Annotated in this window: 200 protein-coding genes and 21 pseudogenes; 109 read left to right on the top strand and 112 right to left on the bottom strand. The window is 59.7% G+C overall.

From position 1 onward, the window contains the following. The first annotated feature begins 16 nt into the window (after positions 1-16). Positions 17-1,903 carry a recombinase family protein gene (locus tag QQL28_RS22610; protein WP_284268814.1) on the top strand — a complete coding sequence of 629 codons (1,887 nt, stop codon included), beginning with the start codon at positions 17-19 and terminating at the stop codon, positions 1,901-1,903. On the opposite strand, the pseudogene QQL28_RS22605 reads toward QQL28_RS22610, so the two are convergent. Continuing rightward, positions 1,794-2,267: pseudogene (locus tag QQL28_RS22605) on the bottom strand (IS66 family transposase); the annotation flags it as partial. The gene QQL28_RS22610 and the pseudogene QQL28_RS22605 overlap by 110 nt on opposite strands. A gap of 42 nt (positions 2,268-2,309) precedes the next feature. Here QQL28_RS22605 and QQL28_RS22600 point away from each other — a divergent pair. Continuing rightward, positions 2,310-2,804 carry a transposase gene (locus tag QQL28_RS22600; RefSeq protein ID WP_348522512.1) on the top strand — a complete coding sequence of 165 codons (495 nt, stop codon included), beginning with the start codon at positions 2,310-2,312 and terminating at the stop codon, positions 2,802-2,804. A gap of 141 nt (positions 2,805-2,945) precedes the next feature. On the opposite strand, the gene QQL28_RS22595 is transcribed toward QQL28_RS22600, so the two are convergent. From QQL28_RS22595 to QQL28_RS22580, 4 genes are all read right to left on the bottom strand, one after another. Continuing rightward, on the bottom strand, positions 2,946-4,133 hold the full coding sequence (locus QQL28_RS22595) for an SGNH/GDSL hydrolase family protein (RefSeq protein ID WP_284268793.1): 1,188 nt from the start codon (positions 4,131-4,133) through the stop codon (positions 2,946-2,948). A gap of 83 nt (positions 4,134-4,216) precedes the next feature. Continuing rightward, complete coding sequence (locus QQL28_RS22590) at positions 4,217-6,052, bottom strand: carbamoyltransferase family protein (RefSeq protein ID WP_284268791.1); 1,836 nt, start codon at positions 6,050-6,052, stop codon at positions 4,217-4,219. Between the two features lie 3 nt (positions 6,053-6,055). Further along, positions 6,056-6,208 (bottom strand): DUF5989 family protein, encoded by a 153-nt coding sequence (locus QQL28_RS22585; RefSeq protein WP_284268789.1) that lies wholly within the window; start codon positions 6,206-6,208, stop codon positions 6,056-6,058. Between the two features lie 7 nt (positions 6,209-6,215). Next, the gene (locus QQL28_RS22580; RefSeq protein ID WP_284268787.1) at positions 6,216-6,608 is read right to left on the bottom strand and encodes an SxtJ family membrane protein; all 393 of its coding nucleotides are present in this window, start codon (positions 6,606-6,608) and stop codon (positions 6,216-6,218) included. A 1,264-nt stretch (positions 6,609-7,872) separates the two neighbouring features. Between QQL28_RS22580 and QQL28_RS22570 the strand changes: the two genes are divergently transcribed. The 6 genes and pseudogenes from QQL28_RS22570 to QQL28_RS22545 all read left to right on the top strand — a co-directional run bounded on the left by QQL28_RS22570 (position 7,873) and on the right by QQL28_RS22545 (position 14,648). Next, positions 7,873-9,264 carry an FAD-binding oxidoreductase gene (locus tag QQL28_RS22570; RefSeq protein ID WP_284268785.1) on the top strand — a complete coding sequence of 464 codons (1,392 nt, stop codon included), beginning with the start codon at positions 7,873-7,875 and terminating at the stop codon, positions 9,262-9,264. A 61-nt stretch (positions 9,265-9,325) separates the two neighbouring features. Further along, a pseudogene (locus tag QQL28_RS22565) lies at positions 9,326-9,750 on the top strand (DMT family transporter). Next, positions 9,747-10,754: pseudogene (locus QQL28_RS22560) on the top strand (NAD-dependent epimerase/dehydratase family protein); the annotation flags it as partial. The pseudogenes QQL28_RS22565 and QQL28_RS22560, both read left to right, overlap by 4 nt. A gap of 90 nt (positions 10,755-10,844) precedes the next feature. Beyond that, positions 10,845-12,224: an aspartate aminotransferase family protein gene (locus QQL28_RS22555; RefSeq protein ID WP_284268810.1), complete on the top strand. Its 1,380-nt coding sequence runs from the start codon at positions 10,845-10,847 to the stop codon at positions 12,222-12,224. A 568-nt stretch (positions 12,225-12,792) separates the two neighbouring features. Next, positions 12,793-13,215: a thioredoxin domain-containing protein gene (locus tag QQL28_RS22550; RefSeq protein WP_284268783.1), complete on the top strand. Its 423-nt coding sequence runs from the start codon at positions 12,793-12,795 to the stop codon at positions 13,213-13,215. Then, positions 13,212-14,648 (top strand): UbiA family prenyltransferase, encoded by a 1,437-nt coding sequence (locus tag QQL28_RS22545; RefSeq protein ID WP_284268781.1) that lies wholly within the window; start codon positions 13,212-13,214, stop codon positions 14,646-14,648. Before QQL28_RS22550 ends, QQL28_RS22545 begins: the two co-directional genes overlap by 4 nt. Before the next feature lie 451 nt (positions 14,649-15,099). On the opposite strand, the gene QQL28_RS22540 is transcribed toward QQL28_RS22545, so the two are convergent. The 8 genes from QQL28_RS22540 to QQL28_RS22510 form a co-directional block, all read right to left on the bottom strand. Next, entirely contained in the window at positions 15,100-15,789 is a 690-nt protein-coding gene (locus tag QQL28_RS22540; protein ID WP_284268779.1) for a class I SAM-dependent methyltransferase, read from the bottom strand. A gap of 675 nt (positions 15,790-16,464) precedes the next feature. Further along, the gene (locus QQL28_RS22535) at positions 16,465-18,321 is read right to left on the bottom strand and encodes a hypothetical protein (protein ID WP_284268777.1); all 1,857 of its coding nucleotides are present in this window, start codon (positions 18,319-18,321) and stop codon (positions 16,465-16,467) included. Between the two features lie 98 nt (positions 18,322-18,419). Further along, positions 18,420-19,283, bottom strand: coding sequence for a class I SAM-dependent methyltransferase (locus tag QQL28_RS46175; RefSeq protein WP_431309630.1), 864 nt, complete (start codon positions 19,281-19,283; stop codon positions 18,420-18,422). 2 nt (positions 19,284-19,285) lie between these two features. Continuing rightward, complete coding sequence (locus QQL28_RS22530; RefSeq protein WP_284268775.1) at positions 19,286-19,777, bottom strand: GNAT family N-acetyltransferase; 492 nt, start codon at positions 19,775-19,777, stop codon at positions 19,286-19,288. A 10-nt stretch (positions 19,778-19,787) separates the two neighbouring features. After that, positions 19,788-20,942 (bottom strand): aminotransferase-like domain-containing protein, encoded by a 1,155-nt coding sequence (locus tag QQL28_RS22525; protein ID WP_284268774.1) that lies wholly within the window; start codon positions 20,940-20,942, stop codon positions 19,788-19,790. 36 nt (positions 20,943-20,978) lie between these two features. Beyond that, positions 20,979-21,578, bottom strand: a complete 600-nt coding sequence (locus tag QQL28_RS22520) for a CDP-alcohol phosphatidyltransferase family protein (protein ID WP_284268772.1) — start codon at positions 21,576-21,578, stop codon at positions 20,979-20,981. Positions 21,579-21,589: 11 nt separating this feature from the next. After that, positions 21,590-22,399, bottom strand: a complete 810-nt coding sequence (locus tag QQL28_RS22515) for a phosphocholine cytidylyltransferase family protein (RefSeq protein WP_284268770.1) — start codon at positions 22,397-22,399, stop codon at positions 21,590-21,592. Positions 22,400-22,751: 352 nt separating this feature from the next. Further along, complete coding sequence (locus QQL28_RS22510; RefSeq protein WP_284268768.1) at positions 22,752-23,942, bottom strand: pyridoxal phosphate-dependent aminotransferase; 1,191 nt, start codon at positions 23,940-23,942, stop codon at positions 22,752-22,754. A 1,234-nt stretch (positions 23,943-25,176) separates the two neighbouring features. Between QQL28_RS22510 and QQL28_RS22505 the strand changes: the two genes are divergently transcribed. Beyond that, positions 25,177-26,661, top strand: a complete 1,485-nt coding sequence (locus QQL28_RS22505; RefSeq protein ID WP_284268767.1) for an alkaline phosphatase family protein — start codon at positions 25,177-25,179, stop codon at positions 26,659-26,661. 178 nt (positions 26,662-26,839) lie between these two features. Here QQL28_RS22505 and QQL28_RS22500 read toward each other — a convergent pair whose 3' ends face one another. Continuing rightward, positions 26,840-27,049 (bottom strand): hypothetical protein, encoded by a 210-nt coding sequence (locus QQL28_RS22500; protein WP_284268766.1) that lies wholly within the window; start codon positions 27,047-27,049, stop codon positions 26,840-26,842. Between the two features lie 154 nt (positions 27,050-27,203). After that, positions 27,204-27,482, bottom strand: coding sequence for a hypothetical protein (locus QQL28_RS22495; protein WP_284268765.1), 279 nt, complete (start codon positions 27,480-27,482; stop codon positions 27,204-27,206). Between the two features lie 78 nt (positions 27,483-27,560). Here QQL28_RS22495 and QQL28_RS22490 point away from each other — a divergent pair, with 78 nt between their 5' ends. From QQL28_RS22490 to QQL28_RS22475, 3 genes are all read left to right on the top strand, one after another. Continuing rightward, on the top strand, positions 27,561-27,989 hold the full coding sequence (locus QQL28_RS22490) for an LmrA/YxaF family transcription factor (protein ID WP_284268763.1): 429 nt from the start codon (positions 27,561-27,563) through the stop codon (positions 27,987-27,989). Positions 27,990-28,261: 272 nt separating this feature from the next. Next, positions 28,262-28,885 carry an IS66-like element accessory protein TnpA gene (gene tnpA, locus QQL28_RS46170; protein WP_431309629.1) on the top strand — a complete coding sequence of 208 codons (624 nt, stop codon included), beginning with the start codon at positions 28,262-28,264 and terminating at the stop codon, positions 28,883-28,885. After that, a complete protein-coding gene (locus QQL28_RS22475; protein WP_284268818.1) occupies positions 28,825-29,061 on the top strand; it encodes a hypothetical protein in 237 nt (78 codons plus the stop codon). Before tnpA ends, QQL28_RS22475 begins: the two co-directional genes overlap by 61 nt. Here QQL28_RS22475 and QQL28_RS22470 read toward each other — a convergent pair. From QQL28_RS22470 to QQL28_RS22460, 4 genes are all read right to left on the bottom strand, one after another. Next, entirely contained in the window at positions 29,054-29,899 is an 846-nt protein-coding gene (locus QQL28_RS22470) for a helix-turn-helix domain-containing protein (protein ID WP_284268761.1), read from the bottom strand. The two genes, QQL28_RS22475 and QQL28_RS22470, sit on opposite strands and share 8 nt — an antisense overlap. Positions 29,900-30,061: 162 nt before the next feature. Beyond that, positions 30,062-30,289 carry a hypothetical protein gene (locus QQL28_RS22465; protein WP_431309628.1) on the bottom strand — a complete coding sequence of 76 codons (228 nt, stop codon included), beginning with the start codon at positions 30,287-30,289 and terminating at the stop codon, positions 30,062-30,064. A 264-nt stretch (positions 30,290-30,553) separates the two neighbouring features. Further along, the gene (locus tag QQL28_RS45930) at positions 30,554-30,832 is read right to left on the bottom strand and encodes a transposase family protein (protein ID WP_348522511.1); all 279 of its coding nucleotides are present in this window, start codon (positions 30,830-30,832) and stop codon (positions 30,554-30,556) included. Beyond that, complete coding sequence (locus tag QQL28_RS22460; RefSeq protein WP_284268759.1) at positions 30,772-30,918, bottom strand: hypothetical protein; 147 nt, start codon at positions 30,916-30,918, stop codon at positions 30,772-30,774. Before QQL28_RS22460 ends, QQL28_RS45930 begins: the two co-directional genes overlap by 61 nt. 213 nt (positions 30,919-31,131) lie before the next feature. Between QQL28_RS22460 and QQL28_RS22455 the strand changes: the two genes are divergently transcribed. After that, positions 31,132-31,617 (top strand): hypothetical protein, encoded by a 486-nt coding sequence (locus tag QQL28_RS22455; protein WP_284268756.1) that lies wholly within the window; start codon positions 31,132-31,134, stop codon positions 31,615-31,617. A gap of 775 nt (positions 31,618-32,392) precedes the next feature. Here the strand turns inward: QQL28_RS22455 and QQL28_RS22450 are convergent. The 7 genes and pseudogenes from QQL28_RS22450 to QQL28_RS22420 form a co-directional block, all read right to left on the bottom strand. After that, positions 32,393-32,698, bottom strand: coding sequence for a hypothetical protein (locus tag QQL28_RS22450; RefSeq protein ID WP_284268754.1), 306 nt, complete (start codon positions 32,696-32,698; stop codon positions 32,393-32,395). 27 nt (positions 32,699-32,725) lie between these two features. After that, positions 32,726-33,148: a S1/P1 nuclease gene (locus tag QQL28_RS22445; RefSeq protein ID WP_284268753.1), complete on the bottom strand. Its 423-nt coding sequence runs from the start codon at positions 33,146-33,148 to the stop codon at positions 32,726-32,728. 549 nt (positions 33,149-33,697) lie between these two features. After that, on the bottom strand, positions 33,698-34,993 hold the full coding sequence (locus tag QQL28_RS22440; RefSeq protein WP_284268752.1) for an ISNCY family transposase: 1,296 nt from the start codon (positions 34,991-34,993) through the stop codon (positions 33,698-33,700). A 535-nt stretch (positions 34,994-35,528) separates the two neighbouring features. Next, positions 35,529-36,260: an IS630 family transposase gene (locus QQL28_RS45925; protein ID WP_431309632.1), complete on the bottom strand. Its 732-nt coding sequence runs from the start codon at positions 36,258-36,260 to the stop codon at positions 35,529-35,531. Between the two features lie 26 nt (positions 36,261-36,286). After that, positions 36,287-36,626, bottom strand: a pseudogene (locus QQL28_RS46165) (transposase); the annotation flags it as partial. Between the two features lie 63 nt (positions 36,627-36,689). Then, positions 36,690-37,032 (bottom strand): annotated as a pseudogene (locus tag QQL28_RS46160) (IS256 family transposase); the annotation flags it as partial. A 148-nt stretch (positions 37,033-37,180) separates the two neighbouring features. Beyond that, positions 37,181-37,335 (bottom strand): annotated as a pseudogene (locus QQL28_RS22420) (cold-shock protein). Between the two features lie 650 nt (positions 37,336-37,985). Between QQL28_RS22420 and QQL28_RS22415 the strand changes: the two are divergent. The 6 genes from QQL28_RS22415 to QQL28_RS46155 all read left to right on the top strand — a co-directional run bounded on the left by QQL28_RS22415 (position 37,986) and on the right by QQL28_RS46155 (position 42,025). Continuing rightward, entirely contained in the window at positions 37,986-38,111 is a 126-nt protein-coding gene (locus QQL28_RS22415; RefSeq protein ID WP_283805858.1) for a hypothetical protein, read from the top strand. After that, positions 38,105-39,205 carry a phosphoribosyltransferase domain-containing protein gene (locus QQL28_RS22410; protein ID WP_284268750.1) on the top strand — a complete coding sequence of 367 codons (1,101 nt, stop codon included), beginning with the start codon at positions 38,105-38,107 and terminating at the stop codon, positions 39,203-39,205. The genes QQL28_RS22415 and QQL28_RS22410 overlap by 7 nt, the downstream gene beginning before the upstream one ends. Further along, positions 39,202-39,951 carry an HAD family hydrolase gene (locus tag QQL28_RS22405; protein WP_284268748.1) on the top strand — a complete coding sequence of 250 codons (750 nt, stop codon included), beginning with the start codon at positions 39,202-39,204 and terminating at the stop codon, positions 39,949-39,951. The genes QQL28_RS22410 and QQL28_RS22405 overlap by 4 nt, the downstream gene beginning before the upstream one ends. Next, positions 39,941-41,035: a cysteine protease StiP domain-containing protein gene (locus tag QQL28_RS22400; protein WP_284268746.1), complete on the top strand. Its 1,095-nt coding sequence runs from the start codon at positions 39,941-39,943 to the stop codon at positions 41,033-41,035. Before QQL28_RS22405 ends, QQL28_RS22400 begins: the two co-directional genes overlap by 11 nt. A 457-nt stretch (positions 41,036-41,492) precedes the next feature. After that, entirely contained in the window at positions 41,493-41,783 is a 291-nt protein-coding gene (locus tag QQL28_RS22395; protein WP_284268744.1) for a hypothetical protein, read from the top strand. Between the two features lie 14 nt (positions 41,784-41,797). Then, positions 41,798-42,025 (top strand): group II intron maturase-specific domain-containing protein, encoded by a 228-nt coding sequence (locus tag QQL28_RS46155; protein WP_431309627.1) that lies wholly within the window; start codon positions 41,798-41,800, stop codon positions 42,023-42,025. Between the two features lie 699 nt (positions 42,026-42,724). On the opposite strand, the gene QQL28_RS22390 is transcribed toward QQL28_RS46155, so the two are convergent. The 17 genes and pseudogenes from QQL28_RS22390 to traI form a co-directional block, all read right to left on the bottom strand. Then, the gene (locus QQL28_RS22390) at positions 42,725-43,279 is read right to left on the bottom strand and encodes a TlpA disulfide reductase family protein (protein ID WP_284268742.1); all 555 of its coding nucleotides are present in this window, start codon (positions 43,277-43,279) and stop codon (positions 42,725-42,727) included. 669 nt (positions 43,280-43,948) lie between these two features. After that, positions 43,949-44,274 (bottom strand): annotated as a pseudogene (locus tag QQL28_RS22385) (M16 family metallopeptidase); the annotation flags it as partial. Between the two features lie 558 nt (positions 44,275-44,832). Further along, positions 44,833-46,515: an RNA polymerase factor sigma-54 gene (gene rpoN, locus QQL28_RS22380; protein WP_284268740.1), complete on the bottom strand. Its 1,683-nt coding sequence runs from the start codon at positions 46,513-46,515 to the stop codon at positions 44,833-44,835. Between the two features lie 145 nt (positions 46,516-46,660). Beyond that, a complete protein-coding gene (locus tag QQL28_RS22375; RefSeq protein WP_284268738.1) occupies positions 46,661-48,493 on the bottom strand; it encodes an MFS transporter in 1,833 nt (610 codons plus the stop codon). 11 nt (positions 48,494-48,504) lie between these two features. Continuing rightward, positions 48,505-49,452, bottom strand: coding sequence for an alpha/beta fold hydrolase (locus QQL28_RS22370; protein ID WP_284268736.1), 948 nt, complete (start codon positions 49,450-49,452; stop codon positions 48,505-48,507). A gap of 379 nt (positions 49,453-49,831) precedes the next feature. Continuing rightward, positions 49,832-51,133 carry an IncP-type conjugal transfer protein TrbI gene (gene trbI, locus QQL28_RS22365; RefSeq protein WP_284268734.1) on the bottom strand — a complete coding sequence of 434 codons (1,302 nt, stop codon included), beginning with the start codon at positions 51,131-51,133 and terminating at the stop codon, positions 49,832-49,834. A 13-nt stretch (positions 51,134-51,146) separates the two neighbouring features. Beyond that, a complete protein-coding gene (trbH, locus tag QQL28_RS22360; protein WP_284268732.1) occupies positions 51,147-51,599 on the bottom strand; it encodes a conjugal transfer protein TrbH in 453 nt (150 codons plus the stop codon). 2 nt (positions 51,600-51,601) lie between these two features. Next, positions 51,602-52,438, bottom strand: a complete 837-nt coding sequence (trbG, locus tag QQL28_RS22355) for a P-type conjugative transfer protein TrbG (RefSeq protein ID WP_284268729.1) — start codon at positions 52,436-52,438, stop codon at positions 51,602-51,604. Positions 52,439-52,455: 17 nt separating this feature from the next. After that, positions 52,456-53,118: a conjugal transfer protein TrbF gene (locus QQL28_RS22350; protein ID WP_284268727.1), complete on the bottom strand. Its 663-nt coding sequence runs from the start codon at positions 53,116-53,118 to the stop codon at positions 52,456-52,458. A gap of 43 nt (positions 53,119-53,161) precedes the next feature. Beyond that, the gene (gene trbL / locus QQL28_RS22345) at positions 53,162-54,322 is read right to left on the bottom strand and encodes a P-type conjugative transfer protein TrbL (RefSeq protein ID WP_284268725.1); all 1,161 of its coding nucleotides are present in this window, start codon (positions 54,320-54,322) and stop codon (positions 53,162-53,164) included. A gap of 15 nt (positions 54,323-54,337) precedes the next feature. Beyond that, positions 54,338-54,523, bottom strand: coding sequence for an entry exclusion protein TrbK (trbK, locus tag QQL28_RS22340; protein ID WP_284268724.1), 186 nt, complete (start codon positions 54,521-54,523; stop codon positions 54,338-54,340). Next, positions 54,520-55,317: a P-type conjugative transfer protein TrbJ gene (gene trbJ, locus QQL28_RS22335; protein WP_284268723.1), complete on the bottom strand. Its 798-nt coding sequence runs from the start codon at positions 55,315-55,317 to the stop codon at positions 54,520-54,522. Before trbJ ends, trbK begins: the two co-directional genes overlap by 4 nt. Further along, positions 55,289-57,742 (bottom strand): conjugal transfer protein TrbE, encoded by a 2,454-nt coding sequence (locus tag QQL28_RS22330; protein ID WP_284268722.1) that lies wholly within the window; start codon positions 57,740-57,742, stop codon positions 55,289-55,291. The genes trbJ and QQL28_RS22330 overlap by 29 nt, the downstream gene beginning before the upstream one ends. A 9-nt stretch (positions 57,743-57,751) precedes the next feature. Next, positions 57,752-58,051, bottom strand: a complete 300-nt coding sequence (locus QQL28_RS22325; protein ID WP_284268721.1) for a conjugal transfer protein TrbD — start codon at positions 58,049-58,051, stop codon at positions 57,752-57,754. Then, positions 58,044-58,412, bottom strand: coding sequence for a TrbC/VirB2 family protein (locus QQL28_RS22320; protein ID WP_284268720.1), 369 nt, complete (start codon positions 58,410-58,412; stop codon positions 58,044-58,046). Before QQL28_RS22320 ends, QQL28_RS22325 begins: the two co-directional genes overlap by 8 nt. Beyond that, on the bottom strand, positions 58,402-59,370 hold the full coding sequence (gene trbB / locus QQL28_RS22315; protein WP_284268808.1) for a P-type conjugative transfer ATPase TrbB: 969 nt from the start codon (positions 59,368-59,370) through the stop codon (positions 58,402-58,404). Before trbB ends, QQL28_RS22320 begins: the two co-directional genes overlap by 11 nt. 9 nt (positions 59,371-59,379) lie before the next feature. Further along, on the bottom strand, positions 59,380-60,003 hold the full coding sequence (gene traI, locus QQL28_RS22310; RefSeq protein WP_284268719.1) for an acyl-homoserine-lactone synthase: 624 nt from the start codon (positions 60,001-60,003) through the stop codon (positions 59,380-59,382). A gap of 409 nt (positions 60,004-60,412) precedes the next feature. Between traI and repA the strand changes: the two genes are divergently transcribed. The 4 genes from repA (at position 60,413) to QQL28_RS22290 (ending at position 64,887) form a co-directional block, all read left to right on the top strand. After that, positions 60,413-61,603, top strand: coding sequence for a plasmid partitioning protein RepA (gene repA, locus QQL28_RS22305; RefSeq protein ID WP_271611219.1), 1,191 nt, complete (start codon positions 60,413-60,415; stop codon positions 61,601-61,603). Between the two features lie 72 nt (positions 61,604-61,675). Next, positions 61,676-62,695 (top strand): plasmid partitioning protein RepB, encoded by a 1,020-nt coding sequence (gene repB / locus QQL28_RS22300; RefSeq protein ID WP_284268716.1) that lies wholly within the window; start codon positions 61,676-61,678, stop codon positions 62,693-62,695. A gap of 169 nt (positions 62,696-62,864) precedes the next feature. Next, positions 62,865-64,190, top strand: coding sequence for a plasmid replication protein RepC (repC, locus tag QQL28_RS22295; RefSeq protein ID WP_284268714.1), 1,326 nt, complete (start codon positions 62,865-62,867; stop codon positions 64,188-64,190). Between the two features lie 79 nt (positions 64,191-64,269). Further along, entirely contained in the window at positions 64,270-64,887 is a 618-nt protein-coding gene (locus QQL28_RS22290) for a hypothetical protein (RefSeq protein ID WP_284268712.1), read from the top strand. Positions 64,888-64,927: 40 nt separating this feature from the next. Here QQL28_RS22290 and QQL28_RS22285 read toward each other — a convergent pair whose 3' ends face one another. From QQL28_RS22285 to QQL28_RS22265, 5 genes are all read right to left on the bottom strand, one after another. Beyond that, positions 64,928-65,350 (bottom strand): type II toxin-antitoxin system VapC family toxin, encoded by a 423-nt coding sequence (locus QQL28_RS22285; protein WP_284268711.1) that lies wholly within the window; start codon positions 65,348-65,350, stop codon positions 64,928-64,930. Further along, positions 65,350-65,616: a type II toxin-antitoxin system VapB family antitoxin gene (locus tag QQL28_RS22280; RefSeq protein ID WP_284268710.1), complete on the bottom strand. Its 267-nt coding sequence runs from the start codon at positions 65,614-65,616 to the stop codon at positions 65,350-65,352. Before QQL28_RS22280 ends, QQL28_RS22285 begins: the two co-directional genes overlap by 1 nt. A 143-nt stretch (positions 65,617-65,759) precedes the next feature. After that, complete coding sequence (locus QQL28_RS22275; protein WP_284268708.1) at positions 65,760-66,854, bottom strand: tyrosine-type recombinase/integrase; 1,095 nt, start codon at positions 66,852-66,854, stop codon at positions 65,760-65,762. Then, positions 66,851-67,258 carry a type II toxin-antitoxin system VapC family toxin gene (locus QQL28_RS22270; RefSeq protein ID WP_284268706.1) on the bottom strand — a complete coding sequence of 136 codons (408 nt, stop codon included), beginning with the start codon at positions 67,256-67,258 and terminating at the stop codon, positions 66,851-66,853. Before QQL28_RS22270 ends, QQL28_RS22275 begins: the two co-directional genes overlap by 4 nt. Beyond that, complete coding sequence (locus tag QQL28_RS22265) at positions 67,258-67,512, bottom strand: type II toxin-antitoxin system Phd/YefM family antitoxin (RefSeq protein ID WP_284268704.1); 255 nt, start codon at positions 67,510-67,512, stop codon at positions 67,258-67,260. Before QQL28_RS22265 ends, QQL28_RS22270 begins: the two co-directional genes overlap by 1 nt. Positions 67,513-67,838: 326 nt before the next feature. Here QQL28_RS22265 and QQL28_RS22260 point away from each other — a divergent pair, with 326 nt between their 5' ends. The 4 genes and pseudogenes from QQL28_RS22260 (at position 67,839) to QQL28_RS22240 (ending at position 70,625) form a co-directional block, all read left to right on the top strand. Then, positions 67,839-68,762 carry a DUF1403 family protein gene (locus QQL28_RS22260; RefSeq protein ID WP_284268702.1) on the top strand — a complete coding sequence of 308 codons (924 nt, stop codon included), beginning with the start codon at positions 67,839-67,841 and terminating at the stop codon, positions 68,760-68,762. A gap of 1 nt (position 68,763) precedes the next feature. Then, positions 68,764-69,450 carry an SMC-Scp complex subunit ScpB gene (gene scpB, locus QQL28_RS22255; protein ID WP_284268700.1) on the top strand — a complete coding sequence of 229 codons (687 nt, stop codon included), beginning with the start codon at positions 68,764-68,766 and terminating at the stop codon, positions 69,448-69,450. 640 nt (positions 69,451-70,090) lie between these two features. Beyond that, positions 70,091-70,395 (top strand): annotated as a pseudogene (locus tag QQL28_RS22245) (type II toxin-antitoxin system RelB/DinJ family antitoxin). Next, entirely contained in the window at positions 70,392-70,625 is a 234-nt protein-coding gene (locus QQL28_RS22240; protein WP_284268698.1) for a hypothetical protein, read from the top strand. Before QQL28_RS22245 ends, QQL28_RS22240 begins: the two are co-directional and overlap by 4 nt. 30 nt (positions 70,626-70,655) lie before the next feature. Here QQL28_RS22240 and QQL28_RS22235 read toward each other — a convergent pair whose 3' ends face one another. Genes QQL28_RS22235 through QQL28_RS22225 form a run of 3 tightly spaced genes read right to left on the bottom strand, consistent with a single transcriptional unit; the run spans position 70,656 to position 73,070 of the window. Beyond that, complete coding sequence (locus QQL28_RS22235; RefSeq protein ID WP_284268696.1) at positions 70,656-71,606, bottom strand: nucleotidyl transferase AbiEii/AbiGii toxin family protein; 951 nt, start codon at positions 71,604-71,606, stop codon at positions 70,656-70,658. After that, positions 71,596-72,234 carry a hypothetical protein gene (locus QQL28_RS22230; RefSeq protein WP_284268695.1) on the bottom strand — a complete coding sequence of 213 codons (639 nt, stop codon included), beginning with the start codon at positions 72,232-72,234 and terminating at the stop codon, positions 71,596-71,598. Before QQL28_RS22230 ends, QQL28_RS22235 begins: the two co-directional genes overlap by 11 nt. Before the next feature lie 47 nt (positions 72,235-72,281). Further along, positions 72,282-73,070 (bottom strand): hypothetical protein, encoded by a 789-nt coding sequence (locus QQL28_RS22225; RefSeq protein ID WP_284268693.1) that lies wholly within the window; start codon positions 73,068-73,070, stop codon positions 72,282-72,284. A 920-nt stretch (positions 73,071-73,990) separates the two neighbouring features. On the opposite strand from QQL28_RS22225, the gene QQL28_RS22220 reads away from it, so the two are divergent. The 3 genes from QQL28_RS22220 to QQL28_RS22210 all read left to right on the top strand — a co-directional run bounded on the left by QQL28_RS22220 (position 73,991) and on the right by QQL28_RS22210 (position 83,082). Next, the gene (locus QQL28_RS22220; protein ID WP_284268692.1) at positions 73,991-77,938 is read left to right on the top strand and encodes an AAA family ATPase; all 3,948 of its coding nucleotides are present in this window, start codon (positions 73,991-73,993) and stop codon (positions 77,936-77,938) included. A gap of 122 nt (positions 77,939-78,060) precedes the next feature. Further along, positions 78,061-79,293: an exonuclease SbcCD subunit D gene (locus tag QQL28_RS22215; RefSeq protein WP_284268691.1), complete on the top strand. Its 1,233-nt coding sequence runs from the start codon at positions 78,061-78,063 to the stop codon at positions 79,291-79,293. Between the two features lie 3 nt (positions 79,294-79,296). Continuing rightward, a complete protein-coding gene (locus tag QQL28_RS22210) occupies positions 79,297-83,082 on the top strand; it encodes an AAA family ATPase (protein ID WP_284268689.1) in 3,786 nt (1,261 codons plus the stop codon). Between the two features lie 27 nt (positions 83,083-83,109). On the opposite strand, the gene QQL28_RS22205 is transcribed toward QQL28_RS22210, so the two are convergent. Further along, positions 83,110-83,568 (bottom strand): hypothetical protein, encoded by a 459-nt coding sequence (locus QQL28_RS22205; RefSeq protein ID WP_284268687.1) that lies wholly within the window; start codon positions 83,566-83,568, stop codon positions 83,110-83,112. A gap of 60 nt (positions 83,569-83,628) precedes the next feature. Here QQL28_RS22205 and QQL28_RS22200 point away from each other — a divergent pair, with 60 nt between their 5' ends. The 3 genes from QQL28_RS22200 to QQL28_RS22190 all read left to right on the top strand — a co-directional run bounded on the left by QQL28_RS22200 (position 83,629) and on the right by QQL28_RS22190 (position 85,497). Then, positions 83,629-83,823 (top strand): hypothetical protein, encoded by a 195-nt coding sequence (locus QQL28_RS22200; protein ID WP_284268685.1) that lies wholly within the window; start codon positions 83,629-83,631, stop codon positions 83,821-83,823. 4 nt (positions 83,824-83,827) lie between these two features. Continuing rightward, positions 83,828-85,108: a hypothetical protein gene (locus QQL28_RS22195; RefSeq protein ID WP_284268683.1), complete on the top strand. Its 1,281-nt coding sequence runs from the start codon at positions 83,828-83,830 to the stop codon at positions 85,106-85,108. 158 nt (positions 85,109-85,266) lie between these two features. Further along, positions 85,267-85,497 carry an XRE family transcriptional regulator gene (locus tag QQL28_RS22190; protein WP_284268681.1) on the top strand — a complete coding sequence of 77 codons (231 nt, stop codon included), beginning with the start codon at positions 85,267-85,269 and terminating at the stop codon, positions 85,495-85,497. Between the two features lie 77 nt (positions 85,498-85,574). Here the strand turns inward: QQL28_RS22190 and QQL28_RS22185 are convergent, their stop codons facing one another. The 3 genes from QQL28_RS22185 to QQL28_RS22175 all read right to left on the bottom strand — a co-directional run bounded on the left by QQL28_RS22185 (position 85,575) and on the right by QQL28_RS22175 (position 87,510). After that, entirely contained in the window at positions 85,575-86,072 is a 498-nt protein-coding gene (locus tag QQL28_RS22185) for a hypothetical protein (RefSeq protein WP_284268679.1), read from the bottom strand. Continuing rightward, complete coding sequence (locus tag QQL28_RS22180) at positions 86,059-86,580, bottom strand: hypothetical protein (RefSeq protein ID WP_284268678.1); 522 nt, start codon at positions 86,578-86,580, stop codon at positions 86,059-86,061. The genes QQL28_RS22185 and QQL28_RS22180 overlap by 14 nt, the downstream gene beginning before the upstream one ends. Positions 86,581-87,123: 543 nt before the next feature. Beyond that, on the bottom strand, positions 87,124-87,510 hold the full coding sequence (locus tag QQL28_RS22175) for a hypothetical protein (protein WP_284268677.1): 387 nt from the start codon (positions 87,508-87,510) through the stop codon (positions 87,124-87,126). Between the two features lie 229 nt (positions 87,511-87,739). Here QQL28_RS22175 and QQL28_RS22170 point away from each other — a divergent pair, with 229 nt between their 5' ends. Continuing rightward, a complete protein-coding gene (locus tag QQL28_RS22170; protein WP_284268676.1) occupies positions 87,740-88,564 on the top strand; it encodes a response regulator transcription factor in 825 nt (274 codons plus the stop codon). A gap of 1,234 nt (positions 88,565-89,798) precedes the next feature. Here the strand turns inward: QQL28_RS22170 and QQL28_RS22165 are convergent. From QQL28_RS22165 to QQL28_RS22155, 3 genes are all read right to left on the bottom strand, one after another. Beyond that, a complete protein-coding gene (locus QQL28_RS22165) occupies positions 89,799-90,803 on the bottom strand; it encodes a hypothetical protein (protein WP_284268675.1) in 1,005 nt (334 codons plus the stop codon). 24 nt (positions 90,804-90,827) lie between these two features. Next, a complete protein-coding gene (locus QQL28_RS22160; RefSeq protein ID WP_284268674.1) occupies positions 90,828-91,697 on the bottom strand; it encodes a hypothetical protein in 870 nt (289 codons plus the stop codon). Between the two features lie 507 nt (positions 91,698-92,204). Further along, positions 92,205-92,438, bottom strand: coding sequence for a hypothetical protein (locus QQL28_RS22155; protein WP_284268673.1), 234 nt, complete (start codon positions 92,436-92,438; stop codon positions 92,205-92,207). Between the two features lie 477 nt (positions 92,439-92,915). Between QQL28_RS22155 and QQL28_RS22150 the strand changes: the two genes are divergently transcribed. Then, positions 92,916-93,362 carry a hypothetical protein gene (locus tag QQL28_RS22150; protein ID WP_284268672.1) on the top strand — a complete coding sequence of 149 codons (447 nt, stop codon included), beginning with the start codon at positions 92,916-92,918 and terminating at the stop codon, positions 93,360-93,362. 583 nt (positions 93,363-93,945) lie between these two features. Here QQL28_RS22150 and QQL28_RS22145 read toward each other — a convergent pair. Next, positions 93,946-94,206 (bottom strand): hypothetical protein, encoded by a 261-nt coding sequence (locus QQL28_RS22145; RefSeq protein WP_284268671.1) that lies wholly within the window; start codon positions 94,204-94,206, stop codon positions 93,946-93,948. A 626-nt stretch (positions 94,207-94,832) separates the two neighbouring features. Between QQL28_RS22145 and QQL28_RS22140 the strand changes: the two genes are divergently transcribed. Together QQL28_RS22140 and QQL28_RS22135 are read left to right on the top strand one after the other, a co-directional pair. Further along, entirely contained in the window at positions 94,833-95,186 is a 354-nt protein-coding gene (locus tag QQL28_RS22140; RefSeq protein WP_284268669.1) for a hypothetical protein, read from the top strand. 1,016 nt (positions 95,187-96,202) lie between these two features. Next, entirely contained in the window at positions 96,203-97,477 is a 1,275-nt protein-coding gene (locus tag QQL28_RS22135; RefSeq protein WP_348522508.1) for an acyltransferase family protein, read from the top strand. A 6-nt stretch (positions 97,478-97,483) separates the two neighbouring features. Here QQL28_RS22135 and QQL28_RS22130 read toward each other — a convergent pair whose 3' ends face one another. Next, the gene (locus QQL28_RS22130) at positions 97,484-97,717 is read right to left on the bottom strand and encodes a hypothetical protein (RefSeq protein WP_284268667.1); all 234 of its coding nucleotides are present in this window, start codon (positions 97,715-97,717) and stop codon (positions 97,484-97,486) included. Positions 97,718-98,395: 678 nt separating this feature from the next. Between QQL28_RS22130 and QQL28_RS22125 the strand changes: the two genes are divergently transcribed. Then, positions 98,396-99,145 carry a Crp/Fnr family transcriptional regulator gene (locus tag QQL28_RS22125; RefSeq protein ID WP_284268665.1) on the top strand — a complete coding sequence of 250 codons (750 nt, stop codon included), beginning with the start codon at positions 98,396-98,398 and terminating at the stop codon, positions 99,143-99,145. Here QQL28_RS22125 and QQL28_RS22120 read toward each other — a convergent pair. The 6 genes from QQL28_RS22120 to QQL28_RS22095 all read right to left on the bottom strand — a co-directional run bounded on the left by QQL28_RS22120 (position 99,123) and on the right by QQL28_RS22095 (position 105,295). Further along, positions 99,123-100,364, bottom strand: coding sequence for an O-antigen ligase family protein (locus QQL28_RS22120; protein ID WP_284268663.1), 1,242 nt, complete (start codon positions 100,362-100,364; stop codon positions 99,123-99,125). The two genes, QQL28_RS22125 and QQL28_RS22120, sit on opposite strands and share 23 nt — an antisense overlap. A 273-nt stretch (positions 100,365-100,637) precedes the next feature. Next, positions 100,638-100,868 (bottom strand): hypothetical protein, encoded by a 231-nt coding sequence (locus QQL28_RS22115; RefSeq protein ID WP_284268660.1) that lies wholly within the window; start codon positions 100,866-100,868, stop codon positions 100,638-100,640. Between the two features lie 125 nt (positions 100,869-100,993). Beyond that, positions 100,994-102,130, bottom strand: a complete 1,137-nt coding sequence (gene wecB / locus QQL28_RS22110; RefSeq protein ID WP_284268658.1) for a non-hydrolyzing UDP-N-acetylglucosamine 2-epimerase — start codon at positions 102,128-102,130, stop codon at positions 100,994-100,996. Between the two features lie 34 nt (positions 102,131-102,164). Next, the gene (locus QQL28_RS22105; RefSeq protein WP_284268657.1) at positions 102,165-103,169 is read right to left on the bottom strand and encodes a polysaccharide biosynthesis protein; all 1,005 of its coding nucleotides are present in this window, start codon (positions 103,167-103,169) and stop codon (positions 102,165-102,167) included. Next, positions 103,162-104,046 carry a dTDP-4-dehydrorhamnose reductase family protein gene (locus QQL28_RS22100; RefSeq protein WP_284268655.1) on the bottom strand — a complete coding sequence of 295 codons (885 nt, stop codon included), beginning with the start codon at positions 104,044-104,046 and terminating at the stop codon, positions 103,162-103,164. Before QQL28_RS22100 ends, QQL28_RS22105 begins: the two co-directional genes overlap by 8 nt. Then, the gene (locus QQL28_RS22095; protein WP_284268653.1) at positions 104,039-105,295 is read right to left on the bottom strand and encodes a glycosyltransferase family 4 protein; all 1,257 of its coding nucleotides are present in this window, start codon (positions 105,293-105,295) and stop codon (positions 104,039-104,041) included. The genes QQL28_RS22100 and QQL28_RS22095 overlap by 8 nt, the downstream gene beginning before the upstream one ends. Before the next feature lie 415 nt (positions 105,296-105,710). On the opposite strand from QQL28_RS22095, the gene QQL28_RS22090 reads away from it, so the two are divergent. Together QQL28_RS22090 and QQL28_RS22085 are read left to right on the top strand one after the other, a co-directional pair. After that, positions 105,711-106,856 (top strand): glycosyltransferase, encoded by a 1,146-nt coding sequence (locus tag QQL28_RS22090; RefSeq protein ID WP_348522507.1) that lies wholly within the window; start codon positions 105,711-105,713, stop codon positions 106,854-106,856. A gap of 766 nt (positions 106,857-107,622) precedes the next feature. Beyond that, positions 107,623-108,384 (top strand): class I SAM-dependent methyltransferase, encoded by a 762-nt coding sequence (locus QQL28_RS22085; RefSeq protein WP_284268652.1) that lies wholly within the window; start codon positions 107,623-107,625, stop codon positions 108,382-108,384. A gap of 267 nt (positions 108,385-108,651) precedes the next feature. Here the strand turns inward: QQL28_RS22085 and QQL28_RS22080 are convergent, their stop codons facing one another. The 10 genes from QQL28_RS22080 to QQL28_RS22035 all read right to left on the bottom strand — a co-directional run bounded on the left by QQL28_RS22080 (position 108,652) and on the right by QQL28_RS22035 (position 119,903). Then, positions 108,652-109,152, bottom strand: a complete 501-nt coding sequence (locus tag QQL28_RS22080; RefSeq protein WP_284268651.1) for a hypothetical protein — start codon at positions 109,150-109,152, stop codon at positions 108,652-108,654. A gap of 240 nt (positions 109,153-109,392) precedes the next feature. Further along, entirely contained in the window at positions 109,393-110,823 is a 1,431-nt protein-coding gene (locus QQL28_RS22075) for an ABC transporter ATP-binding protein (RefSeq protein ID WP_284268650.1), read from the bottom strand. A gap of 190 nt (positions 110,824-111,013) precedes the next feature. Next, entirely contained in the window at positions 111,014-111,841 is an 828-nt protein-coding gene (locus QQL28_RS22070; protein WP_284268647.1) for an ABC transporter permease, read from the bottom strand. Then, positions 111,841-111,987, bottom strand: coding sequence for a hypothetical protein (locus QQL28_RS22065; protein ID WP_284268645.1), 147 nt, complete (start codon positions 111,985-111,987; stop codon positions 111,841-111,843). Before QQL28_RS22065 ends, QQL28_RS22070 begins: the two co-directional genes overlap by 1 nt. A gap of 22 nt (positions 111,988-112,009) precedes the next feature. Next, entirely contained in the window at positions 112,010-113,203 is a 1,194-nt protein-coding gene (locus tag QQL28_RS22060; RefSeq protein WP_284268643.1) for a glycosyltransferase family protein, read from the bottom strand. After that, a complete protein-coding gene (locus QQL28_RS22055) occupies positions 113,200-114,441 on the bottom strand; it encodes a glycosyltransferase (protein ID WP_284268641.1) in 1,242 nt (413 codons plus the stop codon). The genes QQL28_RS22060 and QQL28_RS22055 overlap by 4 nt, the downstream gene beginning before the upstream one ends. Before the next feature lie 27 nt (positions 114,442-114,468). Further along, positions 114,469-115,866 carry a glycosyltransferase gene (locus QQL28_RS22050; protein ID WP_284268639.1) on the bottom strand — a complete coding sequence of 466 codons (1,398 nt, stop codon included), beginning with the start codon at positions 115,864-115,866 and terminating at the stop codon, positions 114,469-114,471. Between the two features lie 429 nt (positions 115,867-116,295). Next, complete coding sequence (locus tag QQL28_RS22045) at positions 116,296-118,032, bottom strand: TylF/MycF/NovP-related O-methyltransferase (protein ID WP_284268637.1); 1,737 nt, start codon at positions 118,030-118,032, stop codon at positions 116,296-116,298. A gap of 97 nt (positions 118,033-118,129) precedes the next feature. Further along, positions 118,130-118,786, bottom strand: a complete 657-nt coding sequence (locus QQL28_RS22040) for a class I SAM-dependent methyltransferase (protein WP_284268636.1) — start codon at positions 118,784-118,786, stop codon at positions 118,130-118,132. Between the two features lie 43 nt (positions 118,787-118,829). Then, entirely contained in the window at positions 118,830-119,903 is a 1,074-nt protein-coding gene (locus tag QQL28_RS22035) for a glycosyltransferase (RefSeq protein WP_284268802.1), read from the bottom strand. Between the two features lie 710 nt (positions 119,904-120,613). Here QQL28_RS22035 and QQL28_RS22030 point away from each other — a divergent pair. Next, complete coding sequence (locus tag QQL28_RS22030; protein ID WP_284268635.1) at positions 120,614-121,231, top strand: LabA-like NYN domain-containing protein; 618 nt, start codon at positions 120,614-120,616, stop codon at positions 121,229-121,231. Between the two features lie 613 nt (positions 121,232-121,844). On the opposite strand, the pseudogene QQL28_RS22025 reads toward QQL28_RS22030, so the two are convergent. After that, a pseudogene (locus QQL28_RS22025) lies at positions 121,845-122,035 on the bottom strand (DUF2285 domain-containing protein); the annotation flags it as partial. A 767-nt stretch (positions 122,036-122,802) separates the two neighbouring features. Here QQL28_RS22025 and QQL28_RS22020 point away from each other — a divergent pair. Next, positions 122,803-122,949, top strand: a complete 147-nt coding sequence (locus tag QQL28_RS22020) for a hypothetical protein (RefSeq protein WP_284268634.1) — start codon at positions 122,803-122,805, stop codon at positions 122,947-122,949. 35 nt (positions 122,950-122,984) lie between these two features. Next, positions 122,985-123,068 (top strand): annotated as a pseudogene (locus QQL28_RS22015) (DUF3551 domain-containing protein); the annotation flags it as partial. Between the two features lie 626 nt (positions 123,069-123,694). Here the strand turns inward: QQL28_RS22015 and QQL28_RS22005 are convergent. The 3 genes and pseudogenes from QQL28_RS22005 to QQL28_RS21995 all read right to left on the bottom strand — a co-directional run bounded on the left by QQL28_RS22005 (position 123,695) and on the right by QQL28_RS21995 (position 126,682). Beyond that, positions 123,695-124,795 carry a hypothetical protein gene (locus QQL28_RS22005; RefSeq protein ID WP_284268630.1) on the bottom strand — a complete coding sequence of 367 codons (1,101 nt, stop codon included), beginning with the start codon at positions 124,793-124,795 and terminating at the stop codon, positions 123,695-123,697. 72 nt (positions 124,796-124,867) lie between these two features. Continuing rightward, positions 124,868-125,970, bottom strand: a pseudogene (locus QQL28_RS22000) (nucleotidyl transferase AbiEii/AbiGii toxin family protein). Continuing rightward, positions 125,951-126,682 (bottom strand): DUF6088 family protein, encoded by a 732-nt coding sequence (locus tag QQL28_RS21995; protein ID WP_284268627.1) that lies wholly within the window; start codon positions 126,680-126,682, stop codon positions 125,951-125,953. The pseudogene QQL28_RS22000 and the gene QQL28_RS21995 overlap by 20 nt, the downstream one beginning before the upstream one ends. Before the next feature lie 229 nt (positions 126,683-126,911). Between QQL28_RS21995 and QQL28_RS21990 the strand changes: the two genes are divergently transcribed. Beyond that, on the top strand, positions 126,912-127,565 hold the full coding sequence (locus tag QQL28_RS21990) for a DUF433 domain-containing protein (protein ID WP_284268625.1): 654 nt from the start codon (positions 126,912-126,914) through the stop codon (positions 127,563-127,565). Beyond that, positions 127,562-127,978, top strand: coding sequence for a DUF5615 family PIN-like protein (locus QQL28_RS21985; RefSeq protein ID WP_280978540.1), 417 nt, complete (start codon positions 127,562-127,564; stop codon positions 127,976-127,978). The genes QQL28_RS21990 and QQL28_RS21985 overlap by 4 nt, the downstream gene beginning before the upstream one ends. A gap of 19 nt (positions 127,979-127,997) precedes the next feature. Here QQL28_RS21985 and QQL28_RS21980 read toward each other — a convergent pair whose 3' ends face one another. The 6 genes and pseudogenes from QQL28_RS21980 to qatA form a co-directional block, all read right to left on the bottom strand. Next, positions 127,998-129,098 carry a hypothetical protein gene (locus tag QQL28_RS21980; RefSeq protein ID WP_284268621.1) on the bottom strand — a complete coding sequence of 367 codons (1,101 nt, stop codon included), beginning with the start codon at positions 129,096-129,098 and terminating at the stop codon, positions 127,998-128,000. Between the two features lie 92 nt (positions 129,099-129,190). After that, on the bottom strand, positions 129,191-129,928 hold the full coding sequence (gene qatD, locus QQL28_RS21975; RefSeq protein ID WP_284268619.1) for a Qat anti-phage system TatD family nuclease QatD: 738 nt from the start codon (positions 129,926-129,928) through the stop codon (positions 129,191-129,193). After that, positions 129,925-131,205, bottom strand: coding sequence for a Qat anti-phage system QueC-like protein QatC (gene qatC, locus QQL28_RS21970; RefSeq protein ID WP_284268616.1), 1,281 nt, complete (start codon positions 131,203-131,205; stop codon positions 129,925-129,927). The genes qatD and qatC overlap by 4 nt, the downstream gene beginning before the upstream one ends. 122 nt (positions 131,206-131,327) lie before the next feature. Beyond that, on the bottom strand, positions 131,328-131,645 hold the full coding sequence (locus QQL28_RS21965; RefSeq protein WP_284268614.1) for a hypothetical protein: 318 nt from the start codon (positions 131,643-131,645) through the stop codon (positions 131,328-131,330). 35 nt (positions 131,646-131,680) lie between these two features. Then, a pseudogene (locus QQL28_RS46455) lies at positions 131,681-132,334 on the bottom strand (hypothetical protein); the annotation flags it as partial. Next, on the bottom strand, positions 132,321-134,315 hold the full coding sequence (gene qatA, locus QQL28_RS21960; RefSeq protein ID WP_284268613.1) for a Qat anti-phage system ATPase QatA: 1,995 nt from the start codon (positions 134,313-134,315) through the stop codon (positions 132,321-132,323). The pseudogene QQL28_RS46455 and the gene qatA, both read right to left, overlap by 14 nt. 361 nt (positions 134,316-134,676) lie before the next feature. On the opposite strand from qatA, the gene QQL28_RS21955 reads away from it, so the two are divergent. The 15 genes from QQL28_RS21955 to QQL28_RS21885 all read left to right on the top strand — a co-directional run bounded on the left by QQL28_RS21955 (position 134,677) and on the right by QQL28_RS21885 (position 151,165). Next, the gene (locus QQL28_RS21955; protein ID WP_284268611.1) at positions 134,677-134,883 is read left to right on the top strand and encodes a T6SS phospholipase effector Tle1-like catalytic domain-containing protein; all 207 of its coding nucleotides are present in this window, start codon (positions 134,677-134,679) and stop codon (positions 134,881-134,883) included. Continuing rightward, positions 134,856-135,476 carry a hypothetical protein gene (locus QQL28_RS21950; RefSeq protein WP_284268609.1) on the top strand — a complete coding sequence of 207 codons (621 nt, stop codon included), beginning with the start codon at positions 134,856-134,858 and terminating at the stop codon, positions 135,474-135,476. The genes QQL28_RS21955 and QQL28_RS21950 overlap by 28 nt, the downstream gene beginning before the upstream one ends. A gap of 51 nt (positions 135,477-135,527) precedes the next feature. Continuing rightward, positions 135,528-135,728, top strand: a complete 201-nt coding sequence (locus tag QQL28_RS21945) for a hypothetical protein (protein ID WP_431309626.1) — start codon at positions 135,528-135,530, stop codon at positions 135,726-135,728. A 606-nt stretch (positions 135,729-136,334) separates the two neighbouring features. Then, positions 136,335-136,520, top strand: coding sequence for a hypothetical protein (locus tag QQL28_RS21940; protein ID WP_284268606.1), 186 nt, complete (start codon positions 136,335-136,337; stop codon positions 136,518-136,520). Positions 136,521-136,744: 224 nt separating this feature from the next. Next, on the top strand, positions 136,745-137,701 hold the full coding sequence (locus QQL28_RS21935; protein ID WP_284268605.1) for a DUF3991 and toprim domain-containing protein: 957 nt from the start codon (positions 136,745-136,747) through the stop codon (positions 137,699-137,701). A 142-nt stretch (positions 137,702-137,843) separates the two neighbouring features. Next, positions 137,844-138,446, top strand: coding sequence for a DUF1419 domain-containing protein (locus QQL28_RS21930; RefSeq protein ID WP_284268604.1), 603 nt, complete (start codon positions 137,844-137,846; stop codon positions 138,444-138,446). A gap of 11 nt (positions 138,447-138,457) precedes the next feature. Continuing rightward, positions 138,458-138,856 carry a DUF3085 domain-containing protein gene (locus QQL28_RS21925; RefSeq protein WP_284268603.1) on the top strand — a complete coding sequence of 133 codons (399 nt, stop codon included), beginning with the start codon at positions 138,458-138,460 and terminating at the stop codon, positions 138,854-138,856. 94 nt (positions 138,857-138,950) lie between these two features. Next, positions 138,951-144,056: a helicase-related protein gene (locus QQL28_RS21920; RefSeq protein ID WP_284268602.1), complete on the top strand. Its 5,106-nt coding sequence runs from the start codon at positions 138,951-138,953 to the stop codon at positions 144,054-144,056. A 301-nt stretch (positions 144,057-144,357) separates the two neighbouring features. Beyond that, the gene (locus QQL28_RS21915) at positions 144,358-146,037 is read left to right on the top strand and encodes a ParB N-terminal domain-containing protein (protein ID WP_284268601.1); all 1,680 of its coding nucleotides are present in this window, start codon (positions 144,358-144,360) and stop codon (positions 146,035-146,037) included. A gap of 129 nt (positions 146,038-146,166) precedes the next feature. Beyond that, the gene (locus QQL28_RS21910; RefSeq protein WP_284268800.1) at positions 146,167-147,054 is read left to right on the top strand and encodes a DUF7007 domain-containing protein; all 888 of its coding nucleotides are present in this window, start codon (positions 146,167-146,169) and stop codon (positions 147,052-147,054) included. Beyond that, positions 147,051-147,452: a hypothetical protein gene (locus QQL28_RS21905; protein WP_284268600.1), complete on the top strand. Its 402-nt coding sequence runs from the start codon at positions 147,051-147,053 to the stop codon at positions 147,450-147,452. The genes QQL28_RS21910 and QQL28_RS21905 overlap by 4 nt, the downstream gene beginning before the upstream one ends. A 506-nt stretch (positions 147,453-147,958) precedes the next feature. Next, entirely contained in the window at positions 147,959-148,546 is a 588-nt protein-coding gene (locus QQL28_RS21900) for a hypothetical protein (RefSeq protein ID WP_284268598.1), read from the top strand. 366 nt (positions 148,547-148,912) lie between these two features. After that, complete coding sequence (locus QQL28_RS21895) at positions 148,913-149,884, top strand: ArdC family protein (RefSeq protein ID WP_284268596.1); 972 nt, start codon at positions 148,913-148,915, stop codon at positions 149,882-149,884. A gap of 759 nt (positions 149,885-150,643) precedes the next feature. Next, the gene (locus tag QQL28_RS21890) at positions 150,644-150,955 is read left to right on the top strand and encodes a DUF736 domain-containing protein (protein ID WP_284268594.1); all 312 of its coding nucleotides are present in this window, start codon (positions 150,644-150,646) and stop codon (positions 150,953-150,955) included. 63 nt (positions 150,956-151,018) lie between these two features. Then, positions 151,019-151,165 carry a hypothetical protein gene (locus QQL28_RS21885; RefSeq protein WP_284268592.1) on the top strand — a complete coding sequence of 49 codons (147 nt, stop codon included), beginning with the start codon at positions 151,019-151,021 and terminating at the stop codon, positions 151,163-151,165. Between the two features lie 47 nt (positions 151,166-151,212). Here QQL28_RS21885 and QQL28_RS21880 read toward each other — a convergent pair whose 3' ends face one another. The 4 genes from QQL28_RS21880 to QQL28_RS46150 form a co-directional block, all read right to left on the bottom strand. Further along, the gene (locus QQL28_RS21880) at positions 151,213-151,491 is read right to left on the bottom strand and encodes an HU family DNA-binding protein (protein ID WP_284268590.1); all 279 of its coding nucleotides are present in this window, start codon (positions 151,489-151,491) and stop codon (positions 151,213-151,215) included. Between the two features lie 110 nt (positions 151,492-151,601). Then, positions 151,602-151,859 carry a WGR domain-containing protein gene (locus tag QQL28_RS21875; protein ID WP_284268588.1) on the bottom strand — a complete coding sequence of 86 codons (258 nt, stop codon included), beginning with the start codon at positions 151,857-151,859 and terminating at the stop codon, positions 151,602-151,604. Between the two features lie 217 nt (positions 151,860-152,076). Beyond that, positions 152,077-152,469 carry a VOC family protein gene (locus QQL28_RS21870; RefSeq protein ID WP_348522506.1) on the bottom strand — a complete coding sequence of 131 codons (393 nt, stop codon included), beginning with the start codon at positions 152,467-152,469 and terminating at the stop codon, positions 152,077-152,079. Next, positions 152,429-152,722, bottom strand: coding sequence for a winged helix-turn-helix domain-containing protein (locus tag QQL28_RS46150; protein ID WP_431309631.1), 294 nt, complete (start codon positions 152,720-152,722; stop codon positions 152,429-152,431). Before QQL28_RS46150 ends, QQL28_RS21870 begins: the two co-directional genes overlap by 41 nt. On the opposite strand from QQL28_RS46150, the gene QQL28_RS21865 reads away from it, so the two are divergent. After that, positions 152,672-152,824 (top strand): hypothetical protein, encoded by a 153-nt coding sequence (locus QQL28_RS21865; RefSeq protein WP_284268584.1) that lies wholly within the window; start codon positions 152,672-152,674, stop codon positions 152,822-152,824. The two genes, QQL28_RS46150 and QQL28_RS21865, sit on opposite strands and share 51 nt — an antisense overlap. A 170-nt stretch (positions 152,825-152,994) precedes the next feature. On the opposite strand, the pseudogene QQL28_RS21860 reads toward QQL28_RS21865, so the two are convergent. Next, a pseudogene (locus tag QQL28_RS21860) lies at positions 152,995-153,136 on the bottom strand (FkbM family methyltransferase); the annotation flags it as partial. Positions 153,137-153,421: 285 nt separating this feature from the next. Beyond that, the gene (locus tag QQL28_RS21855; RefSeq protein ID WP_284268581.1) at positions 153,422-153,814 is read right to left on the bottom strand and encodes a VOC family protein; all 393 of its coding nucleotides are present in this window, start codon (positions 153,812-153,814) and stop codon (positions 153,422-153,424) included. A 322-nt stretch (positions 153,815-154,136) separates the two neighbouring features. On the opposite strand from QQL28_RS21855, the gene QQL28_RS21850 reads away from it, so the two are divergent. After that, positions 154,137-154,304 (top strand): hypothetical protein, encoded by a 168-nt coding sequence (locus tag QQL28_RS21850; RefSeq protein WP_284268579.1) that lies wholly within the window; start codon positions 154,137-154,139, stop codon positions 154,302-154,304. A 216-nt stretch (positions 154,305-154,520) separates the two neighbouring features. Here QQL28_RS21850 and QQL28_RS21845 read toward each other — a convergent pair whose 3' ends face one another. Continuing rightward, positions 154,521-154,814, bottom strand: a complete 294-nt coding sequence (locus tag QQL28_RS21845) for a hypothetical protein (RefSeq protein ID WP_284268576.1) — start codon at positions 154,812-154,814, stop codon at positions 154,521-154,523. Beyond that, positions 154,811-155,395, bottom strand: coding sequence for an RNA polymerase sigma factor (locus QQL28_RS21840; protein WP_284268575.1), 585 nt, complete (start codon positions 155,393-155,395; stop codon positions 154,811-154,813). The genes QQL28_RS21845 and QQL28_RS21840 overlap by 4 nt, the downstream gene beginning before the upstream one ends. 117 nt (positions 155,396-155,512) lie before the next feature. Here QQL28_RS21840 and QQL28_RS21835 point away from each other — a divergent pair, with 117 nt between their 5' ends. Then, a complete protein-coding gene (locus QQL28_RS21835) occupies positions 155,513-156,391 on the top strand; it encodes a protein-L-isoaspartate O-methyltransferase family protein (RefSeq protein WP_284268573.1) in 879 nt (292 codons plus the stop codon). 475 nt (positions 156,392-156,866) lie between these two features. Here QQL28_RS21835 and QQL28_RS21830 read toward each other — a convergent pair whose 3' ends face one another. Continuing rightward, positions 156,867-157,151 (bottom strand): DNA -binding domain-containing protein, encoded by a 285-nt coding sequence (locus QQL28_RS21830; protein ID WP_284268571.1) that lies wholly within the window; start codon positions 157,149-157,151, stop codon positions 156,867-156,869. 394 nt (positions 157,152-157,545) lie between these two features. Between QQL28_RS21830 and QQL28_RS21825 the strand changes: the two genes are divergently transcribed. The 5 genes and pseudogenes from QQL28_RS21825 to QQL28_RS21805 all read left to right on the top strand — a co-directional run. Further along, a complete protein-coding gene (locus QQL28_RS21825) occupies positions 157,546-157,842 on the top strand; it encodes a hypothetical protein (protein ID WP_284268799.1) in 297 nt (98 codons plus the stop codon). A gap of 2,251 nt (positions 157,843-160,093) precedes the next feature. Then, on the top strand, positions 160,094-160,396 hold the full coding sequence (locus QQL28_RS21820) for a hypothetical protein (protein ID WP_284268569.1): 303 nt from the start codon (positions 160,094-160,096) through the stop codon (positions 160,394-160,396). A 54-nt stretch (positions 160,397-160,450) separates the two neighbouring features. Continuing rightward, on the top strand, positions 160,451-160,669 hold the full coding sequence (locus QQL28_RS21815) for a hypothetical protein (RefSeq protein ID WP_284268567.1): 219 nt from the start codon (positions 160,451-160,453) through the stop codon (positions 160,667-160,669). A gap of 90 nt (positions 160,670-160,759) precedes the next feature. Beyond that, complete coding sequence (locus tag QQL28_RS21810; protein ID WP_284268565.1) at positions 160,760-161,140, top strand: hypothetical protein; 381 nt, start codon at positions 160,760-160,762, stop codon at positions 161,138-161,140. Between the two features lie 26 nt (positions 161,141-161,166). Continuing rightward, a pseudogene (locus QQL28_RS21805) lies at positions 161,167-161,751 on the top strand (phosphotransferase); the annotation flags it as partial. A 34-nt stretch (positions 161,752-161,785) separates the two neighbouring features. Here the strand turns inward: QQL28_RS21805 and QQL28_RS21800 are convergent. Then, positions 161,786-162,130: a hypothetical protein gene (locus QQL28_RS21800; RefSeq protein WP_284268563.1), complete on the bottom strand. Its 345-nt coding sequence runs from the start codon at positions 162,128-162,130 to the stop codon at positions 161,786-161,788. 82 nt (positions 162,131-162,212) lie between these two features. Here QQL28_RS21800 and QQL28_RS21795 point away from each other — a divergent pair, with 82 nt between their 5' ends. Both QQL28_RS21795 and QQL28_RS21790 read left to right on the top strand, forming a co-directional pair. After that, positions 162,213-163,277, top strand: a complete 1,065-nt coding sequence (locus QQL28_RS21795) for an IS630 family transposase (protein WP_284268561.1) — start codon at positions 162,213-162,215, stop codon at positions 163,275-163,277. 464 nt (positions 163,278-163,741) lie between these two features. Then, a complete protein-coding gene (locus tag QQL28_RS21790) occupies positions 163,742-164,143 on the top strand; it encodes a hypothetical protein (RefSeq protein WP_284268558.1) in 402 nt (133 codons plus the stop codon). 235 nt (positions 164,144-164,378) lie between these two features. Here the strand turns inward: QQL28_RS21790 and traG are convergent, their stop codons facing one another. The 3 genes from traG to traC are packed head-to-tail and all read right to left on the bottom strand — an operon-like array spanning position 164,379 to position 166,780. Further along, the gene (gene traG, locus QQL28_RS21785; protein WP_284268556.1) at positions 164,379-166,313 is read right to left on the bottom strand and encodes a Ti-type conjugative transfer system protein TraG; all 1,935 of its coding nucleotides are present in this window, start codon (positions 166,311-166,313) and stop codon (positions 164,379-164,381) included. Next, positions 166,300-166,515 (bottom strand): type IV conjugative transfer system coupling protein TraD, encoded by a 216-nt coding sequence (gene traD, locus QQL28_RS21780; RefSeq protein WP_284268554.1) that lies wholly within the window; start codon positions 166,513-166,515, stop codon positions 166,300-166,302. The genes traG and traD overlap by 14 nt, the downstream gene beginning before the upstream one ends. 4 nt (positions 166,516-166,519) lie before the next feature. Then, entirely contained in the window at positions 166,520-166,780 is a 261-nt protein-coding gene (gene traC, locus QQL28_RS21775) for a conjugal transfer protein TraC (protein WP_284268551.1), read from the bottom strand. 252 nt (positions 166,781-167,032) lie between these two features. Here traC and traA point away from each other — a divergent pair, with 252 nt between their 5' ends. The 5 genes from traA to QQL28_RS21750 all read left to right on the top strand — a co-directional run bounded on the left by traA (position 167,033) and on the right by QQL28_RS21750 (position 173,591). Further along, on the top strand, positions 167,033-170,341 hold the full coding sequence (traA, locus tag QQL28_RS21770; protein ID WP_284268550.1) for a Ti-type conjugative transfer relaxase TraA: 3,309 nt from the start codon (positions 167,033-167,035) through the stop codon (positions 170,339-170,341). A 20-nt stretch (positions 170,342-170,361) separates the two neighbouring features. Continuing rightward, the gene (traF, locus tag QQL28_RS21765) at positions 170,362-170,871 is read left to right on the top strand and encodes a conjugative transfer signal peptidase TraF (protein ID WP_348522510.1); all 510 of its coding nucleotides are present in this window, start codon (positions 170,362-170,364) and stop codon (positions 170,869-170,871) included. 16 nt (positions 170,872-170,887) lie between these two features. Then, positions 170,888-172,027 (top strand): conjugal transfer protein TraB, encoded by a 1,140-nt coding sequence (locus QQL28_RS21760; RefSeq protein ID WP_284268547.1) that lies wholly within the window; start codon positions 170,888-170,890, stop codon positions 172,025-172,027. A 12-nt stretch (positions 172,028-172,039) separates the two neighbouring features. Beyond that, on the top strand, positions 172,040-172,660 hold the full coding sequence (locus tag QQL28_RS21755; RefSeq protein WP_284268545.1) for a TraH family protein: 621 nt from the start codon (positions 172,040-172,042) through the stop codon (positions 172,658-172,660). A 601-nt stretch (positions 172,661-173,261) separates the two neighbouring features. Next, on the top strand, positions 173,262-173,591 hold the full coding sequence (locus tag QQL28_RS21750; protein WP_284268543.1) for a transcriptional repressor TraM: 330 nt from the start codon (positions 173,262-173,264) through the stop codon (positions 173,589-173,591). A 127-nt stretch (positions 173,592-173,718) separates the two neighbouring features. Here the strand turns inward: QQL28_RS21750 and QQL28_RS21745 are convergent, their stop codons facing one another. Continuing rightward, positions 173,719-174,423, bottom strand: a complete 705-nt coding sequence (locus QQL28_RS21745) for an autoinducer binding domain-containing protein (RefSeq protein ID WP_284268541.1) — start codon at positions 174,421-174,423, stop codon at positions 173,719-173,721. A gap of 1,138 nt (positions 174,424-175,561) precedes the next feature. Further along, entirely contained in the window at positions 175,562-176,521 is a 960-nt protein-coding gene (locus QQL28_RS21740; RefSeq protein WP_284268539.1) for a sugar-binding transcriptional regulator, read from the bottom strand. Between the two features lie 137 nt (positions 176,522-176,658). On the opposite strand from QQL28_RS21740, the gene QQL28_RS21735 reads away from it, so the two are divergent. The 4 genes from QQL28_RS21735 (at position 176,659) to QQL28_RS21720 (ending at position 182,011) form a co-directional block, all read left to right on the top strand. Continuing rightward, on the top strand, positions 176,659-177,876 hold the full coding sequence (locus QQL28_RS21735) for an ABC transporter substrate-binding protein (protein WP_284268797.1): 1,218 nt from the start codon (positions 176,659-176,661) through the stop codon (positions 177,874-177,876). Between the two features lie 225 nt (positions 177,877-178,101). Then, positions 178,102-179,448, top strand: a complete 1,347-nt coding sequence (locus tag QQL28_RS21730; RefSeq protein ID WP_284268538.1) for an amidase — start codon at positions 178,102-178,104, stop codon at positions 179,446-179,448. Beyond that, on the top strand, positions 179,438-180,715 hold the full coding sequence (gene phnA / locus QQL28_RS21725; protein WP_284268536.1) for a phosphonoacetate hydrolase: 1,278 nt from the start codon (positions 179,438-179,440) through the stop codon (positions 180,713-180,715). Before QQL28_RS21730 ends, phnA begins: the two co-directional genes overlap by 11 nt. A gap of 3 nt (positions 180,716-180,718) precedes the next feature. Continuing rightward, positions 180,719-182,011 carry an alkaline phosphatase family protein gene (locus tag QQL28_RS21720; RefSeq protein WP_284268535.1) on the top strand — a complete coding sequence of 431 codons (1,293 nt, stop codon included), beginning with the start codon at positions 180,719-180,721 and terminating at the stop codon, positions 182,009-182,011. A 328-nt stretch (positions 182,012-182,339) separates the two neighbouring features. Here the strand turns inward: QQL28_RS21720 and QQL28_RS21715 are convergent, their stop codons facing one another. Next, positions 182,340-183,206 (bottom strand): phosphonopyruvate hydrolase, encoded by an 867-nt coding sequence (locus QQL28_RS21715; protein ID WP_284268533.1) that lies wholly within the window; start codon positions 183,204-183,206, stop codon positions 182,340-182,342. Positions 183,207-183,270: 64 nt separating this feature from the next. Continuing rightward, positions 183,271-184,413: an aminotransferase-like domain-containing protein gene (locus QQL28_RS21710; RefSeq protein ID WP_284268531.1), complete on the bottom strand. Its 1,143-nt coding sequence runs from the start codon at positions 184,411-184,413 to the stop codon at positions 183,271-183,273. 154 nt (positions 184,414-184,567) lie between these two features. Between QQL28_RS21710 and phnF the strand changes: the two genes are divergently transcribed. The 22 genes from phnF to QQL28_RS21600 all read left to right on the top strand — a co-directional run bounded on the left by phnF (position 184,568) and on the right by QQL28_RS21600 (position 208,073). Continuing rightward, on the top strand, positions 184,568-185,323 hold the full coding sequence (gene phnF / locus QQL28_RS21705; RefSeq protein WP_284268529.1) for a phosphonate metabolism transcriptional regulator PhnF: 756 nt from the start codon (positions 184,568-184,570) through the stop codon (positions 185,321-185,323). A gap of 695 nt (positions 185,324-186,018) precedes the next feature. Continuing rightward, positions 186,019-186,468 (top strand): hypothetical protein, encoded by a 450-nt coding sequence (locus QQL28_RS21700; RefSeq protein WP_284268526.1) that lies wholly within the window; start codon positions 186,019-186,021, stop codon positions 186,466-186,468. A 50-nt stretch (positions 186,469-186,518) separates the two neighbouring features. After that, a complete protein-coding gene (locus QQL28_RS21695; RefSeq protein ID WP_284268524.1) occupies positions 186,519-187,814 on the top strand; it encodes a M24 family metallopeptidase in 1,296 nt (431 codons plus the stop codon). Between the two features lie 377 nt (positions 187,815-188,191). Further along, a complete protein-coding gene (locus QQL28_RS21690; protein WP_284268795.1) occupies positions 188,192-189,358 on the top strand; it encodes an ABC transporter ATP-binding protein in 1,167 nt (388 codons plus the stop codon). Next, positions 189,355-190,278, top strand: coding sequence for a carbohydrate ABC transporter permease (locus tag QQL28_RS21685; RefSeq protein WP_284268522.1), 924 nt, complete (start codon positions 189,355-189,357; stop codon positions 190,276-190,278). Before QQL28_RS21690 ends, QQL28_RS21685 begins: the two co-directional genes overlap by 4 nt. Beyond that, positions 190,275-191,108 carry a carbohydrate ABC transporter permease gene (locus tag QQL28_RS21680; protein ID WP_284268520.1) on the top strand — a complete coding sequence of 278 codons (834 nt, stop codon included), beginning with the start codon at positions 190,275-190,277 and terminating at the stop codon, positions 191,106-191,108. The genes QQL28_RS21685 and QQL28_RS21680 overlap by 4 nt, the downstream gene beginning before the upstream one ends. Beyond that, positions 191,105-192,379, top strand: a complete 1,275-nt coding sequence (locus tag QQL28_RS21675; protein ID WP_284268519.1) for an extracellular solute-binding protein — start codon at positions 191,105-191,107, stop codon at positions 192,377-192,379. Before QQL28_RS21680 ends, QQL28_RS21675 begins: the two co-directional genes overlap by 4 nt. Before the next feature lie 327 nt (positions 192,380-192,706). After that, on the top strand, positions 192,707-194,845 hold the full coding sequence (locus QQL28_RS21670; protein WP_284268517.1) for a TonB-dependent receptor: 2,139 nt from the start codon (positions 192,707-192,709) through the stop codon (positions 194,843-194,845). 27 nt (positions 194,846-194,872) lie between these two features. Continuing rightward, entirely contained in the window at positions 194,873-195,280 is a 408-nt protein-coding gene (locus QQL28_RS21665) for a hypothetical protein (protein ID WP_284268515.1), read from the top strand. Between the two features lie 223 nt (positions 195,281-195,503). After that, entirely contained in the window at positions 195,504-196,151 is a 648-nt protein-coding gene (locus QQL28_RS21660; protein WP_284268513.1) for a MotA/TolQ/ExbB proton channel family protein, read from the top strand. A gap of 3 nt (positions 196,152-196,154) precedes the next feature. Then, complete coding sequence (locus QQL28_RS21655) at positions 196,155-196,550, top strand: ExbD/TolR family protein (protein WP_284268511.1); 396 nt, start codon at positions 196,155-196,157, stop codon at positions 196,548-196,550. Positions 196,551-197,088: 538 nt separating this feature from the next. Then, positions 197,089-197,325: an energy transducer TonB gene (locus QQL28_RS21650; protein WP_348522505.1), complete on the top strand. Its 237-nt coding sequence runs from the start codon at positions 197,089-197,091 to the stop codon at positions 197,323-197,325. 31 nt (positions 197,326-197,356) lie between these two features. Continuing rightward, complete coding sequence (locus tag QQL28_RS21645) at positions 197,357-198,361, top strand: succinylglutamate desuccinylase/aspartoacylase family protein (RefSeq protein WP_284268507.1); 1,005 nt, start codon at positions 197,357-197,359, stop codon at positions 198,359-198,361. 201 nt (positions 198,362-198,562) lie between these two features. Beyond that, positions 198,563-199,495 carry a hypothetical protein gene (locus QQL28_RS21640; protein WP_284268505.1) on the top strand — a complete coding sequence of 311 codons (933 nt, stop codon included), beginning with the start codon at positions 198,563-198,565 and terminating at the stop codon, positions 199,493-199,495. Positions 199,496-199,976: 481 nt separating this feature from the next. Then, on the top strand, positions 199,977-201,605 hold the full coding sequence (locus QQL28_RS21635; protein ID WP_284268503.1) for a DUF1592 domain-containing protein: 1,629 nt from the start codon (positions 199,977-199,979) through the stop codon (positions 201,603-201,605). A gap of 13 nt (positions 201,606-201,618) precedes the next feature. Beyond that, on the top strand, positions 201,619-202,953 hold the full coding sequence (locus tag QQL28_RS21630) for a DUF1552 domain-containing protein (protein WP_284268501.1): 1,335 nt from the start codon (positions 201,619-201,621) through the stop codon (positions 202,951-202,953). A 123-nt stretch (positions 202,954-203,076) separates the two neighbouring features. After that, positions 203,077-203,508, top strand: a complete 432-nt coding sequence (locus tag QQL28_RS21625; RefSeq protein ID WP_284268499.1) for a c-type cytochrome — start codon at positions 203,077-203,079, stop codon at positions 203,506-203,508. A gap of 31 nt (positions 203,509-203,539) precedes the next feature. After that, positions 203,540-204,229 carry a cytochrome b/b6 domain-containing protein gene (locus tag QQL28_RS21620; protein ID WP_284268498.1) on the top strand — a complete coding sequence of 230 codons (690 nt, stop codon included), beginning with the start codon at positions 203,540-203,542 and terminating at the stop codon, positions 204,227-204,229. 27 nt (positions 204,230-204,256) lie between these two features. Then, entirely contained in the window at positions 204,257-204,871 is a 615-nt protein-coding gene (locus tag QQL28_RS21615) for a CC0125/CC1285 family lipoprotein (RefSeq protein ID WP_284268497.1), read from the top strand. Positions 204,872-204,887: 16 nt separating this feature from the next. Beyond that, on the top strand, positions 204,888-205,277 hold the full coding sequence (locus QQL28_RS21610; protein WP_284268495.1) for a cupredoxin domain-containing protein: 390 nt from the start codon (positions 204,888-204,890) through the stop codon (positions 205,275-205,277). Positions 205,278-205,299: 22 nt separating this feature from the next. After that, a complete protein-coding gene (locus QQL28_RS21605; RefSeq protein ID WP_284268493.1) occupies positions 205,300-206,796 on the top strand; it encodes a hypothetical protein in 1,497 nt (498 codons plus the stop codon). A gap of 221 nt (positions 206,797-207,017) precedes the next feature. Next, the gene (locus QQL28_RS21600; RefSeq protein WP_284268491.1) at positions 207,018-208,073 is read left to right on the top strand and encodes an alpha/beta hydrolase; all 1,056 of its coding nucleotides are present in this window, start codon (positions 207,018-207,020) and stop codon (positions 208,071-208,073) included. 1,181 nt (positions 208,074-209,254) lie between these two features. Here QQL28_RS21600 and QQL28_RS21595 read toward each other — a convergent pair. From QQL28_RS21595 to QQL28_RS21585, 3 genes and pseudogenes are all read right to left on the bottom strand, one after another. Continuing rightward, positions 209,255-209,878: a DUF1016 N-terminal domain-containing protein gene (locus QQL28_RS21595; protein ID WP_284268489.1), complete on the bottom strand. Its 624-nt coding sequence runs from the start codon at positions 209,876-209,878 to the stop codon at positions 209,255-209,257. 25 nt (positions 209,879-209,903) lie between these two features. After that, on the bottom strand, positions 209,904-210,221 hold the full coding sequence (locus tag QQL28_RS21590) for a DUF1016 N-terminal domain-containing protein (RefSeq protein ID WP_284268487.1): 318 nt from the start codon (positions 210,219-210,221) through the stop codon (positions 209,904-209,906). Next, positions 210,176-210,367, bottom strand: a pseudogene (locus tag QQL28_RS21585) (site-specific integrase); the annotation flags it as partial. The pseudogene QQL28_RS21585 and the gene QQL28_RS21590, both read right to left, overlap by 46 nt. A 629-nt stretch (positions 210,368-210,996) precedes the next feature. Here QQL28_RS21585 and QQL28_RS21580 point away from each other — a divergent pair. Together QQL28_RS21580 and QQL28_RS21575 are read left to right on the top strand one after the other, a co-directional pair. Next, the gene (locus QQL28_RS21580) at positions 210,997-212,157 is read left to right on the top strand and encodes an alpha/beta hydrolase (RefSeq protein ID WP_284268485.1); all 1,161 of its coding nucleotides are present in this window, start codon (positions 210,997-210,999) and stop codon (positions 212,155-212,157) included. Between the two features lie 461 nt (positions 212,158-212,618). Then, a pseudogene (locus QQL28_RS21575) lies at positions 212,619-212,879 on the top strand (transposase); the annotation flags it as partial. A gap of 2 nt (positions 212,880-212,881) precedes the next feature. Here QQL28_RS21575 and QQL28_RS21570 read toward each other — a convergent pair. The 4 genes and pseudogenes from QQL28_RS21570 to QQL28_RS21555 all read right to left on the bottom strand — a co-directional run. Then, positions 212,882-213,664 (bottom strand): annotated as a pseudogene (locus tag QQL28_RS21570) (transposase); the annotation flags it as partial. A gap of 76 nt (positions 213,665-213,740) precedes the next feature. Beyond that, positions 213,741-214,508 (bottom strand): IS21-like element IS1631 family helper ATPase IstB, encoded by a 768-nt coding sequence (gene istB, locus QQL28_RS21565; RefSeq protein WP_284268483.1) that lies wholly within the window; start codon positions 214,506-214,508, stop codon positions 213,741-213,743. Then, a pseudogene (istA, locus tag QQL28_RS21560) lies at positions 214,486-216,266 on the bottom strand (IS21 family transposase). The gene istB and the pseudogene istA overlap by 23 nt, the downstream one beginning before the upstream one ends. Positions 216,267-216,377: 111 nt before the next feature. Beyond that, a pseudogene (locus QQL28_RS21555) lies at positions 216,378-216,836 on the bottom strand (IS110 family transposase); the annotation flags it as partial. On the opposite strand from QQL28_RS21555, the gene QQL28_RS21550 reads away from it, so the two are divergent. Beyond that, a complete protein-coding gene (locus QQL28_RS21550; RefSeq protein WP_284268481.1) occupies positions 216,813-217,814 on the top strand; it encodes a recombinase family protein in 1,002 nt (333 codons plus the stop codon). The pseudogene QQL28_RS21555 and the gene QQL28_RS21550 sit on opposite strands and share 24 nt — an antisense overlap. 171 nt (positions 217,815-217,985) lie before the next feature. Here the strand turns inward: QQL28_RS21550 and QQL28_RS21545 are convergent, their stop codons facing one another. Next, positions 217,986-218,243 carry a hypothetical protein gene (locus QQL28_RS21545; RefSeq protein WP_271590966.1) on the bottom strand — a complete coding sequence of 86 codons (258 nt, stop codon included), beginning with the start codon at positions 218,241-218,243 and terminating at the stop codon, positions 217,986-217,988. A 1,183-nt stretch (positions 218,244-219,426) separates the two neighbouring features. Between QQL28_RS21545 and QQL28_RS21540 the strand changes: the two genes are divergently transcribed. The 3 genes from QQL28_RS21540 (at position 219,427) to QQL28_RS21530 (ending at position 222,435) form a co-directional block, all read left to right on the top strand. Continuing rightward, the gene (locus QQL28_RS21540) at positions 219,427-220,386 is read left to right on the top strand and encodes an SGNH/GDSL hydrolase family protein (protein ID WP_284268478.1); all 960 of its coding nucleotides are present in this window, start codon (positions 219,427-219,429) and stop codon (positions 220,384-220,386) included. A gap of 18 nt (positions 220,387-220,404) precedes the next feature. Further along, a complete protein-coding gene (locus tag QQL28_RS21535) occupies positions 220,405-221,802 on the top strand; it encodes an MBOAT family O-acyltransferase (RefSeq protein ID WP_284268477.1) in 1,398 nt (465 codons plus the stop codon). Positions 221,803-221,997: 195 nt separating this feature from the next. Next, complete coding sequence (locus tag QQL28_RS21530; protein WP_284268475.1) at positions 221,998-222,435, top strand: hypothetical protein; 438 nt, start codon at positions 221,998-222,000, stop codon at positions 222,433-222,435. A gap of 25 nt (positions 222,436-222,460) precedes the next feature. Here QQL28_RS21530 and QQL28_RS21525 read toward each other — a convergent pair. Beyond that, positions 222,461-222,631 (bottom strand): annotated as a pseudogene (locus QQL28_RS21525) (transposase domain-containing protein); the annotation flags it as partial. A 47-nt stretch (positions 222,632-222,678) separates the two neighbouring features. Between QQL28_RS21525 and QQL28_RS21520 the strand changes: the two are divergent. After that, the gene (locus tag QQL28_RS21520) at positions 222,679-223,122 is read left to right on the top strand and encodes a DUF5372 family protein (RefSeq protein ID WP_284268473.1); all 444 of its coding nucleotides are present in this window, start codon (positions 222,679-222,681) and stop codon (positions 223,120-223,122) included. Beyond that, positions 223,119-223,397 (top strand): annotated as a pseudogene (locus tag QQL28_RS21515) (recombinase family protein); the annotation flags it as partial. The gene QQL28_RS21520 and the pseudogene QQL28_RS21515, both read left to right, overlap by 4 nt. Between the last annotated feature and the right edge of the window lie 96 nt (positions 223,398-223,493).

The following is a 223,493-nucleotide window of genomic DNA, read 5'->3' as shown; positions in this document are numbered from 1 at the left end:
TTACCTTAACGATCGGGTGCTTCACCTGCGCGCGATCAGATTGGAACGTTGCGCGGCATCAGATTGGAATACCTGCGCGCGATCATTGGAATCCGCACGCCTTGCCCGGAACGGCAGAGACTGGCACACTTTGCTGGAGTTCTGCGGCCTGGTCGGCACCCTGATTGTCGATGAGGAAGCAATCTATGATCCACGCTCACCCAATGACCGGCTGTTGCTTGGTATGAAGGGCACCATGAGTGAGATGGAGTTGTCGATCTTCCGGCAACGGTCCGTCGAGGCCATGCGCCAAAAGGCGCGACGGGGCGAACTCCATTTGACCGTCGCCGTCGGCTACGTGAAGACGGATGACGACCGTATCGAGAAGGATCCTGATCGACGCGTCCAGGACGGCATCTTGCTCGTCTTCCGCAAATTCGCCGAGCTCCAGTCAATCCGGCAGGTGCTGATTTGGTTCAGGCAGGAGAACGTTCTCGTTCCAGCGATTGTGCAAGGTCGCGGTAAACGCCCAGTCGAATGGAAGGCACCTGTCTATCACACACTGCACCACATGCTGACGAATCCAGTGTACGCCGGCTCTTACGCCTATGGTCGGCGAGGCACACGCGTGACGATCAAGGATGGCCGCAAGCGGATCATGCGCGACACGCTCCGGCGCAATTGGAAGGATTGGGAGGTTTTGATCCACGACCATCATGAAGGCTACATTGCCTGGACTGAGTTCGAGAGGAATCAGCACCTGATCGCCGACAACGCCAATGGGAAGAGCTATATAGGTCGCGGATCCATAAGGCGCGGCGAGGCCTTGCTGCCAGGGCTATTCCGTTGCGCGCGCTGTGGCCGACGCCTGCATATCCAGTACACTGGAAAGGGCGGGAATACACAGCGATATGCCTGCCGCGGCGCGTTCGGCACCAAAGCGGCCGACAACTGTATCGGCTTCGGCGGCATGCGGGTCGATCGCGCTGTCGCCCAAGAGGTGCTCGATCGACTACAGCCTCTTGGGATTGAAGCGGCGCTAGCTGCAATGGAGGCCCAGAGCGTGCATCATTGCGACAAGCGTAAGCACATCGAGAATGCAATCCAGCAGGCTCAATACGAAGCCGCCCGGGCACGGAGGCAGTACGATGCCGTAGATCCGGATAACCGGCTGGTCGCCAGTGAGTTGGAGCGGCGCTGGAACGAGAAGTTGGTTCAACTGCGCGACTTGGAGGTCCAGCTCGAGACCCTCGAACAGACGCAGCACACGCCAGCGCTTTCCGCCGCGGATCACGCGAGGCTGATGACTCTCGGCAAGGATTTGACCAAGGCGTGGAATAGTCCCGGCGCATCCATCGAGACACGCAAGAAGATCATCAGGCTACTTGTCAAAGAGATCATCGTCGATGTCGTGGGCGATACATTGGCGCTCATCATTCACTGGCAAGGCGGCGACCACACCCAGTTGATGGTCAAAAAGAACAAGATCGGACAAACCCGCTGGACGGTCGAAGCCGATGTCCTCGATCTCATTCGCGTATTGGCAAGGCAATTATCGGACACGGCAATCGCTGCGATCCTCAATCGGGCCGGCAAGCTAACTGCACATGGTGCGAGTTGGACACGATCCCACGTCTGCAGTCTCCGGAACATCAACGGCATTCCTGTCTACCGCGAGGGTGAACGAGCCGAGCGCGCCGAAGTTACGTTGGATGAAGCCGCCGACATTTTGAAGGTGAGCCGCACGACGGCGTATCGGATGGTCAGCAGTGGCACTCTTCCGGCCCGGCAGCTGTGCAGCGGAGCGCCCTGGATTATCCAGCATGCCGACCTGCAGCGAGACGCTGTGTGCCGCGAAGCCGATGCCAGACGATCACGTCGCCCGATATCTCGAGATCCGCAGCAAAATCTCCTTCCTTTATAAGGGCATCACCAGATGAGCAGTATGAAGCGCCAACGTCGCTGCCTGCGAACAGATAGTTTTTCTTTCCCAACCCGATCGGCTTGATGCTGCGTTCGACCGTATTACTGTCGATCTCGATGCGCCCATCATTGATGAAGCGCGTCAGGCCTTCCCAATGGTTGAGGGTGTAGCGGATCGCCTTGCCAAGGCCGGATTTCTTCGAGACTTCCAGCAGTCGCGCCTCGAGCCAGTGCTTGAAGTCCTCGATCAGCGGTCTGGTGTCGGATTGTCGCGCCGCCGCTCGCTGCGTCGCTGGCAAACCGCGAATGCGATCCTCAACGGCGTAGAACGTCGCGATCCGCTGCAGCGCTTCCGCGGCAATCGGCGATTTCGTCGCGACGTGGACGTCCCAGAACTTCCGCCGCGCATGCGCGAAGCAGAACGCGGCTCCGCGCTTGGGTCCTTGTCAGCGCCTCGAAGCCTCGGCGCCTTCGACCATTGGAAGACCATGACCTTCATCGCGGTGTTGCGCTACGACCGGATCAGCGGGCCGTGGATCATCGACGGCCCCATCAAGGGGGAACTCTTCACCCTGTATGTCGAGAAGGCGTTAGCGCCAACTCTCGTAAAGGGCGAGATCGTCATCCTTTATAACCTCGGCAGTCATTGGGGCAAGCCGGCCCGCAACGCCATCGGCGCCACGGGAGCGCATTTGCTCTTCCTGCCGCCCTACAGTCCCGACCTCGATCCGCTCGATCAGGTCTTCGCCAAATTCAAACACCTGGTTGAGAGCCGCAGAGCGCGACGTCGAGGCGACCTGGCGAAAGGTCGGCGATCTCCTGGATCTCTTCTCCACCCGCGAGTGCGCCAGCTATTTCTGAAATTCAGGATATGTTTTCCGTACAAAAACAGCACGCTCTAGGACTGCGCTATCGACTTGTTTCGACCAAAGCGATACAGTTTCCAGGAAAATCCGCACGGTACGGTCTGCGGGAGCAGGCGACAGCCTCCCGCAACGCGGTAACGTGAGGTAACCTGCGTCCCCCTACGCGACCGGTGCTGTTCACTTCGCGGGCGCATACAGTGCTAGTATGTCGGCTGTAATTTTCCGCGATATCAGCTCGTTTCCATCCTCGCCATAATGCGAGCCGTCGATGTAAATTGGGCTAGCAACATCGGAAAACATATCATGTAAATCATGAATCACGTTTTGCCCCGAACTCTCATATTCTTTGACCAACTTGCTTCTCATCAGAGAGTAAATATCGTTTCTTCCTGGAAGCCGTTTCTCCGATTTTAGAAGGTGATCCTCCTCATATTTTGTCCTGTGTGTTTTATCGGACAACTGGGGCTCAAGGTAAAACAATGTTTTAAAGGATAAGCTCTCTGAAATAGCCTTTACAAACCGAACATTTCCCAGATAGACCTCTAGAGCTCCGTCGGATAGCGCATCTAATTTTTCCAAGCATCCTACGAACTTCCTTTTGCCAGTGAGCAGTCTTGTGAGCGCAAAATTTTCTAGTTTTATGGTTACACGCGCTTTTGCCTCTTTGTCAGAAGATATTCTCTCGAGGTTTGAGCTGCCAATCGGAACGCCCGGTTTTCCTTCATAACATGCGGAGAACGCGTCCATCCGTCCGCCGTAAAAGACCACCAAATCGGGGGCATTCCGCTTTCTTAATTCGAGAACGAACCGAATCAAGCTTTGAGTAGTTACATCCGCACCAACTGCATAATTTGTGACTTTAGCGCCAGTTCCCTTTTCAGCTAACTTTTTGGCGACAAGAGAGGGAATGGTGAAGTCGTCCCTAGATCCATACCCCCATAAGGTCGACCCGCCAAAAAAAAATATTCTTAACCTGGCGCTCCTATCATCGTTGATTGTCCCGGAATTCCACGTTCTTCTGATGCCTTCGTTTACATTTATGAATTTACCCGTATAGTCTGGCGCGCGTGATTGCGTATATGAAGCCCACGGGAGCGGCCAGTGTGCAGCGTCCTTGAATTCCTTGAAGTACCCTTCCGCTAAGTCGGCATTTGCATATACGTCAGCATTGGCCGCAGCCTTAGCGGCACTTACAATTTCTTCTTTGTCAGCTCTCTCGTAGTAGGAGGTCAACAATACTTCCAGACTCATCAATAAAAGAAGAGCAACACCAAGAACCACCCATATTCCGTTTAACAGGGCGGCCACCCGAATAACCCTCTTCCTCGCTCGGGTCGTTCTAAGTAACGCATCATTTGCTTCCATAGGTGTTTTCCGAAGGAGGATTTGCTCAATTTACAGACAGTCGAAAAGCTTCAGGAAATTGGGTTACTAAAGAAACGCCTCGTTTAATCGAATTCATAGCAACTACGATAGTCCTTCAGCGACGCTCTACTCTGGTCTTCCTTCCGTAAGAGCGAATTGCCGATAGCCAGCAGTTCAATTTCTGTTCCCATGAAGCAGCGGAAGGCATCCTCTGGGGTGCAAACGATCGGCTCACCTCGCACGTTGAACGAGGTATTCACGAGAACGGGGCACCCGGTCAGCTCCTTGAACTTCGATATCAATCTATGAAACCGCGGATTAGTCGTGTGATGCACAGTCTGCACTCGCGCGGAGTAGTCTACGTGTGTGACGGCTGGAATTTCCGACCGCGCGACGTTCAACTTATCGATGCCAAAGAGCTGCGTTTGCTTTTCTGACATGGGCAACTGCTTCGTGCTTATCACGTCCGCAACAAGGAGCATATATGGGCTGTCGAAATCCAGCTGAAACCATTGCGACACGTCCTCTCGTAGAACACTCGGCGCAAATGGACGAAAAGACTCGCGATACTTCACCTTGAGATTTAGCTGCTTCTGGATAGTCGGTGAGCGGGGATCGGCAATGATGGAACGGCCGCCAAGCGCTCGCGGGCCAAATTCCATCCGCCCCTGCATCCACCCAATCGCCTTACCGTCGACGAGCGCATGTACGACATTGCTGATCAGTACTTCATCCGATTCGGTTGTGAATACCGCGCCGGCCGTTCTTAGACTCTTCTCGATTTCGCGCTGACTGAACTCTGGCCCAAGATACGCGCCCTTCATGCTGTCGCCCGAATGGATGCTCCTGGGCTTTTCAAGCATGAGATGGTAGGCGCCGAGTGCTGCGCCCACTGCGCCGCCGGCGTCGCCGGCGGCCGGCTGAATCCAGATGTTATCAAAGAGCTCTTCACGCAGGAGCTTTCCGTTTGCAACACAATTAAGCGCTACTCCTCCCGCGAGGCAGAGATTTCTCTGCCCGGTTGTGGTCCGAATTTCTCTAGCAAGCTTTAGGACGACCTCCTCAGTAACGGCCTGAATGGAGGCCGCCAGATCCATCTCCCTCTGCGTCAACCGACTTTCTGGTCGTCTCGCCGGACCACCAAATAGCGCGTCGAACCGACCATTGGTCATCGTTAGTCCGGTGCAGTAATCAAAGAAGCTCATGTTCAGGTGGAATGACCCGTCCTCCTTGATGTTGATCAAATGCTCTTTGATCAGATCCAAATACTTTGGCTCGCCGTAGGGTGCCAGTCCCATAACCTTGTACTCGCCGGAGTTCACCTTGAAGCCGCTGTAGTAGGTGAACGCTGAGTACAGCAGACCAAGAGAATGCGGAAAATGGATTTCCCGGAAGACCGATAGTTCCTTTCCCCTACCGATCGCAAGCGAGGTTGTCGTCCACTCTCCGACGCCATCCATCGTCAACACCGCAGCTTCGTGAAATGGCGATGGGAAGAACGCCGACGCGGCATGACTGAGATGGTGCTCTGAAAAACGGAGTCGACTCGACCAATCAATATCATTTCCTAGCTGTTCGTTCAGCGTCTCCGAGATCAGCGTTCTTTGAAACAGCTTGTCCTTTAGCCAAATCGGCATCGACATTGCGAAGCTTTTAAATCCCCTTGGCGCGAAAGCTAGGTAGGTTTCAAATATCCGCTCGAACTTGCTAAAGGGTTTGTCGTAGAACACTACATAATCGACGTCGGCTGGACATAACCTTCCCGCGCGAAGACAGTAACGAGCCGCATAGGCAGGAAAGCCTGGATCGTGTTTTCTCCGCGTAAAGCGCTCTTCTTGCGCAGCAGCTACCAGTTCGCCGTCTGAGACGAGACAGGCGGCAGAGTCATGGTAGTAAGCTGAGATACCCAGGATATGCATTGGTCAGAACAGCACGTAAACGAAGGGTGAAATGACAGAGCCTTCTGCCAGAACGAGCAGAGCAGCTATGACAACCATGAGAACAACCAGAGGTGCGAGCCACATCTTTTTGCGAACGCGCATGAAAGCCCAGAGTTCTGTGATGAAGAGATACATATGCGTCTCAGAACTGTCGTGTGAAGGACTGACCTGTCGGACCTGGCGGGTTACGACTGATCCAGTAACTTGCTACCGGTCGTCGTTTCAAATGAAGTTCATCGCGCCCAAGTAAACGAGCGATGAAGGCGATCGGTACTAGAAGCCCGAAAAAAATGATCCCCAGAACCAGCGGGCTGATTAGCCGTCCCAGTAACTCGCCAAAGTAGAACCAGAGCAGGTTGAGCGGCGCGAGAATTCGCGGAACGGTCAATGCTATGCTGGCGAATGCGACGCTGATACCAAAGAGCGACACGTAAGCGGCAGCGATGTGTCCCTTGATGGCCGCGTATGCGCTCAACGCAAGAAATAAGGCGCAAAATGCGAGGCCGAAGCGTCGATTGGATGGCAGTTTGGCCAAGACTCTCATGCTATGCCCCTGCTATACGTTTGGCGATCATTTCTCCTCAGTTTTCTTATCGCAGCGCGTTGCGGATAGCCCTGCATGCGTCGTGCCAAAGAAGAAAATCGCTTAAGAACAATACGATCACTCTGACAGAGCGCTCTGTCTCATGTCCAACATTGTCGAAGATCCGACAACGGGTGCAGGCGTAAGCGCCTGATTGGACTGGCCAGCCGGCCACCGAAGGGACTGCGCCAGAGCGCGTTCGACGCTGCTGTCTCCTCCGCACCTTGTGCAGCGCTCGCTCGGCCACGCGTCACTGCGCACTACCGTAAGCGTAGCTCTGCGGCCTTTTAATTGACACTCGACGCTTATCTTGACCGCAGCTTGTGCTAGCGCGGCTGCCACGTTTCCGATCAATGGGCTGACGGCGCGGCGTCGAGCGCATGCCGATCGATGACGTTCGGATCGAACCGCTGTGGGCTCCAGATGCATATTTTCGTGCTCTGGAGCGTAGGACCGCCAATGGCTTCGAGGTAGTCGACGCCGGTCTCTGCTTATCGTAAGGCCCGTGTCTCCAAAGTGATCTTGGCCAAGCATGCCGTGTGAGCTGCAATAGCGGCAATGCGGCAGATTCCTCTGCAAGCATGTCGCGAGGCGATCTAAAAGCGACGACCTCCAGACCCACCGACTGAAAAAGGTTCGTGAGCCATCGACGCATCGAGGCGTCGTCCTTGACAACGAAGACGATGGCGCTTGCCGCTTCCTTGGCCTTCCTATCTTCGTGCCGCGAGTCAGAGCCTCCGGTCACGACAGGAGCTCTTTGTGCAACGGCACGGTAAAGTCTGCTTCAACGTCGCGCACAATGTCCCAGCCAGCTAAGCCGGTGGATGTGGAAACGGATGTCATGGTCGAACTGCTAAAGCACCGCCAGACGAAAGAGGCGGCAACAGATATGTTCAACCTAAAGCCACCGCGTCACATTCCGACTCCACCACCAGGCCGGCAGGTGAATGTCGCTTGGCATTGTCCGACGCCAACGAATGTCGGACATGGGACACAGACGGTCCGATCGATTGCCGTTGTATCTAAACGAATTTTGCCTTTGGCACGCATATTGCCGTGTCTTCCGCATAGAGATCACGACCGGCGATAATCGCGCGGAGCATATGGAAATGTTAGCACATTGCTTTCGGTTAGGGCCCACATCTGGCCGATACACCCCATCGTTCAAGGGCGGAATCGGCGCGCTACTTCTCGTAATCGCGGTGATGATGATGCCATGAGCTCCCATCGTAGCTTTGGCCTCACCAATCCGGCCGCGCCGAAAGTGCTCGAGCCCGAAGGCGCGATTGCGCTGCTGAAGACTGGCACGGCGGAGGCCGGTTCGCTGCTCGGATATGGCAACGGCCGTAGCTACGGTGACAGCTGCCTCAATGGACAGGGCGCGGTGGTCGACATGCGGTCAATGAACCGTATCTTGGCCTTCGATCCTGCGACCGGGCTGATCGAGGCCGAAGCGAGCGTGCTGCTATCGGACATCATCGCCCACGTCGCGCCGCACGGCTTCTTTCCGGCGGTCGTTCCAGGAACGCAGTTCGTTACGCTGGCAGGCGCGATCGCGAACGATGTCCACGGCAAGAACCATCATCGTCGCGGCACCTTCGGCGGTCATGTCGAGGCGCTGACGCTACTCACCTCGGACGGACGAACCCACCGCCTGACGAGGGGCTCGAAGTGTGGGCTTTTTGCGGCGACCATCGGCGGTATGGGGCTGACGGGTCTGATCCTCTCGGCCACCGTGCGCCTGATGCGCGTGCCCTCGCTCGACATTGAGGAGGAGATCACGCCTTTCCGCGGCCTAGATGAATACTTCGATCTCGTCGAGGCGGCCGATGCCGCCAATGAGTATGCTGTTGCCTGGACCGACCAGCTGGCCACCGGCCAGCGAGAAGGGCGCGGGCTGTTGATCAGCGGCAACCATGCCGAATACGGCGCGCGCAAGGCGGGCGCCGCGGGAATGGTGCTTGCGGTGCCGTTCCGGGTGCCCGTGAGTGTGCTCAACCGGCCGTTCCTGAAACCGTTCAACGGCGCCTATTACTGGAAGAAGAGCAAGGCGCGCGGCAAGCATAAGATCGGCTACCAAGGCTTCTTCTTCCCGCTCGATGGCATAGCCCACTGGAATCGGCTCTATGGGCCGAGAGGGCTCTATCAACACCAGAGCGTCATTCCAGAAGGTGAGGCTCGCAAGACCGTTCCGGCTTTGCTCGCTGCGGCGCGAGAGGCCGGCCACGGCTCCTTCCTGACGGTGCTCAAGCGCTTCGGCGGCATCCCTTCGCCAGGGCTCATCTCATTCCCAAGGCCGGGTTACACGCTGACGCTTGATTTTCCGAACCGCGGAGCTGAGACGCTCGCGCTGATGGAGCGGCTCGATCGAATCACCATCGAGGCCGGCGGCGCGGTAAACCCTTACAAGGACGCACGGATGGCGCCGGAGGTCTTCGCAGCCTCGTTTCCGGCCTGGCGCAACCTCGAGGCGCATCGCGACCCTGCCTTCCTGTCCGATTTCTGGCGGCGCACAGCGGTGCGGCTGTCGACGGAGGCAAGAAGGGCGCTCGCGGCTGAGCGAACGAATTCGGGTGGGAGACTTACAGCGCGAATTCATTCAAATTGAATCGCGTCATCGGTTGTTATTGGGCCGGCGGCTGAAGGCACGCCGGTGGGTGAGACGTGAAATGTATCGCTTCCTACTCTTTACGGTTCTGACGAACGCCGCTGCACAGCTCATGCTGAAATACGGCGTGATGCAGCTCGGGCCACAGTCCTTCGCTGGCCTCAACCCGATCCTGAAGATCGTACATATCGTGTTCAATGGGTCTTCCTTGGTCTCTCCACCATCGTCGTCATCTCCATGGCCTCCCGCCTCTACATGCTGTCCAAGGTGGAGCTGTCGTTCGCCTATTTGTTCCTCAGCCTGGCCTATGTGGCGGTGTTCGCCTATTTCATGTTCCGCGAGGAACTCAACGCGTTCCGCATCGCTGGCATCGGGTTCATCAGCATCGGCACCGCGCTGATCGTCCAGAGCGGCCCCAGCCACACGGAGACCACGGCGACGACGACTACTCCTGAAACCGTCAAGACAAGCGAGCTCGCACGGTGAGACACATTATTTTCGGTGGAGACGGCTTCGTCGGCCGGCACCTGGCCCCAAAGCTGCTGGCCGATGGCGAGGAAGTCGTCGTCGCCGACATCAACAAGAGTGACCTGCCGCATTATGGCAAGGTGCGTTTCGTGCGTTGCGACGTGACCGACCCAGCTTCGGTCTCGGCGGTTGGTATCAAGTCCGACGACATGGTCTACAACCTGTCCGCCAAGATGCTGTCGCCAATCCAAGTGCGCGCCAAGCGACATGAGTTCTTCTGGCCGGTCAACTATCACGGCACGGAGCACATCATTCTAGCCATGGCGAAGGTGGATGCGCCGCGGCTCGTCCATTTCACGACCGACATGATCTACGGCCACACCGTCGCGCATCCGATGACCGAGGAGCATCCGGTCCGTCCGCTTGGCGAGTACGGCTTGTCGAAGCTGAAGACCGAAGAACTGGCGGAAGAATGGCGCACGCGCGGCATGCGCATCTCGCTGTTCCGACCACGCCTTATCATCGGCCCTGGCCGGCTCGGTATTCTGGAGAAGCTGTTCAAGCTGATTGACTGGAACCTTCCGGTGCCGATGATCGGCTCGGGCAAGAACCCCTACCAGTTCATCTCCGTGTTCGACTGCGCAGAAGCCGCGCGGCTCGCCTGGAAAGCGAACGTGCCGAACGAAGCCTACAATCTCGGCTCGCTTAACCCGCCACCGGTGCGCAAGCTGCTTGGCGACCTGATCAGGCACGCACGCTCGAAATCGATCCTGCTGGGGACACCCGCCCGGGCGGTGAAGCGCACGCTCGACTTGCTCGATCTCGTCAACATGCCGTTGATGGAGCCTGAGCAGTATTTAATCGCTGACGAGGTCTGCGTGCTCGATGTCGCCAAGGGCAAGCGGGACCTGGGGTGGGTACCGCAAGACCGCGATGAGGATATGCTGATCGCGGCCTACAGCGAATACCGCGCCAAGAAGGACGGCAAGGTCGCCGCAAACACATTCCGGCCGAGTAAGAGTTTTCCGATGACCAAGTCTCCGACGAACAATGCGTGCCCGGTGGTCGAGGCGCCCGGACTGGCGCCCGCCCCAGTCGCACGGCCGGACCTGATGACGATGGAGGACGCCAAGGCGCTGTCCGTCGACAGGATGACGGACCTCTTCAAGACTCACATCAATCCCGGCCAGCTGCACTTCATGAAGCTGCTCGGCTTCCACAAGATAAAGGTCGAGCGCGCCGAGGGTATGTATTATTACGACCAAGACGGCCGGAAGATACTCGATTTCTTCGGCGGGTTCGGCTCTCTGGCGCTCGGCCACAACCATCCGCGCGTCATCGCGGCGCGGAACAAATTCCAGGAGGAGAAACGGCACGAGATTGCGATCGCCTTTATGTCGCAGTATGCGGCGGCTCTTGCACACAACCTCGCTGCCTGCTCGCCGGGCGACCTCGACATGGTGTTCTTCGGCTCCTCAGGCTCCGAGGTCATGGAAGCAGCGCTCAAGCTCGCCGAGCGCGCGATGGGACCGGGTCGGCCGAAGATCGTCTATGCCGAGAATTCCTTCCACGGGAAGACTAAGGGAACGCTCGCCGTCACTGACGGCAAGCTCTACCGTGCCGAGTTCCGGCTCAACGACAATACGGTGCGCGTGCCGTTCGGTGATATCGGCGCGGTGGAGAGCGCCTTCGACTCCGACCCACAGATCGGCGCAATCGTGCTCGAGACGATCCAGGGCGGCGGAGGCATCGTCCAGGCGCCCGCCGAATACTGGCAGAAGCTGCGTAAGCTCTGCGACCAGTACGGCATGATCTGGGTCGCCGACGAGGTGCAATGCGGCTTCGGTCGTGCCGGCCGGTTCTTTGCCTTCGAGCATTACGGCGTGGTGCCGGACATCACGGCGCTGGCGAAGTCGCTCGGTGGCGGCAAGAGCGCCATGGCCGCGATGATCGCCAGTCGCGATGTTTACATGAAGGCCTACGGCACGCCGAAGACGGCCATGATCCATGCCCAGGCAACCTTCGGGGGCATCGGCGAAGCGTGCATCACCGCGGTCGAGGCGATCAACGTCCTTTATGACGAGAACCTGATCGAAAATTCCGCAGAGACCGGCGCCTATCTGCTCGACCGACTGCGGGCGCTGCAGGCGAAATATCCGAAGATCATTAAGGAGGTCCGGGGCAGGGGCCTGATGATCGGCATCGAGTTCCAGGACTTCAGCCAGACATTGCCGGCGGCGCTGAGGTCGGTGGTCAGCATGCTCGACGATAAACTGAAGGGCTCGCTCTCCGGCTTCGTGGGGGCGCTGCTCCTGCGCGACTACGATGTGCTAGTGGCCTTCACCGAATACAACCGCAACGTCATCCGACTCGAGCCGCCGCTGATCTGCTCGTGCGACCACGTCGACACCTTCATCGATGCACTCGACAGCCTTCTCGCACGCGGCATCATCTCTATCGTGAAGGATTTCGTGAAGAGCCAGGTCGGCTGATAAGGCAAAAGGGGCGGGGGCATTGCGGAAGCCAGCGCTGGGATGGGCGGCGATCGCCGGGCCGCGCCGGTTCTATATGCCGATATCTGCTGGAAGGACTGGAGCAGCCTGGCGACGTATTTCAACTAAAAGAAGATTACGACGGATTGCTGCCGGCGGAGATGCGCGGTTGAAGCTGTGCGAGGAGGAGAAATAGCAAGCTGAAGAAACTGCTGAGTGACTATCGCTCGTCAACGCGTAGCCAATCTCTTACGGAGAGTGGCACGGAAATCTCCGCAACCACGGCTCATCCTTGTTCGGTGTCTGACAACGGTACAATGGCTGTTCGGTCAAAAACACGGGCCGTTGTCAGCTCCGTACAAACTCTTTCAAAACGAATCAGAAACTTACCGTACGCGAACGACCCTGGCATGGCTATTGCTATGAGATGTAGCAATGAGTGAGTGGCGAGGCGTGCATAGACGCGCAAAACGAGTGATACTCTTCTTCCCTTTGAAGACGACGCGCGCCCTTTTTGAGAGAAGCAAGCTCACGTACGAAGTCGTTGGTAATGGATTTGGAGATCAACATGGCGCTTCGTATGGAATCACTTGCTCCTCTAATCAACGTGGACAGCTGGCTGTGCGGCCATTCCCTCGCGAGCATGCAATGTATGGCGACGATGTCCCAGCTGGTACAGCTGCAAGAGAAGTACAAAAACGCTGGACTCCAGGCTATTGGAGCCGCTGCCCATGAACACGCTCGCACTGCGGACGATGTTCGAACCAAGTTAAACGCGTGGTTCACGAAAACTCTAGCTAAGCTAAACTATCGGACCGCGCTCGACTACATGGGCGAAATCAACAAACTATGGCTGGACCCCAGTTATTCTTGCGACAGCCCCACCGGGTTCGTGGTCGATCGTGACGGTTGCATCGCCTTTATGGGTCACGCGATCAAACTGGATAACGTTTTACCGAAATTTGCCGGCGGCATCCGGCGCGAGCGATGATAGCTAAAGCCGCCGAGTTTCTGCGCGAGAAACCGTTGGTAGTAGATCTAGACAGATCCTTGCTGCTTACGGACGTGCTATATGAGTCGTTCTTGAACGTCCTGCCTCTTGGATTCCGCGCGACTTCTGCAGCGCTACGCGCCGATAGCAAAGCCGCCGTAAAGCATTATTTTGCCCAGACGTCCGAACTGGATTATGCCACTCTCCCATACAATACCGGCGTTATGGACCTAATCCAAGCTGCCAAAGCGCGGGGCAGAAAAGTTTATTTAGCTACCGCAGCCAACGCGAAGCACGCGAAGGCAATCGCCGATCACTTGGGCGTCTTCGACGGCTGGTTTGCTTCTGACGCAGAAACAAATTTGTCGGGACCTTTGAAGGCCGAGATACTCACAGCTGCATTCGGTAAGAATGGATTTGATTACATCGGGAACGCTCCCTCAGATTTTCCGGTCTGGGAGACTGCCGACAAGGCCTACGGCGTTGACCTTTCCAACTCCGTAAAACGTCGGCTTGTCGCGCTCAAGGGCAACTACGTCGCAGTAGATGACGGCAATGCGGGCGCGCGGGCATGGTTCAAGGCTCTTCGGTTCCGTCAATACGTGAAGAATCTCTTGATCTTTGTACCATTGGCAGCCTCGCATCAATTTACGCTGGCTCGCCTCATCACAGATGTGATCGCCTTTCTAGCTTTTTGTGCTTGCGCATCAGCCGTTTACATTCTCAACGATCTACTAGATCTTAAATCTGATCGTGCGCATCCTAGTAAGCGCGCTCGACCCTTTGCGAGCGGCCTTCTTCAACTTCGGACCGGCTTGCTTTCGGCTCCTGCGCTCCTCGCATTTTCGCTGATGCTTGCAACTATAGTCTCACTTGAGTTTGTCGGCGTATTGGTTGGCTATTTTGTATTAACGAGTGCCTATTCTGTCTTTTTCAAGCGCAAAATGCTTGTGGACGTCGTGGTGCTGGCAATGCTCTACACGACACGCATTGTTGCAGGTGGCCTGGCAGCTCAAATTCAGGTTTCGGAGTGGCTTTTCAGCTTCTCCCTGTTCATTTTCACATCGCTCGCGCTAATCAAGCGCTACGTTGAACTGGCGACGAGGCTCGACCGCGGCCTCCCGGATCTTTCAGGCCGCAACTACAAGATTGGCGATCTTGATGTCATTGCCGCTCTGGCTGCTGCGGCTGGCTTGAACGCTGTCACGATCTTTGCATTCTATGTGGCATCGTCCGACGTGCGGATGCTCTATCGACATCCAAAGGTACTATGGCTCATCTGTCCAATTCTTCTCTGTTGGATAGGCAGGGCGCTCATGATGGCGCACCGACGCCAAATGGACGACGATCCTATTGTCTTTGCACTGAGGGACCGTATCAGCGCAATCGCCATCGCGGCGATTATTACCGTAGTTATCATTGCCACATTCTAGAGTTTCTGCAAGTGCTTAGGCTTAGGCGCCCGGTCATGACGCTGGCGTAAGAAAGCGCGGCCCAACATCCTGCAAAATCGAATACTCTATCGAGATGGCTTCTGCCTATCTCCTATCTCTCGCGGCAATCTGCATTCTTCACGGGCGACTGCGGCGGATCAGCCTCGACGCTGACGTCACGATCCAACGCGGCCAAGGAGGGCTCACCGATTGCGGGAAGCGCCCGAGATGACGGCGAGCGGCGGTGAGGTTTTGCTTTTCGACGATCGACGTGAAGGGTCGATCGTCCTCGATCCGCTACATCGGCATTCTCCCGCTCAGCGAAGGAGTATATCGAACAAGGCCGTGGCGGTGTCGGATTGCCGTCACCGGGCCGAACGAATATTTGCCAATTTTCCCGTGCCGGCCACGTACCTTGCCGATTAATCCTAACGTTCGGTGCAACCGCCGGTCATTGATGCGCCACGAAAGTCATTCGCCATGGATTATGGCCGATGTTGCGGGGCGCGCGCGTGGCGCGGAAACCGGCCGAGCCAAGCTTTGCGATCATCTCGTCTTCGGCGTAGCGCTGTAGGCCGATCCGGTTACGCAGGTGCCGGTAGTCGGACAGCGATGCGGTGATCAGCCCGGCCAGCGCATCGCGCAGAAAGCCGTGGGCTGCCGCGAACCACAACAGCGCGAGGACGTCTCTGATCATGCCGACCTCGGGCCGCAGGATGTCGCCGAGCACGAAGCGGCCCGACGGTTTCAGCAGCCGGTGGATCACGTCGAAAGCGGAATCGAGCTCGGCCGGCGTCATGTACTGTGCGACCGAATTCATCACGACGAGCTCAACCGAATTCTCGTCCATGTTCTTGAGCTCGTCGAGCGAGTGCACGCGGATCTTGGTGTTGGACGCGAAGCGCGCGGCCAACCGGCCGCGGAGGCCAGGCGCGGGCTCGGCCAGACAGAGCTTGGCGCAGGCATCCGCGACCTTCGCCGCCGAGAGCGCCTCGCCGCAGGCGTAGTCCAGCACCACGGCGTCGGGCGAGCGGATGTAGCCGATGATGTCGCGCGCGATGAGCTCAAAATGCGGGTCGCCCTGCAGCCTGCTCGCATAGATCGTATGCGTGGAATCGAAAAAATCGATCCATTCGTCCATCGCGTTTCGTGTCCGGCGGTCAAGGTTCAATGCGCTTAAATGCGGTCCCTAACATGAAGGTCCAACGTGAGCAAGCCACCACCTATGATAGGTCTGGCAAGATTTCCTGATATACTTGGCTTTGATGGTCAATGGTGGCGATAGCATGGGACAAGCTAACTTGATTGCCTGAGAGTGCAGCCAGCCACTAACAAATACTGATTGCACAACAAGCCAGCCCGCACCACAGATACAGCTGCTCACAAATGTCCAGAGGAATGCTAGTGGCTCGTCGGCCTTAACAAGGCCCATGGCGTCGAAGCAGGCTTCAGAAGCGTCGGTGGAATCGTTTCTCCATTCGTCCTTTCCGTCTCATAAACCCTCGGCGGGATGTTGTGCGCTTCCGCGTCGTCGTCACGCCCTTGCGAGCATTGCTTCAGGCCAAGCGCGCTAGTTTGTGGCACATTCGAGTGAGGCGCTTGGACGCTGCTGCTTCCATCCAGGCTTGGAAGCCTGGGCCAGCTTGGGCGCCTCAGATATGGTTCTCGCTTCCTGAATGAACAGTCTTCGCAGATTACGATTGCTGGGCCTCGTTATGCGGCCGAGAATCGCGCGGTCATGGTCAAGATTTGTTCTGTACCGGGTAGGTTTCCTCGGAGATTCGGATTCCAAGGCCACACGCGAGGATCACAGCTTTCACCATCGGCTCCATTTCTGACGATCCCGCCTTTGCTGCCTGGCTTCACGGCAGGATTGCTCTGCAACCGCCGCGGGGCGTACGGGCTTGAGCAAAGACTGTCTGTAGGCATCCGGATTATCCCCGTCATTGATTGGGGCTTCGAACGCAGCGGCAGCGGCGTAGTCCGATTGACGGGCTCCAAAGGAGGCCATGACACCGGCTTGATCAAGATGATGCGGTCCCTCCGGCTCGATCAGTACCCATGCCTTGGCCAGATCGGCGCAGTTCTCGAATCCGAGCGCTTCCGCGGCGGCAGCGTTACTGCCCGCATATGGCACGAGCGGCCTTGATTGCCCAAAGTGCGCTTCGACGGGGTCCCGGGGCCCGATCAGCCATGGTAGACCGAGCGCTCGTGTTTCGAGCACAAACAGAAGGCCCGGAGAGTGGCCAGAGAGATCGACCACCGAGGTACCGACTTCAAGGCCGACCGGACGGGCCTGGGCTCTGGCCCTGGCTAGATAATCGCTGAGTGATTGCGAGAGTACCAATGTTCCACCGCGCGCCAGGGGGGTAACTGCGGCATAAGCGCGCAGATCGTTCTCCTGCCCCCGCGGCCTGAGGGTGGCATCATTGATCACTGATGCAGTGAACAATTGTGCCAACGCTGTTAGGGGCAGGAGGGTGGCGACGACGCAGCGTCCCTTTTGCGCAAGAGGGCTCAGGAAGGCAATGACCGCGAGCATCCAGAACAAGGCGGCCTTCGAACCACCCCACCAGTAGTTGACACTGGAGCCCAGCGCGGACACGTGCGGCAGGACCAAAAAGGTTAGCGCAAGAGCGATGCTGGTGGGAGCCTGGGTGCGCAGAACCAATCCCCCACGATAGAATATCCCACCAACGCACGTGAAGGCCGGCACAAGGAAAAGAGTCGAGAGCTTGATGCTGATCGGATCGGCCCCCAGCACTGCAATAGTAATTGTTACGATCGACACCGCAGCGACAGCTAGTGACGGGAGCAACCTGTGCCTAGATCCCACGAGAATGCTTAGCAGAAGGGCGATCGCCGTTAAGATAGTGAAAGCGAGCTGCGCGGGACTGGTCTCGAGCCAGTCGATCCGAAACATGAGAGACACGCGGTGCCGGGCGTCCAGCAGGGATTCCACGTCAGCGCTGTTGAGCATACGGGTCACAAGCCCGGTGATGCCGCCGTCGATCACGTAGGCGGTAACTGTCAGCAGAGTGAGGGCGACCAGCCCTGCGCCAAGCATGGGCAGCAGCGATTTTCGCCGTAAAACGACGACATAAAGCATAACGACCAGGGCGATGGCCGCGGCGGCGGTCGGCTTGGCCATGAAGCAGAACCAGCCGCCAACGCCGACCAGGATCCACCCCGAGACCCGTCGGATGCGCCCTGGCCGATCGGCCAGCAGCAAGCCGATCATCACCATCAAGAGCGAGTGAAAGGTCAGTGTGTTGTAGTTGGGGGTGCGCGACAGCGTGCTGTGAAAGTTGACTAATGCCAAGCTGGCGATCCCTGCCGATAGGACCGCTGCACGCGGCCAATCCACTGTCCAGAAGCGCCGGATCACGAGGAAGCTAAGAATCCAGCCCAGCGCCATCGTGAGCGTGACGTTCGCCATACGAAGCACTGCGATGTCGCCACCCGCCCACTGATATGGCCAGTGATAGACGAAGCCAAAAAGGGATGGCGGGATGTTGATTGCGTAGGCGAATGGGTTCGCGATCGAGTTGAGGTAGAGACCTTCGCTGCCGAGATTGAAACCGTAACTGCTGTAGTATAGCAGCCAAGCGAAAAGGATCCCTGTGGTAGCGGCAGACAGAGGCAACAAAGTCCAATCGAGGAAGACCGACAACGACTTTCCGTCTGCAAAGCGGTTATCTCTTGGCATAGGACCCTTTGCTGCCAGCCTCGTAGACGAGGCCCATTCCAGATATCAGCCTCAAGGAGCCTCTAACTGACCTGAGCCACGCAATCTCCTCCCAAAAGCGGTAGGGTCCATCGTCCGGCTGGACTGAGACCATTCAAGCCCTGTCCCGCTGGATCCTCAGCCTTTGTTACTTTGTAAGTCCAAGCTCTTGTTCGCCAGGCTGTCCTCAATGATCGAACGCTGCTGACCCGAGCGCTAATGTCCTCCAGAAGAGCGAGCCATGCCGTGCGTCCAATTTGGCTTGGAACGTAATGTGCCGATCGCCAAGTCGCCATGAAGGTCTCCGGTGAAATCTCGTGCCAATCTACGCAATCGCAATAAATGAAGGGCACGAAATATGGGGACGTCCCGATAGGCTCGACCGTCTTCTCCGCATTTGTAAATGTCTGAGTGATGGCAGTGGAAGACGCCCGGACGAGTTCGTCAACAGAACGCTGAAAGGCGTCTACCCGTAGGTCCCTTGGGTTCCAGAGCACCGTGAGGAAACCGCCTGGTCTAAGGATGCGATTACATTCCTTGAGCGTTCGCTGCGCGTCGAGGAACTGAAATGCGTTTCCGATTAGGATCCAACTCGCGCTCTCGTTGTTCAACCCGCTTTCTTCGGCCGTTCCGCAGCACCATTCGAACAAATCGTCCCCGCGATGAAGACGCAGAGCCTCGTCGCGCATCACCGCCTCTGGCTCAACCGCCCATCCTTTAAGGTTGAGCGCCGCCAGCGTCGCTGTCAAATTCCCAGTCCCTGCGCACAAATCAACCACGTGTCGTCGCTTTTGTTCGATACGAAGACCTGCAGCGAGCGTTCTCAGCAATTCTGGAGAATGCGGCGGGCGTTGGCTGTAGTCATGAGCACTCGTCGTGAAATCTCCCCATTGGATCGCAGTATCCATCGTCACGCCATCCTGCTGCGGAGCTGCTTTGAGCTTGCTTCAGCCCGATTGCCGAGCTTCAGCTCATATAGTCCGACAAGCCCGGAGATGTGATGCGGCACGCCGGTAAGAACCAGTGCAAACCCGAGCTTCACGTAGAAGCCGCCGACGCGTTCTTGTGCATAAAGCCAGACTGAGACTTCTCTCTCGGTGATCAGATTGCACGCGGTTTCAACCAGTTGGCGTCCAAGTCCAGTTCCACGCAAACGGCTGATAACTGCGACGCCACGAATGCGCCAAGCGGCGGCGCTGTCCAATGGAGGCGGCGCTAGCTCTCTAACGGCCGATGCAACTCCGACGACTTGATCTTGCGATGTCGCGGCGACGTGAATGCTATCCGCCTGAACATCGCCAGACGTAATGGTGTCCTTGGGGTGTCTTTCGGGCCGGAGTTCTGATGCTCGCAACGGAACAACCACCGAAAGAGGAACGCGTGCTATCGATATTTGATGCATATCGCCTTGCCTAGCCATTTGCCGTCAGGGGCCCGGTTTCGTCCGCGATCTCTTGAACATCTCGTCCGAGGATCTTGTCCAGGATTGAAAGCCCAACTACGAGGTCATTGGTGGTCGGCGGTGCCGTGAGCGATACCCGGACCGCGTTTGGTATTCGGAGGTCGCTGACAGCGAACACCTCTGCAGGACGTATGAGAATGCCGCAGGTCTTTGCGGTGTCCACAAGCTCGTGCTGCTCGATACGGTCCGGCAGCGGCACCCAAATGTGGAGGGATCCAGGCTTCGTCACGTACTCGGCAGCCGTCAAGATCTTGGATGCGACCTCATGTCGTTCGCGAATATCCGCCCTTAGGGCATCTATAATTTGCTGCGCAAGGCCAGTGCGGATCCAATGATTTATAGTGAGAGAGGATAGAGCGTTCGGAAACCACGAGGACAATCTCTGTACCGGTGCCAGCAGTTCTCGCGCGCGGTCAGCCGTCGGCGCAATTAGGTAAGCAACTCGCAGACCCATCGCGAAGCACTTCGAGACGCTCATGCAATACCACGTAATGTCCGGCGCAAAAGCTGCTATGGGTGGCGGCGCATCGGGATGCAGAAAGCCTAGTACATCGTCCTCAATAATCGTAATCTCATGTTTTCTGCACGTCTCCGCGAGGAGGATCCTTCGTGCGCCCCCCATCACCGCAGTCGTTGGATTATGGACCGTAGGATTACAAAACAACACTCGATGGCCCGATGATTCGAGACAGCCCTCCTCAAGAGCTTCGGGAATGATACCCTCTTGATCAACCGGCAGACCGACGGGCTTCAACCCAGCGCGCGTGGCAAGTTGCCTCAACACGGCATAGGTGAGTGATTCCGTGAACAGGGTCGCTCCGGGCTCGATTGCTCCAAATAATAAGTTTAACGCGCTCTGCGTGCCATTGGTCACAACAATGCGTTCAGGGTCGAGGGCTTGCCCAAACCGGCCACGAAGCCAGCTCGCTCCACATTCAATATCTTCTCTTGTTCCTCCCGGGCGGTTCCGACGGATATCCATTGCGGTCGTATCCGAGGCACAAATTTGCCGAAACGCCTCTTCGAGCGCTTCGTGGATAAAGTGCGGAGCAGGCGGCAGGGCCGTGGTCAGGTCGATCGAACGCTTCAGGCCGGAATCAGGCATCAACTCCTCCGCGTAATCAATTCGCCGTTGCTCGTTTTATGTTCTTGTTGCCAATACGATAGATGCCCCGACACAGAACGCGGTGACAACGAGATACATGACGCCAGCCGTCTTCGGCACTCGGAGCGGAACAACGTGCAGGACGGCAAGTACAACGAGGACGAACGCAAACAGATTAGGGAAGATCGCTTCGGGGATGGCCGAACGGAGCAGGAATACAATCGCGGTTGCCGGGACCACGTAGGTGGTCGGCACCCCGATGAACCGACCTCCCGGCGATCCAAATACGTTGAAATAGCTTAGTCGCAGGGCACTGGCGACAACGAGAACGGTTCCTGCCGCAACGGTCACGGTCGAACCATGGCCCACGATCATCGACGTTACTGCCGGAAAGATGCCGGCACTCACAAGATCGGCAAGCGAATCCAGATTTTTTCCAATCTGTCCTGTTTCCGCAGCACGGCCTTGCGTTCGCTGGGCGACGACGCCGTCGAGGTGATCGGCAAGCAACGCCCAGAGCACGATGGCGACTCCAGCTTCCAGACGGCCGACGATCGCAACGTTGATAGCAATGACTGAGAGCATAAGACCTGCTGCAGTCACGGCGTTGGCCGGATCGAGAAGCTGACGAAACATGGGAGGTTCCCTCAGCCACCAATCCGATGCTCAAGCGACGCGGCTGGCGGGTCGAGCGATGCTGTCGAGAAGATGCTTTCAGCAATGCGCAAGTCGTCGGTGCTGTCGATCTCGTACCAACGGAGATCGTCACAGCGCGCCGCCGCAAGCTGCAGACCGCGGCTTTCGACGAGATGCGCCAGCAGCTCCTCAGTATACGCCTGCGTCGCCCCTGACCCGATTAAGTCGTTCAGCGCAGGCACAATCGTGTTTCTCAGCGTAACGGAATTAAACCGCAGTATATTCATTGTCTTGAAAAGTGGCAGGCCATTCCCGTCAAGGGTTACTGCGGTCTGCTTCAGACAGAACGCAGAAATAAGTCCATTCTCTGAGAGCGTTACAGCGGACCCTTGCATGCTCGGCTCGAACGGTGCAACCGCGGCAACGTCGAATGCATCTATAACGTTGAGATAGCGAAGCGTATCCTCCTCAAAGAAAACATCGCCTTCCAATAGGTAGCAGTCTCCGGAAAGAAGCGCATCACGCGCCAGCCAAAGGGAATAGGCACTGCCCGTGCGGTCGAACACGGTTGACTCGACATAGTTGATCTTAAGTCCGCCGAAGCAGCTGCCGCAGGAATACTGAATGGCGTCCTTGCGATAGCCGACAACGATTGTCGCCTCTTCGACGCCGACTGCTTCCAGGTTTCGCAGGGCGTTGTGGAGGATCGGAGTGCCGTTGACTTCGACGAGGGGCTTCGGGCACAGATCAGTCAGTGGTCGCAGGCGAGAGCCGAAACCAGCGGCGAGAATGATGGCTTTCTTCGGCGCATCGGTAGCCATTTCAAGCACCTTCATTGTTGCACGATATCGCGTCGTCATTCCCAGGCGCAGAGACTCTCCACCGGTCTGTTAAGGCCGGTCCCGTACTTTTCAGTTGAATGAGTTGCCGCAGCCCGCGAACGTATGGCCCGTTCAATAGCCAACTACGATGGTTGTTTCGGCAACGCCAAGGGCGGCGAGATTGCCGGGTGTGTTGTGAAAGATCGGCCTGCAATGAAGTTCGATCAGAGGCTTTGGCCGCATCTCTACCATGGTCGCGCAGGCGCGAGCTGAGCCCCGCTGCACGGACGACGACGTGACTTGGCTTGTCAGGCATGAGGTTAACCTCCAGGCCCCTTGCGGGGCCGAGAATTCAGTTCCAAGTGTTTAGAGTTGTGGTCAGGCGTCGCAAGCCTTTGTCGAGTAGGTCTCGATCGATGCCGTAGGACAGTCGTAGCCCGATGGGGTCGCCAAAGGCTGTGCCTGAGACTGTTGCGACACCGGCATCCGTCAGTAGCGCGCTAGCGACATCATCGGCACTCAGGTCGCGGCCATTGGCCTTGGCGGATCGCTGCAGGTCGCCGAGATCAAGATAGAAGTAGAACCCGCCTTGGGCGATCGGCTGAGGGACCAATTTCAGCGCTGAAAGGATCGACAGCCCACGCTCCCGGCCGTTGGCAAGCTGACGCTCCAGTTGCAGTTGAAAGGCCATATCGCCGGACTTCAGGTAATGGAGCAGCGCATGCTGCGCGATAACATTGGGATTGGAAGTTGTATGGCTTTGGAGCGCCTTAACTGCGCCGATTACCGGCTTGGGGGCAGCGAGATAACCAATCCGCCAGCCGGTTAGAGCCAACGATTTGGAAAACGAATTAACGATCAAGGTACGATCCCGTGCCCGGGGCACCACCGACACGATCGAATGATGGACATGTGGGGCGTGGACGAAGGTCCTGTAGCATTCATCGACGATGATCCAGAGCTTCCGGTCGATGGCAAGTTCGGCAATGCCCGCAAGAGTGGCGCGGTCATAAACCGCGCCGGTCGGATTGTTCGGCGTGTTGACTACGATCGCCTTGGTCTTTCGTGTAACGGCCGCCGTGAGGTCAGCAAGCCTCGGCACAAACTTACTGTGCCGCGTCTCGATGAAGACGGGCGTACCACCGGCAACGATGATCTGAGCTGGAAAAGTGGTCCAGTAGGGTGCGGGGATCAGCACTTCGTCCCCGAGGTTCAGAAGAGCCATGGCCGTATTGAAGAGCGCCTGTATGGCGCCGCTCGTCACCGCGATTTCATCTGCCGACCAGGGTTGGGCGGTTTCTGCGGAAATCTTGCGGGCAAGCGCATGGCGTAACTCCAGCAGACCGAGCGTATCAGTGTAGCGGTTGAGGTTGCAGTTAATGGCGGCGATCGCGCCCTCCTGCACCAATGGCGCCGTGTGGCTCCAGATCTCTCCGGCGGTCAGATCGATGATTTCCCTACCGGTCGCAGCAGCTGCTTTGGCGGCCGCCCTTGCCGCAGCGGTACCAGAAGATTTGAACAAGGCTGTCCGTTGCGCCAACATGCGCGCTCTCCGTCGATCCGAAGTGTCCCTTGTGGTTGCCGCTGCGGTGTGAGGTCTACGGGCTTCTTGAGAGATGGACCTCACATCTCAAGAAAGACGGATTATCCGTCGCTCCGGCGTTTCTCTGAGCGGAATGAGCCCGTAGCTCGTCGACGACTGGATGGGCATTGAAATGAGCGGGTGGATCAGGCTGACAGACTGCGGCAAGGTACAGATCGGCCGCGTAAGAGCTGTCGCGCCATTCGATGGTATGCCGGATTTCAGAATGGAAACCTGTGCTTCCCCGAATTAAGGCTGCCGATTGCATGACCCTGGTCCTTCGATAATGAGTATTCCGCGGTGTGAATGAGAAGCTATTGCAGTCGGTCAGCAGGTGACGATCGCGCGCTTCCGCACGGGCAAGTGCGTCGCAGTTCGAAACACGGTTGGGCGGGGCCTCAGGGGACAAATTGTGATTGGTCTTGCATGCCAATTCCTTGTTCGTTTGAGCGGCCGACGTTCATCAGCGATAGGTGACATGCTTCCGTCATCTAGATCAATTGCCAGCGTTGGTAGTTGACTGGAGCACAAGATTTGGCTGCCCACTATAGAAGCGAGAACGGACGTCACGGCCACGTCCTAACAATCACACGTCCTAACAATTAGAAGACAGGCATCGAGGCCCGCAGGTTCAGGCCGCCGAAATAGGTTCCTACGTTGAGAACGGAATATTGGCGTCGCGCGGGTCTGCAGTCAGTATTATTCGCCGCGCGGGTAAATTCCCTATCCTCACCCATTGATTAATGGGGCAACGAGCCTTCAAGGAGTCAAGTTTGAGCCTTCATTAGTTTCCAAAGACGTATGTCTAACACCAAGTGTTTGCGGGGCTCCTAGATTGATCACTAAGATTGGTAGTTGACCAGGACGTCTCGATAATAGAACAGCGACGTGAACGAATTCACCATAGCCCCGACCGCAAGAAAGCGACAGCGCGATGTCGGCAACGTCCCTAATCAAGAGCTTGGGTAGAGTTTGTTGGACTGGCGCCAACTTTCTATCATTGTCGAAATGTAGATTCTTCTGAGCAGGAGTTCGCCCTCAGCGGTGCAGCCGGTTCGAGAGAACGGTCGCTCTGCAGGTAGAGGCAAGCGCTACTGCGCCAGAAGGCGATAACAAGCTCAATGTGTACAATGGCGGCACTCTGGCCTACGTGGCCATAGCGCCAAAGCGTGCCCCGGCGACAGTGCAGGCTAACATGTCCGTCCGATCGATCTCGAATCGTGTTCTCATCGTACTATTCGACGGGCTTAGGCCCGATCTCATCAGTCCATCGCTGACACCGAATCTGGACAGGCTCCAGCGCCGTGGCGCTATGCTAGCGCGGCAGCGCACGATCTATCCCAGCGAAACCCGTACCGCGCTGACGAGCCTTGTCACAGGCACGACGCCGGATCGCCATGGCATTGTTGGAAACAAGTATCTTGATCGCCTGTCCGCGCCGCCGCGCTTCATCGATACGAGCGACGACTGTCTGATCGAGGAGCTCGATATCGAGAGCGGCGGCCATTTCGTCGGTGTGCCGTCGCTCGGAGAGGTCCTCGTGGCAAACGGTCGGACGTTCTCGGTTCTTGCCTCCAATTCGGCGGGTGCAACCAGCATGCTGAACCACAAGGCGCGGACGCTAGGCCAGGTGACGCTCTCCGGTCACTTCCCTCGAATCGCGACCTCGGCCGCGATGCTCGAACGCGTCGAGGCGCTGCTCGGGCCGACGCCGGCGCCGGCTCCCCAAGGCACGCCTGATCTCGCAGCTCAAGCCTTTCTGACCTCGGCGTTCCTCGACGTCATCTGGCCTCAAATTCGGCCCGATGTCGCCATCCTCTCTTTCGGCGAGCCCGACATCTCCTGCCACTATTCCGGAATTGGCGCATCGGAGACGCTGGAAGCGATCGGCTTTATCGACAAGCAGTTCGGCCGTGTGCTTGATTGGTGGGAGACCGATGGCATCTCCCACGGCGTGCATCTGGTCACCGCATCCGATCATGGCCACGTCACGGTGCATGCGCAGGCCGATCTCTTCGAGACGCTCGAGGGCGCCGGGCTGCGCTGCGGCCCCGTGCCCGCGCCGGGGATCGATGCCATCATCATACCTGGGCAGGTCGGCGCGATTTACTTGTCCGAGCCGTCCGACGCCGTTATCCGCCGCGCAGTAGCGGCGATGATCGAACGGCCCTGGTGCGGTCCGGTATTCACCGCCGGCCGGGGCGGGGTCGAGGGCGTCGCGCCGGGGAGCTTCGCCCGGCACCTTGTCTTCGTTGATCATCCCCGTTCGGCGGACATCCTGTTCTCGTTCCGGGGGGATGACGCTGTCGATTCCTTCGGCCTCATGGGCCGCACCTGGAGCGCGGATTGGCCCGTGGGCTTCGGCGTGCACGGCGGGCTGCATGCCAAGGAGATGTCGTCGGTCGGCATCCTGGCGGGCCCGCTGATCAAAAGCGGCCTCATCTCGCAAGTCCCCTCAGGTATCTGCGACTTTGCTCCGACCGTTCTTGGTCTGCTTGGTATCTCGCGGCCGTCAACGATGACCGGCCGCGTTCTTGCCGAGGTCTTTACGGAGGGTGCAGAGAAGGAGCCTCGGGTGATCGAGACGGTTCACGAGACGAGCGACCGGGGATACCTACAGCACCTGTGTTGTGTCGAGGTTGGCGCGGCAGTCTATCTCGATTCCGCTGAAGCCTTATGATGCAGCGCCGCACTTGATCCAAGAACGAGCGTCGACCCCTAACCGGTCGCACGCGGGCCGAAATGCCGAACGCGCACAAAAACGGAATCGCCGCTTGATGATCACGACTAGCCGTAGAATCAGACCCTCTTGATCGGGCACCTTGAGGCATGTTCATGTCACCGCCGAGAGGCCGGTCTCAAGTTCTACGAATTGGGCTTGATGGCTTCTTTACACGCCAATCTTCGGCGTCGTACTTTTCCACCGGCAACTGCAATCTTTGGGCCCGTTCGTGGCGGTCTTGCTTCCGAAACTCGTGCTCGCGCCGCTCGAATTTGTTTAGCTCGTCATTCACGACTCGCATGAAATCAGCGAGCGAGGTACCGGCGCTTTGAGTGCGGGCGGGCATACTCGTCTCCTGACAATTTGGTCAAAAACGTAGCCGACGGGCGAGCGGCCCTCAAGCTTATATCGTCTTGAGGACGCCGCAGCGAAAATCGCAACGAATTGGGTGAAATCGCTTTGAACAAACGTAGCACAAACACCTAACGAAGCAAGACAAATCAGCAACTTAGCGGCTGTTTCGCCGTAACCCGGGGCGGCGTCTGCATGGTGCCTACCATCCCGGAGGCCATGCCAGCCTGCGCTTCGGAAACGCTGGGCAGATTGGCGTTGAGCGCGAGTGGGATGGTCAGACCCTGGCCGAAGCCATTGAAGATCAACGAAGTCACCAGTAACGACACACTGGTCGGAGCGATGAAGGCGACGAGCACGGACAATGTGAGACCAATAAAAAAGACACTGATTCCGAGCAACAGGGACCAGCTGCCGACGTGGCGCACGATGGCGGGACTGAGGCGCGCGGCGGTGATGAACGCGAGCGCAGTCGGAGTGAAGATCAGCCCCAGCGATCGATGACAATGTACAATCAGTTCGGATCAAAAGAGTCGTTGATCGTGGAGGCTCTTGAGGAGTGCGGGCGACGCTCGATGCAATCTCTCAAGGCGTTTGTCGACAAGAGTCGCTCCCCGCGCGGCAAGGTCCGGGCGATATTCCGTTGGCATGACGAATGGTTCCATCGCCCCGGTTTTGAAGGGTGCGTTTTCAATAACGTTGCGGGAGAGTGTCATGACGGAAATTCGGAAATCCGTCTCGTGGTGCTGCGCTATAAGCGTGACCGGGAGGACTACATAGCATCCGTGCTGGCGCAAGAGGGGATAGCGTCCCACAAGAAGCTGGCAACGCAGATCATGCTCCTCATAGAAGGCGCAACCGTGATGGCGTATGCGGCTGGCAGGCGTGACTCTGCCGTCAAGGCGTGGGAGGCCTTTGAGCCGTCTCTCACATAAGACAGAGAAATCTCGAGCTAGGCCGAGGTCTCGTGATTCCCGATCAGGAGCAGCATCTGTCAGGCACGCACGCAACGCGAGCAATAATCCGACGCGTGGGCATTACGCGGAGGGTGCGCCGGCCTACGGCTACGATCCGTATGGGCGCGCCTTGCAAAGCACGGCTCCACTCACGGACTTCAACGCAAGCGTAGCGCTGAGGCCCTTCAGATTGTTTGTGCGCAGTCCTGGGAGCGCCGTTAGAAGAGTCATCTTCGACAAGGGTGCTCATAATGGTCGACCATTCGGACGACATAAGACGACCGTTGTCGCCGCGTATCGAAGTGTATGCTGGCGCAGGCCGAAGGCAGTGGCCTGATGATTTGAAGGCACGGATTGTCGCGGAAAGCCTCGAGCCAGGCGCGGTTGTAACAGATATCGCCCGCCGCCATGGCTGCCGGCCGCAGCAGGTGCATGACTGGCGGCGCCGGGCGCGTTTAGGTCAATTGGTGCTGCCGGCGCCGGCAGATACACTATCGTTCGTGCCGGTGGTGTCGGAATCGTCGCCACCGGCGGCTGCGATCGGGGCGAGGGGGATGTCGCGCTTGCCGGCTTTCGACTTCGGCTTGCCGATTTTGTTCCAGCGATCGGCCCGCTGGCGCTCGTCAAGGTCTACGTTGGACCAGGGCAAGCCGCCTCGATCGCTCACTCGCGTGTCCGAGATCCAGGCCAAGATGGAGCTGGGCAAAACGCTCCTCGATCTGAAGGCTACGAGCCGGAGCAACTGTCATTTCGGCCGGCTGGTGCGAGAGCACTTCGATGTCGATCAGGCCGGCGCGACCGAGACGATGCGCGCGTGGCGCACGTCTATGGTGGCCGCTGGGAAGTCACCTCGCGCCTTTCCTGGAACGCGCTAGTGGAGCTGTCGTCGCGGTCGGTGCCCGAGCCGGTGAGGCGTGAATTCGAGCGCAAGATCATCGCTGGCAGGCGCGTCGGCGCGCCGGAGATCCGTCGCGCGCGGCCGGCTGCGCAACGGGCGCCCGCGGCGGTGGAGCGATCAGCCGCAGCGAATGGCGGCGTGATCGTCAGATAGCAAGTAGGATTGCCGGGACGTTCAGCGTCATCTCGACACCGGCACTCGTCTTGATGGTCACGATCTCGTCCTCGATCGAATCGACAAGGAACGACTCGTGGCCGAGCCGGAAGTGGCCGCCCATTCTGAGCTTGATGCTGCTGTTCTTCTGCGGACCTGCATTCGCAGTAGTTTGGAACCCGCCGGGCGCGGAATCGGGATAATCCTTCTCCGCTTCGGCTGCGGCCGCAAGCAGTGCACGCTCCACGCGGCCCGCCAGCGTCAGTTCATATTCGATGTCGCTGAGGTTAGTGCACGTACCCTTGACCCAGCCGATGTCTTCGAGGCGCTCATATTTCCGGCGATTGACGTTGCCGGCGGTGTAGAAGCGGCCGTTGTCGTCGAACGGAATCTCTTTGAACACCTGACGATCCGTTGTGGTTGGGGTCACCTTGTCCTCCTCGAGCTTCGGCAGCATGAGATTGGGTATCCGCGCGCGCGTCTCCAAGCGAACCTCGGCATCGTCGGGCAGCAGCGACATGGCGATAGCGATGGCCTGCAACTGTGCGACGGTCGAAGGAAAACCATGCGCGCGCGCGTCAGCATCGTCGCTAGGCAGGCCGATCGTCAATGACGGACTCGTCTGCAGGATGTTCCTGAGCTGCGCGGCGTATTCTTCGCCGGATCTACGGATACGCCGCGAAAGCGACTGCAGCTGGTTGATCGCCCAGGCGGGCGTCGGTCGCCGACCGCTACACCAGGCCTTCACAGTGTCCAGCCTGGTCTCGTGAACATAGTCGGCCGCCTCGGCCTGCGAGATGCCGCAAGCCTGGCGCAATAGCTCATACATGCTGATCATGATCAGTGGGCTCCATTCCCTTTGGGGCATCGGGCCAATCCCAACGCACAGAGGGCATGTACGCATTGTTCGCCGAGAAGTCAAATGCGGGGTCTCCGGCTCCGCCGGCCGCGACTATCTCATGAGGCCTTCGCCCGCTTCCACCGTGACGTCAAGCCCGGATCAGGCGCCGGCGTTCAGGGCGCGCATGATGCCGATCCTGGCGAACATGGTGGGGCCGCCGCGCTCCACCACGAGCATCAGCGCCTCCATTGCGGCCTGCCATTCCGGGCGGTCGTGCACGGCCTTTGGCAGGCCAGCGATGTAGTGGCCGGCATCACGCAAGGTGACGAGCTTTCCGCCCGGCACCGCGATCGGTTCGTCGGAAGGCCGCCCCCAGCCCTTGGTCATTTCGTGTTTCGATACCCCATTGCCGGAGCCGGCGCCTTGCTCCAGTTGAAATCAGGCCGCACATCGGCGCCGCGCCGACCGCAGGCGGAGCAGGTGAAGCACGGTTCAATGTGCCGGATCGTGAACCGGCGACCGCCCCCTGGAGTATCGGTGATTGCGACGCCAGGGCCAATCATCAACGCCGATAACCCTGAGCGGATCGGCTGGGAAAAGGCAACGGCGCCGAACTACGCGGAAGGAGCGTGTCTTTACTCACCGGCAGCATCAGCCGCTTTGCAAAGCCTGCTGCTGGTCGACCGGCAAGCGCCAGACCGAGGTGATGGATGATAGAGTCCAGCCTTGCTGTGCGTCGCGCCGATGGCGCCAGTACTCCTTCGGCGACGCGCTCGGTAACGATTTGGCGCCCGCATAGGACGGCATCGCAGCGGAAGTGGCGGGCGATAACCAGGAGCTGGACGATCTGCCCGAGAGCGGCAGATCGGTCACACGTCGTCGATGTCGGCTATGGACACGTCGGGAAACCGTTCCGCACGATGGACACAGACCAACGCTTCCCGACGCTCGGATTGCAATAACGGCCTCGTCAACCCACTCGGCACCAGATTGGAGCGCTGGAATGCCTGCTGCATGGCGCTGATTCTCCCCCAATCAAAGCGCCAGACATCCGCCAACCTGCATCAACAGTGAGTCAGAGCCAATTTTGCATGCCGAATGACACGCTGGCTCAGGCAGACAACATGCCTTATGGTGGCATCACGTGCGATTGGGCAATCGGCCTAACTCGGATTTGCCTCCACGGAGAATCTGCGGATCGGTTGGACCGCGCGTCAGTTGGAGGCGATATGATCTTAAGCACCCACGCAGTTGTCGGCGGCGCCATCGCCAGCCTGTTCCCGTCGCACCCAGTCCTCGTTGCGGTTGCGGCCTTCGCAAGCCACTTCGCGATCGATGCGATCCCGCATTGGGATTATCCACTTCGAGCGATCACGTTTAAGCCCGGCGCCAACAATCGCCGCCTGCTAGCGGATCCGAGGCTTTTTTTCGATTTGGCCCTTATCGGCTTTGATGCCTGCGCGGGTCTATTGATAGCAATTTGGCTTTTCGTGACGCCCGCAACGATTGGAGTGATCGTGCTCGGCGCCCTCGCAGGGATGACGCCCGACCCCCTACAGGTCGTGTACAAGGTGCTTCCGAAGCAGCCCCTGACGACCTTGCAACGTTTTCATAGATGGACCCACGCGAAGCGGAGGCTTAGTTGGCCGCTCGGCATCAGCTCGCAAGCACTCTTTGCCGCATCCGTATCCTGGATAGTTTTGACCGTCGGCTGAGGAAACAAACTTGTAGCGATGAGGGCTACTCAGGTCATTCCGCCCACCGCCCGGGACGCTCCCCGAAAACGAATGGCGTTGAATAAACTAGCGCTTCCTTGCGCATCTCTAGAGGCTCTGTCTTGTCCTGCTCAGTCCGGGCAAGCGCCTTTGCTCGTTCTTCGGCCGCTGCCCTATCGGTTACTTCGGGCCGCAGCCGATGACTAGGCAAGTCATCGAAGTAGAAATATGCGGGTGGTCAGCCGTCAGGGAAGCGTACCTCGTAGCTACCGCAATACGGCGCTATCTCCTTGCGGATAATTCGGATGTGCCGGATGAAGAAAACTCCATGCTGCCGACGGACGGTCCTCTTGCAAGCAAGTGTAATGAGTAGAGTTCACGTCAAGGCGATATCGCGAGCTCTATGAACGCTTCGTAGACGAGGAACCGGTCGATAACGGCCAAGCCCTTATCGAGGATACGGATAAGTTTGGGCTGAGCGATAACCAAGATGCCGCCACGCTGATAAGCGAAGCGTATTTCGTTCGGCCGACTTTCCCCCTTCGTGATGGACTGTTGGTCTTCTGCAAATAGACCCCGGGTAGACAATGCCGCGGACATACCTGCCAAGCCTTGCAGCACATGGCGCCTAGGCGACAACGTGGAGAGTAACACAGTTCGATCTGGCATAGGCTCCCTCTGCACGCAGAACCGAAAAGACGGTCTGTACCGGCAGTGAACCAGGATGAAAGTCACAGATCAGTGGCTGCATTGTGAGATTGGTAGTGTGCAAGGCTTAAGCATTTTGGGGTGCAGGACTGAACTCAAGGACTTGCCCATCCTCAGGAATGCGAAGTTGCTCTGACGAGATGCCCCGAGCCAGAGCATGCTGCCGTAGATCGGCGCGGCTGACGGTCGCATGGTCTAGCGCGTCGAGATGCGTCGCCACGACGATTGCATGCGGAGCAGTCTTGCACACCGCCACGGCTTGCTCGGCATCCATCGCGATTAGATCGCCTTCCCAGAGGGCACCACAAGGATGAATGACGATGATGTCAGGAGCGGTGTTGCGGATCGTCTCTTCAACGGGCGGATAGAGCACCGTATCACCGGACCAGTACAGCGATCATCAGCTTGAGCTGCGTGACGAAGTCGACCGGATCCGCGGCGGGCAGGGGCGTGCCGTCGGGTGTGAAGTCGATGTCCTTAAAATGCCAGTAGGCATGTTGGTTGTGGTCCGAATAGCCGATGTTCTGGCTGGCCGTCGGGCTGGTGGCCGCGTCGCGCGTATCTTGATGTCGTCGGACCAAGTGGCGGCATGGACGAAAGCGTGCATCTTCGCCGTCTTGTCGTCGGCGGCGCCGGCAGTCCACTTCGCGTAGTCCTTGTTGAGCTTCAGCAAGGAGTCGGCCTTGTCGCGTACAGGATCGGAGAGGCGTTTATAAGCCAAATAAGCGATCTGCATGTGCCCTTCGTCCCACCATGCGCGGGCCGGGGATGCCGCGATGCCGAGTACCATGGCTGCAAGACCGATAGAAACCGCGCGACGCATATTGGGTCTCCGCGCGCTATTACCTGAGGTTGCATCAACTCAATCGATTTTACCAGAGCTCTATGACGCGCCTATGGATGCAGGACGTGGAGCTCCGTTCCAACCTCGCGCCAGCTCCGAGGCGGGGCGTCGGTGCCCTCGGCGATTGCGGGGGCGTTCGGACCGACTCGCGACAACATGTCGGAGCGCGGGGAGACCACGCCCTCCTATTTGACCAAGCCACCGGAAAATATACTTACTTGCCAGCGTCGGCTGACCCTAATGCTGGTTAAGTTAAATTCGTCGCTGATCCTGCCAAGGAAGATGCAGGCCGGAATCCCGCTTTGCTTCCATCGAAAGCGGTTATGGAATAGCCATCGGCTAGTGATCTGGAAAGCTGACATAAGTGCTGTCGGAACCCAATAGACAAGTCTCTGGTAGTCCCCATTAGAAATGTCACCACGAAGCCCCGCCGAGGAGGGCGCCCGGCCGCGGAGCTGGTCGGGGTTGCGCAGCGGCCGGGCGACCGGATGGGGGCCCGGCTAACTCACGGGGTGGATCGGGAAACCTTCAACCCGCCTTGAACAGGCCCTTGCCCTGGCCACGCCGGCGAGGGGCTTTTTGGCTTCGGTTCATGTCGAGCAGCTTCTGCTGCTCGGCAATGTACGCCAGCACCGGTCCCAGTCGCTTGTTCTCGACGATCGCCGCCTGGTCAACCTGCTGCAGCTTGTCAAACGTGCGGTACGGCAACGCCCGCCCATTGTGCTTGATCACAAACCGCCCATCCGGATAGTCGAACACCGTGACCCGCTGGCGTGCGAGAGAGTTGGTGTGCTCGTTCGGCTCCAGGATGAACAGCACCTTGTCGTACTGCAGCGTCAGACTCTGCGACACCGTGCGCTCTTCCTTCCAGGCAAAGGCATCATCAACATCGTCGAGCTCAGCCAGGGGGCGATGCAGGTCCTTCTCGTTGAAGGGGGCTTTTGCGAATCGTCGATTGTAATCCTCCATGAACGCCGGCAGGAACGCGTTGCCCGCTTCAATCGTCGAGATGCCGGCAAGCCGCATCTCCTTCACCAAACGATCCTGCAGCGTTCCATTGGCGCGTTCGACGCGCCCCTTGGCCTGCGGAGTGTTGGCACAAATGATATCGATGTTGAGCTCGTCCAGCGCCCGCCCGAACTGCGTCATGCCATCACCGCCGGTCGCTCCGACCTTGTTCACCCGGAACGTCGCGTGCTTATCCGAGTAAAACGCGATCGGTTTGCCGTAGCGCTGCAGATAGGCGCGCGTCGCGGCAAAATAATCAAAGGTCGATTCCGTCTCCACGAAGCGCAGGTGCATCAAACGGCTCGTCGCATCATCGATAAAAACGAGCAGGGTGCATTGTGGGCCGCGGTCTTCAAACCACCAGTGCTCAGATCCGTCGATCTGAATCAGCTCGCCCACACAGTCCCGACGATACCGCGGCTGGTAAGCACGTCTCTGCCGCTGGCGGCGATCCTGCCAGATCCCGTCGGCCAGCATCCAACGCCGCACCGTCTCAACACCAAAATGCAGGCCGTGCCGCTCCGAAAGCTTCTCCGCCGCCAACGTCGGACCAAAATCCGCATAATTGGCCTTGATCAGCGCCAGCGCCTCGCTGCGGACAACCGCCGAATACGACCGGTTGCTGGGCTTGCCGCGCTTCTTCGAGAGCAACGCCGCCGGCCCGCCAGAGCGGTAGGCCTGCAGCAGTCGAAATATCTGCCTTCGCGTCACCCCCAGCAGCTGCGCCGCATCCCGCGCCGTAATCCGCTCCGCAACCACATCCCGCAGCACATGAACCCGATCGATCTCCGGTCGGCTCATCGACAGCACCGTCATTCCACTCAAATCTCCCGCGGCCCAACGCCGCGTCACTCATGGCACGAGTGACATCTCTAATGGGGAGACTGGTGACCTTTCTAACGGGGCTCTACAAGTGCTGTTCGCATAATCTTCGTTATGGAATATCCTGGATGCGAGTTATGCGAAGTTCGTATTTATGGACTTGAATCGTTCGGAGTCGCCGAAACGGTTGTGGGCCTGCGTTAGCTCTTCGATTTTAACAAAACTGGCGAACCTCCAGGAATATGAGAGCCGGAAAAGTCCATAACGTGCCCTGTTGTTAATCGTCACTGCCACGGCAGTTGTCCGCGCGAAAACTCCGCGCCGTTGATCAGCGCACCCGGGCGATCGGGAAGCCCTGTCGTGTTGCAGGGGCAGGCAGTCAGGCCTTCGGCGCCGAGAGGCGAACCTTCTCTCCGCGAAGCGTGAACCGAATGAAGGATATGCCCGCACGGGTGAGAGCCCCTGCTAGTACCCGGAATCAGAGCTGAGTGATACGGCGGCCATTGAAGCGGCGTTGACGGACCTTTTTCTAGGTCCAGACGAAGGGCTGGGCTTTGTCGTTATATGCGTTGACGTAGGCATCGATGTGTTCCCGAAGCTGCTTGAGGCTTGTGAAGGAGGTGCCGCTGAGCGACTGCCCCTGCAATATTGAGAACCATACCTCGACCTGGTTAAGCCAGGAGGCGCTGGTCGGCGCGAAATGGAATTTCACATTGCGATGGGCCTTGAGCCAGTCCTCGTTCTTCTTGTGGGTGTTGAGGTTGTCGAGGTTGACGTGAAGCTGGCGGTTCGGAAAGGCCGCGGTGAGGCTGTTCATGAAATCGAGAAACTCGACACGGCGACGGCGTTTTGAATGCGTTGCGATGATCTTTCCGGTCGCGACTTCGAGCGCCGCAAACAATGTTGTGGTGCGGTCTAATTGACGTTGTACTATCTTCGAAGCCACCAAGCGTATCGCCCACCCAAATGGTACAAGAAGTGCTCCTGGAATCTCTCGAACTAGATGACGGGAGGTTCGAAATACTGAGCTATGCCGGATTTTGGGTGACGGAGCTGGAGTTGCCCCCGTTAAAGCATGTGGTTTTTGACTCGAAAGCTTCCGGCGAAGGCCGCGAGGTGCCTGTTTGAGCGCAACAGGTGCGCGAGCGCTCCGCTCCTGCTTGCGATGATGTGTGGACGGCGTGCTCTTGGTGATTGACGGCCGTTTGGCTTGGTGGCCTCGTTTCTTCCGAGGAGCGAGGGCATGTCGATCGAAGACCAGCTTCGGGAACGGCTGAAGAACGTGGAGAACCCGAGCGCGCCGTCGGCGATGGCGAGCCGCGGCGGTACGTCGAGCCCGCGCCGCTTCAGGTCGAGCAGCAGATCGCGCCAGTCCTGCGCGCTCTCGCGGGCCCCCATCGGTAAAGCCGACCAGTTCCTTGCGGCATTCCGGCGTCGCGCCGATCAGCACCAGGATGCACTGCTTTTCGTCTTCGAGGCGTGCTTGGAGATGGATGCCATCGGCCCAGATGTAGACGTAGCGCTTCGCCGACAGATCGCGCCTCTGCCACGCGGTGTGTTCGTCGAGCCAACCGTCCTTCAGACGGCCGATGGCCGATGCCGACAACCCGGCAGCATCCTTGCCGATCGAGACGCTGCTGCCGATCCTTTACCTGAAGGGGATCTCGACCGGCGACTTCTCCGAGGCTCTGGCAGCGCGATTTCGAGCGGCGCATGTAGGGCGGCAGGATCGACGGAGAGAACCGGATGCGGTCGGGGTCGGTAGCGTCCGCCTCGCGATCGCGTACACGCGGCTGGCGGACGGCGACCGGACCGATACCAGTCATCACCTCGCGTTCCGGCAGGTGACCGTGGCGCACGACGCGCTGGTGGCCGTCCGCGGTCTTCAAATCGGCATGCTTGCTGAGAAGGTCCGCAACCTCGGCCTCGACCGCCTGGGCCAACAGAGCACGCGCCCCATTGCGCAAGATTTCGGTGAGTTGATCGTCGACGTTTCCTGGTTGAATCAGCTTGATGATGTTATCTTTGGACACGGCATATCGCTCCTTCGGTGGAGAAGTGGAGGCGTCAAGCACCCCCACGATATGCCGCCTTTCCGATTCCCTCCGTCACCAACTTTCGGCGATAGCTCCCTGCTCGTCTTGGCAATTTTTGCCGGAGACCTATCACCGGCGGACGTGATCAGACCCGCAGGTTTTCAGCGCTGCTCTTGCCACGCTTGGGGTCGACTTTGACTTCGTAAGAAATCTTTTGGCCTTCTGCCAAACCAGAGAGTCCAGCGCGTTCTACGCGCTAATGTGGACAAAGATGTCGTTTCCGCCGTCATCTGGAGCGATAAATCCCTACCCCTTTTGGACATTGAACCACTTCACAGTACCTGTTGCCATACGATCACTTCTTTGCCGCCGCACCCAGTCCATACGCTGGTGGGTAAGGGTGCCAGAAACAGAGCAACCGGCGTGCCGGACCGAAAATGCTGATCCTACAGGGATGGCGAGCATCGGGTCGACGACAATGGACGCAAAGCTGACAACCGCGTGCGACTGCCAACATTCTCAGGCTAGCTCAATCAGTTGGGATTACTCGAAGGCAGCACATGGCGGGTCGTAGGTTCTGTAACGGCATGATGCGAGCGCCGTGTGCTGCAGTTGAAAGTGCTCGACCCTATTAGCTCGCATATAACCTGTAGTCTTAGACTGGTCGCGCAGCAAGTTGATACCGGTGTCGTCGTATTCATCTGTGCCAGTGCCAGATCGATCACACAACGTCCGCAACTCGACGCCGAGCCTCTGGACCCGCACCGGCGAGGCACACCTTTCTATCTACTATTGAAGCATTCACTGCGCAAATTCCCTGGTGGCACACTCTTTGCTAGTTAGGTCCCAGATCCCTGCCGGGGAGAACGCGCATTAGTACCCGTTGCAAACCCTGCAATCGCCGTTGTGGGGATCGCGAGCTATCGCTCATGCACTGTGGAGCGTACTTGATGCTCAGCTTCCTCGATTCGTTTGGCATTGAGCCGCAGATGGCGCACAAAGCGCGGCTGCTTGGCCGCGCAGACGTGGTCCGCCAAGCCCGCGACATGATCGCTCGCGTCACCTGCGAATGTTGACCGCCGACAAGACCCAGTCGATCCAGTTGGCTACGGGCCGGCTCGATATCGCCGTGGACAAGGTGGCCTGGCCGCTGGACAGCCTTTGCGCGTTTGCGGCGCGCGAAAATCCGCGGCGGGGGTTCCTGGTCGTATCCCGCGTCCTAGGGCGCTATTTGCCCGCCACGCCGCAGATGATGCGGCAGAGCGCCCGCGATCTCGCGGCGCGGCTTCCTGACGATCTGCCGGGGCCGGCGCTCGTCGTCGGCCTGGCCGAGACCGCCGTGTGCCTTGCCCAGACGGTGCACGAGGAATTTCGCCTCGCAACGGGCCGGGTCGACATCCACTTCCTGCATTCGACGCGACAGCAACTGGATCATCCGTTGCTGTGCCGCTTCGAAGAACCGCACAGCCATGCCTCCGCGCATCTGATCTACAGGCCGGCGCTTCCGGAGCCGCGATCACTGGTATTGGTCGACGACGAGATCTCGACAGGAACGACCCTTTGCAACCTCGCCCAGGCGCTCGCCACCGCTTGGCCGCGGATCGAAGCGATGGCGGTAGCGACGCTGACCGACTGGTCGGCCGGCAAGGCGTGGCAAGCACGCATGCCGCGTCCCACGTGCATCGCGGCGCTGCTGCGCGGACGCATGGAGTGGACGCAGGAGACGACGACGGTGCTCAACAGCGCGTTCGATACCGCTGCCGCTTCACTCGGGCGCATGGCGACGCATCGCAATTTCGGTCGGCTGGGACTCGACCGACCCGTCGTGCCTGAACCCGATACCGCTGTGCCCGAGATCCTCGGCCCACTGCGGATCATCGGAACCGGCGAGTTCACCTATCCCCCCTTCCTGCTGGCGGAACGCCTCGCAGAAGAAGGGCATGATGTCGTCGTGCAGGCGACCAGCCGAAGCCCCGCACTCCCCGGTGCCGCGATGGCGACCAAGCTCCGCTTTGCCGACAATTATGGAACGGGCGTGCCCAATTACCTCTACAATGCCGACCGGGCCGATGGACGCGCGAACTGGATCGCGCATGAGACCGGCGCGGCGACAATCGACCCCGGGCTGATTGCCGCTCTCCGTGCCGAACTGATCGGCTGGACGGCATGACGCGTGCCGTCGCCCTGGTCGATCTGGACGACACGCTTTTCCAGACGCTGCGCAAATGCCCGCCCGATTTGCCGGCCGACAGGTTGACGCCGCTGGGCTTCGCGCGCGACGGATCGCCGCTGAGCTATGCGACCCCGCGGCAGATGCAGTTCCTGGAATGGCTGGCCGATACGACGCATCTCGTCCCCGTCACCGCCCGCAGCCTGGACGCATTGCGGCGGGCGCGCATTCCATTCCGCGCAGCGGTGTGCGCGCATGGGGGCGTCGTGCTGGATGACAGCGGTCAGGTCGACATGGACTGGGCTGCGACGATCGCCGACCGCGCCGCGCCCTTCGCGTCGCAGCTTGCTGGCCTGGCGGAGGCGATCAGGCGCAGGGCGCGCGACCGCGGCATCGCGGTCAACGCCCGTGTGCTGGTCGAGGACGCGCTGCCGCTCTACACCGTGGCCAAGCATGAAGATGCGGATGCCGCGGCACTTTTTGCGGTGGTCGACGCTGCCGTGCCGTCCTTGCCCAAGGGCTGGACGGACCACCGCAACGGCAACAATGTGGCGCTGACGCCACCCTATCTGGGCAAGGCCCATGCGGTGGCATATATCCTACCCGGCCTCCGCGCACGCTTCCCTGATGCGCCGGTGATCGGCATCGGCGACAGCCGCACCGATGCGCCCTTCATGGGCCTTTGCGATTTCGCCATGATGCCCACCCGTTCGCAGCTGGCCGGCGGCATGTTCCATGCGGACTGAGGTCGCGCCCCCGTTCTCGGGCAGCTACGACCCGGCCGACGTCACCTTCCTGCTCAAGCCAGTGGTAATGGCCCCGACTTCCGTCGCCGAAAAGGAAGCGGCGATCCAGTCCGGCCGCCACCACTATTCGGAGATAATCGCGCCGGAGAGGGTGCCGGACGACAGCTATCTATCCCTCTATCACGCCGCGCTTGCGCGGAACGGTGCCCGCCTGGCGCAGGATGTCGCCACCCTCGCTGCGCAGCTCGCCGCACGCAGGCCGGGGCGCGAGCTGGTAGTCGTCTCGCTGGCGCGTGCGGGGACGCCGATCGGCGTCTTGCTCGCGCGGACCTTGCGGGCGCACGGACATCGCGCAGCCCATTATTCAATCAGCATTATCCGCGATCGGGGTGTCGACCGCGTCGCGCTCGCGCATATGGCCGGCCGGCACGATCCGCGCGACGCGGTCTTTGTCGATGGCTGGACCGGCAAGGGCGCGATTGCCGGCGAACTTCGCGCGGCCCTGGCCAATGCGCCATTCGGCTTCACACCGGACTTAGCCGTGATTGCTGACCCTGCAGGACAGGCGGACATCGCCGCGACGGCGGATGATTATCTGATCGCCTCGGGCTTGCTGAACGGCATCGTTTCGGGCCTGGTCAGTCGCTCGATCCTCAACGCCGCGTTGGTGGGGCCGGGCGATTTCCACGCCTGTGTCACCTACCCGCAATATGCCGGTGCTGATCTCTCACGTGCCTTCGTGGACACGATCGCGCCGTTGGCCGCTGCGGCGATACCGCAACCGGTAGACGGGCACGGCGCCCGCCGAGCGGCGCTGAAACAGGAATGCGAGGCGATGATGCGGCAGTTGCTGGCGGAAAGCGGAACGCGTGACCGCAACCGGATCAAGCCCGGCATAGCCGAAGCGACGCGCGCCCTGCTGCGGCGGGTGCCGGAACGGCTGCTGGTTCGCGATTTCGAGGACGCCGATGTGGGGCACTTGCTCCATCTCGCCGCCGCGCATGCCATTCCGGTCGATACGCTGGGCGGGGAATCGCAGTATCGCGCGGTCGCAATTATCCGTAGCCTGGGCAACGATGCATGAGCCGGCTTTCCGCCCTCGCCCTTGGCGCCTCCTTGTATATGCCCTGCACCCGCGAGGATCTGGCCGATGCGTTGCTCGGGGGCTCACCTCTGAGCCCGCTGTTGGCGACTCTCTACTTTCGTCGGTTCCTGCTGGCTTGGCGCAAACACGGACACCAAGACCAACTCGACGCGCATATCGTGAATTACGCGGATGAAAGGACAAGCCTTCGGCGGCGCTGAAGAAGCGCCGTCCTTGACCGCCGCTACGCGCGACGGCGATGTAAATACGCGGTCGGGACGAAAGAATGCTTGCGGCGCAGGTCGAACAAAAGAATGGAATGACAAAGGACGACAGAAATGGCGAGATGCCTCCTTGACAAAGAAAGCCCCATACAAGCCGGATGAGCGAAGACGTTCACGTCCGGATCTGTGAGCGACTGGGGGTGAAACTCCCCCGGGCGACTCGACTGGTGGTCTTGATCGACGCCTACAAACGTCATGACTGGCTGATTGGAGCCGTGACCGAACGACTCCGGGAGGAGTTCGCCAAGCTGCAGGTGGAAATCAATGATGAAAAGAGCCGAACCGTGAACCTGGAACGAGGCGAGAGCTTCAGCTTCCTGGGGTTCGACTTCCGCTACCTCCGCAGTCTGCGCGGAGCGATGCGGCCGCATTACACGCCCAAGCTCAAAAAGCTGACGGCCCTTTTGCGGGAGCTCAAAGAGGTGTTTCGCCGATACCGGTCGCAACCGATTGACAGGCAATAAGCCTGATCAATCCGATGCTCAGGGGATGGGTGAACTACTTCGCGGTTGGACACTCCAGTGAGTGCTTCAGCTACATCAAAGATTGGGTGGAGAAGAAGGTCAGGCGCCAACTGGCGCAGGCTCGGAAACGAAAGGGCTTCTGCTGGAAGCGGTGGAATAGATCGTGGCTGTACGACACTCTCAGGCTGTTCAACGGCTATCGAGTGCGACGCGATGGACCGAAAGCTGCTCCGACCGGATAGGTCCCATAAGCCTTGGAGTGAAGCAAATGGGAGCGCGCAGTGCGGGAAATCCGCACGCAACGCAAACTCGGCGACCAAACCAAGTATGATGCCGATAAAGACCTCGCAAAGTACAGTCCTGTGGGCGTTCTCAACCATCGTTGTACAACCGAACCCGGCTCCATTCCGCAATCGGATATATCGCCCCCATCGAGATGGAGCTAAAAGCCGCATAAGCCCGTCCACTTTTTCGGGGTCAGATCAATGGCCGGTGACCAATCCGACCATCGTTTTGACGAGTGCGGAAACGATAGCGCAATCCTGTTGCCGCTCTCGTGATAATACTGAGCCACCACCCCATAGGACAGGAAATCGGCCCGTCGCGTAGGATTCAGCGCCAGAATGTGTTCGGAGAACTCTTTCCTATCGCAAGGCGCGCGGCAGACGAGATGTGGGAGTTGTCATTCGCCGGATTGAAGAGTCGGCGCAGCGCCCTTTCATCCACAGCTCGTAGAGTTTGTCGATCGCGCCGGGAACAAATTGAACCGTAACCGGCAAACCGGTGTGCAAGACGCGCTTCTTTTCGAAGCAACAGATCCGCGTGGAGCACGCGGAAGCTTAAGCTTATCCGGCATTAGAGCGCACGCCCCTTCGAGGGCCGAAAGCGGGTTCGCCCAATCTCCCGTCTCCATCGCTAGCTTAGGTTTGGCGAAAAGCGGCTCAGTCAGCGCTTCTTGCGCTTCCCATTTCGCGCATTATACGCTCGTTTTGGGCGATCCGCTCTGTTTCGGCGGCTTTAGCTTCATCGCTGGTCCGCCAGGTGCCGGTCAGAATTTTCGGCAAAACGTCATCGAGTTGTGTCGGCAAACCGACAAAGGCGATGCGGCCGTCACGGTCGACCACGAACGACGTAGGAATCCCGACAGAAAAGCTGGGATCTAGCCAGAGCTTTCCCATTTCACGTGTGTAGTCGAACCCGATGCGGTAGTTGAGATTAGGTACGTTTTCGGTCAACCAGGCGTCCAACTTGTCTCGGGCCTCGTCCGCTGTTTCAGCGCGCTCATGAGCTGCGAGTCCGAGGACCTCAACTGCGCTTTTTTTGTATTTCTCTTGCAACTGCACCAGTTCGGGGACCGCCGCGACACACGGTGGGCACCAAGTTGCCCAGAATTCGACGATGTAAACGATTCCGGGCTGGAAGTTCGAGAGGGGCTGGCCACGCAGCCAGTTCTCCACTTTGATCGGAGGAGCTGGGGATTCTAATCCGAGCACCATGTTACTCTCCAAAGCTTAGTGCCCGACTTTGGGCGACTTTTTGTGATAGCTGATCTCTCATCGCGGGCGCGACCGGCTTGCCGCATGGGGCTCACCAGCGAGATCCGCGGCGAATTTCGGTGTCGTCGCGCTAAGCGCGACGACGCTCAAAGTCACAAGCAGGAAGGTCTCATGAGGGGGATACATCGGGTCAAGCAAGGAGAGCATCTGTGGTCTCGTTCGCTATTGCTGCACTCTAATAGCAACGTCTGTGCCACGACACCTGCGTGCATGTCTGATTACAACATGCACGACGGTACTCCGCGGGCAATTTGAACCCGCGGGCTTCGTGCCTCCGCCGTCTCGATCGTAATTGAAGCGCCCGTAACCGATTAGCCGCCGGACCACGACGTCCTTCCGCCGTTCCCCGAAGGCTTTGTCGCCCCTGACGCGCCGGACCCGTCCGCTTGATAGGTGGTCGGCACCCACTCGCCGTCGACTCAGTCCCGATCGACCTTACCCACGAGCTTAACCAGCTCGTGCTTCATAGTGATGATCTGGTCTAGCCTGGTCCGGATCAGATCGCCAGATTCCTTCATGTCGTACTTCTTTGGTTCCATTGCCACTTTGATGCGGCTGATAAGCTTGACCACATTGAGCTAGTCGTGCTTGCTAACGAGCTTTTTCCTAGGTCATGCGGTCAACTTCAAATTCCATCATCTTGCCGAGCTGCTCGCGCGGAACATGCTAAATAGCTGGTACCGGTGAAGGCATTTTGGTGGCCGCCGACGCGCAAGACGGTCTTGGAAAACTCATCCGCCGGATGTTTGGAGGTGCCCTTGAACATCAGGTGTTCGAGAAAAATGCGCCAGTCCCGATTTGCCAAGCGGCTCGTCGGCCGAGCCGACCTTATACCAAATCATCTGAGTTGCGACGGGTGTCCGATGATCCGGAATCACCACGACCTCCAGTCCGTTCTGAAGCGCAAAGCTGCTTGGTCGATCCCACCTGACCATGTCCTGAGCAAGAACGCTACACTCGTGAGGACCGTAAAGGTTACGATTAATCCTATCATTCGTTCTGTCTTCGACCGGCAGCGCGGTGCGCGTCATCGAATCGAAGGTACCAGCGGCAGTCCCTTCCATGTTGGGGGTGACCGAACTCCAGTTCCCACCGACAGACCGGTCAGCCGCACACCGTCTGACAAGCAATGGAGCAAAGGCCGTGCCATTGCACGCACACGCCCGTACGCGCGCCAACTGATATCAAACAGAACCGGCGCGTATGTTCTGGCTAAAGGTCGACCGCCGCCAGGTCGTGAACACGACATTGCGCAGGAAGGCACAAGACAATTTGGCGCAACTGGCAGAACGGCAGCTTACTGGCAAGCCTAGATTTAAGCTGCGATAGGACGACAACTCAACTTCTCGCCAGGCTCACTGTACACGTTTCGCTCCTGGGTCTTTTGCGTATTATGGAGTTGTCACTCTAACTGTTTCGCACGGGAAACGTCGGGACTACGCGCGCGCTCGTTCACGCACACATCAGCATCTGAAAGAGGAGCTTGGACTTGATCACTCCGAAGGACGATCATGACAAGGTCTCCATGGCCGCGCCTGCTGTATAGTTGAGATATGGCCGATCGAGCTGCGCACCTTCAGCTCCGCCCGGTGCTCGACACTTGATCGTTGCCCACGCCAGTCATTGTCGCGACGGCGTTGTACCGAAGAGGGAATGCGCATGGCTTCGCGGTACTTCGCAACCGTACGCCGGGCGATATCAATGCCGGACGTACGCAACCGTTCCACGATCGTGTCGTCCGAGAGGATCGCGGACGGCTCCTCCGAATCGATCAGCTGCTTGATGTGGTGGCGGACGGCTTCGGCGGAATGCGCTTCGCCGCCATCGGCCGACGCGATCGACGCGGTGAAGAAATACTTCAATTCAAAGGTGCCGCGATTCGTCGCCATGTATTTGTTGGCGGTGACGCGCGACACCGTGGATTCATGCATCTGAATGGCGTCGGCGACCGCCTTCAGGTTGAGCGGCCTCAAGTGCGCGACACCATGGGTGAAGAAGCCGTCCTGCTGGCGCACGATCTCGGTTGCGACCTTCAGGATGGTGCGGGCGCGCTGATCGAGCGCGCGCACGAGCCAGGTCGCGTTCTGCAGGGCATCGGTGAAATAGGATTTGTCGCCGTCCTTGCCGATCTTCTTCGACAGCTCGGTGTAGTAGGTCTGGTTCACGAGCACACGCGGCAACGTGTCGCTGTTGAGCTCGACATGCCAGCCGCCGTCGGGACCCGGGCGGACGTAGACGTCCGGCACCATGGTCTGGAGGCGCGCCGAGCCGAACTTCATGCCGGGCTTGGGATCGAGGCGGCGGATCTCGCCGATCATGTCGGCGATGTCCTCGTCGTCGACGCCGCAAACCTTGCGCAAGGCCCCGATGTCGCGCTTGGCCAGGAGATCGAGATTCTCGACCAGCGCCTGCATTGCAGGATCGTAGCGATCGAGCTCGCGAAGCTGAATCGCCAGGCATTCGCTCAAGTTGCGGGCGCAGACGCCGGGCGGATCGAATTTTTGCAGCACCGCAAGAACATCCGCGACATCCTGCTGCGATGCACCAAGCCGTTCGGCAGCCTGGCCGAGATCCGGTGGCAGGTAACCGGCCTCATCGACGAGATCGATGAGATATTGCCCGATCATGCGCTGCGCCGGTGCGGTGAACGCGACCGAGAGCTGCTCGGCGAGATGGTCGGCAAGCGTGGTTTCCGCAGCGACAAAAGCTTCGAGATTGTAGTCCTCGTCGCCGGAGGCGCCGCCGCCCCATTCCGTATAGGTGGTCGGCGCCGCATCCTGCGCATTGCGCGCCGCGGCCTCCGCCGGTTCCTCCGAAAAGACGTTGTCGAGCCCTGTATCCAGCGTCTGCTCGATCTCGGCGCGGCTGCCGAGATCCTTGCTCATCCATTCTTCCTGGCCTGGCTCGAAGGCTTCGCCTGAACCGCCGCCCGGTTCGTCGCCGTGGCTGCCGCCGGCATCGTCGCCATCGCTGAATTGGGCCGTATCAGCCGGGCTATCGCCCGCGGGCTGCTCGTCATTGGCCCGCTCAAGCAGCGGATTGCGCTCGAGTTCCTCCTCCACGAAGGTCGTGAGATCGAGATTGGACAGCTGCAGCAGCTTGATCGCCTGCATCAACTGCGGCGTCATCACCAGCGACTGCGACTGCCGGAACTCTAATCTCTGCGTCAGCGCCATAAAGCAAGAATCTTTACCGAAGTTGGCCTGCGTTTTGCTCATCTAGCCAGGAGCTGATCTACACGCTTTGATGTCGCGCAAAAGCAGATCGAGGCGAGGTTTCTGACGAAAGTTGAAGGCGGCGAACAACTGCACGGCGACGATCTTATCGGGGCTCCCTCGACCATGAGAAGGAAAACCATATCCATGCGACGATCTGCAGGCCAAGGTTCAGGGCAAAGGCAGTCTGATAAGCGATGGCGGGATAATGTCCCGCCACCGGCCTCCACTGCTCAAGCACAATGCCCGTTGCGGATTGCAGGACAAATGCTCCGCCGATATGGAACACGTTAAGTGCAGCATTGGCGCGCCCAGCAAGTTCTTTCGGGAAGTAGTCGGCCAGGATTGCATAACTCAGCACTGTAGCTGCGCCGACCACGGCCACCGCGCCCCACAGCACATATGATGACATCGGGCATCGCAAGATGATTGCGAGCTCGGTCGCGATAAATAGAAGGCCGACAATTGCAAGCAGGGCCTCGGGTCCAATTCCATAACGACGAAGCCGGTCGGCCAGAACACCCAACAAAAGCGCTCCCAGGCTGAGCGCTGCGGCCATGACGAATAAGTGCTGCACCACCCCCGCGCGATCAAGACCGTCGACGTCGGCAAGCCACTGCGCCGCCCAAAGGCCATGCAGCGCCCAAGCCGTCCCGACGGAAGTCGCCGACAACGGTGCCAGACGCCAGAAATGCGAATCCGTGTAAATCTTCCTGAGGCCGGCCATGGCCGTCCCTCTCATGCTTGGCGTTGTCGATGCACTTTCGGGCACCAAGAGATAGATAAGAGCCGAACAGCTGGCCGTGACCACGGCTAACAGTGCAAAGAGCGTCCTCCACCCCATCCAAGTCAGCAATAACTGCGTCGGCGACGTCGCAGTGAGCGCCCCCAAACCACCGACCATGACCATAAGACCGTTTAGAAAAGGCAGGCGGTCCTTCGGAAAAGACAAAACGAGGGCTTTCAGTCCAGCGGTCAGGCTTGCGGCGACGCCGAGACCGAGCAACGCCCGGCCAACGAACAGAACGAGCAAATTGTCTGATACCGCAAACAACGCTGCGCCCACTGCGGCGACGACCAGCAGAACGCTCTGGATTTGCCGCGGACCATAACGGTCCAAAAGGATACCGATCGGTATCTGCGCCGCCGCGAAGGTAAGGAAATAGGCTGAGGTCAGAAAGCCGAGATCTCCAGCGTCGAGCCCCAACTCCAATGTCAGGGGCGCGGCGATCAAGGCGTTGATTGTTCTGAAGAGATAGGACAGGTAATAGCCGACAGCAAAAGGCAGAAACACCCGCACGATAAGTGCCAGGCCTCCTGTCGCGCCCGCAACTGCCGGTCGCGTCACCGAAGAATGGCTTGGTGTGGGCGGCCGAGAATGCGTTGCGTCAGCGACGATAAATCTCTCGCCGTAGCGAGGCGTCGATCTGGTCGCACTATCAACTGTATCCGATGGACGACGGACTGGTTCTGAAGACTTGTAGTTCGTGCTGCGGGCGGCGCTCACCGCAAGGTCGCGCGCAAAGCGGTCTTTATTCGCCACGGCGCGCTGGTTCATCGTCTCCTGCAGAAGGGATGTCCCCCGCTCGACGCGGCGTCCTACTTGCGCAGCGAATTGCTCGAACCGTTCGGCGCCGACCTGAGATGCAATATTCTGCTCTGACTTCGTTAAAGGGGGCGCAATGGCCAGGTGAAAGCGTGCGTGATGGGTGACGACCTCGTTCACCGTCTTGAGATCAGCGCTGAGCCGCTCGATCTGATCGTTCAGCTTGGTGAAGCCTGTCACTATCGCGAAATGCGCGCTGGCATTATCAGGCTCCAAGAAGCGATCAAGCGCTGCTTCAATGAGCTCCGATTTCGTCACTCCCGTGCGCGTAGCCGCAGCGGACAACCGCATCGCCATGGTTTCGCTGAGATGAACGCCGGTCCGCAATTCCAAGGGAATACTCGCTACGCAGCGGTTGGAGTGTTGGACAAGCGGTCACCAGCTGCATCGACGTTCGCGCGCCGATCGTGCATCATCTCAATTTTCAGGTCGGGTCGGTCATCAATCGCCGGATACCCGCGGCGCCAGCTCCCTCGCTCGACGGCCGCTAGAAAGCAGTCGACCTGAGCATTGAACGCTGCCGGCTCTTCCAGATTGATGGTGTGGCCCGTATTGGGGCAAATCCAAAGGCCGGCGTTTTGAAGCACTGTTTTTAGCATCAGGTTCGTTTCGAGGCAGGGAGCGTCTTCATCCCCCAAGGCCAGCAATACCGGTAGTCGCATCTTTGAGAACTGATGGCGCAGATCATGTAACGGTGGCCGCAAAGCCTGACAGCGCGCCATCGTATTCGATATTCCCCGCTGGGAATGATGCCGCAGGCGTTCCATGAACTCTTGCCAACTCCTGACGTCCTTGTATTTAAGCTGAATGCGAGTCGGACCGTGCGCCATCTTCCGAGCCATCGCGTCCATCCCGCGCGCGCTGAAGGCCCGCGCGAGCACGGAGGTTTCTCGCAACCAGGCGTCACGCTGGGAAGGAGCCGATCCAGCTCCCACACCGGCCGCGACAATCGCGCTTACTCTCTCCGGATACCTCAACCCAAATTGCAGGGCGGCATATCCGCCCATGCTCAATCCGATCAGATGTGCGCGTTCGACGCCGAGGCCACGCATGAGAGCGTCGATGTCATCCACGGCGAGCTGCCAGCCATATAGATTAGGCTCTTCAGGAACGTCGCTGGGCGGATATCCGCGGGCATTGAAGGTGATGCAGCGGAAAGCACGCGAAAAATAGCGAACCTGGGCTTCCCATTCGCGGCTATCTAACCCGAGTTCGTGCAGGAAAATGATCGGATGCCCCTCCCCCGTTTCCTCAAAATAAAGCTTCACGCCAGTGGAATCGATGTATGGCATCCGACCTCCTATTCGTCTGAACGCATCTGCTTGAGCAAATGCTGGTCTATGACCGGATTGGACTTGGATGGGCTTTGGTGCTGGCTGCTTCCAGGCAGCTCTAAACGAACGTCCCTTGCCGCGTTGTTGCGGCGCGTTTCGCCGTTGAGCGTCCTTTGTCTATCGGCATGGGTCTTTCGATCATCCGCGCGACGAGTTCGGCGGGATCGGGCGCTGGGCTCGGCGGAATCTTCGCGTATGGTGCTGAACCGCCTCGTCCCTTCGCGGCGGCGCGACAATTGCGAGAACGGGAAGCAATCTCCAGCAGCCAACTGGATCGTTTGTTTCGAGCACAACGCGGCATATCCGAGAGACTCTATCGTGACCAAACCGAAGCACTTCATCCCCTGTAAGCCCCCGGAAACACCATGTCCTGGTCGACGAGGACGTTGAAGACGTAGCCTGATCGAATATCGAGGGTGGGCTGAACGTTCATGTTCTTGCTGATCGTCTGCTCGGCGACGCGGCCGAATGACTCAGCAAAACTGTTACGCGCGGCATCCGTCGGCGTTTGCTGATACCCGTAAGGTGAACTTGCGGGCATCGACATATCGATACCGGCGCCGATCGCGGCAATCAGGATCGCCGAGCCGAACACCTGGAAATAATGATTGTCGACTTGGTCATTGAACCCGCCATAACCTTCCGCATCCGTGCCGGCCATGCCGCCGATCTGCAAGGTTGAGCCGTTCGGGAAGATGATGTCGGTCCAGACCACAAGGACGCGGCTTTGCCCGAATGAAATCTTGGCATCGTACCGTCCCAGGAGTTTGGCGCCCTGCGGGATCAGAAGCTGATGGCCTGTGGCGCTGTCGTAGACGTTCTGGCTGACCTGGGCGGTGATGCGACCGGGAAGATCGGAATTGATGCCGGTGATCAGCGTCGCCGGAATGACGGAGCCGCGTTTCAATTCGTAGGCGGATGTCGGCGCGACTACCTTGCTCTGAAGGTAGCCGAGCTTCTTGAGATCCGTGTTGAAGAAATCCTCTTTCGCCGTTTGCCCATTTGGGTCGATGTACTGCGTGCCGAAACCAGCACGAAGCGCCGCCGCATAAAGGTCGGACGCACCGCGTGCAGAACTGGGTGTCGTCGTCGTGTTCGATGGTGCTGCATTGCTCATGGGTGCGCTGGATGTTTGCAGCTTGCCGAGATTGATCGCGAGCGGAGAGTCATAGGCGGCACCGTTCGCCTGCACGCGGGCCATGCGCTGGCGTTGCCGCTCGCGCAAATATTGTTCATGTGCCTCGCGATCGAGGCGCGCCCGCCATAGTGCTTCCGACTCGAGTTGCGAGCCGGCGGGCTCCGTCTGTTGTCGGCCGGAGAAGGGATTTCCTGCCGGCTTTCGTGTGTCCGGCTGCGGGGGTGTCGGCTGGAAGGTCTGGGCCTCCTGGTCGCCGATGATTCCGTTCGCGACGCCCTTCTTCAGTTGATCGGCATAGGTAGACGCCGGGTTCGATGAGGCGATATCGATGCCGGCCTCGCGGCGAAAGTACAGTCCGCGCGACGTCAGGCCGTAGAAGATGACGGCGAAAAACACGATCACCAGCACGATGGCGACGACGATGGGCAGTCGATTGAGGCGGCGGATTCCTCTGCCCTCCTCTGCCTCCGGACTGCCGCCGAGCTTCAGGGATTGCACCATGACCGGCCCTCCCCTACCCGCGCAGCATGACCGAGAGCGGACTGGCCGGCGATGCGCCAGCGGCGGTTGCGCTATAAGCGCGGCCGAGCTCAACGCTGCCCGTCGACAAGCGTGCCAGGACCTGACCGTTGTAGGACTCGATCACATAGGCGAGCGGGATGGTTTTCTCGCCCTTGGTCTTCTGATCGGTCGCAACCGCATACCCCCAGCTCTTGAGCGACATCTCCAGCGCCTGGCCGAAGGGCGTGCCGTCGGGCTTCAGGATAATCGTGCCAGAGCCGGGCCCGACCTGCTCGGCGAGTTTCGTCACCAGGTCGCCGGCGATAGCAGATGCGGCGGGACCGGATAGATCCGCTGGCGCCGAGCTCGCCACCAGGGTGCCGACGCCGAACGACGCGCAGCCGGCGAGCGGCAGCCCAAGCAGGGAGAGAAGAGCGAGCCAAGGCATCGAGGAGACTTGCCGCATGATCAGCCTCCCCTCCGGATCGTCACCTTGTCCTGGTTCCAAAAGCCAACGCCGGAGACCAGAATGGCGGTGTCAATCTGATAGTCGACCACCATCATGTCGCCCTTCAGGCGGTAGTTGACGATGCGGTTCTGACCGCCCGACACGACGAACAGGACCGGTGCATCCTGGCCCGACAGCGTTGACGGAAACTGGATGTAGGTCTTCACGCCGTCGCTGTAGACGCGGGTCGGCCGCCAGGACGCGCTGCCGCTCACGCTGTAGGCGAAGCTCAACTGCTCGGCGGGAACGCCGGCGCCTGGAATCGCCTCAGTGCCAATACGCGCGTTGACGTCCGCGAGCCGGCTGCCGACATCCTCCGGATATTCAAAGCCGACGCGCGCCATGTATTGGGTCGGGTTCGACTTGAGCTGGATGTGATAGGTCCGCCGCGAGGTCGTCACCACCATCGAGGTGACGAGCCCTGGCTCCGCCGGTTTGACAATCAGGTGGATGGCTTGTCCGCCGACCACTCCCGACGTCGCCGGTTCGACCTTCCAGCGCACGGTGTCGCCAACCAGCACATCGCGCACGACCTCGCCGGCCTCCAGCTCGATGTCGCAGACCTCAAGCGGCGAGCAGACGACGGAGGGCTGGACCTCGCCGAACAGAAAGACAACCTTGCCATCCGTTCCACGCGTCACAAGGCCGGTCGATCCGCGCCATTGGCTCGAGATGTTCGTGCCCTTTCGCTCCTTGGCGGTCATCGCCTGCGCGTGTGCGCTGACATCGGCAAGCAGCAAGAAGGCGGATGCCGCGAGAACAGTGCATGCAGGAAGTCTGATCGTGCTTGGGTGCATCGGCGTCCCCTCCCCTTTCATAGTTGCGCCGTCCAGTCGAAATCACGGAGATAAAGGCCGATCGGATTGAGCCGGATGGTCTGCTCGTCCTGGGGTGGAGTCAGCGTGACGGTGGCGATGCCGCGATAGCGGTGCTCGCCGGTTTCCTTTCCCTTCCTGTCCCGTTCGAATTCGGTCCAGTCGATCTGATAGGACTGGTTGGACAGAGCGACGATGTTGTTGACCTCGACGGCGACCGTCGCCGTCTTCGCCTTCTCGAACGGCGAAGTGCTCCGGAACCAGTCATTGATCTTTTGCGTGGCGGGGTCGGAGGTGCGCAGCATTGCGTAGGTGCGATCGATATATTGCTTCTGGACGACCGCATCTGGTGTCACCGATCGGAAGTTCGACACGAAGCTGCCGAGCGTCGCGCGCACCACCCGCGGATCCGCATATTCAATCTGCTGCGGATAGCCGGCGCTCGCTGCGGTCCCAAGCTTGTCTACCTCGACGATGTAAGGGACGAGCTTGACCTGCGTACTCTGGAACAGCGCATAGGCGAAGCCGATCACCGCCATCACCATGGCGACGATGCCGATGGTGCGCCAGGTCGCGGCCGCCTTCACATAGGAGCCGTAGCGCTCGTTCCATTCCTGACGCGCGGCGAGATAGGGATTATCGGGCGGATTGCGCGCGGGCATTCGAGAAAGGCTTTCCATTCTTCATCTGTCGGGTTGAATCGGCTCAAGTCTTTCCGGTCGATTTGTTCTGGGCGACCCGCTGATCGAGCTTGGCGTTGGCAAGGCCAAGCGTTGAGGTACCGAACGATCCCGGCGCGCCGATCGCCTGATCGCGCGCGGCGGAGGCGAGCGCGCCGCCCGCCGTGCCGATGCCTTGCGTCATCGCCTTGAGCGCGGCCGCGCCAAACGAGGCGCCGTCGGCACGCGCAGCACTGAACCCGGCCGCCCCTGCCCTTGCGCCTCCCATGGCAAGCGTACCGCCGCCGGCGGCGAAGCTCGCTGCCTGTCCCGCGTGCTTCACCACTTCCATGCCGCTGCCGACAGACACGCCCTGCACGACACCTTGTACGATACTGGGCACGTACATCGAGATAATGAAGACGACGACAGAGATGCCACCGATCGCCAGCGTCCCAACAAAGGCGTCGTTGCCGGTGCCCGTCTGGTTGGCGAGGTTCAGCAAGGCGTCGGAACCGATCTTGGCGATCATCACCAGCGCCATCAGCTTCATGCCGACCGAGAAGGCGTAGACCAGGTAGCGGACGGCAAAATCCTTGGTGAAGGACGAGCCGCCGAGGCCGAGCATGATCATGCCGGCGAGCAGCCCGACATACATCTCGACCATGACAGCCACGAAGATCGCCGCGACCAGCGAGAAGGCGATCACCACGATCACCATGGCGAACACGGAGGCAATCGCGAGCGCATTGTCTTGGAAGAGGCCGAACTGCGCGTTCTGCGACATCGCGGAGGCGACCTTGAGACCCGCGTTGAACACGTCCGCCGGCGACGCCGAGCCGCCGCCGGCACCGATCTGATAGAGACTGTCTACGACCGCTTTTGCGAAGTTCGGTCCCTGGTCGAGCACGAAGGCAAAGAAGCCGATGAACATGATCCGCCGCACCATCTCAGCGAACCAGGCGTCAAGCGTCGCGGTCTGAATGGCGAGCCAGACCGCGGCAAGCCCGACCTCGATGCCCGCAAGGATCCAGAACAACGACTTGGCCGCCTGCATCACGGTCGTCTGCCAGCCCTTGGCGGCCGTCGTCACCGAATTTTCCAGCGTCGTGAGAACGCTGCCGTCCTGCTGCGCCAATGCGGGATGCGCAGCAACGACGATGCCGATCGCTATGATCAGAACGAGCTCCGGTTTAATTCGACGCACCCCCTGCCCCTTCTTCTACCAACGCGGTTTCATCTGCTCACCGCCGGACGTCTTGTAGTCCTGCGGAGGTTTGAAGAAGTCGCTGGCCCGCGACGCAGTCCCTTGTCCCGACACCGGCGTGCGCTGCGCGAAAGCGAGCCAGGCCCCTGCAGCGCCGGCGCCGATCACGATGACGACGACGATGATGATCGACACTCTCACCAGCGCGGCTCCATGGTCTGACCGCCGGAGGTCGCGGGCGAGGTCGCGTTGAAGAACTGCTCCCGGCGCGCCTGCGACAGATCCTTGCTCGCCTGCGAGGACTGGAACCAGGTCGCCATCATCGTGGTCTGCTGCGCGATCAGACCGCGCAGCTTCTGCATCTGGGCAACTTCCTGCGCTGCGATCTCATGGCCGACCTGCAGTGCTTTCATCTGGCCGTCGGCGCTCTCGGAGGCCGTCTTGAGTTGCGTCATCGTCGAGTTCTCGGTCGCGAACTGCTGCGAGGTAAGACCCGCCGCCTGTAGCGTGCTCGAGATCGTGTCGCGGTTGGTCGTCGACCACGTCTGATAGGTCGACGCGAAGCTCGTGCCGTTTGGCAGATTGGTCTTGAACTGCGCATAGCTCTGGAAACGCTGCTTGAGCACGTCGTCGATATTGCCCATCGAGAAGGCCATGCCCTGGCCCTGATTGACGATGTTCTGCAGCTGCTTGAGATCGCTCTCGACCTTCCCCCAAATATGCGACGGCAACTGCGCCGTGTTCTGCAGCATGTTCTCGTAGATCCTCAGCTGGTTCTGAATCTGCTGGGCGAGCTGCGAAATCTGCGTGATCTGATTGTTGATCTGTTGAGCGGATTGACCAGCGAGCTGGATCAACTGTCCGTTATTAAGAAGCTGCGTGAACTCTGTAGCGCCGCCGGCCGCGGCGCCGGCGAACGCCGGACCGGAGGCCGGCAGCCCGATGATGATGGCGACGAAGAGCGCGTTACGAATCGGCGAGAAGCGTGTCGGCATGGCCGATCCCCCTTTCGATGAGCCAGTAAACGGGCCAATTGGCCCCGGTCTTCTTCAGCGCCAGGATGCGCTTCAGGTCGTCCTTGCCGGACGCGCCGACGAACGAGAGTGCGACAGGGCCGAGCGCCATGTTGAAGAGACGGCGGCCTTTGGGCGACGCGACGTAGTATTCGCGCTTGGGGGCCGCGGTTGCCACGATCTCGATCTGCCGTTCGTTGAAGCCGATACGCTCGTAGAACTCGCGTGTACCGGGCTCGCGCGCGGCGCCATTCGGCAGGCAGATCTTTGTCGGACAACTTTCCTTCAGCACATCGATGATGCCGGAGCGCTCGGCATCCGAGATTGACTGCGTGGCGAGCAGCACCGCGCAATTGGCCTTGCGCAGCACCTTCAGCCATTCGCGGATCTTGTCGCGGAAGACCGGATGGCCGAGCATCAGCCAGGCCTCGTCGAGAATGATCAGACTTGGCGCGCCAGACAGCCTTTTTTCGATGCGACGGAACAGGTAGGTCAGGACCGGCACGAGGTTGCGCTCGCCCATATTCATCAGCTGCTCGATCTCGAACGTCTGAAAGGACCCGAGTTGCAAGCCATCCCTCTCGGCATCGAGCAGTTGGCCCATGGGGCCGTCGACGGTGTAGTGATGCAGCGCGTCCTTGATCTCGCGCATCTGCACGCCCGACACGAAATCCGACAGCGATCGTCCGCGCGCCTCGGCCATCAGGCCGATCTGCCGCGAGATGGCGTTGCGATGATCGGGTGTGATCAAGACGCCTTGCACGGCGACGAGCGTCTCCACCCATTCCGCCGCCCAGGCGCGATCGGTGTCCGTCGACAAGTCTGATAAGGGACAAAACGCGAGCGCTGCCGCACCGTCCGCGTCATCGCCGCCGATCTCGTAATGGTCGCCGCCGGCGGCCAGTGTCAGCGGCAGCATCGAGCGCCCCTTGTCGAAGGCGAAGATCTGCGCGCCGGCATAACGGCGGAACTGCGCTGCGATCAGCGCGAGCAGCGTTGACTTGCCGGAGCCTGTCGGCCCGAACACCAACGTATGACCGACGTCGTCGACATGCAGGTTCAGCCGGAAGGGTGTGGAGCCGGACGCGACCTGCATCAAGGGAGGCGAGCCCGAGGGATAGAACGGGCATGGCGCGGTCGGATTGCCCGACCACACCGAATTGAGCGGGATCAGGTCGGCGAGATTACGCGTGTTGATGAGCGGCTCACGGATGTTGGCGTACCAATTGCCTGGCAGGCTGCCGAGGAAGGCTTCCGTCGCGTTCAGCGTTTCGATGCGCGCGCCAAAACCTTCGGCCTGGATCAGGCGACGGACCGCCTCGGCCTTCTCCTGCAGGCGCGCGCTGCTCTCGTCGAACAGCACGATGACCGGCGTGTAATAGCCATAGGCGACGAGTTGTGAGGAGGCTTCCGCGATCGCATCCTCGGTCTCGGCCACCATGACGGCCGCATCCTGATCGATCGAGCGGCTTTGCGTCTGGAAGAGCTGGTCGATGAAGGGGCGGACCTTCTGCTGCCACTTCTTGCGGGTGCGCTCGAGCTTCTGCCGCGCGTCCTGGTCGTCGAGGAACATGAAGCGCGACGACCAGCGATAGGTCAGCGGCATCAGATCGAGGGAATTGAGGATTCCCGGCCAGCTCTCGGCCGGAAAACCGTCGATCGCGACCACGCCGAGAAAGCGGTTCTCGACCGTCGGCGACAGGCCGTGCTGGAGCTCGGCCGTAGCCAGCCAGTCGAGATACATCGGAATATCCGGCAAGCGGATCGGATGATTCTCGCCGGTGATGCAGAAACGGATGAACTGAAACAGTTCATCGTAGCGCGCCGTGCGCGTGCCATCGCGCTCCTCGACCTCACGCGTTTCCATGCGACGGATCGACAGGACGCTCGCGAGATATTGCTCGACTTCGCGCATCGAAGTGCGGAAGCTCTCGATCGCCGTATCAGCATAGGAGGCCGATCGGCTCTCTGTATCGGAATAGATGTAGCGTGCGAGACCCGCGCGCCGCCGCTCGGGCGGCCGCCACGACAGGATGATCGCGTGCCGGCTCTCGAAATGTCCCCTCTCCTGCTCGAACCGGCTGCGGCGTTCGTCGTCGATCGCGCGCGTCACCGGATCGGGAAAGTGGCAGTCCTGCCGCGCCGGATAATCCGTGGTCGGGACCCGCACCGCCTCGACCTGGATCATCCAGCCTGAGCCAAGGCGCGCCAGGATGGTGTTGATCTGGCGCGAGACCTCGTTGCGTTCGGCGTCCGTTGAGCTTTCCGAGTCCGGCCCGGCAAAATACCAGCCCGCCATCAGCGAGCCGTCCTTCAACAGGACGATCCCGTTCGCGACGAGCCCGGCATACGGCACGAGATCGGCGAAGGACGGGCCAGAGTGACGGAAGGAGCGCAGCGCGACCATGAACGGACCTCAGTAGCGGCGCCAGGGCGTCGCGGTCGCCCGGTAGCAAGGCCGATAGGAGATGTGACGGGCATAGACCCGCCGCATCATCGGGTCGGCCTTCGCCATCATCCGCAGCGCCGCCACGACAACGATCCAGATCACGGCGCCCAGGATCGCCGCGTACCAGGTGAGCACGACGAAGATCAGGATGACGGCGGCAAGGCCTGTCAGCAGCACGAGCTCGCGATCCGCCCCGAACAGCAGGTTCGGCCGCGACAGCGCGCGATGGATACGATTGCGTCGTAGATTGGCACCGACCTCAGCCATGGCCGAGGTCCCCTGCCGGCGCCGTGCGCGTGACATCACCGATCGACGCGCCGCTCGCACCGAATAGAGCCACGATCTGCGTGGCGCCGAGGAGAATGCCGGCGACGAGCACGACATACATGAGGCGTCGCGCGAAGTCGTTGAGCTCGCCACCAAAGATCAACATGCCGCCGGCAACCGCCACGGCTGCCAGCGCGATGAAGCCAGCCACAGGACCGGTGATGGATTGCTGGATCTGCTGAAGCGGACTCTCCCAAGGCAGATTACCGCCGCCGCTGGTCGATGCAAAGGCGGGGTCGAGTATCAGGAGCGCGAGCAACACGCCGCTCGCGCCTACAATCATCATGCGGTTACGCGACATGGCGCTCCTCCTTCCGGGCATAGGATTGGGTCTGGTATTGGCCCGCTGAGAAGCTTTCGACATGGAGGACGTCACGGACCTGGCGGCCGCGATCCGTCCGCTCGATCGAGACGATCAAATCGACCGCCTCGCCGATGACCTCGCGCATGGGCTGTTGACTGGCTTCGGCCGTGAGCTGCTCCAGACGGCGCAGTGCCGAAGACGCGCTGTTGGCGTGAATGGTGGTGATGCCGCCGGGATGTCCGGTATTCCATGCCTTGAGCAGCGTGAGCGCCGCGCCGTCGCGCACCTCTCCCACAATGATGCGGTCGGGACGTAGACGCATCGTGCTCTTGAGCAGGCGCGCCATATCGACCGTGTCGCTGGTGTGAAGCGAGACTGCGTTGTCGGCCGCGCACTGGATCTCGGCCGTGTCTTCGAGAATGACCAGGCGGTGTTCCGGTGCGTGGGCGACGATCGCCGCGATCACGGCATTGGCGAGCGTGGTCTTACCCGAGCCCGTGCCGCCCGACACCACGATGTTCAGGCGCGATGCGATGGCGTTGCGGATGACCGCGAGGTGGTCGGCCGTCATCACGCCCTGCGTCACGTAATCCTCGAGATCGAACAGACGTGAAGCCCGCTTTCGGATTGTGAATGTGGGGGCGCCGACGACGGGCGGCAGCAAACCTTCGAAGCGATGGCCGCCGATCGGCAGTTCCCCCGAAATGATCGGACGCTCATCGTCGGCCTCCGATTGCAGCGCATGCGCGACACTGCCGATGATGATCTCGGCGGTCGCCCCCAGCATGGTCCCGGCAGCTGTCATCCCGTGGCCTAGTCGTTCAATGAACAACCGACCATCCGGATTGAGCATCACCTCAACGACCGCCGGATCATCGAGCGCGGCGCAGATCTGATCGCCCAGGGCGTCCTGAAGTTTGCGGACCAGCCGCGGATGCGAACGAAGTTCGACCATGGCCATCGCTCACGCAGCGACGCGCTGAAGGCGGCGCACATCGGAGCAATAGCCAGGCGGCCGCACCCGTTCGAAGCTTGCCTGGTCGGCCGGCAGGATGCCGGCGACGCTCATGGTCTCGCCGATGAGTTGCGCACGGCAAAGGCGCGTCATCGGCCAGCCCGCCCGTTGCAGGATGCGTTCGAAGCGCACGTCCGTTGCGGTGGCGATCTCGTCGAATCCGTTCGACATCGACCACTCGATCATCCCCGCGAACATCGTCAGCGTGGCCTCGTGCAGGAACCGCCCTCCCCTGCCCTCGATTCGCGTGTCGACGCAAAAGCGAGAACTCTCGATCATGGTCGATTTGCCCCGTAGCCGGCCGCCCGGGACCAGTTGCGGGAAGGTCCAAGACAGCATGGTTGGGCCCGTGGTCGGAAGCAGACGGGCACAACCGGCAACGTCGCCGCGATCCGTCAGGGCCAGGATGTAGGTCGGGTCGAGCGCGTCGTATTCGTCGCGCTCGCGGCCGTACTCGATCTTGACCCGCCACCCGAGCCGGCCGGCGAACACCCGGGCGCGCAACTGATGCATCTCATCGACCAGAGACCCCAATCCGCCATGTTCGCTGGCATCAATCGCAATTGCTCGCATGCGTCGAATCCTCCGTCGCGTTCGCGTGAACGGAGGCAAGTCAGCATGGTGCGGCGGCCCGTACCCTCTGTTGAATTAACGGGGGCCGGGCGAGTCCGATTCGCGTCAGTCGCGTCTTCGGCGTCGAATTCGGCCGGTTGGCAACTCCAGTCGAGGCCAAAAAGGTCGTTTGGACTGTAGAATTAACGGGGCGGAAAACGACGCGGCCGTGCCCCACGCGCGCTTCGTAAGCCCTCGATAAGGTTGGACGAATCCGAACGAATCACTACCTCGTTCTGCGCGGCTAACAATAGCCGTTAAGATGTTGTTAACCTTAAAGGACTTGCCACACAGCCCGAATCCCCCATACTGGCGCCTGATCGGCGCTTTTGCCGTTTATGGCGCTATTTTCTAGGTAGGGTGGATTAGGATGGGCCTGCTCCCGACATTCGAGTTTGACGAGAAAATCCTCGCACAGGGCGACGAGATCTCGAGGAAGCTCGATCAACTTCGCCTGGAGAAATTTCCTCCGGACGCGAAAAAGACACTCCGTCTGTTCCCCATGTCGGAAGTCGCCCACTATCTCGGCGTCAGCCCGAATAACCTCAAGAGACTACATCTCGAAAAGAAAGGCCCGGAGCCCACGATCGCAGCTAGTGGAGGAAGGCGCTTTTATACCGCGGAACAGATGACGGAGCTGCGGCACTACCTCGACAAGAACGGACGGTCAGACGCGAAGAAATACGTTCCGTCCCGCAAGCCCGGCGAGAAGCTCCAGGTTATCGCTGTTGTCAATTTCAAGGGGGGCTCTGGGAAGACCACGACGGCTGCCCATCTGAGCCAGCATCTCGCGCTGACCGGGCATCGTGTGCTCGCAATCGACCTCGATCCGCAGGCCTCGCTTTCGGCGCTTCACGGCTTTCAGCCGGAACTCGATCGGAATCCGTCGCTGTACGACGCGATCCGGTACGACGAAAAGCGTCGGCCAGTTGCCGAGGTTATCCTGCCGACCAACTTCCCTTTGCTCGAGATCATTCCGGCAAACCTTGAGCTTCAGGAATACGAGTACGATACGCCGCTCTCGATGCAGGGCTCGAATGAGGGCAAGCGGTTCTATGAACGCCTCGGCCGAGCGCTTGAGGAAGTGGACGATCGATTCGATGTCGTCGTGATTGATTGCCCGCCGCAGCTCGGATTCCTGACGCTGACGGCGCTGACCGCTGCCACCTCGGTTCTGATCACCGTCCACCCGCAGATGTTGGACCTCATGTCGATGAGCCAGTTCCTGCTGATGCTCGGAAACTTCGTTAGGGCGATCCGGGAAAAGGGCGCGCCGGTCAAAATCGACTGGCTTCGATATTTGATCACTCGATTCGAGCCCACGGATATTCCGCAAACCCAAATGCTGGGCTTCATGCAGTCGATGCTCGCTGAGGAGATTCTCAAGAACCCCATGCTGAAGTCGACGGCCATCTCCGACGCAGGGCTGACAAAGCAGACCTTGTATGAGGTTGAGCGCGGGAGCTTCAATCGAGATACCTATGATCGTGCCATTGAGGCGCTGGACGCGGTGAATTTCGAGATTCAGGCGCTCATTCACCGGGCGTGGGGGCGCCTGTAATGTTGACTGCAGTCAAAACCGCCGAAAATCTCTGCAAATTCAAGAGCCTAAGGCGAAACGAGAGGCTTGGTCATGGCTCGTAAAAACCCTTTCGCCAACATTCTTGACGATCAGCGGCCCGCCGTTGACGACGTCGCCGCCGATCAAAAACGGCCGTCCCGTCCGGTGTCCGACTATGCGGCCAAGGGCGCTTCCCGCTCGCTCCTGAAGTCGCTCGATGAACTTGCAGCTAGGGCCGACAAACTCGTAGAGGGCGAAACAGTCGTTGAGCTTGAGCCCGACCTGATCGACGCTTCGTTCGTCCGCGATCGCCGTGCTGACGATGAGGCCGAGTTCAACGAGCTGCTGGAGCGAATCCGCGAAGGCGGCCAGGACTCCCCTATTCTGGTCAGGCCGAATCCGAAGTCGGCCGGCCGCTATATGGTGGTCTTCGGACATCGCCGCTGGAAAGTCGCTCAAGCCCTCGGCCGAAAGGTGCGCGCCGTCGTCAAGGACATCGAGGATCGTGAGCATGTGCGTGCGCTCGGTCAGGAGAACGCCGCGCGTGCGGACGTCCCGTTTATCGATCGTGCCCTCTTTGCCGCCGACGTTGCGCGCCTCCGCTACGACGACGACAATGCAATCATTCTGAGTGCGCTCTCGATCGACCGAACGACCCTCTCAAAGATGCTGTCGGTCGCAGGCCTGCCCCTCCCCATCTTGGAGGCCATCGGCCGAGCGAAGAACGTCGGCCGCGATCGCTGGTATGAGTTGAAGCTGCTGCTCGATAGTCCGGCAAACCAGGAGCGCGCTCTCGAGACCATTCGGGACGAGGCCTTTTCCGCGCTGTCGAGTGACACACGGTTCGATCTTCTAGTCCGCAAACTGAGGTCGAAGCCGACACGCAAGCAGAACCAGCCGAGCAAGCGAAACTGGACACCCCCGGACAGCGCACTCTCGGCGGAGATTTCAGCCGAAGGGAAGAAGTTCACGCTGGCGCTCAAGGCCAAGACGTCTGACGCCCGCGCGTTCGGCGAGTATCTCTCGGAGAACCTCGATCGATTCTATGAGGCTTTCCGCAACGAGTCGATTTCACAGGAGACTGGAGGCTAACCCCGCAAAAGAAAAAGGCCCCCGAAACGAGGTTCCGGAAGCCCTTATCTGTTACGTTTGGCGACTGACAGAATCCCACTTCCGCGAATCGGTGTCAAGCCCAACCGGCCGCAGTGATGCGCTCGTTTTAGGGGACGGACTTCTTTTGCCTAGCGATAGGTGAAGAACAATGCAGACACCCTTATCAACGACGCCCTTTGGGCGGCGGCCGATGACGCTTGGCATGATTTCAAGCCAGCTGGCCGCGAAGGCAAAACCAGAGGCGGCCATTGTTCACAAATGGCACGTCTTTCAGCACATCAAGGAGGCGCGCCAGGTTCTCGGCGCCACCGACCGTGCGCTGACGATCCTGCACGCGCTGTTGTCATTCCATCCCGAGACTGCGCTGGAGCCCGACGGCGAGCTGATCGTCTGGCCCTCCAACGAGCAGCTGATGGCGCGGGCCAACGGGATGCCGCCGACCACGCTACGCCGGCATCTCGCTGTCCTGGTCGACTGCGGCCTGATCATTCGCAGGGACAGTCCGAACGGCAAACGCTACGCGCGCAAAGGGCACGGCGGAGAGATCGAGCAAGCCTACGGCTTTGACCTGGCGCCGATCGTGGCCCGCGCCGAGGAGTACAAGACGCTCGCGAGCGCCGTGCAGGTCGAGAAAAAGGCGTTCCGCGTTGCCAAGGAGCGTCTCACCATCCTGCGCCGGGACATCGTGAAGATGATTGAAGCCGGGCTTGAGGAAGGCGTTCCGGGAAACTGGAAGCGGTTTCAGCAGGTCTACCAGGAGATCGCAGGGCGGATTCCCCGGACTGCTCCGCGGCAGGCCCTGGAGCGCCTCGGCGGCGAGATGGAAACGCTCTGGCGCGAGATCCGTGAGCTGTTGGAAACATTTGCGAAAACACAGAATCCGGACGCCAATGAGTCCCATTCTGGTTGCCACATACAGAATTCAAACCCAGACCTTTCATCTGAATCTGAAAGAAATCTGGCGAACGAAGATGAAGCGGGCGGCAACGCCGCGGCGAACCACAACCTGCGGAGCTTGCCGAAGCGTGAGCTCCCCTTGGGAATTGTGCTGGATGCCTGCCCGAACATGCGCTGGCTGATCAAAGGGGGCGAAATCCGGCACTGGAAGGATCTGCTGGCCGCGGCGGAGCTTGCCCGGCCGATGCTGGGGATCAGCCCAAGCGCGTGGCGCGAGGCCAGGGAGGTGCTCGGTGACCAGCAGGCCGCGATCACGCTGGCCGCGATCCACCAGAAAGCGGACCAGATCAACAGCGCCGGCGGCTATCTGCGCAGCCTGACCGACCGCGCCAAGGACGGGAAATTCTCCGTCTGGCCGATGATCATGGCCTTGCTGCGCGCCAAGCTCGACGGGTCGAAGCCAACCCCACCGACCGCGGGTGGTCCCGCCGGATTCGAGCCGGGCAAGCCCAGGCAAACGGACGCCTTCCAGGCCAGCGCCGAATTACGCGCCTCACTGGCCAGGCGGCCGAAATGACCCGAAACGGCGCCAGGAATGACTCCGTCGTTGAAGACGACTCGGCTACGGTTTTCGGGCAAAGATCGGGGAGGGCAATTTGACAAAAGACACGATATCGGTCGGCGGCGCGATCGCGGCGGCCCTCGAACGGGCCGAGGAGCTCCGCAGCCTCAGCGACCGCCCGGCTCGGGTGCGGATCATGACGATCTTTGGCGATGATCGCTCAGGTCTCACGATTAATGCCCGCATCGCGGCCCGGACCCCGGCGGAGCATCGCGCGCAGGAGGGCCTTGGGACGCGGTGCATCCCATGGGACGAACTCGACGCGCGCGCCGGCGAGATCGTTGGTCTGGTGGACGAGGTGGTGGGCGAAGTGACGCTTGCCGTCCGAAACGCCCCGCCGGTGCCGCGGCCGAGCCGCTCGGAAGACGATCTTGAGCTTGCTGCGTTCGAGGATCTGATCGATGAACTCGGACAAACAATCACCCAGTCTGCTCTTTCCGTGCTGGAGAAGCATCCGGCGAAGCAGGTCTCGCGGGAGCTGGGCAGCGAAGCCGCCATGTTAGCCGCCCTGAAATTCGCAGCCCTCGCGGCCTATACCGGCAATGTCGGCCTGAATGACGCCCAGGATGAGCTTCGAATGGCGATGGGCGAGGTGATGAGCAAGGTGCGCGCGTCGCCTGAGCTGGTGCGTCGACCGAGCCTGAATTCGTGAGCGGGGCGTGAGACGCCTCTTTCCGCAAAGCGGCCCGTCGCTATCGGAGATCGGTCTGTGCGAAGTCGTTACCCTTGTAGAGGAGCGGGATGCGGTAAGCCTTGGCGCAGGCATAGGCGAAGCAGTCCCCGAAATTGAGCTGCGCGGGATGATAGACCAGGCGGCTATAGGTCTGCGCCGCTTCGAGGGCCTTGCGACCGATATCCGGCGAGACGGACATTTCCTGGGCGCCCAGCGAGGTGACGAATTCCCGCACCGCGGTTTCCGCTTTGGCGAGGAGGGCGGCGTCGCGCGGTAAGCCGGTTTCTCGGGCGAGCTTCGCGGCAAGCGATGCAGACGCCTCGAACACAACGAGGGGTGAGACGAAGAAGCCCGTTTTCGAGCCGTTCAAGCGGCCGGCGAGCTCAGGTCCATCCGGCTCGCCGTCGAGAATCGCGACGATGGCCGAGGCATCGAGGAACATCAGACGCCCCACATCTCGTCAGTGAAGGCCTTCATGTCGAAATCGTCCGTGCCGACGAGGCCGCGCTCCGCGGCGTCGGCCCGAATGCCAGCGACGATCGCGAGAGCCTTGCCGATTCGTTGGCTCGGCAGCATATCCTCGGTTTGGCGCTTGATCTCATGCTCGAGCGCGAGACGCACGGCTTCTGTTTTGGTCCGCAAGCCTGTCATGGCCTGGAGCCGGCTGGCGAGGGCGTCGACCTGATCATCGCGAATGAAGAGGGGCATGAGATATCTCCATATGGATATCTAGCATATCCATCATTGAATATCCATTACGACCCGACGCGGGTCGCCAGTCTGGTTCCGGTCTATCCGCCTGGGAGGGGCGGACCCTGCGCGGTGGTGCAAGCGAGGCCGGCATTCGGCGGTCAAAGACCCGCGGCCTTGGTGAGATTCACCCGGAAGCGGTCGCGCCGCCGCTGGTAACGGCGGGTCTGCTCGGCACTGGCGTGACCCAGTTGCTTTTGGACATAGCGCTCGTCGACCTCGGCCGAGGAGGCGAGGCCGGCGCGCAGCGAATGCCCGGCGAATTTCTCGACCCGTTCGCCTTCGGTCAGGTCGGCGCGCACGCCGGCCGCCAGGGCCGCGCGTTTGACGAGCCGGGCGACCTGTTGGTCGTTCAGGCGATCCGGACCGACGTCTTTGCCTTGGCCGGTTACCCGGCGGAATAGCGGCCCATGGCCGATCCGCGCGAGCTTCAGCCAGATCTGCAAGGCAACGATCGGGCAGGTCGCGTCCGACGAGCCGCGGCCGATCTCGATCTCGCGCCAGCCGGTTTTGCCGCGCAGGGTGACGATCATGCCCTTGTCGAGGATCTCGACCCAGCCTTGGCCGTCTTGGGTTTGGTCGCGACCACAATCCAGGCCGACGATCTCGGAGCGCCGCAGGCCACCGGCAAAGCCGAGCAGCAGCATCGCGCGGTCCCTTAGGCCCCGTAGCGTGCCGCGATTGAGCGTCTCGAGCATGGCGATGACGTCCTCCGGCAGCACAGCTTCCTTCTGCCGGGGCGGGGCGCCATGGGTGTTGCGGATGCCGGCCAGCACGGTCGCGATATGGCGATCCGTGCGGTCGAGGGGCATTCCGCGCTGCGCATAATTCCAGGTCAGGGCCGACAGCCGCCGCTCGATCGTTGCGACCGAGTTCGCCTGGCGATCGGCAGTCGCGGCGCCCGAGGCGCAGGCGGTGATATAAAGCCCGACCGTCTGCGGCGAGGGCGGAAGCACCTCGAGGCCCTGGCGCCGGCACCACCCGGAAAAGTGCTTCCAGTCGGAGGCATAAGCCCGGCGGGTGTTGGCCGAGCTCGCCGCCTCGACATAGTCGCGGGCGAGATCGGCGAGCCGCTCGAGATGCGCCGGCAGGCCGGTTTTTGGTGCCGGAAGAGGGGAGGGGAGGGATGCGTCGGCGGGATCTGTGGCGATCTCCGTGGCCGCGAGCGGTTCCAAACCGGTTGCTGGACTGCTCATGCCGAGTCCTCCCAAGGATTGATCACGGTTGCACCCGTATCCTCGAAATCCCCGACATTGCGGGTGACGAGGATGAGGTCGTGGACAATCGCGGTGGCGGCGATCAGCCCGTCGATATCGCCGCGCGGCCGGATCGCGGCGATGCGACCCCACTCGACCGAGATCTGATCGGTCACCGCCAGAATGCGGTCGGCGTGATCGTGGCGCAGCTTGCGCAACCATTCGGCCAGATGGGCGGCTGCCTTTGGGTCCGATTTCTGCTTGAGCGCAATGCCGCGCATGATCTCGCCCAGGGTGAGGGTGCTCAGGTGGACGCTGGCCGGGTTGACCGAGCGCAGCCAGCCGGTGGCCTGCGGAGAACCGCGCCGTGCCTCGGAAACGACATTGGTATCAATGAGATACATCAGAAGGCCGCGTCGCGGCTGGGGGTCTTGGCGCGCTGCGTCACGGCCTCGGCCAGTTCGTCATCCCAGCCTGGTCCGGCCAGCAAGTCGTCGACCAAGCTCGGCCGGCCGGACCGGAGCGCATCGTAATCGGCGGCCGACAGCACCACGGCGGCCCGCTCGCCGCGCAGGGTGACGATCTGCGGACCTTCGCGGCGGGCCTTCTGCACCACTTTGGAGAACTGATTCTTGGCGTCCTGCAGTGGCCATTCCATTTTAGCGCGCTCCCAGCTAGACAGTCTAGCTAGATAGAGTGTGTTCTCGTCGAAATCAAGGATGGGCGGCCGTGCCGGCGACGCCTTGACAGCGGAGGGATCGACGGCCGGGGCGGGCTCTCAGGCGTCCTCGAGGCTTTTCGCAGCGCGATTTCCGGGTTCTGGGCGCTGAAAACCGCGATGCTCCATATAATGGCAAAAACGAACGATAAGGCAACATTATCGCTCGTAGTTATCCACCGACAGGCTCGGCGGTTTTGAGCCGTTTTGGTGGCTATAAGCGCCGCGAGCGGCTAGGCTCCGCCATGTCCTCGCGCGCGTGAATCATGTTCGAACCTCCACCGACCTTCGTCCCGGCACCTAGCTGGCTGCGCCGTCGCGCCCCGCCCGACATTGCCGCGGAAGCGGTGTTTTATGCCGGCGCGGCGCTGGCGGCGCTGCATCCGGTTGCCCGCGATGAGCACCCGCTCGGCAGTCTGTGGCGTCAACGTCTCGCGCTCAGTTGCGCCGCCACGCTCGCGCGCCAGGGCGGGCGGACGGACGACGAAGCGGCGCTGCGCGACTACTGGTACTTGCGCCGCGACGACGATGACCCGGGTCCCGGCGGCCGTATTCTCGACGCCTGGCGCAAGCTCGGCGAACGCGCCTCCAGTGACGTGCAGCAGTGGAATTTTGCCCTGGCTCCCGCACTCGGCCATCCCCTCAACTCACTGACGGACCAGATCGTCGGACTTGCCGGCCGACATACGCAGCAGCAGCACGTCATGCCGGTGCTGGCCGCCGCGGAAATCATCGCCGCGAGCAGGCGCGTGCTGCCGAACGACGACGTGGTGCCGCTGTGGCTGGCCGATGCGGTCCTCGCCCACCAGCTGCGCTGGCCAGCGCCGGTGCCGCTGCTCGCGGCCCATCTGTCGCGCGGCGCGCTGCGCAAAGCGCCGCAGCACTTCGAGGGCGAGACCGTCTTCATGAGCGCGCTCTGCGCGGCCTACACGACGGCCGCCGTGGCCGCGATCGACCTCTACAACGATCTCGCACGGCGGGCGGCACGCCTGCTGGCGGTTGCGCCGAAGTTGCGTGGCAAGGACGCTGCCATCAGGGTGGGGATCCTGATGGTGGAAGATGCCCAGATCGCCGGCGCCGGCAAGATGGGGACCGACCGCAGCACGCGACGGCTGTTCCAGCGGCTCGTCTCGCTCGGCGCGGCGCGCGAGCTCACCGGCCGGCCGACCTTCCGATTGTACGGGCTCTGAGATGGGACGGCGCGCGCGACCAAAGAACGATCTCGACACTGAGCTCACCGACCTGCCGCCGGAGCTACGCTGGCGCGAATGGATGGGCCGGGTCGAGGCGGTGATCTTCGCCTCGTCCGCCCCGGTGACGCGCGAGGTTCTGGCGCGCGTTGTCGGCCGCGACTGCAGCATCGACCTTCTGATCGACGACATCCGTGATGAGCTGCGCGGCCGGCCCTACGAGCTCGTCTCCGTCGCTGGCGGCTGGCAGCACCGCACCCGGAAAAACTTCGCCGAGGCGATCCGGGCTGCGGTCGGCACCGGTCACGATGGCAAGGCCTTGTCGCAGACCGAAGCGCTGATCCTCGCCTGCATCGCCTATTACCAGCCGATCAATCGCAGCGAATTGTCATCCTTCTTCGGCAAGGAGGTCAGCCGCGATACGATCGGGCGTCTGCGCGGACTGGAGTTCATCGCCGCCGGGCCGCGCAGTCCGCAACCCGGCGCGCCCTACACCTACGTGACGACCAAGGCGTTCCTGTCGCACTTCGGCCTGGAGACGCTGCGCGATCTTCCGGACATGGAAATGCTCGAGGAGGCCGGTCTGCTCAGCAAGGACAGAATGCTGGCCGGAGAGTTTCCGGTGCTGGCGTCGGACGAAGGCGACGAGGTCGAGGCGGACCTCGCCGAAGACGACGATGTGGCTTGATTCGCCCCGAGCCGAACGATTGCAGTGACCGCGTAACGAGCCGTCATCGGCCGTCACTGCCAGCACCGGCATATTTGATGCCTGCGTTCGGGAAATCAGGATCAGGGATGCTCGGGAGCGTTCCGGATCATCTACTTGGCAACGCTGCCGGACCGGGTTCTCGTCCTTCATGCGTTCCAGAGAAACCCAAAAGACCTCGCAACGAGACATCGAACTGGCGGCGAACAGACTCAAAGATGGAGGTCACAGCAATGACCGTCGAGACCTTTGGTCAGCCGGCTTCAAGCTGTACATCGAGCTCGAGGACGTGAGAGCAGCCTGACATCGGCACACCCGAGGCCAACGTTGCGACGTCTGCCTGAGATGGAACCGCGCGGTAGGCGCAGCCGTCTTTAGATGGACGATCGTTGCGACGATTACCCTACATGGAGACCGGAGGACGCGGGACTGCTCAGCAAGGACAAACTGCTGGCCGGGCAGTAGTGCCGACTTCAAGGCGACGGGTAATAAGCCCCCCGCACCGGCCCCGCCCAAAAGCGGGCCGTGTGGCTGCTGTGCTTACGCCGTCACGGGGCTGTGACCTCTCCGGCGTTTATCATTCAAATGCATTACATTAGCTGCGAATAAGGGAGGTCGCGCTATGGCTTCGAATGCCCTGGTCCAAACTCGAATCGATGCCGACGTAAAGGAAAAGGCCACTGCGGTTCTGGAAAATATGGGTCTCACGGTATCTGACGACGGATTTTGCTGACACGTACGGCCAACGAAGGGATGCTTCCGCTGGAGCTGGTGAGTAACAGCCAAGCTTACGATAGCTGGTTTCGTGAGACGGTGCGTCAGGCGCTGGGAGATGCCCGGCCCAATCTCGACGATTCCGAGGTCGAAGCGCATTTCGCACGACGCCGTGCCGCTGCGCTTCGAAAAGCGGCGGAGCATGAACGGTGAAACTCGTCTGGTCGCGCTTCGCCTTGTCCGATCGCGACCGCATTTCCAGCTACACCGAAGCCGAGAATCCCCATGCCGCGATTCCTATTGATGAACCTGCGGCGAGCTCGGCCGGGTGTCCGGCAAAGAGATCAGTCGGGATGCGATCGGTCACCTTCGCGCTCGGCTTTCATCTCACAAAAGGCGCGGCTATGCACGGGCGCGGCTGCACACGCTTCCGTGGACGATGATCCAACGGTGCCGCGCTCAGGGCTGAAACATTATAGCTTGTCAGCCCACTTGCTGATCTCGGAGAGTATCTGCTCGAACGTGGGCTTGCCTGCGTAATACAGCGCGCTGCTACGCTTGTAGGCGTCGGCGTAGAGCGCCCGCGTTTTCCCGCCGCTCAAGATGAAAGCCTCGTTCTCGGCAATGTTCTGATTGTCGTCCTTGCGGAAACGCGCCTGCTTGTGACCCTTGTAGGCATCAGTGCCAACGAATTTCTGAACCTCGGGCTGCCGCAGCAGCTCGTGGATATCGTAGTAGTGGCGCATGAACCCGACCGGATCGCTGCCATCCGCCTGTTGCTTGCGGAATTTCGTCGAGACCGTCTGCAGTTTTTCAACAAAGGTATAGCCGGGGTGATAGCAAGGAACCGCTTTGGCCCGGTTGTCGATGACGTCCACATTGCTCGCAACGGTCCGGTCGTAAAGCCACGAACTGATGTCTTTTGGAGCGTTCGGAGCCACGGTGTCGAAGCCGACCTCCAGCAGTACGCCTTCCCGGAGACCCTCCATGGCCTCGACGACCGTCGTGTAGTTCAGCTTGATGCCGGCGCTCCGATAGTTTGGCACATCATCGAACTCGGTATCGCGATCGACGCTTGTGATGCCGTCAGTATTGATCTCTTGAGCCAGCCACTCATAGAAACCTTTGCGTGACTGGATATGGGCCGGCTTGTTTTGGTTCTTGCCGGTTTTTACATCCTGCTCCGGCGGTGGTTCGATCAGGATATCGATGTCCTCAGAGAACCGATTGATGATCCGATGCCCTTTGGAAAGGGACGTTCCACCCTTGAGCTGGAAGGTGAAGCCAAGCTGCTGAAGTCCGTAAAGGCAATGCATGATCCAGTAGTCTTTTTCGACCAAAGCAGGATCAATGCTTTTTTCTTCCACCACAATCCGGATCAGATCCGCGAATTGCGGATGATTGTGGAGGAAATCATGCGGCATGCAGTTCGCCCGCTCTTAGCGCGCGATCGAAGAATTTCTTCGTTCGTTCGCTTCCATATTCGCGGACAGCGCGACGCAAGCGGCGTTGGTCAGAGGACGCAGCACGCAGCTCGACCCGCTTAAGAAGCTCATCCTTCGCTTCCGCAAGCTGATCGACGTTATTGACGAGATCAACAAGCAGAAACTCCTGGGTCAGCGACTTTGGGAAGCGCGGCTTCACACGGAAGGCAAACTTGCGATTGCCGAGCTGAAACTCTCCGTGGCGCTTGTGATTGTAGACGACGGTCTTGTCGTAGAGCTGAGTCGTTCCAACGCCCAGGCCGTTGTAGGCATTGGGTGAGGCCAGCAGAAACGTATCGTCCTTCAGAAAGGCACTCACAACATCCTTGTCGGAAGCAGGAGCCGGGCCGAACGCCGTTTCCTTTGGGTAGGCATAGAGGCCACCCGAAAGCTTCTTGAGTGTACCGCTCTCAACCAACTGCTTGATATGCCGATCAACAGACGTCGACCAGCGGGCCAAATCCGCACGCCGATAGGCGTGGCCCGGTTTCAGGTGCCGCTTGAGTTGGTCGAGCTTCGTCATGCCCGAAATATAAGTCAGAACTGACTGGTTTGCAAGGTTTTTCATTGACAAATCATGCAATAAGGTCAAGCTATCTTATTGATATAATATAGTTATTCGAACCTTCTCTTGCGGTAATTTTCGGAGCGCATCCGGAGGGTTTGGTTCTCAAAGTATTCGTAGTAGGCCTGAATGTCGGCGCAATCCTCCTGCTTCACGTAGGTATAAATGAACCTGGTGGCGTCCACGGGACGGCGCGTTCCGCCGAGCGAAGCGAAATCAAACTTGGCGGCTCGAAGACGGCGAGACGCCACGATGAAACCTCCCTGCGGGTGGGGAGCGAGCAGCGCGTGGAACGGAAGCCCGGCGCAGACTTTGGTCCCGTACATCCGGAGTTTGCCGTCGGCAGTCGTGTAGAAGCCATTCTCAAACCGTGAATTGCTTCCGAAGTCGAGCGCGAGGATTGTGTCTTCCGTCCGGTCGATGATGGTCTGCTGATTGGCAAAGAGAGCAGTGGTGGCGATCAAGCCGACAGCGACCACGCTAAATGCAACAGGGAACGCCCGATTTGTGTCGGGATCAGACGGGCGGAGTAGCGCGATTATCCCGCTCATTGCTGCCAGCACGACGGCGAGCAGGAACATATAGGTCAAGGCTGACAGAAAGAGACAAGAGTTCGGAAAGAAACTCGGATGAAATCCGGTGACATTGGCGATCGCAAAGTTCGCCGCGATTGAAGCCATCGGATAAAGGAAAAACGCAAAGATGATGCCGATGACGCCAGCCGTATTGTATGGCCACTCGTTCGCTAAACCGCGTTTGACCAGCTCGACAAAATGGGGCGCGTAGCGAACGGCTGCCAGCGCCGCAATGATTGCTGCGAGCCAGAGTTTCGTGAACACTGCATAGACCCACAGCCCACACGAGAACAAATGTGACCGGCTCAGGCAATTGTTTGAGAAGACCAGAAGCCCCATCGAGTAGCTGAGCGGTCCTACCAGGATAGCGGATCGCACAGAGTGCTGTGATAATCGCGGTGATCCAAAGGTTGCTGAACAGGGAAACTATCCAGCAGAAAGCAACGATCAGAAGCGCGGCTCTTTCCGTCAAGGTCTTTCTCCACTGCGGCGTTATCGCTGCCCGTATGAAATCATTTTAAATGGGAGGCCCGTGCAGTTTCCCGCTCGTAGAAATTTCTCGACTTCGTTCCAAGCCTCGGTCGCCGTATGGCGCCGATGATGTTTGATGAGAAACCGCTATCGTTCGACGAGGTCATTGCTCGCATCCAGAAATTACAGGATACCATCAACGCTTCGCCGGGTTTGCAGTAATCACGTCCGGCTGCGGGTGTTTCTACGGGCGAGAGCTGCGCAACTTGGCCAAAGTATGCAGTAAACCTGCGTCGTGCCGCACAAAAGATCCGCTAAGGGCCGAAGTAAAGCCGGAATATGAGGTGGTTCGCCTTCACGACCATAGGAGGCTGCTCGGTGTTCTCCTTGAGGACGGGTATTCGCCGAATAGTGCCGTGATCCGCCGAGCCGCACTTGACCAGACACCGGCAAATTCGCAAACCAGGCACAAGGGACATCTGGTAGAGCTCACCTCTCATGACGCTCGACAGCGATATTTCCTTTAGAGGCGCTCGCCGCGAATCTTGCTACCGCCAAATAATATTGAGCAGATCGCATTGCTTATTCTAAGACGTCGCAAATGTCAGATGCGAATCAGGCACCGAAGGTGGGCTGGGCCCCCGCTGCTTCGTTTCCGCCGCTGATATGAAAGTGGCGCCAGTTGTGATCACAGAATAATTTTAGGAGTGGAGATGGAATGTAATATTGCAGACATGACCCTCGATGAAGTCGTATCTCACCTCATCGCGGGAGAGGTTCTGCACGTTGCTAGCGGAGAGACATTTTCCCTGCCGTCGAGTGATAGCCGCGCTGTTCTCGCGTTCTACAATCAAGATCGTCGAGCGTACTGGAATCCGGATAAAGACACTGCCATTCAGGATGGGGAGGTGGATCGCGTCCTCGCCGCGCTTGACAATGTACCTAAAGCCTTGTCCGTACCGGCTAAGGCGCCGCCGGAATTTCAGAAATGGCAACTCACCAAGATCGAGGCGCATCGCTTCCGGGGGCTGCATCGTCATTGCGCCGAGGGAGGTTCAGACCCCAAGCCGTTCGAGCTTGAGCTCGCGGCACCGGCCACACTGTTTCGGGGGTTCAACGGGGCGGGCAAGACCTCGCTGGTCAGCGCCGTTTGCTGGTGCCTGACGGGGTATGGATACCGTTCGCAGGGGCTGCCGGCACCGTTGCATGAGTGCATTTCGGTGCAAGTCGCCAGCGCTGAGGCGGAAAAGAGCCGATTTGACATCCCAGTGATTGTGCCAATTCCCACCGAGCAGGAGCTGGTAGCGGTCGATGGCGTGCCGAAGGTCGACACATGGGTTCGGCTCTCGTTTCGCTCGTTGATCGACGGGAGGGAGGTCGTGGTTGAGCGCCACCTCCAGCGGGAGGGTAAGAAGGGATTCAAGACCGGCGTGATTGGTCTCGAAAAATTGGGGCTATCCGAGTTGGCGCTTCAGGTCGGCATCCTGATGCCCGGCATCGCCGCCGCGACCCGCTTCGATGACAAGACCACGCTGTCCCAAGCCGTGTCGACACTGACCGGCCTGCGGCCGTTGGCGCATTTTGGCGTGCGGAGTGGGCGTCTGCACGATCGGCTGACCGAGAAGTATCCGAAGCTGGCCAAGCAAGAGAAGGAAGCTTGCGAAACGACGGCGGGCGCCCAGAAGCAAACCCTCGACGACCTTCTGAAGGACGGGAAGGATCTGCCGAACCTCGATTGCGTCGTCGTTCCCGCCGACGGAGATCGCGAGGGATGGGTGGCTGGCCTCACGGACGCCGAGAAGCGCCTCAAGGCGGTCGAGGATCAGGCGGCCGAAGAAGCGACGTTGATTCTGGGCGCCCTGCCGCCCCTGACGTCGGATATCGAGATTAAGCGGTTCAGAGACGCGCTGACGGCCGCTCAAGACTGTTTCAGCGGCGCCGCCTTGAGGGGACTGCCGTCCATGCAACTCGCCGCAAACCTCGGCGAGCTGCATGAGACGGACTTGGAATGTGCCGAAAAGGTCCTCGAAGGGATCGAGGCCGAGGCCAAGAGCCTGGTCAATCGCCTGTCGGATGCCAGTCGTTCGGAACGGCTGCGCCTCTATGGCCTGGTTGCTAGATGGCATGAGGCTGCTCATCCGGGGCAGCCTTTCTCGACATGTCCAATCTGCGATCGCGATCTCACGCAACCCGGGGCGATCCCTCGGGACGCGTTGCTGGATCAGGCCGTGGCCGACGCGCTAGAAGAGGCCCGCAAAGCGGATTCAGCACTCTTGAAGACCGGCGCCGAATGGGAGCGCGACGCCATGCGTGGGCTGCGCGGACAGTTGCCGGCGAGTTTGCAGCCCTTTGTATCTGACGATGTACCGGATGACCTTGCGATGGTCTATAAGGCAGCGTTGTCCAAGGAGGTCTTCGAGCAACCGGATTTTCCGCCGGTCCTTCGCAAGATGGCACCCGGCGTCGCCGAACTGTGCCGCATAGCCTGGGCGAACGCACCCGTCCGCGCGCCGTTGCCGAGCACGGCAATCCCGCAACAGATTCCCGACGCCGAAGGCCTGCGCGGCGCGATCCAGAAGGTGCGGCGTGCGATTCGTCTCGCCAGGTATCGCGCCGCGAACACGGAATTCGCGAGGTCCGCCGTGGCGAGCGTGTTGCGCTCTGCGGCGGAAACCGATGTCCCAGCCAATCAGCGCGCGGTTGCAGGGCAACTGAGCGTCCTTAACATCTACCTCGAGGCGGCGACGGCATTCGCCGGCGTGCGTCGCCAATTGGGCCAGATCAAACTGACCTGCGAGAAGTGGAAGGCCGCGTGTGAGCGGATCGAAAAGCTTGATCGTGCGGCGAAGGCAGTTGAGCCGTTCACGCGGTTTCCAGCCCTTGTTCACGATCAGGTCGCCGGTCTGATCCTAGATCTCGACTCGCAGGCAACGGCCTGGTCGCAGCGCATGTACAAGGCGCAGTTCCTGCAAGCACCTGCCTACGCGGGGTTGGACCCGGCCAAGAGCGACGGCTTTACGTTCCTGGCGGCACAAGGCAAGCATCTAGTCGAGGCGCATCATGTCATGAACGCTTCGGCCTTGCGGGCTTACTTGTCGGCGTTTGTCCTTGCGCTATGGCAGCAGGTCTGGGCGAGATCCGGAGGGATTTCGACGATCCTGATGGATGATCCGCAAGATCTGCTCGATCCGGGCAACGTCGCCAATCTGGCAGCGACGGTTCCGCATCTGATCGCGGCGGACATGAGCCCGCTGATCGTCAGCAACGATTTTGGCTTCATCCCCACCATCGAGGCGTTCGTCTCCGCGCACAATACCACCACGCCCGGCCGGCGCAGCGAAGTGTGGGAGTTTTCGGCGATCTCGACGTCGAAATGCACCGTCAGTCTGGCGCCAGTCGCCGATGAAGCAAGGCTGCGCGGCGAACACTGGCAAAAGACCGATCCGAATGATGTCACGCTCGCGCGGGCATTCGTTCATCCCGTCCGCGTACGCATCGAGATTAAGCTTTGGGATCTGCTGGCCTCCGATCCCTCGGTCCTGAAAGACCCGACGCTGAATGATCTCCTCTTCAAGATCGCCAACGCGCGAAACAGAGGAGTGCGGCCGTTCAATGAAGAGCCGTTCCGCAAGCTGATCGAGCTGCCTGCCCTGAAGGCTGGCGCGCCATTCCGGGACGCGATCAACAAGGCGCACCACGGCAAGGCCGATCAGCTCACGCCTGTCGATGCGGATATCGTCCGCCAAGATTATGAGGATGTCTTCGCCGCGATCGACGCCTGTTGGCTCGCCTATGCCAGGTTCATGGGCCGATTGCCGCCGGAACAAGCCCTGGCGGAGGCCACGAAGCCTCCGGCCGAACCGAACGTCGTTCCCTTGCCGGCCAAGCCGATATCGGTCCTCGGGCGGCTGGCCGCCCATGAGGTCGGCGCTCCCCTCACCAGCATCGAAGATGCAAAGGACCAGTTCGAGCTTCCGTCTCTAGGCGACATCTCGCTCTTCACGCTGCGCGCGCCGACATTGGGATTGGTGGCCTTTCCCGGACAGACCCTGATCGTCTCGCTGACCGCCGAGGTTCGCAATGGTGACCTCGCTATCGTGCAAACGCCGGGGAAGACCTACGCACGCCGCATCGGCATCGATAAGGCTGATCTGTCACGGATTGTCTTGGAGAGCATGCCATCGGCGAGTTCGCGCGTACCGCCGACGCACTTCGTTCAGCGCAGCAGCGCCACATTGAGCAAGATCGTTGGTGTCTTGTTTGACGAGACGGTGCCGGCCAAATCTCATGACGAGGCGATTCCCGCAACCGGTTCGGCTATCCTCTCCCAGGTGGTCGCGGCGGCGGTCGTCGCTGGCGATAGCGCCTTTCCGGTGGCGCCGGACAAGGGCCATGTGCTGCTTGGACGAGCGCCCGACCTATCCCAGTTGGCGGGGCGGATCCTGGCCGTTGTGGCACGGCCGGACGTTCATTCGTCGGACCACTGCGCCTACCTGAAGCGTCTTGGCAAACAGATGCCCGGCAATGCTTCTGTCTACTACCTGGAAAATGTGGGCCAAGCTGGAGAGGGGGAATATGTGCAATTTCCCGATGCGGGCGGCGCGATCCCCGGCATCTCGGTCGTCGATGATGTGTGGAAGGTACATGGCACGATCTTCTAAACATCCGGGTCTTCGTGTGACGATCAGTCAGAATGTCCTCAGCCTGTGGTCCTTGATGGATTCCTCATGAGCGCACTGCTCGCTCGTTGGGCGGACGCAGGTAGAGACGAGCCGGAGGAAGAATGATCCGCATCTTGCACACGGCCGATTGGCACGTCGGTCAAACATTGCGTGGATTCTCTCGAGAGCATGAGCATCGCAAAGTTTTTGGACGCCTCGAGGAGATCGTCGTCGAGCGAAATGTTGACGCGCTCGTAGTCGCCGGCGATGTGTTCGACAGTCAAAATCCGTCAGGAGAGGCGCAACAACTCCTTTACAACGCGCTCGTGCGGCTGAGCCGCGCGCAGCCGCGAATGACCGTAGTGATCGTTGCCGGCAATCATGACGCCGCCGGACGGTTGGAAGCGCCGCGGCCTTTGTTAGAAGCCTTTAATATTCGCGTCGTTGGAAATGTGCGGCGGCGGGATAGGCGGATCGAGGCGGCACAACACCTTGTGCCGATTTTCGACGCCGGCGGTGCAATGGCCGCACACGTGCTGGCGGTCTCCTACCCAACTGCCGCCTGCCTCCCGAATTTGACGCGGCTGGATGGCGACTCTGGTTCCCCCGTCATCGCCGGAGTACGCAGTCTTTACGCGGAATTGCTCGACACGTTACGGGAGCAAATGGAAGGTTTGCCGTTTGTCCTTACGGGACATCTCCACGTCGCGGGTGCCATCGAGTCGGAGGGCGCCGAGCGCCGGATCTTGGTCGGCGGTCAACATGCCGTGCCGCATGACGTGTTCCCGACAGAAGCAAGTTACGTCGCGCTTGGTCATCTGCATAAAGCCCAGGCCATAGGTCGCGATAGCGTTCGCTATTCGGGATCATTGATCCCCTTGTCGGCAACGGAGCAGCCTTACGCTCATGGAGTGACGCTTGTGAACGTCGACGGCGCGCAGGTCACGTCGGAGCATATCCCAATCGATCGGCCGGTTCCTTTCCTACGGCTGCCAGAGTCCGGTGATATGCGTTTGACTGAAGTTGGCGATCACCTGACGGCATTGGGTCTCCAGCCAGATCTGCCGATCAACGAGTGGCCGTTCGTCCAGATCGGACTTGCTCGTAACGGGCTGCCTTCTGGATTCAGAGAGGAGATCGACCGCATCACCGAGAACTTTCCTGTACGCGTTGTCGATACTCGTGTCGCCACGATACCCGGTGCGTTGAACGAGACAGTTCTGACGGATCCTCTGATTCGGCTGGCGGAACGAGATCCAGAGGACATGTTTAAGCTCGCGTTCGAGCGTGAGTTTGGCGCGGCTCCGGGTGTTGCCCATCTGAATGTCTTTCACCGCGCACGGGCGGAGGCTTGACCCATGCGAATCCTGGCGATCCGCGGGGAAAATCTGGCCAGTCTCGCGGCACCTTTCGAAATCGATCTTGCAGCAGAACCGCTCGCGGGTTCCGGCCTCTTCGCCATCACGGGAGAAACTGGCGCTGGAAAGTCGACCATTCTCGATGCACTGTGCCTCGCGCTCTACGGCGAATACCCCCGCGTCTCTGTCGGCCGGCGCGAGAATGCTCCCGACCCTGGTGGAGAGCCAATCTCGATTCATGACGGCCGCGCGATCCTGCGCCGAGGTGCCGGCGGCGGTTATGCCGAGGTAGATTTCGTCGGGCAGGACGGTGAGCGATACCGCGCCCGCTGGGAAGCCAACCGCGCGCGGGGGCGGGCAAATGGCCGGCTTCAGAATGAGCAGCGCGCGCTCTATCTCCTTGACGACGGCAGAGCCGTGGCGACGGGCAAGACACAGGTTCGCGAGGCGGTAGAAGCGAAGACCGAGCTTACGTTCGATCAGTTCCGACGAACGGTACTCCTCGCTCAGGGCGAATTCGATGCCTTTCTACTCGCCGCTGAGAGCGAGCGCGCAGAATTGCTTGAGAAAATCACAGGCACCGAAATCTACGCGACGATCTCGATTCGCGTCCGTGAGGGAACGGAGGCTCGACGAAGGGCAGTCGAGCAGCTGGAGCAGCGTCGTGGTGACATTGGCCTTCTCGATGATGATGCCAGGCAAGGATTGCTGGACGAGCAAAGTCGGCTTGCGTCGGCTATTGCCCAGAAAGCGGCGGAGCGTGATCAACACGACGGACGGCTCGATCATTTCAAGCGCGTCGCTGCCGCCAGAAGCGATCTTGCTCAAGCAGTGGATCGAGCCGGAACGGCACGTTCGGCGCGTGAGATGGCCGCCAATGAATACCAGTCGCTCGCCGAATTTGACCTCGTCGAGCCGCTTCGCCCGCTTTCGGTTGAAATGCACAATGCGCGGCGAACGGCGACGGAGGCGGAATCACGCCTCGACGATTTGCTCATCGATCGCGAAGAAGCGCGAACGCGCGACGATGCCGCGGCAGTCCAACTCTCCGACGCTGCAACGGCCGACGAGGCCGCAGAAGACCTCTTCAAGCGCTTTGGTCCCCTCTGGAGCGAAGCCGAGAAGCTCGACGCCGAACTGGCCGCGGCCAGGATCGAGTTTACTGACGCGGCAGCGAAGTCCCTGCAAGCGGAAACGACGCTGCGATCCAACGTAGACGCGCTGGCAGCGCTTGATCAGGCTATTGGCCAATGCACAGATTCGCTGGGCATAACAAAGGTCCAATTGGGGGAGCACTCAGCCCGCGTTTTCCTTGCTGATCGCCTCAGTGACGCAACGGTTCTGCTGGAGAAGCGTGCCACCCTCAAACAGAGTCGCAGCCTGACGTCGTCCCGGGCGGATGAATCTGCTGCAATAATCGCACGTTTGGAAGGTGAGATAGGCGAGCTGTTGGAGATGCTCGCGGCAGATCGTGAGCGGAAAGACAGCCTCAGTCGCGACATCGCTCAGTGTCGCAATAGCCTTGCCGCAATCGACGAGCCGACGCTCCATCAACGTGACACAGATCTCCAGGGAGCGCTTGAGGCTCTGCGCCAGGCGAGCGCCATATGTGAACAGCATATTCGTGCGTCTGGAGATCTAGCGCGCGGTGAATCGGAGCTCGCCATTGCGGCGCAGGAGGTGAGTGCAGCAAGCAGCCAAATCGCTGACGCCGAATCCGAGCAGCTCCGCAGTCGGACCGCGCGCGTCGAAATCGTGCCGCTCGCGGAACTGGCCGACGAGGCTGTCTCCTCTGAAGCCATCCATCTGCGCAGCCTGCTAGCCCCGAATGTTGCGTGCCCGGTATGCGGCAGCTCAGACCACCCTCATCTCGCACACCCCAGCGCGTTGAACGAGATGGTCGCAACCGTTCGCCGTCGTCGCGAAGAGCTGGATACGGCGCTGGCTGCAATAGGCCAGCGTCTCAGCACCGCGACACGCGCACTTGCCGCTACGGAAGGGCGCCGGGCAGAGGCGAACCGCGTGATTGATATCGCGCGCGGCCAGGTTTCGGCAGCCGAGAGCGCTTATATCGAACTAAGGCCAATGGTGAGCGACCTATGCTCCAACGCGAGAGTGGAGGGGAGTGTGCCCCGCGCGCTCGACAGTGAAGCCACACGCGAATTGGCGGCGCTCGCCTCGGCCGCGAAGGCGGAACGGATCTCGATCGCCTCTCCACTCGCAGACGCCCAGCGCCTTCGGGCCGAGAGCGATGGTTTGCAGATGGAGCATGACCCACTCGTTCGGTCAATCGAGTCGACAATTCGAAGCGTCGACCAACGACGTTCTGAACTTCATGCTGCGCAATTGAAGGCCAAGGAATACACAATCCGGGACGCGGCGCTCGCAGAGAGTCTCGCTTCCATCGATCGCGAGATATCGCCATTCCTCGTTGCAGCCGATCTAACCATCGAGCTGCTTGATGCCGACCCCGTGGGCTGCGCCGACAGACTTTCAGCGGTTGCGCAAGAGTACGATGCACTGCGTAGGCAGGCTGGTGAGCTCGAAATGACGCTACAACGGTTGGCGCCGGACCGCGCGGCGGCGGCCGTCTCGCTTGAGCACGCACGGTCGCAATTGACGGAGAGCGCGGCCCGTCTCAATCAACGTCGACTGGTCGTGGAAGAGAAGACGACCGCCCGAGCTGCACTTCTTGGCGGTGAGGCGACTGCCAGTCACCGGACGCGGATCAACGAAGCTCGTCGAACGGCCCGCGAAACCCTCGCCAAGGCGCGCGAGGCGAAATCCGCAGCTGCCGTCGCGTTCCAGTCGGCCAGCGCTCGCTGTGAGGAGGCTGCCGCGGGATTGGAGGCCGCGAAGAATCGCCGCGTTTCAGCCGAAGGGGCGTTCAATATGGCCTGTCTGAATATCGCCCGGTCGCCGGGTCAGGTGTTCACGCTGATTGCCACCGACCCGGCTGTGTGCAGAGCGCTACGGACACGAATTCAAGAGATCGACCGGACCGTAAACGATGCGGACGCTGCCGTCTTGATGCGTCGGGAAGACCTCGAGAGATCGCTGGAAAGCTTCGACGAGACGACTGACGCGGAGGCGTCGACTGTCGCCATTGCGACCCTGACAGCGGAAATTGGCGATCTGCATCAGCGAACCGGCACACTTTGCGCATCGCTCGCCCGCGACGATGACGCACGTCGCATCGCTGCAAGCCTATCAGCGGAGATAGAGGCCGCAAAGGCGGAACTTGCCATTTGGCAGGCGGTCGATGACGCCATCGGCTCAGCCAATGGCGATCGCTTTCGTCGCTTCGTACAGGGCATCACGCTCGATCACATGGTGCAGCTCGCGAATGATCATCTCAATGCATTGAGCCCACGCTACAGGCTCGCGCGGGGGAGGGTGTCGGACCTCGCGCTACATGTCATCGACCGCGACATGGACGATGAGATTCGCGGGGCGCGGAGTCTTTCCGGCGGCGAGCGATTTCTGGTCTCGTTGGCGCTTGCGTTAGCTCTATCAGGCCTCGAAGGCCGATCGTCCTTTGTCGATACCCTGTTCATCGACGAAGGCTTCGGATCGCTCGACGCCGACACGCTCGATTTGGCCGTGGATGCATTGGAAACCTTGCAGGGACGAGGACGAAAAGTTGGCGTCATCACTCATGTCGCCGCCATGATCGAGCGGATCGCCGTGCAGGTTCGCGTTGAAAAGTGCGGCGCGGGGCGCTCTGAGATTCGGGTTTCTACCGGAAGGGGAACAGTGTGGCCTGCTGTCGAGGCCGTGCAATAGACGGCGGCGCGGTCACGAGTGGCGGCATCACGGACCGCTGATCACGGCCAAGGCTTCGTTGATTGCGTCGTTGTTGCGGGGAAGACCCCGGAGGGAAAAGCGGAGCAGAAGTGTTTGGAACTGTTCCGCCGCAGTATGAAGGACGTTCAGATTTACGCCTTCGACGAGCTTCTGCAGAAGCTGGTTCAGCTTCGCGACCTGCTCGCAAGCGACGAACCCGCTGAACGATAAGTCGCGTACAAAAGATCTCGATGCATGAATGGCGACGCCATGGATCCGTTGGCTGCATTGTCCAAAATTGGCCACGCCTTCTTCGCCCGCGACGGCGTGAGGCTTGCCTTTGGCAAGCGATGGGATGGGCAGATCATCCACATTTCGCAGGCGTCGCGTGGCTCGGCATGTGGCTGCCAGTGCCCAGCTGAAAACTGCGGACGCAAACTCGTTGCGCGAAAGCCCGACAGTGACGTCGCCCATCACTTCGCGCATGCGCCGCTCACGGCGGGAGAACGGGCCGCGGGTATCGCCCCAAGTTGTAAGCACGGCAATATGACGGCACTCCATCATTATGCCGAGCAACTGCTCAATAGCCGTAAAAGCCTCGTTCTTCCCCCCGTGGAGGCTACGTACGGCGCGCGCACCAAGACAATTCGCGAGGCAAAACGCTTCACCTTTGACTCAGCTACGTTGGAGACCATGGATGGCGAAACCATTCCCGACGTGATCCTCCAAAAAGGCCGATGATCGAATGCAGGTCGAGGTCTATGTGACGCATCGCTGTGGCCCAGAGAAGCGGGCCAAGATCGCGGGGGCCGGCATATCGTCAGTCGAAATTGATCTGTCCGCGCTGTCGCGAGACACGACGATAGCAGGTCTCGACGAGGCAATTCTAACATCGGCTCCGCGCGAATGGATTTACAATCGCAAGGCCGCTCACGTCAGAAATGAGCTGGCGCAAATTGCGAAACGGGACGCAGCTGCAGCAGAGGGGAGGCGTCTCAGCCAGATCGAGAATCTCAAAGCAGCCTATGCTTCCGCACGACGAAAAGCATTAGCGTCCAACTGGAAGGAATCGCCCCAAGTACAAGCTGTCACTGCGGCGGGAGACGGCGCGCTTCTTGACGGACCTCCCGTCGGAGAGGGGTATTTCACGATTCATCCCAAGGTGTGGAAGGCAGCTATACTCGGTGACATGGTGCCGCATTACCTCGGGGTCGCCCCGTTTTCCGTAATCTGGGAGTTCCGCAAGCGCGGTTGGCTAACAGAAGAATTCGACAGTCGCCTCCAGCAACACGATTCGTTTCTGGATGATGCCAACCTTCCCAAAGGCGGTGCCGAACAGGCGGTGGTCAGCTTCCTGCGGTCTCTTGCCGTCCAGGGAATTGCGGAAGATACCGGCTGGGCGTGGAAGCAGACGCAGCGGCGATCCGCTCAATTGCATCAGCGCCGCATTGAGCAGGATCATGCCGATCGAGAGGCTGCACAGGTCGCAGCGCGGCTCGCATCTCTGAATAATCTCGGCAGGAGCATCGCCCTCCTTGGGTCTGATATCGAGGGACAGGGATTCGACGTCGTGTCCTGGATGGAGCACGCGCCGGATGGTCAGCAATCTCTGAAGCAAATCGCTATCAAGGGCGATGCCGCCTGGCAGGCGTTGAAAAGAGCTCTCGCGACCACGTTTGCAGTTCTCAAAGACGAATGTGAGCAGGAAGCCGAAGATCTTGGCCTGCCCGTCCGCGGCGCGCTCGAGGCGATGCGTGTCGTTCACGAAACCCGGGCCGCCCAACGCAAGGCCGAAGCAGAGGAAGCCGAGCGGCTGGAGCGTTTAGAGCGGCTCAACGATCACGTCTCTATCAATCGCGTTGATCGGCGATGCTCATTCGAATTGGTTGGAAACGCGGAATTCAAACCTCAACGGCATGACACCGCGCGATGCAGCAGCACTTTCCGCGGGACATCTCGAGAGCGCGATGCATTTGCTACGCAAATTTGCCGCGGAGTTGGTCCAGAAGGCGAAATGGGTGGATGAATTGGAGCGGGAAGCGTCCAAGCTGCTTTCACGCCCTGACGAGCTTCGTCTTTACATGACGTCCGCCGATCCCGAGCTGCCCGGGCAAGTCTCGTCAACCGTCTACACTAAGGACGAGCAAACGATGCGGCAATGTTTGGCGCTTTTGAGGCGTCGTCATGGCAGGCGGTAGTGTCGGTGGTTCTGCTACTCGCCAGCCGCCAACGAGTGAGGCATGGAATCTCGCGCAGAAGGGGACCTCCGCACGTCTGGGGCCTGAGCTAACGTCAAGTCTCAACGATCTGATGCGCAGCAAGCTCGAGAAATTGTCGCTGGATGCACTCCTCAACGTGGCTGCGGCGGCCGGCTTGAAGCTGCAGATCGAGCTCAAGGACGTGAAAGCTGCCTGATCGGCACATTGATCGTGAGCACGCCGTCCCACCCGCATTTCGCGCCGGATGCGAAGATCGCTGCCGGGCTGGGCGCTTTATCTGCCGACTACCGTCGCGGCCTTCACGAGTGTGGTCTCCATTCCGTTCCAAGTGTCCCTGATCAGCTGGAGCTTCTTCAACGCCTGCTCAATGGCCCGCTGCTGAACTGAGGCAGAGCGCTTGTTGTCAAGGCGGACGGTATCTGCGACCATGGCCAAGCTCCTGCCGGCTGATCGGATGTACAGCCTTTTGTCTGCCAAGGCTGGCTGTAAGATCGGAACAGCCTTTGCCGGGTGGGCGGCCCAGCCGTCGAGCATCAGTTTGACGCCGGCGCTCGGTGCGCTCGAATCCCAACAATGATACGACACCCTTATGCTGGCCGCCTTGTTGTCCTTGAGCAGGAAGGGATAGCCGCGGAAGCCGCTCGCCCGCGTGTCAGAGTAGATTGTTCTCGACGCTTCAGGTCGGGCATTAGCGCTGTTCGGGTTGGTCTTGATCCGAAGGTCGGGATAGGCGTTCCCAACGATCTGGGCGTAGCCGTCAAAGAAGTTCATCACCGCTTCGACCGGGACTGGCTCGTAAGGGGCTGCTGGCCCGCTCGATGGCCGTTTCCACCGCCGCTCGATCATCCTCGTGGACCAGCGGCAGGATCGCTTCGTATGGCAAAGCGCCATCGAAATCGTCCTTAAGATGAGAACCGCCGATGTAAATCGAAGGCGAAATCAGGAGGGTGGCGACCAACGGCGCGGCCCCATCGGCGATGTGGGCGTCTCGAGAAATCCGATACCGTTGCGGCTGATCCGGCGCGAATCCGGCGTCAATCTTGTTTTCGATCAGCACCAAGGCTTGGAGCGTCGTCCCACACCACAGCTGCAGAACGAGATCGGCGGTGCCGTGGGTGTTTCTATGCCGGACCTGCTGGCGGACCGTGGCGCGATCGAAATCGAGCTTTGCATGTGCTGGCAAGGCGGCCGCGAGTACCGCTCGCGCGGCAAGCTCATTTGCTTCGAGCGTGTTCACAATGACCGTGTCGAGATGACGTTCAGTTACTTTCGGATTCATCTTAGTTGCCTTTCGGAATCTCATTTGTGTTCGATCTGGATGGCAATATCGGTTGATTCACTCAGGCGGCCAAAGTCGTTCTCGATCGCGGGCAGGCGAGGAGATGGGCAGAGGGTGGCCGACACGATCGGGCGCGCGTCAGAATAGTTTATCCGCCAGAGCGACGAATGAGGGAATGAACTTTTAATTCAAGGGTCGCCGACAGCCGCTCCTACGGTTTCCACTTTTTGCATGATTCAGCGTGTCCGGCGCAGGCCCTGATGCTGCCATGTACTAATGCAACTGGTGCGTGAGCCCCTTGAAGAGATTATTATGGCTAAACCCCCTCGAATCATCCTCACGCCGTTCTTCCGCCCTCGCGATGAAGACGCTGAGGAGCAAGAGATGTACGTGGCGGGATTCGTCGATAAGGAGGACGAGGCGTGGGGTACGCTGATCCCACTGGAAGCGGAGATGGTCGAGCAAGTCGTTATGGGGCATCAGACATTCGGGGTCTGGTGCGACTCGGACGGCTCCATCCAACCGCAGCCCGCTAGGGATGGGCTATTTGAACACCTCCTCCGGAAAGGGCAGTTGAAGAAAACGGCCCTGGACGAACTCGTCGCCGAAGCTATCGAACAGGGCAGGAATGAACCTAATGATGACATCCTCGACATGTTCGAAACCCTGCATGAACGGCTGGTGCGCGCCGCCAGCGCAGTCGCTGACGAGATTGCGCGGCGCAGGCGATGAAATCCCGGCGCGTGAGCGCTGAGTAACGAGGATCTTGGCCACCTTGGATACCTGGACGAGAAGGACGTTCCTGCCATAGCGGAACACGATGACGGCCTCAATCCTCATCGGATTGACTACGCCGTCTGGCGTGCCCGCGCCGGCGTTCGATGACAAAATAACATCCGGCTTCGGTCGCGAACGCAATTTAGGATTCATTTACCCATTCCAGCGTATAAAAATGTGCGTTTTGCGTGTTATGCGGGCTTTGTGCCTTAGCGGAGGTTCCGATGAGTCCCAATGAACCATCTTGGAAGATGCTGACGGCTCTCTTGGCGGTAATCACCTTGTCCACCGCCCTATTCTACGCGGGACTGCCACCTGCAATCGCAGTCATGCCATGCTTACTTCTCGATATGCTGATGCGGGGACGACTGCAGTGGTGAGCTTGGCCGAGCTGAACCTCCGACACACCGCAAAGAGAGCTCGTCGACGCTACCGGCCATCGGAGGTTATGCGCGCTCCCCGGATCCTTATCGTCGACGACGAGGAGGAGGACGCGAAGCGCGTCGCGGTCGCATTGAGGGATCCGGATTCGAGCATCGGGGAGCTGGGGTGCGAAATCATCGAAGTCAAGGACGTGGCGAGCGCCCGCGAACATCTCGAGCGGGACGACGTCGACCTCTACGTCCTGGATCTGGGCGTCGCGGAAAGATACGGTGAGCTCTCGCACAAGGAAATCGGAAAGGCGTTCGTCGAGTCGGTGGTCGACAACACGAACGCGGGCATCATCGTCTGCTCGGGCCTCCCGATCGACGAGGAAGCGCGTCCGCTGATCGAATACGGTGCGGACGACTACGTGGAGAAGTCCCACGGTTTCTCGACGATCGCACCGCGCGCGATGTCGGTCTGGCGAAGGGTGCACACCGAGCGAAGATCGAAACAATCTCACTCCGGCAGGAAGTTCCTGATCGGAGATTGGATGTTCACGATAGGCGATCGCACGATCAAGAATCTTTCCGGAGCGACGAAAAGACTTTCGATCACCGAGCATATCCTCTTGCGCCATCTGTGCGTCGTAGAGGACCACACGATCGACGGCGAAGTCTTCAACATCGAGGTTCTTCGTAGGGAAAAAGGCGACAAGCAGGTCCGAATGGACGTCTTTATCCCGCGACTGAGGGAGAAATTGGACGACAGCATAGATCTGTCTCCCCAGGGACGAACCGGGGTCTATAGGCTTTTGGGGGTCCAGGAAGTAAGCGCGTTCTAGGCGCAGCTGGCGTGGTCCCACTTGGCCATCGGATATCCGGGCCCAGGAAGCCTCGATTGTCGCGGCGCCCTCATGAGCATCCCGTTTTCAGGTCACGACGTATGTCGTGCGTCGAAAGGGCTGGCCGGTGCTGCTCAGCATAGCGATGGGTCTGGACGGCTATCCATTTCCGGTACCGAAGGTCGAGCGGTTCCCCGAGTGCTTCCCGATTCTTTCGTCAAGTACGAAGACATTCCGCTCGGTGCCCAACAGAAAGCGGTATTGGGCACGCTTAGGTTGATAATGTCAACTGCCGCCCGCCTACGCGCGCTCTGAGCGCCGAAATGCTATGCGGCCGATCTGTCGCATAACTTTCATGCGGACGGCGGGTGAAGGTGAATTCCTGGACCTATCGCGCTGAAGCAATTCGTAAGCGTCGTGGTAGCACCGCATGAAGACCACGGGATCGCTTCCGTCTGCCTGCTGGTGACGAGCCTTGGCTGAAGCGAGCTGCAATTTTTTCGACGAAAGTGTAGCCTCGGTCGCTGGCGGGCCGCGCAAGGCCTCATGCTGGTAACCCCAAGTCAAATGCCATTCACGAACTGAGGGCCTGCGGGCAGAACCGGTCTAGGGTCCAATCTTCATCTTTGGCACGGTCCGCGGTGATGCGGGTGCGTCATGCTAGCGTTATCATTCGCGGGCGAGCTTGGTACGAAATGGACGTAACCGGCGCACAGCGTACAGATGTGCCGACCTGAAGCCAGTGTCGCACCAGGCCAACCGACAACAGACGATCCTCGCCCCGATCAGTGCTTCGAGACGCGAATCGCGCTTACATTCGGGTCGTGCGTTCTCTTCGCGTCTGCGCACAATTTCTGCAGAAAGTGGTGCTCAGTGCAGAAAAGCATCCAGCGGGCCGCCCGCTTCACCCATCCTCTATTCAATGGCATGACTGCTTCCGCGGGGCGCCATTTAAGCGATGTGACCGAAGGTACGTGGCCGGCGACTGCGTAAGAAGAATCAAGCACTCCGGATCCTACCCTGGAGCGAGGAGTCGAACGCGCCCGGCAGTACTCCTGATTTGACGGCAGCGAACCATGCTGTTGACCGTCTCCATTCAGCTGTTCGTGACAGAGCGATCGAACGAACAGAACGGCTGTACGGGCATTTTCGTCCGAACGGATTCGAATGTCCGACCGACGATGAGGTCGCCGATCCCTCCACAATTCCCGCCGACGCTTCACGTGCAGCCGGCTTAGAACTCTTTCCAATCGGAGGTACGCTCGGGATCGCATTGGCTGACAGCAGCCTTCTTGCAGATCTTGAGCGACGTAATTGGATGAATTTCCCAGAGTGAAAAGCGCTTCGGCTGCCCACTCAGCGGATTGTTCTCATCGCCGTTCGTGACATGCATATTGTCGTACAGCAGCGCTCCTTCAATCAGGAGCACCTTTCCGCGTAGTGTCTTTAGGTCGGCCGATGTCCAGTTGTCCGGCCGATCCTGCGGGATCATTTCCACAACGATTCCGTCGAACTCACTGCCGTTCTTGCGTTCGGTGACTGAGATGTGAAGATCGTTGTTCGCCTCGCTCTTCAGGTTGCAATTGACAGACTCACCCGTGTTCGCGTGGGGTTTTCCTTCCGACAGAAAGGCGACGAGCCGCACCAGCGATCCTTCGCCTAGTTTGCCTTCGGCCGTGTCGATGCTCTTGATCTTGTCTCTGTCCGAAGGCTCTATCTCGGCGCCTTGATCCACAAGCTCCACGGCCGCGCTTTGCAGTTGAGAGAAGGTCTCGAACGTCACAGTGACAGGCGTTCCCTCGGGCGGCATGGTCCGCTTGAGTTGGTTGAGCAAACCATGCGCGCTATCAGGCGCGGCACAGCCTGTAGGCTTCTTCGTGGTGCAGGCGTTGATCGTCTCCGGAGAGACGCAGGGTTGCGCCTGCGCCTCAAGCGCAATGCTGGACAAGTCCGGCTTCACAACCGTTTTGACATCCGCCGCCAGCACCCAACCGGTTGGACCTTTTGGGACCATCACGCGCAGATATTTTCCTTTCCGATCGCCTCTTACCCATCGCAAGTCCGTGTTTGGCTCGATCGTCCTTGTGGCGGGTGCCTGGGCGTTCGGCGCGACCTTGAAAGCTGTCTTCCTATTGGTCGTGACCTGCCCAAAGACCGGAATATCCTCTTCCGCGGTAGCGATCGCCATCGTCAAACATGTGAGTGAAATGGTAAGTCCGATCAACAGGGAACGTTTCATTTCAAAATCCCCCAAGGAGCAAGATTAACGTGCCGAAGTGATGTGCTCGAGTTGTGCCCGCAGATTGTGAGCGTGGGCAGCCTGCGCATCGTCAGCGGCTGTCGGCTTTGCTTCGGCGATACGGGCTGTCTTCCGGTAGTCGGTTGATGCGTTCAGGAGAAGTCCGGTGCGCGAACCCCCATTGATAATGGCCTCTCGGCGGTCCGCTGAAACGCGGTCCGAAAAGGCGCGCAGGCTCGCCGTGTCAAAAGGGACCTCCCCCTGGTCAACCATTGTCGCTTTTTTGCCGTCCATCTGAAGCTGGAACAGATGACGGGTCTGCGGGTCAAACCAGGAGAGGTATCCACCATCCAGCACTTCGCGCGGACCGTGGATCTGCCCCGAATAGCTGTAGCGCACGCCGCTGCTCTTAACGGGATCGAAATAGTGCGGCGTATAGAAGTCCGAGACGAGGATCGAGTTCACTGAATAGGCAAACCGCGAAGACTGACAGGGATCGCATACTTCGATCAGGTATTCGACCCGGCCTTGGCCAGACTTGAGCGAGTTGCCCGCGCGCGTCAGCGTGCCCTGTGGATCGACCAGCATTTCGAGCACTTCATGGCTCAGGAATACCGTCCAGTTGTTGGTCAATCCGACCAGAGCGAAGGGCTGCTTGTCGTCATCGCGCTTGTGGAGGCCAGCAGCGCCGTTCGGCAATTCCTCCTGCAGCAGTACGTGCCAATAGCCAACCGGGACATCTTCCAATCTGTCGAAGGCATCGATTGTGGCTTCGACATTCCACAACGGGCCGAAATCACGCGCGACCTGCTTTTGAATGGCCGCCGAGACCGGCGCGAGCTGCGCGAGCGTGACCTCCTTGGTTAGCGACACCAGAGCGACGTGGAGTAGCATGCAATAACAAGCCCCCGAGCCGCGGCAGCCTATGCCTGTTTTCCGCAATAATCCATAGTTGTGGCTGCTTAAAAAGTGTAATTGTGGTAGAAGCTGTTGATTTTGGGGGCCGACGACATCACTCACATTGCCGCAGGCGCTCTGGCAGCACCTGTACGAATTCAACCGGCAAAGCAGTGATCTGACGCCCCATGATCGATAGATGCAGCGCGTATTTTGGCGGTCGCCAACGTCAAGCAGATTACGCCGAGAGCAAATCTGATATCGGCAGCGTTCATCGTCGTCCCCGTCAGTTTTTAAGACCACGCGCAGCGAGCCATGCGCGATCGATCTCGCGCCCGGCTGGTGCTGGCACTTCAACCAAAGTTCCGTCGGCGCCGCGGCAGCGTCGGAGAGTGTAGGCGAACGTGCCAAGACTTGGAGTAGGGACCTTTACCGTGGCCGCACGCGGTCGGTCGATCGTCGCGCCGTGCGCCGGTCCACCAACAAATTCCACGCGGGCTTGCGTCATACGAGACGTCCACGCCAATTTGAGGCCTTCCGGCGCTCGCCGTAGCACTCGACGGTTAGGATGATCTGGCCGGTGTTCTTGCCCTCCAGGTATCCGACATCGCTCACCACTTGCTTGATGAGCGTCTCGACACGCCAGAAATCGATCGGCCGGCCGCACTTGAGGCAGTGCGGCGTCGGGTCGCCGTCGCTGCGGGAAATCCCGCCGAATGTCTGCAAGTGTTTCTGCATCACAAAGCTTCCGCGTGCGTGATATATATATAGGTTGTGTCCTGACCTTCCAAGTCAGTGAATCTGGTTCGAGCCCCGACGCCCGCGTCATCAATAGTCGAGACGTCGTGGTCGAAGAGCCCGTGATAGGCGCCGCACTCCGGTCCGTAAAGGCCCAGCCGAAGAGATCGTCCTGACCGGCGCCTTAGCGCTGGATGCAAGCGGCAAAGCGATCCACGGCCGTGGCAAGCCCGACGGAAAGGTGCTGGAAGCCTTCGAGCTCAGGCTCCATCCGGCTTGGCCGCGGCCGAACTTGATTGTTTCGCCGATTGCCCCAGCGTCGCGGCGCGCGATCGTGACGAAATCGCTCCCGAATGCCGGGACGCGAGAGTCGCCGGTCAAACCTATCGCTTCGAAATGCAGTTGGTGCTTGATGTTGAAGTCACCTATTGCCTTTCGGTGGGTAGGATTACCGAAAGATAACGGAGCAACTGCATCATGACAAGAAAACCTAAGTCCCCGCGCGCCACGGATGAGAAGCTGTCGCGTAGAACGGCCCTCGCCAGCTCTGCCACTCCTCCAGTTCCTGTATCGGCCTGTGACGACCCGGTGTTAGCTGTGATCGATCGTCACCGCGAGTTATCGGCGCGCCTTGACGAGGCGACCGCAGTATCATCGAAGCTCCACGAGGGTCCGGAATTTGATGCCGCTGACGAAATAAGCGGCGAGCGGCACTCGGTGCTAAAGGAGCATGCCAAGGTGCTGGTCCAATCAAAGCCTAGAACGATCGCAGGCATCATCGTTCTGAGCCGATATGTTGCCAGCTTGGGCGCGTCGCAGCTGCCTGATGACGAGCGCTGGCATCAAGTCGTGTTGGAGACATTGGCGGCCGCAATTGAGGAAAGTGAACCCGTCGCAACCGGCCACCGCACGAGCCCGGTATAACGGGGCAAAATCCTGGCCGAACAAAAGCGAACAGTGTAGCCTAGCTTCGATGAGGAGCGGGCGCATTCAATTCAAGTGCGATATGACCCGAGCTGCTGTCGCGGGCGCGGCAGCAAATCCGTCTCGATAGCGGTCAGCCGGAAAGATCGAGACGGGTAGCGCGTGAGGTTCTAATCCGCCTCAAGGATCGTCGTGTGCTGTCGTCATGGGAATGCTGCGACGACTGCATCGAGCGTGCGCTGGCTTCGCTGCAATAGATCAGGAAGTTCTTAGTTGATAAGCAGGTCGAATTGGCCGACTACCACGACGGTCCGCTCTATCTGGTGATGGATGCGATGCTGGCCGGCATCCGACAATTCCTCACGTTCGAGGAGTCGTTGAGGCTCGGCGCCGGACCATCCGGCGCAACCCTCGATAGGAGCTTGCCGCGGGGCGGGCCGCCCGTCACCTCAGAAGGCAAACATAGGGTCTAGGTCAAATTGCGATGCTGTCGGCCAAGAAGGTTGACGAGAGTCTGATTACTCACTACCGGCGTCCATGGCCTTCAGACGCCTACTTGCCGCCGCCATCGCATCACCGATTCCTAATTCTGTTTGCACTCGCGATCGACGTAGGCCAGCCAACCGTCAACACCGGAGTATTCGCGGGCCAAGCCATCGAGAAGGATCCGACGATGACGTTCGGCCGGGATTGTGCCCTTCAGCATCATCAGGAAACTGGCTTGGCGAGGATCGTCACTATCGGACATGATCGTCGCAAAAGCATCTTCGTTTGGATTCATGACGATTGTTCGCGCCAAGGGCAGCGCCCTGGCCTTCATGATTGAATACAGATCCGCCATCATCAGGTTTCCGCTCATCAGCTTGGTTGGAGGGACTGCTAAGGCGTGCAGTGCCGCGCAATGAGTCAACCCGGGCGGGTTGAGTTGCGGGATCTATCCTATGCAATTGTGCCGCGCTATTCCTCCGCTATATGGTGATTCCCGCTGGAGGCCGGCATGCAGGAAGTATCGCTCGATGAAATTCGTCGGCTACTCACGTTGAGAGCCGAGATGCTGCGTCTATTGACTAGGCCGGATCGCCCTCGCGCCGTCATCACCTGGCTGAAATGGCGGAGTAGGGCTGAGCGGCGTCGGCAACGCGGGGTAGAAAAAACCGGGAAAACGGAGCCTGAAGCGTAGCTGTTTCGTAGCAGAAACGTAGCGAATAACCCGGTGCGAAAGATTTACGGATCCCAGCGGCAATACCCTCGACTTTCACCAAGGCCGCCCTGGCTTGCCGGGTTGGCGGGGAAGGGATCACTGGCACTATAATCAATGCAAGCCGCATCTGCCGCCGGGGACGAACGTTCCGGGCCCCCAGTATCCGCCATTACCGGACGAGCCAGTCCCTTATTTGCGATTGGGGACGGGACTTGGAGCGTTCTTAACGGCAGTATTCTGGTCGACGCCTGCGTATTAGAGGAAATCTGATGACGGACTTCAGCCACTTTCTATTCAAGCTGGGTAACCTGCACGACTGCACCATAACTCTCCTTGAGTGGCGAACAGAGCAAGAGATATTCGGTTTTGAGATCGAAGATCTGTACTTCAATTTTGAGGGTCTTCCAGAATATCCGGGACCTCTGGCGGGGCGGTTAGTCTTGGAAGGGGTCCAGCGTGTCGCCATTGATATAAACGATCTCCAACGACCGCTCCGAATTGATGACTTCACCGTCGAGGCGGTCGATTCGTCGGCGGCAGCCGCGTCGATAACTCTACAACCAAGCGGCACGATCAAGATTGCGTATCAATGGGCGGTATTCCCCAACATCAGGTTGCCGTGATCATGGTTTCGGGGCCTTCAGGCTCGGCTCCTGAATTTTTGGGGGCATACCTTGCTCAGTACTTGAACCAGATCATTGCGATTGATGTTCGGGCCATGTTCGGTTCACAGGGGCGAGCGCAAGTTGCTGGGATCCATAGCGAGGATCGCTTGTGTTCAGTGGGAAGAGCCGGATCGTGCCTGAAATGACGGAATGGTTGGAGTTATACATCAGCAAGCTGTGGCTCTTTCCCTCAAACGATCAAGATTGCAACGGTATATCAAGGATATACGAGTTCGCAGTTTGGTTCTGAATGGCGCCCTAGTGTTTCATCGCTTCGTTCGGCAAGGGCTACCTCGCTAGCGAGGGCCCGCTGCGGGTGCTGCTGATCTGGGTCGGGCAGCGGTCGTTCGCATCTACCTGCTGCAGCTAGCCGTTTTCTGGATGGTCAGTCACACCGGCGCGGCTCATATTCCCGCATCTTGGGAGCTCTCGCTGGTCTCGATCGCGGCTGCCGCGGTCCTTTTGGCGGTCATTGCCGACATCAGCTTCCGGCTGCTCGAGACGCCGCTGCGGCTAGTCGGCAAGGGCAAACTTCGCGACGGGCGAGAGGGCTCGCCCCCACGCAGCGCCCTCGGCCGGTCCACTTTCACTATCTGTCCGCGACCACGGGCATACCCATTCCGGTCGGCGCGACGGGGGGCCAACATTGCGAATGGCTGGCCAAATTTCGGCGGACGCAGCAACCGACGACATACATCAATGACGACAATGACCGTGTGTTCATCGTTTTTCCCTTGGCGGGCGGGGCCTTTGCGCTGCCCACCAGTTTCGCCCGGCGACCAATCAGAGCTTCCTGGTGTTCGACGCGGGCATTATGCGGCAGCTCGGCCGAGTTGGTCGTGACGTCGGCGGGCCTCGTAATTCGCAACCCAGGGGCCAATACCTGCGTCGCCGATCAGGGTAAACCTGTAGCTTAGAGCAACCTTTACGGGCAGCGTGACTCGTTACAACGGATCTGCTATGCGACGCGCATCATGGCAGCAGTTCCGGAAGATCCGTTTCGCAAAACACGCTCGTCGCAGATGACGGCTGAATGGTCCAGATTCGCAAGTGAAGCCGCGGCGAGGAGCCCTTCCCGACATTCGCGGCCTACGCGCTCCCGCACTACGAGCCGGCAACCGAGCTATCCTAGCTCGTTCACGACTGAACGCAATCGAAGCCTGGACGGCCTCCGCGGCGTCGCGGTCCTGCTGACGTTTCTTGTCCACTACGCCGGTACATACATGGCGACGTTCCGCGGCGGAAATCCGAACGTCATCGCCTGGGCCGGTTGGCGGCAGCCTTTCGACGAGGTGCTGTACTGGCTGTTCCACTCGCATCACGGCGTCTATCTCTTCTTCCTTCTGAGCGGCTTTCTGATCGCGAGAATCGCGAGCAGCGAGGGCTTTTCTTACGCCAGGTTCGTCCGGAACAGGATAATTAGGATCTATCCCGCGTTCCTGCTGGCGCTGGCGCTGTGTCTAGCGACCGGACCTTTGCTGGGCATTCCGCTTCCGAGCCTGCGCGATTTCGTTTTCAACCTTCTTTTCCTGAATGGCGTTCCGGCGCTTGGAGTACAGGGCATTGTCTTCAACAACGTCAGCTGGTCTCTGTTCTATGAGATGGTGTTCTACCTCAGCTTTCCGCTGGTTCTGACGATCGGGCGCCGACTGGCGCTGCCGGCAATCGCCGCCACCGTGCTCGCTGGAGTCGTCTTCGCCTACGGGCCGGGCCTTGCGGGAATGTACTTCGAGTTTTTCGTGTTTCTATTTGCCGGTGCGATCGTCGGGCTGCTGTCGCCGAGCGGGCTCCGGACTGTTGCCGCCTCATTCCCCGACGCCGTGGTGTTGCTGCTCTATTGCATTGCGACCAGCATGATGACCACGGGATATCTGAACACGGCGCAGTTTGTCTGGCTGTTCGCGGGGCTGGGCGCGCTTCTGCTGTGCAAGGCCGTCGACGGCGACGGCGGGCTCGCCCGTGCGCTGGCCTGGCGACCGCTGGCGGCGCTGGGGCGGATCTCATACTCGTTCTACCTCTTGCATTCGGCCGCGCTAGTTGCGCTGTTCGCGCTTTGGTGGCATCTCGCAATTCCGGCCCTCGGGGACGTTGTCAATGTCGTGTACCTGGGAATCATCGGCTTCGCCGGAGCCGTCGGAGTTAGCTCTGCATCCTTCCAGCTCGTCGAGCAGTTCTATTTCAGGCAGCGCCAGGTCGTCCCGGTGAGCACAGCGTTTTCCGTGGACGCCAGTGCGGAGGGCGCAGCGTAGTCGACCTCAGGAGTTCATCACCTGGAGGGCCGCTCCCGTGAGCGACGCTTTTTTCATTTCCACACCGAGGGACTGACCATCGACGTGCTGTCGATCGCAGCCGGCACCGTCGGCGTTGGCGCTGCTTATCTCCTCTATCTCTGCGCCCCAGGGGGCCCTGCCGGTCGCCCGGGCTTGGCTGAAGGGCAATGAACGCCGGCTGTAGCGGCGATCGAGCCATTTGAAGGCCGCAAGCGCCATCACCGCGATGCCGAGCTCGGCCCCACTGATGGTACCTCAGCTCTCCCGAGCTGCACTAGTGCTGGGCACCGAATCTCGTTGCGCTGCGCACGAAAAGCTGCGCCTTCCTCCAACCGTGCGCAGAATTTCGGAAGCGAAGGCAGGTAAATCAGGGAACTTGAGCTTTGAGAGCCGGTAAGGTGCAAAAGGAAGGGACTGTCGGAGGCGCGCCTCTCTTGAGGGCAGGAAGTCGCTCTGGCCCCACTGGGCATCGGGGAAGTCGTCCGGCGATCCAGAGAAGAGGGCGAAGAGTTCGACAGGAGGCATTCGCTGCTCGGCTCTATGGGAGTAGCCCTTCACATTTGGTTGGATCTTAACAGTTGAGACGACTGTCCTTGGTACGCCTTTCGTCATGCGGAGCTTCGAAGAGACGCCTCACAGGTGATCTATTGCGTCATCAGATGCTTGGTCTCCACCGGCGAAAGCCGCTCTCCGTCAGTCCCATTGTCCGGAGTACTCGGCCACCCTGGCGCGAATTCAATCGAACGAGCAGCCTCAGAATTGAGCTTGTTCGCTGCATTTTGAGGTTTGGCCTTGGCGAAGGGGCAAGAATGATCCGTTTCATTTCAGCCCACACTACCACTTACGTCGCGCAGGAGCTTCCTAAAGAACTCCTCGGCGTCCGGGATCAATCGGGCCATGCGACCTAAGTCGAGATTCAGTTTAAAAAATGCGATTCTGGCGAGCCTTCCCCTGCAGGATCTCGCGGCGATAGGTCGGTTCCTGGAACCCATTGCCCTGCGAGAAGGTGTGGTCCTTCATGAGCCAAAAAGGCATCTCGATTACATCTATTTTATAGAATCGGGCCTCATCTCGCTCAGGATAGTCGGGGTGGAAAACGTGCTCGAAACCGCGGTGATAGGACATCGTGGGGTGGTGGGCGCCTTGCTCCTGGAGGGCGGACATCTTTCGGCCCATCAATCCCTCGTGATTTTTCCAGGAAGTGCGCACAGGATCCGCGTCGAGGACTTGCGTCCGTTGATGGACGAGCGCTCGGAGATTCGAGAACATCTTTCTCGATACGTTCAAGCGTTGACTTTCCATTGCGCTCACTCCGGACTGTGTGGTGTTCGGCACGACCGTGAAAGACGGCTCGCTTGTTGGTTGTGTTTGGCAAGTGATGCTGTTGACGCCAATGTGCTTCCAGTTACGCATGACTACCTTTCGTCCGCCTTGGGATTGCGCCGCGCCGGCGTGACGCAGACGTTGGCCCGCTTCGAGGAGCAAGGGTTGATACGCAAGATGCGCGGCGTCCTGCAGATCGATGAACGCAAGTGCCTCGAGCAAAGGGCATGCAGCTGCTACAGCCTCATCTCAGATGCTTATGCCTTGCCTGGACCTTCGACATTCAGAAAAGAGCACCACTCTAAAACGGCCGCCGTGGTCTGATTTGCGTCTTCCGCTGATCAGGCGATGAGTTGTCGACGGCGGATCTTGCAAATCTCGTGCGCTTTACGATACCTCCGGCAACTCCGACGCAGATGGCGTAGGTCCATCCTTGCGTAAAATCAGAAATATGGGAGTTGACCAGCGACCCAAGAACGTTTTGTGCCAGTGCGGCGAGTCCGAACCAAGCTGCCGCACCAGATCCTCTAAACATTCTCGCGTGTGCAACCCACATTCCATAGAGTATAGCCGCGCCTAGCGCACCAAGCTGCAAGGCGATCCTGAAGGTCTCATTATGCGGATTGGCTACGCGGTTGATGTCCGAGTCAGCTCCGGTCGAGGTGTAGTGTTGGAACATATCTGGAATCGATCCGGTGCCATGACCTATCAACGGAGCTTGCTTGATAAGCTGCAGCGACGCTTGCCAATATGTAATTCGTTGCCGGTTCGAAATCGCATTTAGTCGATGGTCGTCCGTTTCAAGGCTGAAGGCGGACTGCAAACGACGCTCCAGATAAACAGATGAATGCCAAGTTGCTAGAAACAAAACAGTCCATATGGCGCAAACGCCAAGGGCGCTTCTCCAGCCGCGTCGGATGCTGAAGAGAAAACACAGAACTGGAATTATGAACAAGGTGGTTCGCGACGTTGCGACGAAGCTCAAATTTAGAAGGAAAGCCGCGATCAAGCACAATTGGGCAGCCAGCAACCATATCCGCTTTTCGCGCCAGGCCGACACTGCCAGCTCAAGTAGCAGGAAAATCGAAAGCACGAAAAATCCGCTTTGGCTAATATAGTCCTTTGCGACTATTCCAGGAATCTTTCCGTTCATAAGACTCCTGTCGAGGAGAATGGATATGAATGAAGCTATTAACAGCAGAACACAGCTACCCAGAAGACCATACAGGACGTGCCAGCCACGGTCAGAATGCTGAAATTGGACAAAGAGCAAGGGGATCGCCAGTAACTTCAGGAAGGGTCGTAGGCCAGCGACCCGGGCGCTCCAGTCGATGTCGGCCCACAGCATGCCGATGAAGGCGAGCAAGACCAATAGGAGCGGCAGGCAGCCTTCGGGCGTGAGAACTTCCCTGCGCACTTCCTCAAACCGGAGCGTCGGTAGAACCGCCAGAAGCCATAGGATAGCTAGAATCGACGTGGCGGACGTTGAGAGAGGTAACGAAAAAGCCAGCGCGACCGCCAAGTGGTCGACAATATTGAGCATACGCTGGCGTTCCAATCGAAACCAACGTGAACTCGCTTTAGCATGGATTAGCATGAGCCGCCTCTTTCGCCGAGCACCAGCGGACACGCCACTTTGCGGCGGGCAGCTAAAGCTGTTGAGGTGCAACCACGGACTCTGGTGGGCATGTTGGATCGCATGATCAGCTTTCTAAACCAACAGCCGAAAGCCGCCTGAACTATACGGACCGTCACTCATCTCCGGAGCCGATGGATGAAGGAGAGGTGATCATATTTGCAGATGGAAGGAAGCTGCCTAAATCGAGATGTCTTTCGTCGAGTAGGCGGCCAAGAAGTATGGCATCAACTTTTCGAAGATTTCGGAGCCGTGCCTCTTGATTTCCCAGGTGAGGGCATCGTCGAAGCCGGGAGCGTGACGATGGATGGTGTGTCTATCCGCTACAACTTTGATACGTGTACCTTTGAGGGTAATCCAGCCGACCAACCGATTGCCGTCCCACTCAACCGGACCGATTTTCTCGTTCATCATTGTCTACCGTATTACTCTGTCATGCCGGTGCAGCCGGTCGAGACACGATCTGGCCGCCCGCGGTAATCCGCGCTCGCCTCACGAAGGTACTGAAGCGGTTCGGCCATGTTCTCTAGATCGTGCTACACCCCACGAGAGTCCTTATGCCAGACGGTCCTGTTGATGTAATCGACATAACTCAACACGATACGAAGTACCTGCTTTGAGACTGGGCCAGCTTCGTAGTCGGGAACAGTCCTAAAGCTTCGGGGGTTTGTTTGATGCTGGTTGATCACGACCTGCACGGCCTCAAGGACGCGGCGGCTTTTCAAGCCGCTCATGACCAGGGTACCCACGTCCATGCCTTCTGGCCTTTCGTGTGCGTTTCGGATCGTGATAGCCGGAAGGTTCAACAGAGACGCTTCTTCGGTAATGGTGCCGCTGTCAGAAAGTATGCACAGGGCCGCCATTTGAAGGCGAATGTAGTCGATGAATCCAAATGGTTTGGCGAAAACAATCCCATCGTGCTCTCCCATTATGGAAAGAGCGTCGAGCCGTTTGCGTGTCCGGGGATGAGTCGAAACCAGGACGGGATGTCCATACTTGCTCGCCAACTCTCGCAAGCTCTCCAAAATGTCGAACAGGGTTTCGGCGGAATCGACGTTTTCTTCGCGGTGAATACTGACGAGGAAGAATTTTCGTTCTTCTAGACCAAGTCTCGTGACAGCGTCAGACGTGACGATCTTGGGCATATAATGCTGCAGAACTTCCTGCATATGAGAGCCGGTCTTTATAATCGTCTCGGGAGGAATTCCTTCGGCGAGCAGGTACCGACGGGCGTGCTCGGTTAGCACCAAATTTATGTCGCTAAGATGATCCAACACCTTGCGATTCAGCTCCTCTGGCACTCGCTGGTCGAAGCACCTGTTGCCTGCTTCCATATGAAAGACGGGAATCTTCTTCCGCTTCGCGGCAATCACCGCGAGACAGGTATTCGTATCACCATATAGCAGCAGCGCGTCCGGTTTCTCCGCGTTCAGCACGCCATCCGCTTTCTCTATCACGTCTGCGATCGCCTTCACCGGAGTTTCGCTATTTACTCCCAGAAAGTGATCGGGCTTTCGGATCCCAAGCTCGTCAAAGAAGATCTGGTTCAGCTCAAAATCATAATTTTGTCCCGAATGGACCAGCACGTGGTCTACTTGAGCATCGAATTCTGCAATTACGCGGCTCATTTTGATGAGCTCCGGCCGCGTCCCGAGCAATGTCATCACCTTCATCGGCGCGCCAAGCTCCGCGGTTTGGTTTGCCCGGTCATCGAGAAAGCTCAGCGCGAACGAAATCGAGTGATGCCAGCCGCTCCTTAAGCCCCGCTACAGTGAGCCGTTCGGTGTTGTGTGACGTGTAGTCCTCGGCGCGAGATAGTTCGACTTCACCCTCCACGAAAAATTTGTCGTAATTCAGATCCCGATTGTCCGCCGGGATTTGAAAGTATCGTTCCGATTGAGAAGCTCTAATGATTTCCTCACGAGCAATCAGGGTCTCAAATAGCTTTTCGCCGTGCCGAGTGCCGATGACCTTGACCGGGTTGTTCGCACCGAAGAGTTCTTTCAGTGCAACGGCCAAATCGGCCATCGTGGCCGCCGGCGCCTTTTGCACAAAGATATCGCCGGGTTTGCTGTACTGGTACGCATGAACGACAAGCTCGACCGAATCCTCCAGCGACATTAAGAATCGCGTCATCTTGGGATCCGTTACTGTGATGGGAAGACCGCTTTTGATCTGGTGCATAAACAAGGGGATAACAGATCCGCGCGAGCCCATTACATTCCCGTAGCGAGTGATGCAGAAAATAGTATCTCCGGCGTCCCTCGATTTTGCCATGACGACCTTCTCCGCCATCGCCTTTGAAAGGCCCATAGCATTGATGGGATACACGGCCTTGTCTGTACTTAAGAAGACAACACGGTTCACGCCCGCCTCGATCGCGGCCTGCAACACATTCTCGGTTCCAATTACATTAGTGCGCAATGCTTCCACCGGATAAAACTCGCAGGACGGCACCTGTTTGAGTGCCGCAGCATGGAAAACATAGTCGACACCTTTCATTGCGTCGCGAATATTTGCGTAATCTCGAACGTCGCCCAGGAAGAACCGGACCTTCTTGTTCTTAAGCTCCGTGCGCATGTCCTCCTGCTTCTTTTCGTCGCGACTGAATATGCGGACTTCTCCAATTTCCGTATGGAGGAAGCGACGCAAGACGGCATTTCCAAATGAGCCCGTCCCGCCTGTAATCATCAGTACCTTATTCTCAAACACTTTTCATTTCCCGACGTAAATCAGCTTCGTACAAATGTTGGATTAGTTCCGGCCAACCGGCTGCACGATATCCTGTCGCCTTACTAAACTTCTCCGAATTTAGCGAACGATCGATCTTCAGCGTGACGTCCTTTCGGATATCAATTGCCTTCCCATACTGGCGTGCCAGAAGATGCAGAAGATCGAATTTGGAGATCGGAGCCGCGGAAACGTGATAGAGGCCGGCGAGCTCGTTTTTGGGGAGCACAACGTCGCGAATAACGTTGGCAAGTTCGGGTGTCGGCAAACCGGAAAAGATCGCCTCCGCATAACCGTTGACTGAGCCTTGCTGCGAGAGAAACCACTCAAGCAACGAATGCGCGGTATAAAGCTCTCGGCCAATTATCGACGTGCGCAACGTCACCGCATTTTCGTAATGGAGCAGTTCGCCCAACAGTTTTGACCGACCGTAGACATCGTGAGCGTCCGTAACGTCGTCTTCCGTGTAATTCCCTTTTGATCCGGAGAAGACGCAGTCGGTGCTGATGTGAATCAATCGGGCCCCAATCAAGGCGCACAACCGAACTAGCCGATGGGGAAAGATTGCATTGATCGGCAAGGCGACCAGCGGGTCCGATGCTGAAGTAAGCTGCTTCACCAGCCCGATACAATTCACGACCGCCTCTGGACGCTCTCGATCTAGAAGGGAGACGATTGCGTCTTCATCAAGAACATCCAAAGAGACGAAGCGCGCCTGTGGTGCTGACAGCAAGCGGGACGCAGTTCTGTCGCGCACAGTCGCAATCACCTCCAGCCTGTCAGACGCCACAAACGAGCGGAACACCGCGGCTCCGAGCATTCCGCTTGCACCTAAAACAACGACCTTGGTCTTATGCATGGCAACTCGTCCGTGATTGCAAAATGCCCACCAGCCGGCTCAGCACTCTGTCGACATCAAAATGGGTCTCGTAATACGCCTTCCCTGCTCGCCCCAGTTCGTGCCTCATTTGAGTGGGCATCTTGAAAAGAGCGGCGATACTCCGAGCAAGGCCTGCGCTATCTTCAGCTTGAACGGCAAATCCGGCTCCAGCCGCTTCGATCAGATCGGCGGCCGCACCATTGATCGCGCCGACTATCGGCCGCCCCGCCTTCATATAGGCCTGCATTTTGCTGGGAATGGTTGCGTTGAGAGCTGGATGATCGCCGAGGGTCACGAGGAGGCAATCCGCCAGCTCGAATAGCGCAGGCATCATACGACGATCCAGCACGCCAACCATTTCCACGTTAGTCAGCCCAGAACCAGCGATTGCCTTTCTCAGCGGCTCGGCGTGACTTCCTGTCCCTGCAATAATGATCAAAATTTCCGGATGAATCTGGAGAAGGCGCGCTGCATCGACAATCGTAGATAGAGATTGGGCTCGGCCGAGGTTGCCCGCAAACACCACTGAGAACCGACCGCGGAATAGCTGTTCGACAGCCACAGGCAAACAAAGACACTCTTCCTCGCCAGAGGGGGCGAAGTTTGGGAGAACAAAGATCCGTTGCCGGGGGATTATTCTGGCGATCGGGCCGACGAATTCGTTCGATTGGACGAGCACGCTGTTCGCCGCGCGATAGATGAATCTCACCACCACATCCAGGGCCGCTACCAAAAGACGGCTACGGATGAGGCCAGTCGATGTTACAACTTCCGGCCACAGATCTTGAACCCAAAGAGCGAGATGAGACCGTTTGATCCAGTGCAGGATAATCGCGGGAATTGCCACTGTAATTGGCATCGCAAATACGAGAACTACGTCGAACTCCTGGCCTTTAAGTAGCCGAGGCAGCCGGAGCAGGCCTGACCAAGCGAAAGACAGATAGTTGAGCGCCAAGTCGAGCGGCGTGGCCCCGTATCTCGGCCGACTTGGAATCCGGACAACGCTAATGCCGGCGAAGGTCTCGTACTGAACGCCATGCCTCGTGTATCCGGGCGCAAGTTGACCAGAGGGATAGCTGGGCTTTCCGGTGGCGACAACAACCGAGTGTCCCGACCGAGCAAGCCAGCGAGCCATATCGTTTACAATGAACGTCTCAGGCCAAAAATACTGTGTCACAATCAAGATACGCATCAGACCAAGCAAGTCAGGGTTTAGGATCGCCTCCACGGGAGATCCGATCGCAGGCTCTAAGTGGTCGCTCGGGAGTTCAAACCAAAGAAAACGCTCAAGCGTAGCGATTCGTCTCCTTCGTAATCGAGGCCCGCTGACGAAGACCCAGCAACGACGATGGCTGCTAGACCTGCCTAACGGCACTCCAACAACCAAAGCGTATTTCTCTCCTCTGCAGGTTGCAGCAGTAGCGGAGTTGGTGGTCGATGAAAACAAGACGCATCTCCTCAACCAACGGAAGGCGTCTTAATGTTCCGCGCCGTGTTCTTAATGCGTCATTTTTGTACGAAGCGTACTAACCGCTAAACGGATCCTGTCATTACGACGCCAGCTATCTTGATGGCCTTGGTGGAGTTGGATAGAGAAAACGTATGCCGGTGGGCTTCGCGTACTATCCGGTGATTGCGAGCTAATGAGTGAGCAGCAAACAGTCGGGCTAAGCCTTTTGCGGGTCGTTCTTGTTAACGTCTGGATGGATCCTCAGAGAGGAGGGGGAACGGCCGAAAGGACTCGGCGGCTGGCGCTTAGCCTGGCTCAGCTCGATTGCCAGTGTACCGTCGTGACGATGGGATCGACCCCATGGCGGCGCGAGTTGGAACAAGCAGGCGTGGACGTACTTTCGGTTATATATCTCGGGGATCGCTATCCCCTACCTTTGGTAAACGTGGCCAGGCTTTTTTCTTTGTTTCGCACGGCCGACATCATTCACATTATGGGAGTATGGTTTCTTCTGGCTGCTATCAGTTCTGTTTTGGGTTTTCTTGCTGGAGCCCCAGTGGTGTTGTGTCCTGCCGGCTCACTCACAAGATTTGGCCGCGATGCATGGCTCAAGCGTTTCTACCTCGCCACCGCAGGGCGGTGGATGCTTCGGACCGCCGGGTCGATCATCGCAACGACCCGGCAGGAGCAAGAACTGCTAGTGTCTGACTTCGGCGTGCCGCCTTCGTTAATATTCGTATCTCCAAATGGCATTGAAGCTCCGCAATGCCCATCGCAAAGCGTCCAAATGCCGGATGGCAGGATCATTCTATTTTTGGGCCGCCTAGTTGCAATCAAGGCACCGGATCTGCTTGTCGAAGCGTTTGCTCTGGTCGCGCCGATCTTGCACGATGCAATATTGGTTTTTAGCGGACCGGACCAGGGTCAGCAGTTGAAGCTCCAGAAGCGGGTGTGCGAATTGATGCTCGAGGGCCGTGTAATATTCACAGGCTTTATCGACGAGAAGCATCGCACGGCTTTACTGGCAAGGACATCCGTTCTTGTCGTGCCTTCGCACTCGGAAGTAATGTCCATGGTTGCCCTCGAGGCGGGGGCAATGGGCGTGCCGGTCATTGTTTCCGATAAGTGCGGGTTTCCCGAAGTAGGGGAAGTTGGGGGCGGGCTTGTCGTTGACGCAGACAGCCCAGCCTTGGCGCGTGCTCTGGTGCAGATACTGTCGGACGACGCCAACCTCGCCGAGATGGGCAAGCGGCTACAGAAGTTTGTGCTCGAGCGCTTTTCCTGGCCGGCAGTTGCTGCCTCTCTCGTCGAACATTTTGGAACACTTGAGAGAGTTTAGCATAGATGAGAGCCCCTGCTCAAACCATTACAACGCTCCCCCGACACCCGCAGTTCGCCATTGTGTCGCAGTCGCGCGGCCGTCGCGAAGTCACCAAACCATCAACGTAGAAATCAGCTCATGTCGGCACGCGGTCGCTTCATTTTTCGGTTCCTTGTAAGCGTGGTAGTGTTGGTGGGGTCGTTCTGGCTTACATTGGCAATTCTAGGTTACCTGGATGGTGCGCGGGTAAATCCTGTTGCCGCTGAAACAGTAGAGGAAGTCCGGCCGAGCAGTTGGAGAACTTCCGGGGGCGCGTCCTACGACGTTCGGGGCGACGCAATCGTAATGAGGGGTCCTAATGCTATTTTTTTTGAAAGAGGTTGCGATCAATGCGCCGCGGCTGACTTCTCGATAGACGTTCAGCGTGCAGGTATAGCGAATGTGCAGCTTCTGTTTCTGGACTCAAACGAAGCAGCCGTTTCTCAACCGATAATTCAAACAATATCGGAAATGACGAGAAAGGTAGCGCAAGTCAGCGCGACCGCGCCGCCAGGGGCCTCCAAGGTCAGAATTTTGGTTTACTCTCCTCAATCGGGCGAAGCCGTGACGTTCGCTAACGCGGTATTTCGATCCCGAGGAAGAACTTGACGAAGGTTGAGAAGAGTAAGGATGCGGATGTAGTTGGGAGCGGAGAGCGATCTAGCGATCTGTCGGTCGCGATGTTCAGGAAGGTCGCAGCGCGACAGCTCCAATTTTGAAAGATATTGTTGTCTGGTGAGAAGGGATGACACTCGTGAAAGATAATATGTCCGTGGAGGATGAGATTCTTCTGCAGAAGTGGTTCTACAAGTTTCGTTTGCCAAGTGGTCGAGAAACCGCTCAATATGTGAGCGAGGAGATAGACAAAATACATCAGACGCGACTTTCGATGATGATGGATGCTCTTGCAGAGGACTTCGCGGAATCCTCTGACTTGACCGCGATCGATTTGTCTAGCCATCAGGGTTTCTTTAGCATCGAGTTGGCAAAGCATTGTCGGAGTGTGCTTGGCCTCGAGTATCAACAGCGTCATATCGATTCTGCTCGCCTGATCACACAAGTGCTTTCCGCAACGAACGTGAAATTCGAGCAGGTTGATTTGGAGCATATGGCCCCAGGCTCGTTCGATCCCGCCGACATCGTGATCGCTTTCGGATTATTCTACAACCTAGAAAATCCGATCGGGGTCCTGCGACGCGCCCGCGAGCTAACGCGGCGTGTTCTATTGATTGAAACGCAAACGACGATCTTGGATCTTGAAGGGGCTATTGACTCGGGTCATCACAGCAACACCAACTACATGCATGGTTACTTTGGGCTGTTGTCCGGAAATCCAGACAACATTGATGGCAGCGCGTCAGATATCGTTCTTTACCCAAGTCCGCGCGCGCTGATTTGGGCGCTCAAAAAACTCGGCTTCGGCCGGGTTCGCACGCTCAGTCCTCCCGCCGGGGCCTATCAACAGCTTGCCACCGGCAAGCGAATTATGATTGAAGCCAGATTTTGAGGCGTCTTTGGACATTAGATCGTGACTATAGCTCGAAGGGGATTGTTGCCGGAGGCAACATCCAGGCGCGCGACAATTGCTTCGGGTAACCCGCAGGCAAATGTCGAGCGGGCAGGAGAGGTAGGATCATAGCGACCTCGATTGAAGGCGTGCTCTGGTCTTCGATCCGCACCGAAGCTATCGTGCTGCGGCAGTTAAAGCACATCGATGTTTTGTTCGCCGTTAGTCGCGAGAAGAATGAGGAGGAAAGGCGCGCATTCCTTGATCCTATTCCTTCTGAGTTGGGCTGAGTGCGAGCGGCGCGGAGCCTTGCGGGGATGCCAGAGGCGGCTTCGGGGTCGCTTTCTTCGGCGCCGGGCGCGTTGTAGCGACGCGCATCTCTGCCACGATCCCCTTCAGTGTACCGACCTCGGCGGTCAGTTGAGCGACTTGGCTAGAGAGACGTTTGAGTTCGGCTTGTTGCGCCTGAAGGGTGACTGATGATTGCTGTAGGGCAGCCGCCGCGGTCTCCCGGTAGGTCTGAAAGTCGCTGGATGGGACGTAGGTCACCGTCGGTACCTGGAGCTGAGGTGCCTGGGAGGACAATTCGCCCCTGCTCGCGCGCCAGCCGAATGCTGATGTTACGCCGAGCAGCGCGAGGGCTATGCACCATGCAGCAAATACACCGTGCCGAACGGGCGTGGGATTGCGGTCGTCGCCCACCCCGAGATCGTATTGGGGCCTACTTTCGAGCTCATCAGCGTCCGCGTACTTGTCTGAATAACCCACGATAACTCCCAGCGTGGTCAACTTCGTGCAATTCGAGAATCTAGGCCGATACAAAAAGGTTTGGAGAAGCCAGCCCTGTCGTGCCGTTGTCGGCACAGCTTTCCGGAACAGGACCATCCAATTCTGACTGTTGCAGTTCAACCAGCTCTCAACAGGGGTCGATTTGGAATACGAAATGACCGACGGTACGGAAGGCGTTTTGGCATCTCGTTGCGCGCCTGCGTTATCTCTCAGCTTGCCTTAGATGACGGCTCTTTCTTCTTCGTCGATGACCTTCATCTCAATTTTCTCCATCGCGATACCGACCAATACCCCAGTCAGAAGAGGTGACATAACATCGAACGAAAGCGCATCATGGAGCCAATCATGCATAACAGGCGCGTTCAAAGTCCCTGATGCCACTGCCGCCGTAATTATGTAAGTACCAGTCAAAAGAAGCGGCAGGGAAAACACAAAACTGGCGATGGCTTCCTTGCCCGGTTCGAGAAGGATGTTGTGGTCCACATAAGAGTCGAAAGTGTTATCGCCAAAGAGCGGCTGTCCGAGCCGGTCCTTGACGAAAAATCCGATGATCGGATTCTCGATGGTGACATTGGCCTTCACCGCGACGGTTACACGCACCTTCTCGCCACCGTAGATGAGATGGAGAGGTTCGCCGTTCTCTCTGGTCATAGATACAGCGATCACCTGCGCATCGCCACTGCCATAAGACGCGGAATGGTCACTCGGCTCCGCAAGTTGAACGATTTGGGGAAGCACGCCAATGGACTTCGAATGGAGACTTCGCGCCGCGCCTTCTTTCACGGGGACCTTTAGGGTGGCCAGCCCAGCTTCTGAAGTAGCAGAAGATGGATGGCGAACTTCGGGCTCCGGTATCCCCATAGCCTGTGCATTGACTGCAGCCGTGTAGGCCTCGCACACGTCACGAGCAGGCCCGATCAGCTTTGCCTGTCCTTTGTCTAGCCAAATCGCGCGCTGGCAGAGGTTAATAACGGCAGAGGTGTCGTGTCCGCAGAACAGCACGGTACCTCGTTCGCGGAATTTGCGAAGCCAGCGCATGCATTTCTGCTGGAAATAGGCATCGCCCACCGCGAGCGCCTCGTCGACAACCAGGATATCCGCATCAACATGAGCAATGACCGAAAAAGCCAAACGCATGGTCATACCGCTGGAGTAAGTCTTTGTCGGCTGGTCGACATGCTCGCCGATGTCCGCGAAAGCCAGAATTTCATCTATACGCTGATCGACTTCCTGCGGCGTGAGGCCCAAGATCGATGCGTTCAGATGGATGTTCTCGCGCCCGGTGTATTCGGGATTGAAACCTGAGCCGAGCTCAAGGAGTGCTGCAATCCGGCCGTTGGTCCTGGCTTCACCCGTCGTCGGGGTCAGCGTTCCGCACAAGAGCTGCAGTAGCGTAGACTTGCCGGAACCGTTCCGTCCGATCACACCAAGTGTTTCACCACGCCTGACCGTCAGGGTGAGCGGACGTAGCGCCCAGAACGGGTCGTAGTACATGGGGGTCGTCAGCGTCTTACCGGTAAGGTTCGCGACCGGGCGCATGACGGAATACAGCTTAGGTGCAAGCGCCTGTTTCAGCCGGTCGGCCGGTTTCTTGTAGACCAAATAGGCCTTTGAAAGTTCACGAATGTCAATTGCGGGCTCTTCGGACATTAACGACTCCCGGATTGGCTGGATGCTCGCTTGCGGGGCACTATAAACCAGTCAGGTGCGCCAAACGCGTGCCGACAACGACGACTGCCTGCGTGTCAACGAGGAGCATAGGGACTGAGTTATGCTCTTGTAGCTAGGGAGAGACCAGGTGAGGGAAGCGTTGGAAGGTGGCCCAAAGTAAACCCCGATTTCAAAGGACATCGGCGAATCCGTTCCGCAGTCGCTGAAATATCCAAAATGAAAACGCCAGAGCAGAAAGTCCCGCTAGTGAGTAAACTGAAAGTCCGATGAAGTCCGGCAACCGGCCGAAGATGACGACATCACGTACCTGCTGTACGATGAAGGTAAGAGGATTGAGCCACATCGCGGATCGGAATTCCTCGGGAACGGCTTCTATCGGGAAGAATATGGGCGTTAGGAATAGAGTTATCGTAATGAGTACCGAGACTAGCTGAGACAGATCTCTTAAATAGACTCCAACGGCCGCAAGGACAAAGACAAGCGCGGCCACAACTATCGCGTAAGGTCCAATTACGAGCGGCAACAACAACGCTGTCGGGAAGATCATCCCTTTAAAGACCAAGTTCATGGTCAGGACGATTGCGCTGCCGATGCAGGCATTGATGAGCGAACTTAAGACAACGACGACCGGAAGAATCTCAAGTGGAAACACCACCTTCTTAACGTAGTTCGCATTTCCAATGACGGTGCTGGGAGCCCTCGCGATCGATTCTGCAAACACGCCATGCACAACCATGCCGGTCAAAACAATAATAGCGAAGTCGAATGGTCCCCCCGTGGTCTCCGTCCATCGCGCCTTGAAAACCGTGCTGAACACAAACGTGTATATTGCAGCCGTGAACACCGGCATTATGATTGCCCAGGCCATGCCGAGCATGCTTCCGCGAAAGCGCTGGCTGAACTCCCGCGAGCACAATCTGCGAATTAGATTGCCGTGTCCGTGCAACGAACGGAAAAGCGCGATCAGTGATGCGGGTCTCTGGCTGATCGTCAGCATTATGCCATCTCCAATTGTTGCCGAACAAACGCAAGTGTTCGCAAAATTTTGTTGACGATCTTTGATGCGGGCTTTCGGATCGTGCCAACGGCGCGATTGCGCAGCCGCGCTTCGTCGATAAGCCGCGACTTGAATTCATTGGGCATGCTCGATCAATCCGCGACACAGCTAGTAGCCGAGAAAGCGACGAACCGCATCACTCAGCCGTTCGAGGGTGAAGTCCGAGTGAAAAGCATTCTGTGCCCCTTCAGCCAGGCATTTATATAGATCCTGGTCTTCGACCAGATGTAACAATCCGTCGTACACCGCATCAGCTTCCATTGCCCGGCAAATAAATCCCGCACGGCGTTCCTCGAGATAACGAGCCGCGTTTGCATATTTAGGCCCGTGAAACAGGATCGGACGTCCCGCCGCAAGGTAAGTTGGAATCTTTGAAGGAAAGCTAAGTTCGGCTACCTCAACCATGGAGGCCTTGAACGGATAGGGACAATACAGAATGTCACACGTTTCAGACAGTAGCTCTACCGCCCTTGTTTGCGGTTGCCAGCCTTGGAAATCGAGATGTTCTTCTGGAACTCCCGGCGGCTTTTGGTGACCTAACACTCGCACCACGACTTTCCGTCCGTTTACTTGCCATCCAGCGAGACTCAAGGACCAGGCGAGCTGATTCCACTCGTCAGAAGCATAGAATTGACCGGCCATGCCGATCGCCAAATCGTCTTGACAGCGTAACTTTGGTTCAGGTTTTCGGGCGGTTGACTGGTCGAGCGACGCTATAATTGGATGACTTATCGTGCCGTATTTGCGCTCGTATCGGCGTGCCATTTCCCAAGAAGCGGTCGCGCAGCTCACAGACCGTTTTAGAGTGCGGTCGAACAAAGCCAGATCTAATCGGGTGTTAAACGCGTCGACCCCGTGCGCACTAAGCCACCATCCAAGGGGATCCCAAACTTGCGTGCGCAAAGGGACGCCCAATCCCTGGGCGACAGAACCCGTCATTCTTACCATTGTTTGGCCTTGCAAGATGGCCCACAATGCGGTTGCCCTCTGCTCTTTGCCAAACTCAACTGCTTGGTTCACAAGCGGGGTAATCAACTGCATGCGTCGGTATGTCTCGGCCAGAATGGCACTCGCGCACCTGATCGGAGATCGGCCTTTCCCCGCGTTCAGCTCATTGGGTTTAGGTACTACCCTCATCGGTACATGGCTGAGGTCTGAATAGAGCTCAGGGTGTAAATGAGGGTTCTGTACACAGAAGATGGCCAGCTCGCCTGGCGGAATGCAGCGGCACATTTGCGCCGTTACGATACCAGCTGTCAGATTGCTCGACGGCGGAATATCTGTGAGCAATAGCGTCTTCATTGGCGTCCACGAGAGTCCGCGGTAACGAAGCGGTATAGCTCCGCAAGGCGCCTTGCGAAGAGACGGTCGTCGTACCGTTCCTCGGCGAGTTTTCGGCCGGCAGCTCCTCGGAACTGTCGCTCAGATTTGTTCTCGACGAGATGTCTGATCGCATCTCGAAGAGCTGTCGAGTTACCCATGGGAACTGACAATCCGATCTCCGGCGCGCAGGTTATCTCCGAAAGGGAAGTACCATCAAATACGATCACCGGCTTCCCGCACGCCATTGCCTCGATCGCCATCATTCCGAAAGCTTCAGCCGTGGACGGCATAACGAACAGATCGGCGGCCTTGAAAGCGTCAAGCATAACAGAGTCATCGTTGACCCATCCTAAATCGACGATCTGATGAGTACCGATGAACTCGTTGAGCTGCCCCTTGTCATGCGTTGTAAGGATGGTGATCGGAACGTTCAGCTTTCCAAGGCCGCGCAAAGCCTCTACCACAAACTCAAAACCCTTAAAGGGACTCGAGAAGAACGCTCTCACCCCGATCACTAGCCGGTTGGGAAGAATCCCCAGTCGCCTCCTCGCAGCGTCCTTACCTTCGGGACTAAACTTTTCCAAGTCGAGTCCAAAGGGAATAACATGGACCCGCTTGTCCCGAGCGATTGGAGAAGCTTCGGCCATTTTTCGCATATGGTTTGAAGCAACCACGATATCGAGCTGAACTTTGCCAACAACCCGTTGTTTCCAGCGGAACTCCTCAGATGAACGATCTCGGCGCATTGAAAAAGGCAAGTCAAGTCTCGGGCAATCGCCACAGCCGACCTTCCACCGTGCACAGTCAAGAGGATAGATGCAATGACCCGTCATTGGCCATGGATCGTGCCACGTCCAGATCGTCGGCTTCAACCTACTTAAAAGCGGCAGTGCATTGAGTCCAAAATAGCCGTCGTGGATTATGTGATAGTGAACGACGTCCGCATCGCGAAATGCACGATGGAATGGGATGCTAAATGATGAAGGTTGAAGCCGTGAATGGACAGACATCGCGCGTTCAAAGCGTCCCAATGTCTTGGTCAAGAGACGGCTGCCTGGGATGGAGAACAGTCTAGTTGATGACCGGCTTTCGCTCAGTTTATTCCAAACCAAATGGTGAGATGAAACTCCTTCGGCGGCAAGCAGCTCGCGCACGTCAAATCCGTTAAAGCGACTTCCTATGATGTCGGAGGAGTTGATTTGAAGGACTTTGAGCAATGTGAGACCCCGCGGACAACAAGAAGATTAAGCAAGAGCTCGGCGATAGAATTCGGCCATTTTCGGCTTCAAGGTGTCTCGCCCGAGCCGCGATTCAATGACTTTGAAGTTCTCGATAGCCGCGTAGTCGACTAGGGCATCATCTTTCAGGGCCCTCTCGAACTTGCCGCAAATCTCTTCGAAATCGTCGGGAGGGACAGCAAAGCCGGTCATCGAGTTAACGAACCACTCCTCGCAGCAAGAGGTGTTCGTTTGGATTGGAAACGCCCCCATCGCCATCGCCTCGAGCACCGACGTTGAGATCGCATCAGAGATGCTGATCCCAAGGTAGATGCGCGCCTTGCCAAAATGGCGAAGAATGTCATCGTGACTCGCTAGGTCGATGACCTTGATGTTGAGAATTCCGGCATCTGCCAGTTCTAGCGCGCGTACCCGAGGCCGGGCACCAACCGAATAGAGGACGATTGTATACTCCCGCAACTGTTCGGCGAACCGCTCTAGGAGAGCGAGCGAGATCATCGCGCGGCCCGCAAAATGATCGTAGCCCTTGACCATGATCATCTTTCGTTTGGAAGGCGGAAGGGAATCGCGCAGAGATCGAACATGTTCGATGTCCATTCCTCCGGAATTCGGAAGGACGGGCATGTCGGGGCCGGAGTATCCGAATTGACGTCCCAGCGCGAGGTCGCGGTGACATTCGCAGGAGTAGCGATCGATCGCCTGGCAAACGCGTCTGATCTGCCTCGCGTGGTCGGGAAAATTGCCAAAATAAAAGATGTCGCTACCCCAATTAGTCGCAAGCCATCGGGGAAAGCGCTTTGGCATCACATCTCGCGCGGCGAGCACGAGGTATGCGGCGTGCTGAAATTCCATTGAGTGGATCAGGTCCGGCTGGAGACGCGCGATGAGCGCGGCCAGGACCTGCGGTCCATAACGTCCTTCTGTCGTTGCATCACTTTCGTCCGCCCGTCCCAGCCGTACAGCCTCGTTTGGAGTTGTCAGCAGGTCTCCCACGAAGAACTCCTGTCGGATGACCCCCGCTGCAGGATGGACTTCATTTTTCTTGCTCGATTGATCAGACCCGCGACGCAGGATCGCTCGCTTGAATGCTCTCTTAAGGTGTCGGGAGGCGCAGATAGGGTTTGTGCCAATCAAGCGAAAAAAAGTGATGGCACGCTCAATCAGGGAGCCTGCTCGCCGTCGCATTCCGACGGTCGATTCTTGTTCGTTCAGAACCGGCAAATGGAGAGTCACATTACGGAGCTTCTCATGAGGATCGCCGGAATCCAAAGGGAAAAAGTGCATGTCGTAGCCGAGGTCGGCGGCAATATCGATCCACCTAGCCGTGTGAGGACTATGGTGCATTGCTACAAAGAGGATTTTTCGACGGCGAGCCATAACTTGTTTGAAATACTGCTGCGACAAGAACTGCTTCTGCTCAGAAACAAATATGATCTAGGTCTCGAAACATCCCAGCATCGAACCTATGCTTATGTATATTTCGCAGAGATCGACCATGTAAGTAGCCGCGCCCGTCTCGCGCAGATAGACCGACTGTGGACCTTTACTCCGAAAAATACAGTATGTAACGACCAACAACTCGCTCTAGCGGATTGAGTGTGTTGTTTCGGCTTCATATTTGAGCGTTTCGTACAAAGGGTCCTTTCGATTGGATGAGGATACGCTCGCGTGAGCGCCATCAATGGGCTCTCCAGTTTCAATGGGGCGAGGCTCTCATCCAAGGCAATTGAACGGCCGGCCAGATCTGCCAGACCCCCATCGTCCGATCCATTGGTTCCATACGATTGAGCGGCCCAAGCCGAGTCGACCTCAGGCCAATCTGGGACGGCTTAGCTAGTACGGTACTTGCCACCACTTTGCAGCGCCATCCACTTCCTGCAGCGGCGCCGAAATTCTGTGTCGACTTCGAAAGTCATCCACCGCTTGCGCACAGGGCTTGAGAACATAGTCGTCTATAATAACAAAGCCGCCCGGGGAAACCTTGCCGTACAGCGCATTGAGGGCGTCCATTGTGCTTTCGTACATGTCGCCATCCAGACGCAACAAGCCTAAGGCTTCGATAGGTGCGCTCGGAAGTGTGTCCTTAAACCATCCCTCCAAGAAAATGACGCGTTCGTCGAGCAATCCATATCTTCGAAAGTTTTCTTCCACCTGGTCTCGCGACACAGCAAGCTGCATCATTTGATGATGCTGGTCGCCCTCGTCAGCGGGGTAGTCTTCGGCATTTGGAGGCGGAAGCCCGCGAAAGCTGTCAGCTACGAGTACTCGACGCTTCTGATCACCGAAAGCCGCGAGAATCCCTGTCATATAGATGCAGGCGCCGCCGCGCCATACACCAGTCTCTATCAAATCGCCTGGAATGCCTTCCTCAAGAACGCGCTGGGTAAGCATCCTCAGATTGCGCATTCTGGCTCTACCAATCATGGTTTCCGCTTGCGATGGCCAATCAAGACCCAGAGCCCGGCGATTTGGGTCATATATCCCATCCGCCCAAGGTGCTTCAGAGGGATCGGCATGAATCATTCCAGTCAGGCACGCTTCGAGCAAATCGAGATACAGGTCGTGCGTCAGCGAGTGAGGTCCTTCCCGGTCAGTGCTCAATCGGTTCCTGAGGTTGCGAAATGCTTCTTCTTGGCCGCTCTGGAGCGCGAAGATGTTCGAGTTCAGCGAGGGAAACTGGGCAAGAAGACTAGCCTTCAGTTCATTGAGGCTGCCAAGGATCACGTTAGCTTGAGCAGTCATCTGATCACGAAGGCTCGGACCAACGGCATGTGCCAAATTGTACAGCTCTTCCGAAAGCGCCGTTGCTGCCGACTGTGCGGATTTAGCGATTTCCGCTCGCTCAGTAGAGGAGGCGAGCTCGCGCGACAGCGTTTCTTCGCGAACAGCTGCCTCTCCAATGCGGACATTTGCTGAAACCAGTTCACGGCGGGCCTCCGCATCACTTGCCGCCGCGGCAGATAATTCGGTCTGCAACGAGCTCAGTTGGGTCAAGAGCGATTCTCGTTGGGCCGCATGTGTCGAAAGCGTGACTTGAGCCGCTGCGAGCTGGCTCGATAAGTCCTCTTCCCGACGGCGGGCTTCGGAAAGTTCCCTTGTGGCATCTGCCAAGGTCTCCGATAGCTGAGTCTCCCGTGCCCTCGAATCGGCAAGTTCGATCTTAAGCCTCGATGAATGGTCCGTGGCTTCCGCAATGTGAGCATCAGCAGCAGACACTGCTGTCTGCAACGAGCTCAGTTGGGTTAAGAGCGTTTCTTGTTGGGCCGCATTTGTCTCAAGGGCGGCCTGAGTCGCGGCGAGCTGCTTCGATAAGTTATCCTCTCGAAGCCGGGCTTCGGACAGTTCGTTCGCGGCGCCTGCCAATGCCCCCGATAGCTCGGTCTCCCGAGCCTTGGAATCGGCAAGCTCAATCCTAAGCGTCGTCGAAAGAGCCAGGCGGTCCTCCGAAACGAGCTTGAGTTGATCGACTTCTCGTTGCAGGTCACCAATTGCCCTGTGTAGCCTTCGCAAAAAGGGCGCGCGGCGTGCGATAGCTTTAAAACGAGATTGAAGAGCATTCTGCGTTGTCATGCAAACTCTGAGCCTTACTTCATGACGCGCGAAGGGACAATCGTGCAGCAAACTCGAACAAATGAGCGAAGTCATTTGTTCACGTGAAGGCCAACACTTACTCCTGCTTTCGAAAATAGGCCCAGTGCCACAATGCCGCCTCGGTGACCAGCTGAGTTCTGAGTTCGACAAACTGCAATTTGGCGTTTCGAGCTAGGTCGACGAGCTGCCAAGGCGACCAACTGATGGACGGCTCGCCGCCGCCAGTGTTGGATGCATCTGTCTTTTCATGGTCGACACCAGGCTCATCCAGGAACTGCACGACGAAACCACCTCCGGGCGAGAGCTTTTTCGCCAAATGCAGAAAGTAGTTTCGCACCAAATCGCGCGTTAGGTGTTGCATCACGACAATCGAGAAAACGAGATCGATCCCTTCGGGCACATCCTCAGCAAACGCCTCAGCTAGAACGGGCGTAAAGTTATTGACGTTTCGCGCCGCGAGATAGTCGACAGCCTTCTTCAGAATTGTTTCATTGACGTCAATTCCGTAAACGCGATCAACAAGCGGCGCAAGCCTTAGCGTCTCGCGGCCATACCCACACCCTATTACTACGATTTTCATCTGCTCGCGGATCGGGACGAACCATTCAATTGCCTGGATCGCTTCTTGCCCCCCAAAATCGGAAATGCCCTTGTAGCAAGGGTGATTTTCGAAATAGTTCTCGTCCTGGAGTCGCTTCCATACGCTGAGGTTGCTTCGTATTGTGTCGTCCATTGTCAAACTCCGTCGCCTTCAATTGTAGCTGAATCGTTCATCTTCATTGTCTCGTTAGGTCTTCGAAAATTGAAAAAAGTGAAATCTTTGCGCGGTCTACATGGAAGTCTCGCGCGAGCCTTATAGCATTTGAAACTATTCGCTTGCGCAAATGAACGTCGCTGGAGAGGGCGTGTAATGCTTCGGATAGCCGGCCGGGATCCGGGATATCTACGACTACGCCGGCCTCAGCTTTTCGGATGATCTCGGCCACGAACGATCCGGCGGGAGCATGGACTAGAATGGGACGACCGGCGGCAAGATATTCCCCCAGCTTTGCCGGCGCAGATGATCTTATGACTTCGGGAATCGGCGAGTTGAATGCCAGGGGCAGAAACAGAATGTCGGCCTTGTGTTGAAGTGACAATGCTGTCGTGTGAGAGACATGTGGGCGAGCCACAAAGTATGGAGTAGCGAGTTGCTTCGCCACCAAGTCACTAGATGATTGTGCGCTGTAGAGTTCGAGAATGAAACGACCGCCTTGGATCTCTAAGGCTGCCTTCAGGTTTTCGAATGCATCGGCTTGTGCCGAATATACTGAGCCGGAGTATAGCAACCGCCACGGTGCCAATAGAGTGGGCGGATCGGCTTCCAGGAGGCGGGGCGGTGCAGAGAATGCCGTCGAGTCGACGGGATTCCTTACGATATGTATCCTAGCTTTTGGAAGACGCCGTTGAATGTCAGCCGCCAAAATTTCGTTCGGCACGACTATGGCCTGTGCACTACGACTCCAAAGCCGTTCTGCTAGTCTTGCTGCGTGGCGATAGAGTCCAGCCTCCCATTGGTAAACCGGATCGTCGAAGAGATAGGCCATCAGGGGAAGCCCTAAACGTCTTGCCGCCAGGCAGGCAGCTGAGAGATCAAACGGATTCCCGCTGCAGCCGACAAGAATGTCGACGGGATCTCTTCGAAGTACGGCGACCACTTCACGAGCTCTGGTAACTGCCGTGCGAGCAAGCCCGCCGGCTCTGTTCAGTCCCTGAAATCGGCCGAGAGACCAATTTACGAGCCTGAACTCCGGGCTCGAGAGCTTGTAGTGCCGTCCAAAGCGCTCTTGCTCTGACTCCAGTATATTCATTTGGTCCGTCATGAAGATCGGTATGGCCACATCATCCGTAACGATCTGTCCCAGAACTCGGGCTTGACCGTTAGGCGAAGGCGGTGCGGCAGTTGTAACAAAGCCGACCGTGAGGCCACGCGATTTCTTCGACTGTCGAGCGCTCTCTTGTATCACTCTCATTCAATTTCGCCGAGCTGCCAATCCAGAGCGGGGGTATAAGTCGCTAAAGCGACGAAGATCGTCGCCGTCGTGCTCCCCATTTATCGGTGTTGTTCTTATCCGTGCAAGTCGCGTCACTACAGGAACGAAAAGTCTCGGGCAGACAAATGGGGCTTTGTACGAAACGCTCAAATCTGAAACCGAATCGCCACACCCGAGCCCTCTAACGAGAGCTGCTGTTCTTTGCGGATTGTGTTTCGAGGGCTGATGGCTCCAAATTTGCTATCTCGACCGCATTGACTCTGGCGGCGAAGCCGCCCTCGAACTTGGCTAGACTCGCTCGCGACCAAAACTATCTGAAGCGCCATCATAGAATCAGTGTCCAGGCTCGACCGTCTCGCTAAGCCTTCGCGGGCGAGGCGGCTAGCAGCGGCCGGATCTTAGGATGGCTCCGACTTCGATCGTCTCCGAAATCGACCTTCTGATCAGTGGTATCAGGACCGGGCGAATCTTCGCTCCCATTCATCAGTGAAAAGCGGGACTCGACTTCGCTCATTGGAGGGACGCTTATGGCAGACTACCCGGTCAGCAGGACCGCTCTGTTCATCGATGGATTAAACTTGCACGCGACTTCGCGGGCGCTCGGATTCGATGTCGATCACAAACGCTTTCTAAGACAGTTCGCGAGCCAGGGAAGTAGATTGCGAGCCTTTTACTATACGAGAACGATCGAGGACCAGGAAGTTTCGTCAGTTCGCCCGTTGATCGACTGGCTAGATTACAACGGCGTCACCGTCGTCACCAAGCCAACCAAAGAGTTCGTTGATGCAAAGGGCCGGCGCAAGGTCAAATACAGCATGGCTATCGATATTGCGGTCGACGCCATGGAGCTTACCGATCAAGTCGATCAGATCGTGCTAGTATCGGGCGACGGTAATTTCCGCGCGCTCGTGGAAGCCGTACAACGGCGGGGCGTCCGCGTAACGGTGATCTCAACGCTGGCGACTCAGCCGGCAATGGTTGCCGACGAACTGCGTCGCCAGGCTGATGTATTTATCGACCTGGTCGATCTGCGGCAGAAGATCGGCCGCATTGTCCTTGCGCCACGGGTGAGGCCAAGCGCTCGAGATCCTGTGGCCAACGAGCGGACCGACAATTGTACGAAATCGTCGACAGCTACTGGTTGAGACGTCGAGCCGGAATACGAGAACTACGAACCAAGACGTTTTCAGCGAAGCAGGTTCGTGCGACATAATTGCAGGCTCAAATGATGCGTGACCATTGCGATACGCAATTCGAGGACCTTGCGCAGGTTCTCTCGAAAGCACGCCTCCGGCGTTTAGCCGATCTCGGCGCGTGGCTGAGGCGGCTCCTGGACCAGCACTGCCGATCCAAACGTCAGCGAGAAATGATCTGGCTATCGAACAGCTTGGCTCCGCCCATCCCCCTACATCGCCGTCGATTATCAGCGTCTTCTTTGTCATCTCGATTTCTCGGGCAGATCAGGCCGAGGGCCCTAAAATGCCAGGTTTGCCTATGCTCGCGAAGTCGGCTTGAGACGCATGAAGGTGGAGATTGAAACTTAAGGGTTGTCCTTTTGTTCAGCGGGGCCGGCCTCCTTCTGTCGCTTGCCGCAGCCATGTACTGGCCTCAGATCGCTGCCGCCTATCTGGACATGGTCCCCTAATTCCTTCGATCGCGACAGCGTCTCGGAATGAATGAGGCACAGAGGGGCATATGAACAGTTTCTAAGACTGACTAGTGGTGTTCACGAGGATCGCAGCAACTCTGGCTGACGCGTTGCCGGGCACGATCAGGCTGACGGTCAGGATCGATCTTCAGCACGATCCGAACCACCTCACGCCAGTCGGCGCCTTCGGCATCGGCGTCTAGCAATCGCAAATACGTGCCCCGTGCGCTTCATCGTAAATCGTGAGATCTGGATCTGAAGGCGCGAGATCAGCGATTCGGGGATTCTTGAGTGGCGGCATGGCTTTCTCGCGATGGTTGTAGCGTATCTAGATCGTTACCGCGCATTGCGTCAGCGCTGTGGCACTCTCAACCCCGCAACTTCTCATACCAACCTGCTCCCAGGATATCTTAGTGGAAGGAGCGGCAAGGTCTTCTGCCGCCACCAACGGCGCCGACGCCCGCACGCCGCGCGGTCGTGATTGGTGCTTTCCGGCGAAATGATCCGCCTCCAGGACGAAAAACGGCAAGCTTTCTATGCCATCCTTCACATTCGTCGATTCCCCACGGGATTGGCGGCTGCGAGGTCCGGTTGGGTTTGCCTCCATTGCCGGGCCTCGCTTCTAGGAAACTTGGCGCATGGCTGAAGAACCATCACTAGAATCGATCTTACAGGACCTCCGGTCGAGCTATGAGCTTGGCCGTGTGCTCGAGCCAAGCCGTGCACCTGAGCCATCGCGGCCAACCGTCCCCAATCGGGTGAAGGATCCTTCGCGACAGCCAGAGCCGCCGCGCAAATAAGGCCGCGCCGGTTGGCTGGCTCTGTCTTCAAGAGCCGCGCCGGAGAGCGTATAGCTCCGCAATAGCCAGACGGGTACAAGCGGCGCATGACGAACCGACGCAAACAATGGGAACTAATCGGCTGCTATGACTGCGGCGGCAATGTTTCGTTTTCAGCCATGGCCTGTCCGCACTGCGGGTCGCGTGAGCCAGCCGGGCCTTATGTGCAAAGCTCAAAAGAGCGACGCCTACACGGGATCGAAGAGAAAAACGATCAGACTCTGATCGTATGACGGTCCTGTGCTCGGGGATCGGCTTCTTCTACGGCGCGATGATGGTCGGCGCGTTCGGAGCCTTCGGCTATGGTCTGCTCGGCGCCATCATCCGCGTGCCCGCGGGCTTCATCATCAGTGTCAGCCGGCGATTGTTTGAGTGACGCTGCGGGCTTCTTAAGCTGGACGCTGTCGACCTACGAGCACTGCATCGGGCACCTACGCCTATTGCGGTATCAATCCGGTCTACGCGTTCGCGCGACAAAGAGCGCAATCGCGCTGATGTGCGATGGTCAAGCATGATAGAGACATCAGTCTGATAAACGGACCTGCCGTGCAGGGCTGAGCGAACCGTGGACTGCCGCCCGATCGGACGTCCCCGTTCGAGCATCGAGCACGCCGCGCGATGCAGTTACCTCAGGTGCATCGGACGCAAAGCAATAGCGATCGGGGTGCAGTGGTTCATCGGCGCCACACGCAGCGGGCGTCGCTCTTTATTTCAATTCAAGGAAAAACAGCGCGAATGCGTCAAACAGACATCTGCTTGTTGCGTTTTTGTCAGCTTCTTCTTCCATGGTGACCTCTCGAAAATTCTACTTTGGGTAGTTTTTACGTGGCGCCCGTAACGCGAAATCCACGCCACGTTTTCTGCTAGAGATGAGGGAGATGGCCAAATGTTGGATGCCCCCACTACTGCGCTCCTACGGGTGGTCCTCGACGACGTCTGCAAGAATCTTTCCCCGTACGAAACCGGTACGCGCGCCCTTGTCGCCTCGAAAATTCTGGAAGCCGCCACCACAGGTGAGAGGAGGCCTGACTGCCTCAAGCAGATTGGTCGCGACGCTATTTCCAAAACCCCGATAATATGGCGTTAGGTTCACTGAGGCTTCCCGCCGCGGCGCTATCTTTCTAGAATCCATACGACCGTTCGGCCCAACGCAGAAGCACGCGCGCATCCCGATCGGGTAAGACCACGCGCTGGTCACGCAGGCCCTTGGCGATCGCTTGACCAATCTCTGGCTCAACCCGATTGCCATGCATCATCAGGAAGAACCAACCAAATGGCACGCCGACCTCACGATCGATGGCTTCAACGCGATCCATCAGGATATGAACCGAGGCGTCGCCAGCGGTGAGCCTCTCTTCCGGCAGATGCAGCGGGCGCGGCACGAATCCGATTTCGCGGATGCCTTTATGGTCGTAGTCGTAGATGTCGAGCGCCCAGTGCGCATAGACCCGCTCGGCCGAGGCACTTGATTCTTCCCAATCCTGGAAGAAGCGATTCTCCCGTGGCACGAACTCGAACCAGTCCGGCACCAACTCAAGAAACGGCGTCTCGGTTGTTCCCTCGCGTGTTACTTCACGCACCACACGGCGTTCCATCTCTGGCCGCTGCGCCTCGCGTTTCTCGCACTCGAGGCGGGCACGCCGCGTCAGGAAGCTCCGGACATGGACGACGCTGCTGCCAGCGCGCCCAAGCATCCGATAGAGAGGACCGGCGATTACCTTGTCGTCGGACATATCTTCGTGCGTGATCCATGACGGATCGAGCAATTCGCCCTTGCCCCAAGGACGGTAGGTCGGATTGACAATCGGCCCGGCGCGCCATTCGACTTCCCGGCCGAGACGGACTTGCACATAGTCCGCCGCGCCCGGTCCAGTTGGCGCGAAGGCGTACACGCTATTGCCGTGCCATTCCGAGATCTGAAGGTCGCTCTCGCGCAATCGCGTCCAAACGGCGCCAATGTCGTCGTTGTCCTTGGCAAGCTCGGCTTCCATCCACGGCCGGTAGTCTGCGATCCGTGTCCCGTCGGCGGCGATCACCGAGCGCGTGTCGCGCCAATACTGTTCGTCAATGCCCGCCGCCGAAAACGGAAATCCCGGAAATGCCTCTGTGAGCGCGGCCGCCAGCGCCGCTTCGTCAGCTCCGGTCGGAAGACGTGCGAGAACCGCCTCGATCGAGGCAGGATCGGGCAGTCGCACTGGGATGTTCTCTGGAGCCTCAGCCATGCCATGATCCTATCATTGTGGCCTGTCGAGTCCTGCTGGTTTTTCCGGGGACAGACCCCTCTATTCGTGGGGCTACCTACCCGGTGCAGCATTCAGGTGCTGCTCGAGCGCCTCGATGCTCGCCATGACGTCCGCAAAGGTGGGTTGCGTACCGAAGATCATCGCCGACATCCGCTCATAGTCGGCGGCCAGCTTGGCCCGCATGTCCGCGGTCGGGACCAGGCGATAGCTGCCCGGCACGGCGCGATCGTATCGGTGATCCGGTGCACGAAACGTCAACTCCTTGTGCTGCCGGCAGGCTTCCGCAAGATCGCGCATTGACGCCGTGGCGACACCATAGTCCGGATGCATCCAGATCTGATGGACATCGTAATAGTGGCGCGAGTAGCGATTGAGATTAGGGCACCGGACGGCCGGGATTCGCGTCCGCTCTTCGCTTCTCGGTCATTTCGGTCATTGCGTGCAGGATCAGCACCTTCTCCCAGAAGGTCCGCTCGGGCTTGACCGTCGTCACGTTGCGCACCCTAAGGTCCACTCCCTCGCTCATTTCCGAAGCGATGTAGGGAACGATCTCGCGGGGCTCGGCCGGTTCAGGGTCGGGACGCGCACCACCTTCGATGCAGACCGCTGCCTGCACATAGGCGTTGCCGACATCGAAGACGCTCGTGTAGCCGACCACGAGAATGTCGAGCGCCTCCTTCTCGCGATACGTATCGAAGCCGAAGCCGAGTGAGAAATGCTGCTGCTGTTCAGCGGCAGCTTCCACGGGCTGCAATCTCCTTCGTCAGTTCCTCCTTGAGCGGCCCCGAGATATATTGCCGTGCGGCCTCGTCGACTTTCTCGGCGAGCGCGAGCTGCTGCTGATTCACGGAGGGGAGGGCGGCGATCTCGGCTTCCAGCGGGACGTGCAAATCGGCCTTGTAAATGCCGATGTCTATATCCTCGGAGAAGCGATGGATCAGTCCATAGGCCTTGCTGAGGCTTGTGCCGCCCTTGAAATAAAGACCGATGGGATCATCACCCCGCCGGTTGAACAGGAAGTCGAGCACCCAGCAGACATAGAGATCCTTCTCGATATTCTGCCCCTGTGTGTCCAGATAGGCGGCAACCGTCGAGAAGAGTGCGCGGCGATCGTCGACGCTCGAGCGCAGGATTTCAATGAACGTTTTCTGCACGTGCACCCTTTGCGCCTTCCGCGCCGCCGTGACCCTCCGCGCTAAGCTTGCGCGTGATCGTCTCGACCAGCGCATACATCCACGCTGGCACCGCATGGATGTTGTCGCGTAAATCCTGCGCGATCTTTTCCCGGTTCGGATCGCGCGACAGATGCCGGACGATTCCGTTCAGGGCCGCATCAAGGCTCGATCGCTCATCCCGATACCATGTCAGAGCCTGGACCACGCGCATGGCGGGACGGCCGGCCCAAAATGCGGTCTTGGCCGAAATGCGCTTGAAGTCGAGTGTGTAGATAACCGGCTTGGTCGCCTTTGGGTCACCTGCACTCGCCTCGATCTCGATCGTGCGTGGATAGGTATCGGCATAGATCGTCGACCGCGCCGGAACCGCCGTCGTCAGGCCGAGGTCGTTCGCGGCTGTCATGCCGTCGACTAGCACGCGCAGCTTGTCGCGCCGCGCGATGGCGTCGATGAAAGAGGCGCGCGGGGGAAACACCATCTTGCCGGTCAGCTTGCTGATGCCCGGCTTGTCATAGAGACCGCGATGAGGCCGGCGGATGTCGCCCCGCCGGGTCAGCCGCTGCAGTGCCTTCTCGATCGCGTTCGGCGTCCCGATGTCGAGAAAATCGGCGCGCGACCACACGCCTGCCGGCGCCGCCTGGGCGATCCGGTCATGGATGCGATCGAGGGTGTCGGACGTGGGGTCGGGCATCGTTCACCAAATACTGGCCGAATATTGTATATAAAAATTGGTCACTAGCAACCGGGGACTAGCTTTCTGACCAGAATTTATATTCAAAATTTGGTCAGTAAGCCCAGAAGGTCTTTGTTGCTTCCGAGCTTCCCAGACCCCACACCCTCGGAACGCGGCCTGCGCCCCATTGAAATCCGCTACCCCTCATATATATTCCGACCAATCGGAAAGATTTACGGAGGCCGCCATGGGCGCTGCCGGGGAAATGCTAAAGCCGACCGAAGCCGCCGTGGTCGCGTGCGTCGCACTTCGAGACGTCAATCGGGTCATCGACGAGCGCATCCTGCCGGAGGGCTTCTTTTCGCTTGATGACGGCCGGCGCGTAGCGGCGACAGCCTGCACGCTCATCTCGTTCTACTTCGATAGCGCCAAGCGTCTGACCGCAGAGGAGAGGCTGTTCGCCATCCGCGAGGTTGGGAGCCGTCTTCACCGGTTCCGTGCCCGGGCCTTGGCGTCGCTGGTCGAGGAGGATTGGACCGTGCGCGACGAATTCCTCACCATCGACCTGGCCCCCTTCGTCCGGCGGACGAACGAGCGCCTGGAGCGTTTGTCGGCCGCCCAAAAGATGGTGGTTTCCGATCCTGAGGTTCTCGGGGGCCTTCCGATTGTGCGCGGAACACGCGTTCCCGTCCATGATATCGCTGCTTCGGTCGCGGCCGGCATTCCGACAGACCGCATCGTTGCGGCTTATCCTTCGCTCGATGCGGACAAGATCGAACTGGCCGCGATCTATGCCGAAGCCAACCCTGCGCGAGGTCGTCCAAGGACGAACGACGAACTTCCTAAGGGCGCCGTTATCGTCGCCGATCGACGAGCTCCTCGCCGCAGGAAGGCTGGATGAAATTCCTGATCGATGAGTGCCTCAGCCCGGAGTTGACCAAACTCGCTCACGGCAGAGGGCATGGCGAGTCCTCGCACGTCGTATGGCTGAGATTGGCTGGCCGAAAGGACTGGGAGCTGAAGCCTCTCATCCTTGCAGGCGACTGGACCTTCGTCACCAAGAACTCCGTGGACTTCCGCGGCCCAGCAGAACGGCCCGGCACCAAAGGCCAATATGCCGATGTCACCATCCACGCAGGGCTTGTTTGCCTCAACGGCCCGCCGAACATGGACCTCGATATGCAGGTCGAGCTTTTCGAGCAGGCGCTGGACGAACTCGATGCCGATGCCGATTTGGTGAACCAGGTGCTGGAAATCACCTCGGAGGACGAGGCCCTCCATGTTCGACGATATCGGCTTCCCGATATCGATTAGGGCTTGCGGCGCGCGACGGTTATTTTGGATCCAGCGGAAATCGGTCGAGCCAGTCGAGCACACTCCGCACGACTAGCTCGGCCGTCTGCTTGGCATCGCGTGCTTCTTCCGGTCGAAGATCGGGCACGCCCGCAGGATGATCGGACAACATCCGCCCGGCGTGTATACGTTGGCGCGTTTGAATTAGGCTGTCTGCCCGGCTTCTCGTGGCCTGATCCATGATGCTCGATCGTCCTCCGGACGCCGCGCTCGAGACAAGATCGTCGATCCGCCAGGTACGCGGATCACGTTCGAAGTTGTTGGATCCGAATGGGCCTACCTGCTTGGATCGCGCGTGCTTGACCACGAACGTTAGCGCGCCTTCCACGAGAGCCGCAGCCAGCACGCATACGGAGACGGATGCCGATTGGACATCCGAGCGTTTCAACTCCGAAACGATCTGCACCCACCACGTATGAAACCCAGGGTAGCCGAGCGAGCTCAGCCTCGCAGCGAATGCATCGAATGGCTCCGCGTGTCGGGGCCTCCCATCGGTTCTTCTCGAGATGAAATCCTTCACGATCGGCATCAGTTGGGAACGCGTATCGCGGGGCATGACGACACGTTGCGCTTTCATCTGTTCGCTTGGGAGGGGGCCATTCTTATTGACCGGCATCGCGAAGCGCAGCACGCCGTCCTTTTCCGCCATGTACTCGGCGAAAATCAGGATCGTTATTGCGGCTTCGATGCCGGTCTCGGAAATTCCACGTGAGACGGCCCGCGAAACCAAAGTGTCTCGCTCCATCTGAGCTTTCGCTTGTCCTAGATTCCGCGCAAGTTCGCCGAACTCGGTATAAACAAAGTCGAAAGCCTCGAGATCGCGGTACTCCGGCGTTTCGGGCAGAAAGACCTTCCAAGTGATGCGCGTCTGCTGTTCGGGACCGAGAAACTTCGATCCACGTCCCATCGAGTGCAGACCCATCGTCACAAACGCGTCCCCGATCTCGCCCTTTCGGTATCCCCCGCGATTGCCGATTTCTTTGATTTCCGCGAAGGTCAATCCCGGTTCGCGCGGACGTATGAGGACGCTGCATTCGAGAGCCTCCTCGATGAACTTTTTCACATTCTGCAGATGCATCATTTTCGCGGTACTCCAGGCAGGGCTGTTGCCCGAACCTCAGTTTGTTACTGTTCGGTCGGCGAATCGTCTCGGCCCGATTGTAGGAGCAAACGCTAAGCCGTCAGGATCTTCAAATTCTGTAGCACGACGGCCGCACTTTCCGCGCTCGACAGGCCTCTCGCCGTCGCTAGATGCCTCACCGTCTGCCCGACATCACGCGGCCGAGCAGGGCCGTCGCCCTGGGATGTGAAGGGGCCGTCGGTTTCTGTGAGGAGACGATCGATCGGCAAGGAGGAGACTAGCGCCCGCCCGCGGTCCGACTGTAGCATCTGACTGTTAATCGAGAAGTAGCAGCCCAGGTTTGCTGCTCGCCTTGCGTCCGCGGCAGACCCCGTGAACCAATGGAAGACGAATTTCGCGCGACCGTCCGGGACCTCTTCCTCGATCAAGTCGAGCACCTTGGTTGCCGCACGCACGCTGTGGATCGACAGGATCTTGCCGCCCGCTTGGGCGCAGCAGCGCAGGATGCGGCGAAAAACCTCCGTCTGACGGTCCAGCGACGAGAAGTAGCGAGGACCCGCGTCGAGGCCGACTTCGCCGACATACCTCGTTTCGCCGAGGAGTTCTTCCCAGAGATCAATTTCCCGCCAACGCTCCGCGACCAACTGCGGATGCATTCCGAGTGCGGCTCTGACGTGTTTCGTCGAAGAGGCGAGCATGTTGTTGCGCGACCAAGCCTTCGGGGTGGTGGTGACCGCGAGCGTGAAGATTCCGAGCCGGTCGCACTCGGCGACGAGCGCTTCGAAGTCGGGATACAGGTCGAGGTGGCAGTGGAAATCGACGAGCCTCATGCCGTCATCTCGGCTTCCGCTGCCGGTGAAAACGTCTCTACGTCGCGCAGCAATTCGCCGACCTCCGTGATGCCCCGCGAATAAACCCCGGCGAGCCCGTTGAGCTGGGCGATGTCCTCGAGCAGCGGTCCCGGTTTGTGGACCAGGACGCGGGCGAGATCGGGGCGCCCTGCGAGGCGCGCCACCGCGTACTGGAACGCCCGCACCTGCTTGCCTTCTGCCGTCTGCGTGCTCAACCGGGTCTGGTGGATGTCGACCCGATATCCGGTGGGATCGTTGGCTCGCCCCCACGCGTGGTCGAAAGCGGCCTGGCGGATGATGCACGGGACACAATGGCCGCAATGGGTATGCCGGCCGGCCGCCGACTTGACCCAGCGGCCAGCTGCAGGGTGGGCGCAAGAGAGGGACTCGCCGGCGAGCTCCCGCAGCAGGTCCGGATTGAGGCAGCCTTCCATCATCTCGCCCTTCGTCTTGTCCCAGTACCGGTTGATGATGACGCCGTCGATTCCGAGCTGCGACAGCAATTCGTTCCAGCGACGCAGATAGAAGGGATGGGTCGTGCGGGTGCTCAACGATCCGAGCCTGACGGTGTCGAGTGGGACGTTGAGGGCGATCAGGCCGTTCTCCGGGACTTCGAGCGAAAAGTGTCGCGCCAGACCCGACCCGGCCATGGCAGCAAGGGCGATGAACAGGAAGGACCGGCCACGGGTGCTTTCTTCGCGACCGACGCCGGGGGAGACCTTGTCGGTGAAGGTCATTCCCAGGCGGACGCGCCTCGGTTCGCGATTGCCGTTCCGGTAGGCCGAGGCAACATCCACGAACAGATCCTTCTGAGGCTTGCTGATCGCTCCGTCGCCTCCATGGCTCACGAACAGAGGAAAGGAGCCCTGCTCAAGGCGATCGATCGCGCCGATCAGGCTGTCCAATCCGCCCGAGAAGAGGGCGACCCCGTCGAACCCGAGATCCTGCAGACCCTCGACTGGACGTCGGACGAAGTCGGACATCCCTTCGGGGCGGGGTCTGAACGCCACTGTCCAGTGATCGCCCGTCAGGAACCTGAGCATCTTTTCGAGAAGCGCGCGCTGCCCGGTCCAAAGTTCTGGGTCGGACACCGGCACGCAGATGCCGAGCTCGCGCGTCCACGCGTCCTGCGACGTTTGCACGCGATTGATCCGTGTGTCGGCAGCATGCACCATCGCCGCGAGGACGAGAACGTCGACGCCGACTTCGCTTGGATAGACCCCGAGCCTTCCGAGGCTTCGGATGACGCCGCCCATCCCGTATCCCAGAGTCCGATTGCCGCTCAGGAGATCGACGCGGAACTGAGCTTGCCAGCGACCTGCGAGATCCGGTGCCTGGTCGGCTGGTCCCATGTGACCGATCAAAGCATAGGCCGTCATCAGGCGATCTCCTCATGGGCTTCCGCTGCGAAGTCGTCATCCGTTCCGATATCCCGGTCCTCCAGGTCCGGACCCTCCAATAGGACGACCGCGCGTTCGTAGATGTCGTCGATGGTCGACACGATGCGCTCGACGGGAAAATCTTTGCCGGCCTCCGTCATCGCGTCGTTCACCTTGCCCCGGATGTAGTCGTTAATCTGCTGTTCGACATTCTGGACGGACGCGACGTCGCGCGGAATCGCGACGACCTTGTTTCCGACCGCGTTGAGCAGTCGGTTCTGGATCGCGTTCGAGATGAAGGAAGCCAGGAACGACACGGTGGTCTCGGGGGAGGACGTTCGAGATCCGCTTGGGCCTCACTGATTTCGGCCAATGCTTTGATGTAGGCCTCTCTGGCGAATGACTCGTCGAGCTCGCCGCCAGGTTCGCAAATGACGTCGACCAGCGCCGCGTAGATGTCCTGGACCGGCAGCGTCGCCAACTGCGCGAAGCCGAGCCGGCGGACGGTCTCCTGGATGCTGGCGGTGCCGGCGGTGGAAAGGATCCGTCCCAAGCTCGCCGTGGCGCTGCGTTCCGCCGCCATGCGTTGCGTCGCCCGGCGCGCGCCACCACTCGACTTGCCAACGAACGACCGGACCGCGCGGCGCAGGTTGCGGTTGGTCCCGCCGCCGCGACCTCCGCCTCCGCCACCGCCCCCTCCGGATTTGGCGAACTTGAAGAAGTTGGTGCGGGCGCTTTGGAAGCGGTTCGGCGCCGGCGCGTCGCCATCGCCCGGACCGCCGCCGTTTCCGCCGGCGGGGGGCGCGGTGCCCGGATTGCTGCCGCCTGGGTTCGCGCCGCCGGGATCTCCGTTGCCGGGGTTGCCTCCACGAGGAGCACCTGGTGCGCCGGGGGCACCGGGCGCAGGAGCGCCGGGGGGAGCTGGACCCGGTCCCGCCCCGCCGACCCAGTCGGGCACGAGGGGATTCCGATTGTTGCCGCCGTTGAAGGGATTAGACGTTCCCATGGCCGCGGCCCCCTCGTGCCGGCTTTTTCGGCTCCAGCTCGGCCCTCAGCAACGGGTTCTTGGTGGCTTTCTTCCACTTTTCGCGAAGAGCTTCGATACGGGCCTTCGGAGCCGCATCCGTCACGAAAGCATGTCCGGATGCGACCCACAGGCCGACACGATCGGGCGGCAGGGCTTCCAGGATATCGACGTACCGGCCCTGAAGGGACGGGTGAGCCTCCACCACCACGGCGGCGCCAGGTATCGCTGCCGGTCGCGCCTCGACATTCGAGGCCTCCCGCACCTTCTTGCGCAACGCATCGAAAAGCAGGACCGCCTCCGGGAGATTGAGGCTCTTGACGTCGGCGAGGGCGCCCTTGGCAGACATGTCGCCGCCGAGCAGCTTTTCCAGGAGCGCCGCGAGTTTGGGTGGAAGGGGAGCGGCGGAGCCGAGATAGTTTTTCCTGTCCTTGATCACGAAGAGATACGGCTTGAGCGAGACCGCGCCGAGATCCGGCTTGACCGCGGCCCAGCGCAGGACATCGGGGCGCGTCTTCCATTCGTCGATCACCGGGTTGCCCGCTTCGGGCGTTGCTTCTTCGTCGCCAGCCGCGTCGGGCTTGGCACTGCCGGCGGCGATCTTTTCGATCAGCGCGATCTCCGGACAGATGCCGTCCTCCGAACTCGCTGCCGTCGTGGCGATGTGGTCGAACACGGTGGGGTGCAGGAACATCTCCGCCAGCATGACCTTCGCAAGACGGGGTTCTTCGATAGCGTCGCCGAAGCCCCGGGCTTGCGCGACAGCAAGGCGAAGCGCGAGTGCGTTGAGGAAGCGCTTGATCTGACGCGGATTGCCCTTCGTGCCGGCGGCGAGCACGGGGCTCACGCGATCGGCCAGAGTCATGGCGTCGACGATCTCGTCGAACCGTTTCCCGGCTGCTGTCTTGATCGCGTCGTGATCGATCCCCTTGCCCTCCCATGGCTTGCCCAGGGCGGCCTTGCCGAGAGCCAGCAATTCCAGGAATTCCGGGGAGTTCTCGCCGAGGACCCGGCCAAGAAGCAGGAGCGTGACGTAGATCCCGGTCTCCGTTTCGCCGAGCGCCGGGATGCGGAATGGCACCTGAAGCAGCTTTTCGAGGTACGATCGCGTGTAGTTCTGACCGGAATCGCGCGCGTTGTTCGGCGAGAGGTCGATCTCGGGAAGGTTCTTGAAGTGATCGCGGACCGCGATTTCGATCATGCCTTCGTCGGCGCCGACGATGAATGCCGTCTTGTCCCACAGCACGAACAGCCTGATCGCCTCGAGCGTCTCGATCGCGGTTTGAGGCAGGCAGCGGTCGAGGTCGTCGATGAGGACGACGAGTCGCTTGATGCCCGCCTTCTTGATCAGCTCCTTGTACGCCTCTCTGAATTCTCTGATCTCGGTGGGAACGCTTCGGCCAGCGGGTTTGTCGCCCTTCTCCTTCTTGAATTCCTCGATCTGTTTGACGGCTGCTTCGCGGGCGTCCTTGTCGGTCACTACGCTTTTCACGTAGTCGACTGCGGAGCCGACGAGGTCGTCGAGTCCGACCACCGGGATGCCCGTGAAAGCGGTCAGCGCCAGGCCGCCGCCTTTCTTGGCGACCTTCAGCCAGTCGACGCTTTTCAAGACGCGTTTGACCTCGTCTGCCGCCTCGGTCGCGAGAGAACGCTTCTCGATAAGGCCGTTTACGACGCCTTCGATCAGTGCGATCTTGGCATCCTCGAATCCCTGAAACTGCCAACCGCTGAACTTGAGGCAGAGAACGTCGCCTCCGTTGGGAAAGGCGGCCTCGACCATCTCCAGCACGCTGGATTTTCCGGCGCCCCAGTCGCCGTGGACGCCGATCGTTACCGCGGAATCGACGGTTTCGTTGATCAGCCGAACGATTGTTCGCGCGATTGCCTCGTTGTTGAGGAGATCGACCTTGGTCTCCTGGTCGCTCAGATAGCCGAGCGGTGCGATTTTCCCGGACGTCGTCACGAAGATACTCCCCAGCGGCGCTGCGGCGATGGCGCCGTCGCGCTCTATCGCTGCCCTAATTGTTATGCAACCGTCGCGGTAGGCCGGGAGGTTCCAGATGCACAAATTTTAGTACGTAATCCACATGTGGTGGTAGAAAAATAAATTTGTCATACATATTGCGTTAATATCGTGCAACCCTGTGTAGAACGTCTGTCTTCGGCGCCGTTTGCCTTCGGCGGGGTCGGGCGCCGGAAGTTGAGGAAATGCCGATCTCGGGGGCGGATATGAAGCGTCTGGCGATCTTTCTGGACGGTACCTGGAATACGCTGAACAACAACACGAACGTGTGGCGGCTGAAGTCGCTCACGGCGGAGAAGGCGTGGGCACGCAACGTGGTGAGGCGGCGCGCGGCGGCGTCACCGGCTGGGGGATCGATGACGAGATCATCGAAGCGTATACTTGGCTGATCCAAAACTTCGATGACGGCGACGACATCTTCATCTTCGGGTTCAGCCGCGGTGCATACACGGCGCGCAGCCTGTCGGGACTGATCTGCAAATGCGGCATCCTCAGGCTTGGTGCGTAGGCGCGCAGACCCAGATATTCGTCAGGCTCACCATCGGAGCGATGCAGGAAGCCTGGAGGCTGATCGAAGGCCGGTTCCTCAAGAGACCACTGGCTCGCGAATACCTGCCGTTGCTCGATGCGCCTGCGGCTGAGGCGTTGGAGCGGCTCAAGAAACGGTTCGGAAAACTGAACAGGCTGGCGGTGATCCGCAACAACTATGCGTTCCATCACCCTGAGATCGACGAAGTCGAAGCGGCCTTCGAGAAGGCGATGGCGGGAGAGAGCAGCGAAGCGGCCGATTGGGCGATCTATTTCAACAAGGCCCTGTTGAACACGTTCTTCTTCGTGTCCGACTTCGTTCTGGTCCACGGCATGGCCAACGCGCTTGCAGAGGTCGACGTGAATGAGGCGCACCGGCAGCTTCTCGGCGAGATGGCGCCGGTCGCGAACGATCTTTCTGAATTCACCTTCGGGTTCGCCGCCGCCATCTTCAGGCGGTACGTCGGCCATGAACTGACGATGACGCTGGTAGCGCAGGTGAAGGGCGCGCCGGACATCGACGACATCCGGTATCCGTTCTTCGTCGAAACGCCGGGCCTTCGAAACGGGTGACGCGATCCTAGCCGTCGGATCGCCGCTTCCGCCGCGAGAAAAGCATCCTTGATGACCGATGGGGACATCATCGGCAATACGGCAGCTATGATCGCTGCGCTCGGCGTTTGGGGCATCACCACTGCGTGGCCCGATTTGATCGTGGCCGCGATCATGACAGGAATCTTTCTTACCTCATCAGCGAGAATGCTGCGGCAGGCCGGGAACGAACATCGTCAAGAACACACGCCGGATTCTGTCGCCGCGGAGTAAACGTAAGTGGCAGCCGCGCCTGCGCGCGACCGTGCTCTATCTCAGGCCATCCGACGGCCTTCGACCGAACCCGCTTGTAGCGGTTTCGGCCCGTGCGGGTGACGATCACTCTGCCAGCTGCGTCCGGCGAACGCTTCTATTCCCGGTCGCAGAAGCCCTCGCTCTGCGATGCGCTTTCGACGCAGAGGTGGTACCTGACGTTTTGGCACGCTGCGAGCGCGCTGCCGGCAGATTTGGCGCAGACCGAATGTTCGCGAGGACCGATAAAGCAGATACGGCGAGATCGCGTCGGCCGTTAGCGCATTTCTCCTCAATGCGACCTTGATCCGCAGCCGGGACCGTCTATCGGCGGGCGCGACGCGATGAATTTGCGACCGGGAAAAGAGCGCGCGGGAGGGTGCTGACCACCTCGGAGCAAGCCCGATCCCGCTCTCCATGGATGGCTTTCCTGGTCCTCCGCCCGGCCTTCCACGATCAACCCTCAAGGGGTCGGCTATGCGAGCATGCCGCCGCTGCGCCTTCGGCTTCGCGGTGATCGCGGCCGGTTGAGGACACTGACGGACGCCATCGAGCGGGGATCGGCCTCGCTCAAGATGGAGCCCTCATATGTCGCACGATCTTTCCCTCGCTCAGTCCAACGCCTTCGAGCTCGCCCGCACCCTGATGGTCCCGGTCACTCTCTTCAAGGTCGACGGCGGGGCATATGGCGTGCTGCCGAGCGACGAACTCGACGATGCCGATGTGGTTGTTGTGCACGAATACGATCCACACGAGTTCAGCCCGGCTCATTGAGCCCGGTTTTCCCCTTGTGTGCCGCTTGCGAGCGGGCGGCGGCAAGGGAGGCTACCGCCGCGGCTGGCCGACGCGATGACGCCGGGTGCCCTGCATAATTCATCAATTGCCAGCCGCGCCCTTGCCCCCTTCGCTCTTCGCGGCAGGGCGAGCAGATCCCGCAAGGTGCGGGAGATGGAAATTCAAGCGGGAAAGGTCCGGCACGGCATCGCCGGGATTCAGAGATGGAAAAGAAGGATATCGAAGAGCTGAAGAATCGCGTGGCCTGCTCCGCCGTGCTCGAGAAGGCCGGTTTTGCGATCGATCTGAAGGAGAGCACGCGCAAAGCGATCAAATATCGCCGCGGCGGCGATATCATCATCGTGATCCATCAGGGGAGGGGCTGGTTCGACGCATTATCTGACGCCAGAGGCGACGTCTTCTCGCTGGTAGAGCATCTCGACGGCGTTGATTTTCCCGAGGTGCTGCAGCAGGTCTCCGACCTGGTCGGCTTTGTGCCGACGGAGCCCGTCTGGACACGAGAGTCCCGCGCGCACGATCCTGCTGCTGCCGCTGATCGCTGGCGCGCGCGCCGCAAGCCTTGGCCAGGTTCGCTGACCTGGCGCTATCTGCGCGAGGAGCGTGGCATTCCGGAAGCCGTCATCCGTGCTGCGCTTCGGCACGACCGGTTGCGCGAAGGCCCTTACGGCAGCATGTGGGCGGCACACCTCGACAGCGACGGCGTGGTCACAGGCTGGGAGGAACGCGGTCCGCAATGGCGCGGCTTCGCCAGCGGCGGAGACAAGGTGCTATTCCGATTCGGATCGGCGAACGCGACCCGGCTTTGCATCACCGAGGCCGCGATCGATGCCATGAGCCTGGCGGCGATTGAGGACCAGCGGCTGGACACTCTTTATCTAAGCACTGGTGGCGGCTGGGCGCCGGCCACGGTCGCCGCCATTCGCGCGCTGAGTGCGCGGCCGCTCACGCGGCTCGTCGCCGCAACCGATAACAACCGGCAAGGAGAGGTCTATGCCGATCGGCTCGCGGCCATCGCGCGGGAGGTGGGGTGCGGGTACGAGCGGCTGCGGCCCGCGCCGGACGATTGGAACGAACAGCTGCATCCGAGCAGCAAGAGGAAGAAGGAGGGGGACGAGAAGGAAAACCGGCTGCCGCATGCCCGCCGTCCGCGTCAAGGGTGAAGCTTCGCCCGCGTGCCGCGGCCCTTGACCCGGCCGATCGGAGAGGCGGCCGCGGAGGAGGGGTCAGGAAGGGCTGAAGACGATGGCGAAATCGGAAGGATGAGCCGCGCTCCAGCCCGACGAGGCCAAAAGGAGCCCGCTCATGACCCTCTCTCCGATACGCAAGGTCTATCAGGGCATCGCCGACCGCCGGCAGATGTTCCGCTTGTTCGATCGCCACGCCCAGCGGCCGAACCGCTTCGAGAAAGACGACAGCGCTCTTTATCGCGGTGAATGGTTCGAGATCGGCCAGGCCGACCACGACCATATGTTCGAGATCCTGCCGCCGCTCTGGATGAAGGCTGAGATGTTCGCGTTGCGCGAATTCCTCACCGGCAGCATCACCGGCGTTTTCTTCGCGCTGAGGATCGACGGCCAACCACGCACCTTCCACGGCTATTGCGATGTCAGCGACGAGAACTCGCCGGATCGGATGCGCGCCGCGATCATCGAACGGGAATCGCGGCCCCTGAAGGCAATGACGCGCGAAGAACGGCTCGAGCACATCTGGTCGAGCGCGCATGATGATTATCGCGGCTATGCCAGAGACCGCTGGGCCGAGCATCTGCGCGGCGCGCGCACGGTGCTGGTCTATGGCGGCCAGCGCGGCACCCTGCTGAAGCTGCTCGACCAGCTGACCGACGCGGAGATCGCGGCGAAGCTGCCGGTGCATCTGCGCTACCTGCCTGACGCGATCGCGGCGTGAGGGAGGTGGCGATGTTCACATTCCCGATTCCATCCGTCCGCACGGTCGTCGAGCGCGGCAAATCCGACGCCGCCGCCAATGGCGGGTTTCGTAATCCCTACTACGGCCTCAAGCCTGGTGAGGGCGAGAAGCCCGGCCTCTGGCTTGTCGGTGACACCGGCGTCTACATCATGTCGAACGGCAAGCTCAGCGATGGCGCTCGCCCGCTTGTGGTCTATTCCGAGGAATGCCATCCGGTCGGCAATCCGGACTGGTTCGACTACAAGCGCCGCCATTTCGGCGGCGATGACGGCATCGAGTTCATCGAGGCCGAGCGGCTCATCCCTCTCATCAATCGTGATTTTCGATACACGCATCTGCGCCTGCAGCTGAGCGACAAAGAGATCTCGCTGTCGCTCATCGTGCGCTAGCACCTTCCATCCCTCATCCACCGTGACGATCCGCACCCGCCGAGGCCGCTCGGCGGGACGACGGCACGCGCCCTCATCACAAGGAGAAATTCCCATGGCGCAAGACGATCCCTTCACCCTCGATCTTTTCGGCAATACCGCGCTGTCGTCCGGCCTCGGCCTCGGCGTCACCGCTTTCGCCGGCGGCCTCACCGTCGGGCCGGACGATGACGATGATTCCGATCCATCGGCGCCGCCCCCCGCGGTGCCGATCGCGGCGGCCGCGGTTTCTGTGCCATCCGCTCGCCGCTCGCGCGGCGCGAATTTCTATCTCGCCGGCGATCGCGCCCTGGCAAAGGGCTGGAAGGATCGCGCGCGCGACAATATCGCCGCGATCCGGCTTGCCGCCGCCATCGAAGCCGAAGAGCGGCCGGCGACCCTCGCGGAGCAGGAGCAGCTGATCCGCATCACCGGATTCGGCGCGTCCGAGCTCGCCAACTCCGTGTTCCGGCGCCCGGGCGAGGCCGAGTTTCGCAAGGGCTGGGAGGCGATCGGGTCGGACCTTGAGGATGCGGTCGGCGATCTCGACCATGCCTCGCTCGCGCGCTGCACCCAGTATGCGCATTTCACGCCCGAGTTCGTTGTCCGCGCGATCTGGGCAGGCCTGCAGCGCCTGGGCTGGCGCGGCGGCCGCGTGCTCGAGCCGGGCATCGGCACGGGACTGTTTCCGGCTCTCATGCCGGAAGGGTTTCGCGATATCTCGCATGTCACCGGGATCGAGCTCGATCCGGTCACGGCGCGCATCGCGCGCCTGTTGCAGCCGAGGGCGCGGATCATCGCCAGCGATTTCGCGCGCACGGAGCTGCCGGCGAGCTTCGATCTCGCCATCGGCAACCCGCCGTTTTCCGATCGCACGGTGCGCTCGGATCGCGCCTACCGCTCGCTCGGCCTTCGTCTGCATGATTATTTCATCGCGCGGGCGATCGATCTGCTGAAGCCGGGGGCGCTTGCGGCCTTCGTGACCAGCTCGGGCACCATGGACAAGGCGGACGCCTCGGCGCGCACGCACATCGCCGGGACCGCTGACCTGGTCGCCGCCATCCGGCTGCCCGAGGGCAGCTTCCGCGCCAGCGCCGGCACCGATGTCGTCGTCGACATCCTGTTCTTGCGCAAACGCAAGATCGGCGATCCCGAGGGCGATCGGTCCTGGCTCGACGTCGACGAGGTGCGACCCGCAACAGGTGATGACGGCGCCATCCGCGTGAACCGCTGGTTCGCGGATCATCCAGCGTTTGTGCTCGGCACGCACGCGCTCGTCTCCGGCCCCTTCGGCGAGACCTACACATGCCGTCCTCGCGATGGCGAGGACCTCGACGACGTACTCTCGGCCGCCATCGCTCTCCTTCCGGAAGCGATCTACGACGGCGAACCCGACATGATCGATCCCGATCTGGACGACGCCGGTGATCCTGATCTCATCGACCTGCCATCCGATCGGCATGTGCGTGAGGGCAGCTTCTTCTTCGACAAGGCCCACGGCCTGATGCAGGTTCTCGACGGCCAGTCCGTCGCTGTTAAGGCCCGCAAGGGCCGGAGTGCCGACGGCATCCCGGAGAAGCATGTCCGGATTATCAGGAAGCTGATCCCGATCCGCGATGCGGTCCGCGAAGTGCTGAAGGCGCAGGAGCTCGACCGGCCCTGGAAAGAGGCTCAGGTCAGGCTGCGCATCGCCTGGTCGAACTTCGTCCGCGACTTCGGCCCGATCAACTTCACCACGGTCTCACTGTCGGAAGACGAAGAAACCGGCGAAGTCCGCGAGACGCACCGCCGTCCCAATATCCAGCCCTTCCTCGACGATCCCGATTGCTGGCTGGTTGCCTCGATCGAGGACTATGACCTCGAGACCAATACCGCAAAGCCGGGTGCGATCTTCACCGAACGGGTGATCTCGCCGCCCGCGGCGCCGGTGATCACCAGCGCGGCCGACGCGCTGGCCGTTGTGCTCAACGAACGCGGACGTGTCGACATCGACCACATTGCCGAGCTTCTTCACCGCGGCGCGCAGGATGTCGTCGCCGAACTTGGCAGCGCCATCTTTCGCGATCCGGCGGACGGATCGTGGCAGACGGCCGATGCCTATCTGTCGGGCCATGTCCGTGACAAGCTGAAGGCGGCGGAGGCAGCGGCCGCGCTCGATCCGTCCTATGAGCGCAACGTGACGGCGCTGCAGGGTGTGCAGCCTGCCGATTTGCGCCCCTCCGATATCACCGCGCGCCTCGGCGCGCCCTGGATTCCGGCCGCCGATATCGTGGCCTTCGTCAAGGAGACCATGGACGCCGAGATCAAGATCCATCACATGCCGGAACTCGCCTCCTGGACCGTGGAGGCGCGTCAGCTCGCATGGATGGCGGCCGGCACGTCGGAATGGGGCACGGATCGCCGGCATGCTGGCGAGCTGCTCGCGGATGCGCTGAACAGTCGCGTCCCGCAGATCTTCGACACCATCAAGGAGGAGATGAGCGAGCGGCGCGTGCTCAATGTCGTGGATACCGAAGCCGCGAAGACGAAGCTGCAAAAGATCAAGGACGCCTTCCAGCGCTGGATCTGGTCCGATCCGGATCGTACCGACCGGCTGGCCCGCGTCTATAACGACCGTTTCAACAACATCGCGCCGCGAGCTTTCGACGGTTCCCACCTGAAGCTCCCGGGCGCCTCTGGCGCCTTTGTTCTTTATGGGCATCAGAAGCGCGGCATCTGGCGGATTGTCTCGGCGGGCTCAACCTACCTCGCGCATGCCGTCGGCGCCGGCAAGACCATGACCATGGCGGCCGCCATCATGGAGCAGCGGCGGCTCGGCCTGATCGCCAAGGCGATGCTGGTCGTCCCCGGACACTGCCTGGCGCAGGCGGCGCGCGAGTTCCTGGCGCTGTACCCGGCGGCGCGCATTCTCGTCGCCGACGAGACCAATTTTACCAAAGACAAACGGCAGCGTTTCCTGTCGCGCGCGGCGACGGCGATATGGGACGCGATCATCATCACGCATTCGGCGTTCCGTTTCATCTCTGTGCCCTCGGCGTTCGAGCAGCAGATGATTCAGGACGAGCTGGAGCTTTACGAAACCTTGCTGACCAAGGTCGAAAGCGACGATCGTGTCTCGCGCAAGCGGCTCGAACGGTTGAAGGAGGGCCTGAAGGAGCGGCTGGAGTCGCTTGCGACGCGCAAGGACGACCTTCTGACGATCTCCGAAATCGGCGTCGATCAGATCATCGTCGACGAGGCGCAGGAGTTTCGAAAGCTTAGCTTCGCGACCAATATGAGCACCTTGAAGGGTGTCGATCCGAACGGCTCGCAGCGCGCCTGGGACCTCTATGTGAAGTCGCGCTTCATCGAAACCAAGAACCCCGGCCGGGCGCTCGTGCTCGCCTCCGGCACGCCGATCACCAACACGCTCGGCGAGATGTTCTCGGTGCAGCGCTATCTCGGTTACGATGCGCTTCGCGAGCGCGGCCTGCACGAGTTCGATGCCTGGGCGTCAACCTTCGGCGACGTCTCGACCGAGCTCGAGCTCCAGCCTTCCGGCAAATACAAGCCGGTCACCCGCTTCGCCACCTTCGTCAATGTGCCGGAGCTGATCGCCATGTTCCGCTGCTTCGCCGACGTGGTGATGCCGGAGGATCTGCGCCTATATGTGAAGGTGCCGGCGATCTCGACCGGCCGGCGCCAGATTCGGACGTCCAGGCCGACCGCCGCCTTCAAGCGCTACCAGGTGCTGCTCGGCGAGCGCATCAAGGCGATCGAGATGCGCGATCGCCCGCCGGAGCCCGGCGACGACATCCTGCTCTCCGTCATCACCGACGGCCGCCACGCGGCGATCGACCTGCGTCTTGTCGATGCCGACAATGACAACGAGAACGACAACAAGCTCAACAGTCTCATCGCGAACGCCCACCGCATCTGGAAGGAGACCGCTGAAAACACCTATGTGCGCCCGGACGGCAAGCCGTTCGAGCTCCCCGGCGCCGCGCAGATGATCTTTTCTGATCTCGGCACGATCAGCGTCGAGAAAACCAGAGGCTTCTCGGCCTATCGCTGGATTCGCGACGAACTGATCCGCTTAGGGGTGCCCGCATCGGAAATCGCCTTCATGCAGGATTACAGGAAGTCCGAGGCCAAGCAGCGCCTGTTCGGCGACGTGCGCGCCGGTAAGGTGCGTTTCCTGATCGGCTCCTCCGACACGATGGGCACCGGGGTCAATGCCCAGTTGCGCCTCAAGGCGCTACATCATCTCGACGTGCCCTGGCTGCCGTCGCAGATCGAGCAGCGCGAGGGCCGCATCGTGCGCCAGGGCAACCAGCACGACGAGGTCGATATCTTCGCCTATGCGACCGAGGGCTCGCTCGATGCCACGATGTGGCAGAACAACGAGCGCAAGGCCCGCTTCATCGCGGCGGCGCTCTCGGGCGACACCTCGATCCGGCGGCTCGAGGACCTCGGTGAGGGGCAGGCGAACCAGTTCGCCATGGCGAAAGCGATCGCCTCGGGCGATCCGCGCCTAATGCAGAAGGCGGGCCTGGAGGCCGATATCGCACGGTTGGAGCGCTTGCGTGCCGCCCATGTCGATGATCAGCATGCCGTGCGCCGCCAAGTCCGCGAGGCCGAGCGCGAGATTGAGTTCTCGACCCGGCGGATCGCGCAGATCGGACAGGATATCGAACGGCTTGTGCCGACGACGGGTGACGCCTTTGCGATGAGCGTGAATGGCAGGGCCTATACCGAACGCAAGGAGGCCGGCCGCGCGCTGATGAAGGAAATTCTGACCCTCGTGCAGCTTCAGCACGAAGGTGAGAGCGTCATCGCCTCGATTGGCGGCTTCGACCTCGAATATGCGGGCGAGCGTTTCGGACGCGATGGCTATCGCTACACCACCATGCTGATGCGCAGCGCCGCCGAATACGAGATCGAACTGCCGGTCACGGTGACGCCGCTTGGCGCAGTCTCGCGCCTCGAGCACGCGCTTGATGATTTCGAGGGGGAGCGGGAGCGCTTTCGTCAGCGTCTCGCCGATGCACATCGGCGCCTTGGGGCCTATCAGTCGCGCGAGGGCGGCGATTTCGCTTTCGCCGGCGAGCTCGCCGAGAAGCGCCGGCAACTCGTCGACGTCGAGAAGACGCTCGCCGCGGATATCGAGGGCGCAGCCGAGGCGAGGGCGATCGCGGCTTAGACGTCCTCGGCAGCCCTTTCTCCGCTTGTGCTCGCTGCAGAGGCGGCCAGGTAATGAGAAGAGGAAAAGAAAAAAGCCCGCTCGCAGAGCGGGCGGGCCGCTGGCGCTGACGCTCAACTGCCGCCTGCGCGATCCCGGCCCGTCGTCCTGCGCAGGGCTTTGGCCCCGCTCGTCCTGCCGGGCAGGGATGCTCGGCCGCAGTTGCACCGGCCCGTCCGCTCAGCGGGCCGGGGGATGTCTTCGGAAAGAAGACGAGAGAGGCCGGCCGAGCCGGTCCGCAACCCCCAAAAGGAGCATTCCCATGCATCTCATCAAGGTCGATCCGCGCGCGCTGAAAGAGAACCCCGACCGTCTGCGCCAGACCAAATCCACCCCGCAGGCCGACGCGCTGCTGCTGGCCACAATCAAGGCCGTCGGCATCGTGCAGCCGCCCGTCATCACGCCGGACAGCGGCGGCGGCAACAGTTACGTCATCAACGCGGGCCATCGCCGGGTGAAGCAAGCGATTGCAGCTGGTCTCGATGAGATCGACGTCATCGTGGACGAGGCGGCAAACGACAATGGCGCCATGCGCTCGATGGTCGAGAGCATTGCTTTCGAGCCGCTGAACCCGGTCGATCAGTGGCGGGCGATTGAGCGCCTCGTAGCGCTTGGCTGGACCGAGGAGGCGATCGGGGTCGCGCTTGCGCTTGCCGTGCGCCAGATCAGGAAGCTGCGCCTGCTCGCCAACGTCCTGCCGGCCATGCTCGACCACATGGCCAAGGGCGACATGCCAAACGAGCAGCAACTGCGCACCATCGCTGCCGCCTCGCTCGACGAGCAGAAGGAGGTCTGGAAGAAGCACAAGCCGTCGAAGGCGGATCCGCAGGTGTCTTGGTGGAGTGTCGCGCAAGGCCTCCAGAAGACGCGCATGTATGCACGGCACGCGAGCTTCGGCGACGATCTCGCGCAGGCTTACGGAATCCAGTGGGTTGAGGACCTCTTTGCTCCGGCCGACGAGGACAGCCGCTACACCACGAATGTCGAAGCCTTTCTCGGCGCGCAGCATGAGTGGATGGCGAACAACCTGCCGAAGAAGGGTCTCATCGCGGAGACCACGAGCTGGGGAGAGGTGAAGCTGCCGCCGAAGGCCGAACGGGTCCACGGCAAGCCGACCAAGTCCGATTGCACCGCTATGTATCTCGACCGCGAGGGCCGCGTTCAGACGGTGCATTACCGGATGCTAGATGCGAAGAAGCCGAAGGGCAAGGCTGCGCCGGACGCGGTCAGCGCTCCGGACGATGTCGGCGCCGTCTCCAAGCCTCGCTCCGATGTGACGCGCAAGGGCGTCGAGATGATCGGCGATTACCGGACCGACGCGCTGCGCGATGCGCTCGGGCGAGCGCCGATCGAGGACGACGCGCTGATGGCGCTGCTGATCCTTGCCTTCGCCGGCCAGAACGTCTCTGTCACGACGGGAAGCGTCGGCTTCCATAACGGCCATAGCCGCCTGGCGAAGCACACGGCGGTGCTGTTCGACGGCGACGGCAAGCTCGCCTTCGACAGGGACACGCTCCGCGTCGCAGCGCGCGCGATGCTGATCGACGTGTTCTCGTGCCGGGAAAACGCCACCAACAGCGGCATCGTCGCCCGTATTGCCGGCGAGATGATCGGCGCGGACGAGTTCCTGCCCAACATGGGTACCGAGGACTTTCTGTCGTGCCTGTCGCGCCCGGCGCTTGAGGCGTCGTGCAAGGACACGCCGGTCCTTCCGCGGCAGCGGGCCAAGGACACGCGCGCCGCGCTCGCCGAGCACTTCAAGGACGGGCGCTTTGTCCATCCGGCCGCGCTCTTCGCACCTGATACGACGAAGCTTTCCAAATGGCTGTCGTCAAGCGCGACCGTCGCGAACGATGCCGACGAGGTCGATGAGGAAACCGCAGGCGTCGCCGACGAGCCGTCCGACGAAGACGTCGGCACGTTCAGGGAGGCGGCTGAATAGCAGCGCCCTCTGCCTTCTTGTTCCGAACGATCTGCCGCCGCCGGACAAGCCGGCGGCGGTTCTGTTTCCACACCCGCAAACACGGAGGACACGATGTCCGCGCATGTCACCGAGGGACACGACCGCAGCATGAATGCGTCATCTCCCGCACGTCAGAACCAAACCGCGCCTGATTTCCCCGCAGTCGCCTTCGGCCGCGGCGCTGACGGCCTTCTCGTCGCGCTTGTCGGCGAGACGGCTTTCGCGATGGCGCCCGGCCGGGATGGCCGGCATTTTCTCGTCACCGCCTGGCGCATTCCTCGACCAATGGGCGAATGGACGCGCAGCGATTTCTACGGCCATTCCGGCGAGCTTGCCGACGAGGCGGCATTCCGCGCCGCCGTGCTCGAAAACGCCGAGCATCAACGGGAGCGCAAAATGCTCGGCCGCGTCGAGGTGTATTCGCGTGCCCATACGCCCTGGGGCGCCTCGCAGGGCGCGACCCTCTATGCGGATGGCATCGAGCAGCACTCGACCGCTGGACATGGTGGCTTCAAACTTTCAGCCGAGCGAAACCGCAAGGTCCATCCCACGTTGCGATCGATGGGCGGCTGGTATGAGGAAGATGCGGAATGGGCGATCGTCGCGATCACCTTTCCGCATCTCTTCACCGCGTTCGAGCGCCGCTGCGCCGAACGCACGATCAAGAATTCATGGCCGGACGCCTGGGAGACGATCTTCGGCACCGTGCTCGCACCGGGCGAGTCCTACGAGAAGGAGCGTCGCAGTTTCGCGCTGACACATGCCAATGACTGGATCGTCATCTCGGCGATCACCTCAAGTCACAGCGAAGGCTTCGTGGAATGCGTTGCAACGCCCGGCGGCAGGCGCGGTGCTGGAACGGAGGAGCGGCGCTTCGTCGTTCCATCCTCCGAATATGAGGTCGGACGTTTTGGCTTCGTGATCGACCCGGACCGGCACCAGGTTTATGGCGGGCCATCGGATTTCGTCGGCTGGCAGACCGGGAGGGTCACATGAGCCCATCCCCGGATGATCGTCTGGCGCTCCTTCACCGTATGCAGGAGGCGCGGCGGCAGATTCAGCGCCAGCTCGACTTGATCGACCGCCAGATCACGCGGCGGATGACCGCGCTGATCCCGCAGCTGAAGCCGAAACGCGCCGGTTATCGGCGTGGCAGGGCACCGGATCCGAGTGCCTTCCTCGAGCGGTATCGCTCGCATCTCGCCGCAATCACGGCGGAACGTCAGTCGGAGATCGACGCATTGTCCCGCAAGCTCGCCCGGCAGGATGCGGCCATCGCGGCGTACTGCGTTCGCAACGGGCTTCCATCCGATCGGCTCGATGCTCGCGACCCGTGCAATCGGCCCGGCCTTGCTGTGCGGTCGCGCAGCCGTGGGCAGCGGCACCATGGATGACAACGCGCGCGGCATTCGAGCGACTCCGCATCGCCATGATCGATGCCGGCCAGTGGTGCGGCGTTGCGAACTTTTCTCGACCTGGTGGAACGCCGACAGCCTCGGCGGATTCGACCGTCCGATATCTACTCTGCCGGTCGCGATATTTGGAGCGATGCGTGAGGTCGCGATTGGTCATGGCGATCCTTGGCGTCCGGTTTTCTCTTCATCGTTCCGGTCCGCCGGATCTCCCCTCGGGTTTGTCGCGCTCGTAAACCGGCGGCCGGGCGCTTCAAGGCCGCTATCGCGCCGCGTTGCGGCCGGGTCCGCCGATCTCGGCAAAGCGGGTCCGCGTCCCGCGCGAGGGCTGAAAGCCCTGCTTGTCCGCAAACCCGCTCCGCTCGATCCGGATGCCCCGGACCCTGAAGCGCCCGTCTTTCCGCCGGTTTTTTCGATCGCACCCGAAGGGAGGACCGGCAGGAGCCGGCCCAAGCCTTCAGGGAGAAACTGAAGGAAAGGATGTTTTCATGACCAAGACCGCTCGCGCTCCCCGCCAGTCCGCCAAGGTCGTCCAGCTCCGCAAGGGCACCACCCTCGAAATGGTCCGCCTCGCCTGCCCCGACGCTACCCAGGCCACCCGCATCTCCGAGAGCTTCGGCCTTCCCGTCCTCGATAGCGACGGCATCCGCGATCTCCATGAGCGCCTGATCGTCGAGACGGCCACGAGCCTCAGCGAAGGCCTCGGCGAGCGCGCGATGCAGATCCATCTGCAGCGCATCGTCGGCGCCTATGTCGGCTCGGCCCACGGCGCGGGCCAGTTCTACAGCCGCGCAGTGACGGAAGCCCGTGACGCCACGGCGAAGGCCGCCAACGACGCTCGCGACGAGGACCTCGATGGTCCGGTTGGTTTCGACGGCGCCGCGCAGCGCAAGCGCGAATTCGCCGCCGACATGGCCCTTCAGTCACACGCACTCCGCATGGCAGCCGAAGGCGCGATCGCAGCTTATGAGCAGGTCGTCGGCGAGCGCTGGAAGCCTTTCGAGCGTCCGATCGAGAATCCGGGCAACGCCGTTGATCGCAAGGCGGCCGCGCTCCAGATGGAAGCTCTTGGCTGAGTCGCATCGGGCGAGGCTTCGGCCTCGCCCCCTTTCCATCCCTTAATAATCTCAGGGCCGGTCCCGCTTGGTCCGGCCCTTTGTCATGTCACGGCTGGCACCGCCGTGCGGCGAGCGAACCTGCGAACGCCCGGACTGCGATGCTCGAAAACAGCAGTGGGAAGGAAAGGACAAGGAAGAGCGGGGGCGCGCGCCCATCGCGGCCCGTACCCGGCCGTCGGTCCTGCCGGGGCCGGTGGCCGGCGCAACGGCTTCGCCGCCCTCCACTTCGTTTCGGCCTAGGGGTGCGCCGTCCCCCTGAATTCCCCGGCTTCGGCCCCCGTGACGGGCCGCGATGGGCGCGGCCTCTGAAACGGAGGTTCACAAATGAGCAGGAAGAAAGAACAAAGCCGCACTGACGTGTATGCGCGGATCACCGCCGAGATCATCGCGGCAATCGAGCAAGGTACAGGCGAGTGGCGTGCGCCGTGGTTCCACAACGGGACGAGTCTTGCCCGCCCCACCAACGTCGCTTCCGGCAAGCGCTACCGGGGCATAAACACGGTGGCGCTCTGGGTCGCAGCCACGGCCAGCAATTACAGCGATGGACTGTGGGGCACCTATCGGCAATGGCAGGACACTGGCGCGCAGGTGCGCAAGGGCGAACGCGCTACCACTGTTGTGCTGTGGAAGCAGGTCGTTCCGTCCGAGCCGGCTAATGATGATGACGATGATAATGGCGGCCACCGGCGGATGTTTGCCCGGGCATTCTCGGTGTTCAACGTCGCTCAGGTGGACGGATACGAGCGCCCGCCGACCAACGTCCTGCCAGAGAGCGAGCGCCTGGCGCATGCGGAGGCTTTCATCGCCAACCTCGGGATCAAGACCGTGTTTGGCGGACCGGAGGCTTACTACCTCCCGTCATCGGACACGGTATTCATGCCGGACTTCGCCTCCTTTCGCGATGCCGCGTCATTCTATGCTGTCTGGCTGCATGAGGACGGCCATGCCTCAGGGGCAAAGCACCGGCTTGACCGCGATCTCTCGGGTCGCTTCGGCTCGGCTGCCTATGCCGCCGAGGAATGTTGCGTGGAGATTCTCAGCGGGCTTGTCCTCGCCGATCTGGGCATCGCCCACCACCCGCGTGCCGATCACGCAGCGTATATTGCCTCGTGGCTTGACGTGCTAAAGGGCGACCCTCGTGCGATCTTCACTGCCGCAAGCAAGGCGCAGCAAGCCGCCGACTGGATGCACGCGCAGCAGCCCGTATCCGCTGAAGGGCTTCAGGTTTTATCCACCATTGCCGACGAGCCGGATGCGGGCCAGCCTGTTTCTCCTACCCTCGCTGGCGCGTTGTGACAGGCGCGGAACATGCTGGGCGAGGGGTGGGCGTCGTGTCCTCCCCGATCACCTATGCGCGATTTTCCTCCACGCGATCGTGCATTCCACCATGCTTGTGGTGCTCGTTGCGCATGGCGTCTTTGTAGTTCGCAAGCCACGTTCGAAAAGACAGGAGGCCCCGCCTCGCGGCGGAGCCCTCTCGCGGATGCCATTCCAGATTGCGTCATGGCAGATCGCTGGCGATGACGCCTCCGAAGTTGATCGGCGGCACGGATCAGGTGCGGCGGAAGTTGCATCCCGCACGACAAGCGTCTCGGCAGGCTCGTTGGGCTCTTGCGGCAGCGACCACGATAGATGCGCCGAGATTGCTGACAGCGTCGATCCCCTCCGCGGGGAATGCGCGGCGCCAAAATGGCTTGGGTTGAGGAAAATGCGTCTCGTTGCCTGTGCTCCTTGCCTCGAGATCCGAACGGCCAGCGGCGCCTGTCGTCATTCCACGTGTTTTCGAAGGCGGGCACGCCCATCTGCGTCCTCGATAGAGGCTGGTCTGACCGAAGGCCGATCCCGCTACGCGTGCTCTCGATCTTGTCCCCGCAACGTCCGTCCTCGACTTTCTTCCCCTGGCGCTGCGCGCCATTCCTCGCGGTCCAAGAAAGTCGCTCCCGGCCGCCCTCCACTTCGTTTCAGCCCTTCGGGTGCAGGTCGATCGCCTCCGGTCTCACGACCGCCATCGAGGTCGCGATAGGCGCGGCCCGAGAAAACAAAGGGAATGAGATAATGGCTACCATCGGCACCTTCACCTCCACGGGCAACGGATTTACTGGGACGATCAAGACGCTCAACCTCAACGTCAAGGCCAAGCTGGTCCGCGTCGAGAACCCCTCCGAGAAGGGACCGCACTTCCGCATCTTCGCGGCGGCAAATTGCGAACTAGGCGCTGCTTGGCAGAAGGTCTCCAACGAGGGCCGCGACTACCTCTCGGTCAAGCTGGACGACCCGAGCTTCCCCGCTCCGATCTACGCCACCCTGATCGAGGTGGAAGGCGAGGAAGGCCTGCAGCTGATCTGGTCCCGGCCGAACCGGGACTGAGGCTTCCGCCAGAGGGCTCCGCCGCGAGGCGGGGCCTTCTTCCTTTCGATCGGAGACACGCTCATGACCGTCGACACCATCGAGGAATTGCGCGCCGAGCTGCGGGACTGCCTGTTCACGCCCGCGGAGCGCAAGGCGCTCGAAGCCGAACTGGCCGACCTCATCCGCCAGCGCGACGAAGCTCTCGCCGCCGAGGAGGAGGGGGCGTAAGCCCCCCTCCTCAAGCGACCTACGGCGCGACCGTGCAACGGCACAGCTCATCCGTTGAGGACGTCCTTGATGGCTTTGGCTGGCGTGAAAGTCAGCTTCTTGGAAGCTGCGATCGCGATCGTAGCGCCTGTCGACGGATTACGGCCCTCGCGGGCAGGCGAGTCCTTGACCTTGAATTTTCCGAAGCCGGCGATACTCGTCTCGGCCCCGCTCGCGGCTGCATCGGCGATCGCCTTGAATACGCCGTCGACGATGGCTTTCGCCTGTGTCTTTGTCAGGCTGTTCTCGGCGGCGATCTTGTCAGCGATTTCATTCGCGGTGGTCATGGAACAGGCTCCATCTTGCTGTGCTTTTCCTCCGTCTGACATGAAGAGCGCCGGACGGGTAGGGCCGATATCACAGCCTGAGCCACAATCCCCGGAAAACTGACGAACGATCAGACCTTCTCTTCCACGGCCCCATATCCACGTTTGCGCTTTGCGCGCTCCAATCGTCCGAATGCGTCGCCCGCTTCATCGCTGCCGTCAAAGGTCTGCACCATCGTCTGACCATTGGTGCCGATCCGGCCCCAGTTGCGGATCAGCGAGACCCCGCCGAACAAGGTCGGCTCGATCGAAAGCAAGTAGAACCGCCGCATGTTGCGAGTGGCGTCGATGCGGCGAAGATGAAGCGGCGCTGAGTTGAAGTTCGGCATGCCTAGATTCTCGCTTGCTGCGGAAACGAGGTCCAATGCTTTCTATGAATCGATCAGGGGCCGAACGATTCATTTTTTCGATACATCTCATTGCGTGGGCGCTGGTTTCGATAGCGCCCGGTGCTACGTTTCCGCGCATAAACCAGGTTACGCGCCCCCGGCAGATCATATAGTTGCTGCGCCGTGGCACAATTTGTGCGATGGGCGCAATCTGCGCTCAGTGACGCTGCGCAATCTGCAGAAGGTTGCCACAGGTATCGTCGAACACCGCTGTCGTCACGGGGCCCATTTCGACTGGCGGCTGGGTAAATCTGACGCCCAGCTTGGTCAGCCGGTCGTGCTCACTTCGAATATCCTCAACCCCAAAGGACGTGCAGGGAATTCCATCAGCAACGAGCGCTGACTTGTATGGTTTCGCAGCCGGATGTTGATCGGGCTCTAGAAGTAGCTCCACGCCATCAAGTTGCTCAGGGGAGACGAGGGTAAGCCAGCGGTGCCCACCCATCGGAATATCATGCTTCAACCGGAAGCCAAGGACGTCGCGATAAAACCGCAATGCCCTTTCTTGGTCATCGACTAGAATGCTGGTCAGCACGATCTTCACGGGCATTGTCTCCAGTTGTACGTCTTCCCCTCGCGAGAGGTCCAAGCCACACTTTCCACGCGTTCCGGAGGGGAACGCGAATAAGAAAGTGGTGTTTGCTTCGCCATTGCCATTCGGTCCGAAGAAGACCCGCGTCCTCAAGCACCGATAGATGCCTCGAAAGTCCCTGCCGGGAGAGGTTCGACTGCTCCCAAGTAAGGAGTCGAACATGGAGCTCGAACAGCGTCTGTCCGTCGCGCTCGGCAAGCTCATCGAGCAAGCGGCGCCTCGTGATATCCGACAGCGCGTGGAACAACCGGTCGAGATCCATTTGTGCTGCTTACACCGCTACATCTCGTCATGCAACAACCTTGTTGCGTGATGGCTGATGCCGTTCAAATCAGCGACGGGAGGGAGCGGGAACAGTAGCTGCGCATAATGCAAAGGAGCGCCGCGGTGCCTGTCTCGCACGGGGTTTTAGGCGATCTCCTACGCATTATTGTCTTCCGCTATGAGCGGACAATCAGGCAAGCACTCTAAGCAAGGCTCGGAGCGCTCGGCGACGATCGCGCATTTGATGGTCTCGAAGTGGTTGCCGTTGATGCGAACGTTGTTCGGAGTTCTGCCCCGACGGCTCGATCGCGATCGCCCTGTGCGAGCCGAACGGCTTGCTCGACACCAGCACCGACCAGTAGCGTACCGCCGTCGGCATTGCGTTCCAAGAACTTTGCGGTTGGGCCGGCGCGAGCACCGGGCCGGCGGACGGTGTGGCAGGGTTCAATCCCATTCCAGAGCCCCTTTCTTTGCGCCGCTACATCGTGCAGAGCGAGCGGAAGCTCATCCGCATCATCGTCGTCGTACCAAACTGCAGCTGGCAATTCGCAATCCGCCCGTGTAGCCGATCAGCATCATATCCTTTGTCGTCCGAATAGGTGCCGTATCGGTCCGACGCATTCGAGGAGTGCAGGAGGGGCTGCGCTCAAAAGTACGGGTCGGCGGTCAATCGCTGGGATATCCACCAGATGTTTCCCGAAGGATCGCGCACGCCGCCCTGCCTGTCGCCGTAGGGCATGTCCTCGACGTCCATTATCTTTTCGGCACCGGCCTGTTCAGCCGTCAACATCGTGGTCTTGGCGTCGGCGACATACAGGTAAAGCGCGGCTCGGCTCGCAGGAAACTGCTCGGAAGCCTCGCTCACCATGATCGTCGTCGTACCAAACTGCAGCTGGCAATTCGCAATCCGCCCGTTCGGAGCGGTGCTACGCCCAACCTCGCGAGCGCCGAACGCGGCTTCGAGAAAGCGCACATATTCCTCCGCGCCTTCGGCGAAGATGTATGGCGTCACCACGGCGAAGCCTTTGGGCACGTGCATCACGTCTCTCCAACTGACGCTAGCATTCTGGCCGCGTCAGCGTTCGGCTTCAACCCTTTGATTGAGTTTGAGGCTTGGGAACTTCTGAGCAAATTCCGGGTCGAGGTTGGCGGGCTGCGAGCGCACGCAGTCTTTCCGTCTGTCGTTCCTCACGAAAGAAGATTGGACAAATGTCGAGAATGATGAGCAGGGGATGTATTCATAAACGGCAGCTTGTGAGAAAGCTTTCGTGCCGTCATAATTCCGTAATCTATCGGTACCTGGGGTTTTCGCGGGCTGCGACCTCGTCCAGGATTGCGGATGCGTGAGTGAGGATTGGGTTATGATGGCAAGCACGCAGCAGAAGCCAGACAAACGCGACCGGTTTTTGGAAGCTGCCATGAATGAAATGATCAAATTCGAGCGGAAGGAAAGCGAATTCCGCAGGAAAGATCGCGAAGAGCGGGCGGCGGAGCTTCGGCTTCCTTTGGACAAGCTCGACGTACACTGAGAAGCGCCACTCAATAGCTGCCACAGAGGATTTTCAGCCCGATCGTGCAATCGCCACCCATCGTGAAGGTGCTTGGACAAATGCATCATCTTCACGGCCTCAGCGAGGCTCAGCAGATCGCGGATTGGATGGACGCGCAGAAGGGCAATCTCGATCAACATGAAGCGGGACGAGCCATGTAGGCGCGCCATCGCCTGGCGTCATCCGTGCTCGAGCTCAATGTCGCTGGTTGTGCGACCAGAACCGGGGGCGCCGCATCGGACGCGACCCTGCTCCGGACTCGCGCAGCTCGTCGCTCACGTTCTGATCAAAGTCTTGCTCAAGGCTGCCCTCTACATCCGCACGCGCGGTCTTGATCAAGTTTCTAACCTCGAGGGCCGTGTTGGCGATCGTCCATCCTTGCAAGCCGGACGTTTGCCGTACCTCCTCATCGCTTGCGGCGAGGATTTCCTCGCTCAGTGCCTCGAGCAGGCGGGCCAGATCGAGACTTGGGTGCCAGCGTGTTATCACTTGTTCCAGTTCCGTTGATCGCGCAGCAGAGCGCGTCGTATCCGCCGTCGCGTCGTTTCGTAGTCGAGTTCGGATAAGCCGTTGACCTTGCAGATCTCTCTGGCGGCCAGGCCGTCGGCCATGCCCGCAATGATCTTCAACGCCGACGGATCGGCTTCGAACAGCCGATAGACATTTGCCAGCGCCTGTGCGGCGGCCAGGACCCGTTCCGGATCTGGCACCCCATCGGCCTCGTCGTCGAGCCAGCTTTGCTGGTGCGGATCATCGCGGCTCACAAGCAGCCTTTGCTCGAGTCGCGCACGCCGCCAATGGTCGCTGCAGATGCTGCGCATGACGCCCGACAGGAACGCCAGAATGGGCACGTCGGGCGGCCAGGGGCGCGAGCCATCGAGGACGCGGGCGATCGCCTCGTGGAGGATGTCGCTCCAGCCGAGTCCTCCTGGCAGGCCGCGGCTCCCCAGCCGTGCCAGAGCCTTTAGCCGCACGAGCTCGAGATCCGACAAGGCATCGATGGCGGACGCGACGTCGACCGCGCGGGCAACCGCGTCATCAGGCCTGGGAGTTATCGTCAATCGTTCCATGGTCACATTACTATGCGTTTCACGGAGCCCAGTGCGGACATCAGATGAAAAATTTTTTGACGTGTCCGTGCGCGCGGATCTGAGGCGCATCGTCTGTATCACAACAGGAGAGCCTTCATGGACGGCACGTTGGCAGCGGCGCGCCGCTGGTATGCCGAAGACCTGAGATACAAAGTCCCGGTCCTGCGTAACCCGCAGCTGATCGACGCATTTGCGTCTGTTTCACGGGAGCAATTCGTCGGCCCTGGACCGTGGCGCATCATCTCGGATCCATACAGCGACGCATTCCTGACCCCCGATACCGACCTGCGCTGGCTCTATCATGACGTCCTCGTGACGATCGATGCGAGCCGCAACCTCAACAATGGGATGCCCAGCTTCTGGGCCCGCAACTTCGAGCATCTCGACATCGCGCGCGGCGACCGCGTGCTCCAGGTCGGCGCCGGGACCGGATATTATTCCGCCGTGTTGGCTGAGATCGTCGGATCTGCCGGTCGTGTAACGGCAGTTGAAACCGACCCAATGCTGGCCTCGCAGACCCGAGCGAATCTCGTGAACTGGCCGCAGGTGGACGTCGTCTCAGGCGACGGCCGGACGGTGGACGTAGGTGAACTTGACGTCGTCATCGTATTCGCCGGATCTACCCACCCTTCTCGCCTCTGGCTCGAACGTCTTGTCGAAGGCGGCCGACTTCTGATGCCGCTAACCGACGAATCGTGGAGGGGCTTTCTTCTCCGTGCGATCCGACGTCAAAACCGGTTCGAAGCCTCTTCGATCGGCGTCGTCTCTATCTATCCTTGCATGGGTGGACGGGACGAGGAGGCAGGAAAACGTCTGCGTGCGGCGCTCGAGGGCCTGCCGCCTGGCAAGGTTCCGATTTGCGCGCTGCACGTCGGTGATTCCAGTTCTGACGATGCAGAAAAAGTCTGGTTTCAGGGACCTGGATTTTGGCTCGAGCGCGATCCTGTCGGCGAGAATGCCGTCGCTCAGACCTGACCGAATGAAAGTTTTTGGTCGTAGAAGACTGTCTCAGTTGAGCATTATCCAAGAGACTCAGTGTAACGAGCGGTTTTTCCCTATGAATGGCGTCTGAGACGGGCCCACTGTTCAGATGCCGCGCCCAACGAATGATGACGTGCCTGATTTTGCAGCCTCTCCACGCGAAAAACCCCGGCACGAAAGCCGGGGCTCGCGATGCCACGGCGTACATCCGGCCGCGACGATCGGGTGCCAGTTAGCATAAGGTTCTTGAATAAAATGTGACCTTCGCGGCGTCCGTACTGGAACGTCGCGCGGATCATCCGCCGCCAGCCGTCGATCGTAACGGGTCGGTCTTGCGAGGCAGGCTAAAAATCCTACGGTGTCGCCTCGTCTCGCAATGAACTGTCGTTCGTTGCGCGAGAGGCAGGCACTTCTATCTATCGGGCCAAACAAGACTCGGTGAAAGGTGAACGAAGATGCGACGGCTGTCCTAATGAAGACCTGGGATATCGCCTCGCAGAAGGTGTTTATAGCCCTGCTCGCTCATCCATTTGGCGCGAGCAAGATGACTGTCATAGACCTGTCGCGCGCGGTGCGGTTCGCAAGCGGGATCGATGCGAAGGACAATCCGACTGACCTCGCGCCAGTCTGCACCCTCATTATTGGCGTCCAACAGGCGCCAATAAGTGACAAGATGCGCGAAGTCATAGGGCGTCACGACCGAATCGGCAGGAGCCAGATCCGCTACATTGGATTCGAGCGGTGCTTTCTGCATGGCAGTTCCTGAGCTGAAGCTGCATCGTCACCAGCCTCGGATACCTATCATTTGGGCAGGAAGTTGCGGCGTGTCTAGTCCCAGATTTGACATCAGGTGATACTCTATGAGTATCACCTACTTATGTTGCCTCCGAATAGCGATCGCGCGTCGCTCCAGCCGCAGCGACGTCTGTTCAGCCGAGCTTCAGCGTCGGCGGCTCCGACGAGGACGCGCGTCCGGCGTAGGAGATCAAGCTTCCAGCTCCAGCAAGTCCAGTTGGATGCGGGATCCATCATGCTTGGCGTTGACCTAGCCAAGTCGCAGCAGGCCCGTTCGTGGAACTAGGGCCTAGTCCAGCGCCGACCTAATATGCTTTGGTGCGTAGGATAGAAATGAGATGCGTGGTGCTTCAATGTACATGGTCATTCGCAAGTACGCCAAGGTTCGTTCGGTTGCGGATGCCGCCCGCCGCGCGAAAAGCGGCATCGGTCAGATCCTAAGGGAATCGCGTGGATTCAGATCGTACTATGTCCTGGACGGAGGTGAAGGCGTCGGCGTCGCTGTGATGATATTCGAGGATCGCGAAAGCGCCATTGAAGCGAACAAAAAGGTCTTGGAGTTCGTTCAAGCGAGTCTGCATGATCTCCATCTTGGAGATCCCGAAATCGTCGCCGGCGAGATATTGGTGAATATCCAATCCGATCAGTAGCGCGCCCCTTTCCATGGAGCAGACGCCAGGCGCGGAACGATAAGCTCCGTACTGACAGCCCTTGTTGAAAAACACACGATCAGTTTGGCCGCGGCTCGAATCCTCTGCCTCGCGGGCGCGGGCAAGCGAGCGATTGAGGCCGCGCCGTTCGTCGTGCCGATCATTGGCTTTCCGGGAGAGACAACAGGGAGCGGCCGGATATGTCATTCGGATTCTGGCTCTTCCATCATGCAGCGGAAGGGCCCCAGGGGCGAGCTTGAGGCAAGGGCTTAGCCCTCGGCAAAAGGGGAATGGTCGATTTGTCTGCGTCTCCGCCACGTCCGGCGCGACGTCGATTGCCCCACGTGCCGGACACTATCGCAATCTTCGACTTCCGCCCAACGGCAGAAGTTGCTGTCTGCAAGACCTCCACTCTGACACCGGTACGAGCTAGTCGGGCTGTTCAATCGGACGCACACGGGTGGGCAGGGCTGGAGGCACCCACGGCACGGACAAAGTCTAGCAAGAAAGTCCGCTCGTCGCGCGCTAACCACCGTCCCGAAGCAAGCACTCCGGCACCCAAGAGGATAAACGCAATCGGAATGACGAGACCTGCCCAGATGCTGCCGTCTGCCTTTGCTGGATCAGATATGAGCCTGAACAACGATCGCATGAAAATCGTGCTGCCGCCGAGCACAGCACCAGCGAACCAAACGGCCAGAAACGCGGTGACCAAGGGATGCATTGAGAAACTACAGCGGAGCAGCGTTTGGTTCTCGTGATCGCTCAATTCCGCCGAGAGATAGGTTTGGAACGAATTGCGGTACCAGATCCTCTTTCGGGCGATGAGCCGCGTGCCGCGAATTCGCCCGACGACTGGCCGCGTACCAAAGATTGATCTGTCCATCGTTGCCGCGAGTCGCCGACAAAGTTCTTCGATTGAACACGGCAGCATTAGTTCGGTCGTACTCTTAGCGAGCATACGACGATCCTTAACTTCCGGCGTGGTCGATGCCTGCACCTACCGCGCAGGAGTGGCGCCGACAAGTTTGTATCACTCGGGCGTAGTATCCCAGTTAACGAGGAATGAACCGTGCAGGTGGCGCGCTCTGTCTGCTTGCGATTTGGGTCAATCGCGTCGATTTGGCCGCGTCTCCGCCATATCCGGTCTGGTCTCGACTGCTGACGTGCAGGACCGGATGGCGATCATTGCCTTCGGCCATTATCGGACATTTCATGATAGCTGAGGACGTCGTAGGCTTACTACCGCTTTGGGTGGCACAATTTCGTCATCACTTACATACGGAGCAACCGACCGCTAAAGGGTTAGAACATGCGATGGCTTCACTGGAACCCAACCCGCGCTGACATTCTGGGCATCCTATTCGCTCTGGTTTTGGTGTACCTCTGCGCTTTCATTGCCGTACGGTTTCCGCTCTTTCGTCAGCCGACCGGCTTTGGCCCCGATTGGGATTGCCATCGCATGCCCAAAGGCGATCCAGTCTGCACCAAGAGGCTGGACCGCTAAAAAATCCTCGGAACATCGGCAGGCATTATCCGTCGCCCTCGCGATCCTGTGCACAGAATTGACCGCTATGGGTTACGAAAGTTGCTTCCGGTCTATCCCGATGACCCGACCTGAACTTCAGCGTCGCAGTCGGCCGGAACGGGCCAACAAAACAAGAGACATCGGCACGCTTGGTTTTTTCAGACGCCAGAAAACGCCCAAACTCCGCGTTATCGCTCGAAGTTAGCTCTGCCGGGAAACCAATTGGAAACCATCTCCCGAGCAGGCTTGCTCGAATAGAGCAATGCGCGTGCTATGACCAGGGTGGTCAATTCCCCGAACCTAAGAGTAACGTTGGTCAGAGCGATTGAGATCACGTTTCCGGAGAGTTCGGGACTCGACCGGGTCCGCAATTTCGCGGAGGAGTTAAGCTTGCCTCTTGGTTTGGGTAGCCTATACCGATGGAACAGGCCGATACCGCGACGACCACAGTCATGTCGCACATTCCCAACGGAAGCTCGGACGGTATCGGCAACTTATCGAACGAATGCTGGTCAAGCATCAGAGAAAGCTACACGTGGCCTAATTCGCCGGATTGACCTGCCGATGACAACGCTGCGCATCTACGACCCTCGCAATCAAGCACTTGCGTTTGACCTGCGTGACCTGATCGATATCCTTGCTCCTCGCTCACTCGAAGCTAGTTGGACGGTCGCGCCCGTTAGGATCAACCATCCGGACCATAGCTTTTCTATCGATTAATTCATGATGACCGGCTCAGGTGAACCGGGGCAGGACCAACTGGAGCAACTGGCCGCCGGTGGTTTCCCAACCAACGGCACCGTCCTTTTGGGGGCCGCTCGCGAGGCGTGGCAGGTTATTTGGGGGCGGTTCACCGCCACTCTTCCAGGCCAAAGCGACGCATGGGTCATCATACGCGCGATAGACAGCACCTTCTACGAGGTTACGTCATCGGACGAAGCTGTACTCAATATCATTCGCTCGACTTACAAGGATGTCAGGGTTACACCCGGTCCCGTCACTTCAGCTCCAATTGAGCGCATCTAAGGCGGCAGAAGGCGTCGCAGTCAGTACGTCTGACCCAATTTGTCCGAGGACATCATGTTGAGCTTCCAAATCAAGAATGAGAACCGGACGATTGAGATCAGCTGCGATAACGCAGGCATTTCGCAGCTCGTTGAAGTCTTAACGAGATTGCGTGGCTCCGGTAATCACGTCCATCTTTTGACTCCATCCTGCGGCGGCAGCCAATTGAGCGAAAAGACGCCTTACGGCGAAAACGCAATCGGGGAAGTCATCATTTCTCATGGTGGGGACTAACACAGGTTGTATGCTAAAGCTCCTTCGTTCGGCATCGCCGTTCCAGTCGCCCCCGGTAGCTGCTCTGCCTCTTTCGGCTGACTCAGCGCTGTGATCGTGGTCATTCGAGCGTCCCTTTTTTGGCGCCAGACCACGTGGAAATGGAACAGGAATTGCGAGCGACTGTCGAGCGGACGATTTCCGCACACGTTTGCCGATGCCTACAAGCTCTCCACTGGTAGCGTCTCGACAGTTGTGAAGGGGGCGAATTGGACCTTTGTCGTTCGTGACCGGCGAGAAGATCAGGCGTTCATTTGCCTGTATCGAAGCTGGGGGCGCTCTGCTGCCGACGTCGCCGACGAAATGGCTGTGCTCCGGGCCGTCGAGGGTACGCCCGCACTTGAGGTCTCTCGACCTCTGATCGATCGTGAAGGGCAGTCATTCTCCACGTTCGAATTGCCTGATGGCAGCGAGCGCCTTCTTGGGGTGTAGCTCCGGCCGCGGGGCGCGAGCCGGCAGATTGGCATCGCGCCGGTGTCGACCTTTCGCGTTTGCATCGGCAGACTCGTCTCGCGAATCTCGCCCCGAAGAGGGAACTTTTGAGCGACGATAGGCGCAAGGATACCCTCGCGATGATCGCCGAGAAATCTCAACTTGTTGGCGACCAAATCAGCAAATCACTGGAGCTGCTCGTAGGCCTGGGCCCGCACAAGGCAATTGGCCCGGTAGGGCTTTGTCATGGCGATGTCAGGCCGATGAACATGCGAATTCAGGACGACCGCGTCACGTTTTTCGACTTCGATGATTGTGGGCGCGGCCCTCATTGGCTCGACCTGGCGGCCATGGTTCTATTGTTGGAATTTATGAACGCTGGGGATGTCGGTCCGTTGTGGAGCCTTTCCTGGCTGGATATGGTGTGGTCGAAAGTGAGGCGTTCGTCCATTCTGAGCGCTGGATGGTGGCTGAACTCCAGCTGCGCACTATGCGATTCTTATTCGACTATTGCGAGCTGGACACTGCGTTGTGGGATATCGTTCTGGGCCGAGCGGAGACAACCGTGCGCAAGGCGGCCTACGGCGAGCTCAAGCGCATTCGCCTCCTGATGCAAGGACTTGCGGAGTTCCGACAATAATCGGCCTACTCGTGAGCCGACCCCAGCGCGACTTTCGGAATATAGCCTAACTGCTGTTCCAGGGCAGCCAAAGTGAGACGGGCGGACTCCAATTTCGCAGTCGCCTCGACCATGGCGCTCCACGTTTTGTCCGACCGCGAAGCCGCTGCCGCGGCAATCTCGAAGAGCCTGTCGTTGAGATGCGGCGCCGCTTCGTCTCGGATGGCACGACTCAAATCAACGAGCGTGCTCGTTAGCGCTCGATGCGCGCAAGCGTCCTCTCGTTCCAGGTGTTCCACCAGTGCGAGGGCCTTGCGATAGTGTCGTATCGCTTCAACGGTTCTGCTTTCGAGACCGGTATTATCCCTCATCTGGTTCTCCTCGCTAATCTCTGAGCCCAGCTTGAACTAGTACCCACTTTTCTTAGATCGTGAGTCGTGATTCAAGGCCGGGATGATACCCGAAGCAAGAGAAGTCCACCTTTCGAGGAAAGATCGCAAGGTGCTTGAAGCCTGTTGCCGCTCACCGGTGACATTGCAGCGCGATTTGAAGCGGGCACAGATAGTTCTGTTGGCGGCGGATGGGCGCAGCACCCGGTCGATCGCCAAGGAAGTTGGGGTCCAGCCGCGGATTGTCAGCCTTTGGCGGCATCGCTATGCCGACCATGGCCTTGAAGGGCTGCAAGACAAGCCGCGGCCCGGCAAGCAGCCGATCTATACGAAGACGACCGACAAGCGGATTCTGAAGCTGCTGGATAAGCCGTCCCCGCAAGGGTTTGCGCGCTGGACCGGCCCTCTGCTGGCTGAGGCGCTGGGCGATGTCGACGTCCAATATGTCTGGCGGTTCCTGCGCAACCACAAGATTGATCTTGCGGCTCGCAAGTCCTGGTGTGAGAGCAACGACCCGAACTTTACGGCCAAAGCCGCCAATGTTGTTGGTCTTTACGTTGCCCCGCCGGCGAAGGCCATTGTGCTGTGCGTAGACGAGAAGCCCTCGATCCAGGCTCTGGAGCGAGCGCAGGGTTATCTGAAGTTGCCCAACGGTCGCGCCTTGACCGGCCAGAGCCACGATTACAAGCGGCATGGCACCACAACATTGTTTGCGGCGCTCGAAGTCGCCACCGGAAAGATCATCGCCACGCATTCGAAACGCCGTCGCCGCGTCGAATTTCTCGATTTCATGAACAGCCTCACCGCGGCCTTTCCGGGTCGAAAGCTTCACGTCATCCTCGACAACCTCAACACCCATAAGAAGAACGAGGACTGGCTCAAAGCCCATCCCAATGTGCAATTTCATTTCACGCCGACGAGTGCGTCCTGGCTCAACCAGGTCGAGGTATGGTTCTCAATCTTGCAGGGGCAGTCGCTCAGCGGCACCTCCTTCACGAGCCTCAAGCAGCTTCAGGAACACATCGATGCCTACGTCAACGCATACAACGACAGAGCCGAGCCCTTCGTCTGGACCAAGAAAAAGGTCCGTCAACGCCGCTTCAAAGGCCGCCGTATCACTCAGTTATGATTCCGGGTACTAGCAAAGATTAAGCGGCTTGCAGGTTGTGGGAGCGAAGCCATCCAGAAATCATCCGCCTGGACATTAGGACTTGGCTCCGGCCTTGGCGGTAGTCCCACACGTTGCATTTGACCCTTTGATCTCGTGCGATCTTACGGCAGCCATCTTCGCGCGTCCAATGTCCCCTCCTTCCATCAACAAGGGATTGGGCGAGCCCCTTCGGGGACCGCTCTACTCGCGCCGCCGGGAGCGGCACTCCCCGAGCCCGCCAGCGTTCTCCGCGCATTCGCGTGACGATCCTCTCGCGGCTCATCGGCGATTTCACGACCATCAGCTGGCCAGCTTCTTTCCGGTAGAATCCGTTCTCGCCGACGCTCGCCCGCATGCAGGTCGCATGGTCCCCGGCGTAGCCCAATTTAGCTCTCCCAATTCAGCTCGCGTTCTGGCATTTTCGGCCTGATCAGAGGATTACAATGCCAAACAGAATTCCGCTCGACCCCAAACTGCCGAAGGCCTTCGACGCGACGGCGAACGACGCACGAAGCAAGGCGCAGCTCGATCAATGGTGGGATCGTCCGTATGGTGTCACGTTGCCGGATGGCCGGATAGAGGTGCGGTGCCTGAATGGCGGGGCGTGGGACCGTTCGACCCATCTTGGCATCGCCGATGACTACGACGCGGCCTGCGCGTTGGCCGAGGCCAAACAAGCGGAGTGGCTCAAGTTCCGGGAGCGCCCCTGCGTCCAGTTCGACGCAGATCAGGTCTTGGTGGTCCGGCAGGCCCAGCGGCCGGACGAGGCGCCGCAGCAACTGGCGACGTTCGCTACGGCCGACGCGGCAACTGACTACTTGCGCGTCAACTTCCCGGATGCGTAGTCCGATGTTCGGACATCGGCATGGGAGCGGGATGTCGTTCTCGACCTGGCTTTGTCTCGCTCGGCTCGGAGAGTCCACCGTCTAGGAATTGATCTCGCAGCGATAGGAGTGTTTGGGCGAGCCCCTTTCGGGGACGGCTTTACTCGCGCCGGGAACGGCACTCCCGGAGCCCGCAGGCGTTCTCCGCGCATTCGCGTGACGATCCTCTCGCGGCTCATCGGCGATTTCACGATCATCAGCTCTGGCTACCTGCTTCTCTCCGGTAGAACCTGTTCTCGCCGACGCACGCCCGCATGTCGGTGCGCCGGAACCAGATGGCACGTCCGCATCGCAGCGGCGGGTTGCCGGCGGTGAAGATGATCTGCTCATCGGTCCGCATGCGCAGCACCTCATGCGGCAGCATGAGCGGCCGGCGCGCGAGCTGCTTGGACCGCGTCCGGGACGAGCCCGACATTTGCGAGGAGCGGCTCAGCTGATCGACCTCAACCGTCGTGTCACCGCAACGCTTCGAAATGTAGTCCGCCGTCTCGGGATCGTTGATCGCCGAGAAGGAGATCCAGGACGCGCTCTCGAACCACTTGCTGGTGGCATCACGTCCGCCATAGGCCTCGCGCATCTGGCCGATCGACTGGTAGAGCATCAAGAGGGTGATGCCGTATTTGCGCCCGGCATCGCGCGCGGTTTCGAGAATGCGCAAGTAGCCGAGGCGAGCGACCTCATCGAGCAGGAACAGGGTGCGGCCGATCCCTTCGCCATTGCGATTGTAGATGGCGTTGAGCAGCGAGCCGATGATAACGCGGGCGAGGCCGGCATGATTCTCCAGCGTCTTCAGGTCGAGATTGATGAAGACGTCGGTCCGACCCTCCGCGAGCTCGGCCGTCGTGAAGTTTGAGCCGGACACCAGCGCGGCATAGTTGGAATAGGAGAGCCAGTGGGTTTCCTTCACCGCGTTGGCGTAGACGCCGCTGAAGGTCTCCGGCGTCATGGCGATGAAGGGCGCGACATTCTCCTTCACAAATCCGGACTCCGAATTGTCGTAAATCGTCTGAAGCCGCTGGCGCAACTTCGGCTCCGGCTCGGACAGATTGGCGCGGACCTGGCGGAGGTGCTGATCCTTCTTTTCCGTATGACCGGACAGGCAGACATCGGCGATCAGCGCCGTCAGCAGTTGCAATGCCGAGGCACGAAAGAAGTCGTCGCGCGCCGAGCCCTGGCGCGGATTGTCGGTCATGATCCATGACGCGACGGCGGCAATGTCCTCTTCCTTGGTCGCGCCATGCTGGCCGATCCAGTCGAGCACATTGAAGCCGATTTCCGAGGAGCGCGGATCGAGCACGAAGACCTGGCGACCGGCCCCGTGCCGGTGTCCGGTGATCATCGGTGCGACCTCGTTGGACGGGTCGAGAACGACCAATCCGCCGCCCCATTTGAGCGCCGTCGGCACCGTCACGGATGTCGTCTTGAAGCCGCCGGAACCGGCGAACACGATGCCGTGCGACGAGCCGAAGGAGGCATCGAAACAGAGCAAAGGAGACTTGCCGCCGGCGCCCCATGTCTCGGGATCGTCGGCGCGGAAGGATTGGTCGGCGACCGCATCCCGATCGACGCGATAGCGCTCCCCGACCACGATGCCACCTGCCTCCGGGAACAGCCGGGCAGCCTCGGTCATCATCGTCATCCAGTCGGACTCGCCATGGATGGCGCGTCGCCCGCGAATGCGACGCGGCTCAGCGGCCGCGAAGGCGGCATTGCCTCTTATTGCCACACGCAATCCGAACACAGCCACGAGCGCCGCGACCGTCGCTCCGATGACGGTCGAGGGATCGGCATAGGCGAGAAGGCGATCTCCAGCCGGCAGGGCATCGGTGAAGGAATGCAGGCGCGCGATCTCGCGCGAGGCGGCGATCGCGACCACGAGCAGGCCGCCGAACACGACGCTCCAGCCGGCGGAGCGGATCGCCGTCGCGCCGGCGGCCGCGAACAGGAAGACCACGCCGATCGCCGCGGCCATCACGTAGGGCAGGGCGATGCCGATCCGGCCGAGCACCAGGTGCGCCTTCGGGGCTGCCCCGAACCTCGAAAGCCAGGCTTCGATACCGGTCAGCGCAAGACATAAGCCCGCCATCAGCACGGCCGGCACGATCGCGAGCGCGCTTCTATTTGCTCTCATGGCCGAACGCCTTCGCGCCAATCGCTATCAGGCGCTCGCGTTCCGCCTCATTGCCGCGGAGACGGTCGGCGGCATCGAGCAGCAGACCGAGCAGCAGCGCGCGCTTCTCGTAGCGCAGCCCGGCCTTGGCGATCAGGCCGCCGAGCTCGATCTTCTCCCGCGTGTCCTTCTTGCGGGCACTAGTCGCATCGGAGCGGCGCATGCGTTCAGCCCTGGTCAGCCATGTCCGAAGACGCGCCAGGCGGGACGGCCGCGGCCGCCTTCGCGCTTCGGCTCCCGCCTTTGCGAAACCGGCCGGCGATCTCCTCGAACACAGACTGTAGGGCCGCTTCGTCGATCTCGATCTCGCCCATCCCGGCCTTGAGCGCGATGCGGCCAATACGCTCGGCCTCTCGCGTTTCAGCCTGCTTCAGCTGGTCCTGGAGCCTGGCGATTTCGTCCCTGATCTGCCGCGAGGGCTTTTTCATTCCGGAAGACCTTTCCTGTCACTTTCGCGCGAAGCGCTGGATAAGAAAGCCGGGGCGAGCGCGAAGCGCGACCCGGGTAATTAACGGGGTCGGCGAAGCCGACGCTTTGGAAGATCATCCCGCCGTTCCGAAGGAGCGGTTTCCAAGGGCGCAGTAATACGTCGCTGGCGCGACGTCCTGCTTCCCGCCCCGAATGGGCAGGCCGATCCCGACGAACCGCATGTTCGTTCGTCTTAAGGATCGCTTCCGGCCGTGGCCATCACCCATTTCACGCCCCAGCTCATCGGACGCGGCGATGGCCGCAGCGCCGTGCTGGCCGCTGCCTACCGGCATTGCGCGAAGATGGAGTTCGAGGCCGAGGGCCGGACCGTCGACTATTCCAACAAGCGCGGCATGATCCATGAGGAATTCCTGGTCCCGGCCGACGCGCCCGCCTGGCTACGGACATTGATCGCCGATCGCTCTGTTGCCGGCGCGTCGGAGGCCTTCTGGAACAAGGTCGAAGCCTTCGAGAAGCGGGCCGATGCGCAGTTCGCCAAGGAGTTCATCATCGCGCTGCCCGTCGAGCTGACGCTTGAGCAGAACATCGCACTGATGCGCCAGTTCGTGGTCGAGCAGGTGCTGTCGCGCGGGCAGGTCGCGGACTGGGTCTATCATGACGAGCCGGGCAATCCGCATGTCCACCTGATGACGACGCTGCGGCCTCTCACCGAGGACGGATTCGGGCCAAAGCGGGTCACGGTCATCGGAGACGACGGGCAACCGCTGCGCATGAAATCCGGCAAGATCGCCTACCGGCTTTGGGCCGGCGAGAAGCAAGAGTTCCTCGAGCAGCGCAACGGCTGGCTCGACCTGCAGAACCGGCATCTCGCCCTGAACGGCCACGAGATTCGGGTTGATGGGCGGTCCTACGCCGAGCGCGGGATTGACGTCGTGCCGACCACCCATATCGGCGTCGCGGCCAAGGCCATCCAGCGCCGCGCGGAGCGCGAGGGGCGCCATCCGAACCTCGAACGGTTGCGCGTCTTCGACGAGAACCGGGCCGAGACGCTGAGGCGGATCCAGCGCCGTCCGGAGATCGTGCTCGACATGATTTCGCGGGAGAAGAGCGTCTTTGACGAACACGATGTCGGCAAGCTCCTGCATCGCTACGTCGACGATGCCAAAACCTTCCAGCACTTGATGGCGCGGGTGCTGCAAAGCCCGCATGCGCTCCGACTGGAAGGGGAGTCGGTCGACTTCGCCACGGGCGCGCGGGCACCGGCGAAATACACAACGCGCGAACTGATTCGGCTAGAAGCGGAGATGGCGCGGCGCGCGATCCACCTCTCGGGCAGCACGGCTTTCACGGTCAAGGCGCAGGTGGTCGCCGCCGTGTCCGCGCGCCACGCCAACCTCTCGGCCGAGCAGCACGCCTCCATCGCGCATATGGCGTCCGGAGAAAGGATCGCGGCGGTTGTCGGCCGTGCAGGCGCGGGCAAGACCACGATGATGCGGGCCGCGCGGGAGGTGTGGGAGGCCGCCGGTTATCGCGTTGTCGGCGGCACCTTGTCGGGCAAGGCGGCCGAGGGATTGGAGAAAGAGGCGGGCATCGAATCCCGCACGCTGGCCTCCTGGGAATTGCGATGGAAGAGCGGTCGGGACGGCCTCGATGACAGAACGGTTTTTGTCCTGGACGAGGCCGGCATGGTCGCCTCGCGGCAGATGGCGCTGTTCGTCGAAACAGCGTCAAAGTCTGGAGCGAAGCTTGTCCTGGTCGGCGATCCCGAGCAGCTTCAGCCGATCGAAGCAGGCGCAGCGTTTCGCGCGATTGTTGAACGCATCGGCTATGCTGAACTCGAGACGATCTATCGTCAGCGCCAGCAATGGATGCGTGACGCCTCGCTCGACCTTGCCCGTGGCCGGACGGGAGAGGCCCTGTCCGCCTATCGCCATCATGGACGTCTGTTCGGCTCGGAGTTGAAGGCGCATGCGATCGACAATCTCATCGCCGATTGGAACCGCGACTACGACCCGTCCAAGTCGACATTGATCCTGGCGCATCTGCGCCGCGACGTCCGCGCGCTGAACGAAATGGCGCGGGCCAAACTCGTCGAGCGCGGTCTCGTCGAAGAGGGACATGCCTTCCGGACTGAGGACGGCGAGCGCTGGTTTGCGCCCGGCGACCAGATCGTCTTCCTGAAGAACGAGGGCTCGCTCGGCGTGAAGAACGGCATGATCGGCAGGGTCGTGGCCGCCGAGCCTGCGCGCCTCGTCGCCGAGATCGGGGAGGGCGAGGGCCGCCGCCGCGTCGAGGTCGATCAGCGCTTCTATCGCAATATCGACCACGGCTATGCGACGACCGTGCATAAGGCGCAGGGAGCAACGGTCGACCGGGTCAAGGTGCTGGCAACGCTGTCGCTGGACAAGCACCTGACCTATGTCGCGCTGACCCGCCATCGCGAGGATGTGGCGCTCTATTACGGCCGGCGTTCGTTCCAGAAGGCCGGTGGCCTGATCCCCATCCTGTCGCAGCGGCGGGCGAAGGAGACCACGCTCGATTACGAACGCGGCAGCCTCTATCGGGATGCACTCCGCTTCGCCGCAAACCGTGGACTGCATATCGTCAAGGTGGCGCGCACGCTCGTGAACGATCGCCTGCGCTGGACGGTTCGCCAAAAGCAGCGCCTTGCCGAGGTCGGCCATCGGCTGCGTGCGCTCGCCCAAAAACTCGGCCTCGTCGACGGCCGCAAACCCATCATCAGAACCGCACACAAGGAGGCGCAGCCCATGGTCGCAGGCGTAACGACATTCCCCAAATCCCTCATCGATACCGTCGAGGACAGGATCCTCGCCGACCCCGCCATCAAGAAGCAGTGGGAGGATGTGTCGACCCGCTTCCGCCTCGTCTTTGCCGATCCCGAGCGCGCGTTCCGCGCGACGAATTTCGAGGCCATGTTGAAGGATTCCGCTGCGGCAACTTCGACGATCGCCCGTTTCGCCACGAACCCGGAATCGTTCGGGACGCTGCGCGGCAAGACCGGCCTGCTGGCGGGCAAGGCCGACAAGCAGGAGCGCCAGCGCGCGGAGGCCAATGTGCCCGCGCTCCAGCGCGACATCGAGCGATACTTGCGTCTTCGGGCCGAGGCCGAGCACAAGCATGAGGCCGAGGAACGCGAGATCCGGCATCGTGTCGCCATCGACGTCCCCGCTTTGTCGCGCGATGCGCGTCGCGTGCTCGAGCGCATCCGCGACGCGATCGATCGCAATGATCTCCCGAGCGCACTTGAATTCGCGCTCGAGGACAGGATGGTGAAAGCGGAGATCGACGGTTTTAACAAGGCCGTCGCAGAGCGCTTTGGCGATCGCACCTTCCTGTCGAACGCCGCTAAAGAACCCAACGGCCAGCCTTTCGAGAAGGCGGCCGACGGCATGGATCCAGGGCGGCGCGAGCAGCTGAAAGAAGCCTGGCCGGCCCTGCGCGCGGCACAGCAGCTCGCAGCAGGGGAGCGCACCGTTCAGGCCCTCAAACAGGCCGAGGCGCAGCGCCTGACCCAGGGCCAGGGACAGACCCTGAAATGAGCATACGGCGCTTCCCCTTGGTGATCCTGGTGGCGGGTGCCGGCCTCGTCGCCGCCGTGGCAGGCGCCGGTTGGTGCACCGGACTGCGCATCAACATGACGGCGAGCTACCCGCGCGGCCTGTGGCGGATCGAGACGCTGGATCGGGCCGCTGCCGCCGGCGATCTCGTCTTTATCTGTCCGCCTGAGACGGCCGAGTTTGAACGCGCATTCGCGCGCGGTTACATCCGGCGCGGGCTTTGCGCCGGAGGCTTAAGCCCGCTCATCAAGACCGTCGCCGCCGTCAGTGGCCAGCAGATCGATGTGGCTGATCAGGTCTTTATCGACGGCCGTCCGCTCACAGGTTCCGATGTCCGGCACACCGATGCCGCCGGCCGTCCACTCGCCCCGTTTGCCGGCGGCGTCATTCCCGACGGCGACCTCTATCTCCACTCCGATTTCGCAGGCTCCTATGATTCCCGCTACTTCGGTACGATCCCGTCGTCGGGCATTCTCGGCCTCGCCCGGCCAATTCTCACCTTCGGCCCCTAGCGCCTGGCGCGGTGCGGTGATGGCCGTGGCCGCGGCCGGCTTCGGGGCTGCTGCCTGGTGCGGTCACGCGCGCGCCCTGCCGCTCGCCTGCGCCTTCCCAGCGCTGTGGGCGTTTGCGCCGTCGCGGGTGATTGCAGCGGCAGTGAGCGCCGCCTATTTCCTGGCGGCATCGCGCGGGCTGCCGCAGGGCGTCATCAATTTCTACGGCACGGATCTCGGCGTCGGCATCGTCTTGTGGATCGGCGCCGCGGCCGCCTTCGTCCTCGTCCACGCCCCGCTGTGGCAAAGCCGGCCGGGGTGGGAGAGTGCGTTTTGCTTTGGGCTTGCGGCGTTCCTGATGAGCGTTCCTCCGTTCGGGATCGTCGGATGGGCACACCCGATCACCGCGGCCGGCGCTCTCTTTCCCGGATGGGGGTGGTGGGGACTGGGCGCGACCGCGGCAATCCTGCTCACCATGACGACCGGCAAGTGGCCCGTCGCGGCGATCGTTGTGGCCGGTTTCTGGGCCTGGTCGGCCGCGCACTGGATCGCGCCATCGCCACCAGACGGATGGATTGGTCTGGATACCAGGCTTGGCAGCGCGCTCGGCCGGACTCCCGATCTCGATCAATCCCAGACGCTTCTCCAGCGCGTGCGCGAAGCGGGCGCGGCCGGAGCGCGCGTTGTCGTGCTTCCCGAGAGTGCGGCCGGGCTGTGGACGCCGACCACGAGCGGCGTCTGGATGGACGGCCTTCGCGGCTCCGACATCACGGTGATCGCCGGTGCGGCGATCGTCGATCGCGAAGGCTATGACAACGCCATGATGGAGATCAGCGCCGGTCGCGCGCGCCCCCTCTACGGCGAGCGCATGCCGGTCCCGGTCTCGATGTGGCAACCCTGGCTCGCATGGACAGGGCAGGGCGGAGGCGCCAGGGCTACCCTCTTTGCCAACCCCGTCGTCGAGTCCGCCGGCAGACGCGTCGCGCCCTTGATCTGTTACGAGCAGTTGCTCGTCTGGCCCGTCCTGCAGTCGATGCTCCACTCGCCCGGCGTGCTTGTCGCTGTTGGCAACGACTGGTGGACCGCCGGCACCAACGTCCTCGCCGTTCAAAGAGCGAGCACACAGGCCTGGGCGCGCCTGTTCGCGATGCCGCTCGTGCTCTCGTTCAACACCTGAAGGGGGATCAGTATGATCGATGCCGCCACCATTCATCAATGCGCCGATCCTACTCTGAAGCCCGCGATCGTCGAGAAATTCATCCGTGCGGTCGGGGCACCCGATCCGCTCGCCGTCACGGTCCGGACCGGAAACCGCGTCATCCTGGTGACGCCGCCCAAGACCGCGGCTGAGGCCATGGAGCTGATTCGCCGTTACGTCGGCCAGGCGATGGTCCGCGTGGGCGTGACCCAATATCCGGCCGGGCTCGGCGTCACCGACACAGCCGAGCTCAAGCCCGATCTCGTCGACGCCTGCGCCAATATCAGGATGGGTACCGCGCTGTTCGGCAAGATTTATCGCATCGTCACGAAATGGTATGGCGCGCCGGTCGATGAGGCGTTCGGCGAAGCGATCGACGCCTGGAAAAGTGGCTATTTCGACGGGAAATATGTATTCGACGAGCCCGATCCCGGCAGCCTGCCAGCCCGCAAGGGGGCGTCGGACGTTGGCGACAAGCCCGCGGAAGGTGACGCGGCGAGGCCTCCGAGCCGTCCGGACGATCGTACCCAGCAAGACAGAGAGCCGGGTGATCCGAACAAGGCGGGCATCAGGATCGATCTGACCGGCATTGGCATCAACAAGCCGAAATAGGCCTTGCGGGGAACGACCTCAGCTGGAAAAGCCAGGGGTCTAGTGGATAGGGCGGCAGCGCCATGCTGTCGGCCGTGAGCTCCCTGATGCTGATTTGCAGGCGCTTCGCGATCCAGCCGATTCTGCGGAGAGGTGGGGTTGCCGCTCTGACGCGCTATCGCATATTCGGTCATGCGCGCGAGGCTCGGCGACGCAAGGTCGCTCTCCAGCCGGTCATGCTCTTCCTCAATCCAACAGCAGGCGTCGGACGTCACCAATCATCGGCGCAACCCTTCATGTCGCCAGGCCCTTGGCCGCACAGAGCACACCAACTTGGTTCAATTCGCCACATTCTCCTCGGCTAGCGCCGAATCTATCTTCAATCTATAAGGAACCGTAGGGCAGTACGCGCTGCCTCGGGGCTTAGAAACCCCTCGATTAGCGGTTGGTGCCGGCCGTGACGGCACCGGGATCCTCTGACCTAACGGCCGGGGGCCTGCGACGTATGTCCAGGCATCTCGGTGCTAAAGGTCACAGGGACCGTCTAATCGCGGTTTTCTAACCCCCGGCTTGGGATCAAGGGGATTATCGTCGGCGGGGGCGCACCGCGGACCAAGTCTGCGTGAGAATTGTGGTATCGAACAATGATGATGAATCGCCCGGCGCTGGGCTCAACTGCGATCTTGAGCACATCTTCAGGGGAATGGCACAACCTGAGCTTGAACGCTTGACCATCGACGCCATTCGCGAATACCGTGCGAGCGTCGCGCTCGCCGAGACAGCCCGGTTGCAGCGGGTGGCCGCAGAGGCCGACACCGACTGTTGTCCCGAACGCCGGGCGGAGCTCCAACGAATCCATGAACATGCGGAGACCGAGCATCGGGCGCGTCAGCTTGTCCTTAACAAGCTGATCGATCGCCTCGGCTACGTCCCCAAAGTCCCTGCCGGATAGTCGTCGCGGCAACTCACAGGAAAGGCAGTCGCGGATCGGCTAGCTCCGGGTTGGCCGTCGTGGTCTCCGTTCGTTTGAACTAAGATTGCAAAGAGCAGGGATCGTCCGGTAAACGTGTCACGATGGACTAAATCAACTTCTTCTCCATGGCGATACGCACGGCCTGCTGGAGATTGCTGGCGCCGAGTTTGTCGCGCGCATTGTCCAGATAGAACTGGACTGTTCGTGGCCTGATCCCAAGCAAGTCCGCGATCACGTTCATAGACTTGCCGTGTGACGACCAGCTCAGCGAGGTCGCTTCCTGCGTCGACAACGTCACATCCGCCGTTTTGAAGGACGACTCAGACACCAGGCTGAGGTGAACATGAATGTAGGCGAGCGCCAACGCCGCCTGCATCGGATCCCATGGCGGGACCTCGACCCGCCGCCGATCCGATGCGAGTGTGATCATCGCGGTGCGGCCATAGCTTGTCCTGATCGGAACGGAGACGCCGGAGCGGATGCCGAAGTCAGTTGCCTCGGAATAGAATTGCTTGATCTCGGGCGAGCTTTTGCGCACGTTGCGCTCCTCCGCCGACCACGCGAACATTCGCATGCAGCGCTTGGCGGTGGTCACGACAGGATCGATGATCGTGTAATGGTTTGCAAAATAGCGGTTCAGCCATTCCGCAGGATAATCACTGAAAGCAACCGCATCGTCGGCGTGCACATGAATGTAGGCGTAGCGATCGAAGCCGGATGAGACAGTAAACTTCTTGAGCGCGTTGCGAATGGAGCGCTCGTCGTGCGCCAGATCGACAGCGTCTATCAATCCCTGTAATAGCCCATCCAATGTAACTTCCTCCCCGTCTTTTTTCTTCTTCCGACCATCAGCGCGACGCCGACCTTGCTCGTCGGACGAGCATCACGTTTCACTAATTCCTCTGATTCGATGACCGTTTCGGGTGGCTCGACGGAATTCAATCTTCTTCCTTGCCTCACGGCTTGAAGTTGGCAGCGTGACAAAGTGGGGATTGCTTGTGAGCGTCATCAGTCGACGGCAGGCGCGCAGCACAGCAATAGTCCTGTCACCGGCGACTTTGACGAGAGGTGCAGTACACCGCTTCCATCGGATCAGCGTCATGTCGTTCCGAATGTGCCACGTTAATGAACGTTCGCTTTCTCGTCTGCGCCCGGCCTGAGCGATTGGGTTCACCGAGCCCTGTGACGTTGATGACGTGAAGTTGCGGTAACCCTCTCGTGCCAAAGTCCCGATGGATCGGGAGCCGTTGGGCACCACAACAGCGCCGGGACCAAGCTGCTCGTCGACCTGCACAAGGAATCCCGTAGAAAAGGCCACGGGCGTCGACTCTGCGTTGTTGTTTCCGCGAAGAGGCATAGCTCGAAACGCGTAACGCGCCCGGAGTTTCTCATCAGTCACAAATATCCCCATCGTGGCACAAATGTGTTACGGTTCTAAAAAAGGTTGTAGGCCCCGCCAGAGAGAGCTTTTCTAATAGTCCCGCAATTTCAACTCATGCTACATTCGCGGTTCAGGCTGCCTACTAAACCGGCCGTCCATCGTGCGCGGCCGGGATCTGGCACAACGACGATCACCGATGTCGGGCGCCAGTCGTTTGCATATTTTTCCCGACCTCGGTGGCAAAAGGCCTTAGCGAGCTCGTTTCGCACCGAGATCTGGGCGCTACTCGGAGGGGCACCTCTAGAAAGGGCAAGATAGCACTTGCGCGCCGTATCAAGGAAAAGCGGGAGGGCTTGCTAACTCCCCAACGTCAATAAGTGGCGAAGTTATGCGGGGGTCGGCTTGTCAGCTTTATGCACGCAGGACGGGTGACACCTGCAAGTTGAACCCCTTCCGCCATCGAGGATGAGCGCCGCCGCACGATCCGTGGTCACCAGCCTCGGCAATCCGTCGAAGCTTGTTTCCACTGAGCCGGCGCAGCACATCAGTGGCTGCTCCGTTATCTACGTCAACGTCGGACCAGGGCAGTCGCAGCGCTTTCGTCCGTAATAAGGACATTGCAAAGCCCCGCCTTGATCGCGGCGCGAACGATCGACACTTTCGAGGCTCCGCCCGCCGCCAGAACCCGGAGCGGAATGACCTGCAAAGATTTGATGGAAGGATTGATCACGCGCGCGGTAAGCGAATGTTCCACGAGATTTCCGTCCGCGTCGAGATAGTGACCACAAATATCGCCGACGGCCCCTGCGGCGCGCAGGGATCGCCAGTCGTTCCACGATATTACGCCATATTCCAATGCTTTTGACTGGTCAGTCAGATCGATGGCGCTCAACAGCGCTAGGTCAAGTTTAGGGACCATGGCAAGTACCGACCGCACCGGCTCGCTAACTAGCAACAAGTCGCGTAGTTCAGCAGAAGCGGCAAACATCGGTGCGGTAATGTAATAACATCGAGCGTCCAGCGCACGCGCCATCATCGACGCGTTGTCATAAGGGTTGATCGACGTACTTTCCGCCAGACCCCCGCAAAGCAGCACGACGCGATTGGCTTCCCCACTTCGGCGCCTCACGCTTTGCGCCGCTGCATTGATCGTGCCGCCCCATGTTATGCCGAGCGCTGCACCCGGCGTGAGGTGATCGGAAATGTAATCGCCCGCGGCGGAGCCTACCAAGACTCGCACGTCGGTATTGCCGATCGGCGAAGGTACGACAATGGCGTGTCGCAGCCCGAACATGTTGGTCAGTCGAGATTCCAGTTCGCTGCAAAGGCCGAGCGGACGCTGGATCGTGATCTGGACCAATCCGCGCTCGCGCGCTTCACCGAGCATCCTGTTCACCCTCTTCCGGGTGAGATTGAGTTGCTGGGCGATCAGCTCCTGAGTTTGCCCTTCCTTGAAATAGTGCCAGCAGATCCGGGCCGCCAGCGCGGCGTCGAAGCTGCCATCTGCGTCATTGTTGTCAGTTGTCATGCTGTCTCCGCGAATGGGGATAGCGCGAAAGGCGCCCCGCGCCCAGAGGGAGATTCGCATCGAACAAATGTACCAGAATCGTCACAAATGGGTCTCAGCTGGAGGATATGGTCCTTTCCATGAAGGGAAATCTCCTGATGCTTCGTAATTTGATTGTGTCGCTGCTGACGGGTCTGGTTTGGACTTCCTGCGCACATGCGCAGTTCACCGACGGCAAGGTTGTGATCGGCGTGATGGGCGATCAAAGCGGCGTGGTGGCCGATGTCGGCGGTTTAGGCTCGATCATTGCAGCGCGAATGGCGGTCGAGAATGCGGGGGGCACCGTAGGCGGGGTTCCAATCGAGCTCGTTACGGGGGATCACCAGAACAAGCCCGATATTGCCGTCAGTATTGCGCGGGAATGGTTCGATCGCCGTGGCGTCGATGTCATCGTTGATCTACCTCATACCGGCGCTGTGTTGGGGCTCATGACGCTCGCCTCTGAAAAGAAGCGTGCCTTGATGGTCTCAGGTGCGGCCAGTGCCGAGATCACTGGCGTGCGATGCTCACCTTACGTCACGCATTGGACCGACGATACTTATGCTCTGGCTCGTGGCACGGCCGCCGCGCTGACCGAGCAAGGATTGCGTTCATGGTTTTTCTTAACAGCGGACTACGCATTCGGTCACGACCTGGAGCGTGATGCGACACAGGTTGTTCAGGATCATGGTGGCAAGGTCGTCGGCAATGTTCGCCATCCGCTCAACACGGCGGATTTCGCCTCGCTCTTGTTGCGTGCCCAGAGCTCGCAGGCGCAGGTGATCGCTCTCGCCAGTGCCGGCGCGGACACCGTCAATGCGATCAAGCAGGCCGGTCAGTTTGGGATCGGACAGAAAAACCAGCAGTTGGCTGCGCTGCATGCTTTCATCACCGACGTCCACAGCCTCGGGCTCGAAACAGCGCAGGGCATGATTGTCACCAGCGGCTTCTATTGGAACGATAGCGACGGCACGCGGGCTTTCGCCACTCGCTTCGAGAAGCTCCACGGGCGGATGCCAACGCGGGAGCAGGCCGGAGTTTATGCCTCCGTCACGCATTATTTGAAGGCCGTCAAGACGAGCAATACCGACGATGCCGGCACGGTAAACGGCACGATGCGCACCACGCCGGTTGATCGCTTTGGCAGCGGGGCAAAAATTCTCGCGAATGGTCGCGTCATCTATGATCTCGGCGTCTATCGCGTAAAAATGCCAAGCCAGAGCCGCTTTCCCTGGGACTATTACGAGCGGATTGCCACCATTCCAGCGACGGAAGCGTTCCGCAGCACGGCAGCGTCCGGATGCAGCGCAGATCAAAACGAAGCGAAAGTGCGGTGAGGACTATGCATTAGCCGCGCATGTCGCGGCGGAAGCAACGAGAGCCGTCGGATAAAGCTCAATCTCGCATTGTGCAGCATCAATATCGACTGCGCGATCAGGCGGGTGCTCCGGATCTGCAGCGATAAACGGATCCGAGAGAGGTTGGAAGCATTCATGGATTGATGATCGCGGCCGTCCTTCTGGCCAGATCATGATCGCGACACCATACGAAACAACACCACAATGCAGCCAATTGCGTCCCCGCCATCCGCCGACCCAGCTCGCCTCTCTGCACGGGAGGCCGCTCTCGCCATTCGCGAGGGGCGTCTCACTGCTCTTTCGCTCGTGAAGGCCTGTCTCGACCGCGTCGCGGCCCGCGAACCGGAGATTAGAGCGTGGAGTAATCTCGATCGCGACGTGGCATGTGAACAGGCAAGGCGCGCAGATGCGCGACAAGCCGTTGGCGAGCCGCTCGGTCTCCTGCATGGGCTCCCGGTCGGAGTGAAGGACGTCTTCGATACTGCCGATATGCCATCGGAGTACGGTAGTGCGCTTTATCGCGCGAGGGTGCCGGAAGCGGACGCTGCTGCTGTAAGCAAGCTGCGCGAGGCTGGGGCAATCATCCTCGGAAAGACTGCGACCTCCGAATTTGGCATGTACCATCCACCGCCCACGCGAAATCCGCATGACCTCTTGCGCTCGCCAGGAGTTTCCTCCTCCGGCTCGGCTGCGGCCGTCGTGGACTATATGACGCCGCTTGCCCTCGGGACGCAGCATACTGCCTCGACCACGTTGCCCGCGTCCTTCTGCGGCGCCTTCGCTTTCAAGCCGTCTCTCGGCTTCACGGAAATGACGGGCTCGAACATTCTGGTGCCGCGGCTTGCGCACCTGGGCCTTTTGGCGCGCTCAGTCGACGATCTCGCGCTCTTCGCCGGCGCATTCAACCCGGCGCTTGCGGAACTCGATCCGGTCGGAAAATTTCCTGCCCCCCGCATCGCCTTTGTGCGCGGACCCGGTTGGACCAATGTGACCTTCGACGCGGCAACGGCACTTAAAACCTTGCTGTCGCGGATTCGTGTGTCGATCCCCGAACCGGTCCTGCCGCCCGAATTCGACCGGGCCGTAGAGGTGACGATGGGCCTGCTCGATGCCCATCTTGCCTTCCGATTTGGTGGACTGCCGGCGGAAGATTTCGCGCAGCTTTGCTCGCCCCTACAGGCCGGAGTGCAGAACGGCAAGAGCATGAGCGCGCCGCATTATCTCGAACTCGACGCTCTCGCCGACCGTCTGACGGCACTCGCAGATGGTCTCTTTGCCGAGCACGACCTGCTTATCACTCTCTCTACGCTCGGCGAAGCGACGCGGCTCGAAGAGGGGCCGGGTTCGGGCGTGATGTCGATGCCGTGGAGCCTCTGCGGCCTACCAACGCTTTCCCTGCCGCTGCTGCGAGGCAAGCAAGGTCTACCGATCGGGCTGCAGCTCATCGGCCCGAAGGGGCGCGACCGCTCTCTCTTGCAGGCCGCCGCCTGGGTTGTCGCCGAAACCAGCCCAGTCACTCACATAAAGCCTGAGAACGCCAATGTCGCCTGAATTGTCGTGGTTGCATTCTGATCCCGCCCGCCCGCCGATCGAAGTCAACGGCCGTCTCTATCGCTGGCCAAAGCGACCGACGGTGGTGGTTTGCTTTGACGGCTGCGATCCGTCCTATCTGCAGGCCGCGAGTGCGGCGGGGGTTATCCCGACTTTCGATCGCCTGCGGCGTACCGGCTATTGGGGGACGGCGCTTGCCGCAATGCCTACCTTCACGAATCCCAACAACGTATCCATCGTCTGTGGTGTGCCGCCAGCCGTGCATGGCGTCTCGGGCAATTTCTACATCGACCGCGAGACAGGCCGAGAGATCATGATGGTCGACGCCACGCCGATGCGCGCGCCGACCATTCTTGCTGCCTTCTCGCAAGCCGGCGCTTCCGTCGCAACCGTGACCGCGAAAGACAAATTGCGTAAGGCACTCGGGCGCGACCTCAAAGGTATCGCCTTCTCAGCCGAGAGGGCGGATTCTGCGACAGAGTCCGAGAACGGCATCGCCGACGTGCAGGCACTGGTCGGCCGCACCGAGCCGGATCAATATTCGGCTGATCTCTCGCTCTTCGTGCTCGACGCGGGCGTGAGACTGCTCCGGACCCGGCGGCCGGAGCTCATGTATCTTTCGCTATCCGACTATGTGCAGCACAAGCACGCACCGGAAGAGGCTGAGGCTCTCGATTTCATGGCCCAGGTCGACACTCGCATCGGCGAGTTCATTGAGCGCGGCGCGGTGGTCGGCATCGTCGCTGATCACGGCATGTCCGATATGGCGACAGCGGATGGTGCACCGAATGTACTCTATCTCGGCGATGCAATCGATGAAGCGTTCGGTCCCAATGCTGCCCGCGTCGTCTGCCCGATCGCCGATCCCTTCGTCCGACATCATGGCGCGCTTGGCGGCTTCGTCCGCGTCCACTTACTGCGCCGGGATGTGGAGATCGCCACGATCGCGGGCTTCATTCGGAATCTGCACGGAATTGCCCTCGCCCTGCCTCGCGACGAGGCTTGCGCCCGCTTTCTGTTGCCGGAGGACCGGGAAGGCGATCTCGCCGTCATCGCTGAGATGGGTGTGGCCCTTGGCGCGCACCGCGAGGAGCACGATCTCGCTCAGCTCGCCGGTCAGCGCCTGCGCTCGCATGGCGGCCTTTCCGAGCAGACCGTCCCATTCATCCTCTCGCATCCGCTGCGGACAGATGCGGCTGCATCCGAATCTGGTCCCCTGCGAAACTACGACGTCTTCTCACTGGCGCTGAATGCGATGGAGGTGTGAACTATGCGCAGCGTGGTCATCGTTACGCTCGACGGCCTGCGAGGGGATATGATCTCGGAGCAGACAACGCCGAACCTAGTCAGCTTTGCCCGTCAGGCCGAGCGTTTCGCCGATTACCGGACGGTCTTTCCGTCATGCACCCGGGTCGTCTCGGCGAGCCTCGCCACCGGCTGTTACCCCGCCCGCCATGGCCTCCAGGGCAACTCCGTCGCACTGTTGGAGGACGGCAAACTTGCGTTGCGCGATGCTGGCGATCCCGAATTCTTGCAGCACAAACGGCGCGTAACGGGCACCTCGCTCGCTATGCCGACACTGGCCCAGCGGGTGAAGGCGGCAGGCGGCGCCATCGTCTTCAGCAACGTCTCGCCCGGCGCTGCCTATGCTCACGATCCCGATGGGCATGGCCACGTCTACCATCGGGCCGGCTCCTTTGGGTTCGGCCGCGTGCCGGTCGCGGCCGAGGATCGTCTTAACGTGTCGCTCGACGTCGAGGGCGACAGGCGCATGACCGAGCGCTTCATCGACGAGGTACTACTGCTGCGCCGGCCACCTGTGGCCGTGCTCTGGCTCGGCGAGCCGGACCATATCCAGCACGAAGCACCGCTCGGCTCGCCCGAACACCTCGCGGTGCTCGCGGCGGCGGATGCTCATGCCGGCCTGGTCACGTCCGCGGTAGAGCAGTTGCGCGCTGCTGGCGACGACATCCTGCTTCTGATTGGCTCCGATCACGGCCATCAGACCGTGACCGGCGTCGTCGACATCGACGCCGAATTCGTGATGGCGGGTCTGAAGGAGAGCGAAAGCTCCAACGATGTCATGGCCGTCTCGAACGGAACTTCGGCATTGGTCTATGTGGATCCCGACCGCACCCACGCTCTGCCTGCACTACGCACCTTTCTCATGTCTCGCGACTGGGTCGGTGCGGTCTTCGGTCCCGACGAACTCGCGCAGATCGGCCAGAAACCGGAGGGCGGCCTCGCCTTCGCCGTCTCGATGGCGGCGAGCGAGGCGGCCAACGCTTTCGGCGTTCCGGGCGCGAGCCTCGTTGCCGAGCCCGCCATAGGCAAGCCGGACCGCCTTGGCTGCGGCCAGCATGGCGGGCTGGCGCGCTATGAGCAGACGCCGTTCTTGATGGTCTCTGGCCCCGGCTTCCGGGCAGGCGCCGTCCGGCAGGGAGTGGCCCGCATCGTTGATGTCGCGCCAACTGCGCTCGCTCATCTCGGCCTCGATGCGACCGGCATGGACGGCGCGCCTCTGCAACGCCCGGTGGCCAGCACGCAGGCGGAGACGACGTGATGGGGCCCTATCGTTGAGCAGCCTCGTCGAGACGCACGGGTCGACCACCGTGCTGCGCGGCGTGTCGCTCGACATCCGCGACAGCGAGTTCCTGACGCTGGTCGGCGCGTCCGGCTGCGGGAAACCGACCCCCTGGCGCAATTGCTCGCCGCCGGCGATGCCACGCGCGAGTTGGAAGCCCTGCAGCGCTCCTTCGGCGAGGACAGCAAATAGGCGCGCAGCCGCCGCCGAGCGAGCGTGTGTGACCCCGATCAATTTGTATTCTTACCGAACGGTCCGCGGCGGCGAGTCGAGTCCGGCCGGAACGAGGTGAAGCCGAGCGAAAAGCTCAGCGCAGGAACTGCTTCTCGACTATTTTCACCCGGTCCATTCCCTGCAGGCGAAAGATTTCTTCCACGGAAACGATATTTTCGTTCACCGTGTGAATGCCGCCATCGCGCCGAATGCGCGTAAATATATCCTTCATTGCCGTCACAGACGCACGGATTGCGTGGTTGCCGTAAATCACCATCCTTATTTTGCGCAAGGCGGATATCCGGCTCTCGTTCATCTCCGGATAGGCGGTGGGCACAATGACTATCGGAACATCGCCGCTCCAGGCGCGCACAAAGCTCTCCACCTCATCCGGCGTCTTCTGCTTGGAGTGGATGAGGATCATGTCGGCGCCAGCCGCTTCATAAGCTGCCGCGCGCCTGAGTGCCTCCGCCTCCCCTAGACCCGCAATCAACGCCTCTGTGCGAGCGATGACTACAAAGTTGGGGTCTCGCCGCGAGGCAAGAGCCGCAGCGATCTTGCCCTGGAATTCCTCGATCCGGACCAGCTCCTGCCGGCCCGTAGACGCAAGGCTGGAGACCTTGGGAAACGTCTTGTCCTCGATCACGACGGCCGCGGCGCCGGCACGCTCATATTCGGCGATCGCGTGCGTGACGTTGATCGCATTGCCATAGCCAGTATCAATGTCAGCAACGATGGGCAAATGCGCAGAGCCGGACATTGCACGCACCATGTCGAGGTGCTGTGTCATGCTGACAAAGGACAGATCGGGCATGCCGTAAAGAGCCGACAGCTCAAAGCCGGAAGCCCAGATTCCATCGAACCCCGCCTCCTCGGCGAGCTTTGCGGACAAGGGGCTGTGAGCCGCCATGACATGCAACAGCCGACGCTCGGCTAATTTTTCTCGCAACTTTGAGGTCATAGCGACTCCGTTTCACTAGCGTGTCTGCCAACAGTCGTATCGAGCACCGATCGCCGTTGAAAATTTACGTCGCCGGTTTGCTCTCGAGGAGAGCTGCTATTCGGCTGATACCGACCCCAGCAGCTCTCCGACTCGAGGGCGTTGAAAGCGACAATCGCACTGCATTCGACACGGGCTGATTATCAACGGCGAAGAGCCCGGCACTCCTAATCAATACCCCAGCAGCCAGCGCTGCTCCTGCGAAGCTGTCGGACGTCCATGGTGCCGGCAAGGGTAACCAGACATGCATTGATCCCGGTTTCGAGACAAGGCCGAAGCGGCCGAGGGCGCCACGTGCCATGGTCTCTCGCGCTGTGTTCTCCTCTCGGATCGCCGCGGAAATCAAGTCCGCCGCGCTTGAAAGCGTCCAATTTGCAACGATGGCGGCCAGTAATGGAGCCGCAGTCCAGAACGAAAGCCGCTCGACCGGCGCCAGCGCCGAATCGCAGTGCGCTCGCGAAGGCCCCACCACGTATGCCAAGCGCAATCCGTGCGCGAGTCCCTTGGTTGCGCTCATGACGTACCACACGACATCAGGCGCGATCTTGGCAATCGGTGGAGGGGCATCGGGATGCAAGCGCCCAAGGGCGTCATCCTCAATGATTGGCACGCCGTAACGGCGGGAGATATCTGCAAGAACGTGCCGACGGGACAGTGGCATTAATGCCGTTGTCGGATTCTGCACCGTGGGATTGCAATAAAGGGCGCGGACGCCGCCCTTCCGGCAAGCTCTTTCGAAGGCATCAGGCAGAATACCGTCCTTGTCGACATCAAGTCCCACCAACTCCACCCCGGCGATACCGGCAAGCTCACGCAAAGCCCCGTAAGACAAGCGTTCGGCCAACAATCGGCCGCCCTTGCCAACGAGGTGATGAAACAGGAGAAGGAGCGCGCTCTGCGTCCCGTTGGTCGTGAAGATGCAATCTATGTCGATTGCATCGCCAAGGCGCGGCGCCAGGTACCGCGCGCCGCCTAATCTTGCGCTGGACGAGCCGCGAGCCGCACCACCATGGATCAATCGGTCCAAACCATGTTCAGAACCAAGCCGCTCAATCGCGCGAGCCAGCTTGGCATCAAGCATAGGCACCGCAGGAGGTAATGAACGAGTGAAATCAACAAGCGAGACCTCGTCGACGGCTTGGACAATTTGCGGCGCTTGGATTTCCATGGGATCTGGTTGTATCCGAATCATTCGCAGTCTAACTTTGGCTGCCATTGGCGTTTTAGTCTATAACTATATAACGTTGCGAGTCAAAGGTTCTATACACTAATTCGAAAAAGAGTCTACATGTGCGTTGTGGACACAGCAGGGAAGCGTAGTGGTGAAGGAAAATTCAAATCGCATTGAGCGGGCGGGTATCAGCCTGTGGCGACAGGTCGGTGACGCGCTCGCCGAGGATATTGCAGATGGCACCTTTGCGGCGGGCGAGCGTCTGCCCTCGAGTGAATCGCTGGCGGCGCGCTTTAGCGTCAATCGACACACGGTACTGAAAGCGATCGCACACCTGGAATCGGAGGGCTATGTAAGGATCGAACGTGCACGGGGTGCCTTCGCCGTCGTCAACCCCATTGAATTGCGTCTCGGTGCCAGAAGTTGGTTCGAACAGAACCTGCGTGACGGCAATCGCACGCCTTCCCGTACAATCATCGCGAAAGAAAGAATTCGCGCCCCACTAGAGATCGCGACGCCGCTCCAAATTAAGCCCGGCAGTCCGGTGCTTTTCGTGACGCTGCTGGGCGAAGCGGATGGGTTTCCGATCAACTACAACTACAACTATTTTCCACTGCAGCGCATGCCGGGCGTCGAGGAAGCTTTCCAGGCCGTCGGTAAGGGGCCAACGGAGGACTTTTCTTTCGGCAAGATATTTAAGTCTATTGGCGTGAAGGATTTTCGGCGCAAAACGGTCCGAATTCGCGCGCGACCGCCAAGCCGCGAAGAGGCAACGAAACTGAAGATGCCGGCCAGCGCCTACGTTCTAGTAACGGAAGTCGTTCAGGTCGATAGCAAGGACTCTCCGGTCGTATATGCCGAAACTTGCTACAGCGCTGGCCGCGTGAGCCTCCTCGTGGACATCTGATGCCTAGCGATTGGAGTACCCGAATCCATAGCTGATTGGATACAGCTTCCTTTGAAGCACTGTTGACGGGACTTCTTTCTTGGTCCAGGACGAAGGGCCGCGGCTTTTTCATTCCAGGTGCTGATGAAGGCATTGCTGTGCGCCTGAAGCTCGTGCACGGCCAGTGAAGGAAGCGCGGCTGAGCGACGGACCCCGTCGGGTGGAGAACCAAGTTTCCACCTGACTGTGCCCGTGATGCCCGCGGTGAAATGCGATTTCACATTGGGATGTTTCCTAAGCCAGTGCTTGTTCTTGGGTGTATTGAGACTATCGAGAACGATGTGTATGGCGCGACGATCAGGATAAGAACGCCAAGCGTGCGCGCTCTCATCCCTATTTGTCGCGCCATAAGCGCAGCCAACCACATTGCATGACCCCGCGTAGACAAATTCGAGCGGTGATACCGTCACCCTCGGCCCAGATCACGTGTGAAGGAAGGCAAGACAGCCCGTCATAAAAGTGTAGCTATGCGCTTATAAGTCTATACCCAAAATATACCGCGGTGATCAAGTGAGGGGGGACGGGGATTCCACTTGAATGATACACAAGCAATCGCGTGGGGTAGCCGGGGTCGCATTCAAGCTTTGCGTCTGCGCCCTCTCTCGCCTGTATTCGCACCAAGATCGTACCTGCCGGGCGATAACTAGAACATTGAGATGCAGGTGATCCTTTCGAAGCGGCACGCACACCGCGTTCTCTGTTTGGCGGGCCGGGCTAGGGCTGGCGCGATCGCGCTTGCCGGCTTCAGCGCGCCCTGCCTCGCGGAAACGGCCGATCTCAAGGATCGAACAATTGGGATCACCGGCGGGCGCGCCAACGACGCGCCTTGTCAGGCACCGCTCACAGTTGTGCAACCGACCTCAGTAATCGACCGTACCTTCATCGAGAACGCGATCACCTCGACCTCGAACGTCGACAAAATCGCCAGGGTCTTACCGAGCGTCGCGACATCTCCAAGCGATAACGGCGGCAGCGATGCGCGCTTTCAATCTGACACTGCCGGCGGATCGAGGACGCAGCGTGTTCGGCTCGATCTCCTTTCCCTTCAGATAGGGGAACGCGGCCTGCCTGACCGCAGCCCGTCGAAGCCACTCGGTGCCCGTTGACCGGCTAGTGACGCCTTCATAACGAACGCTCCCAAGTTCCGGAGGAAATGATGATCAATAGGCGCAGCATGTTCAAGGCGGTGGGAGCGTTCGGTGTTACCACGGCGGCGGGTCCACTCGTTTCGATGCCGGCGGGGGCTAAATCTCCGAATCCCGGCTCGCCGGCAATCGAGTTAAGTCGAAGGCCATTACCGCCTTCGCCGGCCGTTCCCTTGGCTGAGCTCGAATCAAGGATCAGCCGCGTGCGAGCCGAGATGAGCAAAGCTGGATTTGATGTGATTGTTTTGACCGATCCGGTCAATATCCGATATCTGACCGACTACATAATCGATTTGAGAAGCAGGACTCGACCTTCCTTCGCGGTACTTACGAAGGATAGTTTAGCGATCATTGGAAGCTACGAACTCAAATGGGTGGAAGGAATTCCCCGAGCTTTTTCCAGCGTTACGTACTCGGGATATCTGCCCGAAGTCGTAGACGCAGTTGCAAGTAATATCGGGGCAACACCGGCATCGGCGCGCAGGCGCATAGGCTTGGATTATGGCCGAGATATGCTTGGCCACGGATCTCTTGAACTGGTAGATCGGCTAAAGGCGCTGTCGTCGGATAGTTCGGTGACAAGTGCCACGGACGTCCTATGGCGAGTGCGCGTGATCAAATCTGCTTTTGAAGTCGAAATGGTGAAAACCATTAATGATATCGTCAATAGGTCGTTCGATCAGGCAATTGTACATGCTCGCGTGGGCATCACGGAGTATGAGCTTTACCAGATCCTACAGGCACAAATATATCTTAACGGAGCCGAGACGTCTGGACGGCTCCGAGTGGTTTTCAGCGACAGCGATTTCGACTTTGCTCGTGGGCCCTCAGATCGGAAATTGAGGAGAGGTGACTACATTTGGGTCGATCACTATCTCGGCTACGGCGGCTATGTCTCGGACCGATGCCGCCTTGCACGCTGCGGAGAACCGGCCGACTGGGAGATCGACACCTACAAGAGGGTCCATTCGCTGACAATTGAACTCGCGAAGAGCATCAGGCCCGGCCAGAGCTGTCGCGACGTTTACAGCAAATTTCTGCGCATGTGGAAGGAGGCCGATTTGGGTGAACTGTTCGCACTCCCCGGACGCATAGGACATGGCGACGGTCTCGACCAGACAGAACCGCCATCGTTGTCCGCTACTGATGAGACAGTTTTTAAAGCCGGCATGATTTTCACGGTGGGACCGAAGCTCGAAAAAAATGGCGCCGTATTTCAATTCGAGGAGGTCTTCTTGGTTGGTCATCGAGAGAATGAATTTCTAAGCGATTTTGCCCCTGAGCAAATTCCCGTCATCAAGGCCTGATCGGATATATTCCCATTATAGCGTCAACGCGGTGGTGGGGCGGGAGAAAGGCCAGCCCACATTCGCAAACGTCCTTAACGGCGGTCCACCAAATGGCGTGATCGGAATGCTCGTCGCGCCAAGCTCTCTCAAGACCGTTCGTCAGCCTGTAAGCATCCGCCGAAGGCCGGGGCGTGATGTGGTTCATGTAGCGAGAGCGGTGTGGTCCGCGCAGCAATTCCGAGAGAGCATGCGTCCTTCGGCGGCCTAGCGCCGGCGAGTGCATTGTTCCGCTGCTCCACCGGCGCGACGGTGGCGATCTTCGTCATTAAAAGTTCATGGAACAATGGTTCTATAACGATAATCTTGGGCGCGGTCCAGACAATGAGGAAATCCTTTTGGCAGGCGTATCCATTCGTGGAGTTTCTAAATCATTCGGCTCCGCAAATATCCTCAACGGGATCTCGCTCGACATCTGCGACGGAGAGTTTTTGACCCTTCTTGGTCCGTCGGGGTGCGGTAAGTCCACTCTCCTAAGAATCATTGCCGGGCTTGAGCGGCAGGATTGCGGGACCATCGAGGTCGCCGGCAACAAGGTCGATCACCTTCGTCCCAAGCGCCGCGATGTCGCGATGGTTTTTCAGTCATACGCCCTCTACCCGCATTTGACAGTCTCGGAAAATATGGCGTTGCCTCTGAGAATGGGCCGGCTTTCGGCCTGGAGGCGGCTTCCTGTAATAGGCGCTCTGCTCCCAGGTGCTCGCTCGGTGAGCGCTGAGATCAAGACCGAAGTGGCCCGCACAGCGAAGGCGCTCGGGATCGATCATCTCCTCGCGCGGAAACCCGGCCAGCTTTCCGGCGGTCAGCGTCAACGCGTGGCTGTCGGCCGGGCCATGGTTCGTCATCCCGCAGTCTTTCTGATGGACGAGCCGCTCTCCAATCTGGACGCAAAGTTGCGCGTCCAGATGCGCGGCGAAATCAAGGAGCTGCATCGTCGTCTTGGCGTAACCTTCATCTATGTGACCCACGATCAAACGGAAGCCATGACCATGTCCGATCGCATCGCGGTCATGCTGGACGGTCAACTGGCGCAAGCGGCGTCGCCACAGCAGATCTACGCCTCTCCCGCCGATCGGCGAGTGGCCGAATTGATCGGCGCGCCCAAGATCAACCTGCTCGAGGCCGCACCGAGAGGTGAGGGGCTTTTGGCCGTTGCGGGGTCTACTCTTGCGCTCGACAGCAAGCTGGACGACGGAAACAGTGTCACGCTCGGTATTCGTCCGGAGTCGCTGCAGTTTGCCGAGCGGGCTGGCCTGAACACACTGACGGGAAGGCTGCGCTATGTTGAGCACCTTGGCACCGACCTGTTCGCTCACGTGGACGTCCCGGGCTCAAGCGAGCCTTTGGTTGCGCGCCTCCCAGTCGAATTCGCATCAAACCTTCAATCCGACCAAACCGTGCATCTCCGGGTTCGGCGCGAACAGGCGTTGCTGTTTTCCGCTGATGGGCGCCGGCTTTCTGAAAGCGATGGTCAGTTTACGCAGCTTCGGAGCTGCGCAGGGTGACGTCGGAACAACCAGCCATTGTCGACCGACAGTTACGGATCGAAACTGGGCATGCGGAGACGCTTGCCGGCTATGCCCTCATCGCGCCGGCCTTGGTCCTCATTGTTGTGCTGTTCATCTTGCCGGCGGGTGCCGTTCTCGCGATCGCCGCGACCGACTGGCATCTCGGGGCAAAGACGCTGTCGTTTATTGGCGCAGCGAATTTCGCCAGTCTGCTCGCCGATCCAGCGTTCCGTGCGGCACTCTTCAATACGGCCGCTTACGTCCTCATGGTTGTGCCAAGCACGCTGGTTCTCGGGCTGTTCCTGGCGCTCCTGATCGAGAGCGGTAAGACCCTGCGCGCCTTCTATCGCGCGATCCACTTCTTGCCATTTATGACCTCGCTTGCCGCCATGGCAATCGTATGGGAGGCGCTGCTGCATCCGACCATCGGTTTAGTCAACCAGCTATTTGCGGCTGTTGGTTTGCCGACTGCCAACTGGTTGCGAGGCGAGTCGACCGTTTTGCCCATCCTGGCCGTCATTGGCACTTGGCAAAGCCTTGGCTTGGCGCTGGTGCTTTTCCTCGCGGGCCTTAAAGCCATTCCGCAGGATCTCTATGATGCCGCCGACATCGATGGCGCCGATGGGGTGCTTGATCGCTTGCGGGTCGTGACACTTCCGTCGCTAGCTCCGGTCTCCCTCTTCGTGCTCATCGTTGTGACGCTACGCGCTTTCGCGACTTTCGACACTGTCCAGATTCTGACGCGGGGAGGGCCTGACAACGCATCCGTCATGCTGTTGTACGCGCTTTACCGAGAGAGTTTTGAGTACTTGAGGACTGGCTATGGAGCGGCCATCGCCGTCATCTTTCTAATCATTGTCATTACTCTTGCGGCGCTTCAGACGCGTGTCGTGAACAGCCGGCCGTCCCACCCATGAACCTGTCTATGAAAATTATGGCGGGCTCTGTCCGCCACGCCATCCTGCTCGCGACCGGCACGCTCGTTCTTTTGCCCTTTTTGTGGATGGTGAGTTTGTCGTTGAAGCCGCCGGCCGAACTTTTCTCGTCGAGCTTCAAATTGCTGCCAGAGCATTGGTTCGCCGTGGAGAATTACACCAAGGCACTCACCGCGGCGCCTTTGCCAAGATTCATGCTGAACGGAGTGATCGTATGCGCAGCGATCCTTCTGCTGCAAATCATCGTTTGCGCGCCAGCAGCCTATGCCCTTGCCAAAATTCGCTTCGCCGGTCGCGAGGTCATCTTCGGCATCGTGCTGATCGGCCTGCTGATCCCGCACCAGGTCTTGGCATTGCCGTTGTTCATTCTCTGCTACTGGCTTGGAATTCTGAACACTTATGCCGCGCTGATCGTCCCGTTTGTCGTCTCACCCTTCGGCATCTTCCTGCTGCGCCAATTCTTCATGTCGATCCCTGATGATATCATCCATGCCGCCCGCCTGGATGGCCTTTCGGAGCTGAGCATCGTGTGGCGGATCATGCTGCCCATGTCACTTCCTGCCGTCATCGCTTTTTCGATCGTTTCGGTCGTCGGCCATTGGAACGATCTCTTCTGGCCTCTCCTCGTAGTTCACTCTCAAGGGTTCATGCCACCGTCACTCGGCATCGTCACGTTCGCCAATGCAGAAGCCGGCAACGATTACGGACCTTTGATGGCAGGGGCCACCCTGGTAGTCGCGCCACTGGTCATTTGCTTTTTTGCTGCTCAGCGTTGGTTTATCGAAGGCCTTACAGCCGGAAGCGTCAAATGAGAGTTCTGAAGATCGTCGGGCTACGCTGCTCGCTTGCTGCGATAGTTCTCGGTGCCGCTTTGATGGCGGACATCGCACATGCCCATGTCGCCGTCTTGCACGTTTCCGCGGCACCTTCGATCTTCACCAAGACGTTTCGCGCCCTGGCATCCGCGTTCGAGCGAGAGAACCCCGACGTTCGTATCGATCTTGACGTCTCGCAATTCGATCAGCCTGCGATCATGCGGCAGACTCTCCGAATGGCAATCTTCGGCGACTTGCCGGATGTTTCTTTTCAGGGCTCCAACTATCTCCGCCTGCTGGCCGACCGCAACTTGCTGATACCGCTCGACAGGTTCATCAAAGCCGACCCGGCGTGGACTTCGGAACTCTATTCTTCTTCCGTGAGCTCCTCCGGCCGAATCGGCAAGATGACTTACGGTCTGGGCACAGGGATGTCCTTTCCTATCGTCTTTTACAACAAATCTCTCGTCTCGAAGATTCAGGAGGGGGCCGCTTCTCTCCCTGACAATTGGGATGGCGTCCTAGACGTCGCTGCACGTATCCAGTCAGAAAACAGTCAGGTCCTCGGGATCTTCTCCGTATACAACTCATTCATGTTCCAGGGGATGGTGGGCTGCTTCGGCGGATCCATGATGAATTCGGACGACTCTCGGATCGCCTTCACGGAGGATGCCGGCCAAAAGGCGATGGAATTGCTACGCCGCATCGGTCTCGCCGGACAAGCGAAGGTCGATATGACCAAATCGCAATCGCGGCAGGCGTTTACAGGAGCCCGCATCGCCATCCTGCTAGATTCGAGCAGCAGCCTCGCATCGTTTGAGAATGAAGTGGCCGGCCGCTTCGAAATCGGCACGGCTCCGCTGCCGATGACTGGAAGAGACGCGTCGGTTCCGACCGCAGGCATAACAGTCGTGATGCATACGACTGACCCCGCCCGACAGGCCCTTGCATGGCGTTTCATGAAATTCGTAGCCGGCGTAGAGGGGCAAACTGTGGTCGCAACGACGACTGGCTATGTTCCTGCCAACGAAGCCGCGATCGCGCAACCGGGGTCCCTCGCAGCCTACTATGCCGCGCATCCAAATATGCAGGCGGCGCTGCGTTCCATCGCGCGTAGTCGAGGCTGGTATGCCTTCCCCGGCGAGAACGCTGGCCAGATCGATATGATGATCGAGGATCGTGTGGGCGAGGTCATGAGACTTCGTCAACTTCCAGTTCCGGCGCTCGATCGCCTTGCTAAGGATATCACCGCTCTGCTCCCAAAATGATGCGAGCGCGCCTAGCGACGTGGTCCGGCGCTGGTCAAAACTCTAAAGACAGGCCTATTCGCAGTTTTCGCGCGCCCTGATTTGCTAGACCAAAGTCCATTGCTTTAGCACGCGCGGCTCGCTTTGCCGATTTTGCGCCAGGTCATCGATTCCGTCCGTCAGCGACACCCGTGCAGAACCAGCGAACACAAAGTGCGCAATCTTTCTGATTGTCACAAAACCGTCTAGACTCCTCTATAATTATAGAACTAATAGGGAAGCGTTAATCGCCGCTGACGATGAGCACACATGAGGGCTGCTCAAGGGGCAACAGGAGGGGTGTTATAGATGCGACGAGTTTCGAGTACTGCAGATCGGTGGGGGATCAGGCGCCACTACGCGGCGCTTTGGCTGGCTGCAAGCGTTCCGCCGGTGATTGGGGCGACCGGTGCTCACGCCCAACAGACGACAGACCTCGGGACCGTCGAAACCTCGGATACTGCGGGCGATGTGAATTCGGCGGTCTATCAGGCACCGACCACAACGCCCCTGAACGTGACGCAGCCGACGTCCGTCATCAATAGGCACTACATCGAAAACAATATTCCGGCGACCAGCAACTTCGACAAGGTCATCAGCGTCGCGCCGAGTGTAATGGTTTCGCCCAGCGGAAGCGGTGGAGATGACGCCCAAATCTCGATCCGTGGCTTTCAAAATGGCCAGTTCAACACCACCCTCGACGGAATCCCGCTTCGGCTCTTCAATGGAACGCAGCGCAGCGGAACCTTCATCATGACGAACGACCTGGGGCAGGTTACGATTGACCGCGGCCCAGGTACGGCGTCGACCGTGGGCGATGCGACGTTCGGCGGCACGGTCGGGCTCCAAACCAAGTCTCCAATGTCGACGATGGCTACAACGGCGACGACCGGCTACGGCAGCTTCAATACCCAGCTTTACGGCCTTCAATTTGATTCCGGTCAGATCAAGGGAACAAACGGCGCGTCGCTGTTCATCGACACGCAATTCACGAAGAGCGATGGCTATTACACGAACACTGCCAAAGAGCGAGAAAACGCGGCGCTGAAGATTCAGCAGCCGCTCAGCGACAATACGATGCTCACCTTTGTATCGATCTACAATGATGAGACACGAAATTATTTTCAGGGTGCCTCGCTCGCCCAGATCGCCAAATACGGCCCGAACTACGGACTGTCCTCCAATCCAAGCCAACAGAATTATGCGGGCTACAACCGCTGGAGGCTCCAGACCGACTTCGATTACCTCGGCCTGAAGTCGGACTATGCAGACGGCTGGCATCTCGAAAATAAGATCTACACCTACGGTTATAGTACCGCGGCGCTGATCCGGGGAAAAGATGTCAGTGACAATTCCAGCAACGGCACGATTTTTGGCGCCACTAACGTACCTGGGACGTCAAATCCTGTAAACTCCCGCTCCTATGGCGATGTGGTCGCGCTGACTAAGGACACGTTCTTTGGCGACGTGAAGGTCGGGACATGGGCAGAGCACCAGCCGAGCTATCGCGGCTTCTTTAACGTCGATATGACGTTGGCGCAGAAATACATCTCCACCAGCTACAACCAGCACCTTTCGCTGGATACTTTTCAACCCTATGTCGAGGCAGACTGGAAAGCGCTGCCCGACCTGACGATTACGACCGGCGCAAAGTATGCCTACTCCGCGCGCGGCCAATCATCGCTCGTCGATCCCAACACCCACGGGCCACTAGACTACGCTCAGAGTTGGGCGAAGGTTCTGCCCTCGCTTGCCGCGAACTACAAGGTATCGCCCAACTGGTCGGTTTATGCGCAGGCCGCGGAGGGCTTTTTGACCCCGCCGGTTGTCACCGCCACATCCAATGTTCAACCTCAAACGACCTGGAATTATCAGGTCGGCACCTCATACCAGAGCAAGACCTTCACGCTTGCCGGCGATGTCTACTACATCGACTTCGACAATATGATCGCATCGCAGACGATCGGCGGTATCACCAACTACTTCAACGCCGGCGGCGTGATTTACAAGGGCGTAGAAATCGAAGGAACGGTCCACGTCGGCAACGGCTTCAGCCTGTTCGCCAATGGCAGCCTCAACAGCGCGAAGAATAAGCAGACCGGGCAATGGATCGCCGAGGCGCCGAACGCGACGGCTGCAGCCGGCCTGATCTACGAAGAGGGCAATTGGCATGCCTCGCTGACAGACAAATGGGTCGGCCAGCGCTTCGGCGACATCGGAGAAAAGCAGCCGCTTTCACCATTCAATCAGCTCGACATGGCGATCACCTACAAGATCAAGAACCCGCTGCCCAATTTGACCGCAGTAACGGCAAAATTTGGGATCGACAACATTCTCGATCGTCGCACGATCATTGACTTTTTTGGCTATTCCGGCGGGTCAGTGACGCCGCTCTTCTACACGCAGATTGGCCGGAACATCTATACCAGCCTGACTGTGCAGTTCTGACAGCAGATCATCAGCGGAGGAATAAACATGACCCCGGATCGTCTCCCCGAGATCGCGGCGCAGTCCGACAGCGATCTCTATGTTATGGCCGTGCTGCAGTTTATTGGGTTGACCGCGATTATCGATCGCTTTTGGTTTCTTGGCCGGACCATCAGTCGCCGAAAACCCGTCACCAGTGCGGCTGCGCAATTCGCGCACCTAGACCGGAAGACGCTTCCAGACCTCGAGAAGTCGACGCGGCTGCCATACCGCGCCTTGCTGGAATTGCCGCTGTACCATTCCGAGCTGAAGGATGCGCATCGACCGACAAATGAGTTGGTCAGCGCTTTGGCGATGTCGGCGAAAAGCAGCCGCTATCACCACTCAATCAGTTCGATATGGCCATGGCCATCGCCTAGACGGTTAAGATCCCCCTGCCTGATTTGGCCGCAGTGACCGCAAAGTGTGGAGTCGACAACTCCTCGATCGTCATTCGATCGTAGACTTTGCTGGATATTCCGGCACGACGTCGACGCCCGTATTCCCCACACAAATCGACCGAAGCATCTATACCAGCCTGCCCGTCCAGTTCTGACAGCAGATCATCAACGAAGGAATAAACATGACCCTGGATCGTATCACCGAGCTCGCGGCGCAGTCCGACGGCATTCTCTACGTAATGGCCGTCCTGCTGTTAATTGGATTGACCGTGATTATCGATCGCTTCTGGTTCCTTGGCCGGACCATCCGTCGCGGAAAGCGCGTCACAGCTACTGTCGCGCAATTCGCGCACCTGGACCGAAAGACGCTTGCGGACCTTGTCGAGAAATCGCCGCGGCTACCGCACCGCACCTTGCTGGAAGTCCCGCTGCAGCATCCCGAGCTGAAGGATCCGCATCGATTGTCCGAGCTTTTGGAGGAGGCGATCCTATGGCAGGTCCCCAAGCTGGATAGCCGTTTGTGGCTGCTCGACACCATCGTGACGCTGGCGCCTTTGCTCGGCCTTCTCGGCACCATCGCCGGCATGGTCAAGGCGTTCGCAGTTCTCGGCGACGCCGGCAACGCGGCGACCCAGATCACCGGCGGCGTCGGCGAGGCTCTGATCGCGACCGCATGCGGCCTGCTCATCGCCATCGTCGGTCTCGTTTGTTTCAATAGCCTTAACAACTGGACGCGGCTCATCGTGCATCAACTTGAGACTTTGAAGATCTCCATGGTCAACCGTCTCGATGCGCCCCGCGCAGCTTCGGGAGAAGCTCGCGTGGCTGCAGGAGAAAAACGTCACTACGGTCCCGCAATCCACCCGCTCGCGAATACGGGGACCTGACCCATGCGTTACCTCGAGGTGCGGAAGGGCCGCATAGAAATCATCCCGATGATCGACATCATGCTATTCTTGCTGGTGTTCTTCATCATGATCACGCTACGGATGATCCCGGCGACGGGAATCGCGTCGCAACTTCCGCAAAGCAGCACCGCACAGGATCTGCCTCACCCAAAGATCGTCGTTACTCTGTTTGCCGACGGCGCTATCGAGACGGATGGTCAAAAACTAACTATTGACGATCTGACGGCCAAATTGGCAGCCGAGCCGGACCGCGAGCACGCTGCCGTTACCATTGCTGGAGCCGGCACCACCACGCTGCAAAATCTTCTCGCTGTAATGGATGCGTGTCGCAAGGCCGGCATCGTCCAAGTGGGCCTCGCCGCGAAGGACGCCAAGTAGGAGTGCAATCGTTGTGACCATCGCGACCGCCGATCATTTCAGCCTACCACAGGAGCGCTCTGCGCTGCCGGTTTCGTTTGCCGCAGCGCTATTGTTGGAGGGCCTCTGTTTTCTTGCTGTCGCGGGCTGGCTCACACAACGCCCGGCCAGGATCGAGTCATCAGCGCCAACTATGCAGATCTCGCTGGTGGCCGCTCCACCTGCGCCGGCCGAAGCTCCGGCGGACCCGCCTCCCATGGTCGCGGAAACTCCGCCGGTGCCCGAAGAAACGCCGCCGGTACCTGAAGAGCCTCAGGTTACTCCACCGCCCCCGGAGGTCCCGCCACCGCCGACAGAGGTTGCTCCACCGGAGCCTGCTCCGCCACCTCCGAAGGCAGAGGCGCCGGTCGTACGCCCGAAGCCGGCAAAACCGCAGCCGCAGGTCCACAGCAAGCCGGCCCCGCGCGCCGCGCAGCAACAAGCGGCAGCCAGCACAGCACCAAGCGCTAGCGCGATGTCGAGCTTTCAAGGCCAAATGCGGCGAGCTGTAGAAAGTGCGTTGGTCTATCCGGCATCGGCGCGTGCCTCAGGCCAGCATGGTCGTGCGCGCGTGACGTTCGACTTTCTCGATGGACGCGTGTCGGGAGTCAGCTTGGCGCAATCGAGCGGGTCTTCGCTTCTCGATCAGGCGGCACTCGCCACCGTCAGGAGCGCGCATTATCCGGCCCCGCCTCCCGAACTGAGCCATAAAACGCTTCATCTCAGTGTCTACGTCGAATTTAAAGCGGGCCAGTGATGACCGCCCGCGAAGTTCAAGCGAGAGCGCAATGAGATTGAACATCGACCTCGACGGGAAGGGCAGGCAAAGCGGAAGCATTAACCTTCCCTCGTCTACCAACGATTCCGCTTACCAGCAGATTCAAATACCCATCGTCGCGTTGAGCAATGGAGACGGGCCGCGAATCCTTCTCATGGCGGGAAACCATGGCGACGAATTCGAAGGCCAGATCATATTGACAAGGCTGGCGCGGCAACTCGAGCTGCATCACATACGCGGACGTCTGCTGCTTCTTCCCGCCATCAATCTGCCGGCCGCATTGGCGGGCACGAGAACGTCACCGCTTGACAACGGCAATTTGAATCGCAGTTTCCCCGGCAATCCCCGGGGCACGCCGACCGAGCGTATCGCAAGCTTTATCGAGAAAACCCTTATTCCAAATTCGGATTTCCTCATCGACCTGCATTCTGGCGGCAATTCCCTCAACTACTTGCCCGCCCCCAGCGTCACCGACACTGAGGACGAACCTGTCCGGACGAGACTGCTCGGTATACTCCGCGCCTTTGGGTCGCCTCTCGGCTACGTATTCTCTGAGCCACCAACTACCGACGTGGGGACGATCGGATCGTGCCGCCGCGCTGGAATCGAGCGTCTCGGCTCGGAGCTTGGAGGTGGTGGCGGGGTATCGCCGGAAGCGGTGGCGCTCGGAGAAGCCGGTGTCCTTCGCGTGCTCACTCATCTCGGAGCGCTCGATCCCGCTGCCATTGCAAATTTGCCTCCACCAAGTCCGATGAAGATCCTCAGGCGGCCTGCATCTCACAGCGGTTACTACATCTACGCTGAGAGCACAGGCGTGTTCGAGCCGTTCATCGAACTTGGCGCGCGAGTTTCGCCAGGCCAACCGGTGGGACAAATCCTTACGCCGGAAGTACCTTGGCACGAACCGCTCACCGTACACTCAAGCGTCACGGGCACGCTCATCTGTCGGCGTGCGCAGGGTCTTGCGCGCAGAGGAGACGGGCTGATGGTCTTTGCCGAAGATCTTCAGTGTTGATTCGAAAGATAGGCTCTGACGCGCCCACCGCACTCGGTACACGGTATCGGTACAATGAACATAAGTCCAACGCAGCACGACCTGGACGGACTGCTGCCGTCTGAGTGTCTCGTAGAAGCTTCCGGCATTCCTGCCATCGCATATGTCCGCGAGGGCGCGCCAGGGACGCCGACAATCGTCGGTCTCCCAGGCGGCGGTCATATGGCAAGAGTATTCTATGGTCATCCCGGCAGCCGTGCTGAGGATTTCCTTGATTTTTGGCTTGAGCTACGCGATCTCGGCCTCATCGCTCTTTCCTACCCATCAGATCATCGCGCCTTTCGGCGTCGCCTCACCGATCTGACGGTGACAGATTGGGCAAATGCCGCCGCGGCGATGACGGCCAAGATTGTCAAGGCGCGAGGTTTGTGCGGTCCGATCGTGCCGATCGGATGGAGCATGGCCGGCCGTGCCTTTCGGGCGTTCAATGTCGCCGCGCGCCGTTTAGATCTCAAGGTGTCGGGCTTCATCGCACTCGCCGCGACTCCGCCAATGCCCGGCATGGGTCGCACAGAGCCCGAAGGAGAGCCGTTCACCGCGGAAGGTTTCTGGAGAACCGGAAATGATGATACAGGGCTTTCCGCCCGCAGCGAATCTTTTCTCCGCGACATCAATTGGAGGGGGACAGAGATCATCGACGCTGCCGCATACGCCGCGTACTACGTTGTGAACACTCCAATCCGATTACGGGGTGAGCCCGATCAACGGGGGGGTCTTGATCGAAATTCTCTTCTCAACACAATCGCTGACCTAGGAACTTTTGCTTACCCTGAACATCCCTTCACGGGCGTGATCGCGCCTACACACATCGCGGACGCGCGGCACGCTCTTACGGATCAGGCAACGTGGGGTTTCCTCAATAGCCAGAAGTTCTTCTCCGAGTATTCTGCCGCGAAACCGATCCCGGCGCTCGACTGGAGCCAGTTGCGAGATTTGGCCTCACAGATCCCAACCCGACTCTGTCGATATGTGGAGGGTGGTCATTTCTTCTTTCTTGGACGCGACGGCGCCGCGCAAACCACGTCACATATTCAGGATTTGTGCAAGCAGCTTGACGAATTGCAGGTGACCATGGGGCGGCTCTTGGCACCATGAGTAAAGCTAGAATGGGTTGTGGAGAGGACACCAACATTCTTGGTCGTGGCCGCTCGAGAGAAAGGGCCTTCAACATCGAAACCAACAGGGCGAATGCCTGAAGCATTCCGCCTTGGACGCAAACAGCAAAAGGCTACGAGTAAGGTGTGGCGCGATGCTGAAAGGTGCAGCTGCAAGAAAAGTGAAGATCATCTGGTGTCGTCGCTCGTGCTGCTGCGGCAGACGGGCCGCACGCGGCTGCGAGCTTGCTGCAACAGTGAATGCAGCAATGAACCCGAGGCGGAAGAGAAAGCGATAAGGGGCAGTGGCAACCCAGTCGAAGCGAAGGCCGACTCCAGAGGGTGATTACATCGCGCAGTCGTCATGAAATCGTCATTCATGGCGTCTATATGCGTCTATAAGTCTAGAAGCAAAGAGCAAGTGGGTGATGTCTCGGAGATCAAACGGCGAAAACTCGCAGCGCGCGACATGGAACGCATGGGTGGTGTCCTTTCTATCTCTGACCGGGTTGGCATCCGGCGCGATGGCCGCTGCGGCCATCACCTCCGCCCACGCCGCCACCAGCTCCCAAGTGGTGAGCATGAGACGCCTGACCCAGCAGGAATATCGCAACTCCATTGCCGATATTTTCGGTAAGGAGATCGAAGTGCGCGGTGCCTTTGAGCCCACAATCCGGATCGGTGGCCTGCAAGCGGCCAGCACATCGGTGCTGTCGGTGACGCCCGTCGGCTTTGAGTCCTTCACCAACATGGCGGACAGTATCGCCATCCAGGTGACGGGAGAAAAATACCGCGCCAAGCTTCCCTGCGCACCCAACGCCTCCAGGGAGCCCGATGACGGCTGCACTGCCCAGATACTGAGTCATTATGGGCGGATGCTGTTCCGACGACCCTTGACTCAGGAGGAGATCGCGTCCGCCGTCAATCTCAGCCGTGGCTTGGCCAAGTCGCAGAACGATTTTTATGCCGGGCTGCGCTATGGCATGGCTAGCTTGCTTCAGGCACCGAATTTCATATTCCGCATGGAAGCGGCGGTACCAGTCGGCGACAAGCAATGGACTCTGGACCCTTACAGCCGGGCGACGCGCCTCAGCTACCTGATGTGGGACTCCACGCCGGACGAGGAGCTGGTTCAGGCGGCAGAGAAGGGTGAGCTGAATACGGCCGCGGGGCTGGAGAAGCAGGTCGATCGCCTGATGGCCTCGCCGCGCCTGGACATCGGCATGCGGACTTTCTTCAACGACATGTTGGAGCTCGACACTTTTGATACGGTCTCTAAGGACAGCATCCTTTACCCCAAATGGAGCTCGGGCATCGCGGCTTCGGCGAAGGAAGAGACGCTGCGCACCACCATCGACCTCGCGCTGCATGAAAACGGCGACATGCGCGACCTGATGACCACGCGCAAAACCTTCCTCAATCGCAGCCTGGCGGCCGACTATCAGATTCCGTTCCCCTTCAAGGGCGAATGGATGCCCTATGAATTCCCAGCCGATTCTGGACGCAGCGGCGTGCTGACCCAAGCCAGCATGCTCGCCATGTTCTCCCATCCCGGCCGCAGCTCGCCCACCAAGCGCGGCGTGGCAGTGATGGACATTTTTCTTTGCGAGCCCACCCCGAACCCGCCGAACAATGTCGATTTCTCGATCGTCAATGATACCAGCGGTCGCTTGAAGACCGTGCGCGAGCGTTTGATGGCTCACGCCACCACCAGTACTTGCGCTTCCTGCCACAATCACAGCGATCCGATCGGCCTATCTCTGGAGGGCTTTGACACCATCGGTCAGCGACGCATCACGGAAAATGGCCAGCTGATCGATCTTTCGGCCAGCCTCCAAGGAAAGAAGTTTGTCGACGCGCAGGGGCTCGGCCAGTTCCTGCACGACAACCCCAAATATACCGCCTGTCTGGCGCGCAAGGTCTATGCCTATTCCCGCGGCGAGAATAGCGAGGATGTTCCGGCTTCAGCGTTCAAGGCTGCGTACAATTCTTTCGCGGATTCCGGTTTTCGCATGCGTTCACTGCTGAAGTCTATGGTCGAGGACAAGGACTATTTCAGCGCGCCCGCTCCTGAAACCGCCAGTCCCGCAAGCAAGGTCCCGGCCCAGTAGAGAGGAACCAGTCATGAAGATCGATCGCAGATTTCTGCTCCGCGGCACATGCCAGGGCGCTTTGGCCGTCATGGGCCTGCCGTTTCTCGACTGCTTTCTGGACAGCAAGGGTGAGGCGTTAGCCGCGACCGGGCGGCCGCTTCCTACGCGCTTCAATACGTTCTTCTTCGGCCTGGGCCTGACCAGCCAGCTATGGATCCCCAAGATCGCCGGCAAAGACTATGAGATGACCCCCCAGCTAAAGCCGCTGGAGGCTTTCCGCAGCAAGTTGAACGTGTTCAGCGGGCTGCGCGTCCCGCTCGACGACAACCCGAATTACATGCACTGGTCCGGCGCCGCTGCGGCTGCTACCGGCATTTCGCCCACCAGGGAAAAGGAATTCGATTCCAAGACCATCGATCAGCAGATCGCCGACGTCATTTCGCGCGGTGCCCGCTTCAAGACGGTCTCCGCCGCCGCCGCCGGCGATTCCAAGCACAGCTATTCCAGCCTTGGTGGCGCCAACGCCATTCCGGCGGAGCCCTCGCCCCTCTCGCTTTACACGCGCTTATTCGGGCGCGGCTTCCAGGACCCCACGAAGGGTGACTGGAAACCCGATCCCCAGGTGATGATCCAGCAGAGCGTGCTGTCGGCTGTGGCCGACAACCGCAAACAGGTCATGCAGAATCTCGGAACCGCCGATCGCGCTCGCATGGATCAGTATTTCACCTCGGTGCGTGAGGCCGAGTTACAGATGGAAGCGGAACTGCAACGCCCCGAAATCCAGGCCAAGGTCGCGATCCCCGACGCGCCCGCCGAGATGGTGTGCAACAATGCGTTGCCCAACCTTCGCAACGTCACGCCCTTGATGGCGCGGCTTGGCGCGCTGGCGCTCGCCACGGATCAAACCCGGGTGTTCAATCTAAGCGTCTCCGAACCTCCATCTGGAATTTTCATGCCTGGGGACTCTTTGAGCTATCACCAGACCACCCATGAAGAGCCCATCGATCAGGCTCTGGGTTATCAGCCGCGAGTGGCGCAATACAATCTCGACGTCATGGAACTATTCGCCACTTTGCTAAAGGAACTCGACTCGATACCGGAAGGCGACGGCACCGTTCTGGATCACAGTTTGGTCTTCGCCTTTACCGACCAAAGCTACGCCAGAATCCATGCGGTGGACGGTCTTCCAATCTTGGTGGCCGGCGGCGCCAGCGGCCGCATGAAGACAGGCTATCACATCGCGGGCGACGGCAGTCCTGTGTCGCGCGTCGGCCTGACGCTTCTGAAAGCCATGGGTGTACCGCTGGACGTCTGGGGCAAAGGTTCCATGCAGGTCAGGCAGCCTTACACCGACCTGCTGACCTAGTCGTATCCGTTCTCCATCAACGAGTGCGATCGCCCCATCGCTTGGGAGTGCTTTGTTCGTATGTCTGTGTTGAGCTTTCGTTGTGTCGCCGCAGCAGCGTGTGTAGCGCTTGGTGTTGCTATCTTGAAGGCAGCCGCCGGTCCGGCAGAAGTCGCTCAGATCAAGCCGCGCCAGGACAAGTTTCGCGACATAGGCGGCGCCTTGAAGGCGATCAATGACGAGCTCAAGAAGGGACGAATAGATTGGGACAACACGGTCGTGCCTAACGCCCAGACCATCAAGGACCGCAGCGCTTACCTGCTGAACTGGTTCCCCAAGGGCAGCGGCCCGGAGGCTGGCGTCAAGACTTACGCGTTGCCGTCCATCTGGCAGAAAAACGAGGACTTCGTGAAGCTGGGCAAGGCGGCTCAGGACGAAGCGGCCAAATTGAATCAAGTGGCGCTCAGCAAGAATGGCAATGCGCTGAAAACGGAGGTGGACGCGATGGGCAAGGCCTGCAAGGCCTGCCACGACAGCTATCGTTCCGGCGATTACGAAAAAGAAGATGAAGACTAGACATTCCATGACTTCGTCTGAGGCCGGCCACATGGAAACGGCGTTTGCCGACACAACGGACCTCAGAGTCTGGGACCTGCCGGTGCGCGCCTTGCATTGGTTGCTGGTCATCGGAATCAGCGTGTGCTGGTGGACTGGCATCAACAATGAACTCGAATATCACCTGTGGAGCGGCTACGCGATCCTCTGGATCGTGCTGATGCGTCTCTACTGGGGCTTGGTCGGCTCCTCGACCGCCCGGTTCGTCAATTTCGTGCGGGGCCCCAAAGCCATTCTTGACTATGCCAGCACGCTGCACCGGCGCGAGACGCCTCACAGCCATGGCCACAATGCGCTGGGAGCGATTAGTATTGTTGTGATGCTCGGCCTCGTCTTGGCGGTGGTAATCCTTGGTCTGTTTGCGGTCGATGTGGACGGGCTCCATTCGGGGCCCCTGTCGAGCTACATCAGCTTCAAGCAGGGCCGCCATATCGCGCATCTCCACTACTATTGGTTCAACATTCTCATATGGGTTATCGCTCTGCACCTGGCGGCGGTGATCTTTTACTTCATCTACAAACGCCGGAATCTCATTGGCCCCATGATCCACGGCAAGCGCCCGCCTGATGCGGGCGATGTTGCCGAAACGGAAATGGAGGGCGCGCCCCTTTGGCGATTTGTAATCGGCGCTGTCGTCGTCACCGCCATCGTGTACGCGGTGTCGATCGCCTTCTATTTCTAGCAATCCAGGGAAAACAGGCAGGGTAGAATGAAACGCAGTATTGTTACCGGGTTGGCCCTAGGCACGCTTTGCGCCTCGGCCGGAATCAGTTTGGCCGCCGATCCGTCGGTTACCGATTCGACAGCCAAGCCCGCCCAGGCTTCCTCCGACAATCTCCCCATGGTGCCGCCCGCCAAGCCGGGTGTTTTCACGGCGACAAAAAAGGGCACCGACCGGTTTCAGCTGGTGATCGCCGGCCACAAATTTACTACCCGGAGCGATATCGAAAAATATCTCGCCTATCGCGCCGCAGAACTGACCATGGAGCAGAAGGCGAGCTGGTTCACATTTGTTGAATCCCGCTCCAAAGGTGACACTGCGCCCAAGCCCGAACGCGATCCCGCAGGCCCGCGTTACAGTTTCCGCATGGAGTATTTCCGCCCGGTCTGGCGCTTTAAGACGAGCGGCTCCGCGACCTGGAAAAACTGGAGTCCTTTCGCAGGTTCAGCCTTCATCACGGATGATCCAAAGATCATTACGGATTTCGAGGCCAGCGCCGACATCGTGCTCCATGAAGGCCAGATGGATGACGCTAATCCCTTGGCTTTTGAGGCCCGAGCGGTATCCGACCTCCTGATCAACCAGGTCTCTCCGCCGGAATAATCGCAAGGAACCTCTAATGACGATTCATCGTCGCGCCTTTACTCAATTGCTCACCAGCCTTGGGGTTGTTGTGACTGCTCCTGCATTGGCCGAGGGCAAGACCGTCGAAGTTTCCATGAAGAACAGTCCCAAGGGCATGTTCGTCCCGGCAACCGTGAATATCAGCGTGGGCGACACGGTGAAGTGGACCAATCCTGGCGTCATCACCCACTCGGTCACTTTCGATCCTGCCCAGGCAACCACGGCTTCGGATGTCGCGCTGCCGAAGGGCGTGGCGCCATTCGATTCCGGCAACATCGAGGAAGACGCCAGCTTCAGCCACACCTTCACGGTGAAGGGCACCTACAAATATGTCTGTAAGTTTCACGAAGCGATGGGAATGGTTGGAACTGTTGTCGTTTCCTAAATCCTGCCGTTGGGAGAGCATCATGAAAATGAGTAGAGCGCTATTAGCTTTTGCGGCTGCTACAGCCCTGACCTGCAGCGACCCGGTACCCGCCAAGGCGGACCCTTGGACTCGCGGCTTTGTCGTGAGCAGCTATGGATATGCGTTCCGCTACGGCGGCCGCGCCGGGTTCACGCGCGGCACGGAGATCGAGCCGGGCGTAGACTGCCCGCACGGGAGCACCAATTTTTTCACCGATTCCGAGCAGCGCAGGTCCACACTCGCTCGCCAGAAGTGGTATTCACAACAGGAGATCGATTGGATCGTCGAGCCCCCCGGGCTGGACCAAATACGGGGGGACACCCACAAGGTGCGCGGAAAAGTCTTTGCCCGCGCCATTTCTTACCGCGGCTACAAGCGAGGGATCGAAACCTACGTCAATCCCTGGGCGGCGCAAGACCCGGGGCAGCCGGAGGTAACCAGCCGCATTGCTGATGGTTTCAATCTGGACGGTAAGATCGGACCCAACGACTTTGTCAGTCCGGACGGCGAGAAAGGCATTGACAACGCCTTGTACCGCGCCTGGGGATGCGATGCGCCGTGGCGTGGCAATGGCAACGCCACCCTGGCCCTGCGCTACGATACGGCGATGCTGGATGGCCTCCATACCATAGTGATCAGGATCTCCGGCCATCAGGATCCGATGAACGACAGCGATGCGACGGTCGAGATCGGCAATTCGCCCGACCAAATCGTAAGGGACGCCCGTGGTGGCGTCGGGATCGACTATTCGTACCGCATTCTGAGGTCCGCGCGGTACACTAAGCTGAAGGCGACCATCAAAAACGGCGTGGTGGAGACCGAACAGGTCGAGCATCTGCACACGCCGCGTATGGCCTATTATTATGACCAAACTGGCGACACCAATTTCACCAAGGGCAAGATACGTCTGGTCATCGCGCCTGATGGTTTGAGCGCCACCAGCCTAATTGGCGGTTATCGCGATTGGCGCGACCTTTATGGAGATGCCTCCTTCGGCGGGAGCAGCACCGCCGGCGCCGGCTCCCTGGACGAGGTATACCATGAGGATCATGTAGCGCTTTACTATGCACTCCGCCGCAATGCTGACGGCATGTATAACGAAAAGACCCGCCAGTATGATGGCATCTCCACTGCTTACCGCATGATGATGTCTTCAGCTTTCGTCGTGGACCCCGACCAGCCGATGACTATCCCGATCCGGGCGGGTAACGAATGGCGAAGGACCGTATTCGAAGCTTGCAAGACCAGCGTCGCCAAGGGCGCTGAAGCCCTCATTCCTCAGGATGTCCCGCCTGGCTGTAGAGAAGCAGCCTATCCCTACCTTGAAGGATTTATCAAAGATCTTTCCAGCAGGGATTTTATCCTTAAGACGCTAGATCGGCCTCACTATCCGGACGGAGTTGGTCTGGACCTTTGCGGGTACCCGATCGATGACCAGGGTAACCGCAAGCGCAACACCAAATACGATGAGCGATTAGAGACCTGCATATATCGGTAGCACATCAGTTGCAGTCCCCGGCAGCAAATCACTCGTCCGAGGCGGCCGGGAAGTCGGCCGCCTCGACCCTGCGGGTTGCCCATGCGGGTCGCCTAGCCAAACCAGGCTTTCCTCAAGGTTTCACTCTTAGCAAAGGATACGACTCTATGACGAGGGCGGGATTGCTTTGTGCGATTGGCTGCGCGGTAACCGCACTATTCGCGCTCTATGGGGGTAGGGAGTTGTCCCGCACTTATGGGGCAGAACAAAATCCAGGTTTGCTTGTTCACGATGACGGGGGTGTGGATGTACACGCGTTTCATTTGCCGTACTCCGCGCTGGTGAGTGACGAGGCAAAGAGAGATTTCGTTAGGCGTGAACGTTCGATGGGGCGGGTTTACGGGCTTGTGACGCCAGGGATGCCAGAGTCCAAATTTGGCGAATTGTGGGACAAAGAAGTTTGGATTCCTCTGCTGAAGGAGATCCGGCGCACGTTTCCGGTCAATATAGAGCCGGAAATGATTGGAGGGGTTCAGACAGACGTTGTGCAGCCGGTTCAGGGCGTCTCGGATGCCAACCGGCAACGCGTTCTGATCAATCTGCATGGTGGAGGATTCTCTTACGGAGCTCGCTACGACGGTCAGATAGAATCCACGCCGATCGCTAGCATAGGTAGAATAAAAGTCATTACAGTGGACTACCGAGAGGCACCGGAGTTCCACTTCCCCGCAGCTAGTGAGGATGTCGCGAAGGTCTATGCTGAGCTGCTGAAAACGTATCGTCCCGAGAACATCGGGATTTATGGCTGTTCGGCCGGAGGAAGCCTAACAGCGCAATCGGTCGCGTGGTTTCAAACGCACGGATTGCCAAAGCCCGGTGCCATTGGGATTTTTGGATCCGGAGGTAGTCTATCGAGTAAACCGGGTGACAGCGATCATTTGAATGCCTTGGCGCGTCCGAGCGCGCTTGGTTATCAAGCCAAGGTCAAGCACACCTATTTTGAGGGCACCGATCTTGATGATCCAATGGTATCGCCGGTAAATCATCCCGAACTGTTGAAGGAGTTCCCGCCCACCATCTTCATGACGGGTACTCGCGATGCGGCGATGTCATCCGCCATTACCACACACATTCATCTTGTGGAGGCGGGCGTCGACGCTCGGCTTTTCGTCTTGGAGGGAGCCACCCATTGCTCGTTTGCACAATACATTTTTAGTACCGACGTGCCAGAGCAGCACGAGGCTTGGAATATCATCGTGAAATTCTTCGACGGTCATTTGGGAAAGCAGTCCAAATAAATTGGAATGAACCGCATCGAATTGTCGGTGCTCCAACTTCTGAAAGGGTTGATTGCATCTGCGCTGTCGGCTCTTCAGCATTTTACGGCTGACCCAACCGTTGTGCGGCGCTTGCCGGCCAAGTCATACCTGCGTCGGAAGTCGCGCCGCGCGAAGTGGCCGGCAACACTTCAACCTCGCCTCGTTGCCCCGGACTGTCGCGACGGAACCGACGTAGGGCGTTATCGTGCCGATATTTGCCAAGTCCGAGCGAGAATTTTTCTGTACGTTCGTGCGCTCGCTCAAACGGTCTTGGGGATCATCTCACGCTTTGGACGAGTGCGGGGGGCGATGCCCACCGGGGAAGCTTGTGCGATCAGTCCCTATCCGCGGCTAATGCTCCCGCGGCTGTGCCGTATGACTATTATTAGCCGAATAATCGACATTCGATCGGCTTCTTCATTTTCTGGAAGTGTTCAGGATGTCGACGACTCTCGTGCTCAAGGACGTGCGGGAAAGGAGAAGATCATCGGGGTTTGCGAACGACTAGGCATACAGGGTTTTCGGCCGAGCTCGGTGGAGCGAGGCGGATTCCGTCGAAGTCCTTCGGGGCGACGGGAGGGCTGACGCGTCTGCTCCATGACACCGGCGTGCCTCGCTAGAGCGCTTACAGCTGAACGATCGGTCCCAGTGGTTGTTCTGTTGGCTTCCGACAAGAGCTGACAACGGTGCGTCGGGGCCCTCACATCCCGGCTCGCTCAACAACGCAACGCACGCTGCGATTATGCGATTGCATACGCTCTCAAGTTCTGCCGCGGGCTTTGTTAGCGGAAGTCCAATGCACGGTCGACCAGAGACGCCATCGCCCGGCACGGTGACATTCAATGCGAATCCGTTCAACAAGTAGGCTGCGAAATCGGCCTCGTTTCTGATCTCCCTTCCGTTCAGGTCAAGATAACCGATCAGGCCGGCGCACGACAGGAAAAGCAACGTACTCCGCTCTTGGACCACGCATCTCAATCCCGGTGCCTCTTCGAGTTTCTCGACCACAAAGTCCCAAATTTCGTGCAGCGCATAGTAGTTGCCGTTGCCTAGTCGACTGATGCCCATGCCTATCGCTTCTTAGATCGATTCACTTGAATTCTAGAATGATAGACCCAAAAATGCGACATAATGGTGAAAAAGATTCCGTTGCCTCCAGCTTACGAGACGCCCGCGGAATGCTCATTGAGCCGATGCCGGTTATGTACCTGGACGTGAACGAGCGCGATTCGGGGCGATCGTGCTTCACCCTGGCGGCTGGTGATGGAGGCCAGCCCCCTATGGCTAAACCGCTCTCGCCGGACCTTCGCATTCGCATTCTTTAGGCCGTAGAACATGAGAGGATGAGCCGTCGGGGCGCTGCCGATTGATTCCGTGTGGCGCCATCGACAGCAATCGAGTTGGTGTGCGAGTGGCGAAGCACTGGCCACTGTGAGGCGGGTGTGCAGGGTGGTGATGCTCGATGAGCCCGCGTTAGAGATCGCGCTCATGCATCTCAGGGCCAAGCGAGGGAAAGTCGAAAGGTGTAGGGGTTCTTCAGGATCTGCTGGCTCGGATTGCTGGGCTGGCAGGGTTTGCGAAAAGCTTGTGAGCGCGCTGCCTTGACGGACGAGAAGGTTACTATCGATCTGATGGATGAGTACGTTGCGGCTCCATCCGTGTTCGATCGCCTGGCGGGCGTACCAAGCGTGTTCCTCGGGCGCCTTGGCTGCATCAAGCAGGTGGACGTTATGGCCCAAGGCAATAGTGCAACAACCTGTTGCGCAATTTCGCCATCCGGCCACGCCTCAACGAAGGCGCCCATATACTTCAGGTTTCGGGCGGACGGCCCGGCCATCTCAGGGAAGCTCGGCCAAGATCGTCGGCTAGACGATCGATGATCTTGGCGCCCCATCCGTCCCGTTCCTGCCGCGCGAGGATATCGCGTCCAATGTTCCAGTAGAGACCGACACGATGCCCCGCCTCCGCAATCTTCCTCTTAAGATCGCTGACGAACGTCGAATAGCCTTGCGTATCAATTTCGGTCGTCGGCTTGGCGCCTTTTCGGGCCGAGAGAGATTTGGAAGGTCGCTCATGCGGACCTTTAAGCGCTTCTTCGCCAGCATGGCGCGCGCGAACTTGTTCCACTTTGCCATTCGGGCGCGCTTCTCGGGCATGTAATGCCACCGATCATAGTTTTTGGAGCTGACGTCCTGGAGCATGATTTCGCAGACGATCTCGAATCTCTTTGGACACACTGCCTTGCCGGCCAGAGAGTTGAACATTCGCCGGAGGCGCTTGCCAACACAACGGACCTCAGAGTCTGGGACTTACCGGTGCGCGCCATGCACTGGCTGCTGGTCATTGGGATCAGTGTGTGCTGGTGGACTGGCATCAACCGAATATCACCTGTAGAGCGGCTACGCGATCCTCTGGATCGTGCTGATGCGTCTCTATTGGGGCTTGGTGGGCTCCTCGACCGCCCGGTTTGTCAATTTCGTGCGGGGCTCCACGCCATTCTCGACTATGCTAGGACGCCTGCACAGGCGCGACACGACCCACAGCCATGGCCATAATGGGAGCGATCAGTATTGTCCCGGCAAGATCAGGACTGCGCTGGCGCACCAGGCCTGGCGTTCGCAGGCAGGAGATCGATCGAGTCATCGCGCCCCCCAGGCTACACACTAAGCCGGAAACCGGGGAGGCGCGCGCCACCAAATCTGGGAGCGCGCTATCACGCCGGAACCATGATACAGCAGAATTTCGCTATTATGCAGCCGATCATCGTCGGGGCACGCCCTCTGTTCGACAGGAATTCATGATGAGTAAGAATCTATACTCGACAAAGATCGCATCATTGGATTTGTCCCGCCGACCGGCTTCTTCCCGCTTTCGCACGCGTACAGGATGTAAATCTACCAGGATGTTTTTCCGGTCGCTCGCTCTTGCAGCAGGAGCGCTCGCCTCCCTATTCGTGGGAAGCTTAGCGCGGGCTTCCAGCGATCGAGCCGCGGAGCCGCCTCTAATTCTGGAGCGAGAGGGATACTTCTACGTAGGTGGCCATGAGGTCACGCTTCATGCAGGCACACTCATTGCTGACGCTATGTTTGTGCAATATCAAATCCCGAAAAAATTGAAGCATCGCTTTCCGCTTGTCTTTATAGGAGGGGGGTGTGCTTCTGGATCTCTGTCATGGCTTGGAACGCCGGATGACAGGGAAGGCTGGGCCGAATATTTCGTTCGCCGCGGCTATTCGACCTACATCATAGATCGACCCGCTTGCGGTCGATCTGCTTACTATGCCGAAGTGGATGGGCCGATCGGCGTCGGTTCGATCGAGCGTCTGGAGAAGTTCGTCAACAATCCTGATCGCTACCATTTGTGGCCGCAAGCGAGACTCTTCACCCAGCGCCCCGGCAATGGAAAAGAAGCGAGCGACGTAGTCTCCCGGCAATACCTGTCTCAGCCCATGGCGAGTATCGCAAATGGGCGCCAAGCGGATGAAATGACGCAATCTGCGTTAGCAGCATTGTTGGATAAAGTGGGTCCGGCAGTCCTGGTTGCCTTCTCCCACGGTGGGCAGTTCGCGTGGCTCGCTGCAGATGCGCGGCCTCGCTTGGTTAGGGCCATTGTCGCGCTTGAGCCCGCCGGTCCTCCGTTTAGAGACGATCCGATTGTTGCTACAAGCAAACCGTCGAATGATGCGAGCAGCCGCCCTTGGGGGTTAACAGACGCTCCCTTCACCTACGATCCACCCGTGAAGACTCCTCTGGAGCTACGGTTGACCGACGAGCCTGCTGCAGCCCCAGATCTTATTCCATGTCGGTATGTTGACGGACCTTCGAGGAGGTTGCCGAATCTGGCGGGTAAACCGGTTTTAATTTTGACAACCGAAGCCAGTTATCACGCTCGATACGATAATTGCACGTCACGATTTCTGACTAGGATGGGAGTTGCCAACGATCATCTCCGATTAGGCGAAATCGGAATCCATGGCAACGGACATGGCATGTTGGGGGAGAAGAACAATCTCCAGATCGCAGCCGTAGTCGACGCTTGGCTCAAGAAGCATACAGCGAAGTAAGATAGTCGCGCAGGCGACATCGAAGTTCGGATGAAAATGGTCGACGATTCGTTGAGAGCATGAACGCGAAGCATCTCTATTCGTCGACTGTAGGCAGAAGGGAATATTCCCGCTCGCATAGAATGTCAGGAAAGTCACAATGAGATTCCCCAGTGTCTAGTTTAGGATGGCACTCGAAGAAGCATGAACGGGGTGCATAGAAATGATGTCAGTCGAGCCCCCGGGGCTGCGCCGTTCGCGGGGCTTAAACAATCGCGATCGAACCGTAGCGATGAGTCACGATCCGCGCACCCTCTCGCGGAACACTCTTATACGTCGCTACTGACGCGGCATCATAGTGTTCACGGCTTGAAATCGCTGGGAAACTGGTGGTGAGAGCTGGCTCCGGAATTCTGGACAGGGCGATAAGTGGAGTTTCTGCCTGACGGCGGGCAAGATTGTCCCGCGAATCAGGAGAGACGATGAGCAGACGAACCCGTCGGCAGCACGCACCGGCATTCAAGGCGAAGGTGGCGTTAGCCGCGATCAAGGGTGAGATGACGCTGGCCCAGCTGGCTGAGCATTTCGACGTGCACCCGAACCAGATCACGCAGTGGAAGTCCCAGCTTCAGGAAGCGGCGGCCGAGGTATTTGGTGCTGGCGGTGGCAACAGAACGAGCGAGCCCGCGGTGGACGTGAAAACGCTGCACGCCAAGATCGGGGAGCTGACGCTGGAGAACGATTCCTAAGAAACGGCATCGCCGACGTGCGGCTCCAAGGGCTGGAGAACGAAGCCGAATGCCTTGGCACGCCGATGCAAATTGTTGACCACTCGCGTCCGGTAGCGCGTCTCGTAGGACGAGGCCCCGGGATCGACATAGTCCATTCCGTATCGCACAGCATTGTAGAACAGAACTGCGATCTTGCGGGCCGTGGCGGTCACTGCCTTGGCCTTACCGATGCGCGATGAAAGTCGCCTGTAAAAGGCGCCGAGCGCAGTATCGGTGCGTCCGACGGTGACGGCAGCAAGGCGCAGAAGCGCCGCCGCCCGGCCGCCGGATCGGCGCGTTCGGGACGAGAGCCTTTTGCCGCCGGAGACCTTGTTGCTCGGCGCCAGTCCTAGCCAGGAGGTAAAATGCTTTGCGCTTGGCCACGAGGAGAGGTCGTCACCGCATTCAGCGATCAGCTTCAGCGAGAGGTAAGGACCGAGGCCGTCGATCGTGGTGATGTCTTTTCCCAGCGCGAATAGCGCCTCGCGGACGTCGAAAGCTAGAGCGTTCGCCTGATCGGTCCGATTCCGACGCAGCGAGGCCGGCGGTGCTGGTCCATGACCACGACCGCGATGGTTGCTCAGTTCCTTCAACACGGCTTCGATCCGGGCGTCGCAGGCAGATGCCTTCTCGTGGTAGGTGTCGTAAAGCGCAAGTGCCTGCTCGAGCGCAAACAGATGCTCGGCGCGGTAGCTCCCGGTGAGCGCCTTCGCAATCGTCTCGGCACTGGAGTGGCAACTGTAGTGGCGCAAGCACGCCCCCGCGGGTCACTTCAAATTCCTCCGGGTATGGTCAGTCAAATTCCTCCACCCGCGAGGCAGGACGTGGTGATTGTTAGTTTGCCTTTGTTTCCCGGGCAAGAGTTTCAGCGGCCTCTTTGAGCCGATAGCTGCGTCCGTCGAACTCAAGCAGATGGCAATGATGCATCAGGCGATCGAGGATCGTCGTGCTCATGGTGTTGTCCCCCAGGTATGTCCCCCAGTCCTGCACGACGCGATTGGAGGTAACGATGACGCTGCGGCGCAGTTTGTAGCGCTGATGGATCAGGGTCTGCAGCAATGCGCCGGCGTCGTCAGGGATGGCGCGTGCGAGGAACAGATCGTCCAGCACGAGGAGGTCGCAGTCGATGATGGTTCGCAGCCGGACCTCGCGTTGTGCCGGGGAGTTCATGGCGTAGCGGTGGAAGAAGTCGTCGGTCTCAAGATACTGGACCTTGTGGCTTTGCAGGATCGCCCGATAGGCGATCGCCTTGGCGATGTAGGACTTCCCGGTGCCAGGTTTGCCGACGAGCAGCGCGTTTTCGCCGGCGGCAATGAACGCCAGGGTGTGGAGCTGGAAGCAAGTCTGGCGCGGCAATCTGGGATTGAAGGTCCAGTCGAACTCGGCGAGCGTCAGTTTTTCGTCGAGTCCGGATTGCTGGTATCGTCGCTCGATAAGGCGGGACTGACGACGGTCCAGTTCGTCCTGCAGGATCAGGGAGAAGGTCTCGAGGAATGGCTGGTTGGCGCCCTGCGCCTGCAGCACGCGCGTCTGCAGCGTGTCGCGAACGCCCGACAGGCGCAGCTGTCGCAGGCAACGCTCAATTTCCGGCATGGTCATCATGTGGTTTGGTCTCCAGTGTGAGGTGAGAAGCCGCGGGAGCGCTCGTGGCGCCGGAGCTGGCCGGGGTTGCGCAGGCGCCACGAGCGCGGGTTGCAGGGGTGCGGTCGCCGTGAGCCTCGGCCTGCCGGCCATTGTCGCCGGCATCGTGCCGCACGGCACGGCTGAAGAGATCGCCGTATTCGGCTGGAGCGCGGATCAGCGGATGATCCTGGGTGAGCGACGATGCCGGCTGTGGCGTCGCTCCAACCTGCGCGATCGCCTGTTCGAACAACCGCTCGACGGTCGCACGCACGTGCTTGTAGCGGTAGATGCGGTTCTCGACGGCGTGCGCGCAGGCTTGCTCGACCAGCCGTGCCGGATACTTCCGGCCCAGCCCGACAATGCCCCACATCGCGCGCTGTCCGGGGCGCCCCTCGGTGTCGAACACTTGCTGGCACAGCGCCCTGGTCTGCGGCCCGATGCGCTCGGCGCTCGCCAGCAGCACGGCGGTTTGCCGCGACGGATTGAACGGCCGTTCGCTGGTCGGCAGGACGACAGAACCGGAGTGCGTCATCCGGGGATGAACACGCAGCAGCGCATGGGTGTGGCGATCACGGATCTCGATCGTGGAGGCGTAGATCCGCACCACGACCTGACTGCCGATGGGCGCAGGCCGCGCGGCTAATAGCTGCTATCAACACGCACGGTGGTATCGTCGCAGACGGTCCGAACGACCTCGGTGAAGATGCGGAAGGCAGCCACTGGCAACGGCCGCAGGTGTGGCTTCTCCTCCTGGAACATCGCCTCGACCTGACGACGCGTGCTGCCGTGGATGCGCTTGGAGGCCCAATTCTCCTCCCAGTGCCTCAAGAACTCGTTCTGGGCTTCCAGTGTCTCGAAGCGCCGTCCAGCCAGCGCGGTGCCCTGGGTATGTTGAATCGCACTCTCGACGCAGCCTTTCCGATTGGGATCGGCCACCCGCGCGGGATCGGCGACCACGGCGTAATGAGCCAGCATCGCGCTGTAAATCGGGTTGAGCTCGGGCTCGTACAAATCCGGCTTGAGGACGCCTTCCTTCAGATTGTCGAGCACGACATAGCTGGGGACCCCGCCAAAATACCGGAACGCCTCTTCGTGGAGCTGCGCCCAGACCTGTTGGCTGGACTTCCAGACCACCCGCCGGAAGCTGCGCCGCGAGTAGCGCAGCGTCATCACGAACAGGCGGGGACGGCGGTACCGCCCGCTCCTGGGATCAATCGTCAGAGCGCCCTCGCCATAGTCGACCTGGGCCTCCTCGCCGGGCAGGAACTCAAGTCGATCAAACTGCTCGGGATCGCCGTGTCGCAACGTGCGCACAAACCGCTTGACGCTCTGGTAGCTGGACGGAAAGCCAAAATGATCGACCAGGTCCTGGTAAATCGCCTGCGCATTCCGCTTCAGGCGGACCTGTTCTTCGATCCACGTCCGATGCGGTTCGCAAGCCGAACGGGCCAGGCTGCTGGTGACCGTCGCTCCCGATGCCCCAGAAGCCGGTGGTCGGGGTGGAGGAATTTGGCCGTCCACGCTCACCGGGCCGGTGGTCACTTCCCCGGGGGAATTTGCCTCCGCACCGGCCCGCAGCGCCCGGTAACGCCGGATCGTCTTGCGATCGATCCCCGTCAGCCTATGGATCTCGCGCTGGCTGGCGTTGCGATCGAGTAGCGTAAATACCGTGCTTTGCAGGTGTGGCTTCAAGACGTTCAACTCCCCGGCCCCTTGCTGGCTAAAGGGACCGAAAATAAACGTCCTGCCTGACCGGCTACCGCTGTTCAGCGGCGCTGACCGTGATCATCAGGTGGGGGAGTTTCATGTGACCATACCCGGGGGATTTTGACCGACCCACGGGGAGCACGCCAGCGCCTCGGGATCGCGCTCGCCGGCAAGGATCGCGCGTATGATACGCAGGCCGGTCGCGCCGGTGATGTCGGCGACGACGTGGTGGAGCTGAAGATTCATCTCCGTCAAGGCCTTCTGCATATGCTGGATGTGTGAGGCCGCGTACTCCAGCAGACGCTCGCGCTGACGCACGTAGGCTCGCAGTTCGGCAATCTGCCCTTTGGGCTGAAAGCTGGCCCGCAGCAACCCGAATGAATGGAGCCGCTGCAGCCATTGCGCATCGCTGACATCGGTCTTACGCCCCGGCACGTGCTTGGCATCGCGCGCGTTGACAAGAAACACGGTAAATCCCCGGGCATCGAGAAGCTCGAAAATCGGAATCCAGTAGACGCTGGTCGATTCCATGACGACGGTCTCGACGCCGCATTCCGTAAACCAGTCGACCAGCCGATGCAGATCGGCCAGTCGTCGGCCCATCAGGTGCTGCACAACAGGGAGAGCAGCGCGCTGCAATATGCCATGCGGGATCGGCTGACGGCGCTTGGCTGGTCGCAGATCGAGGTGATCGACGACGATCTCGGCCGCTCGGCGGCTGGCTCCGTTCAGCGTGCTGGATTCGAGCGGATGGTCGCGGAGGTGTGCCTCGGCAAGGTTGGCGCCGTCTGCGCGCGTGAGGTCTCCCGCTTTGCCCGCAACAGTCGCGACTGGCAGCAACTGATCGAGATGTGCCGCGTGGTCGACACGGTGCTGGTCGATCAGGAGACCGTCTATGCGCCGCGCCACGGCAACGACCGCCTGCTGCTCGGGTTGAAAGGCAGCCTGAACGAGTACGAGCTTGACCTGTTGCGCCAGCGTTCGCTCTCGGCGCGCTACGAGAAGGCGCGCCGCGGCGAACTGGTCGTCGCGGCACCGGTAGGCTTTGTGAAGGCCGGCGATCGCTACGAGAAGGATCCAGACCGCCGCGTGCAAGACGCCATTACCCTGGTCTTCGACAAGGTTCAGGAACTGGGCAGCGCTCGTCAAGCCTTGCTCTGGTTCCACGAGCATAATCTCGAACTTCCGGTGAAGCAGAACAATGGCGATGTGGCCTGGCGGCGGCCGAACTACGCCGCCATCCACCAGATGATTGAGAACCCCATCTACGGCGGCGCCTATGCCTATGGTAGGACTGCGGTTGCGGTAGGCTATGGAGCCAACGGTGCCAGCGTGAAGATTCGTCGCAAAGCACGCAGTGACTGGCTGGCGACGCTTGGGCAAGCGGATCTGGCTATGTACGCCGCCGATCCAGTGGACAATCAACACGATCTCGCCTGCCTCCTGATCGATGTCGGCGACCACCTCCTGGATGAGGGTGCGCACAATGCGCTTCTTCAGGCGCGCGTCTGTCGTTGGGGCGGCCCAGACGGTCTTGAGGTCCGTCGCGAGTGCGGCAAGCGCTGTCGGGGCGGCTGATGCCAAATGCCCATGAGGGCTACGTCAGTTGGGAGAAGGCCGAGGCGATCAGGACGATGGTCAGCAACAACATTCCCACCAGCCGTCATCATGGCGCCGCCAAACATGGCAATGCGCTGCTGGCCGGCATGATCCGGTGCTTTGCGCTCCAGATGATGGGGCCGAATCTTGTCAGAGATCATGACCGTCCTCCGTCGTTACGGCCGTCTTGCTCTTGTCCGCGTGTTCCAGGATCAGCTGCGCCATCAGGTTGGTCAGCGTGCCTTGCACCTCTGCCGGCAGCTCCGGCCAAGCCGGTGCTCCGATGACACCGCTGGACTGGCCGCTTGCGAACAGGTCCATTTGCGGCGCCTGGCGCCGCTGATCCTGCCTGTGCCGACTCCGCTGCGCTGGCGGCCGGCGCGCCATTGTCGTGGTCTTGCCTGACATGGGCCTCTCCCCGATTCGGATCGCGAGAGGTCATGATTGCGCCAGAAAGCAAGGCGTTCGATGATGCGGTGCCCGCCTTCAACACATCCGACAGAAGGCCCGCTAGCACCGACAGCGCTGATGAATCGACATAAGGCGTGGTGGTGACGACCGAATCATCCGCGCAAGCCACGCGATCGAACATCCAGGCAGGAATCTCAAGCCACCGAGTCGCGTCGGAGCCGCTCAGCGTGCAGCGGAAAACAACATCATCCGACTTGGCGATCGCCTGGTGGACAAACACCGGCTGACCAAACCACGGATGCCACCGATACAAGAGCTCGCGAAAACCGGTCCCGTGGGTGTTATCAAGCTGGGTTGTACAATGGCCGGCGTCCCCACTCGAGCCTTGACCGCGGCACCCCGGATCAAGCTTACTTCAACCCGCTGCCATTCCGCGCGGCAGCCTAACTCTGGCAGAAGCTCCACTTATCGACGCGGAATTGCTGTTCAGACAACCGAGACCACCTCAGTGGCCATGGGCGCGACTTGTGCTGCGTTTTGAGTGACGGGCCTCCCTGCCTACAGCTTCACCGGTAGTGCGACAACGGTGTCAGTCCTTCTGTCCGGGACACCATCTGTCGCAAACTGCTGCCCTGTCGACCCGCTAGCGCTGAGAACGCGCTATCGCGCTGTTGAATGCTGACTAGCACCCTTCCAAATAGCTCATTCCTACCCGAACAGGTAGTATTTAGATCCATTGTTAGTGCGGTATTCATCACCTTAGTAGATCGCCGTATGGCCTCGGCTCGGCTCAGTTCATCACGAAACGTGCAGCAATGACAAACTTAGTTGATCCGTTGCAAGTATCACGCTTCCTTCAAGGATATGATGACGCCGCAGCCCAGATCATCATGGGCGTCGAAAAAAAATAACGACGTCCCGCTTTTAACGGCTGCTCGACTGTATGATCGCACGACATTGTTGCATAGCGTCTTGTTCAACCGGCATTGCGCAACCGGCCCGGAGTTCGACTATGTGACCGCAGTACACCGCCTCGCAGTACCTCGGCCGAGGGCATGACCGCCATCCCAAAAGTGGCAAAACGGCTGGCGTTGCCCTCATCGCGCGAACTTTTCTCGATTGGCGATCCCACAGACATCCTATCTCGGAAGCCTGCTGTTCCTTAAACGGACCCCACTGAATGCGTAAACAATTTCTGTTCTCGGCATTCCTGTCCGTGTTTTCGTTGGTGGCTTCGGTGTTCGCGGCGGAGGGGATTCTCCGCCTCAAGGACAGCTCAATGAAGAACTACGATATCGAGATGTGGCGATACGCGCGGGAGCTGAAGACTCCAAGCCCGCGACCTGAGCTTGGTCACGATCACGTCAAGAATGCCTCTGCGATTCTCGAGTCCGTCGAAATCCGGACAAACGAATGGAAGTTGCGCGGGGGCCCGGTTTTGCCCCGCAATCACGTCAGCCGTCGAATTTTGTTTCTGGGCGGCTCGATTACGCTTGGCTGGGGGGTCCACGAAAGCAAAACGATCACCTCCCGCGTGGAGGCGGCTCTGCGCGAAAAAGGCGAAAGTGTCGACGTACTGAACGGCGGCGTCGGCAACTACAATGCTGAACGATACGTACAGCGCTTTTTTTACGAGCTTGAAGGGTTGGAGCCGACCGATATCGTCGTGCAGTACTTCCTTCGCGATGCAGAGAAGCTCGACCCAACAGCGGCCAATTGGTTCCTGAGACATAGCGAGCTGGCGGCAACAATTTGGATCGCCATCAACAGACTTCTGAACAAGTCTGGAGAGCACTCACTCGTTGAACACTATCAAGATGTCTATCGCGATAGTCAGCCGGGCTTCATCGAAATGCAGTGGCAACTTCGTCAACTGGCCGAGTACGCTGGCAAGAGGAATATTCGCCTGTACCTAGCCATGACACCGGATGTTCACAACCTAAATGCTTATCCGTTTGGATTTATTCACGTCAAGATGCGATCAGTTGCACAAGCGGGCGGATACAAATTCGTCGATTTGTTGCCTGCGCTTGGAAGACTCTCTCCAGAACAAATCTGGGCTATGCCGGGAGACCCGCACCCCAACGCGTTAGGTCACAAGCTAATGGCAGACGCCATTCTTCCCGTTCTCAATCAGTAGACGGGAAACGCGAACGCAATGCTTTTTTCCGATCCGGTCTTCTTTCTGTTCTTCGCTCTATATTTCAGCGCTCATCTCCTGACGCCGCCGCAATATCGACTTTACCTTTTGATCTTTGGAAGCACCGTATTCTACGCTTGGTGGAAAAACGAGTACGCTTGGCTTCCTTATGCATTAAGTACTATTGCGTGGGGTGGCGTCCTCTGGATCGAGCAAGCCGAAGCTCCTCGTGTTCGAAAGTGGCGGCTCTTCCTGGTTCTGGCCGTCCTGTTTACGCCGCTTGTGGTCTTCAAATACGCTCACTTCCTGATTTACGACGTCGCTGGGGGATTCACGGCGGCATGGCCACACGTTTTCCGTGGTGAACTTCGATTCTCGCTTCCGCTTGGAATCTCCTTTGTCACGTTCACGCTCACGGCCTATGTGGTCAACGTGTATCGTAGACAATTTCCGATCGAGAGCCGACTCACTGCAATTCTCGGCTACGTGTTGTTCTTCCCTCACCTGATCGCCGGCCCAATCCTGCGGCCGCACGAACTTCTTCCTCAACTCTCGAAAGCAAGCAGAGCGCTCGATGCCCGCTTTACTCTTGGCGCTTCTCTATTCGTCGTTGGGCTTGCCAAGAAACTAATCTTTGCGGATGGGATTTCGCCATATGTCGACCTCGCTTACGCGCCCGGCGCTCACGGCGCGTATGATTATCTGCTCGCTATATATGGCTTTTCGATGCAGATTTATTGCGATTTCAGCGGATATACCGATATGGCCGTTGGCCTTGCGTATCTCTTGCGCATTCGTCTACCTCGCAATTTCCGGTCTGCCTATACGTCAAAATCGATCATCGAGTTCTGGCGCCGGTGGCATATCACATTGTCGCACTGGCTGCGCGACTATCTTTACATAGCTCTCGGGGGTAACCGACAGGGCGCCGCCCGGCAGCTTGCCAATCTGATGATCACCATGCTGATCGGTGGCCTCTGGCACGGCGCCAACTGGACGTTCGCTATCTGGGGCGGCCTGCATGGTATCGGCATCAGTCTCAATCATTTGTTCAATCGCGTTTGGCCGAACGCCAAGTTGCCTGCCTGGCTAGGGATCATCACCACCTTTCACTTCGTCACGATCGCCTGGATCTATTTTCGGGCTCCGACTCTCACGTCGGCACATGAAGTTCTCGCTGGACCGTTCATCAGTTCATCGACAGGACTCCGGGCGTTTCTTTCAGAGCATGCTTACCCGCTCGTACTTCTGCTGGCATTTCTTGCGGTACATCGATTTGATGACCACGCAAGAGTTCGACTGGCTGTCAGAAGAGCCCAGAAAACTGTCGTCTGGGCAACCTTGTTGACAATCTCTGTTCTCGCGATCGCGGTGAGCCAAGGCAGTTCAGCCAAGTTTATCTATTTCGACTTCTGAGCTCGAGAGCCGAATTTCCGTCTGCTGCCAGCGCGACACTCCTACTATGATAGCCAAGGTGAGCGTCACGAGAGGATCACCGGTGCCCGGGCTTGACTTGCGCGGAATGCTCTGGATAGCGCGGTCGGGATGATTGACGCCGCCGGCGCGCGGTGATGGGGTGATCCTGGTTCGGAGCGGGCATCGAGGATCAGAATGACCAGCGAGTCGCAGCTGCGCGAGAAGCTTCGGAAGATCGAAGCGTTGTTCGTGGGTGCCGGAACTGCTGGTGAGCGCCTTGCGGCGGAAGCCGCGCTGCGGCGGGTGCGGGCCCGGGTCGAGGAACTCGCCCGCCACGATCCACCGGTCGAACAGCAATTCTCACTTCCCGACCAGTGGTCTCGGCACCTTTTTCTGGCGCTTTGCCGCCGATATGGGCTGCGGCCGTTTCGTTATCGCCGGCAGCGACGCAACACGGTGATGGTCCGTGCGTCACGGGGCTTCGTCGATCGAGTCCTGCTGCCGGAGTTCACCGAGCTGGAGGGTGCGCTGCAAGTGTATCTGCACGAGGTGACACTGCGCGTGATCCGCGAAGAGATCTACGACGACGCCAGCGATGCGCAGGAAGTTCCCGACGCCTTGCCGTCGAACTGATCAAGCGGCGAGCTTTGCCCTCCGAACCGTCGCGCTCGGCTTTCCAGTTCCACGGCAGCAGCGTGTTCAGCTGATTGATCTTGGTGCGTCCGGAGACGATGCGCTCGAGAACATCAGTGAGATAGTGCCGCGGGTCGATGCCGTGAAGCTTTGCCGAGTTGATGAGCGATGCGAGAGTGGCCCAGGTTTCGGCGCCGCCCTCCGGGCCGGGGCCATAGTGCCGGGTTTCTGACATTCGAAGCCGTGATCACCTATCCGTTCCACCCGCTGGCCGGCCGGATGGTCCTGGTGACCGGCGACCACGAGCACGACGGTGTTCATTATTTCCTGATTCGGCAACCGCATGGCGGCTCCTTCCAGGTGCCAGGCTGGATGTTCGATCCATCGGCATGTTCGACAGTGATTGTAACGATTCCCCGCCTTCCCGTCAGCCAACTCCTTCAACTGCGCAATCTGGTTGATCATCTCGTACCTTGTCGTCCGGAGGAAGAAAGCCCCGGAGGATTCGGCGATGAGAAGGCAGTGTCGTACGCAAATGGATCTGTTCCTTCCCCTAACCCAGCCCAGCGACATGATTGGCACCGAACGCCAGAAGGCGTTGGCCCTTCTGCGAGCATTGCTGATGGAAGCGGCGACGAAGCCGGCCAACGAGCCTCCAGCCAGCGGCAAAAAGGGAGCAGGCAATGAATAAGATCACGCCCGCGCACCTGGCTCGCGCCGCGTTCGTGTATATCCGCCAATCCACAGCGTATCAGGTCGTCAACAATCTCGAGAGCCAACGACGCCAGTATGGCTTGGTCGAACGCGCGCGGCAGCTTGGCTGGGAAGACGTTCAACTCGTCGACGATGATCTCGGCCGATCCGGTGGCGGAACGGTCCGACCGGGCTTCGAGAAGCTGCTGTCCGCGATTTGCGAAGAACGGGTTGGCGCCGTGGTATCGCTCGAGGCATCACGCCTTGCTGCCGATTCCGAGGTCATCGCGCGCACCGTACCGAGTTGATGGCGCGCGGGGTTCCGAAATGATCGCGCGCAGCGTTCCGAGCATTCTCCGCGCAGC

The organism is Bradyrhizobium iriomotense (genome assembly GCF_030160715.1).
Classification (GTDB): domain Bacteria; phylum Pseudomonadota; class Alphaproteobacteria; order Rhizobiales; family Xanthobacteraceae; genus Bradyrhizobium; species Bradyrhizobium iriomotense.
This window is presented reverse-complemented; position numbering and strand designations above follow the sequence as displayed.

What these genes read in the sequence shown, in the direction of transcription:
- QQL28_RS22235 (WP_284268696.1), bottom strand. Translation starts at nt 71,606, where the DNA reads ATGCCGCATGATTTCCTCCACAATCATCCGCAATTCGCGGATCTGATC.
- QQL28_RS22005 (WP_284268630.1), bottom strand. Translation starts at nt 124,795, where the DNA reads ATGGCTGAGGCTCCAGAGAACATCCCAGTGCGACTGCCCGATCCTGCC.
- QQL28_RS22115 (WP_284268660.1), bottom strand. Translation starts at nt 100,868, where the DNA reads ATGAACGAGAAAATCGGTCCGGTTGAGTGGGACGGCAATCGGTTGGTC.
- QQL28_RS22195 (WP_284268683.1), top strand. Translation starts at nt 83,828, where the DNA reads ATGCAGGTCGAGGTCTATGTGACGCATCGCTGTGGCCCAGAGAAGCGG.
- QQL28_RS22085 (WP_284268652.1), top strand. Translation starts at nt 107,623, where the DNA reads ATGACACTCGTGAAAGATAATATGTCCGTGGAGGATGAGATTCTTCTG.
- QQL28_RS22490 (WP_284268763.1), top strand. Translation starts at nt 27,561, where the DNA reads ATGTACAATCAGTTCGGATCAAAAGAGTCGTTGATCGTGGAGGCTCTT.
- QQL28_RS46175 (WP_431309630.1), bottom strand. Translation starts at nt 19,283, where the DNA reads ATGGATACTGCGATCCAATGGGGAGATTTCACGACGAGTGCTCATGAC.
- QQL28_RS22040 (WP_284268636.1), bottom strand. Translation starts at nt 118,786, where the DNA reads ATGGACGACACAATACGAAGCAACCTCAGCGTATGGAAGCGACTCCAG.
- QQL28_RS22470 (WP_284268761.1), bottom strand. Translation starts at nt 29,899, where the DNA reads ATGATCAGCATGTATGAGCTATTGCGCCAGGCTTGCGGCATCTCGCAG.
- trbI (WP_284268734.1), bottom strand. Translation starts at nt 51,133, where the DNA reads ATGGTGCAATCCCTGAAGCTCGGCGGCAGTCCGGAGGCAGAGGAGGGC.
- QQL28_RS21790 (WP_284268558.1), top strand. Translation starts at nt 163,742, where the DNA reads ATGCCAAACAGAATTCCGCTCGACCCCAAACTGCCGAAGGCCTTCGAC.
- QQL28_RS21615 (WP_284268497.1), top strand. Translation starts at nt 204,257, where the DNA reads ATGAAACGCAGTATTGTTACCGGGTTGGCCCTAGGCACGCTTTGCGCC.
- QQL28_RS22270 (WP_284268706.1), bottom strand. Translation starts at nt 67,258, where the DNA reads ATGTATCTCATTGATACCAATGTCGTTTCCGAGGCACGGCGCGGTTCT.
- QQL28_RS22160 (WP_284268674.1), bottom strand. Translation starts at nt 91,697, where the DNA reads ATGCTACTCCACGTCGCTCTGGTGTCGCTAACCAAGGAGGTCACGCTC.
- QQL28_RS21915 (WP_284268601.1), top strand. Translation starts at nt 144,358, where the DNA reads ATGCATCTCATCAAGGTCGATCCGCGCGCGCTGAAAGAGAACCCCGAC.
- QQL28_RS21895 (WP_284268596.1), top strand. Translation starts at nt 148,913, where the DNA reads ATGAGCAGGAAGAAAGAACAAAGCCGCACTGACGTGTATGCGCGGATC.
- QQL28_RS21530 (WP_284268475.1), top strand. Translation starts at nt 221,998, where the DNA reads ATGACCAGCGAGTCGCAGCTGCGCGAGAAGCTTCGGAAGATCGAAGCG.
- QQL28_RS22020 (WP_284268634.1), top strand. Translation starts at nt 122,803, where the DNA reads ATGACGGTCCTGTGCTCGGGGATCGGCTTCTTCTACGGCGCGATGATG.
- repA (WP_271611219.1), top strand. Translation starts at nt 60,413, where the DNA reads ATGGGCCTGCTCCCGACATTCGAGTTTGACGAGAAAATCCTCGCACAG.
- QQL28_RS22280 (WP_284268710.1), bottom strand. Translation starts at nt 65,616, where the DNA reads ATGCCCCTCTTCATTCGCGATGATCAGGTCGACGCCCTCGCCAGCCGG.
- QQL28_RS22030 (WP_284268635.1), top strand. Translation starts at nt 120,614, where the DNA reads ATGGCAGACTACCCGGTCAGCAGGACCGCTCTGTTCATCGATGGATTA.
- QQL28_RS21880 (WP_284268590.1), bottom strand. Translation starts at nt 151,491, where the DNA reads ATGACCACCGCGAATGAAATCGCTGACAAGATCGCCGCCGAGAACAGC.
- QQL28_RS22390 (WP_284268742.1), bottom strand. Translation starts at nt 43,279, where the DNA reads ATGGTGCTCGGATTAGAATCCCCAGCTCCTCCGATCAAAGTGGAGAAC.
- QQL28_RS22590 (WP_284268791.1), bottom strand. Translation starts at nt 6,052, where the DNA reads ATGCATATCCTGGGTATCTCAGCTTACTACCATGACTCTGCCGCCTGT.
- QQL28_RS22275 (WP_284268708.1), bottom strand. Translation starts at nt 66,854, where the DNA reads ATGAGCAGTCCAGCAACCGGTTTGGAACCGCTCGCGGCCACGGAGATC.
- QQL28_RS22455 (WP_284268756.1), top strand. Translation starts at nt 31,132, where the DNA reads ATGATCTTAAGCACCCACGCAGTTGTCGGCGGCGCCATCGCCAGCCTG.
- QQL28_RS21885 (WP_284268592.1), top strand. Translation starts at nt 151,019, where the DNA reads ATGACCGTCGACACCATCGAGGAATTGCGCGCCGAGCTGCGGGACTGC.
- QQL28_RS21850 (WP_284268579.1), top strand. Translation starts at nt 154,137, where the DNA reads ATGATGGCAAGCACGCAGCAGAAGCCAGACAAACGCGACCGGTTTTTG.
- QQL28_RS21875 (WP_284268588.1), bottom strand. Translation starts at nt 151,859, where the DNA reads ATGCCGAACTTCAACTCAGCGCCGCTTCATCTTCGCCGCATCGACGCC.
- QQL28_RS21825 (WP_284268799.1), top strand. Translation starts at nt 157,546, where the DNA reads ATGTACATGGTCATTCGCAAGTACGCCAAGGTTCGTTCGGTTGCGGAT.
- QQL28_RS21950 (WP_284268609.1), top strand. Translation starts at nt 134,856, where the DNA reads ATGCGGCATCCTCAGGCTTGGTGCGTAGGCGCGCAGACCCAGATATTC.
- qatC (WP_284268616.1), bottom strand. Translation starts at nt 131,205, where the DNA reads ATGGGCGGCGTCATCCGAAGCCTCGGAAGGCTCGGGGTCTATCCAAGC.
- istB (WP_284268483.1), bottom strand. Translation starts at nt 214,508, where the DNA reads ATGATGACCATGCCGGAAATTGAGCGTTGCCTGCGACAGCTGCGCCTG.
- QQL28_RS22415 (WP_283805858.1), top strand. Translation starts at nt 37,986, where the DNA reads ATGCTCAGCTTCCTCGATTCGTTTGGCATTGAGCCGCAGATGGCGCAC.
- QQL28_RS21945 (WP_431309626.1), top strand. Translation starts at nt 135,528, where the DNA reads ATGACCGATGGGGACATCATCGGCAATACGGCAGCTATGATCGCTGCG.
- QQL28_RS21545 (WP_271590966.1), bottom strand. Translation starts at nt 218,243, where the DNA reads ATGTCAGGCAAGACCACGACAATGGCGCGCCGGCCGCCAGCGCAGCGG.
- trbB (WP_284268808.1), bottom strand. Translation starts at nt 59,370, where the DNA reads ATGGTCGAACTTCGTTCGCATCCGCGGCTGGTCCGCAAACTTCAGGAC.
- QQL28_RS21990 (WP_284268625.1), top strand. Translation starts at nt 126,912, where the DNA reads ATGGGCGCTGCCGGGGAAATGCTAAAGCCGACCGAAGCCGCCGTGGTC.
- QQL28_RS21710 (WP_284268531.1), bottom strand. Translation starts at nt 184,413, where the DNA reads ATGGAAATCCAAGCGCCGCAAATTGTCCAAGCCGTCGACGAGGTCTCG.
- QQL28_RS22515 (WP_284268770.1), bottom strand. Translation starts at nt 22,399, where the DNA reads ATGGCTACCGATGCGCCGAAGAAAGCCATCATTCTCGCCGCTGGTTTC.
- repC (WP_284268714.1), top strand. Translation starts at nt 62,865, where the DNA reads ATGCAGACACCCTTATCAACGACGCCCTTTGGGCGGCGGCCGATGACG.
- QQL28_RS21715 (WP_284268533.1), bottom strand. Translation starts at nt 183,206, where the DNA reads ATGACCTCAAAGTTGCGAGAAAAATTAGCCGAGCGTCGGCTGTTGCAT.
- QQL28_RS21735 (WP_284268797.1), top strand. Translation starts at nt 176,659, where the DNA reads ATGCTTCGTAATTTGATTGTGTCGCTGCTGACGGGTCTGGTTTGGACT.
- QQL28_RS22570 (WP_284268785.1), top strand. Translation starts at nt 7,873, where the DNA reads ATGAGCTCCCATCGTAGCTTTGGCCTCACCAATCCGGCCGCGCCGAAA.
- QQL28_RS22400 (WP_284268746.1), top strand. Translation starts at nt 39,941, where the DNA reads ATGCGGACTGAGGTCGCGCCCCCGTTCTCGGGCAGCTACGACCCGGCC.
- QQL28_RS21580 (WP_284268485.1), top strand. Translation starts at nt 210,997, where the DNA reads ATGTTTTTCCGGTCGCTCGCTCTTGCAGCAGGAGCGCTCGCCTCCCTA.
- QQL28_RS22510 (WP_284268768.1), bottom strand. Translation starts at nt 23,942, where the DNA reads ATGTTGGCGCAACGGACAGCCTTGTTCAAATCTTCTGGTACCGCTGCG.
- QQL28_RS22265 (WP_284268704.1), bottom strand. Translation starts at nt 67,512, where the DNA reads ATGGAATGGCCACTGCAGGACGCCAAGAATCAGTTCTCCAAAGTGGTG.
- QQL28_RS21675 (WP_284268519.1), top strand. Translation starts at nt 191,105, where the DNA reads ATGAGAGTTCTGAAGATCGTCGGGCTACGCTGCTCGCTTGCTGCGATA.
- QQL28_RS21550 (WP_284268481.1), top strand. Translation starts at nt 216,813, where the DNA reads ATGCAGATCGGCCAGTCGTCGGCCCATCAGGTGCTGCACAACAGGGAG.
- traG (WP_284268556.1), bottom strand. Translation starts at nt 166,313, where the DNA reads ATGAGAGCAAATAGAAGCGCGCTCGCGATCGTGCCGGCCGTGCTGATG.
- QQL28_RS21605 (WP_284268493.1), top strand. Translation starts at nt 205,300, where the DNA reads ATGAAAATGAGTAGAGCGCTATTAGCTTTTGCGGCTGCTACAGCCCTG.
- QQL28_RS21670 (WP_284268517.1), top strand. Translation starts at nt 192,707, where the DNA reads ATGCGACGAGTTTCGAGTACTGCAGATCGGTGGGGGATCAGGCGCCAC.
- trbJ (WP_284268723.1), bottom strand. Translation starts at nt 55,317, where the DNA reads ATGCCGACACGCTTCTCGCCGATTCGTAACGCGCTCTTCGTCGCCATC.
- QQL28_RS21695 (WP_284268524.1), top strand. Translation starts at nt 186,519, where the DNA reads ATGATCAATAGGCGCAGCATGTTCAAGGCGGTGGGAGCGTTCGGTGTT.
- QQL28_RS21815 (WP_284268567.1), top strand. Translation starts at nt 160,451, where the DNA reads ATGTTGAGCTTCCAAATCAAGAATGAGAACCGGACGATTGAGATCAGC.
- phnA (WP_284268536.1), top strand. Translation starts at nt 179,438, where the DNA reads ATGTCGCCTGAATTGTCGTGGTTGCATTCTGATCCCGCCCGCCCGCCG.
- QQL28_RS22165 (WP_284268675.1), bottom strand. Translation starts at nt 90,803, where the DNA reads ATGAAACGTTCCCTGTTGATCGGACTTACCATTTCACTCACATGTTTG.
- qatD (WP_284268619.1), bottom strand. Translation starts at nt 129,928, where the DNA reads ATGAGGCTCGTCGATTTCCACTGCCACCTCGACCTGTATCCCGACTTC.
- trbH (WP_284268732.1), bottom strand. Translation starts at nt 51,599, where the DNA reads ATGCGGCAAGTCTCCTCGATGCCTTGGCTCGCTCTTCTCTCCCTGCTT.
- tnpA (WP_431309629.1), top strand. Translation starts at nt 28,262, where the DNA reads ATGGTCGACCATTCGGACGACATAAGACGACCGTTGTCGCCGCGTATC.
- rpoN (WP_284268740.1), bottom strand. Translation starts at nt 46,515, where the DNA reads ATGGCGCTGACGCAGAGATTAGAGTTCCGGCAGTCGCAGTCGCTGGTG.
- QQL28_RS22075 (WP_284268650.1), bottom strand. Translation starts at nt 110,823, where the DNA reads ATGTCCGAAGAGCCCGCAATTGACATTCGTGAACTTTCAAAGGCCTAT.
- QQL28_RS22460 (WP_284268759.1), bottom strand. Translation starts at nt 30,918, where the DNA reads ATGCAGCAGGCATTCCAGCGCTCCAATCTGGTGCCGAGTGGGTTGACG.
- traC (WP_284268551.1), bottom strand. Translation starts at nt 166,780, where the DNA reads ATGAAAAAGCCCTCGCGGCAGATCAGGGACGAAATCGCCAGGCTCCAG.
- QQL28_RS22350 (WP_284268727.1), bottom strand. Translation starts at nt 53,118, where the DNA reads ATGCCCGCGCGCAATCCGCCCGATAATCCCTATCTCGCCGCGCGTCAG.
- QQL28_RS21740 (WP_284268539.1), bottom strand. Translation starts at nt 176,521, where the DNA reads ATGACAACTGACAACAATGACGCAGATGGCAGCTTCGACGCCGCGCTG.
- QQL28_RS21820 (WP_284268569.1), top strand. Translation starts at nt 160,094, where the DNA reads ATGATGACCGGCTCAGGTGAACCGGGGCAGGACCAACTGGAGCAACTG.
- repB (WP_284268716.1), top strand. Translation starts at nt 61,676, where the DNA reads ATGGCTCGTAAAAACCCTTTCGCCAACATTCTTGACGATCAGCGGCCC.
- trbG (WP_284268729.1), bottom strand. Translation starts at nt 52,438, where the DNA reads ATGCACCCAAGCACGATCAGACTTCCTGCATGCACTGTTCTCGCGGCA.
- QQL28_RS22530 (WP_284268775.1), bottom strand. Translation starts at nt 19,777, where the DNA reads ATGCATCAAATATCGATAGCACGCGTTCCTCTTTCGGTGGTTGTTCCG.
- QQL28_RS21640 (WP_284268505.1), top strand. Translation starts at nt 198,563, where the DNA reads ATGGCAAGAGTATTCTATGGTCATCCCGGCAGCCGTGCTGAGGATTTC.
- QQL28_RS22150 (WP_284268672.1), top strand. Translation starts at nt 92,916, where the DNA reads ATGACAAGAAAACCTAAGTCCCCGCGCGCCACGGATGAGAAGCTGTCG.
- QQL28_RS22540 (WP_284268779.1), bottom strand. Translation starts at nt 15,789, where the DNA reads ATGGACGAATGGATCGATTTTTTCGATTCCACGCATACGATCTATGCG.
- QQL28_RS21630 (WP_284268501.1), top strand. Translation starts at nt 201,619, where the DNA reads ATGAAGATCGATCGCAGATTTCTGCTCCGCGGCACATGCCAGGGCGCT.
- QQL28_RS21940 (WP_284268606.1), top strand. Translation starts at nt 136,335, where the DNA reads ATGTCGCACGATCTTTCCCTCGCTCAGTCCAACGCCTTCGAGCTCGCC.
- QQL28_RS22090 (WP_348522507.1), top strand. Translation starts at nt 105,711, where the DNA reads ATGAGTGAGCAGCAAACAGTCGGGCTAAGCCTTTTGCGGGTCGTTCTT.
- QQL28_RS22440 (WP_284268752.1), bottom strand. Translation starts at nt 34,993, where the DNA reads ATGACGGTGCTGTCGATGAGCCGACCGGAGATCGATCGGGTTCATGTG.
- QQL28_RS21700 (WP_284268526.1), top strand. Translation starts at nt 186,019, where the DNA reads ATGCAGGTGATCCTTTCGAAGCGGCACGCACACCGCGTTCTCTGTTTG.
- QQL28_RS22065 (WP_284268645.1), bottom strand. Translation starts at nt 111,987, where the DNA reads ATGCCCAATGAATTCAAGTCGCGGCTTATCGACGAAGCGCGGCTGCGC.
- QQL28_RS21620 (WP_284268498.1), top strand. Translation starts at nt 203,540, where the DNA reads ATGGAAACGGCGTTTGCCGACACAACGGACCTCAGAGTCTGGGACCTG.
- QQL28_RS21680 (WP_284268520.1), top strand. Translation starts at nt 190,275, where the DNA reads ATGAACCTGTCTATGAAAATTATGGCGGGCTCTGTCCGCCACGCCATC.
- QQL28_RS22285 (WP_284268711.1), bottom strand. Translation starts at nt 65,350, where the DNA reads ATGTTCCTCGATGCCTCGGCCATCGTCGCGATTCTCGACGGCGAGCCG.
- QQL28_RS22405 (WP_284268748.1), top strand. Translation starts at nt 39,202, where the DNA reads ATGACGCGTGCCGTCGCCCTGGTCGATCTGGACGACACGCTTTTCCAG.
- QQL28_RS22125 (WP_284268665.1), top strand. Translation starts at nt 98,396, where the DNA reads ATGCGACCTAAGTCGAGATTCAGTTTAAAAAATGCGATTCTGGCGAGC.
- QQL28_RS22205 (WP_284268687.1), bottom strand. Translation starts at nt 83,568, where the DNA reads ATGCGCGAAGTGATGGGCGACGTCACTGTCGGGCTTTCGCGCAACGAG.
- QQL28_RS21795 (WP_284268561.1), top strand. Translation starts at nt 162,213, where the DNA reads ATGATACCCGAAGCAAGAGAAGTCCACCTTTCGAGGAAAGATCGCAAG.
- QQL28_RS21535 (WP_284268477.1), top strand. Translation starts at nt 220,405, where the DNA reads ATGCTTTTTTCCGATCCGGTCTTCTTTCTGTTCTTCGCTCTATATTTC.
- QQL28_RS22525 (WP_284268774.1), bottom strand. Translation starts at nt 20,942, where the DNA reads ATGCCTGATTCCGGCCTGAAGCGTTCGATCGACCTGACCACGGCCCTG.
- QQL28_RS22175 (WP_284268677.1), bottom strand. Translation starts at nt 87,510, where the DNA reads ATGAATCCTAAATTGCGTTCGCGACCGAAGCCGGATGTTATTTTGTCA.
- traD (WP_284268554.1), bottom strand. Translation starts at nt 166,515, where the DNA reads ATGCGCCGCTCCGATGCGACTAGTGCCCGCAAGAAGGACACGCGGGAG.
- QQL28_RS21930 (WP_284268604.1), top strand. Translation starts at nt 137,844, where the DNA reads ATGACCCTCTCTCCGATACGCAAGGTCTATCAGGGCATCGCCGACCGC.
- QQL28_RS21800 (WP_284268563.1), bottom strand. Translation starts at nt 162,130, where the DNA reads ATGAGGGATAATACCGGTCTCGAAAGCAGAACCGTTGAAGCGATACGA.
- QQL28_RS21980 (WP_284268621.1), bottom strand. Translation starts at nt 129,098, where the DNA reads ATGATGCATCTGCAGAATGTGAAAAAGTTCATCGAGGAGGCTCTCGAA.
- QQL28_RS21985 (WP_280978540.1), top strand. Translation starts at nt 127,562, where the DNA reads ATGAAATTCCTGATCGATGAGTGCCTCAGCCCGGAGTTGACCAAACTC.
- QQL28_RS22220 (WP_284268692.1), top strand. Translation starts at nt 73,991, where the DNA reads ATGGAATGTAATATTGCAGACATGACCCTCGATGAAGTCGTATCTCAC.
- QQL28_RS21830 (WP_284268571.1), bottom strand. Translation starts at nt 157,151, where the DNA reads ATGCAGAAAGCACCGCTCGAATCCAATGTAGCGGATCTGGCTCCTGCC.
- QQL28_RS22070 (WP_284268647.1), bottom strand. Translation starts at nt 111,841, where the DNA reads ATGCTGACGATCAGCCAGAGACCCGCATCACTGATCGCGCTTTTCCGT.
- QQL28_RS21905 (WP_284268600.1), top strand. Translation starts at nt 147,051, where the DNA reads ATGAGCCCATCCCCGGATGATCGTCTGGCGCTCCTTCACCGTATGCAG.
- QQL28_RS22230 (WP_284268695.1), bottom strand. Translation starts at nt 72,234, where the DNA reads ATGAAAAACCTTGCAAACCAGTCAGTTCTGACTTATATTTCGGGCATG.
- QQL28_RS21910 (WP_284268800.1), top strand. Translation starts at nt 146,167, where the DNA reads ATGAATGCGTCATCTCCCGCACGTCAGAACCAAACCGCGCCTGATTTC.
- QQL28_RS21660 (WP_284268513.1), top strand. Translation starts at nt 195,504, where the DNA reads ATGGCCGTCCTGCTGTTAATTGGATTGACCGTGATTATCGATCGCTTC.
- scpB (WP_284268700.1), top strand. Translation starts at nt 68,764, where the DNA reads ATGGGACGGCGCGCGCGACCAAAGAACGATCTCGACACTGAGCTCACC.
- QQL28_RS22330 (WP_284268722.1), bottom strand. Translation starts at nt 57,742, where the DNA reads ATGGTCGCGCTGCGCTCCTTCCGTCACTCTGGCCCGTCCTTCGCCGAT.
- QQL28_RS22045 (WP_284268637.1), bottom strand. Translation starts at nt 118,032, where the DNA reads ATGACAACGCAGAATGCTCTTCAATCTCGTTTTAAAGCTATCGCACGC.
- QQL28_RS22320 (WP_284268720.1), bottom strand. Translation starts at nt 58,412, where the DNA reads ATGTCGCGTAACCGCATGATGATTGTAGGCGCGAGCGGCGTGTTGCTC.
- QQL28_RS22370 (WP_284268736.1), bottom strand. Translation starts at nt 49,452, where the DNA reads ATGCCATACATCGATTCCACTGGCGTGAAGCTTTATTTTGAGGAAACG.
- QQL28_RS22520 (WP_284268772.1), bottom strand. Translation starts at nt 21,578, where the DNA reads ATGTTTCGTCAGCTTCTCGATCCGGCCAACGCCGTGACTGCAGCAGGT.
- QQL28_RS22200 (WP_284268685.1), top strand. Translation starts at nt 83,629, where the DNA reads ATGACGGCACTCCATCATTATGCCGAGCAACTGCTCAATAGCCGTAAA.
- wecB (WP_284268658.1), bottom strand. Translation starts at nt 102,130, where the DNA reads ATGAAGGTGATGACATTGCTCGGGACGCGGCCGGAGCTCATCAAAATG.
- QQL28_RS21730 (WP_284268538.1), top strand. Translation starts at nt 178,102, where the DNA reads ATGCAGCCAATTGCGTCCCCGCCATCCGCCGACCCAGCTCGCCTCTCT.
- QQL28_RS22500 (WP_284268766.1), bottom strand. Translation starts at nt 27,049, where the DNA reads ATGCCCGCCCGCACTCAAAGCGCCGGTACCTCGCTCGCTGATTTCATG.
- QQL28_RS22465 (WP_431309628.1), bottom strand. Translation starts at nt 30,289, where the DNA reads ATGACCAAGGGCTGGGGGCGGCCTTCCGACGAACCGATCGCGGTGCCG.
- QQL28_RS22555 (WP_284268810.1), top strand. Translation starts at nt 10,845, where the DNA reads ATGACGATGGAGGACGCCAAGGCGCTGTCCGTCGACAGGATGACGGAC.
- QQL28_RS21835 (WP_284268573.1), top strand. Translation starts at nt 155,513, where the DNA reads ATGGACGGCACGTTGGCAGCGGCGCGCCGCTGGTATGCCGAAGACCTG.
- QQL28_RS22325 (WP_284268721.1), bottom strand. Translation starts at nt 58,051, where the DNA reads ATGGCTGAGGTCGGTGCCAATCTACGACGCAATCGTATCCATCGCGCG.
- QQL28_RS21665 (WP_284268515.1), top strand. Translation starts at nt 194,873, where the DNA reads ATGACCCCGGATCGTCTCCCCGAGATCGCGGCGCAGTCCGACAGCGAT.
- QQL28_RS21865 (WP_284268584.1), top strand. Translation starts at nt 152,672, where the DNA reads ATGGAGCTCGAACAGCGTCTGTCCGTCGCGCTCGGCAAGCTCATCGAG.
- QQL28_RS22190 (WP_284268681.1), top strand. Translation starts at nt 85,267, where the DNA reads ATGGCAGGCGGTAGTGTCGGTGGTTCTGCTACTCGCCAGCCGCCAACG.
- QQL28_RS22130 (WP_284268667.1), bottom strand. Translation starts at nt 97,717, where the DNA reads ATGGCGCTTGCGGCCTTCAAATGGCTCGATCGCCGCTACAGCCGGCGT.
- QQL28_RS22120 (WP_284268663.1), bottom strand. Translation starts at nt 100,364, where the DNA reads ATGCTCAATATTGTCGACCACTTGGCGGTCGCGCTGGCTTTTTCGTTA.
- QQL28_RS21995 (WP_284268627.1), bottom strand. Translation starts at nt 126,682, where the DNA reads ATGCCCGACCCCACGTCCGACACCCTCGATCGCATCCATGACCGGATC.
- QQL28_RS21870 (WP_348522506.1), bottom strand. Translation starts at nt 152,469, where the DNA reads ATGCCCGTGAAGATCGTGCTGACCAGCATTCTAGTCGATGACCAAGAA.
- QQL28_RS21540 (WP_284268478.1), top strand. Translation starts at nt 219,427, where the DNA reads ATGCGTAAACAATTTCTGTTCTCGGCATTCCTGTCCGTGTTTTCGTTG.
- QQL28_RS21840 (WP_284268575.1), bottom strand. Translation starts at nt 155,395, where the DNA reads ATGGAACGATTGACGATAACTCCCAGGCCTGATGACGCGGTTGCCCGC.
- QQL28_RS21655 (WP_284268511.1), top strand. Translation starts at nt 196,155, where the DNA reads ATGCGTTACCTCGAGGTGCGGAAGGGCCGCATAGAAATCATCCCGATG.
- QQL28_RS22595 (WP_284268793.1), bottom strand. Translation starts at nt 4,133, where the DNA reads ATGGAAGCAAATGATGCGTTACTTAGAACGACCCGAGCGAGGAAGAGG.
- QQL28_RS22185 (WP_284268679.1), bottom strand. Translation starts at nt 86,072, where the DNA reads ATGAACTTCTTTGACGGCTACGCCCAGATCGTTGGGAACGCCTATCCC.
- traI (WP_284268719.1), bottom strand. Translation starts at nt 60,003, where the DNA reads ATGCGAGCAATTGCGATTGATGCCAGCGAACATGGCGGATTGGGGTCT.
- QQL28_RS46155 (WP_431309627.1), top strand. Translation starts at nt 41,798, where the DNA reads ATGCTCAGGGGATGGGTGAACTACTTCGCGGTTGGACACTCCAGTGAG.
- QQL28_RS22550 (WP_284268783.1), top strand. Translation starts at nt 12,793, where the DNA reads ATGGCGCTTCGTATGGAATCACTTGCTCCTCTAATCAACGTGGACAGC.
- QQL28_RS21610 (WP_284268495.1), top strand. Translation starts at nt 204,888, where the DNA reads ATGACGATTCATCGTCGCGCCTTTACTCAATTGCTCACCAGCCTTGGG.
- QQL28_RS22215 (WP_284268691.1), top strand. Translation starts at nt 78,061, where the DNA reads ATGATCCGCATCTTGCACACGGCCGATTGGCACGTCGGTCAAACATTG.
- QQL28_RS22410 (WP_284268750.1), top strand. Translation starts at nt 38,105, where the DNA reads ATGTTGACCGCCGACAAGACCCAGTCGATCCAGTTGGCTACGGGCCGG.
- QQL28_RS21720 (WP_284268535.1), top strand. Translation starts at nt 180,719, where the DNA reads ATGCGCAGCGTGGTCATCGTTACGCTCGACGGCCTGCGAGGGGATATG.
- QQL28_RS21925 (WP_284268603.1), top strand. Translation starts at nt 138,458, where the DNA reads ATGTTCACATTCCCGATTCCATCCGTCCGCACGGTCGTCGAGCGCGGC.
- QQL28_RS21855 (WP_284268581.1), bottom strand. Translation starts at nt 153,814, where the DNA reads ATGCACGTGCCCAAAGGCTTCGCCGTGGTGACGCCATACATCTTCGCC.
- QQL28_RS22505 (WP_284268767.1), top strand. Translation starts at nt 25,177, where the DNA reads ATGTCCGTCCGATCGATCTCGAATCGTGTTCTCATCGTACTATTCGAC.
- QQL28_RS22545 (WP_284268781.1), top strand. Translation starts at nt 13,212, where the DNA reads ATGATAGCTAAAGCCGCCGAGTTTCTGCGCGAGAAACCGTTGGTAGTA.
- QQL28_RS22100 (WP_284268655.1), bottom strand. Translation starts at nt 104,046, where the DNA reads ATGCATAAGACCAAGGTCGTTGTTTTAGGTGCAAGCGGAATGCTCGGA.
- QQL28_RS22140 (WP_284268669.1), top strand. Translation starts at nt 94,833, where the DNA reads ATGACGGACTTCAGCCACTTTCTATTCAAGCTGGGTAACCTGCACGAC.
- QQL28_RS22060 (WP_284268643.1), bottom strand. Translation starts at nt 113,203, where the DNA reads ATGAAGACGCTATTGCTCACAGATATTCCGCCGTCGAGCAATCTGACA.
- QQL28_RS22180 (WP_284268678.1), bottom strand. Translation starts at nt 86,580, where the DNA reads ATGAATCCGAAAGTAACTGAACGTCATCTCGACACGGTCATTGTGAAC.
- QQL28_RS22210 (WP_284268689.1), top strand. Translation starts at nt 79,297, where the DNA reads ATGCGAATCCTGGCGATCCGCGGGGAAAATCTGGCCAGTCTCGCGGCA.
- QQL28_RS22445 (WP_284268753.1), bottom strand. Translation starts at nt 33,148, where the DNA reads ATGCGTCGCGCGGTTTCTATCGGTCTTGCAGCCATGGTACTCGGCATC.
- QQL28_RS22135 (WP_348522508.1), top strand. Translation starts at nt 96,203, where the DNA reads ATGGCAGCAGTTCCGGAAGATCCGTTTCGCAAAACACGCTCGTCGCAG.
- QQL28_RS21755 (WP_284268545.1), top strand. Translation starts at nt 172,040, where the DNA reads ATGATCGATGCCGCCACCATTCATCAATGCGCCGATCCTACTCTGAAG.
- QQL28_RS22260 (WP_284268702.1), top strand. Translation starts at nt 67,839, where the DNA reads ATGTTCGAACCTCCACCGACCTTCGTCCCGGCACCTAGCTGGCTGCGC.
- QQL28_RS21920 (WP_284268602.1), top strand. Translation starts at nt 138,951, where the DNA reads ATGGCGCAAGACGATCCCTTCACCCTCGATCTTTTCGGCAATACCGCG.
- QQL28_RS21645 (WP_284268507.1), top strand. Translation starts at nt 197,357, where the DNA reads ATGAGATTGAACATCGACCTCGACGGGAAGGGCAGGCAAAGCGGAAGC.
- QQL28_RS22155 (WP_284268673.1), bottom strand. Translation starts at nt 92,438, where the DNA reads ATGCAGAAACACTTGCAGACATTCGGCGGGATTTCCCGCAGCGACGGC.
- QQL28_RS21890 (WP_284268594.1), top strand. Translation starts at nt 150,644, where the DNA reads ATGGCTACCATCGGCACCTTCACCTCCACGGGCAACGGATTTACTGGG.
- QQL28_RS22145 (WP_284268671.1), bottom strand. Translation starts at nt 94,206, where the DNA reads ATGATGGCGGATCTGTATTCAATCATGAAGGCCAGGGCGCTGCCCTTG.
- QQL28_RS21935 (WP_284268605.1), top strand. Translation starts at nt 136,745, where the DNA reads ATGGAAAAGAAGGATATCGAAGAGCTGAAGAATCGCGTGGCCTGCTCC.
- QQL28_RS22035 (WP_284268802.1), bottom strand. Translation starts at nt 119,903, where the DNA reads ATGAATATACTGGAGTCAGAGCAAGAGCGCTTTGGACGGCACTACAAG.
- QQL28_RS22600 (WP_348522512.1), top strand. Translation starts at nt 2,310, where the DNA reads ATGCGCGAAGCAGAACGCGGCTCCGCGCTTGGGTCCTTGTCAGCGCCT.
- QQL28_RS22585 (WP_284268789.1), bottom strand. Translation starts at nt 6,208, where the DNA reads ATGTATCTCTTCATCACAGAACTCTGGGCTTTCATGCGCGTTCGCAAA.
- QQL28_RS21900 (WP_284268598.1), top strand. Translation starts at nt 147,959, where the DNA reads ATGACCAAGACCGCTCGCGCTCCCCGCCAGTCCGCCAAGGTCGTCCAG.